Source organism: Ruegeria halocynthiae (assembly GCF_000743705.1).
In the GTDB taxonomy this organism is placed as follows: domain Bacteria; phylum Pseudomonadota; class Alphaproteobacteria; order Rhodobacterales; family Rhodobacteraceae; genus Ruegeria; species Ruegeria halocynthiae_B.
Window position 1 is genome coordinate 576,716 of the sequence record NZ_JQEZ01000003.1, and the last position, 228,792, is coordinate 805,507.

The following is a 228,792-nucleotide window of genomic DNA, read 5'->3' on the forward strand; positions in this document are numbered from 1 at the left end:
ACCCCTTCGCCTATTTCCTGTCGGGGTTCAGCGCCAAGGTAAAGAACATCTGGCTGATTTACATTCTGGCGCAGCTGACTTTGTCAGAGGTTCTGATCGCCTTCAGCTGGCAGATTTTGCTGTCGCGGAAATCCGGGCTCAGCAACATTTTGGTCTCGTTGGGATTGTTTGACAAACCATTTGCCATGACCCCGTCAGCCACCGGGGTTCTGCTGGGCCTGGTGTATCTGGTCATCCCCTTCATGATTCTGCTGCTATATCCCGCGTTCAGCCGTATGGACAAAAGTCTTGTTGAAGCGGCCCGTACACTTGGCGCGTCACCGCTTCGCAGCTTTTTCACCGTCGTCGTTCCCACGACAAAATCGGCGATCATCTCAAGCAGTGTAACGGTCTTTGTTCTGACCTTGGGGGCCGTGATCGTGCCGCAGGTTCTGGGCGCGCCGAAACACTGGACGTTGTCTGTGTTGATCATGGATCAGGCGGTGTTCAACTCGAACGTGCCATTTGCATCGGCACTTGCCGTTGTACTCTTGCTCCTCAGTGGCGGTGTGATCGGGACAATCTTCTTCTTAGGAAAGGGGAAAACGGCATGACTTTCCTGCGACGCATCTACCTTGCCTTGTTCGCGGTCTACCTTCTGGGTCCGATTTTTGTCATTGCCGCGGTGTCGTTCAATGCCAAAAAGTTCCTGGCCTTCCCGCCACGCGGCTTTTCCTTCCGCTGGTATGTTGAAATCTTTGCCGCCGAGGAATGGCTGACATCGCTGACCGCCTCTTTGACGATTGCGCTGTCCTCTGCAACATTGTCGGTCGTGATTGCGCTGCCAATCGCTTATGTGGTCTGGAGCCGAAACCTGCGCTATGCCAAAGCACTGCTGAGCCTGGGTATCGCGCCCTTTATTTTGCCCCCAGTCATCATGGCGCTGGCGTTCTTGCTGATGTTCTCATCCATCGGGATGTATGGCTGGGCGATTAATGTGGTCATTGCCCATGCCGTGTTCCTGCTGGCCCTGCCCCTTGTCACCATTTCGCTTGGGCTGGAGAGCGTCGATAAAGAGCTGGTCGAGGCAAGCCGGACAATGGGTGCCACCGGCTGGACCGTGTTCAAAACCGTGATCTTCCCGATCGCCGCACCCTTTGCCTTTGCCGGTTTTGCCTTCTGCTTTGTCATAAGCCTGAACGAATACATCATCGCCCTGATGACCGTAGGGTTCACCGTCGAGACATTGCCGATCAAGATCTTCAACGCGCTGAGATATGGTTATTCGCCGGTTATCGCTTCGATTGCAGTGATGTTTCTGGTGATCAACGTGATTGTCTTCAGCCTGATTGCAAAGTTCAGCAACCTGCCACGTATCCTGGGTGCGCAAGAATAACACGCACCTGAAGCCAGACACATTACACCTTACATACTGCCCCGCATCACGCGGGGCAGCTTTTGAAATCGGTTTTGCCAATTCCGGAGTTCCAGATGAACCGCATTCATCAGATGCTAGAAGCCACTCCAGCGTCCAAGCTGGCCATTGTCGATCATGACAATCAGAACTACACCTATGGTGATTTGATCTCAGCCGCCGACACTGCCGCGGGCCTGCTGCGCGACCACGGAGTTCGGGGCGGCGATCGGGTGGTCGTGATTGCGGAAAACTGCGCCGCATTTGTCTCTGTGATTCTTGCGCTCAGCAAGCTGGATGCCTGGGTTGTTCTGCTCAACGCGCGTGCAACGGTGCAGGAACGGGACAATGTGATCGAACATTCCGGCGCGCGATGCGTAATCGCCACCACGGGCGCATCCCGCGCCGCTGGCGAACACGCTACGCAGCTGGGTGCAACAACCCTTGGGAAATTGCCGACCGGTGATCTTGTGGTGTCCCCCATCAACTCCTCCGCTGTGGTTGAACCGGTGGCGCAGGACGCAGGACAGGTCGCCGCGCTGCTGTATACCAGCGGCACCAGCGGGCAGCCCAAGGGCGTCATGCTGACCCATGACAACCTGATCTTCACCATCAATATCTGCAACGAAGTTGGCGGGTTCAACAAAGATGACCACACTTTGGTCGTCCTGCCCGGCACCCACGTCTATTCCTTCTCGAACGTCATTCTTGCACAGCTTGCCGTCGGAGCGAGCCTGCGTTTTCTGACGCGCTTCGACCCGGCCGAGGTTGTTGAAGAGCTAAAATCGGATGTGACCTTCTTTCCGGCCGTTCCACAGATGTTTGCCCAGATCCTCAAGGTGCTCAAGGAACAGGGCATCACCAAGGTCGACGGCGATCTGCGGTTCTTTGCGTCTGGCGGCTCGCCGCTGGACCCAAGCTGGCAAACCCAGATCGAAGAGATTTTTGGCGTTGGCATTTACGATGGCTATGGCCTGACCGAAGCATCCCCGACCGTAACAACGGTGCGTCTGGATAAACCGACGGATGAAGGCACCGTTGGACAGCCCCTGCCTGGCCTGGACGTCCAGCTGCGCAATGCCAGCAAAGATGGCGTTGGTGAATTGCAGGTGCGGGGACGCAGCATCATGAAGGGGTATTACCACAACCTCGAAGCCACTGCCGAGGCCGTGACCGAAGATGGCTTCCTGTGTACCGGCGATCTGGCCCGCATTGCCGAGGACGGATCGGTCTTTATCGTTGGTCGCTGCAAAGAGCTGATCATTCACTCCGGTTTCAACGTGTACCCCCCCGAGGTCGAAACCGCCCTGAACGCCCTGCCCGCTGTGGTTCAGGCCGCCGTCGTCGGGCGCGCACGTGAAGGGAATGAGGACGTTTTGGCCTTTGTCACGGTGAATGCTGAAGTGACCGGCACGGACCTGAAAGAACAGCTGAAAGAAACGTTGGTGCGCTATAAAATTCCACAGCATATCGTGGTTACAGCAGAACTGCCGCAAGCTGCCACCGGCAAGATCCTCAAGAACAAGCTGGTAACGGTCTTTGCCGAGGAACTGCGCACGCTGGACGAGGCTGTGCATTAGCTGCCAAAGAAATACTGGGACGCCGCGCACCAGCATCAATCCGCCAAGGTCCGGATGTACCCTTCCGGAATTCAGCCGGATTGATGCTGGTGCGCGGCGTCGACCCGGATAGGGTTGGAAAGTTCTGAAATCAGGTCAAGGGTGTCATCATTCGCGATGATACCCAGGGGTCCTTGGCTGATCATTTGGCCAATTCTGCCAGGTCAGTCGCAGCCTACATTTTCAGCCGTCGTCAGCAATTCACAGAATTGATAACGGGGGCAAAGATCATTCTTTGCCCCCGTTTTATTCAGCTTGCAGATGTCTTAGGCCCAGGTCTTGGGCAGAACGCACAGCATTTCATAAAGCAAATTAGAGCCGATCAACGCAGTGCTGCCGTCACGATCATAGGGCGGTGACACCTCGACCAAATCGCAGCCGACAAGGTTTAGACCTTTACAGCCACGCACAATCTCAAGCCCCTGAATGGTGGTCAGACCGCCCATTTCAACCGTGCCGGTGCCCGGCGCGTAAGCAGGGTCCAGACCGTCGATGTCAAAGGTCAGGTAGACCGGCGTGTCGCCGATCTTTTTGCGGATCTCTTCCATCATCGGCGTCAGGGACTTGTGCCAGCATTCCTCGGCAGGTGTCACGGTCCAGCCTTGTTTGCGAGCCCAGTTGAAATCGTCCGGTTCGTATCCTGTCCCGCGCAGGCCGATCTGGAACACTTTGTCGTTTTGCAGCAGCCCATCATCAAAGGCGCGGCGGAACGGGGTGCCATGGGCAATCTTCTCGCCAAACATCTCATCATTGATGTCGGCATGTGCATCCACATGGATCAATGCGACAGGCCCGTGTTTCTTGGCAATCGCGCGCAACACCGGATAGGTCAGCGTGTGATCGCCACCCAGCGTCAGCGGCACGCAATCATGACCCAGGATTTCATCATAAGCCTCGGTAATGATATCGACAGTCTTTTTCAGATCGAACGTATTGATCGCCACATCACCGATATCGGCAACCTGCATCTTGTCGAAAGGCGCAGCGCCGGTTGCCATGTTGAACGGGCGCATCAGAACGCTTTCGGCACGGATGGCGCGTGGACCCATACGGGTGCCGGACCGGTTCGACGCGCCGATATCCATCGGGATGCCGACAAAACAGGCGTCCAGGCCTTCAGCACTTGTATGCCGCGGCAGGCGCATCATGGTCGTCTCGCCACCAAAACGGGGCATGTCGTTACCGCCAAGTGGCTGATTATATGTTTTTTTCTCGCCGTCGAGCATTTGCGTACACCACTTATTTTGTTGATATGCTGGCGCTAAAATCGCAAATTTTAACTAGGGCCGAAAATACCATAGTGCAAAAGGTTACATTTCCCCTGGGAAATGAAACACTATTTGTATTCTGCAGCCAACAGCCGAACGAATTGTTCGGTAACCGACGGAAGAACCCCGGATTTGGTCACAATATAAATCGACGGCGACGTGTGTTCGTCATCAAATGGCAACTGGCGCATCCGACCTGTTTGCAGGTGATACTCCGCTGCATGGCATGGCAGCAAACCCAGATAACAACCACTGAGGATCAGCATGATCTGGGATTCGATTTCCTGCACCGACACGTCGTAATCCGTTGCCGGACGCGAGCGCTGACGCTGACGGCTCCAATACCCTCGTTGTGCCCATGCATACTCGCTCAAATCCAGCTTTTCGAGTTCCTCTTCCTTAACCGAAAACAGCTCATGACCCTCACCGCAGTACAGGGCGTGCTTTTCGTCATAGACCTGTTTGAATTTCAGGCCGTTCAGAAAGTTGTCGAACCCGCCTACCCCGACATGGAAAGATCCGTCACGCAGTCCAACCAGGATATCCTGCGGATCTTCGATGCTCATCTCAATCTTGACGGCGGGTGCGACTTTGGTGAAATCGCTGATCGCTTGAGGAACACGGAATTTCGGATCCGTCGCCAGACAATCCACTACAGCGATCCTGAGATGCCCGACCAAGTTCCCTTTCAGTTCAGCGAACTTGCTGGCATGATCCTTGATCGTCACTAAAAGCGACTGACTCAGCTCATGCACAATCTGCCCTTTGTCGGTCAGCAGGAACCCCCGCCGCCCCCGATCACACAGTTTCACGCCCAGGCGCTGTTCCAGCGCTGAGATGTGGTTTGAAATGGTTGGCTGGCTTAGGCCCAATTCAGCCTGAGCCGCAGAAAAACCGTTGTTGCGGACAACACTGTCAAACACCGCAAGCAGGTGAAGCTCTGTTCCCGTGATCTGCATTATATCATTGAAGCCGGTAAATGTTAGGGTTTGCAACCCGATATATCTTTTACCAAGGGAATACTATAGAGAGTTTTTCCGCCGCCAGTCCGCGTCAATTCCAACGTATGCAGCCAAGGCCGCTGAAAATTCCCGCATTACATGAGTGTGCGCCGACGTCGGTTCGTCGATAAGAAGGATGTTTGACTGCGCTTGGCGCGCCCGACATACACAGCCACAGCCGCACCAACGGCTGTGGTGACATCATCGCAAACGAACAGAACCTGCTATAGGCGCTTATTGCTATGACTTGATTTGCAAACGCATCAAAGAGCCCGAGAAGTTGAGGCAAGGTTTGCCATCCGCCGTGATGATCCCCCGCAGAAATACCAATTGTCGACCGCTTTTCAAAACCTCAGCGCGCCCTTCGATCAGTTGGCCCGGTTGGGGTCCACGCAGAAATTCCGAAGAAAAAGACACCGTGACGCCATAGCTGTCATCGTCAAAACTCTCGCGCGCAGCAACAAACAGTGCGAAGTCGGCGAATGTCATCAGGCACCCGCCGTGAACAGTTCCGGCAGCATTTGTATGGCGGTTTTCGGCCCGAAACGCCGCAACTGGCCCTTGCTCATCGGTGCGGAAATAAAACGGACCGACAAGATCATGCTCAAAGGGTTGATCATCCCATTTGGACCAACCTTTGAACTCGCCCTGCTCTACTGTGACGCGATTATCCATTTTTATTCTCCTGCAAAAGACGGGGATAAACCAAGGGGGCAGCTTCCACCGCCCCCTTGGTTCTTTTCGGGTCAAAACCCTATCTTATTTGACTACATACCTTGCGATTGCGATTGCGACGCATGCGGGTTTGTTGTGGTTTTCGATTTCGACGGTTTTTTCGGTGACGGCCTCGATCATGTCGCCCTTGATCTCGACCGATTGCAGCACCGTGTGGGCGCGGATGCGGGCGCCGACGGGGACCGGGGAGGGGAAGCGGACCTTGTTGAAGCCGTAGTTGATGATCAGGTCGATCGTGTCCAGATCATCGAACCGCACTGCATCAGCGGGCAGTGGCAGCAGTTCCATGATCGACAGGGTCAGCTGGCCGTGGGCGATGGTCTGCCCGAACGGGCCGTCGCGGGCGCGGTCGGGGTCGCAGTGGATCCACTGATCGTCCAGCGTGGCCGCGCCGAACTGATCGACGCGCGCCTGATCCAGCGTGAACCACTCGCTGGGCGTGTTGGCCTGCCCGATGCGGGCGGTCATATGGTCAAAGGTGTCTTGCAGATTGCTCATGGCTGATGTCCCGCTCAGAAGATTTCGAACAGGCCGGCCGCGCCCATGCCGCCGCCGATGCACATGGTCACCACGCCGTATTTGGCACCGCGCCGCTTGCCCTCGATCAGCACATGGCCAGCGCAGCGCGCGCCCGTCATGCCAAAGGGATGCCCGACCGAGATCGCGCCGCCATTCACGTTCAGCAGCTCGTTCGGGATGCCCAGCTTGTCGCGGCAATAGAGCACCTGCGAGGCAAAGGCCTCGTTCAGCTCCCACAGGCCGATGTCATCCATCGTCAGCCCGTGCAGCTTCAGCAACTTGGGCACCGCAAAGACCGGGCCGATGCCCATCTCGTCGGGGCCACAGCCCGCAACCATGGTGCCACGCAGCGCGCCCAGCGGTTCCAGCCCGCGGCGTTCGGCCTCGCGCGCTTCCATCACCACCGCGGCCGAGGCCCCGTCAGAAAGCTGCGAGGCATTGCCTGCGGTGATGTATTTGCCTTCTTTCACCACCATGCCATCGGCAAAAACCGGGTTCAGCCCCGACAGGCTGTCCAGCGTGGTCGAGGGGCGGTTGCCCTCGTCTTTTGTCAGCGTCACGGTTTCCATCGTGACCTCGCCGGTGTCGCGGTTCTTGACCCGCTTGACCGATTCCAGCGGCACGATCTCGGCGTCGAACCGGCCCGCCTCCTGCGCGGCGGCGGTGCGCTGCTGGCTTTGCAGCGCATATTCATCCTGCGCCTCGCGGCTAATGCCATAACGCTCGGCGACGATCTCGGCGGTTTCCACCATCGACATCTCGACGCCCGGATAGTTGGTCAGAAGCCACGGATCCTGCGAGCGGTTCTGCTCGCGCCCTTCCAGATGCATGGTCAGGCTGATCGATTCCAGACCCGCCCCCATCGCCACCTGCATCCCGTCGCAGACAATCTGGTTCGAGGCCGCCGCAATCGCCGTCAGGCCCGAGGCGCATTGCCGGTCGATGGTCTGCCCGGACACGGCGATGTCCAGCCCCGCCCGCAGCGCCACCTGACGGCCCATGTTCATGCTTTGCGGACCGACCTGAACCGCCACGCCCAGGGCCAGATCCTCGATCTCGCCCGCGGCGACACCGGCGCGTTCAGCGGCGTGTTTGACCGCGTGACCGGCCAGTTCCTGCGGCTGGGTGTTGTTGAACGCACCGCGAAAGGCTTTGCCGATCGGCGTGCGGGCGGTGGAAACGATGACAGCTTCGCGCATGTGTTTCGGTCCTTCTCAGACTTTGCCGATGGCGTTGGGTTTGGCCGTGGCCAGCAGATCGTCGACGATCGGGCCCAGGCCCGAGGGGTCGTTCAGATCCACATCGCCATCCATCACGGTCGGGCCGCGYTGCCAGCTTTCGGCCACCGCCAGCATGCCRCCGCCGGATTCGAACACGCGGCCGGTGACGTGGCGCGACTGTTCGCTGACCAGCCAGGTCACGATCGGGGCCACCCGCTCGGGCGCTTCCTTGGCACGGTCCTCGTCGGTGTAGGTCGCCAGATCCTCGGTCATGCGGGTGTGCGCCAGCGGGGCCACCGCGTTCACGGTGACGCCATAGCGTTCCAGTTCCGCCGACGAGATGATGGTGAAGGTGGCGATCCCGGCCTTGGCCGCGCCATAGTTCGCCTGCCCGATCTGACCATACAGCCCCGAGACCGAGGCGGTGTTGATGATCCGCGCGTCCACCGCGTTGCCCTGTTTCGACTGATCGCGCCAGTAGCGCGCGGCGTGGTGCGAGACGTTGAACGTGCCCTTGAGGTGGACCTTGATCACCGAATCCCACTCACCCTCGGTCATGTTGGCGACGGTGCGGTCGCGCAGGATGCCGGCATTGTTGATCACCGCGTCCAGGCGGCCATATTCGGCGATGCAGGCGTCAATCATGCCCGAGGCCGCATCGAAATCGCTGACATCGGCCCCGTTCACGATGGCCTCGCCCCCGGCGGCGGTGATCTCGTTCACCACCTCCTGCGCCGGGCCGATATCGGCGCCTGCGCCATCGCGTTCCGCGCCCAGATCATTGACAATCACCTTGGCCCCTTCGGCCGCCAGCAACAGCGCATACCCCCGCCCGATGCCACGCCCCGCCCCGGTGATCAGAACAACACGCCCTTCGCACAATCCAGCCATCTCTCGCTCCTTATCCTTCAATCCCAGCCCGCCAAAACGCCCGCATCAAACCGCAAACGCATCATCCGGCAAACCCATCAAACTCTCACAACCAACCAACAATACCGATACGTGCGTATCAGCGCGCAAATAGGCTTTTATGGATGATCTTTTCCTGCCGGGACCTACCCGCGCTTGACCTTATGCATCGCGGGTTTGGCACTTTATTACCTTTTCGCGACCCTGGGCCGCCCCCGCCAGAGATTGAAACAAAGCATCAACCTGTTGAGTAAAACTGCAAAGAACGCATTGAGCGGTTCTCATTATCCCATGGGAGATCGAAGTGGCTGGAGGAGGCCCGCGTATCCCGGTGGCAATGTTCACTGATCCGATACGCCGACATCCCCTTCTCTGCGTTCCGCAACCGAAGTTGAAACCGCGAGAGGTGACTATGGAAAACGTATACGTAGCTGCAGTCGGGATGATCCCGTTCGGGAAGCACCCGGGTAAAAGCGTCAAGGACCTTTCCGGTATGGTTCTGGCCGAACTGTTCAAGGACACCGACCTGACCATCGACCAGTTGCAGGCGGTTTGGTTTGCAAACGCGGGCTGGGGTGGGCAGATCGGCCAGCACAGCATCAGGGGTCAGGTCGCCCTGATGCCGCACGGCATCGGCGAAATCCCGGTGATGAACGTTGAAAACGCCTGCGCCGGTGGATCGTCTGCATTTTATGGCGCGACGCTGGGAATCAAATCGGGTGAATACGACATCGCTCTGGCGCTTGGGGCCGAAAAGATGGCGGCACCGGGTACCGAGGATGACCCAAAGACCCGCGCCAAGGCGCTGGACAGCTTCATCGGTGGTACCGACGTCGAGGAGACCGTCAAGCTTCTGAACAAAATGAAAGAAGAAGCAGACCGTTTGCAGGCCGAATCCGGTGGCGACAAGGGCGGCGAAAAGAAAGCCCGTTCACCCTTTATGGATATGTATTCCGCCGATGCGCGCGCGCATATGGAGAAATATGGCACCACGCAGCGCCAGATCGCCGCGATTGCCGCCAAGAACCACTACCACGGGTCGCTGAACCCGCTGGCGCAGTACCGGTTCGACATGAGCATTGATGACGTCCTCAACGACCGTATGGTATCTTATCCCCTGACACGCGCCATGTGCTCGCCTTTGGGCGAAGGTGCGGCGGCGACGATCCTTGTGTCCGAGCGGATGAAAAACAAGCTGGGCCTGACCAATGCCGTCAAAGTACGTGCAAGCGTTCTGACTTCGGCCAAGCTGGGCGAAAACTTCGTTGGCCCCACCCCGCCGCAACTGGCGTATGAGCGCGCGGGCCTTGGCCCCGATGACATTGATGTCGCCGAGGTACACGATGCCACCGCCGTTGGCGAAATGCTTCAGACAGAAAAGCTGGGCTTCTGCGCCGTTGGTGAAGGCGGGGCTTATGCAGAATCCGGTGCCACCAAACTGGGCGGTGCCAAGCCTGTGAACCCGTCGGGCGGGTTGGAATGCCGTGGGCACCCGATCGGCGCGACCGGTCTGGCGCAGGTCGCTGAGCTGACCTGGCAGCTGCGCGGTCAGGCCGGCGACCGTCAGGTCGAAGGCGCGCGGATCGCCATCGCCGAAAACGGCGGCGGCTTTGTCGAAACCGGCGACGGCGCAGCCGTTGTGACCATTCTGGAAGGAGCATCGAACTGATGAGCAACGATATCACCACTTTCGCAGGTCTGATCGAAAGTCAGGCCGAAAAGCTCGCCGATGAAACATTTGTCCTGTTCGAAGATCAGGAAATCAGCTTTGCCACCTTCAATGCGCAGGTGAACCGCGTGGCCAATGGCCTGCGCGATCTGGGCTGCGGGAAAGACACCGGCGTTTCCATCATGATGGAGAACGCGCCCGAATGGCTGTATGTCCATTTCGGCGTGCAAAAGGTGAATGCCTATTCGGTGCCGGTGAACACCGGGCTGAAAGGCGAAGGCCTGAAACACATCATCTCGCACTCGGATTCCAGCGTCCTGATCATCGACGACACGTTCCTGGATGTGATTGCAGATATTCGTGACGATCTGACCAAGGTCAAATACGTCATCGTAAACCGGACCGGTGCCACCGCTGGTGACGAAGATGAGCTGACCTTGCAAAAGCTGATGGCCAACTCGTCGGAAGACAACCCACAGGTGGCAATCGAAAACGGACCGATCAGCACGATCCTGTACACCTCGGGGACAACCGGCCTGCCCAAAGGTGTGGTGTCGCGCTATCGCGAATTTCACGACGAAGGTATCTTCTTCTTCCTGCAACCGCGCTCGACTCTTTACACCTGCCTGCCGCTGTTCCACGCGAATGCGCTGGAAATCTCGACCATCCACGCGCTGTCGGGTGGTCACCGTCTGGCGCTGGCCAAGCGGTTCTCGGCAAGCCGGTTCTTTGACGACATCCGCCGCTACAAGGTCGATACGTTCAACGCGCTGGGTGCAATGATCACCATCCTGATGAAACAGCCCGAGCGCAAAGACGATGCCGACAACCCGGCAACCGTCGTGATCAGCGCCGCCTGTCCCGTTTCCGAATGGGAGGCGTTCGAATCCCGGTTCGGTGTCAAACTGTTCGAAGGTTACGGCGCGGTTGATGGCGGCGGTTACAACGTCTTCAACGTCGGCACGTCGCCCGTTGGTTCGGTCGGGAAACCGTCGGTGCCTTACCGTCTGGTCGATGACGAAGGCAATGACGTTGCCCAGGGCGAAAGCGGTGAGTTGATCTTTGAAATCGACGACCCCGAACGCCGCAGCGTTGAATACTACAAAAACCCCGAGGCGTCGTCGAAGCTGGTCAAAGACGGCTGGTTCTATACCGGCGACCTGCTGCACGCGGATGCCGACGGGAACCTGTTCTTCGACGACCGCAAAACCGACAGCCTGCGTCGCCGCGGTGAAAACGTGTCGGCCTGGGAGGTCGAGCGCGACATCAACAAGCATGACGCGGTTCTGGAATCCGCTGTGGTCGGCGTCAAATCCGATCTGGGCGAAGACGACGTCATGGCGTTCATTCAACTAAAGCCTGGCACAAGCGTCACGCCGGACGAATTGATCGCGCATTGCAAAGGCCTGATGGCTGAATTCATGGTGCCCCGCTATCTGGAATTCCGCGATGAATTCCCGAAAACCGGTACGCACCGCACTCAAAAGGCTGTTCTCAAGAAAGAGGGCGTCGGACCAAACACCTGGGACCGTGAAAAGGCCTGATTAACTTCATTCCAACTCTAAGAGGATAACATGGAAGAGAAAAAACCAGTCGTCGTATACGGCGCAAACGGTTCGACCGGCAAACTGATCTGCGAATATCTGCGCGAGTACGATATTCCCTTCATCGCTGCTGGCCGCAACGAAGAACGCCTGGAAGCCGCCATGAAGCTGGTGCCGGGCAATGAAACCGCAGACTACGAAGTGCGCGCTGTTGAGCATTCCGTCGAAGCACTGACCGAGCTGTTCAAAGGCGCAAGCGTTGTCTGCAACGTGGTTGGACCGTTCCACTTCTACGGTCAGCCGGTGGTTGAGGCCGCTCTGGCCGCAGGGTGTCACTATATCGACACCACCGGTGAATCGAACTGGATGAAGCAGCTCAAGGACGAATTTGGTCCTAAATTCGCTGCCGCCAATCTGAGCCTCTGCCCTGGCACGGCTTACATGTATATCAACTTGGAAATCGCCGCTCAGGTGGCGCTGGAAGAGGATGGTATCGACACGATCGAGGCCGTCACCTCGTCGAACGGCATCCCGACATATGGTTCGACCCAGACCATCGTTTCGCTGGTGAAATCCGAATCGACATACTACGAAAATGGTCAGCGCGTCGATTGGCCGGTCGCGAAGGTTTATGAAACCGTCGTTCCTGGCTATGTGATGACTCAGTTGGCGCACCCATGGGGCGGTGGCAGCCTGCCGCTGTGGTTCGAAGATGACTACCGCGTGCGTAACTGCCGGACTTTGACCACGTTCCCAGATCGTCCGATGTTCGAAAACATCGTGCAGCTGGAAGGACACTATCACAAAGACATCAAGAAGCTGCCGCAGGAAGAACAGGACGCGATCCTGTTTCAGATCGCCGAAGGTATGCAGCCGGGTCACCCCCCGCGCGAAAACCGCCTGATCCACAGCTGTGTCGATTATGCAATCGGTACCGGTGGCGCAAGACAGCGCGAAGTAATCCTGCGCAGCGGTCCTGCATACCTGCAGACCGGTGCATATCAGGCCGCAGCGGCGCACAAGCTGATCAACCAGGGCCCCGACAAAGTTGGTTTCGTGTCGCCCTGTCAGATGCTGGGTCACCGCTATCTGCTGAGCCAGACCGAGACCTTCTTCGCGACTGAGCTGGAAGTTCGCTAAAATCTTCGACCGCCGCTGCCGTCAAAGCAGCGGCGGTCGTACATGAGGCACCTACTTTGCATGTCGCGGCAAAGCTTCAGTTTGCAACTTGATGCCTCATCTCATCGAAAATTGAGCGGTTCTATCAACCGCGCGAGGCATCGCGTCAGGCGCAAAACACCGCTTTGAACCGAGACTAAGGGCAAGTTTGGGCCATCTTCGAACGCCCGACGCCAAATACCACAGGGCTCGTCTGTTTGAGGCACAGGCAAAACTCTGGATCGGGTGTGAACCATGGGAGGAGCAAGCCATGGTGGAGCACAGTCGACACACTGCGGCATCAGGTTCGCATGGGAGGATTGAAATGAACAAATATCGTGGACAAGGCCGGGCAATTGCGGCGCATTCTGGCTTTTCTCGCCGCGCATTTCTAGCGCAATCTGCGGCTTTTGGCGCAACTGCGCCGACCGTGGGCGCATTGCTGGCCAATGCGGCCTGGGCTGACACGCCACAGCAAGGCGGCACCCTGAAAGTTGGCGTTACCGGCGAAACATCAGATTCGATGGACCCGGCACGCGCGCTGTCGATTGCCTCAATCCTGTGTGTCAAATCCGCGATGGAATACCTGGTGAATGTCACCGCCGATGGCCAGCTGGATTACCGCATGGCCGAAAGCGCCGAACCTTCGGACGGCGGCAAGACCTGGACATTCAAGATCCGTCAGGGTGTCGAGTTTCACAACGGCAAGACACTGACCCCCGAAGATGTGCTGAAGACCATGCAGCGCCATTCCGATGAGACATCTGAATCCGGCGCGCTTGGCCTGATGCGCGGCGTTGAATCGATGAAGGTCGACGGCGATTACTTCCAGATGACGCTGCTGTCCGCGAATGCCGATCTTCCCTATCTGCTGAGCGACTTCCGCCTTCCGATTCAGCCCGACGGTGGGTTTGACGATCCCAAGTCGGGTATCGGAACCGGCGCATACGTTCTGGACGAGTTCGAACCCGGCGTGCGCGCGACCTTCAAGAAATTCGGCAACTACTGGAAAGAAGACGAAGGTCATTTTGATGGGCTCGAATGCCTTGTCATCAACGATTCGACTGCGCGTGCTGCGGCCATTCAGTCAAACCAGGTTCAGGCGATGTTCCCGGTTGATCCCAAAACAGCGCAATTGCTGGGGCGGGCGCCGAACATTGATGTTGTTTCCGCACCCGGCGGCAATCTGGTGGCGTTTGTCATGCAGACGGATGTCGCCCCCTTCGACAACCCCGATCTGCGCATGGCGCTGAAACTGGCGGTCAACCGTCAGGAGTTGGTCGACAAAGTGTTTGCAGGGCTTGCAACCCCTGGGAACGACTTCCCGGTCAACAGCTCGTATCCGCTGTTTGATGACAGCATTCCACAGCGTGAATACGACGTTGCAAAGGCTGCCGAACTTTATAAAAAATCCGGCCATGACGGTTCGCCCATCGTTCTGCACGTGTCTGATGTGGCCTTCCAGGGCGCTGTGGACGCGGCATCGCTGTTTCAGCAATCTGCCCAGGCCGCGGGTATCCCGATCGAGATCAAGCGCGAACCCTCTGACGGGTATTGGGCCGAAGTCTGGCAACAGCGCCCCTTCTTTGCGACCCAATGGGGCGGACGCCCGGTTCAGGACCAGATCTACTCAGCCGGATATCTGTCATCTGCGGATTTCAACGAAACACACATCCGCCGCGATGACGTTGATGAAATGATCCTGGGCGCGCGCGGTGAGTTGGATCCGGAAAAACGCAAGGAAATCTATTCCAAGCTTGCCTATGTCGTTCGCGACGAAGGCGGCCTGATCCTGCCGGTCTTTGGCAACACGGTATCGGCGATTTCCAAACAGCTCGGCGGCTATCATGAGCACCCGGCGCTGTTCTTGATGAACGCCCGCATTGCTTATGAATGCTGGTTCAAATCCTAAGAAAACATCTTTCAACATACAGGCAAACAAAGCAGAGGCAGGCACGAACAGTGACAATCTGACGTCCAAGACCCCAGAAGCGATCATAACCTGTGATCTCAATCTGGGGCCGGCGTCTAAGTCAAACAACGCAACCCAAAACACTCACACTTGAAAAAATTGGAACGGTCCGGGATCTGAACCCCGGTCCGCTAGGGAGGGACCCAATGAAGCAATCCAATCAAAAGATCAGCCCAGCTGTAAAAGCAGCGGCACGTAAACTGACCGGAGCAACCGGCGCGGTACTGCTGTCGGCCATGGCCGCCAACGCGGGTGGGGTCGAAGAATCCAGCCAGTCGACCGCTATCATCTTTGCTGATGGCAACGTCGTGGAAGGCACTTATTTTTATGTACGCCCGGACTTTTCCGGCACGGACGTGTTAGGCAACGATACAGGCAACTCAGCGCCGAATTTCGGAAACTTTGAACTGCGTTACAAGCAGGACTTAACAGAAAAACTGTCGTTTGCTTTCATCTATGAACGCCCCGTCGGCCTGTTTACGGACTATCCGACGTCCAATTCGTTCCTTTCGGGGGCACGTGTTGACGTGGATTCCAACAGTTACACTGCTTTGTTGAAGTACCGCTTTGACAACAACGTCAGCATCTACGGCGGCCTACGTGCGCAGAATTTCGAAGAAAAAGTGTTTCTTCCTGGCCCCTTCGGCCTCGATGTCGATGTGGATAGCGACACCGGCTATGGGTACGTGTTGGGTGTAGCATATGAAATCCCTGATATCGCGCTCCGGGCATCGCTGACCTACCACTCCAAAACCGACCATGACGTATCGGGTACAGAATTCGGGCAGCAGGTCACGTTTGAACAGACATTGCCGCAGGCCGTTGACCTGTATCTGCAAAGCGGCATCACCCCGACCGATCTGCTGTGGTTCAAGGCCCGCTGGCGTGATTGGTCCGAAGGTGAAATCAACCCGCCGCTCAATGCCGCCGCGACCGGCGTCCCTCTGGTGAGTTACGATGACTCGATCACCTATGAACTGGGCTGGGCTCATGTTTTCACCGAAAACTGGACCGCTGGAGCGACTTTCACCTACGAACAAGCCGATTCCGGCCCGTCGGATGACCTGGCACCTGGTGGGGATTTCTATTCTCTGGGTATCTTCGCCCAATATGAGCAAGAAAAATTCTACGTTCTTGGCGGTATTTCGCGGTCCACATTTGATGATGACACAACCGCAACCGGCACAAGGTTCGAAGACCTCGACGCATACGTCGCAAATATCACTGTCGGCTATAAATTCTAAACGACATTGTGGCGCGCTGGATCAGCGCGCCACTTTTTTCTAATACGGTGGACCCATGAAATTTCTGAAAATCGCCGCATTTGTTCTGATCGGCCTGGTTGTCGTTGCCGGTATCGGCATCAGCATGATGATGAACAAGACGCTCAGCTATGATGAGCTAAGTAAATACGCCCATGAGACGCTGACCCTATCGGACGGGTTTCAGGTAAATTACGCCGACGAAGGCAATGCCGATGGCCCCGTTGTGCTGATGGTGCATGGCGGCGGGGCTACGCTGGCAGATTGGACCCCATGGGTTCCGGCGCTTGCAGAAAAATACCGCGTTGTGCGGGTCGACATGCCGGGTCACGGCTTGACTGACCCACTGGCGGACCGCACTGAATACGGCCCCATCAAATGGGCTGAGGTCCTCAAGGAATTCGTCGATGAGCTGGGTCTTGGGAAGTTTGCCATCATTGGCCACTCCTTCGGCGGTGATACGGTTGTGCGCTATACCGTGTCCAACCCGGATGATGTGACAGCGCTGGTTCTGGTGGCAGCAGGCGGTTACATCCCGACAGAAGAACAGATCACCGATCAGGACCGGACGTTTGTTGCGCTTTACGACAACCCACTGGGCCGTTACCTGCTGCCGCGGATGTTGAACCGTAAAGAAACCGGAAAATCTCTGGAAATCTTCTTCAACGACCCGGCAGATCTGACGCAAGAGATGATCGACGAAAGCTACGACATCTATCGCTATGAAAAGAACCTTGGCGCGCCGATTGAACTGTTGGTGAACCTCTACAGCGACAGGTATGTCGAAGTATCCGGGCTGGACACAATCAACGTTCCGACACTGATCATGTGGGGCGACAAAGACGCCATCGCACCGCTGGATTACGGTCATCGCTTCAACGCAGCGATCAAGGGATCGGAACTGACCATTTACCCGGATGTCGGGCATATGCCGATGTATGAAGCCGTCGACCAAAGCACTGCGGATCTGTTGCGCTTTCTCAATTCTGCGGAAACTCAGCAATAATCCCAAACTAAGGCAAGGCACCTTTGAGCAGAAAACTAAGAACTGGCCGGTCAATTCTGTGACCGGCCAGTTCCGCATCAGGATCATTCGATAACGCGATGGGATATCTATGAAAATCGCCCGGATACTACTGGTCATTATTGGGTTGGGGCATATTGCCCTGGGTCTTTACGGGACTTTGGCCACCTCTGACCTTCTGGCATCGCTCGAGATTGAGGCGCTGACCGCAGACGGGTTGATCGAGGCGCGAACGTGGTTCGGCGGGTCTCCGTTGGCGGCAGGGTTGTTCATCACCTATGCGGCCTGGAACATGGCCTATGCGCGGGCGGGGTTTTTGTTCTTTGCCATCTACATGTTCGGGTATTTTACCGCCCGGCTGTATGGTGCCGCAGTTGCAGGCACGCTGAGCGACCCGCACATGATTGCAGCCATCGTGGAAATTGGTGAGTTTTTCGTCGCCCTGTTAGGGCTTTGGCTGCTTAGACATCAGGATCGGACGGACACCGGGTCCTGAACAAGGTCCGTTTCTTTGCGTCGAATTCTCACTGAATTAAAACACACAAACCGGGAAGGTTAGATGACAAAAAAAATCTTGAAATATGCCGCTTTGGTGATCGTTCTGGCAATTGGCGGGTTTCTGTATCTTCAGTACCAGCCCGAATTGGATAAGGACGATCTGGCCAAATACACGCAACCCCCGTCGCAGTTCATGGAGCTGGAGCCGGGCACCGTGGTCCATTACCGCGATCAGGGAAACGCAGAAGGCCCCGCGCTTGTCCTGATCCATGGCGGCACGGATTCGCTTTTTGCGTGGGAGCCGTGGGTTGAGCGCCTCAAGGACGATTTCCGCCTGATCACGATCGACCTGCCGGGCCACGGCCTGACCGGGCGTGTTGCAAGCGAACACTATACGCGCGGCAATGCCGTCAAGCTTGTGCATGACGTTCTGGAAAATCTGGATGTCGACAAGCTGTCCATCGGCGGTCATTCGATGGGGGGTGAGATCGCCCTGACCTATACGTTGGAAAACCCCGACAAGGTCGAGTCCATGATCCTGGTCGGCGCCGGCGGTCTGGGCGGCTGGCAAGAGGCTGATTTCCTGTTCTTCCCCTATAACCTGCCCGTCATCGGCCCCTATGTGTCCTATTTCGGTGACCGGACATCGGAAGCCTCGACAGAGCAGACCAAAGAGTACTTTGTTGGGGAAAACGACGACATCATCACCGAAGAATTCATGCAGCGTTGGGCCGACCTGTTGCGTTACGAAGGCAATCGGCATGTCAATTACCTGATGTACGGCGATGATGAGCGCAGCCCTTATGGCCAATGGTACGAAGAGATCGGCCCCGAGGATCTGGAACCACGTCTGGGTGAAATCACGGTCCCGTCGCTGTTGCTTTGGGGCAAACAGGACGTTCTGGTCCCGATGATCGCGGCCGAGCGGTTTGACGCGGGCCTGCCCAACAGCACATTGGTTGCATATGATGGTGTCGGGCACATGGTTGTGGACGAAGTGACCGAGCAATCCGTGACTGACCTGCGAGAATTTCTGAAAGCCAACGGAATTCTCCGCGGGGGCGACTCTTAAGTCAGAACCATATTCTGTTGGGGCGTATCGGCTGAATTTGCCGGTGCGCCCCAATTGTTTGCGGGGTGAGCCGCAGCGCCGGGTTCCGGCATAAAAAAAGGCCGACGCACCTGGGAGAATTGGTGCGTCAGCCATGGGCCTGACTCTCAGGGGAGAGCGATCAAGCCTTTTCGAATTGATCCGTATCAGCTTCCCAGCCCAAATCGCCGGAACCAAATGCGGTCCAGCCGGTCTGGTCGCGCCATTGGCCGTTGCGGGCATCTTCGACCGCTTCGACGTACCAGTTGGCAACCTCGGCCGACGGAATCCATTCACCCGGAACGCCCATCATTTCGGCGGTTTCCTTGACCAACGGCGGCAGAACGCAGTTGATGCGCTGCTCGCGCGGCAGCGACAGGGCGGCAGCACGGACAAAACCGTTGACGCCGGCACCCAGGAAGGTGGTCACGGCCGCAGCCGGGATCGGGTCAAGAACGGTGCTGCCGGTGGTCATCACAAAGACGCCGCCGTCGTTGAGGTAATTCAGACCATAGCGCACCAGGTTGATGGTGCCGCGCGCCGCGTCAGCCAGATCATCAACCTGCTGGTCGGTCACTTCTTCGATGGTCGCAAACGGCGCTTCGCCGCCCAGATTCAGCAAGGCGTCGACCTTGCCGGTCTGTTCGAACATCGCCTTGATCGAGTTGCTGTCCAGCAGGTTGGCCCGCACATCGCCCGAATTCCGGCCGACTGTGATCACCTCATACCCCAGTTCCTTGAATTTCGCCGTCGTGGGGCGACCGATCGTACCGCTTGCGCCAATGATGATGATCTTTTTGGCCATGTTCTTTTTCTCCTCGAGTTGTCACCAATGACGAGGCCCGAACCGGTCCGCCGCCATTCTTTCGACTATGACCAGCAAGTTAGGACAGAGATGACAATCAGGCTTAACTTTCAGGCGCGGATTTTTGACATTTTGTTCGCCGCTGCGTCGTGACGTCATGCCTTTCGGGCCGCCCAATGGATTGGCCGCATGGGGTTGAGCGCGTTAGGGTTTTGAAGACGATCACAAGCGCGGGGAATAACAGTGCCAAACCTAGTTACCCAACAAACCGGAGAATTCGCGAGCTGGTCCACCTGGGATGACGAACCCTATGAACACGACCTGGTGGGACCGTTCTATTTCCGCACCGATGACAAAGGACCGGTCTGCGCCTTCCGCGCCGAGCGGCGGCATATGAATGCGGGCAACATCATGCACGGCGGCTGCCTGATGTCTTTTGCCGATTTCTCACTTTTCGTAATCGCTGCGGATCACTTTGACGCGGATAGCTATGCGGTGACGGTGTCGTTTTCCACCGAATTTCTACGCGGTGCAAAAGAAGGCAGCCTGATGGAAGCGCGCGGCGACGTCATGCGTGCGGGGCGCCAATTGCTGTTCGTGCGCGGCGTGCTGACCAGCGACGGCACACCCTGCCTGAGCTATTCGGCGACATTGTCACGGGTTAAGATGCGGAAATGACAAAAGGGGCCCAAGCATGAGCCCCTTTTACCTAATGTCTTGAATACTGCGCGGCGCGCCGGTTCACCCGGCGCGTCGCAACAGTCCGATTACATCTGGCCTGTGTCCTGCAGATGCTTGATGTAGATCGACTTCAGTTTTTCGAAGGTCATCGCCTCGCCGGTGTCCGGGTCATAGACAGGCATACCAACATAGTTGGAATCGTCGATTTCCATCGGCTTGCCAGTCGTGACATACGTGGACCACTGATCGGCCACTTTCTGCCAAACCTTCGCGAGATGATCCGGCTTCATCACCAGAATATGCGGCGCAACCTCTTCGTTCAGCCCGATGTCGGTCAGCTCCCAATGCAGGTCAGTGCCGCCATCAGCTGCCGGAGTGAAGGTCCAGTCATAGATGGTCACGCGGTCATCGTTGATGCGCATGTGGGTCAGACGCTCGGGCCGGTCGCAACGGATGGTCGCCCAGGTGCCGAAATCGGCAAAGAACGGGTCGGTGACCTGGTGAATCTCGCCCTGCTCCATGTCGCGGCTGTAGTTGTGCGCGTACTGGCAGTACCACTTGGGCTCCCACTCGTATTCGCGCACGGGCGAGAACATGGAGTGCAGAGCCTCGCGCGGGACGGTGGCGTGGGCGTCTGCGGACACGACCAGAGCGGCCAGATCCTTTGCCGCGGCAAAGCTACCATCGGCCTGACGGTTGGGCGCATAGCGGTCCGCATCGGATTTGGCGGCGCGGGCATCGATCAGCTTGGCGGCACCACCGACCCATTCCACAAAGGTTTCGTCGGTGATCGCGCCGACCTGTGCGTCACCAGCATCGGTCAGGCCGCTTTCGGTGATTTCCACGTGCAGGGTCGAGCCACCGTTGGGGTTGGTGAACACGCTCCAGTTGCTTTCAGTGACGCGGTCCGCGTTCATGCGGAAGAAGTGGATACGTTCATTGGCGTCATACCGGGTCACGACCCAGGTGCCACCCATTTCACGCTCGTCATCTTCAACGGTGAAGACGGCCTTGTATTCCGCCACGCCGCTGTCGCTGCGCACCAGATCGCAGTTCCAGTTCGCGTCCCATTCGTAACGACGGGTGGGGCAGATCAGGGCAAAGACATCCTCGGCCGAGGCTTCGAGGTTCTGAACGCTGGCGAGGAAGACGCGCTTGCGCTCGTTGTTCGGAGAATAGATTGTCATATCAGTCTCTTGTCAGTTTTTTGGGGAAGGTAAAGAACGGGTTCAGCTTGCGGCTGCGTTCTGCGCTTCCTGCCATTTCTTGAAGGTTTTGTAGTAGACGATGGATTCCATCCAGCGGCGGCCTTCGCAGATCTTGTCGCCATCAAAGCGCGAAACCAGCAGGTGCTTGGAGTGGATGATTTCGCCGGTCGGTTCAAAGATATAGGTCGCGTCGCCCAAACCATAGGTGATGTCACCCATGTCGTACATTTCGGTCACACGGTACTCTACGATCTTGAAGTGGCCGTTGGCGTAATCTTCGATGCATTTCTTGTATTCGTCAAAGCCGCTGAACTTGCCGAAAAACGGGATAACGTCCTGTGCTTCGGGGTCGCCCACGGTTTGGGTGAAATCACCGGTCCAGCCCGAGATGAAGGTTTCCCAATCTTCCTCAGCCTGCGCCCGCATGAGTTTGTCGAATGTTGCCAGCTTGGCCGGATCGATCTTGCTAATGTCCATATCGGTGTTCCTTCTCAGGCCGCAGCAGTTTCATTTTTACGGTAGAAACGCGTGCCTTCCATCCAGCGGCGCATTTCGACGATTTTGCCTGCAACGATGCGGCAATGGGTCATCGTCGTTGTCGAAATCTTATCGCCGGTCGACTTGAAGACATATTCCGCATCACCTGCGGCAAAGGCATCAAATTCCGCCGCGTCGATGTTGCCGGTCGAGCAGGCAACCATCTGGAACGGGCCTTCTTCGTGATCGCTCAGCCACTGACGGAACTGGTCGTGGCCAACGTAGACGCCAAAGAACGGAACCGCATCCTGGCCCACCGGATCGCCGATCGTGAACACGAACCCTTCGGCGCAATGCGACAGAAGTGTGTCGGCGTCTTTCTTGGCAAAAGCGGCCAATGCGGCCTCGACGATTTTGCTATTGTCTGTTTCGCTCACAGCGTCCTCCAAATTCACGGCGGCAGCAGATTTGCCCGGCCGGTAAGTCATAACAACCAGAGGCCCGGCAATCCGTGCCCCTTGTTCTTTGTGAACCCGGTCAGTGCAGGCCTGATATCCGACCGTCGACCGCTGCCCAAAAAGGGGTCATCGGCACAATTCAGAGATCAGAAGTACGTTGGGGGTAATACGCCGTTCAAACGCGTATGACCGCCACAGAACGCCCTTGCTCCTCTCGGGTTCTGATGATGATCACACCTGACCCCAAAACCCCGTTAAATGCCTGATAGGATTACTCGCACGGTTGACAAATGCACTCATTGTCGATGGGGCGGATGGGCTGTCTGATCGTGGGTATCCAGCCCCTTTCCCACTTGGGTAAAACGCAACATGCCCGGCTGAGAAAGCCGGGCATGTTCAATGGATTAATCTCTGAGAGACAGGCGTTGGCCCTAGTCGCTGAGGCTCTCAACAGGGGTAGATGGTATCCGGAACACCAGGGGAATACCGATCAGGGAAACCGCCGCGCTCAGGTAGAAGGCCATCTGATAGCTGCCGTTCACGTCAGCCAACCAGCCCGCGATCGCCGGCCCCACCAACCCGATAACGGTCGGAGGCAGCATGACCAAGGCGAAGGCCATCGCAAATTTGCCCGCACCGAACACCTCGGCCGTCAGTGACGGGATCGCCGGAAGCAGAACGGCATACGCAGGCCCCAAGAACAGCACAAAGAACACAAGGTGCCACGTGGTTGTTGCATGGGCTGTGCCCACTAGGCCGATTGCCAGAAATGCGCAGGCAAAGGCGATGACTATGCGCTTGGGCTGCCGGTCCAGCACATAGCCGCCCCCGACCCTGCCAATCGAACTGGTGATCGCATAGATCGCAAACCCGATAACAGCAACAGATTCAGGAATGCCCACATCGCCGTAGTGCACCAGAAGATGCGGCAGCATGGCGCCAAACCCCATGGTCGCGGCGACGCCGACAAAGACCAAAAGCCAGTATGCCCGCTGGAATGGAAGCGTTTTGAGGATATCCATAACCGACACTTCGGGATGCGGCTCGGTACTGGGGGCTTTGTCGACAGCATCCGTTTCGGGGGTGCTCTCTCCGTCAACGGCATACCCATAGGGTTCGGGGCGATACCGGAACACAAAGCTGAGCGGGATGCAGATCAGCAGAATGGCAACACCACCGCCGGACACGGCCCCGCGCCAACCAAACTCGGCAATCAGCGCGCTGTAAAGCGGAAAGGACAGGCCCGAAATCGACGTTCCGGCAAAGAAGATGCCCATCGCCAATGCGCGGCGCTTGTGGAACCAGTTGGTGATAACCGCCAGGGGGCCAAAGTTGAAAATCCCAAGGCCCAGCGTCGCGACTGCGAACGTGATGTAAAAGGCCGGAATGGTTTCCACCCGGCTCATCATCATGAGCCCCACGCCGCCAAGCACACTTCCGACGGCCATCGGCAAGCGCGCGCCGAACTTGGTTATGATCATGCCATATAGCGGGGCCATCAGGCCGATTTCCGCATACAGCAATCCATACACACCCGAGGCCGCCGCACGCGACCAACCGGTGTCTTCAAGGATCGCTGGCAACAACGCACTGAACCCGTAGACCAGCAGCGCACCCATCATGAACATCATGACAAAAGCTGCAGCCGGAATATACCATCCATAAAAGCGGCGTTTCTTGGTACCTTCCCCGGCCGGTGCTGGTTGGGCTTCGTGCGATGTCGTCATCTCTCTCGTCCTTACCTTCAATGTGCAAATACGCCTGGAACTGACTCGATTTAGACTGTCCGGTGCATCCCACGCCTCTCATTAAGAAAACGGGTGACATCCACCGGCAAGCTTTTACTTGCTTTTACCTGCTAAATTTTTTCGGAACGCAGATACAATGATCTGGCTCAAATCCCAGTCCCCTCCCTAGAGATCAAGAACGGGTCACGTCTAAAGCTGAGACCCGCCTTAATGCGCCGTTCATAATCGTGTGCCTTCCACACCAGCTTGACAGTTCTACCCGCCCGTTTAACGAATTGCGCCAAGTTGCAGACGCGCCCGCAGGAACAGCGCCAGCCGGGTCGCGTCGCGATCAGCCTCGGGCATCTGACCGCAGTAATAGTGCCAGACATGCGGTAAACCATCGAACAATTGCAGCTCGACCGATGCGCCCTGCGCCTGCGCCCGCGCGGTAAAGCGGGTCGAATCGTCCAGCAGGCATTCGGATGTGCTGGCGTGGATCAACATGGGGGGCAGCCCAGACAGATCACCGAACAGGGGCGAGACCAGCGGGTCGCGCGCGTCTATCTCACCCAGATAGAAATGGTCACGCTGTGCGAAGGCTTCACCCGGGAACATCACGTCGCTGTCTGAATTCAGCTTGGCAGACAGGCCCGAATTGGTCATGTCGGTCAGCGGCGACATCAACGCCACCGCTGCGGGCAGCGGCTGCCTGGTTTCCCGCAGCTTCAACAGCAGCGACAGGCACAGGTTGCCCCCCGCAGAATCCCCGGCCAGTGCAATACGAGAAGGATCAAACCCGTCCTCAAGCAAGCGCAGATAGGCGGCCATGGCATCGTCCAGCGCCGCTGGAAAGCGATGTTCAGGTGCCAGGCGATAGTTTGGTACAAAAGTGCGCGCTGGCAGGGTTTGCGCCAGTTTGCAGGTCAAAGCCCGGTGGGTCTGCGGCGAACAGAATTTGTAACCGCCCCCGTGCAGATACAACAGCGCCCAATCCGGCTGGGCGTTGTTCGGTGTCACAACCTCGCTCTGCGGGCCAGTGATATCCCAGGGCTGAATATCGACATCCTTGGGCAGGCGCGTTTTGGCGGCCTGCTTTTCCAGCGCCGCGCGAAACGGGATGATGTTTTCCGGCAGCCCGTCCAGATCATTCACCAGCCGCGCGATCTGCGGTTTGAACATCCGCTTCAGGGCAAAGTTGGTCAGATGTGCTTTGAAACTCGGCATCCGGTTCAGTCCTGTGATTTGTGAAAAACCAGCGCCCCGTCATCAAAGCGCGCCTTTGGCAGCGTCTTGCTTTCGACATAGTAGTCACTGACAAATTGCCATGGCTCATGCGCACCCTGTTTGGGCAGCAGATGACCCAGACGCTTCAGATAGCCGGGATTGAACTCATCCTCGGACACCCAGGGTTGCAGCGCCATATCCTGTTCGTTGTCGCGCAATGTCGGAACAACCACATCCGCCCCGTTTGCGCGCATATGCTTCAGCATCCGAATGACAAAATCGCTGACCAGATCCACGCGCAACGTCCAACTGGAGCGCAGGTAGCCAAACATATGCGCCATATTCGGCAGGTCCGACAGCAGAACACCCCGGTAAGAGACCGCCTTGGAGAAATCGAACGGCTCACCGTCGATCGAAAACGGCAGCCCGCCCATCACGCTCAGATTGAACCCGGTTGCGGTGATGATGATGTCCGCGTCCACCTGCTCGCCCGAGCCGGTGATCAGGCCGGATTCGGTAAAGCGTTCGATGCTGTCCGTGACCACCGACACCTTGCCCGAGGACATCGCCTTGAACAGATCGGCATCGGGCACATAGGCCAGTCGCTGCTGCCACGGGCGATAGCTGGGCGAGAAATGGGTATCCACATCGAACCCTTCGGGAAGCGCGGCGCGCACACCATCCAGCAGCTTTTGGCGCACCATGTCCGGCTTGCGCTTGGCCATCCCATGTATCAGCTGATCGTCCTTCAGCTTCCACCAGCGCACCATCCGGTGCACAAACTTGTCCGGCAGGCGCAGGGCGCGCAGGAAATCCGCCAGCTTGTTTCGGTTAGGCCCGGTCCAGAAATAGGTCGGAGACCGCTGGACCATGGTGATATGACCGGCCCGGTCCGCCATATTCGGGATCAGTGTAGCTGCCGTTGCCCCCGATCCGATGACCACAACGCGCTTGCCGGTGTAATCCAGATCATCGGGCCAGGTTTGCGGGTGGACCACCTGTCCCTTGTATTCGTTGAAACCGGGCCAGTCCGGGGTATAGCCCTTGGACGGATCATAATAGCCTTGGCACATCCACAGGAACTTGGTCTGGAAAACCCGTTCCTCTCCGGTTTGGCCGTCGCGCGTGGTGATGGTCCATATCCCATCCTCTGACGACCAGTTGGCACCGGTAACACCGGTATCAAATCGGATTTTGTCGCGCAGGTTGTTTTCATCCACCACATCGTTGAGGTATCGCAGGATCTTGTCGCGCTCAGCGACGGGTTTGCCCTTCCACGGTTTGAAACGATAGCCGAAGGTATAGAGATCGCTGTCCGACCGAATGCCCGGATAGGTGTGAATGCGCCAGGTGCCGCCGATCTCGCCCGCCGCTTCCAGGATGGCGAACTTTGCGTCCGGCAACTGTTCCTGAACGTGATGCGCAACGCCGATGCCGGAAATTCCGGCACCAATAATCAAGATGTCAAATTGCTCAGCCTGACTCATCGGATTTTCCCCGACTTCCGCCGGAGCCTTTCAATCAAGGTGGACGTTGACGGTTTTTACGACACTTGTCATGAATAAGCTACGCTCAAAACGCACACACCCCGGCGAAACGACGTAAGGAAATTACTGGGCTCCCGTGAAACCAGATGATTGCGCCCGGCACTTCACTTTGATGTCAACACTGACCTCAGAATGTCGGCGGCGTGCAGGCGCTAACCACAACGCATTTCTCAGGCCCGACCTGCCGGAACCGGTGCGGATTGCGGCTGTCAAAGTAGTAAGCATCGCCAGGGCCCAGAACCTTACGCTGGTCCCCGACCGTAACCTCGACCCGCCCGGAAATAACCACCCCGCCCTCTTCGGCCTCGTGCCCGTACATGATCCGACCGGTATCCGCATCCAGTTCATAGGTTTCATGCAGGATCATCATCGCGCGGCCAAACAGATTCGTCCCCACCTGCCGGAGCGACACGCCACCCTTCCCGATTTCAACCAGATCCTCAGCGGCGTAAAACACTGTTTTCTCTGATTCAGGTTCAAATGCAAAAAATTCGGACAGGCTGACGGGAATACCAACCAGTATTCGCCGCAACGCCCCAACCGAAGGATTCACCTTACCCGATTCTATCAAAGAAATCGTAGAGTTGGTCACCCCGGCCTTCTTGGCCAAGGCACGCTGAGACAGCCCCGCGTGCTCGCGAATAGCGCGCAGTCGCAGGCCGACTTCAAGATCTTCCGAGTTGGTGTTCATGCTGTTTAATATCCTCAACATGCGGCTGATTGACCTCTATTATATCAATGCATTACAGCGCGCAAGAAACAGACTTTTACCGCTTTCTTGGACGTTCTAAAGTCTGCCATCCTGAGATTTTTTCCCGTAAATCGGGGCGCCATGGAGGACCTGAAAATGACCAATGCTGATATTGCCACGCGTCGCGAGGCAGCCATTTCTCGTGGTGTCGGTATGCAAACCCAGATTTATGTCGAGCGCGCCTCGAATTCCGAAGTCTGGGATGTTGAAGGCAAACGCTACATCGACTTCGCCGCAGGGATTGCCGTGGTAAACACCGGACATTGCCACCCCAAAGTAATGGAAGCCGTGCAAAGCCAGGCGGCGAACTTTACCCACACCTGCCATCAGGTCCTGCCCTATGAAAACTATGTTCGTCTGGCCGAGCGCCTGAACGAAAAGGTTCCGGGCGACTTCGAAAAGAAAACCGTGTTTGTAACCACCGGCGCCGAAGCGGTTGAAAACGCGGTCAAAGTCGCGCGCGCCGCCACCGGCCGTCCGGCTGTCATCGCCTTTGGCGGCGGCTTTCACGGCCGTACGTTCATGGGCATGTCGCTGACCGGCAAAGTACAACCCTATAAGGCCGGTTTCGGCGCAATGATGCCCGACACCTATCACGTGCCGTTCCCGGTTGACCTGCATGGCACCTCGACCGAAGACACACTGGGCGCGCTGACCAAGCTGTTCAAAGCCGATCTTGATCCGGCCCGTGTCGCCGCGATCATCATCGAACCGGTTCAGGGCGAAGGCGGTTTCTATCCTGCACCCGCCGAGCTGATGCGTGGCCTGCGTGCGTTGTGTGACGAGCACGGCATCGTGCTGATCGCTGACGAAGTTCAGACCGGCTTTGCCCGTACCGGCAACCTGTTTGCGATGGACGGCTATGATGTCAGCGCCGACATCACCACCATGGCCAAAGGACTGGCCGGCGGCCTGCCGCTGGCGGCTGTCACTGGTCGCGCTGATCTGATGGATGCAGCCAACCCCGGCGGTCTGGGCGGCACCTATGGCGGCAACCCCCTAGGTATCGCGGCAGCCAATGCCGTTCTGGACGTGATCGAGGAAGAAGACCTGTGCAACCGCGCCAACGATCTGGGCTCGCGTTTGAAACAGCGTCTGGAATCGATCCGATCGCGCACCGCTGAAATCGCCGATGTCCGCGGCCCCGGCTTCATGGTCGCCGCCGAATTGAACACCGCCGACGGCAGCGCACCGAACCCGGACATGGCCAATGCTGTCCGTGCTGAGGCGCTGAAACGTGGTCTGGTACTGCTGACCTGCGGCGTTTACGGTAACGTCATTCGGTTCCTCGCCCCGATCACCATTCAGGACGAGATTTTCGCCGAAGCCCTAGACATTCTTGAGGCGTCGATTGACGCTGTTAAAGGAGCCGCATGATGCTGGATCAGGACGTTGTGAAACTGGATCTGAACGATCCCTCGCTGCTGGAAGGCCGCGCCTATGTGAATGGCGAGTGGGTTGACGGCGACAAGACCTTTCCGGTGACCAACCCGGCCACCGGTGAGGTGATTGCCCAGGTGGCCGACATGTCGGTCGAGGACACGCGCCGCGCCATTGACGTTGCCGATGCGGCCAAGGCCGACTGGGCCGCACAGACCGGCAAGGAACGCGCTGCGATCCTGCGCAAGTGGTACGATCTGATGGTGGAAAACGCCGACGATCTGGCCACCATCCTGACCGCCGAGATGGGCAAACCCTGGCCCGAAGCGCGCGGCGAGGTGCTTTATGGCGCGTCGTTCATCGAATGGTTCGCCGAAGAGGCCAAGCGCGTCTATGGCGACGTGATCCCCGGCCATCAGCGCGACAAGCGTATCGTGGTGCTGAAACAGCCCATTGGTGTTGTCGGCTCGATCACGCCGTGGAATTTCCCCAATGCGATGATCGCGCGCAAGGTGGCTCCGGCGCTGGCCGTGGGCTGTACCTTTGTGGCCCGCCCCGCGACGCTGACCCCGCTGTCAGCCACCGCGATGGCGGTTCTSGCCGAACGCGCGGGCATCCCCGCAGGCGTGTTCAACGTGATCCCCGGCACCAACAGCTCGGGYGTGGGTGAGGAACTGTGCACCAACGACAAGGTCGCCAAGATCACCTTTACCGGCTCGACCCGGGTGGGCCAGATCCTGATGCGTCAGGCGGCGGACACCATCAAGAAGATGAGCCTTGAGCTGGGCGGCAACGCGCCGTTYATCGTCTTTGACGACGCTGATGTGGATGCCGCGGTCGATGGCGCGATGATCGCCAAGTTCCGCAACAATGGCCAGACCTGCGTCTGCGCCAACCGCATTTACGTGCAGGCCGGCGTTTACGATGAGTTTGCGGCCAAGCTGGCGGAAAAAGCCCGCACGCTGAACGTGGGCAATGGTTTTGGCGAAGGCGTCACCACCGGTCCGCTGATCAACGGCGCGGCTGTGGCCAAGGTCGAAGAGCACATCACCGACGCGGTCAGCAAAGGCGCCGAGGTTCTGGAAGGCGGCCAGCGCTCGGACCTGGGCGGCACCTTCTTCCAGCCCACGGTTCTGACCGGCGTGACCCGCGACATGGTTGTGGCCAAGGACGAAACATTCGGTCCGGTTGCACCTTTGTTCAAGTTCGAGGACGAGGCCGACGTGATCGCCATGGCCAACGACAGCGAGTTTGGTCTGGCGTCYTATTTCTACAGCCGTGATCTGGCCCGCGTCTGGCGCGTGGCCGAGGCATTGGAATCGGGCATGGTCGGCATCAACACCGGCCTGATCTCAACCGAAGTCGCCCCCTTCGGCGGCGTCAAACAATCGGGCCTGGGCCGTGAAGGCTCCAAATACGGCATCGATGACTTCCTCGAGATCAAGTACCTCTGCATGGGCGAAATCAAGTAAGTAAACAAAACAGGGAACTGAGCTTAGATATGTCGAAACTGAAAAAGATACTTCTGATCCTGGTTTCTGTTTTGGTGGTTTTGGGAGGCGTCGGATACGGCGCCTTCCTGTACTTGACCACAACCCCATATGTTGAGGCGATGCCGCGCAACACCGTGACCCCGGACGAACCCGAGCTGGTGGCAAAGACCGCCAATGGCGACGTTTTGGGCAAGCGCCTGGATAATGGTATCGTCCAATTCGGTGGCATTCCTATTGCCACCCCACCTGTTGGTGACCTGCGCTTTATGCCGCCGCAGCCTTCTGCCAACTGGGACGGCGTGCTGGACACTCGCGAACAGGGGCCGCGCTGCATGCAACAGGACAATCTGTTTTTTGGCGTCTGGCCCGGTGGTCAGTCCGAGGATTGTCTGTGGGTCAAAGTCAACACACCCGCGCTGGATGACAAAAAACGCCCGGTGATGGTTTGGATTCATGGCGGCGGCCTGACCCTTGGCGGTGCAGGTGAACCCACATATGAAGGCGCGACCACAGCGGCACGCGGCGACGTCGTGCATGTTGGCGTTCAGTACCGCATGGGCACATTTGGCTTCCTCGATCTGTCGCAGTTCGGGCCGGAGTTCGAACAATCGGCAGAGCTTGGTTTGCTGGACCAACTGCTGGCCCTGAAATGGGTACACGAAAATATCGAGGCCTTTGGCGGTGATCCCGAAAATGTCACCATCTATGGTGAATCTGCCGGCTCGATTGCCGCAGCGCGTTTGGCAACCATGCCTGAATCCGAGGGCCTGTTTCACAAGATGATCCTCATGAGCGGTGCTTATACCCCCGGGGATACGAAAAAAGTGACCCAGGACGGGGCCAAATGGTTTGTCGAGGAGTTGGGCGCAACGTCTGTCGACGATATCCGAGCTCTCAGCGCAAAAGAGTTTCTGGCCGCGCAGAAAAAGCTGGAAGACTACGCCGTCACGCAGGGCGCACCCGACCTTATGGCATTGATTGAGTTCGAAGCCCCGACCGAAGGCGCAATCCGTAAGCTGGGCGAACGCGGCATCCCGCTGCTGCATGGGACAACCACAAACGAATATCACTTCTTCACACTGCTGGAAGACGATACCCCGACACGGGGCCGCGACATTGCCCATAAATATCTGGGTAACCTGCAAGGGCTTTCGGCTGAGGATATCGAAAAACTCAAAGATATCACCGCGAGTTCCTTTCCTGACGAAGACGAACAGGACGTGTACCTGAACACGCTGACATGGGCGCTGATGGCGCACCCGCATGACCGGTTTCAGAAGATCGTGGCAGAAGCCGGTGCGCCGGTCTGGCAGTATAACTTCGATTGGAAATCGCCAGAGTTCCCCGAATTGGGAGCGTTTCACGCGCTTGATCTGCCCTTTACCTTTGGCACGCTGGAAGACAACGCCATACTGGTTGGCAAGACCCCTCCGGCCGAGCTGAGCGAACGCTTTCAGGACGCGTTGATCGCCTTTGCCCGAACTGGTGATCCGAATGCCGACAGCCTGCCGGACTGGCCGCGTTATGACAGGGCCACCCGCCCCGTCATGCGCTTCGGCGACAAGGTGGATCTGATTACTGGTTTCAATCCATCTCTGGATGAGTTCTCGGAACGCTTTGAAAACGCGCTGCCCAACTGACCGCTTAACAGCATTGATCCACGTCCAAACGGACGTGGATCACTCAACTGTCAGTTTAGGTGTGTTAGGTACACACCGGATTGCAGGGAAACCCAACACGATGTACCACTGATGCGGCATTTGTGCGGGTCATGGCGACCTTGATCGCCTTTCCGACACTTGCGCTGCCGTGTCAGACAAGTACGAGCTATATCGCAATGGTTTCCAAGACTAAACGCAAGATCAAGGGCAGCACACATGCCAGCCCGGAAACCCGCCTGAAAGAGATTTTGGATGCCGCTGTGATCTGCTTCGCGCAGGATGGCTATAATGGCACTACGATTGATCAGATCGCCGCTGAAACCGGGCTGTCCAAAGGGTCGATCTATCGGTTCTTCAAATCCAAGGACGATATCCTGCTGGCGCTGCTGGATCAGTTGGAACGCGAGGCCATTCAAAACAGCGAACGCCTGATCGCGCAGGACCTGGACCCGATTTCCCAAATCCGAACCCATTTACGAACCATGTTTGAGGTCAGCGAGGAATACGCCAGCCTGCAAAACCTGTGGCTTGAGATTTACAGCCACGATCAGGCCCGCGCCCGGTTGAAGACGATGATTGCCGAGGCCCGCCGGGACGTTATCGAAACCCTGCGCCCTTTGGCATCCTCAAAAGATGCCGAGGCGCAGCTGTCAGCGGTATCGGTTGTATTACTGTCATTTCACGAAGGGCTGCTGCTGCTGTCTACTTTGGAAGATCAGACCGATATGCTCAGCCGGTTTGATCAGGCCTGGCCGGTGTTGGAAACAATGCTAAAGCAGTATTTTCCCACTGCGGAATCCTGACCCTTTCAGCAATTAACGCTTGTCACCACAAAGGGAATTGGCCAACTCATCCTGGATCAGCCCTAGGATTTGGTCCCTGTTGATCAATACTTTCCCCGAGATCTGAAAGTCGCTGAGGCTGGTGGACAGAGCCAACAGCTTCCAGGCCAGAAGATCAGGGGAGAATTTCGCGTTGCATCCAAGTCGGCTGTGATACGCCGTCAGAAAAGCGGCCAGTCTGCTTTGGGACTGGTTCACCGCCTCGGCGAATACAGCTCCAACTTGATCAGATCGCGTTGCTTCGTCAGCGGCACTGATCCAGACGCGCGCAATCAAGGCAGTGTCGCTTCCGCTATCCGGCACCAGCATTTGCAGCAACGCCTGATCCATTGGCAGATTCGCGATCAAACTGTCATATCGCGCAAACTCTGCATCGGCCATATGTTGCAGAGCTGCGCATTTCAGATCGGTCAGCGACGCAAAATTGTGGTGGATTGTGCCCGGCGCCGCGCCCAATTCTTGCGCAATGCCGCGCGTGGTCAAACCACCGAACCCAACCTGTGCGACTTGCCGCAGTGTCGCCTCAATGATCGCGATGCGGCGTTCTGATTTGGGCAGATAGCTCATGTCTGTCTTTTTCGTTGGATTCGGTTCACCCTATTGCATCAAGAGAAAATTGGCCATATGTCCAATTTGGGCGATTGCCCAAAACTCGCCATGTAACCGATTTTGCAACCCGGCTTCCGCGTAACCCGGAACCCGATCAGGAGCACCCGATGGCACATACCGCCGTAGACCATGCCATGACTTCCGGCCCATTGAACCGCGAGTTCACGCGCTTTGTCGTGCCGACGGTTGTGGGGATGCTGGCCGTGTCCTCGGCCGGGATCGTGGATGGTATCTTCGTGGGCAATTTCGTCGGGGCCACGGCACTGGCATCGGTGAACCTTGTGGTTCCGTTGCTGGCACTGGTCTTTGGCATTCTGATCATGCTGACAGTGGGGTCCGCCGTGATCGCCGGTAAGCTTTTGGGCGAAGGTCGGGTGCGTCGCGCCTCGGACGTGTTTACCAAGACAATCATCGTGGTACTGGCTTTCCTGATCGGTATGGCTGCGCTGACATTGTTGTTTCCGCAGCAGTTGGCCACGTTGCTGGGCGCGCGTGGCAGCACACTGCAGATGAGCGCCGATTACCTTTGGGTCATCGCCTGGTTTTTCCCCGCATTTGGTCTGGGTATTCTGGCCAATCAATTCGTCCGGGTCGATGGCCGGCCCGGTTTTGCCCTGTGGGGCATGGTCTGTATTTCCGGCGTGAATATCGCTCTGGACGCGCTGTTCATTGGATACTTGGGCTGGGGGATCAAAGGGGCTGCGCTGGCCACCGGCTTGGCCTACGCCTCGGGCGCGTTGGTATTGCTGTTCCACTTTCTGTCACCGCTGGCAAAGCTGGGCATCACGCGCCCGCTGGGGTCATGGCGGGTGATCTGGCGTGCGGTGATCAATGGGTTTTCCGAGTTCCTGAACGAGACTTCAAGCGGGTTGGTGATGTTCCTGTTCAACTGGATTCTGATGTTGCAACTGGGCGCGACCGGTGTGGCGGCATTCACTGTGGTCAGCTATCTTTTCTACATCGGTGTATTGGTTTTCTACGGTGTTGGCGAAGGATTGACACCACTGGTCAGCGTGAATTTCGGGGCTGGCAAACAAGATCGCATCCTTGCCTTTCTGGCGCGCGGTGTCGGGTTGAACCTGGTGATCGGCCTGATCCTTGCACTGACATTGCTGATCGGGTCAGAACATCTGGTTGGAATGTTCCTGGACGGCGATGAGCATGAGACCATTGCCCTTGCCCGTTCGATGATCGCAATTATCTGGCCCGCCTTCCTGTTCAGCGGGATCAGCATCGCCTTGTCTGGCTATTTCACCGGTATGCATTGCGCACGCCAATCCGCGCTGATTGCACTGTGCCGGTCGCTGTTGTTCCCGGTGGTGCTGATCGGTCTGTTCTGGAGCTTGTTTGGCCATATGGGGGCGTTCTATGCCCTGCCCGTGGCCGAGGCGCTGACCTTTTTGCTGGCCATCGTGCTGTACCGCAAACAAAGATATCAGGCCGTAATTCCGGCCTGATATCCAATCGTTTCAGTGGCCTTTATGGGCCGAGATACCCGTGGCCTGCGTCGTTGCCGCCATGACTTGCTGATCAATCACAAGATCGTCGAACATCCGTTCGACCCATGACAGCGCGCCAGAGGTCAGCAGGAAGGTTTCGGGTACAACGATCCATTCCGCGACCCAGACACCGCCCGAGCGTTCGTGCTGATGCAGCGCCAACTCTCCGATCTGCTCAGATCGCTGACGGCCCAGACGGGCCACAGCTTCGCCAAACTCAGAAGCGCGCTGGTTCTTCTTGTGGGCCATAGCCGAGGACGCGCCCTTGCCTTGTTGGGGACGTTCATAAACCTCACCGATATCCGAGGAGGACAGCAGGTTCACGTTATGCGCCAGTTTGCACAATGTCCCGCACAACGCGCCCAGACCGGTTACGATATCAACCACCCCGTCCCGGGCATTTTGCCAGTGCGGCTCGACCGTATTCAGGCCCAGGGCCGCCGCGACGGATCGTTTGACCTGTTGGCCATCGCCGTTGGCATAGGCCTGCAAATCACCCACCGGGCCACCGATCTGAACGTTCAGGCCACGCCCGGCAGCGTCTGACAAAGCGGCAAGGCGGCGTTCAAGCTCTGACTTCCAAACCTGCAGCTTGGTTTCTAACCGGATCGGAACGGCGTGTTGCCCATTGGTACGCCCGATCATCACGGTGCTGCCATAAAGCTGGGTATGGCGATCCAAGCCTTCGATGATCCGGTCGACACTGGTCTGCACCTCTTCCAATCCCAGCCGCATCTGCAGGGCCATGGCTGTGTCCATGATGTCCTGCGTTGTAGCCCGGAAATGAACGTGCTCACCCTGTTCGTCCGCAAGCGTCCTAAGCTGCCGGACCAACCCGACAATCGGGCGGCCGACCAGGATCATCTGTTCATGCAACTGGCTGAGGTTAAGATCCTGTACGGAAATCCCTTCCAGCGCCCGCGCCGCCGCGTCCGGGATCAACCCGGCTGAGGCTTGCGCGCGTGCCAGTGTCTGTTCCACCTTCAGCCAGGCCGATATGGTCGCATGTTCCGACCATATCGCGCGCATATCCGCGCTGGAAAAGCAGCCACGATAGAGGCTGGACTCAAGCATCGCCCAGACCTCCCTGTGCCAGTTTACGCTCCTTCATGATGCCACGAATGCGGAAAGCGATGGCACCAACACCCAAGATCAGGAAACCCAGCGCAATCGGGCGCTCGACAAAGATCAGCGCGCCGCCGTCGGACATCAGCAAGGACTGGCGGAATGTCTCTTCCGCGCCTTTTGCCAGCACGAAGGAAATCACGAAGGCCGCGATGTTGAAGTCAAACTTGCGCATCAGCCAACCGGCAAAACCCGCACAGGTCATCACGGTGACGTCAAACATCGACCCGCGTGCCGAATAGGCGGCGACAAATGCAGTCATGAAGATCAGCGGATACAGCACATTGGTCGGGATCTTCAGGATCAGCCGAGCCACCTGCGTGGCACCGAAGTACCCGATCACACCATAGGCGATGATCCCCAGCATACCGCAGGCGAACAGCTTATAGACCAGTTCCTTATCGGTCAGGAACAGCGTCGGGCCGACCTGAATGCCGTGGATCAGGAACACGCCCAGCAGGATCGCACCGATGGTGGAGCCGGGAATGCCCAGCGTCAGTAGCGGTGCCATCGACGGGCCGGACACGGCGTTGTTGGCGGCCTCGGGCGCTGCGACACCTTCCAGCGCACCTTTGCCCCATTGTTCGGGGTTCGTCGCGCGGCGTTTGCCTTCACCGTATGAGATAAAAGCCGCAATCGCCGAACCCAGACCCGGCAACACGCCGATGCCTGCGCCGATGAACCCGCCACGGACGGCGTGGGGCAGACAGGGTTTATATTCCTCCCACGTCAGATCGTTGCCGTCAGCCGAGCTTTCGTTTTCCTTGGTCTCACCGCTTGCCTTGCGGCGTTCTTCCAACTGGGCAAACACCTCACCCAGAACAAAGACACCGATCATCAGCGGCACCAGACCGATGCCGTTGGACAGGTCGAATGAGCCAAAAGTATAGCGTTCTTCGCTAGAGATCGGGTCCAGCCCAACCATGGCCACCAGAATACCCATCAGCGCCGAGGCCAGACCTTTGACGATGGACTTGCCAATAACCGAACCGATAACCACGAAGGCCGCGAAGTAGATGGCAAACGTCTCTGGCGGGCCCAGCTTCAGGGCGATGGCGGCGATGAAACCCACACCGACGACCAACATGATATCCCCCATCAGATCACCGATAACGGATGAAATGGTGGCGACCTTCATCGCTTTGCCCGCCTTGCCGGATTTGGCCAACGGATAGCCGTCGATCTGCGTGGCTGCGCTGGCAGCAGTGCCAGGCGTATTGAACAGGATCGCGGCAATTGAGCCGCCATAGCGCCCGGATTTACCGATCACATACAGAAAGGCCAGCGCGAACAGGGGGGACATGTAGAATGTAATCGGCAGCAGCATCGCAATGGCCGCCGAGGCCGTCAGGCCGGGCGTCGCGCCAACGATCATGCCAACAGCGGCGGCCAGGACGATGGCGAACAGCAACATCGGGTCGGTGATCACCGAAAGAAGGGCGGGAAAAATTTCCATAACGTATTACCCCTGTATCCAGCTGAGAAGGTCGAACACTTCGCCATAGGGCGGAAAGACGCCAAGCAGCACGAAAAAGATGACATGGAAAACCAGCGGGCAGATCACCATGGATACTGCCAATCCGATCCAGCTGCGCACGCCGAATATATACAGCACGATCGGGGCCACGATCGCTGTCGGCAGCAGATAGCCAAACCAACGGAAAGACTGCTGATAGATCAATGCGATGATGAACAGCCCAACAATCTGAAGCGTCACGGCGCTATCGGAACTGGTGGGCGCGGGTCCCGCGGGCTGGCGCGATGCCCCCACAAGCAGGAGGATCGACAACCCCAGCAAAGCTACGGACGCGGCAAAGGGCACAATTCCTGCCCAGGTGTCTCCGGGTGAGGCAGCCGGCACCTGCCAGGCCCCCCAGATGGCCACAAGTGAAATGGCCGCTAGCACCAGACCTTCGGCATAGGCGCGCATGTCTTCCTCCCTGAATAATGCGTAGACGGAAAAAGGCCGGGGGCGTACAGCCACCCGGCCTTTTCAGATTTTAGTTGGTCAGGCTGTCAACCAGCGGTGCCGCGTCTTCTTTCATCGACGACAGGGTTGCCTTGGCATCCGCACCGTTCTGAAAGACCGGGCCGGTCCCGCGAGACGCCAGCAATTCGGCGAATTCAGGCTTGGATGCAATCTGCTCAAGCGCGGATTCCATGGCCGCGACGACCTCGGCCGGTGTGTCCTTCGGGGCGAACACGATTACTGGCGAGGATACGGCGGCAAACGGAATGCCCAGTTCACCAAAGGCGGGAACTTCGGTCATGATGCCGTCGCGTTCCTGGCTGTTGACGGCCAGTGCGCGCAGTTGGTCTTCGAAACCTGCAAGCTGCTGAACACCCAGGAAACCAAAGTCGGCCTGTTCACCGATCAGCGCGGCACGGGTCGGCCCGCCCCCTTTGAACGGAACGTCCTGTGCTTCGATGCCGTTATTGGCCAGGAAGCCCATACCGCCGACATGGTGGAAACCACCGCGACCCGAATGCGCCCAACGCAGCGAACCCGGATCGGCCTTGGCCGCATCAATCACATCCTGAACCGACTGGAACGGGCTGTCCTTGGGGACCATCAGCGAGGTTTGCAGCTGACCGACCTGTGCCACGAATTCAAAGCTGTCCAGCGCGTCGATATCAGTATCGCGCGTCATGGTGGACAGCAGGAACGAGCCGCCCGAGGTCATCATCATGGTATAGCCATCGGGGCGTGCGCCCACGACCGAGTTGGCGCCATTCAAGCCACCCGAGCCGGGCTTGTTCACAACAACGACCGGAACATCCAGAATGCCTTCGGCTGCCGCCGAGATGGCGCGGGCATAGGCATCCGTGCCGCCACCGGCCTTATATGGCACAACCAGATTGATCGGGCGCTTGGGCCATTCGGCCGCAAAGCTTGCTGTTGCTGTTGCTGCAACGGCGAATGCCGCAATTGCGGTGCTAAGAATAGTACGACGCTTCATTGGGTCCTCCCTTGATCTGTCCTGTTCAGCTTAGGCGAAACGATCAATTGAGAAAAATGCAAATGTGTTATATTTACTTGCATAAAGTGAAAGAGTCGCCATGAACATCAAAGCGCTGCGCGCCTTTCGGGCCACCTTATCAGAAGGGTCCCTTGTTGCTGCATCTGAAATTCTGCATCTCAGCCAACCTGCGATCAGCCGGTTGATTTCGGGGCTGGAGGCGGAACTGAAACTTACGCTGTTCGACAGAAGCGGCCGCAACCTGACGCCCACCCCCGAAGGCATGGCCTTTTATCGCGAGGCCGGGCGCATTCTGGACAATCTGGACGAGGTACCCCGGATCGCGCAGGAAATTCGGGCAGGCCGAACCGAGATCCTGCGTATCGTCACGATGCCCCGTATCGCCATGTCTTTGTCAGCCCCCGCCGTGGCCCGGTTTTTCAGGCAGCATCCCGACATCAATGTCAGCCTCGATGTGCGCGCCCGACGCGAGGCGGGAAAATGGCTGGCCGGCCGAGAGTACGATATCGGGATCGGCGCGCTACCGGTCGATCACCCCGGCATTCGCACGCAACCTTTGTTCAAGGTGCGGGCGCAGGCGATTCTTCCGGCCGGTCACAGGCTGGCGCACCGCAGCGAGGTCACCGCCAGTGAACTGGCCGCCGAACCCGTCGTCCGCCTGATGCAAGGGTTGCTGCTGCGGGATCAATTGGACGACGTATTTCACTCGGCCGGTGTGTCGCCGAAACAATCCTGCGAAGTGGCGTCCTCTCAACTTGCCTGTGCGCTGGTCGCAGAAGGTGGCGGAATCACGATCGCGGATGAACTTGTGGCATCCCAAACGAACCTTGGGAAGCTTGCGCTTGTACCGATCACCCCGGCGCGCTGGATGACCTTCGGGATTTTATACCCGATTTCCCAGCAGAAATCCGAAGCATTGTGCCGTTTTGAGGAAACCCTGTTAGAACTGGTGTGGGAGCTGACCCAAAACAGTAAGACCATGCAGGCCGAGTAACCGCCGATTTTTCCCCCATTCGCAGTTTTGGACCTTTGCCCCGGCAGGGAATCAGTCCCGTGCGGGCGGGTATCCCTGCAGTTCCACACCAGCCGAAAATGATCCTTAGGAAGCCGCGCGCCTAAATCCAGTGCAACTGGTAAATCGTGACGTAAGGTCATAATGGAATATGATCATAAACCACTAACTAAGTATTTACTTATTTATTGGATTACCGCTCAATCAATCCCGATCTAATCGCCAACCAAGCTGATCGCCCCCCGCGTGGCGGCTGCAACAAAATAGTCGGCGAGCAGGAGAACGGCTGAATTCACTAACCCTTTGGGAGAGGGGCGATTCAGCCATGTAAACAAGGGGCACGCCGCGAGGAGGTCAGTCGGTGGCGCCCCATACGGGAGGAAAAATGAGCCAGAAGACTGCACACCAGCCAGATTCACACATCAATTCGGCACGCAAAAAAACAAGGCAGATGACACGTACTGCTGCCTGGGCCCTGACCACTTCGGTCGCCGCCGCAGGTCCGGTCTGGTCCGGTGGGATCGAAAACTCTGATCAGGATGTCTCGATCATTTTTGCTCCCGGTACCGTGATCGAGGGCACATACTTCTATTCGGACATCGAAATTTCGGGCACCGATTTTGGCATGCCCAGCGGCAACACCGGTGGCGGCTTGTCCAGCGGCGTCATCAACTTCAAACACGACGTGACCGATAAGATCGCCCTGGCGTTCATCATCGACGAGCCGATCAACGATTTCTCGCGCTATCGGCTGAACAATGGCAACCCAAACTTTGGAACCGATACGGACATACGCAGTATTTCCTTTACCGCGTTGGCAAAGTACCGGTTTGACAACAATGTCAGCGTCTATGGCGGTGTACGCACGCAAAGGGCAAAACTTGACATCAACGTGCCCGACACGGCAATCCCCCCTTTCGGCTATGAACTGGACGCGGATACGGGCTATGATTTTGGATATGTTGTGGGTGTCGGATACGAAATCCCCGAAATCGCATTTCGTGCATCGCTGACCTACAACTCCAAGGTCAGCCATGATGACGGGGACGCGACCCTTTTTCCTTCATCGTTTTCGACCTCAACGTCCTTTACCGCCGAATTCCCGCAATCGCTGGACCTTCAGGTGGAAACCGGCGTGTCTGCCAATACGTTGGTCTTCGGGCGTGTTCGGTGGCGCGACTGGTCGGAGGGCAGCTTGGAGTTGCCCCTGCAGGGCGAGGCGTTGGATTTCAAAGACAGCACCTTTTACCAGTTGGGCTTTTCGCACGCGATCACTGACAACTGGGTAGGCGGTCTGAGCCTGACGTACGAGGACGATCACGGTGGGCCGCTGCTGACCACTGGTTCAATTGCGACGCTGACGGCGCATGGCGGCTACATCACCGACACCTACTATGTCATTGGCGCGCTGAGCTATTCCGACATCGGGGACAAGGACCTGGGCAATGGCACTGTGTATAAAGACAACGATGCAGTGACCTTCTCTTTGACCGTGGGTTATACATTCTGACGCCGACCCCCTCGCGGCGGACCGAACTGTTGCCCCGGCGATCCGAGCAGGCACCGGGTGAAGCGAATTGCTTCCCTGGTGTCTGCGTTTCAGGTCCATAAGGCCCTGAGTGACATCAATTCGAAACCCGGATGAAACCATGAAGAAATTTCTTAAAATCGGCGGCTCTGTCATTGCGGTCCTGGCCGCACTTGGGGCCGGAGCTTACGTTTACGTCACAACCCCTCTGTCCCACCCCGAAATGGCCGAGCTGACATCGGACAAGCTGAAGGCCGAGGTTAAGATTCTGCGTGATGCCGCAGGGGTGCCCCATGTTTACGGCGAAACCGCCGAAGACGTCATGTTCGGCGCGGGTTACGTGCAGGCGCAGGACCGGATGTTCCAGTTCGAGATGATCCGCCGGGCCGGTGCGGGGGAACTCTCGGCCATTCTGGGCGAAGACCTGCTTGAGGCCGATGTTTTCGCGCGTCAGACCAGCTATACCGACGCGCAGTTGCAGCAAGTTCTGGACGATATGACGCCCGAACACCGTGGCTATCTGAACGCCATGCTGGACGGCATCAATACCTATGTCGACCAGATGCAGGCCGAGCCGGGTAAATATCTGCCGTTCGAATTCAACTTCCTCTCAGTCCCTGTGCGCCACTTTACCGAGGCCGACTTTATCCAAGCGCTGAGCGTGACCGGTCGTCTGTATGGCGCGGTTGGCGGGCAGGAGTTGAAGAACCTGCAGTTCCTCAAAGAGATGCAGGAAAAACATGGCGATTTCGTCGGGCAGCAGGTGTTTGACGACGTCATGGTCCTGAACGACCCGGACGCCTATGCCTTTGCGACCGAGGGCACCGAAGTGACCATCGACCTGCGGCCCAACTACGAAGTTGGTCAGGAAACCATCACCAACGACCTGACCCGCATCGTTGACGCGGACCGCACCGGCGCGCGCGCCTATCAGGCCGCGATCCTGTCTCTGGGTCTGACCAAAGGTGCCAGCCGGACCACCGTGGTCGGCCCCGAGCGGTCCGCGACCGGCAATCTTCTGATGATGCACGCCACCGCTGATGGCTATGAGGTGCAACTTAAAGGCGGCGGGTTCGACGCCGCCGGTATGACCATCTCACCAGTCGGGACGCCGATCATGGGCCGCAGTGAAGATCTGGGCTGGGTGATCACCACCGGCGAGCGGGACACAATCGACACCTATGCCGAAAAGCTGAACCCTGAAAACAAGTACCAATATTGGTACAATGGCGCCTGGCGCGACATGGAGCGCCGCAAGGAAGTGATTGAGATCGCCGATGGCGAACCGATCGAGATCGAGGTCGCCTCGACCGTTCATGGCCCCATCTTCGGCTGGGACGAAGACAACAACACCGCCTATTCCAAACGTTGGAGCCAGTGGATGTCCGAAGGCGCGGGCTGGGGGGCGACGCTGGAGTTTTCGCGCGCCAAGACCATTGATGACTTCAGGGCTGCTTTGGCCAGCGCGCCGATGGGCAATATCAACGTCACTGTCGGCGACGCCAATGGAAATTATGAAACCCGGCAAATGGGTAATCTGCCGATCCGTCCCGAAGGGGTTGACCCGCGCCTGCCCGCCCCCGGCACCGGCGAATACGAATGGGAAGGTTTCGTGGCCTTCGATGATCGCCCCAATCTGGCCAACCCAAAGCGCGGCTATCAGGTGGTCTGGAACAATAAGCCCGAGGCTGACACCGTGGCCGGTGACTTCTCGCGCTGGGGCAAACATTTCCGCACCTATCTGCCGCTGGCCCTGCTGGAGTCCGACGATGACGTCACCATCGACGACATGAAGCGCTTTAACCAGATCATCGCAGGGGGCTGGGGCAGTGTTGAGCTGCAAACCACCTCGCCCGACTTCTTCAAGCCGTTCTGGAACGAAGCGGCGGCCAAGGCAAACGATCCCCGCATCACCGAAGCGGTCGAACTGATGTCGAACTGGAACGAGATGTATCACGATCTGGATGGTGACGGTTTCTATGACGATCCCGGCCTGCTGCTCTACCGTACATGGCGCGAAGCTGCGATGGATGTGATCTTCGAGGATGATCTGGGCGATTGGCGCACGGACTTCGACGCAGATACTTATGTCAAATATGGCTCCAGCTTGCTGATCCGTGCGCTTGAAGGGGACACCGCCGGTCTGCCGCCGCAATATGACTTCCTGAATGGCAAGTCGCGGGCGGACGTTGTGACCGAAACCCTGCGCGAAACTCTGCGTCGTCTGGATGCCGAATACGAAGGGCCGCTTTCCGAACGGCGTCAGCAGGCCTATTACCGCTATATGGGTGAAGTAGCCCTGGAAGCGCCGGATGAAGCGATGCTGCCCGTGCCTGCCGGTGCCGATGGGCGCGCGACAGGTTATGCAGGTGCGGGCGTGGATCTGGGCCATCTGCCTGCGGCGGTCAAACACAACGGTGCGCCGGACTGGATGGTGATCATGGAAATTGGTGCCGACAAACCGGCGCTGGAGACCCTGACACCGGCAGGCGGACAATCCTGGTTCATCAACAAATGGGCGCGCGCGTCCAAACATCTGAACGACCAGACCCATCGCCACCGCGATTTCGACTTCAAGACCATCGAAATGGACGACGACGCGGTTCAGGCTGTGTCGGAATCGACCTTGATCCTGCGCCCGGCGAATTGATCATGACAGGACGCAGCACCCATCACGGGCGCTGCGTTCACCCCAACTCCGCCCGATACCTTTCGACCGTGGCCCGGATTGTCTTGGCGGTCTGATCAATCACGAAAGGGCGTTTCTCGGCTGGTGTCAGATGGACGAGAACCATCAGCGTTAACGCCAGATCGAGCCAGTATTCGACAATCTCCACCAGCGGCGGCGCGCCTGGATCATATTGCTGAATCAGCGCAATCAGACCCGCATCATGGGCGCGGTCCATATCCGCCACATGCTTGTTCAGCCGCAACACCTTGTCCAGCTCGACCGCCAGCCGGTGATCATCCTCTTTCATGTTGCGCAGATTTTCGCGATAGATCCCCTCGATCAGATCAGCGGGGCCGGATATTTGGTCCATCTGCTCCAGATAGGCCTGATTGTCCGCGGTGATCTGGTCCAGCCAGTCCTGGTATATGCGCACAACGATTGCGTTCTTGTCGGGAAAATACCGATACACCGTGCCGATATTGCACCCTGCGACATCGGCAACATGGTTTGTCGAAAACCCCTCATACCCGTTTTCAATCAGCACGCGCACAGCGGCTTGCAGGATACGGATCTCGGTTTGAACCGCCCGGCTCTGCTGTGGCTTGCTGATTTTTCGGACGCCCATCGGAATGCTCTTCGTAAATCTTCTCAACCAGATGTACGAAATCAGGCCCGAATGGCAAGCACCCGTAAGATGAATTTATGACACAAGTGTTGGCGTTAACACGCAGTGTTTATTTCTGATCCGCAGGCATCAATCCGGCAAACGCGGCCCGCCTTGCCCCTTCGATGGGAACCGGGCGGTGCGTTTCGCGGCTGACATAGACATGGGTGAAATGCCCTTCGGCAGCGGCCTCATCCTCATCATTGCGGAACAAGGCAATTTCAAACCGGACCGAGCTGTTGCCCAACTTCGCCACCCGCAACCCGGCGGTGACCCTGTCGGGAAACCCCATCTCGGCAAAGTACCGACACCCGGTTTCCACCACCAGCCCATAGCTGTCGCTGGCGCGTAAATCCAGCAGGCCCTGATCAATCAGCCAGCCATTGATGGCAGTGTCGAACAGCGAATAATGCACCACGTTGTTCATGTGGCCATAGATGTCATTGTCCATCCAGCGGGTTTGCAGCGGATAGAATTCGGGGAACTCGGCGCGTTTCGACCGTGGGGCGGGCATCACCAGGCCTCCGAATAGATGGCAAAGGCGTCGTTCTGCGTCACTTCGCGGGGGTTGTTGACCAGCAGACGGGTTTGCAGCATCGCATCCGCAGCCATTTTTTCGATGGCATCCCGCGGAATGTTCACTTCGCGCAGGCGAGTGGGCATCTGCAACTCCTGCGCCAGACGCTCAAGTCGGGTGATGAAGGCATCACAGCGTTCGGCAGGGTTTTCGATATCGCCCAGTTCGGGGAAGGCATCGGGGGCGATCTCGGCATATTGCCCTGCCGCCTCGGGCGCGTTGAAGCGCAGCACCTGCGGCAGGATCAGCGCGTTGGACAGCCCGTGCGGGACGTGGAACGTGCCACCGATAGGATAAGCCAGCGCGTGAACCGCAGCCACGGGTGAGTTGGCAAAGGCCTGACCCGCCAGCATCGACCCCAGCAGCATCGCCCCGCGCGCATCCCGGTTTGATCCGTCGCGCACGGCCTGATGGATATTCGCCCCCAACAGGCGCAGCGCCTCACGCGCCAGAAGGCGTGACATCGGGTTGTTGTTGGCACTTTTTGAGGTATAGGCCTCGATCGCGTGTACCATGGCGTCCACTCCGGTCGCCGCCGTGATATGCGGCGGCAGGCCCAGCGTCAGATCAGCATCCAGAATTGCCAGGTCGGGCAGGATGACCGGGGACGAAACGCCCCGCTTTTCCTCGGCGCCCACGGTTATGATCGACACCGGCGTGACCTCGGATCCGGTTCCGGCGGTGGTCGGGATCAGCACCAGCGGCAGGCGGGGACCTTTGGCCTGGGCAACGCCCCATGCCTCGTCCAGATCCTCGTCCGAGCCCAGGATCAGCGCGGTTAGCTTGGCCACATCCAAAGGTGAGCCGCCCCCGATGGCCAGAACGCCGGTGACCCCGGCGGCGCGCCCGGCCTCAATCGCGGTCATCAGCGTTTCGCGCGACGGATCAGCCTCGACCTGATCGAATACCGTCACATCACATCCGGCGTTTTTCAGCGAGGTGATAACCGGATCACACAAACCCAACGCCCTGAGGCCCGCGTCGGTGATAATCAAAACCCTTTCACCCAGAAGCGGCGCGGCCAAAGCACCGCATTCCGCCGCTTTGCCAGGCCCGAAAACGACAGATTTCGTGGTGTTGAATGCAAATGGATTCACTGTGGGGCCTCGTGTTTGGTTCAATGAGTGGATGGCAGGGTCTGTGCGATGACCCGGTCGAAATAAGACGGTCCGGCAAGCGTATCGCAAAATCCGTTATGACCCCCCCGGGCTGACAGGTGCAGATCGACGCCAGACATATCGCGCAGTTTTGCAACGTCGGCGGCATCGACCACCGGATCATCGTGTGCGCCAAAAATAGTCAAGGGCAACGGGCAGCCCCGCATATCCCCGGCCGCCAGTTGATACGCGGCGAAATAATCGGACAGGTGCGCAAACCCCGTCCAGCGTCCGACAATAAGATGCGACATATCCGTGATCGTACTGCATCCAAGGATATCGGCAATCGGGTATTGATCGGGAAACGCTGCGTTTTTATCCCGCAGCCATTTGCGCAGCTTGCGCGTGAAATAACTGCGCAGCAGCGGGTTGCCATCAATCATCACTGCAGCCGAGGCCGGGTTGAACAGCGGGCTGACGGCATAGATCCGGGTCAGCTGCGGGATGGGCCGATCCCGCAGACCCCGCGCCACCCGCAGGGCAAAATTGCCACCCAGAGAGTAGCCGACCAGCCCCACCGGCTGAGCCTCAGCCCAAGCCGCGACCTGCTCGACCGCGCGATACAGCTCATCAGTGCGGGCCGCGTGCAGGAAATCGGAATTCAACGCGATTGCATCACCGTGTTCGGGCAGCGTCATCCGGCAGACCGAATACCCCTGCGCATAGAGGTACTTGGCGGTGGACACCACATAGGCGGACTGCGGTGTGCCCAGCCAGCCATGCAGCAGGATCACCAACCCTTTGGCCGCTGGGTTGGGCGCGTAAAGGCAGGTGGTCTGCAAACCCGCGCCTACGTCGAGGGTGACATGGCGCGAGGCCGCCTCCAACACCGCAGACCGGGATTTACGGAACCGGGCGCTGGCCAGCGCGGTCTGAACCATCGCCGGGCGCAACAGGGTCGGAGGCGCAAATCTGTCCATGTTGTCCTTTCCCTCTGAACCCAGTTTGCGGCTCAGTCGGGCCAGTGCCAAGGGCGCGTGAAACCATCCAGAACCTGTACGATCCGATCACCCGAAACATCGCCGGTTTTGGCCAGACGAGCAACCGGACCCAGCGTTTTGTCTTCTGAAATGGCCCCAATTGACGCAACGGCATCTGCGTGTTTCGCACGACATCGCTGACCCTGACAATCATCCGGCTTGCTGCGCCCCGGATTGAACAATCTGCCCTCTGCTGACCTGGGCAACCCATCAAGGTTTTCGCTGTGTTTGAGACGCGTTGACCGCCGTGGGTTGTGTTATCTGACACCGGCTATCCGACCTGCAACTGTGGTGATGTTCAGCAGTAAGTTCTTTTTCCTGTCGCGCAAAGCCTGACGTCTTGGTTGTCATTCACTTTTGCTGTTAAGTGAATTGAATCCCTGTACGATCGACCGGACCCTGAATGACCACGCTCCAAGAAAATCGCGAAGCCCCGCACACTGCCCAGCAGGCGGTGTATGAAACCCTTCGCGAACGCCTGATCACGGGCAAGATCGCCCCCGGTGAATCGCTGGTGGTCGCACCCGTCGCCGAGGCGTTGGGCGTGTCCACCATGCCGGTACGCGAGGCCGTGCGCAGGCTGATCGCGGAAAACGCGCTGGAACTGATGGACAATCGGCGTATCCGGGTGCCGATCATGAGTTTCAGCCGTTTTGAACAGTTGTTGCAGGCGCGGACCGCCTTGGAAACGCTGGCCGCTGAACGGGCGATGCCTGCCGTGGATCAGCGCCTGATCGCCCGGCTGTTAGAGATCGACAAACACTCTGACCAGATGCTTGAGGTTGAGAATTATCTGGGCGTTGTCGGCAACAATTTCCATTTTCACCGCACCATCTATCAGGCCGTTCCCTGTCAGGCGCTTTTGCCGCTGATCGAAAGCACCTGGATGCAGCTTGGCCCGTTCATGGCCACCGCGCTGAAATCAATGGGGTCCACCTATACTGTTGATCGCCATCATGAAATCCTGACCGCGCTGGAACAGCACGATACGGTGCGCCTGCGGGTTGCGATCAAGGCAGATATCCGTGACGGGATCGGGCATCTGGGCACCAGCTTTCTGGAAGAGACCATCGAATCCGGCGGTTGACGCAAAATCCGATGGCTCAGCAGTTAGGTTAGTTCGGTGCGTAGTCGTCTGCGCCTTCGACATCCTCGCGCAGGAAATCCAGCGCGTAGGGGTCAAAATCCTCGATCCGCCGCGCGACGCGGTGGCCGGAATAAACCGCCGCCGCGATGGTCGAGGGTACCTCGCAATCGCCGATACGGGTGACGCTGGTGATGCCAGCCTCAACCAGTTTTTCAGGGTCGGCCATCAGATCATCATAGAGCGTATCACGCGGTTTGCGGGCGGTGACGATCACGGCTGATTGCGCCGCGATCTCTTGCCCGCGCTCGGATTGGATATGCGCGATCTGCGCCTTGCCATCCGCCAGCGATACCAGTTGATGTTTCTCGACAATCGCAACGCCGCTTTCATGCAAGCGCCGCTCGATCCAGCCTTGCTCCAACGTGTTTTCCGAAAACGCCGAAACGTCCGAGGCCGGAGTGACAATCGTCACCTCATGACCCGCATCGCGCAGTTTTTGCGCCACCGCGCTGGCCATGTAATAGTGGTCGTCATCATAGACCAGAACCGGCCCGGTGATCTTAGCCCCGCGTGTCACGTCATCAGGGGTCAGGACGGCTACACCGTCGCCAACCTGCCACGGCGCATGGGCCAGCCGCCCGGTTGCGGCGCTGTCCCAGATGGCACCAGTGGCCAGCACGACCCGTTCAAAGCCAAACTCAAGGATCTGTTCGGCATCCAATGCGCTGTCCAGATAGACATCCACGTTTGGCATCTGCGACAACTGATAAGTGCGATAATCCCGCACCCGGCCCCAGGCCCCGAACCCGGGCAATGCTGCTTCGGCGCTGACGCGGCCACCCAATTCGGTGCCACCTTCGGCCAACGTTACGTTGTAACCACGCCGACCCAGAGTCAGCGCACATTCCAGCCCGGCGGGGCCGCCGCCCACGATCAGGATATTGTCGTCGCTGGCTTTGTCGGGCACCTGTTCGGGATGCCAGCCGCGCCGCCATTCCTCACCAAAGGTGGGGTTCTGCGTGCACCGTGACGGGACGCTCAGGAAATCGCCTGTCACGCACATGTTGCAACCGATGCATTCACGAATATCTTCGATCCGGCCTTCGCTGATCTTGTTGGGAATGAACGGATCGGCAATCGACGGCCGCGCCGCGCCAATCAGGTCCATCGCACCACGCTTGACCTGCGACACCATCAGATCGGCCGAGGTGAACCGCCCTACCCCTGCTACCGGCTTGGAGGTCGCCTTGCGGATGCGGGTCAGCAGTTCCTCTTGATGGCCTTCCTCGCCAAAACGCGAGGGCATACTGTCCTCATCCCAGTTACAGATATTGAGGTCCCACAGATCCACATAGGGATCCATCATGCGGATACAGTCCATGATTTCATCGGGATCGGACGCGCCCGTGCCGTCATAGGGCATATCCAGCGAGAACCGCGTGGCCACGGCAATACCCGGCCCGCCCGCTTCGCGCGTGGCCTCAAGCATCTGGCGCATGAACCGCAGGCGGTTTTCCAGCGAGCCGCCGTATTCATCGGTTCGGGTGTTGGTCGCGCGCGAGGCGAATTCTGACGCCAGCGAAGCACCGAAATCCGCACGCACATAGATCACCTGAAACCCGGCCTGCACCGCCAGTTTGGTGGCAGCCCTTTGCCAGTCCAATATCCGCGCGATATCGTCGTGATCCACCGCACGCGCCTGCGTGGGATAAATCCCCTCGATCACGTTGTGGCCAACCGACATCGGGGCCATCCGCGAATAGAGGTTGCCATCGCGCGCACCGGTATGGGCCAGTTGCACCGCCGCCAGCGCACCATGTTCGCGGATACCCTGCGCCACCCGCATCATCGCGGGCAGGTCCTGTTCGTTCCAGACCCGGAATTCATTCATCGGCGAAAAGTCATTGCCGGGATGAATTTCGGCCTCTTCGGTAGAGACAATGGCCCAGCCGCCTTCGGCCTTCATCGCGCGCATCGCCGCCAGCGTGCGCGGATAGGCTTTGCCCATACCGTTGCAATGGGGCACCTGAAAAAACCGGTTCTTCGCTGTCAAAGGTCCGATCTGAACCGGTTCGAACAGGATATCGTATCGTGGGTCGCGCATAGGTGCCTCAGACGGTTCGCATGTACATGTCGTAATCCAGCGCCGTGATGGTGCTGGCCACGCGCAGATACTCGGCCTCTTTTACCGCCACAAAGGTTCGGTGCATATCCGGCCCCAGCGCGTCTTTCAGAAACTCGGACGCTTTGGCCTTTTCGATCGCCGCCCGCCAGTCGCGGGGGAAATCCTCGGTGCCTTCCAGTTGGGAGTAGCCGTCGCCCTTGGTCTCAGCACCCGGATCGATTTTGTTTGCCATGCCGTGACGCATCCCGGCAATCACCGTGGCGGCGATCAGATAGGGGTTGGCGTCCACACCAGCCGGGCGATGTTCGATCCGGCGCGCCTTGCGGTCCCCCGCAGGCACCCGCAGCGCGACCGAGCGATTGTTGACGCCCCAGTTGGTGGACACCGGCGCATAGCTTTGATTTGCAAACCGCCGCCACGAGTTCATGTGCGGCGCAAAGATCAGCATCGATTCCGCCATGGTTTCGCGCAATCCGCCAATGGCGTGCAGCAGCCGGTCGGTGAAACCTGCGCCCTCTTCCTCGGCAAAGGCGTTCTCGCCCGCCTCGTTCAGCAGAGAGACGTGGAAATGCATCCCCGATCCGGCGTAATCCTCCATCGGTTTGGCCATGAAACAGGCCACGATGCCGTGTTCCTTGGCCAACCTGCGCACGATGCGCTTGAGACGCACCAGATCATCGGCGGCCTGCACCACATCCTTGCGATAGTTCAAGGTCAGCTCATACTGCCCCGGCGCGTATTCCGAGATCACGGTTTCGGCCTCGATCCCGGCGGCGGCGGCCTCGTCATAGACCTGATCGAACAGCGGCAACATCCCTTGCAGCCGGTCCACCGAATAGACTTCGGTCTTGTCGCTTTCGGACCCGTCCACCAGATTATGCGCCGCACGCGGCTTTCCGTCGGGGCCGAGTTCGTTGGCCAGAAGGAAAAACTCCAGCTCAAAGGCGCCAGCAGCACTCAGACCCTCTGCCGCCAGCGCATCGACCTGACGGCTCAGGGCGTGGCGCGGGTCCGAGCTTTGGGGGGTTCCGTCCAGCTCGTGCAGGGTCAGCATGACCTCGGCGCGGGGCGGGTTGGTTGTCAGCAACGGGCGCAAGGTGTTGGCGATGGGCCAGGCGCGCAGGTCACCGTCGCCCTGCTCCCACACAAGGCCGGTTTCATCCACGTCCTCACCACAGATATCCAGCCCCAGGATTGAGCTCGGCATGTGACGGCCCGATGTGAACAGGCCCTCCAACTCGTGCCGGCGGATGATCTTGCCGCGCCCGATCCCGTTGCAATCGTTCAAAACGATGTCGATCGCCTTGATATCGGGATAGCGCCGCAGAAAATCGCGAAGGTGGCGGTTTTTGGATTGCGAAGAACTCGAAGTCATTGGCTACCCCTCAAAGAGTTCGGTCATAATGTCGTCAAACGCTGCGACAAGCCGGTCGATCTGAGCGTTCTCAGTCACTGGGCTGACCAGCATCATGTTATGGAACGGTGCGATCAGACAACCGCGATTCAGCAAGCCGACATGCATTGCGGCTTCGATCTCGGGCGCGTGGGCTGTCCTGGCTTGGGTGCCGCTGGTCAGCGGGCCGGGCGCGCAGATGAATTCGACGCGCGCGCCGACGCGCACCACATGCCAATCCGCACCCACGCGGGTGATGACATCCTGCAAGCCTTGCGCCAGACGCTCGGCCCCGGCTTCCATATGGGCATAGGCCTCGGCGGTCATTACCTCGGACAGGTTGGCGCGCAGGCAGGCAAATTGCATCGGGTTCGCCGAAAGCGTCGTGCCCAGCCCGGAATGCCCGCCCGGACGGTTCGCATCATAGGTTGTATAGGCGTCGGCAAGGCTTTGGCGCATCCCCCAGACGGCGGTTGGCATCCCGCCCGCAACACATTTCCCGACAACAAAGATATCGGGGTCCAGACCGGATACCCCGGTGTAACCGCCCAGACCGGACGAGATGGTGTGCGTCTCGTCCATAATCAGCAACGCACCATACTCGGTGGCGAGTTTGCGCAGACCATCATGAAATCCGGGTGCAGGCAGTACCATGCAGGAATTGGTCAGCACGGGTTCAGTGATAATGGCCGCCACTTCACCGGACTTGAGCGCGGCTTCGACGCTGTCCAGATCATTGAATTCGGCACAAATGGCAAGTTCGGTCAGGTCAACTACCTGCCCGGTCAGCCCGGGGCGTGGCTTGGTTTCGCCATTCTCCAGCGTCACCATCACATCGGGAACAGCGCCGTGATAGCAGCCTTCGAACACCAAAACCTTTGGCTTGCCGGTCACCGCCCGCGCCACGCTTAGCGCGAACCGGTTGGCGTCTGATGCGGTGGTGGCAATCTGCCAGCGGAAATCGCCGAATTTCTCGGTCAGCAGGCGACCGGCCTCAAACGCATGTTCCGTGGGCAGCATATAGGTAAGGCCCTGATCCGCTTGCGCGGCAATGGCGCGGGCAACAGGGTCCGGCGAATGCCCGAACATCGACCCGGTATCGCCCAGGCAAAAATCGTCGATTGCGTTGTCATCAAGATCAACCAGACGCGCGCCTTTTGCATGTGACACCAGCATCGGGAACGGCATCGGCCAGTCTTTCATCCAATGCATCGGCACATCGTCAAGAAAGCTGCCCTTCTCGGATTGCAGGCGCGCAAGTGTCTGCGGTCGCGCATCGGCGTATCTTTCGGCCTCGCGCTGTTTGAAAGCGTCGAGCCGGGCCGATTGGATGCCGCGAAGGTCTTCCTGAGAGTGGCTCACTGCGATTCCCCCGTCAAAAGTTGATCATATTTTTCTGATAGTGTGATTTGATCAAATATACAATGCCAGCGCGCAGAATTCCAGAACCCGAAAACTACAAACGAATACGCGTTGATTTACTCGTTGTTTTTTCGCCGTTTTACTTACCTATCAAGCATAATCATCAGAAAACGCAACCCATGCCCTTTTCAGCGCATGCAGCCACCCAGCCAAAACTTACGCTTTACAGTCTGCAAATTTTTGATCATGTTTCCCACAACGAGGAGGAAACCATGAACCGATTTATTCTAACCACCACCTTTTTGTGCACCGCTGCCAGCGCTGCGCTGGCAGAAGAAGTGCGCGTGTACAACTGGTCCGACTACATCGACGAGTCGTTGCTGGAGAAGTTCGAGCAGGAAACCGGCATCGACCTGATCTATGACGTATTCGACAGCAACGAAATTCTGGAAACCAAGCTGCTGGCTGGCGGATCGGGGTATGACGTTGTGGTTCCTGGCGCCAACTTCCTGCAACGCCAGATCCAAGCGGGCGTTTTTCAGGAGTTGAACAAAGAGCAACTGCCCAACAGCGCAAACCTGTGGGATGTGATCCAAGAACGTACTGACCGCTTTGATCCCGCTGGCGCGCACTCGATCAACTACATGTGGGGCACCACCGGCATCGGCGTCAACGTCGACAAGGTTAAAGAAGTGTTGGGCGAAGATGCACCCATCGACTCGCTGGCCCTGGTTCTTGACCCGGCGAACATGGAAAAGCTTCAGGGTTGCGGCGTGCACTTCCTGGATGCCCCGGATGAGGTCTTTCCCGCAGCTCTGACCTATCTGGGCCTTGAGCCGACAAGTGCCGAAAAGGAAGATCTGGCAAAGGCAGCTGATGTGCTGTCCTCCGTGCGCCCCTATGTGCGCAAGTTCCATTCTTCGGAATACATCAATGCCCTGGCAACCGGCGACATCTGTGTGGCGTTCGGCTGGTCCGGCGACATTCTGCAAGCGCGTGACCGCGCGGATGAATCTGAGAATGGCGTCACCATCGCATATAATGCACCCAAGGAAGGCGCGCGTATGTGGTTCGACCAGATGGCCATTCCAGCGGACGCGCCAAACCCCGAAGGGGCGCATAAATTCCTGAACTTCATCATGGACGCGCAGAACATGGCGGCCGCGACGAACTATGTCTATTACGCCAATGGCAACAAGGCATCGCAGGAGTTCATCGAAGAAGAAGTGATGACCGATCCGGCGATCTATCCAACCCCCGAAGCGATGCAGAATACCTACACCAAGGGTCCGTATTCCCAGAAAGAGCAGCGCAACGTTACGCGTCAGTGGACGCGGGTCAAGTCGGGCACCTAAGTCCCCAATACTGATGCGGGTGCTTTGGCACCCGCATTTCGTTTCAGGCAGCGGCCCTGGTTATTTGATGGCGGCCTTTGCCAATTTGGCATGGTGCCTTTTGACAACGTCAAGCAACGGCGTTGGATTACAACACCGATCGATCATCCCGCCCCGCACGAAATACCCCCGATCAACCGAGATCAGCGTATCGCACACCAACCGGGTGTGTTTTAGCTGTGCCGCAGTGGTCATACCCTCGGACAGACGCTGTGCCGAGCCGTCCGGATCATCCACCCGCAGCGCGGGATTGTCCCCGCCCATACGCATATGCACCGACGCGTTTACCCCGGCCTGAATTGCCGCTGCCTCGATCAAATGCAACGTCTCTGCCACCGGATCGGATCGACCCAGCCGAAACACCGCCCCGGCAAACCCCATCCCGGCCAGCGTCATCAGCTGCTCGGTATTTTCGGCGGAGAACCCATGATTGATGACGTGAAAATAGGTGCCTTCGCCCTTGATGTCGTCTTTGGTCCGCATCCGCGACAGCAGGATCGGCAATCCGGTTGTCTGATGCGCCTGCTGCAGGCGCGGCGCGAGGTCTTCAAGATCGGACCAGTCAATCGTGACCTCCCAATCCAGCAAAACGTCAGCTTGACCGGCGATCAGCGCCAACACATCATCCTCAGGGATGCCATATGAAAACAAGGTGATCTCGAACCCCAGATGGGCAAGGGTTGCCAGCCGGTTCCTTCGCACCGGATCAAGCAGATCATGCAGCGGGATGCGCAGATGCCTGACCCCCATTTCCTGAAGGGCCAGCAGAGGATAGTCGTTGCGCACCGGCTTGCGGTCGAATTCGTCCAGACCGCCTGAGGGAGGCACTTCGGTAATCTCGGCCCAATTCTGACGCAGGTCGAACCCCAGAACGGGATGTGACGGCTCGCGCGGGTCCGGCGCGATAACGGCGGGCGCGGCAGGTGTACTGGCGTCTCCGGCGGTAATTTCAGCCCCATTGGTGCGCACCATGCGCACCACATGCCCGTTCTCGTACACGGTCACCAGAAAGTAACCCAGCTTGGCCCGATCATCACGCCCAAACTCGCTGTCCTCGGGCGGTGTTGCGCGCAGCATCTCGCTGTAATCCTGCCGCACAAAGCTGGTGGCGGGCGCAAGGTAATAGTCGGTCACCCCAAACCGGTCGTACCAGAAGTTATGGGCGTGGCCTGCAAACACGGCCTCGATACCATGCGCTTTGATCAGGTCCAGCAGCCAGCCGCGTCCGGGTTGATTGGTGTTGTCGTAATGGTCCCGCTCAGCCGGTTCCATCAGGTACAGGGGATGGTGCAAAACAAGCATCTTGCGCTTGCCAGACGTATTGGCCAGCTCTGCCTCAAGCCAATTGCGCTGTTCCACCTCACTGTTCAGGCCGGAATTGATGAGCTGTGCGTTGATAAGAAGAAACCGGATGCCCCAGACGTCGAAGGCCTGGAATTGACGCCCAAATGCCTCTTCCCAGACCGTTATTGTTGCGTCTGTCGTTGGGCTGGCCGGGCCGCCCTTGATCGGCGTATCGCCGATATCGTGATTTCCGGGGGTTTCGTACAGGGGAACCGTCAGTTCGGACGCTATGGCGCGATACTCCCGGGCGGCCTGATCATAGGCCGTCCGGGTTTCAGGCACCGGGTGCAGCAAATCCCCGGCATGGATAACAAACTCGGCCGGTTGCCGGTTCAGCTCTCGGACAACATGGCGAAACCGCCTGTTGGCCCTTTGATTGACAGGGAAAGGCGAATTGCAGCTGTCATCGGTTGGGTTCACATGCGTGTCGGAAATCAGAGCGAAGCAACCAAGCTTCGCTCCGAGGTGTTTGCTCATATTACCCTCCGGTTGTCAGGGTCGACGCCTTGCCGGTTCGTGATGCTTCGATCCGGCTGCGCACCAGGACAAAGATCGACAGGGCGGTCAGTATCCAGAAGGCGATGCAGATCAGGTTGCGCACAAAGATCGACAGGCTTCCGTCGCTCAGCAACAGCGATTGTCGGAAGTTGTCTTCCAGCAACGGCCCCAGCACAAAGGCGATAAGGAAGGGCGCGACGGGGATGTCCAGGCGCAACATCAGGTAGCCCACCAGACCCATGCACAGCATGACCAGAATGTCGAAGACATTGTTGTTCACTGCATAGGCGCCATAAACGCAGAGCACGAAGACAATAGGATACAGGATGCGGTTCGGGATCAGGGCCACCTTGCTGAACCCCCGGATCGCGAGCTTGCCGATGATCAGCAGATAGAACGAGCTGAGCAGGATACCCATGAACAGGGCATATACCATCGGCAGGTTGTCTTCGAACAGGATCGGACCGGGTCGCAACCCGTGGATCATGAATGCCCCTAGGATCACAGCGGTGATCACGTCACCCGGCACACCCAGCGCCAGCAGCGGGATCATGGTCGCACCTGCCACACCGTTGTTCCCGGCCTCGGCGGCGGCGACACCTTCGGGTTCGCCCTTGCCAAAGTTTTCCTTGTTTTTCGAGTTCCGGCGCGCCTCGGAATAGCTAAGGAACGCAGCCGGAGCGCCCCCAATCCCCGGAATTGCACCCAGAATGACACCAATAAAGCTGCCGCGAACAACCGATTTCAGCGTTTTGCGGAATTCAGCCCATGTTGCCCCGCCACCCAGTTGCGAGCGTTGCGCGCCACCTAGACGCGGACGCCGGGTTGAACGGTCGATGATTTCCGGCAAAGCGAACAGACCGATCAGAACCGGGATGAAGTTCAGTCCCGACATCAGTTCAAAATTGCCAAAGATAAACCGGTCGGTGCCATAGACCAGATCCAGACCCACGGTGGCCAGCATCAACCCAAGACAGGCGGACAGGATACCTTTGGTCAGGCTTGGCCCCGCCACACCCGCGATGATGGTCAGCGAAAACACGATCAGCGTGAAAAACTCGGGTGGACCAAATCGCAGCGCAAAACTGGCCAGTACGCCAGCAAACAGGATCAGCGAAACGTTCGAGATCAGATCGGCCACGCAGGAGGAGTAAAGCGCAATATCCAGCGCCTTGCGTGCCTCACCCTTTTGGGCCATCGGATAGCCGTCCAGCACCGTACAGGATGCGGCAGGCGTTCCAGGTGTCTTGATCAGGATCGCCGTCAGCGAACCGCCATACAATCCCCCCTTGTAAACCCCCAACAACAGCAAAATGCCGGTGACCGGAGGCATCGAAAATGTGAATGGCAGAACCAGCGCCACACCCATCGGTGTGGTCATGCCCGGAATAGCGCCAATTATAGTGCCGATCAGAACACCAATCCCGATAACCAAAAAGTTCTCGATACTGAGGAAGAGGTCCAGGGCGTAGGAAATATTCTCAATCATTGTGCTTCCTCCTCACAGCAGCGTTTCAAAGATGCCAAGAGGCATTGGAATTCCGGCGACGTGCAGAAAGAACAGGTACAGCCCGATTGGAATTAGGATGCTCAGCGGCACGATATACTTCCATTTCCGTTCACCGAAATACAGCATCATCGTCGGCATCAGCACGATTGAACCGGCTACGATCCCCACCGTCGTCAGAGCAAAATAGAACAGGAACAATGCGAAGATCAGGATCACGATCCGCAAGGTGGATGGAAGAGTTTCCAGTTTGTATTCGGCGTCTTCGGTTGCATCTTCGTCGCCTTCCGGCACCTTCAGCATGAAGGTTTCCAGCAACAGAAACGCGGAAGAGATCACCACACCCCATGCAATGGTATACGGCCAGAAATCCGGAGACAGTGCAGAGATTTGCACAGAACCGGGAACAATCACGCCTGACGGGATTAGGGCAAATATGGCGGCCAATCCCGATACTATGAACAGGATTGCCGTGATTAAGTCCTTGGTCTTTTTATTGGTCATGTTCCTCCCTTCGCCAGTAGCTGGCTCAGATTTATGTCCTTGAAGATCAGGTTTTCGCGGATAGACAGCCATCTTGCGGCGCCGATATGGGTCATCTCGGTCGCACGTACCGCGATGTCCCCAAGCCGCTTTGGCATTTGAAACGCGATCTGCGATTCCAAAGCGCCGACAAAGGCTGGTGATTCAGACAGGGGCCCTGCCAGAATAATAAGATCCGGCTTGAGCACGGTAAAAAGCAAGGCAAAGGTACGGGCCATCCCTGCCCCAAGCCGTTCAAGCGCCGCGGTGACCTTTGCATCGCCCGCGTTGGCCGCGCTGACCAGATCGACCATGGCGCGACCCCATTCTGCGTCGGTTGTCAGGGATTGCGTTTTATCACCCAGCATCTCGCGGACCAGTGCACGACCGCTTTGCGCGTCTTCCAGTGTGGGGAAATGTTCGACGGGTCCGGTTGCGGCGGATGAGGATGTATAGGGCGCGTCGCTCAGGACGCTGCTGGTGTTCAATTGCCCCTCGGCCCCACTGCCGCCGAGCGTCATCGCAAAGCCGGTTACAAGGCTGCAATGCAGCGTCACCACGTTTTTGTAACCCCGCGCCATACCGAACGTGGTTTCCGCAAGGTTAATAGCCGACGAGGGCGTCTCGAGCGTTATTGGCCCGTTCAGCGCCGCACCAAAAATCGCACCGATGTCGATTTCATGGTTCCAGCCCAAAAGCGGGGCTGAAATCAGCCGCTTGGCCGGCTTGTCGATATGACCGGCAATTGCGATGCCGGTGCCAAAGAACCGGTCGGGGTCTTCGACATGCTCATCCACCAACTCAGCCGCTTTTTGCGCGCAAAGTTCAAGAAAGGAGGCCCCATCATCCATTGGCAGGCCGGTGCCTTCCCAGGATGCGACCTTGTTGTTTTCCAGATCAGCCAGCGTCACCGATTGACGAAACGCGTTGATGCCGATCCCGATGATGTATCCGCCCGACCCCTGCGGCGACAGTTGAACAAACCGCCTGCCCCGGCGGCCGTTCGGATCAGACAGCTCCTTTTCGACAATCAAATCCGCATCCAGCAGATCGCGCGTGATCCGCGAGATTGTCGCCGCGTTCAGCCCGATGTTGGCGGCGATCGCGGTACGCGAAATGGTCCGGTTCCGGACAATCTCGCCCAGCACCAGACGTCTGTTGGCCCTTCCAGTCTCACTGTGGGTCCGTGCAGACATTGATTTTCCTCGCCTTTTTACTCCCTGCATCAAAGTTACAATTATTATTTGCTTTCTGCAAGTAATTATGTATCCTAAATACCAATTAAGAAAACCAAGGGAGGAAACACAATGAACGTACTGAAGAGAATCGGGGCCACGGCCAGCTTGGCCGCCGCAATGTCGATCGGCGGCGCGGCGATGGCTGCGGATTACCCCAGCAAACCCGTAACACTGATTGTGCCTTACGGCCCGGGCGGCGCCGCTGATCTGGCGGCACGCACGCTAAGTTCAGAGGCCCCCGAATATCTGGGTGAGAACATTCTGGTCGTGAACAAGACCGGTGCGGGTGGTGTCGTTGGTTCGACCCAGGTCGCAAAATCGCGCAATGACGGGCACACCCTGCTGATGGCGCGTGTCGGCTCGCAAGCCACTGTTCCCGCGATCAACCGCACCATTCCCTACAAGTGGGACGATTTCACCTTTCTGGGCCTGATCGAGAAAAACCCTTTTGTTCTGGGCGTTTCCGCTGATTCGCCCTATCAAACCTTTGATGAGCTGAAAGAGGCGGTCAAAAACGGTGAGCGGCTGTCCTATGCGTCGGCCGGGGTTGGCACATTGCTGCACATGGCGATGCTGATCATGCTGGATGACATCGGGGTCGATTCCGAAGCGTTGATCCACGTGCCCTTCAAAGGTGGCGGCAAGGCAACAGCAGCGGTTGTTGGCGGTCATGCCGACCTGATCTTCCACAATCTGTCCGGCCTGTCCGGCGCGATCGAAAGCGGTCAGATCCGCCCCCTTCTGACCACCACTCCTGAGCGTTTTGCCGCCATTCCTGACACGCCCACCGCGCAGGAAATGGGTCACCCGAACCTGGAAAACGTCGTCGGCTGGACCGGTGTCTGGGGTCCGAAAGACCTGCCCGAAGACGTCGTGGCCAAGTGGGTTGAAGTTCTGGGCGCCATCGCCGCCGACGAAAGCTGGCTGGAAGCAACCCAAAAGCTGGGCTCGGTTCCTGCAGTCCTGTCCCCCGATGACACCAAGACGTTTGTCGAAGGTCAGGTCAACACCTTCAGCACCGTTGCTGAAAAACTGGATATGGTGATCGAATAAGTCTCGACACCGTTCTGGCCGGGCGGCCCTTCTCTCCCCAACAAAATCCGCCCGGCCACTTTCAAGTCACACAAAATCATAGGTTGTCGAATGCCCCGTCCCAACATTCTGCTCATTCAAGCCGATCAACTGGCAGCAAATGCTTTAGCGTCATACGGGAACAAAACTGTCAAAGCGCCAAATATCGAGCGCCTTGCCCAAAACGGAGTGGTGTTCGAGAACTGCTATTGCAACCTGCCCATGTGCGGCCCGTCCCGCGCGTCGATGCATGCGGGCAAGCTGCCTTTCTCAATCGACATGTACGACAATGCCAGCGAGTTTCACGCTGACATCCCGACCTTCGCCCATTACCTGCGCAGCATGGATTACCGGGTCGAGATGTCCGGCAAGATGCACTTTGTCGGACCCGATCAGCTGCACGGATATGACAAGCGCCACACGACCGAGATTTATCCGGCCAACTTTGCCTGGACCGTCGATTGGTCCAAAGGACGCGAATACAAGCCCACCAATCTGACCATGGCCCCGGTTCTGGAAAGCGGCCCCGCCGTCCGAACCATGCAGATGGATTATGATGACGAGGTTGAATACCACGGCGTTCAGGCGCTGTATGATCTGGCCCGCAAGGGCGATGATCGTCCTTTCATGCTGACGGTGTCCTTCACCTCGCCGCATTCGCCCTTTGTGATCAGTCAGGAATACTGGGATCTATACGATCATGACGAGATCGAGTATCCAGCGGTTGATCCGCTGGACCTGAGCGAGATGGATCACCTCAGCCGCAATCTGCATTACTGCCAGTCGCGCCACGAATTCACCGTCACGCCCGAAGACCGCCGCAAGGCGCGCCATGGGTATTATGGCATGATCTCGTATATCGACGAGAAAGTCGGCCATCTTGTCGACGTGCTGGAGAAGACCGGCCAGATCGACAACACCATCGTCATCGTCACCGCCGACCATGGCGAAATGATGGGCGAGCGTGGCATGTGGTTCAAACAACACTTCTTCGAATGGGCCGCCAGCGTGCCCTTCATCGTTTACGCGCCGGATCGTTATGCGCCTGCGCGGGTGAAGGAAAACGTTTCACTTGTCGATCTCCTCCCAACGCTGGTGGATCTGGCGGCTGGCGGCTCGTTCGAAGACTATGCGGCACCCATTGACGGGCAATCACTGGCCCCTGCCCTCAGCGGGGATACATCCGGCCTGTCGGATGTGGTGATTTCCGAATTCGCCGCCGATGGTTCGACCGGCCCCAGCCGGATGGTCAAAAAAGGCCCGTGGAAGCTGATGTGGCTCGAAGGGGTCGATACATTGCTTTACAATGTTGACGAAGACCCCAACGAGGTGAACAACCGCGTCAACGATCCCGACTGCGCCGATATCCGGGCCGAGCTTGAGGCGATCCTGTTTGAGGGCTGGAACCCCGAGGAATTGTACGACACGATCCGCGCCAGCCAGGTTCGCCGCCTTGCCATTCATAACGTAACCGGCGGCGATCCGACCTATGTGTACACCCTCCGCCACGATGACGGTGAACGGTACATCCGAAATGCCGGTGCCGCCGATACCAAAGCACGCGCGCGTTTGCCCTATGTGGCCCCTGCAAAACCTGATCTGGTGTAGAAATGTCTTATGATTACATCATCATAGGCGCGGGCTCTGCTGGCTGCGTCATTGCCAACAGATTGTCAGCAGACCCTGACATCCGGGTGCTGTTGCTAGAAGCGGGGGGCAAGGACACGAACCCGTGGATTCACATCCCCGTCGGCTATTTCAAGACGCTGCACAACCCGAACACCGATTGGTGTTACAAGGCCGAACCTGATCCGGGCCTGAACGGTCGCGCGCTGGATTGGCCACGCGGCAAGACGCTTGGGGGGTCTTCCTCGATCAACGGGCTGCTTTATGTTCGCGGCCAGCAAGAGGATTATGATCGCTGGGCACAGCTGGGCAACACCGGCTGGTCCTGGGACGATGTCCTGCCCTTGTTCAAACGCTCGGAACACCATGAAGACGGAGATTCCGAATTTCATGGCAAGGATGGGGAACTGGCGGTTTCGCTGATCCGCGCAAAATCCGAAATTTCCGAAGCGTTCATCGGGGCCGCCGTGGAAATGGGCGTGCCACGGTCCGAAGACTATAATGGGGCCGATCAGGAAGGTGCCGGGTACTTTCATCAGACCGCGCGCAAGGGATTTCGGTGTTCATCGGCCAAGGCCTTTCTGACGCCGATCAAAAACTCCCGTCAAAACCTCGAAGTCATCACTCACGCACATACGACCGGGCTTATCTTTGCCCCTGACGCGCCGAAACAGGTAACGGGCGTCGCCTATGATCGCAAAGGCACCCCGCATCGGGTCATGCTGAAACCAGGAGGAGAGGTGATCCTGTCTGCCGGCGCCATCGGCTCACCGCAGTTGCTGGAATTGTCCGGCATCGGCAATCCCGACGTTCTAAAAGCGGCAGGCGTCGAACCTCGCCATGCGCTGCCCGGTGTCGGAGAGCATCTGCAGGATCACTTGCAGATCCGCCTTGTCTATGAAGTCAACGTGCCCACGCTGAATGATGCGATCAACAACATATTCCGCCGTGCGGCCATTGGCATCGAATACGCGCTGCGCCGCACCGGGCCGATGAGTCTTGGTGCCAGTCAGGTGGCCATCTTTGCCAAGTCGATGGAGGGGTTGGACACCCCCGACATCCAGTTCCATTTTCAACCGCTGTCCGCCGATAAACCGGGCATCGAGATGCACCCGTTCTCGGGCTTCACATCCTCTGTCTGTCAGCTGCGACCCGAAAGCAGGGGGCACATCCATATTTCGTCCCCCAACGCGCATGACTACCCCAAGATCGTGCCCAATTACCTGTCCACCACAGGGGACCAGCTGTGTGCGATCCGTGCTGTGAAATTTGCCCGTGCCATGACCAAAACCCAGGCGCTGGCCCCATATATCGTGCGCGAGCATGTGCCCGAGGGCAAGGTCGAAACGGATGAAGACCACCTCGAAGCCGCGCGTAACATGGCGCAGACGATCTATCACCCGACCTCAACCTGCAAAATGGGGGTTGATGACCGGGCCGTGGTTGATCCGCGACTGCGTGTGCACGGTATTCGTGGCCTGCGCGTGGCCGACGCCTCGGTCATGCCTGACATTGTCAGCGGTAATACCAATGCACCCACGATCATGATCGGCGAAAAATGCAGCGACTTGATCCTCGAAGACCGCAGAAAATCTGCTTAACCCCTAATTCATACCCACTCGTCCAGGAGAAAAAGCCATGAAAATGACAACAGAAGAAGCGTTTGTCAAAACACTGCAAATGCATGGCATCAAACATGCATTTGGAATTATCGGATCAGCGATGATGCCGATATCGGATATTTTTCCTGCGGCCGGAATTACGTTCTGGGACTGTGCACATGAATGCACCGGCGGGATGATCGCCGACGGCTACACCCGCGCCACGGGTGAGATGTCCATCATGATCGCGCAGAATGGCCCCGGCATCACAAACTTCGTGACCGCGGTAAAGACGGCCTATTGGAACCACACCCCAACCCTGCTGATCACCCCGCAGGCGGCGAACAAGACAATTGGTCAGGGCGGCTTTCAGGAAATGGAGCAAATGAACCTGTTTGCCGATTGCGTAGCCTATCAGGAAGAGCTTCGCGATCCGACCCGCGTGGCCGAGGTTCTGAACCGCGTGATCATGCAGGCCAAACGTGCATCCGGCCCGGCGCAGATGAACATTCCACGGGATATGTGGACGCAGGTTGTCGATATCGAACTGCCCAAGATCGTCGATTTCGAACGCCCCTCGGGCGGGGCCAATGCGGTTGCCGATGCGGCGGCCTTGCTGTCAAAGGCCAAAAACCCGGTCATTCTGAACGGCGCGGGCGTGGTTCTGTCCAAGGGCGGTATCGCAGCGTCGCAGGCATTGGCCGAGCGTCTGGATGCGCCGGTTTGCGTGGGCTATCAGCACAATGATGCCTTCCCGGGCAATCACCCCCTGTTTGCCGGCCCACTGGGATATAATGGCTCAAAAGCAGGGATGGAACTGATCAGCAAAGCGGATGTGGTTCTGTGTCTTGGCACTCGTCTGAACCCATTCTCGACCCTGCCGGGATATGGCATCGACTATTGGCCGACCGAGGCGCAGATCATTCAGGTCGACATCAACCCCGACCGGATTGGCCTGACCAAGGATGTGTCAGTCGGTATCGTTGGGGATGCGGCACTTGTGGCCAACGGCATTCTGGACCAGTTGACGGATGACGCCGGTGACGCGGGCCGGGACGAGCGTAAGGCCAAGATCGCCCAGACAAAATCGGCCTGGGCGCAGGAGCTGAGCTCACTGACCCACGAAAACGACGATCCGGGCACCACCTGGAATGAACGCGCCCGCGCAGCCAAGCCCGATTGGATGAGCCCGCGCATGGCATGGCGCGCGATTCAGCAGGCGCTGCCGCGCGAGGCGATCATTTCGTCCGATATCGGCAACAACTGTGCAATCGGCAACGCTTATCCGTCCTTTGATGCGGGTCGCAAATATCTGGCCCCCGGCCTGTTCGGGCCCTGCGGTTATGGCCTGCCCGCAATCATCGGTGCCAAGATCGGCTGCCCCGATGTGCCGGTTGTGGGGTTTGCCGGTGACGGCGCATTCGGCATCTCGGTCAACGAACTGACCGCGATTGGTCGCGACGAATGGCCCGCGATCACCCAGATCGTCTTCCGAAACTATCAGTGGGGGGCCGAAAAACGGAATTCGACCCTGTGGTTCGATGACAACTTTGTCGGCACTGAGCTGGATGAGGGCGTATCCTATGCGGCAATTGCCAACGCGTGCGGTCTGAAGGGTGTCGTTACCCGTACTCAGGACGAGCTGACAGCGGCGCTGAACCAGGCGATTGAAGATCAGAAGAATGGCATCACCACCCTGATCGAAGCGCTGATCAATCAGGAACTGGGCGATCCGTTCCGCCGGGACGCGATGACAAACCCGGTCCGTGTCGCTGGCATCGACGCCGCCGACATGGCCGCATCACAGGTGTGATCGACCGGACGAATGATAAGAACACCCGACACGTGTCTGGCGACAGCACGCCGGGTGTTCTTTGTGCGCAACTGCGCAGCCGGTCGCGTTAAACTCTAACAATCGACCGCTGCGTGTGCGCCACTGCATTCGAATGAACAGGACATAACGCAAACTCAGAACAAAGAGAGACGGACAGGGAATGGAAACACTGGGTCTGACATTTGAGATGGTTGTCGTACTGGGATTGCTCGGGCTGACCATAGTGCTTTTTGTTTCTGAAATCGTGCGGGTTGATATTGCTGCCATCCTGATCATGGTCGCCTTGGGTCTGCTGACTGCGGTGCCGGGGTTGGAGAGCCTTGTTGATGTGCGTCACCTGTTCGACGGGTTTGCCAGCAACGCGGTCATCTCGATTATCGCTGTGATGATTATTGGCGCAGGTCTGGATCGAACCGGCGTGATGTCATCGGTCGCCGCGTGGATCACAAAGGTTGGCGGCGCCACAGAAAACCGCATCATCGTACTGATCTCTGGTGCGGTGGGTGTGATTTCCAGCTTCATGCAGAATGTCGGGGCCGCGGCACTGTTTTTGCCCGTGGTCAGCCGTGTTTCAACCCGGACCGGCTTGCCAATGTCCAGGTTGCTGATGCCGATGGGCTTTTGTGCCATCCTTGGCGGGACCATGACGATGGTCGGGTCTTCGCCGTTGATTTTGCTAAACGATCTGATCGCTTCGATCAATGGCACTCTGCCCGCTGAAACGCAGATCGATACTTTCTCGCTCTTCTCGGTAACACCCGTCGGCATTTGTCTGCTGATCACCGGGTTGCTGTATTTCATCATTTTTGGCCGCTTTGTTCTGCCAACCATAGACTCGCCCGATGGCACGTCGGGGAACAGCACGCTGGATTATGTCAACAACCTCTACCAGATCGACGGGCAGGTTCACGAAATCCGCATTCCCGAGGGCAGCAAACCGGTCGGTCGCACAATCGATGACCTGCAACGTGGCTATCATCTGCAGATCATTGCGACCCACTTTCAGGGGCACACCTACCCGGCCCCGCCGCGCAATGCGGAAATTACTGCACCCGCGACAATTGCCGTCATTGCCGACGAAAACGCCCTGCAAGCGTTTCTGGGTGACAATGAGCTGACCGAAGCCTCGGAACTGGATGAATTCGTCGAAACCCTCGGCGCTGGCAAGGCGGGTATCGCCGAGGTCGTCATCCCACCCGGGTCGAAACTGATCGGAAAAACCGGGCGCGAGTTGTGGTTGCGCAAGGTTTATGGCCTGTCACCGCTGGCCATCTACCGAGGCGGCGAAACATTGTCGCGCGATCAGGAAGATCTGGGTGAAATTCCCTATCTGGCCGGGGATACGCTGGTTTGCCACACGGCGTGGGATGCCCTCGCCCGGCTTGAGAAAGACAGCGACTTTGTCGTGGTGACCACCGATTTCCCGCATGAGGACCTGCGCCCCAAGAAGATCGGATGGGCGCTGTTGTTTTTCCTGATCGCGGTCAGCCTGATTCTGTTTTCCGATCTTCGGCTGTCTCTTTGCCTGCTGGTCGGTGCCATCGGGATGGTTGTCAGCCGCGTCCTCAGCATGGACGAGGCGTATAATGCCGTCAGTTGGCCCACGGTGTTCCTGTTGGCCAGCCTTATCCCGCTGGGACAAGCCGTGCAGGCCTCGGGCACCGCAGCATGGATTGCTGATCAGGTGCTGGCGGTGCTGGACGGGATGCCGATTTGGGTCATTCAGACCAGTGTTGCTGTGCTGGCGACGTTTTTCACTCTGGTGATGTCAAATGTCGGTGCGACCGTTTTGCTGGTGCCCTTGGCCGTCAACATAGCGTTGGGCGCTGGGGCTGATCCGGGTGTTTTTGCGCTGACGGTTGCAATTGCGACGTCCAACTCGTTCCTTATCCCGACGCATCAGGTCAATGCGCTGCTGATGGGTCCCGGTGGCTATCGCGTGGTGGACTTCATGAAAGCGGGCGGGATCATGACGATCCTGTTCCTTATCGTGGCAATCGGTGCTTTGAACCTGCTGTGGTGATTGCATGATCAGGTTCAGCCTTCACACACAAAAAGGACCTATCCCGGCATAAGGGATAGGCCCAGCATTCCGTTCAGAAGTTGATTACTTTGCCCGTGTCCAAGTGTCGGTGTCGCACAACAATCCACCCACGGCGCAGCCCTTGACCTTGAGGCTGCTGCCCTCGACCGTCATGCTGGCGCTATAGGTGCCATCGCTTTCGGGATCCCAGATTTTGCCGTCTTTATAGCTGCCGTTCCCTTCAGGCTGCATGTCATAAACCATGCGCTTGCCCTCGGCCTCGTAGCCCGCGTATTTTTCGCCCTGCGCGTTGTAGGCCCCTTTGATTGTGCCGCACACCATGTCCTTGCAGGCCGCAAAACTGACAATCAGATGGTTGCCTTCCTTATCCGTGCTGGTTTTCCAGTCGCCATAGACCGATTCAGCCATACCCGCCACCGGCAGCACAGACACGGCAATTGCCGCAGCTAAAATCCGTTTCATATCAATCTTCTCCATCAAATATGGGGTATTCAGGCCGCTGCACCCAGCGGCCCGTCAACCAGCTTCAATAAATATGCCTCAGATCTGACTGCGGCTAACACGAGAGATGGACGACGCAATATCCCCAACCAGCAGTTTGATCGCCTGCGACTGCGCCAGCGCATAGTCGTTGATCGAATCCGATGCGATCGGCACCGAGAAGTTGAACCGTTTGATCGTCTGAAGCGATCCGCCATTGGGCGAGGTCAGAAAGTATTGCCCGGTCAACTGCATGGTCTGCCCCGGAACGCCGACGAACCGGCGCACCTTCACATCCACGCGCACATCCGCAAGGCCCGAGAACGGCAGCGGCTCGGCCGCCACATCCGCCGACAGGGCCTGATCCAGCCCGACCGCCAGCAATTCAGTCATGGCACGGTCGGGATCATCCGCCCAGAACCCGTTGCGCGCAGGCCGCAGGACACCGTCCGCATCCTGCAGGTTAATCTCACTGTCCTGCGCATAGGTGGGCAAATCCAGCTTACCGACCTCAACCGCGCGGGCAGCGGTTCCCAATCTTTGCTCGACACTGATTTCCGGCAGCAAATACCGCTGGGAATTGTTCCCGCAGGCCGCCAGCAGCACAATGACCGGGACAAGCGCGGCTTTCAAAACAAATTTCCGCATCGTTTACCTTCCAACTATCAGAGAATTAGGATTACGCCGGATCGCCTGCACCAACGCATTTAGGGATTGAACCGTCTGGCGGATATCCCCGATGGCCGCGCGAACCTCGCGGTTGACGGGCGATGCCGGGCCATAGGCGCCAATCGTGGCTTCGGCGGTATCGGCCAGATCATCCAGCCGCTGCGCCAGTTCCGGCAGGGTTGTGGCCGCTTTGGCGATCTCATCCGCTGCGTTTCCGGCCGAGGCCAGCGCCCGGTTCAGGTTTTCAGCCGCACCACCAGCACGCAGTTCCGCCAGCGTGTCGCGCACCTGTTCCAACGCGCCCGACAGGGCCGCGGGTACATCCTGTGTCGCATCGCTGCTGATGAAACTATCAGCCGAGGCCAGCACGTTGTTCACAGATTCCACCGTGGTTTCCACCGGCAGATCGTGAACCTTGGCAATCACGGCGTCGATGTCTTCGACAAGCCCCGGAATCTGATCGCTTGCGGTCGACACGTTTGACGTGATCGTACGCAGGTTTTCCAGCGAAGACACAAGCGCATCAACGCCCTTGCGTTCCTCAAACTCGCCCAACATCGTCTCGACGGTCGAAATCACCTGGTTCAGCTTTTTAGGCAATTCCTGCGTTGCTTCGGCCCCGGCGATCGAGTTTACGTTGCCCAGCAGCGCGTTGACCGTAGCCGGGATTTCCTTGGTGTCCTTGTCGGCAACGATGGCGTCGATGTCCGAGACCAATTGGATCATCCGATCCATCAACTCTTCGACCGGCAGTTTAGCCACGCGGTCCAGCACGCCCTCGGCCGCAATTCGCAGCGTGTCGGGCGGTGTGGGGACCGTTGGCAAGATCGGCAACGGGTGCCCGGTGCGCTGGAACACAGCCGGCGGCAGAGAGGGATCTTCGAACAATTCGACATGCAAACCGCCCGACAGCAGCGAGTTCGGCTTTAGCCGCGCCCGCAACCCGCCATCGCGGACATATTCTTCGAGCAGATCAAGAACCTCGTTGGGGTTCTCGATATCCGTGATGCCCAACCGCGACGGCTGAATCGTATAGGTGACCAGCAGCCAGGCTTCATCACCCTCTTCTGCGCTTTCAGGGTCATAGACCGAAAGCTCCTTGACTTCGCCAACCTTGAGGCCGCGATAATCCACAATGGCACCTTCGCGCAGACCTTTGAGCGATCCCTCAAACGGCGACGCCACCGTCACGGTTGCCCGCAAATCGTCGTCAAAGCGGCTGTCCTTGGCGGCCTCTTGATTGGGATACAGGTCAAAACGCGTGGTTTCTGTGATGCGTTCTCCGCCCGAGATGCTGGTATCGAAGGACACCCCACCGGCCAGCAGCGACGACAGGCTTTCCACATTCACTTTCAGACCAGCCTCGCCCAGATCAACTTCGATACCCGAAGCGTTCCAGAACCGGGTGCCCGTGTTCACCAGCTTGTCATAGGGTTCTTCGATGAAGGCGGTGATCACGATCAACCCTCCATCTTCGCTCAGCGACACGCCTTCGATCTTACCGACTTTGATGCCTTTGTGCAGAACCGGTGCCCCGACAGACACCGAACCGGATTCGGTCGACGTCAGTGTGATCTGAAGCCCTTTTGCATTGGGTGCAATGATCGGTGCCTTGGCCTCGGCCACAAAACGATCCTGGCGCTCACCAGGCTCAGCATCCCATTCGCCGTTGATGTAGGCACCGGACAACAATGTATCGAGTCCAGACACGCCCTCGGCCGACACCTCAGCCTTGACCAGCCAGAACTTTGCCTTGTCATCCAGATATCGCGCCATGTCCCGGCGCACATCCACTGTCACGTCCACATGGCTGAGGTCATCGGCAAAATCGACTGCGCTGACTGAACCCACAACCACATCGCGGTACTTCAGCTGGGTTTTACCCGCCTCAATCCCGCTGGCCTCGGGGAACTCGATGGTGATCTGGATGTCGGCTTCCAGAAAACTCTGCACCGCCAGACCAAGCGAACCTACAAGCGCCAATACTGGTATCAGCCAGATCAGGGACACGCCACGCAACCAACCCTTGCGGGGCTCGTGGACCTCTAACTTCGATGGGTTTGCATCACTCATTATTTTCGTTCCTTAGGTGTCTGATCCCAAATCAGTTTGGTGTCGATGCTTTGCGCCGAGATCATGGTAAAGATCACCGACAACGCAAAACAGACCGACCCGGGACCGGGCAGAATTGAGATGATGGCGCCAAGGCGGATCAATCCCGCCATAAGCGCCACAACAAAGACGTCGATCATTGACCAGCGTCCGATGAATTCGACAAGTTCGTACAGCACCAGCCGCGCGTGTGCGCTCAGGTCCCAGCGGAACCGGATACTGAGGATCAAAAAGCCGATGATCAGAAATTTGGTGATCGGGATAATCAGACTGGCCGCCAGGATGACGGTCGCAACCAGAAAATCGCCCTTTTTGTAAAACAGGATCACCCCTTCGATGATCGTATGACCGTCGTCGCTGCCCAGCACCCGGTTGGTCAGCAGCGGAAACATGTTCGCCGGGATATAGAAGACCAGACCGGTGATCAGCCAGGCCCAGGTGTTCTGCAGGCTGTTGGGTTTGCGTGACCGGAGCCCCGCACCGCAGGTCCGGCATTCGCGGAGCGACGGCTCATGTACCGTTCCGCACTTATGGCAGCCGACAAGACCGGATTCACGTGCGCTGATCATGGCTGAACCTTTTTGATTGTTTGCCAGATCGTCCAGCGGCAGACCGACGCGTTTTGAAACGCGACCACCAGCACCAGAACGCAAAACAGCCAGAACGAGGTGCCAAACGACACTTTGGCCAGACCGCCGATCTTGATCAGCGACACCACTGTTCCAAGGATGAAAATCTCGGTCATTGTCCAGGGCGTCAGCGTTTCGGCCAGGGCAAAGGCGCGTTTGGCATGGGGCAACGGCGGTTTTCCGTTGCGCAGCGGCCAGATCGTATAGATCAACAGCCCCGCCCGCAGCATCGGCAGGGCCACGACAAACAACAACACGCAAAGCCCCAGCAACTGGTACCAGCCCTGCGAAAACGCCATGATCAGATCAACGATCGAGGCCTGACGTTCCAGCCCGGCCTTGGACATGCCAAGAAACGGAAAACTCAGCGCGCCGATCATCAGCATCACCGAGGCCAGAGACAGCGCAATGGTCCGATCCATCGAATCCGCCTTTGGCGAAATCAAGGTCGTATGGCAGCGCACGCATTTTGCCCGCTGCCCAGGCCGGATATCTTCCACCTCGTGCAGAAGATCACAGCTTGGGCAGGCGATCACACCATCCAGATTTTTTGGGGCTTCGGGCATAAGGGTCATTCCAGCCGGGCCGCATCTGTTTCAAACACATGCGGCGCGGCATTTTTCAATTACTCAAGGTTGATGACGATGGACGCCGGGTACAGATAGGCAAACCCTGTTTCATTGGACAGCAGATCCACGCCTACAAAAGTCGGATCGGCAATGCTGGCGATCTGCGAGTCGGGATTGTCGCGATAGGTATAGCCCCGCGTGGCTGTGCGCCCATCGGCGCTGGTGCAATCCGCGATCAGAAAATCGTCTGTGCGTTTCACTTTCAGGGCCTTGGGCAACTGCACATCGCTCAGGACAACTTTGCTACCGGCGGGAACAGATTGCAGCGGAATTCCTTCTTCCCATGCCTTCTTCTTGCCGATGATCAACGCAACATCGTTGCGGTGTTTGCGGGCCGCATCAATGTTTTTCCATTGTTCTTTGGGCAGCGCGTAAATGTCGCAAACGGCCCCTTTGGGCACACTGTAGACATCGACAGTCTGGCTAAGCTGGGCGGCACTGTTTTGGTATTGTTCTTCACATGCAGAAACAAGCGTGACAGCAGCCAATACCAAAGGCACAGCCGTCCACCGGGTTTTAGAACATTTGCAATCAATCTGCTGACTTTTCATTTCCAAGTCCTTGTGTGTTGTCCTCTGGCCCATGGGCATCGGAGTGTGTTTGTTACTCGTAACCCTGCGGGTCAATACCATTCCTCAATCGTCGCCCTGATAGACTTCGTGCAGAAAGTCCGTCACGTCGGCGGCGCTTTGTTCCGTGTTCTCCATGAATACCATGTGCCCGACATTCGGATAGACCTTAAGCCGCACATCCGGTAACTCATGTTCAAATTTTCGGGCGAATTCCAGGGGAACCACGGGGTCTTTGTCCCCCCACAGGACCAACGTCGGGAATGTCAGCCGATCCAGACCGCTGACGTTGACATACGCATTCAAAGAATGCGCCAGCAGCTCCACCATCACACCACGGTTTTTCTTGTAGCGCAGCAAGTTGTAGACCTTGTCGACATAGGCGTCGGTGTTGGCTGACTTGTTATAGAAGTATAGGTCAACGGTTTCCCGCACCACATCGCGGTTCTGCAAAAATGGCAGCAACGTCCGTGAAAGGCCGAGTTTGGCCCATATTGCCAGCTCTTTTTCATCTTCCGGGATCTTGTCATCGGGTGGCCGGAACCCACCCGACGCGACCAGAACCATCGCCTTGGGCTGATCCGGATAGGCCAGCGCGTATCGCAGGGCGCTGTCGCCACCAAAGGAATGCGCGATGATGGTAAAATCCTTCAGGCCCAGTTCGTTGACGACATCGCGGATAAATTCGGCAAAGCGCGACGGGCGGTACCGTTCGTTGATCAGCGGATCCGTCAACCCATGCCCCGGAAAGTCAACCAGATGCAGGCGGTATTTCCCCTCAAGCGCGGGCAGCCAGGGTTTCCAGTCATCCAAAGACCCGCCAGCGCCGTGAATCATCAACACTGCAGGCCCGTCCGGGTTCCCAAGCACACGGTAGTTTACCTGCATCGGCCCCGGCAACGTCAGGGTTTCGTATTCATATTCCGACAACGCCTCGCGGGACAGGCTGGTCGTTCCGTTGAACATCAACCAGACATAGCCCGCACCCAGAAGTGCGGCCAAACCGGCGATGATGTAGGCGAGTATTTTCACGAGCCGTTCCTTACATTTATTCCGGCAAGGTGCCGGACGCCTCGGAGTGTGGCTGAGCTGGACTCTCAATTTCGGACAAAAAGGCACGCAGGTCGTTTACGGACTCGTCGGGGTTTTCCATCATCAGCATGTGACCGACACCCGGATACATTCTGAGCGTCGCGTTCGGCAGCTCGGATTCAAAGCGATAGGCAAATTCAGGCAAGGCGATGGTGTCCTTGTCGCCCCAAAGGATCAGCGTCGGAATGCCGATACGGTCAAGGCCGGACACATCGGTGTATCCCGCGATGGAATGGACCAGCAGTTTGACCAGCACACCCCGGTTCTTTTCATAGCGCAGTAGATTATAGACCTTGTCGGTATATGCCTCGGTATTGACCGAGGCGTCGTGGAAATAGCTTTCCATCCCCTCTTTCACCGATGCCCGGTCCTGCAGGAACGGCAGAAGCTTTTGCACAACCGGGTTCGCGGCCCATTCCAGCAACTCTTTTTCCGTGTCGGAAATCTGATCGTCGCGCGGCATGAACCCGCCGGACGAGACAAGAACCATGGCCACTGGGGTGTCCGGGTTGTCCAGCACATAGCGCACCACGCTGTCACCGCCAAAGGAATGGCCGACAATCACGAAATCCTGCAGATCCAGTGCCGCGACGACATCCTTGATGAACACGGCGAACCGCTTTGGTCCGTAGTCGTCATCAGGCAGCGGGTCGGTCAACCCATGCCCGGGCAAGTCGATGCTGACAATGTAGTAATCCGGCTCTAGCGTGGGCAGCCAGACATTCCAATCGTCGATAGAGCCGCCGCCGCCATGTACCATCAACAGCGTCTGCCCTTGCGGATTGCCCTGAACGCGATAGTTCACGTTCATACCGTCAGGCAGAACCAGCGTGTCATAGTCATAAAGCGCCAGGTCTTCGCGGCTGAGGCTGGTAACGGCGATTGACCAGAACCAGATTGCACCGGCCCCGATCAATACACCTATTGCAATCGCTAGATATTTTAGCGTTTTCAACATTCAAAAGCTCTCGCACAGACGCTCAGCGTTCGGATTTGCGGATACTATGACCCGGACATTACCGAAACGCATCGCACCGATGGGTCAGTTCAATCCGATCTGACGGGATTCCATGAAGTCCCGCACGACCTGCGCGGTTTCCTTGGGTTTTTCCATCATCGGCATATGCCCTGCCGCCGGGATCACGGCCAGTTCGGCATTTTCGATGTTATCCCGGAATTTTTCACCAACACGCATTGGCACCAGAGTGTCTTCTGCGCCCTGCATCACCAGCGTGGGCATCTTCAGTTCCGGCAGTCGCGGCAGCAAGTCTTGCGGGCCGTTTTGCTGAATCTGATACAACCCCTGACGGAACATCAGAATCTGCGCTTCGCGGTTGCCTTCATAGCGGATCGGTCGGCTGAAATAGTCGACATACTGTTTGGTCAACAAATCCTTGTTGGCGGTCATGCTGTCCATCACCGAACGCACAACGGTCGGGCCGATGAACTTGCTGCCCAGCTTTTCCATCCACGACAGCTGGGTGAACTCAGATGAGTTCGGATCGCCAGCGTCATCCGCATTGAACAGCGAGGTGTCATAACCATCTTCGCCGTTGGGAATCCCTTCGGAGTCCACAAGGATCAGGCCTTCGACCTGATCAGGGTATGCCAGCGCCATCTCCAACGCGATGCCGCCACCGAACGAGTTTCCGGCCACGGTATATTTGTCGACACCGATTTCCTGCAGCAGCTGGTGCACTGCGTCACGTTCGGTGATCCGGGTATAGATCTGTTCGGGATAAGCCCCGGTCAGGCCGTGGCCCAGCAGGTCCATCGAGATCAGTCGATAATCGTCGCTGAGGTTTTCAACCCAGCCTTCCCAGTTCTGCAACGACCCAAAGCCGCCATGGATCATGACCAATACAGGCCCGTCCGGATTGCCCTCGTCGCGGAAATGCATATTGGCACCGTTGGGCAGGTCGATGAACTGCGACTCGTCGGTGACATATTCTGCCAGATCTTCACGTGTCAGGTCAGATTTGTAGAAAATCGCGAAAACACCGATCACGGCGATGACCGCAAGGGCCAACAAAGACAGTAGGATTATTTTCAGCATTTTCACCATTCAATTCCCTGCTTAGGTTTTCAACTTGGATCAGGCCTGATCACGTCAGCTTCCGATTTTTTCCGCAGCCTTTCGCCGAGGGTCGTCAGGATCAGACTGGCCAGCAGTCATCTTCCAGCCATAGTATGATTCTGCGGCTAGATACTATAAAATGACCGCTGGGTCAGTAAAAATAAGTTTTTACTTACTATTGGATTTTTCGACAGATGAGAACTACAAAAACCCATGACTGATTTACCCCCTGAATCCTGCTGGCAACTACCTGCCCCGTTCGTGTTGACCTTCGATGTTCAGACCGCGGATATCGACGCCTATGAGCACGTCAACAACACCGTGTATCTTCGGTGGATCGACGCGGCGGCCTGGGCGCATTCCGATGCCGCGGGCATGACAACCGATTACTGTAAATCCATCGAGCGCGGCTTTGCCGTGCATCGGCACGAGATCGACTATATCGGCTCTGCTCATCTGGGTGACCGGGTTCATGTTGCAACATGGATCACCGGTCTGGACGGGCGTTTGCGCAGTCAACGCAGGTTTCAGATCATTCGTGAAAGCGATCTGAAAACCCTGGTCAACGCCCGGACGGTATTCATTTGCACGAACCTGAAAACAGGTAAGCCCACCAGAATGCCGCCCGAGTTCAAAGAGGCCTATCAGGTCGATGACCGGGTCGCTGCGGCGCTTGCGGCCGAGGCCGCGTGATCCAAACCCTTACTGAAGCGGGATAATCACCTCGTTCGGATAGCGATACGCATAGCCGGTGCTGCCCGCGATCAGGTCAACCCCAACAAAAGTCGGATCGGCAAGGCTGATTGCAGTGGCGCTGGGGTTCCCCTGATAAGTATAGCCGCGCACCGAAGATTTGCCGTTCGCGTGCTTACATTCCGTGATCAGGAAATCAGTCGTACGTTTGACCTTGAACGTTGCGGGCAACTGCATTCCGGTCAAAAGTGCTTCGCTACCCTGGGGCACAGCGCTTAGCGGAATACCGGCATACCACTCGTCCTTTTTGCCGATAGTCAAAGCGACGTCATTGCGGTGCGCTTTGGTTGCCTTGTTCTTCTTCCAGATTTTCTTGTCCAACGAGTAGATGTCGCAAACTGCCCCGCTGGGCCGGCTGTCAACAAATACTTCCTGACGCAGGACGGCGTTGTGTTCCGGCATTGAACAACCGGCCAAAAGAGCGGTGGCGCCCAATACGGCCACAGCGGCTCTGAGGGAGGACCCAGATTTTCCATTAGTCGTCATGACTTTGCACTTTCTGTTGTGTTGAACGGTGCGATGCGCGTGTAATTTCGCGTAACTCACGGTTCGGGTTCGCCGATGGGGACGGCATTGTCCGGTTGCGTAAGTAGGGATGCAGGCCGTCCGGTACAAGAGTGACCAGTGCGTCACTTGTGCAGTTAGGCGAAAATCTTCTCAGGGGTCCGGTCAGCCTTAGACAATTGCAGCCATCCTGCACCGCCTGCTGGCGACAAAGGCATTGGCTTACAAAGAAATTTGGTTTTTCAGCTCACTTGCGCAGACAATTCCCCGGAATACCGCTGGTGACGCACGGCCTCGGGCGTCGCCTTGTACCGGGTCCGAAACGAACGCCCCATTGCCGTAACCGAGGAGAATCCCGTTGCCGTGGCAATTTCCCGCTGGGCCAAGTCGGTATAGCGTAGCAGCCCATGGGCCCGCTCCAGCCGCAACTCGGTATAAGTTGCCAGCAATTTGGCGCCGGTCTTGCTCAGAAATCGCCGCTGTAGCTGACGTGTCGAGGTTCGTAGCGCCGTTGCCAGATCCGAAATCCTCAGCGGATCTTCGATATGATCCAGCATTGCCTGAATCGCCTGACACACCAACGGGTCCGCACCCGACCGGTGGATCAGGCGAACCGCAAGCCGACTTTCGCATTTTGGCTTTGGCTCCGACAGACCAATATAGCTTCGCAACGTGTCAGCCAGGTGCTCCCCATGATCCAGCGAAACAAACTCGGACAGGAGCCGAAGCGCGCTCAGGCGGGACGAAGCGCTGTGTGTTCGCCCATCCGTTTCGAAATGCGTGCTTGTTCCCCCGGCAATAATGCCCTTTTCACGCGCTGCGGTGGCAAAATTCGGATGAATGGCAGCCACAGTCTTTTCCGCCCGCCCATATTGAGCAAGCAGCAAAACCGCGCCGCCAACCAGTATCGTCCGGGATGACAGGTTCAAGACCTGAGATGCCCAGCTTTTCTCAGGCCCGGCAAATTGCCAGTTGTTATGGATATCACCCCAAAAAATCGCGGTGCGACCGGCCCAGTAAAGCGGGCCACCGGCGGGTTCTTCACCTGGCATCCGCAGATTGATCGTATAGGTGTGATCCTCGACCAGATCGTTCAGCGCATTATAGAATTCGACGACCATCTCCGCCGAGGCCCGTGCTGCGGGATCGGCAAAAATGACATCGATATGTTGTGTTCTTTCCGGCGTCTTCGCCGCAGGTCTTGCCTGGCGTGCATGGCCATCATTGAGGACATAGTGTCTCATTGTTCCTCCATTCGCCAATAGGGTGCATTGCCTGTCACGGCAATGCACTGTCTTGGTTTCAACCCCGCCTGTCGAGCAAGTCTCGACGGGCACTTCGTTCTTTATTCTGCAGCGTCTTCGTATTCTGACATTGGTGGGCATGTGCAGATGAGGTTTCGGTCGCCGTAAGCGTTGTCGACGCGGTTGACGGGGGACCAGTATTTGTCGACGCCCATGGAGCCCGGGGGGAAGCAGGCTTGTTCGCGGCTATAGGGCCGGTCCCAGTCTCCGACCAGATCGCGCACCGTGTGGGGGGCGTTTTTCAGCGGGTTGTTTTCCGCGTCGATCTTGCCGTCGATGATGTCCTGCGCCTCCGAGCGGATCGAGAGCATGGCCTCGCAGAAGCGGTCCAACTCGTCCTTGGGTTCCGATTCCGTGGGTTCGACCATCAGCGTGCCGGCCACCGGCCAGGACATGGTCGGCGCGTGGAAGCCGCTATCGACCAGACGTTTGGCCACATCGTCGACGCTGACCTGCGCCGCCTCATCCAGCGGACGGGTGTCGAGGATGCATTCATGCGCCACCCGGCCTGTCTCGGACGTGTAGAGGATCGGATAGGCGTCAGCCAGACGCGCCGCGATGTAGTTGGCGTTCAGGATCGCCACTTTGGTCGCCTGCGTCAGACCCGCACCACCCATCAGCAGCACATAGGCCCAGGATACCGGCAGGATCGACGGCGAGCCAAAGGGCGCGGCCGAGACCGGGCCCAGGGCGGTGCCGTATTCGGGGTGACCGGGCAGGTGCTCTTCCAGATGTGCCTTGACGCCGATCGGACCCATGCCGGGGCCGCCACCGCCATGCGGGATGCAGAAGGTCTTGTGCAGGTTCAGGTGGCTGACGTCACCGCCAATATCGCCGGGACGCGACAGGCCGACCATGGCGTTCATGTTGGCGCCGTCGATATAGACCTGACCGCCATGATCATGGGTGATCTGGCAGACCTCCTGCACGGTGGTCTCGAACACGCCATGGGTGGACGGGTAGGTGATCATGCAGGCGGCCAGATGGCCCGAGTGCTTTTCCGCCTTGGCGCGGAAGTCCGCGACATCGATGTTGCCCTTGTCATCCGCCTGCACCGGCACAACCTGATAGCCCACCATCTGCGCCGAGGCCGGGTTGGTGCCATGCGCCGAGGTCGGGATCAGGCAGACATTGCGGTGCGCCTCACCTCGCGACGCGTGGTAATTGCGGATGGTCAGCAGACCGGCGTATTCGCCCTGCGCGCCCGAGTTGGGCTGCTGGCTGATCGCGTCATAACCGGTGATCTGGCACAGCTTGTCGTTCAGATCATCGATCATCTCAAGATAGCCCTGCGCCTGATCTTGCGGGCAGAACGGGTGCAGGTTGCCGAACTCGGGCCAGGTGACCGGGATCATCTCGATCGTCGCGTTCAGCTTCATGGTGCACGACCCCAGCGGGATCATCGCCCGGTCCAGCGCCAGATCGCGGTCGGCCAGACGGCGCATGTACCGCGTGATCTCGGCCTCGGCCCGGTTCTTGTGGAAGATCTCATGGGTCAGATATTCGCTTTCGCGCAACGCATGTTCCGGCAGGCGGTACGCGACGTTCGAGCTGTCGTCCTTGCGGTCGATGCCAAAGGCACCCCAGACCGCCTCGATGGTCTCGGGGCGGGTCTGCTCGTCCAGGCTGATGCCAACCTTGTCATCACCCACCTTGCGCAGGTTGACGCCGCGGGCCACGGCGGCCTCCATCACGACGTTCTGCAGGTGGCCGACCTCAACCGTGATGGTGTCAAAGAACACTTCCGGCTCAACGGCAAAGCCCGCCTCTTCCAGACCGGCGGCCAGGCGCGAGGTTTTGCGGTGCACCGATTGCGCGATGGCCTTGATGCCGTCGGGGCCGTGATACACGGCATACATCGAGGCAATCACCGCCAGCAGCGCCTGCGCGGTGCAGACGTTCGAGTTGGCTTTCTCACGGCGGATGTGCTGCTCGCGGGTTTGCAGCGCCAGACGATAGGCCTTGTTGCCGCGCGCGTCGATGCTGACGCCGATGATCCGGCCCGGCATCGAGCGTTTCAGCTTGTCGGTGGTCGCCATGTACGCGGCGTGCGGGCCACCATAGCCCATCGGCACGCCAAAACGCTGGGTCGAGCCGATGGCGATATCCGCGCCCATCTCGCCGGGCGATTTCAGCAGCGCCAGCGACAGGATGTCAGCGGCGACAATGGCAATCGCCTTATGTTCATGCAGCGCCGCGATCTCGGCCGAGAAGTCGCGCACATGGCCGTGGGTGCCGGGATACTGGAAGATGGCGCCAAAGACCGCGCCCGCGTCCAGCGTATCAGGGTCCGCCACCTGCACGTCGATGCCCAGAGGCTCGGCGCGCGTTTTGATCACCGCGATGGTCTGCGGGTGGCAGTTGCGGTCGACAAAGAACGCCGCGTTGTTGGCCTTGGACCGGCCGCCGCGCTTGGCCATCGCCATCGCCTCGGCCGCAGCCGTGGCCTCGTCCAGCAGCGACGCATTGGCCACGTCCAGCCCGGTCAGATCGCTGACCATGGTCTGGAAGTTCAGCAGCGCCTCAAGCCGGCCCTGGCTGATCTCGGGCTGATAGGGCGTATAAGCCGTATACCAGGCCGGGTTTTCCAGGATGTTGCGCAGAATCGGCGCCGGCGTGGTGGTGCCGTGATATCCCTGACCGATCAGCGAGGTCAGAACCTTGTTCTTGCTCGCCACCTCTTTCATGTGGAACAGCGCATCGCGTTCTGTCATCGCCGGACCCCAGTCCAGCGGCTGTTCCTGCCGGATCGCAGGCGGAACAGTTGCGTCGATCAGCTCGTCCAGCGTCTTGAAGCCGATCACCTTGAGCATGTCGCGCATCTCAGCAGGCGACGGGCCGATGTGGCGGCGATTGGCGAAGTCATAGGCTTCGTAGTCGGTCAGTTTGAAGGCCATTGTTGCGCTCCTCAAGGAATGTCTCACCCAGCCGGTCTGGCAGGAGCCTCCGGCGGAGATATTTTTAGCCAGATGAAGAAGCGGACCCGCGTAAGGATCCGCCGTGGGATTTAGCCGATCAGGGCCTTGTAGCCGTCCAGATCCATCAGATCCTCAAGCTGTGACGCATCCGTCACCTTGATCTTGTAGATCCAGGCCGCGCCCTCGGGGTCTTCGTTCAGCGCGCCGGGGTTCTCGGCCAGCGCCTCGTTCACCTCGACAATCTCGCCATCAACCGGCGCATACAGCTCGGACGCCGCCTTGACGGATTCGATCACACCGATCTCACCGCCCTTTTCAAAATCGTCGCCTGCTTCCTGCTGTTCCACGAACACCACGTCGCCCAGCTGTTCAGCCGCGTGTTTGGTGATGCCCAGCGTGGCCACGTCCCCTTCGACGGTCAGCCATTCATGCTCTTCGGAATAATAGGTTGCCATGTCTTCTCTCTCCTGACTTCAACGCTTGTAATTCTGGGTGACAAAAGGCAGCGCCACAATCTGCGCCGGTTGCGGCTTGCCCCGGATCATCAGGTTCACCACCTCGCCCGGCTCGCCATGACCCGCCGCGACATAACCCATCGCCACTGGCCCGCCAACCGTCGGGCCAAACCCGCCCGAGGTGATCTGACCAATCGTATTGCCCTGCGCGCATTGGATTTCCACGCCCTGACGCGCCGGTGCACGGCCTGTCGGCTTGATGCCCACCAGCTTGCGCGATGCCCCTTCGGCCAGCTCTTTCTGCACGCGCTCGGCGCCCGGGAAACCGCCCTCTTCCTTGCGCCGCTTCTGGATCGCCCAGCCAAGGCTGGCCTCGATCGGCGAGGTGCTCTGGTCGATGTCATTGCCATAGAGACACAGACCCGCCTCAAGCCGCAGGCTGTCGCGCGCGCCCAGACCCGCCGGTTCGCAATCCTCATGCGCCAGGAACGCCTTGGTGACCTCGATCGCCTGGTCCTCGGGGATCGAAATCTCGTACCCGTCCTCGCCCGTGTATCCCAGACGCGAGATACGGCATTCAACGCCATTGATGTCGGCCACGATGGTTTCCATGAACTTCATATCGCGGGCCGCAGGGCACAGCGCGCCCACCACATCCTCGGCCTTGGGGCCCTGGACCGCCACCAGCGCGCGGTCGAAGATCTCGATCACTTCGACGCCGTCCAGATGGGCTTTCATATGCGGAATATCCTGATGCCGCAGCGCCGCGTTCACCACCACAAAATAATGATCCCCCGCATTCGACACGATCAGATCATCCATGATCCCGCCATCCGCGTTGGTGAAAAACCCATACCGCGCCTTGCCGGGCTTCAGCGTCGCATAAGCCTGCGGGCACAGCGCCTCAAGCTTCTCACCCACATTCTCGCCGCGCAGGATCACCTGACCCATATGGCTCACATCAAAAACCGCCGCCTTCTCCCGGCAATGCTGATGCTCTCCCATAATACCCAATGGATACTGAACAGGCATCTCCCAGCCCGCAAAATCAACCAACTTACCCCCCAACTCAACATGCAAAGCGTGGAGAGGAGTGCGTTTCGGTGCGTCCGTCATGTCAGCGTCCTTTCGATATCCATATCCTACAGCACTGCGCATTTTCGCATGGGCAATCCCCTGCCAAGGCCATTCAGCATCAACGTTGCCACGGCAACGCCGCAAGTCAACAGAACTGGGTCTTTAGCCATCAACAGAGCCGTGAACACAGGCTTTGGTACAAAATGTATGCCGCCGCATGCAGCAGTTTTGTATCCTATAGGAAACTTTTTTCCGTTACGCAACATCCGCGACGGGCGATATCGGGACAGGCAGGTCATATAAGCGTGAAGGTTCAAGGCCCGAGGGGCACCGATTTTTACCCGGCACCGGCCGAACCCCTCTGGTCCCTGTTCCAAACCTGCCCTAAGACTTCGGTCAAGAGGGATCGCCATGTCACATATCACATTGGTTCGTCACGGTCAGGCCAACACAGGCGCACGTGACGAAGCGAATTACGACAAACTCAGCGAGTTGGGCCATCAACAGGCACGCTGGCTGGGCGCGCATTTGCAGGATACGCGGGCGCATCATCCGCGGGTCTACTGCGGCACTTTGATCCGGCACGCCGAAACCGCCGCCAGCATGGGGCTGCCGGAACCGGTGCGCGACCCCCGATTGAATGAGATCGAGTACTTTACCCTCGCCAAACTGTTCGAAGAACAACACGGTGTGGCGGTTCCCGCCGACCGCGAAGGGTTCGTAGAGCATCTGCCCCGCACCTTTGCCGCATGGGCCAGCGGCAAGATCAAGGACACACCCGAAACATTCGAGCAGTTCGAATCCCGCGTCCAGAACGCGCTGCGCGATATCGGGACCGAGGGCGGGCCTGCCATTGTGGTGACGTCGGGGGCGCTGATCTCGATGGTGGTACGGCAGGCCATGGGGCTGGACATATCGTCAATGGCGCGCGTGGCTCTTGCCATCATGAACACGTCGATGCATCGTCTGCGCCCAATCGGCACACAGCTGAGCCCGGTTCTGTTCAACGCTGTCCCGCATCTGGAAGCGCCGGACCGGCAGTTTGCGCAGACCCACCTGTAACCAAATCAGAGGCCTTCCCGATGCAGCTTTACTATGCTCCCAACACCATCTCGGTCGCAGTTGCGATTGCCCTGGAAGAGGCGGGACTGGAGTATGAGGCCATCCGTCTGGACTTTGCCGAAGGCGAACAGACCAAACCCGCCTACAGACAGATCAACCCCAAGGGTCGGGTTCCGGCATTGGTGGTCGATGGCGGCATCCTGACCGAAACCGGTGCGTTGCTGGATTACATCGCCGCAAAGGCACCCGGTGCCGGGCTGGTGCCCGATGATCCGGTCATGGCGGCCCGGATGCGTGAGGTGATGTATTATCTGGCCTCGACCATGCACGTGAACCACGCGCACAAGATGCGGGGGCACCGCTGGGCCAACAAGAAACCCAGTTGGAAAGACATGACAGACAAGGTGCCGCAGACGATGACCGCCTCTTGCGAATACATCGTCGCAAACGGGCTGCGCGGGCCATTTGTGCTGGGCGAGGCGTTCTCGCTGGCCGACGCGTACCTCTATGTGGTCTGTAGCTGGCTGGAAGGCGATGGCGTGGACGTTTCCGCCTTTGCGAAAATTCTGACCTTTCGCGCGGCGATGGAGGCACGGCCTTCGGTTCAGGCGGTACGGGCCGCCGGAATGCTCTGACAAAAGGATATCGCATGACACATCTCTGGGTCCGGGCTGAACAGCGTCCCAACGAAGAACGGGTGGGGCTGACGCCCGAGGGTGCCGCCGATCTGATCGCTGCAGGTATCCGGGTGACGGTCGAGGAAAGCCGGGTGCGGGCCATTCCGATTGACGGATACAGGGACGCGGGATGTGAAATCGCGCCCGAGAACTCCTGGCCCCAGGCCCCGCTGGATGCGATCATTTTTGGCCTAAAGGAACTGCCCGAGGACGGTTCGCCCCTGCCCCACCGCCACATCATGTTTGGCCATGCCTACAAGGGCCAGCATTCCGGCCGCGCCTTGTTGCAGCGGTTCAAGGTCGGCGGCGGCACGCTGTATGATCTGGAATACCTTGTGGATGAAGGCCGCCGCCGCGTTGCCGCGTTTGGGTACTGGGCGGGTTATGCCGGTGCTGCGGTAACGCTGAAAACATGGGCGGCGCAGCAACGGGATGAGGAATGCCCACCAGTGGGCGTCTATCCGGGCAAGGACGCGCTGAACGCGGAGTTGCTGGCCGAGCTGGACGCCACCGGACAGCCGCGCCCCCGCGCCATTGTCATCGGGGCTTTGGGCCGTGTCGGCACCGGTGCCGCCGATCTGTGCGAGGCGATGGGCGTCAGCGTCACCAAATGGGATATGGCAGAAACGGCCAGCGGTGGGCCATTTCCGGAAATCCTGAACCACAACCTGTTTCTGAACTGTATCTTCGCCCGCCCCGGCACCCCGGTCTTTGTCCCGCGCGCGGCGCTGACGGCCCCGCGCACCCTGACCGCCATCGGCGATGTCGCCTGTGATCCGGACAGTGATTACAACCCGGTGCCAGTCTATGACCGCGCCACCACATGGGATCAGCCCGCCCTGCGCGTGGCAAACGACCCGGTGCTGGATGTGATCGCAATCGACAACCTGCCGTCGATGCTGCCGGTGGAAAGCTCGCAGGATTATGCCGCACAACTGCTGCCATCGCTGCGGACCCTGACCGATCTGGAAAGCGGTGTCTGGGGACGCGCGCGGGACGAGTTCCGCAATCATGTCTAGGTGGGTACATCCATGGAACATCTGATCGGAGCGGCCGCCGCCATTCTGGGCACCATCTGCTGGCTGCCGCAGACCCTGAAAACCTGGCGCACGCGCGAAACCAAGGATCTGTCTCTGCCCGCCAATCTGTTGATCCTGACCACGCTGACCCTGTGGCTGATCTATGGGGTGATGATCGCGGCATGGCCGCTGATCTTTGGCAATGTGATATCGATCCTTCTGGTCGGTGCGATTGTGACCGCGAAACTGAAATTCGGCTGAGCAGCTTGAAAGGAACGAACGAATGACCATCCATTGGTGTGGCACCGGCCTATCGGCCATCCCCGGCCTGCGTCGCCTGATCGAAGGCGGGCATAAGGTCACCGTCTGGAACCGGACAATCGACAAAGCCCGGGCCGAGGTCGGAGACCTGACCGACGACATCCGCGCCTTTGACATCGACACATTGGGCGCGGTGTTGGAAAAAGGCGATGTGGTCGTCTCGATGCTGCCCGGCGACTGGCATGTGCCGCTGGCAGAGCTGGCAATTTCGAAAGAGGCGAACTTCGTCTCGTCTTCGTACATCGCGCCGGACATGCGCGCGCTGGACGAACAAGCCCGCGAGGCCGGTGTGGCGCTGGTCAATGAGGTCGGGCTGGACCCGGGCATCGACCATCTGATGGCACACGCGCTGGTGGATGATTATCGCGCCTCGGATGCGTTCGATGCGCAAAACCACCTGAGCTTTATTTCATACTGCGGCGGCATCCCGAAACACCCCAACCCGTTCCGGTACAAATTCAGCTGGTCGCCGCTGGGTGTGCTCAAGGCGCTGCGGTCGCCGTCCAAGTCGATCCGGGACTATGCCCCTCTGGACGTCGCCCGCCCATGGGATGCGATCAGCAGCTATATCGCGCCGCTGCCCACGCCGGAAAGCTTCGAGGTCTATCCGAACCGCGACTCGATTCCGTTCATGGCGCAGTACCACTTTGAACAGCACTGGCCAGTCAAGGAATTCGTTCGCGGCACCCTGCGCCTGAACGGTTGGGCCGATGCGTGGTCAGATGTGTTCACCGAAATCGAGACCCTGTCAGGCCCCGAAGGTGACGCCCGCCTGAAAGAAATGTCAGATCAGTTCTGGGACGAAAACGCCTATGACGAGGGCGAACCGGACCGCGTGGTCCTGTGTGTCAGCCTGAAGGCGGAAAAGGACGGCACCCCGGTCTGGCACAAGACCTATGTGATGGACGCCTGGGGCGACGCGCGCGGCACCGCCATGGCGCGCCTGGTCTCTATTCCCGTTTCATTGGCGGTCGAAGCGGTCCTGAACCGCGCGATCCCGGCAGGCGTACATGCCGCCCCCAGCGACCCGAAACTGGTTCAGGACTGGATGGCCCAGATCGACAGGCTGGCGCAACATCTTCAGATGGTGGATCACACGGCCTGAGGGCTGACCGCCCTGAAAAAAGCCATTCCGAGGTGTCGGAATGGCTTTTCCATCGTCTCGCGCTGCATCGCGACTGATCAGATATAGCGTTCAATCGTATCGTTGACGTCACTGCGGTTGATGCCAAGATCGGCTAATTCGTGGTCAGACAGCCCGTCCAACTCTTGCGCCGCGCGCACGATGTCCGACCTGATCGCCTGCAGCCGCATCGCCCGGTCGAACAACAACACCGTGCTGGCGTTAATCGGTGTTTCCCGGTTCGGTTTTGAATCCAGCATTCTTTCCTCCATGTTTCATATCGGACGCGGCGGTGCGCAAATCACTGCACGTGGCGTTGATAGGGTTGCTGATGATAGACGCTCTGATAGGCGCGTTCTTTGACCTCGCTTCGCGACATCCCGATGTCGCACAGATGCTTGTCGCTGAGCGACTCCAGCTCTCGGACGGTCTTTGCATAGATCCCGCGTCGGAAATGCTCGACCCGCGCCTCGGCGTAGTTTGAGAACATACCAAAGAAGAGCCCCTTTTGCGGGGCAACTGTGTGTGCGTATCCCATGGCTTTCTCCTTTCACTCTGAAATGCGTTTCCTGTTGCATACAGACTAAAGAAGTCAGGATTAACGGTGCCGTTGTTTTGGGTTAACTTCGGTTTAGATTTGAAAATCAGTGATCACAAAATACTTTATGTGCTGACTTATAACTGCTTCTAGGACGTGCGGTTTCCTCAGGCTCATCAGTGTTCAGCACGGTCTGGATCAGGAAGAACGCAGCAGGATCAATACCTTCACAATCCGCCACATTATGAAATGGCGTGGTCAGCGTATCCGTTCCCCAAGCCTTGACGGCAAGCGTGGTCAAGCCCGCTTAGGATGCATTTGTATCCAGCTGTGGATTGTAGATATCCAGAATCTGTGCCTGCGACTCGGGACATGCAGTGCCGTCATCTGTCAGAACCTGAACCAGCTTCTGCCGGTCGTCCGGGGGCCGACCTACATCAGATCGTTTTCCACATCCTCGGCCGAAATGCCCAACGCATCCAGACCGTTTTCCAGATGATCCGACAGGTGCGGCGTGCCGATCAGATAATCGGCGCAGGGGGTTGAGGCCTCGGATTTGGCGGTTGCGACGGCTTCGGCCAGATCCTCGGCAAAAAAGCTCTCGCGACCGATCCACATGACAGCGACCAGCTCGGCCTGCTCATCCTCGCCCATCCGGCCGATAAAGGCGCGCAGCTCGCCTTCGGCCCGACCCAGCTCACGCCCCATCATGGCGACCTGAGCGATTTTTCTTGCCGAGATTTCCAACATGACCCAACTCCTCGTGTTCGCGGTTTTCATCCTACCACAATCACTGGACGCGGTCTGAGTCTTTGATCTTACGCAAACAAACCGGCGGCTCAGGGCTTGCGGATGCGGGAAATCTGACGCTCTGGCACAGGGGCGGTACGAAACGGGCGGAACCGGGCCTTTTTCACCCACAATTTCAGCGCCTGCCACAGGATGAGGACAAACGCACGGCGGGCACCGAAGGGGCGGCGCAACAGCGACCACAGAATGATGCGGTTGCTCAGCGGTGTTCGGGGGCCGGTCAGTGTTGCGATCAGCCCGCCGTCCTCGCGCCCATAGTCGATCCAGACACCCACCCGATCCAGTCGATAATCGAACCGGAAGGTATAAGAGCCTTCGACCTTCTGAAACGGCGAGACATGCATCAGCTTGTCCGCCACGATCCGGTCCGATGGTCTGATCGGTGAAAAGCCGGGATTGTGACACAGGTAGCTGTGGCGCGTGCCAAATGTGTTGGTGACCTCGGCCACCACGGCATAAACCCGCCCCTGAACGTCGAAACAGAACCAAAAGCTGACCGGGTTGAACACATGACCCAGAACACGCGGCTGCGTCAGCAGGGTGATACGGTCCGGTTGCGCCACGCCCATCTGGTCGAATTGCTCTCGCAGCCACGCGGCACCGCGCCCGTGCCGTGGCACGCCGCCATGGTCGCGGTCACGCCAGTTGGTGATGTTTGTCCGGTTAATGGAAAACAGCGCCGGGGTCTTGGGCGGGTGCTCGGGGTCCAGCAGGATATAGTCGACGGAATAGCGAAACGCGTTTTGAATCGCACCTTTTCGCCCGTGAAAGGTGTGGCCCGCGATATGATCGACCCTGTTCACGCGAAAATCCTCAACCTGCCTGTAAACTGCTCTATCGGCATTCTTTTCCTCATCAGCTTATACAGGAGGATACGGAATTTGGCCCAATGCGGATCAAAATGACCGAATAAAGTGATCCGCCTTGGGCCGACCCGCGTAGTGTGGTTATGTTTACCGAGATCGATACCGTGACCATGGATGAACCGGCGGCCAACGGGCCTGCGTTGAAACCTTGGCGCGCAAAGAAACGCATCAGGGGCAAGCCGGTGAACAAAGCGGATGGCAGTTGCGACACCAGGGCCGAGTGGGTGAGCCACATCAGGCGCATTCGGGACGCGCAGGATCAGGCGGCATTCGCCGAGCTGTTCCAGCACTTCGCGCCCCGCATCAAGGCGTTTCTGATCAAGTCAGGATCAGATGTAACGCTGGCCGAAGAATGCGCGCAAGAGGTGATGGCGACCCTGTGGCACAAGGCGCATCTGTTTGATCCAACACGGGCGACCGTGGCCACATGGGTGTTCACGATTGCAAGAAACAAGCGCATCGACGTCCTGCGCAAACAACGCCGCCCCGAACCCGAGAACCTGGGATGGGGTCCCGAGGCGGAACCGGGTCAGGACGACATAGTTGCGCTGCAACAGGAAACCGCGCAGCTGCGTAACGCCATGGCGGCGTTGCCAGATGCGCAGAGACAGCTGATCGAAAAAGCCTATTTCGGCGATCTGAGCCATCGAGAAATCGCATCTCAGACCGGGTTGCCTTTGGGAACGATCAAATCACGGATACGGCTGGCGCTGGACCGCCTGCGCCACGCAATGAACTGAGATGACGAAGATGAACAACAAGATCAAACATCACCTGACAGACGACCTGCTGATGGCCTATGCTGCGGGCAGCCTGCCCGAAGCCTTCGATCTGATGGTCGCCACGCATTTATCACTGTGCGACCACTGCCGCGCCCAGGCCGAAAGCTTTGACGCCGTCGGCGGCTGTGTCCTGCAGGATCAGGACACCTCGGACAGTATGGGGGATGGCGCGCTGGCCGCAACCATGGCGCTGATCGCCCAGGGCGCACCAGTTGCGAAACCGGTTCGTCCGGGATGTTCCGTTCTGCCCGCACCGCTTCAGGATTACGTGGGCGGTGACGTGAACGATATTCGGTGGCGACGCATCGGAATGGGCGTGAAACAGGCGATCCTGCCCACCACACGCGACGCCACCGCTCGGCTGCTGTTCATCCCCGCCGGTGCTGCCGTGCCGGACCACAGCCACAACGGCGTGGAACTGACGATGGTTCTACAAGGTGCCTTCTCGGATGAGGTTGATCATTTTATCCGCGGCGATGTCGAGATTGCAGATGAGGACCTGCATCACATGCCAACTGCGGATATTACCGAAGATTGCATCTGTCTGGCGGTGACGGATGCACCGCTGAAATTCAACAAGCTGGTGCCACGTTTGTTGCAGCCCTTCCTGCAGATTTGAGGCAGCGGACCGTATCGTGCAACAATGACCCGGCATCCTGTCTGATTAAGGAGCAGCTCATGCGATACGGCCTTGCGCTATGTACCCTGTTGATCAGCCTCGCCAACGCTGCTGCCGCACAGCGCGCGGCCGAGGTCACCTTTGCGCCCGGAAATTATGGCACGATGGTCAACGGCACGATCACCGGAGACGAGTATTTTGACTATACCCTGGGCGCTCAGTCTGGGCAGGAAATGTTCGCCGAACTTCAGGTCAGCGCCACAAACGGTAACGGGGTGATCTATTTTAACATCCTGCCGCCGGGCAGTGACGGCGCGGCGATCTATGTAGGGTCAATCAACGGCAATACGGCCCGGATCAACCTGCCTGAGGATGGAGATTACACAATCCGTGTTTATCTGATGGGCAATGACCGGGACACCGGCAAAACGGTTGGCTACAATCTGGATCTGTCGATCCAGTAGAGCCTAACCTTCGGTTTTGCCCAATGGGACCACATTGGCGTGATCCTCTGGTGCCAGTTCCTCAAAATCGAAATTGTCCAGACGCTGCGCCCGACGGCCTGCCTTTTCTGCGCTGATCTTGATCTCGGAAATGTCTTTGGCCGCCTGCCCAAAATGACGATCCAGATTGCCAACCCGGTCGCCCAGACGATCAACATCCTTGTGCAGCAGGCCCAGTTCCTTGCGGATCGCCCCCGCCTGTTCGCGCATCCGCGCATCTTTCAGGATCGCGCGCATCGTGTTCAGCGTCGCCATGCAGGTGGTCGGCGAAACGATCCAGACGCGTTTGCTGAAACTCTCTTGCACCAGTTCAGGGAACTTGGCGTGCAACTCGGCATAGACCGCCTCGGACGGCAGGAACATCAGCGCGCCATCGGCGGTTTCACCGTCCAATATGTACTTCTCAGAGATATCGGTGATGTGTTTGCGCACGGTGCTGCGGAACATCTGCACCGCCGCTTTCAGTTCGGCATCATTGGTAGACGCAATCAGCGCCTCATAGGCCTCCAGCGGGAACTTGCTGTCGATCACAATCGGCCCCGGCGGGTTCGGCAGATGGATCAGGCAATCCGCACGCCGCCCGTTCGACAGTGTCGCCTGCAGTTTGAAACTGTCAGAGGGTAACGCCTTGGACACGATGTCGTTCAGCTGAATCTCACCAAACGCGCCGCGCGTCTGCTTGTTCGACAGAATGTCCTGCAAGGACAGCACATCACCCGACAGTTTGGTGATATTGTCCTGTGCCTTGTCGATGGTGGCCAGCCGTTCCTGCAATTGCGTCAGCGAGGTTGCCGTCTGTTTCGATGACCCATGCAGCGTTTCTTTCATCCGCTCCTGCATCTCGGCCAATGCACGGGTGGATTTCATCGCATTATCCGCCAGCCGGTCATTCATCTGCTGCTGCACCGAGGACAGCCGCGTTTCGACCGTCTGGATCACCTGAACCTGCGCGTTGGCCTGCGTGTCCGAGACATGCTGAAGACCGCCGCGCAACTGCTCCTGCCCCTGCCCCAACTGCTGCACATGCTGGCCCAGATGCGCCATCTGACGCGCCAGCGGTTCCGCCATCCGGGCTGATCGGTTGGCCGCGCGCAGCGACAGGAACAGCAACAGCAGGATCAACGCCACAACCCCGCCGCCAATCAGGATAACGGGGTCATTCAACGCCACTTGGGTGCCAGCAATCTCGATCATGTCGCCTCGGATGTTCTCGTTTTATTCTTCATAGCCCGGCCCGGACGCAGGATCAACTGCGCCCGAACAGGCGTTCGATATCGCTCAGCTTCAGCTCTACATAGGTTGGCCGCCCGTGATTGCACTGACCGGAATGGGGCGTCGCCTCCATCTCGCGCAGCAGGGCGTTCATTTCCTCGGCCCGCATCCGGCGGCCCGAACGGACCGAGCCATGGCAGGCCACCCGGCTGAGGATCGCCTCGATCCGGGCCTGCACCGTTTGGCTTTCGCCCTGATCGGCCAGCTCATCCAGAATATCCAGAATCATGGCGCGCGCATCGACCTCACCCAGAATGGCCGGGGTTTCGCGCACCGCAATGGCCCCGCCACCAAAGGGCTCCAGCGTCAGGCCAAGGCGCGACAGCTCGTCGGCGACCGCCATCAGGCGCGCGCAATCACCTTCGGACAGTTCGACAATCTCGGGGATCAGCAGCGCCTGCGCAGCGACGCCGGTTTCGGCCATCTGGGTCTTGAGCTTTTCATACACCAGCCGCTCATGTGCGGCGTGCTGATCAACGATCACCATGCCGTCAGCGGTTTGGGCGATGATGTAATTCTCATGCACCTGCCCGCGCGCCGCCCCCAACGGCAGGTCTTCGACCGGGGCACTTTCGATTGGTTCAGGCACGGGTTCGACCACGCTGCCGCTGTAATTATGGGACAATTCCGCAAAACCCGGTGCCTGCGCCTGATAGGCCACCTGCCGCGCCGCGGCTGAGGGTCGGTCCATCTGATAGACCCTTGCGGGCGCGGGTTGCGCCGGTTCAGGCCGCATCGCGCCAAGCGTCGCATTTGCCACGGTCGAAGAGGCCCGATGCCCCGCCTCTGCCAGCGCATGCCGCAGGGCCGAGACGATCAGCCCGCGCGCCAAACCGGGATCACGAAACCGGACCTCGGATTTTGCCGGATGCACGTTCACATCCACCAATGTCGGTTCGCAGTCGATGAACAGCGCCGCCGCCGGATGACGGTCGCGGCTGAGGAAATCGAAATACGCTGCCCGCAGCGCGCCGGTCAACATTTTGTCCCGCACGGGGCGGCCATTGACGAACAGATACTGCGCCACCGCCGCGCCGCGCGAATAGGTCGGCAGGGCGGCATAGCCATAAAGGCGGATGCCCTCACGCGTGGCGTCGATCTGCAGGGCGTTCTCGGCAAACTCGCGCCCGATCACACGGGCCAGACGGGCATGCAGCGCATCAAACAGATCGCCATTCTCGCGGTCAGCGCGGAAAGTCACGCGCCCCTCGCCCCCGCCCGAGACATCGCGCAGGGTGAAGGTGATGGCAGGTTCGGCCATGGCCAGCCGTTTGACGGTGTCGGTGATCGCCTGAGACTCGGCCCGGTCAGTCCGCATGAATTTCAGCCGCGCGGGCGTGGCAAAGAACAGATCGCGCAGCTCGACCATCGTACCTGAACGCAGGGCGGCGGGTTTCACCGCCTCGACCTTGCCACCCGCGACGTAGACCGAGGCCGCCTCGGTCCCCGGCACCCGACTGGTGATGGTCAGCCGCCCGACTGCGCCCAGCGACGGCAGCGCCTCACCCCGGAACCCGAAAGTGTGAATGTTCAGCAAATCCGAGCCGTCGATCTTGGATGTCGCATGGCGTGACAAGGCCAGCGGCAGATCCTGTGCCGAAATCCCACAACCATCATCGGTGACACGAATCAGCGTCTTGCCCCCGTCGGCAACGTCGATGGCAATCCGGGTCGACCCGGCATCAATGGCGTTTTCCACCAGCTCTTTGACAGCCGAGGCCGGGCGTTCCACCACTTCACCCGCCGCGATACGGTTGATCGCTGCATCGTCAAGCTGCCGGATTACGGGGCGGTTTTCGCTGATATTGGGGTGTGTCTGCGCCATACCACCATACCTAGCACATGCGCGCGCGATTCTGCCACTGGTTTGGCTTCTCCAATTTTTAGGAGGGGGCGTTCGAACAACCGTGCCGTGTCAGCGCATACAGGCTGCAAAACTGGTCACGGTTGTCCGAACGTTCCAAAGTGAGTGGTGGTCATTCAAACTTAATAGCGGGGGAACTAGCACGAAAAACCACGTGACAGTCATTAACTCTGCCAGTGCTGTGAATCTGAGCAAATTTCAGCCGACATTTTGCAAACAGGAAAAGCGGGAACATGCCGTTTCAAGCGGTACTGGGAGCACCGGCGCGGGTGCGGCACGGCCCCCACAACGCGGCGCAAGCCAGGATCAAACCGGACATTGTTGCGATCATTCCGGCCGCGCTGACCGCATCCGCACCACCCAGCCACAGCGGGCCGTAGCCTGCCAGCACATAGCCCGCGATCGCGGACAGGCTGGCGAAAACAACGCTCCAGGCAATCTGCGCCTCAAGCCGGTTGGTCATCATGCGCGCCGCAGCGGGCGGGCAAATGAACATGGCAATCACGATGATCGACCCCACCGCGTCAAACGCGGCCACGGCGGCAATGGCGGCGGTGATCACCAACGCCATGCCAACGGCACCGGTGCGAATGCCGATGGTGCGGGCGAACCCCTCGTCAAAGGTCGAGATTTTCAGCGGCCGCCAGAACAGCCAGATAAACAGCGTCACCCCGATCAGCGCCAGGGCAATCCGCGACAATTCCGGCGGCAGACCCGCCAGAGCCGTAATATCCAGCAACGAGGACCACCCCACAGCATCCAGCCAGATCAGGCTTTCCAGATTGCCGTAGAGCGCATGTTCCACGTCGAGATGCACGGTCGAGGTGTCGGTCTGTTCCAGCAACAGCACACCTCCGGCAAACATGGTCGTAAAGACCACGCCCATTGCCGCGCCGGGTTCGATTTGACCCAGCCTCCGGATCGCTTCGATCATCACCACGGCCACTACGGCCGCGCCCGCCGCGCCCAGCATCATTGGCCAGGTCGAGATCGCGCCGGTCAGCAAAAAGGCCACCACAATCCCGGGCAGCACCACATGGCTGATCGCATCACCGATCAGGGCCTGTTTGCGCAGCACCAGAAAATTGCCGGGCAGCGCGCAGGCAATCGCCGCGAAAGTGCCGATCAGCAATGGCGTCAGCGACAGGGGGACGAATTCTTCACCACTCATGTCGGAACCCCCTGCGGGCCGCCAATCTGGCGGTCGATTTCGATGATCTGGTCATGGGTCAGGACGGTCTCGATATCGCGCAACCCGTCATAAAGCGCGGCTGTCGCCTCATGCGCCTGATCGGCGCGCACGACCTCCCATCGTTTTTCGTCGCGCAGGGCTTTGGCGGCGCGGGCTTTTCCAGCCTCGGTGGCAACGCCATCGGCCCGAACCAGCCCGGCGCGCGTCAACAGGCGCAGGGTCAGCGGTTCATAGATTTTCTGGCCTTGCGCCAAGGCCAGCAGCCCCTGGCGGATATGCACCCGACGCTGAAACTTCAGATGCTGCAAAACCGCTGCCAGAACGCCCCGCACGGGCGCAAACAACAGCGACAGAGCAAAGAACCCAAAGCTGACCAGCACAATGATCGGACCCGTCGGCAGGTTGGGGGCCGAGGCCGACAGCGCCGCCCCCAGATACCCCGCCAAACCGCCTGCCAGACCGGCCAGCAGCACAACCCGGTCTGATCGTTCTGTCCAGAACCGCGCGGTCACGGGGGGAATGATCAGCAGCGCCACGATCAGGATAAGCCCCACGATTTTCAGGCCGACCACAGTCACCGCCATCACCAGCCCCATCATGGCCAGGTCGATGCGATGAACTGGCAGCCCTCGTGCCGCGGCATATTCGGGATCGAAGGCCACCATCGTCATCGGGCGGCGGATGATCAGCACCAACAGCAACGTCGCCGCGCCACCAGCCGCGATGATCAGCGCATCGGCCCACAGCATCCCGGCAGTTGATCCCAAAAGGAACCCCTCTAGCCCGGCCTGACGGCCGACGCCCATGGTTTGAATGACCGTCAACAGCACGATGCCTAAGCCGAAGAACACCGATAGAATCGCCCCGATCGCTGCATCTTCGGCCAGGCGCGTGTTTCGGGTCAGCCAGTTCATGCAAAGCAGGCCAACCCAGGCCGAGACAGCCGATCCAGCCAGCAGCCCCGGCAAATTACGCCCGTCCCCACCAAACGCGACCAGAACCATGAAAGCCAGACACACACCCGGCAGGGTTGCATGGCTGATTGCATCACTGACCAGCGCGCGTTTGCGCAGAAACAGAAAGGTGCCGGTAACTCCGGCGGAAACCCCCAGCAGGGTCGCGCCAACAGCGACCAGCGTGGCGTTGTAACCCAGTTGCAGGGTCAGAGCATCCCAAAGCATGATTTATCCCAGCGCGCGCGAAATCTGGTCGATCTGAGCGGTGGCCAGACGCCCGCCATAGGCGGCTTGAAGGGTTTCGGCAGTGAAGGCTTCGGCCACCGGCCCCTCGGCCACTTTGCGGGTGTTGATCAGGAAAACATGATCGAAGTAATCGGTGACGGTGGCCAGATCGTGATGCACGACAACCACGGTCTTGCCCGCCTCTTTCAGCGATTTCAAAACCGCGATGATGGCCTTTTCCGTGGCTGCATCGACGCCCGCAAAGGGTTCGTCCAACAGATAGAGGTCGGCCTCTTGTGCCAACGCGCGGGCCAGAAACACCCGTTGCTGCTGACCCCCCGAAAGCTGGCCAATCTGACGATCTGCGAAATCGCGCATACCGACGCGGTGCAGGCAGTCCAACGCGCGCGCCATATGACGGGCGCGAATGCGGCCCAGCAACCCCAGTTGCCGTGACAGGCCCATCAGCACCACGTCAATCACGCGGGTCGGGAAATCCCAATCCACACTGGCGCGCTGCGGAACATAGGCAATCCGGGCGCGCTGCTGTTCCAGCGGGGCGCCAAAAACGGTGACCTGCCCGGACAGGGGCGACACGATCCCCAATGCAGCCTTAAGCAGGGTTGATTTACCCGCACCGTTCGGCCCGATGATCGCCGTCATCGCCCCGGGCTGCACGGTCATATCCACCGAAAACACCGCCGGTTTCTGCCCGTAAGAGACCGTCATCCCCCGAATGGCAAGCGGGCTGTCATCGACGCCGCTCTCCGCCACCGAAACGCCCTTATCTGCCGCCAGTTCCAGCATCACTTAAAACCCCGCCGACAGCTTGCCGCTCATGCCGCGGTCCGGCACATCCGCGCCCAAAGCACCGGCGATGACGGTAATATTGTGATCCAGCATCCCGACATAGGTGCCTTCATAGGTGCCCGGCTCGCCCATTGCGTCAGAATACAGCTCTCCGCCGATACCGATGTCATGCCCTTTGGCATCTGCGCCTTCGATCAGCGCCCGCATCGAACGGTCAGAGACCGAGCTTTCCACAAACACCGCCGTCAACTTTCGATCCACCAGCGTATCCACCAATGTGCCGATCCGGTTCAAACCCGCCTCGGATTGGGTCGAGATGCCCTGAATGCCCAGAACTTCGTATCCGTACTCCGCGCCGAAATAGCCAAAGGCGTCATGGGCCGTGACCAGCACGCGGTTGTTTTCAGGAACGGCGGCCAGCACTTGTTTGCCATAGGCTGCCAGTTGATCAATCTCGGCCAGATGCACCTGCGCGTTGGCGGCGAAAATATCCGCCTCCTCGGGGCGTGCTTCGGTCAGCGCCTTTTGCACTTCGACCACCACATCGCGCCACAGAACCGGGCTCATCCATACATGCGGGTCGTATTTGTCGGCATAATCGTCATGGGCGCGCAGTTTCGATTTTTCGACACCTTCCGCCACCGCGACGACGGTACGCTTACGTCCAAGGTCGTGGAAAAACTCTTCCATCTGCGCTTCCAGATACAGACCATGCCACAGGATCAGGTCCGCGCGCGTCATCGCGACGATATCACTGCGGGTCTGGCGATAGGCGTGCGGATCGACACCAGGGCCCATCAGACCCTTCACCTCGACCTGGTCGCCGCCGACCTGACGTGCCGCATCAGCGATCATACCTGTGGTGGCGACCACCTTCAGCGGTGCCTCGGCCCAGGCCGTCAGTGGCATTGCAGCAGCAAAAGCCAATGCTGCAAAAAAGCTGCGACGAATCATGTCAGACCCCAATCCGGTTACCTCTTGAGAATGAATATGCGAACCATTCTCAACTAAGTCAACGCAATTGCGAATTATTCGCAAGAAAGCACTTATTTTGTCCATTTGGTCAAAAAATATCTGCCACATGTACCGCGATGCCTTCCATTTATCCGCAACCCGTGCGATTTTGGCGTAAACCTCCCAAAGGACGTAAAGATGGATACGCAGAGCCCAGAAAGCCCCGTGCGCACCGCGCATCTGCCGCAAGTGACCGAGCCCAGAAACCCCGGTATGGACCTTGATCTGGACTGGGTGCGCGCTGTGCAGGCCAACACCTCGGCCATTGAACGCCGGGCCGCGACCCTGCCGGGCCGCCGGTCGGTGAAAAAGGAATACCAGGCGGCGTGGCTGCTGAAGGCGATCACCATGATCGACCTGACCACTCTGTCGGGTGACGATACCGTGGGCCGCGTGCGCCGCCTGTGCGCCAAGGCGCGCCAGCCGGTGGCCCCGTCGGTGTTGCAGGCGCTGGATATGCCGCCGATCACCACCGGGGCGGTCTGCGTCTATCACGACATGATCGAAACCGCCGTAAGCGCGCTGAAGGGCACCGGAATTCCGGTGGCCGCGGTCTCGACCGGGTTTCCGGCGGGGCTGTCCCCCTTCCACCTGCGCGTGGCCGAGATCGAAGAAAGTGTGAAGGCCGGGGCCGAAGAAATCGACATTGTCATCTCGCGCCGTCATGTGCTGTCGGGCGATTGGCAGGCTTTGTACGATGAGATGAAAGCCTTTCGCGTGGCCTGTGGCGATGCGCATGTCAAAGCCATTCTGGCGACCGGAGAGCTTGGCAGCCTGCGCAATGTCGCGCGCGCCTCGCTGGTGTGCATGATGGCGGGGGCCGATTTCATCAAAACCTCGACCGGCAAGGAAAGCGTCAACGCCACCCTGCCCGTCACCCTGGTGATGATCCGCGCGATCCGCGACTTTTATGACCGCACCGGGTATCGGGTTGGATATAAGCCTGCAGGCGGTATCTCAAAAGCCAAGGACGCGCTGGTCTATCTGTCGCTGATCAAGGACGAGCTGGGCGACCGCTGGCTGGAACCCGACCTGTTCCGCTTTGGCGCGTCGTCTCTGCTGGGCGATATCGAACGGCAGTTGGAACATTATGTGACGGGCGCGTATTCCGCTGGCTACCGTCATTCTATGGGGTGAGGCACGCCCGGAAATCGCTCCGGTGGAGCGATTTCAGTGCCGAACGGGCGAAGCCCCGGGAAAAGGACAAGAACAATGACAGTCAAAGAGATATTCGAGACCATGGATTACGGCCCCGCCCCCGAAAGCGCCGCCGAGGCGCTAGCCTGGCTGGTCGATCAAGGCGACACGTTCGGTCACTATATCGACGGCACTTTTACCAAGCCCGGTAAAGGCTTTGACAGCCGCAACCCGGCGACCGGAGAGGTTCTGGCCAAGCTGACACAGGCCAAACAGGGTAATGTGGACGCCGCCGTATCCGCCGCCCGCAAGGCCCAGCCAAAGTGGGAGAAACTGGGCGGTGCGGGCCGTGCCCGGTACCTCTATGCCATTGCGCGCCTGTTGCAAAAGCACTCGCGCCTGTTTGCGGTGCTGGAAAGTCTGGATAACGGCAAGCCGATCCGGGAATCGCGCGATATCGACATCCCGCTGGTGCAGCGGCATTTCTATTACCACGCGGGCATGGCGCAGTTGATGGAGAGCGAGTTGCCCGACGCCGAGGCGCTGGGTGTTTGCGGTCAGATCATCCCGTGGAACTTCCCGCTGCTGATGCTGGCATGGAAAGTTGCGCCCGCGCTGGCGATGGGCAACACCGTGGTTTTGAAACCAGCCGAATACACCTCGCTGACGGCGCTGCTGTTTGCCGATATCTGCACGCAGGCCGGGCTGCCCAAGGGCGTGGTCAACATCGTCACCGGCGATGGTGCCGTGGGTGAGATGATCGTGGGTTCGGACGTGGACAAGATCGCCTTCACCGGCTCGACCGTTGTGGGCCGCCGTATCCGTGAGGCAACCGCTGGTTCCGGCAAGGAACTGACGTTGGAGCTGGGTGGCAAGTCCGCCTACATCGTGTTTGACGACGCCGATATTGATTCAGCCATCGAAGGTCTGGTCGATGCGATCTGGTTCAACCAAGGTCAGGTCTGCTGCGCTGGTTCCCGCCTGTTGGTTCAGGAAGGTATCGCTGATCGTTTCCATGAGAAGCTGCGCGCCCGGATGGACACCCTGCGCATCGGTGACCCGCTGGACAAATGCATCGACGTGGGCGCGGTTGTGGACCCCGTTCAATTGCAGACCATCAAGGCGCTGGTCGAAAGCAACACGGTTGGTCACGTGCATCAAGCGGATTGCGCGCTGCCCGCCAACGGCTGCTATTACCCGCCAACGCTGATCTCGGGGTTAGAGACCTCGGACCCGTTGATGCAGGAAGAAATCTTTGGCCCGGTTCTGGTGTCATCCACCTTCCGCACCCCGGCTGAGGCGGTCGAACTGGCCAACAACACCCGCTATGGGCTGGCGGCGACCGTCTGGACCGAGAATGTGAACCTCGCGCTGGATATTGCGCCCAAGCTGGTCGCGGGTGTGGTCTGGGTGAACGCGACCAACCTGTTCGATGCAGCCGCTGGCTTCGGCGGTGTGCGCGAAAGCGGCTTTGGCCGCGAAGGGGGCTGGGAAGGGTTAACCGCCTATACCAAGCCCAAGGGCAAGGCGAAACCGCTTGCCAAGGTCGAAGCAGCCACCGGCGAAGGTGCCCCTGTCGATCCGATTGACCGCACCGCCAAGATGTATGTCGGCGGCAAACAGGCGCGGCCTGACAGCGGGTATTCGAAACCCGTTTGGGGTAAATCCGGCCTGCTGGGCCATGTGGGCCTTGCCAACCGCAAGGACGTCCGCAACGCGGTTGAGGCTGCGGCGGGGGCCAAAGGCTGGTCCAAGACCACCGGCCATCTGCGGGCGCAAATCCTGTACTATATCGGCGAGAACCTTTCGGCCCGCGCGGATGAATTCGCGGCCCGCATCGACGCCATGACCGGCAGGAAAGACGGCGCGAAAGAAGTCGAGGCTTCGATCCAGCGTCTGTTCACCGCAGCCGCCTGGGCCGACAAATATGACGGTCAGGTGCATGGTGTGCCGATCCGGGGCGTGGCGATTGCCATGAAGGAACCGGTCGGCGTGATCGGTGCGATTTGCGCGGATGAGGCACCGCTGTTGGGTCTGGTCTCGGCCATGGCACCGGCAATTGCGATGGGCAACCGTGTGGTTCTGGCCGCGTCCGAGCCCTATCCGCTGGCGGCGACGGATTTCTATCAGATCCTGGAAACCTCGGACGTGCCTGCGGGCGTGGTCAATATCCTGACCGGCAGCCACGCGGAGCTGGCGAAACCGCTGGCCTCGCATCTGAACGTGGATGCGGTCTGGTCGTTCTCGTCCACGGACCTGTCGAAAGAGATTGAGGTCGTATCCGCCGGGAACCTGAAACGGACCTGGGTCAATAACGCGACGGCAACCGATTGGGGCGTAGACCATTCACGCCGCTTCCTGCAGGCTGCGACCGAAATCAAGAACATCTGGGTGCCCTACGGCGAGTAGGGCCCCCGTTTCACGGGAGACCTACATGGACTTTTCAGCGACCTTCGCGGGTAAAACCGTCGTCGTCATCGGCGGCACCAGCGGAATCAACCGGGGCATTGCCGAGGCCTTTGCAGCCCTAGGCACCAAACTGGCCGTGGCCAGCCGGTCGCAGGACAAGGTGGATGATACCGTTGCCGCGCTACAGGCGGCGGGCGCGGCGGATGCCATCGGCACGGCCTTTGATGTGCGTGATCCCGACGCGGTGGCCGCGGGCCTGAAACAGTTCCACGAGGCGCTGGGTGATTTCGATGTGTTGGTTTCCGGGGCGGCTGGGAATTTCCCCGCGCTGACCTCGGAAATGTCGGTGAGCGCCTTCAAGACGGTGATCGACATCGACCTGATGGGCACGGTCCACGTGATGAAGGGGGCATACCCCTATCTGAAACGTCCCGGTGCCAGCATCATCAACATCTCGGCCCCGCAGTCGTTTCTGCCCTATGAGGGCCAGGCGCATGTCTGCGCCGCCAAGGCCGGGGTCGATCAGATTACCCGCACCCTGTCGATGGAATGGGGGGTCGAAGGTATCCGCGTGAACTCGGTCGTGCCCGGGTTTATCGAGGGCACCGAAGGGGCCAGACGTCTGGCCCCCACCAAGGATGCCGAGGAACACCTGCGCGCAGACGTCCCCATTGGCCGCTGGGGAACGGTTGGCGATGTTGCCAATGCCTGCCTGTTCCTTTGCTCGGACATGGCCAGCTATATCAGCGGAACGGTTCTGTCCGTGGACGGCGCGCTGTATCAGCGCGGCTCGGGCAAATTCGGACAGATGATGGGGCAGATGCTGCGCAGCGCATCGGGGAAAAAGGGCTGAGCACCGCTCAGCCCCCTTTCGATCAGTTTGTGGTTTCCAGCCCTTCGGGCTTGCCGACAACGGTGAAATGCAGCCCGTCGGGGTCCAGCAACTCGGATGCCACGCGGTTCACCTCCTCCAATGTCACGGCGTTCACCTTGTCGTTGCGGGTGGCGATATAGTCGATGGGCAGGTTTTCCATCTGCATCCCGACCATGATCCCGGCAATCTGACCATTGCCGTCAAAGCGCAGCGGATAGGCACCGGTCAGATAGGTCTTGGCGTCATCCAGTTCCTTCTGAGTCACGCCATCAGACGCGGCGCGCGCCCATTCATCCCGGATCACCGCGACCGCGTCAGCGATGCGATCATTGGCCGAGGACACCGATCCCAGATAGACCGAAGCCAGATCCTTGGGCACCAGATAGGTTGCCACCCCATAAGTCAGGCCGCGCTTTTCGCGCACCTCTTGCATCAGGCGGCTTTCGAACCCACCGCCACCCAGAATATGGTTCAAGATAAAGGCGGCAAAGAAATCGGGATCGTCGCGGTCAATCCCCGCATGGCCAAACAGGGCCACCGATTGCGGCGTGTCGAATTCGATCACACTGACGCCACCGGTGATATTCACCTCGGCGCGGCCCGGAATAGGCTTGCCGGTTTCGGGTAGATCAGCCAGCAGCGTGTCCAGCAACACGCCCAGTTCTTCGGCGGTGATATCGCCCACAGCCCCGACATAAAGACGATCCTTGGCGAACACATTGTCATAAGCGGTGACCACATCATCGCGGGTCAACGCGCTGACGTTTTCGATCGTGCCCTTGCCTTCAGAGCCATAGGGGTGATCGCCATAAGCCATCCGGGCGAAACTGCGCCCGGCGATGTCGTTGGGGTCGGTCTGATCCGAACGCAAGCCCGACAGAATCTGTGCCTTCACACGTTCGACCGCGTCCTCATCGAACCGAGGTTCATGGATGGTGGTGCGCAGCAGGCTGATCACGTCATCGCGGTTTTCGGTGAGGAATTGCGCGGAAATCGACACCGAATCGTCGGACGCGTTGTAACTGAACGAGGCCGCCAGCGATTCCAGCTCGCGCGCATAGGTGCGGGCATCCATGTCGCCTGCGCCTTCTTCGATCAGGCCGCTCATCAGATAGATGGCACCGCGTTTGCCCGGATCATCCAGCGAGGTGCCGCCGCGAAACCGCAGCTCCAGCGCGGTGAAAGGGATCGAGTGATCCTCGACCAGCCAAGCGGTGATACCACCGGGTGAGGTGACCTCTTTGATCTCAATCTCGGCCCAGGCGGGCAGAGCGACGACAAAGGCAATCAGGGTTGCAAAAATCCGCTTCATTGCGTCACCTCATCGTCTTTCATCAGCCAGCCGGTGACCGATGTTTCCGGTTGCAGAACCTCGCGCGCGGCGGCGATGATTTCATCCCCGGTCACCGCTTGTAGAACATCCGGCCAGGCCTGCACGTCTTCGATTGTCAGGCCGCTGGTCAGCGCACGACCATAACGGTTGCCGATCCCGTCCACATTGTCACGCGCATAGGTCTGTGCGGCACGCAGTTGCATCTTGATCCGGTCCAGATCTTCTTCGTTTACGCCCTCGGCGATGAAATCGGCGACGGTCTGATCCATGGCGTCCTCGGCCTCTTGCAGCGAGACGCCTTCGGCGGGAACAACCAGCAGGTCAAAGGTCGTGTCATCCAGCGAGACACCGCGATAGAACGCACCGGCGTAGACAACCTTTTGCTGCTCGAATTGCAGTTTTTCGTTCAGGTAGGACGTTGTGCCACCACCCAGCAATTCCGCCAGCAGGAACAGCGCGGCGGCCTTTTCCTGCGCGCCCGGGTCACGTTCGGGCGCTAGATAGCTGCGCTGAACATAAGGCTGCGACACGCGTGCGTCCTTGAAGGTCAGACGACGCTCGGCCGTTTGTGGCGGCTCCTGCGACCGGACCCGCTCGGGCAGGTCCGGGTTCGAAGGGATCACGCCGTAATACTGATCGGCCAGCGCGCGCACCTCGTCGGGTTCGACATCACCGGTCACAACCAGAATGGCGTTATTGGGCGCATAATGGGTCTGATAGAAGGACAGCGCGTCCTCCATGTCCAGCGCCTCCATCTCGTGTTTCCAACCGATAATGGGCGCGCCGTAGCGGTGGTTCAGATACTGCGCCGCGCTCAACTGTTCACCGAACAGGGCGCGCGGGCTGTTTTCGGTACGCTGGTTGCGTTCCTCCAGGATCACGTCGCGTTCGGTGACGATATCCTCTTCGTTCAGGCGGATGTTGCGCATCCGGTCCGCCTCCATCCGCATCATCAGTTCCAGCCGGTCGGCGGCGACGCGCTGGAAATAGGCGGTGTAATCGTATGACGTGAACGCGTTGTCATTGCCGCCATTGGCCGCGACAGTGGCCGAGAATTCACCCGGCGCCAGCGTGTCGGTGCCCTTGAACAGCAGGTGTTCCAGAAAATGCGCCACACCCGATGACCCGATCGGTTCATCCGCTGAACCGGCGCGATACCAGACCATGTGCTGCACGACAGGCGCGCGGTGATCTTCCACCACCACGACATCCATGCCGTTATCCAGCGTGAAAGTTGTTACCGCTTCGGCCCCCTCTTTGGCCAAAAGAGGGGTTGCAGTCATCAGGGCGGCAGACAGCGCCAGAGCCCGAACCATGGGGCATCCTCCGTTTCGTTTCATGTTTCAAACTACGGTGGCGCGGCGCAGGTTCAAGGCCGATGACGAAAAGTTAAGGATTATTCATTGGCCGGCGGCGCAGAGGGCGTTTCAATCCCCGCGCGACGCGCCGCTTCGTTCTGTTGGTTGGCATCCAGCGCTTCGCGACGGTAGACCTGTGAATAGCGGTCCACCTTGAACAGCCGCAGGCGGGTCAGGCGACCCTGCTTTTTGCGGAACTTGGCATCTTCGGAATCGACGACCTGCCGCGTGTTCGACGGCACGCCATAGCGGCTGGAGGCCGTCACAAGCGCCGAATCCGACGAGGGAATGGCCGCATTGGCGTTCAACGCCGCCTCGCTGCCGCCCAGCGCCACAATGGCATCCGCCTTGGGATTCGGATCGGTCAGGTTGGCACCGCCCGGTGTCGGGGCGGGCAGGAACTTATAGTCCTTGGGTTGGGTCAATGGCTTGACCGGCAGAACCGAAAACTCATCCGGTCCCGGGCCCGGCGCTTCAAGGTGGCGCAGGCCGATATTGGAACATCCCGCAGCCGCAAAGGCCAATGTCACAGCAAATATGGAACGCGGCAACCGCATCAGAGTCTCCAGCCAGTTTCAAGCGCTTTTAGCCCATTTTCCCGGGCACGTCACGAGGGCTTTTTACCCTCGAACAACACAAGTCCGAGGGCACCGGCAAAGATGAACACATCTGCCAGATTGAACACAAACGGGTTGTTGATGCCGCAGCAGGACATGTTCAGAAAATCCAGAACATACCCATATAGCAGCCGGTCCACGACATTGCCCAGCGCCCCGCCGATCAGCAACCCACCGCACAACAGCATCAATTTCGACGGTGCCGTCCGCATCAGCCAGATCAGCACGCCGATCGAGATCGCCAGGGAAACACCGATCAACACCCAGCGGGCGGCATCAGAGTTGCCCTGAAACAGGCCGAAATTTATGCCCCGATTCTCGCCGTATTTGAGCACGACCAGCGGGGGTAGGATGTCGATACCGCCGGGCTGGTCGGCCACGCGCATGACGTGGACGACCAGATATTTGCTGATCTGGTCGATCAGAAACGCGGCCAGACCGGCCCAGAATAGCAGGCGATAGCGCATCAGTGACGGAAATGGCGCATGCCGGTGAAGACCATGGCCAGACCGGCCTCATCCGCGGCTGCAATCACCTCGTCATCGCGCATCGAGCCGCCGGGCTGGATCACGCAGGTCGCGCCCGCTTCGGCGGCTTCCATCAGGCCGTCAGGAAAGGGGAAGAACGCGTCCGACGCCACGGCGGATCCGATGGTCAGCGGTTGTGGCAGCTCCAGAACCTCGGCCATGCGCTCAGCTTTTTTGGCAGCAATCAGGGCCGAATCCACACGGCTCATCTGGCCCGCACCAACGCCCACGGTCGCGCCGTCTTTGACATAGACAATGGCGTTGGATTTGACGTGTTTGGCGACCTTCCAGGCAAACAGCAAGTCGCGCATCTGTTCCTCGGTCGGGGCCTTTTTGGTCACGACCTTCAGGTCATCCATGCCGACAAACCCGTTGTCCTTGTCCTGTACCAGCAGGCCGCCGGCGACCTGACGGACAGTCTTGCCGCCTGCGGTTACATCGGGCAGGCCGTCGGTTGTCAGCAACCGCAGGTTTTTCTTGGCGGCAAAAATCGCCTTGGCTTCATCCGACGCGCCCGGCGCGATCACCACTTCGGTAAAGATGCCGGTGATTTCCTGCGCGGTTTTGGCGTCCAACGGCTGGTTCAGCGCCACGATGCCGCCAAAGGCCGAGGTACGGTCGCAATCAAACGCGGCCTTATATGCCTCCAGCAGGGTTGCGCCCTTGGCCACACCACAGGGGTTGGCGTGTTTGATGATGGCGCAGGCGGCGGTGTCGGCCGGGTTGAACTCGGCCACCAGCTCGAATGCGGCATCGGTGTCATTGATGTTGTTGTAGCTCAGCTCCTTGCCTTGATGCTGCAGGGCGGTCGCGACACCGGGGCGGTTGGTGCCATCGGTATAGAACGCCGCCTGCTGATGGCTGTTTTCGCCATAGCGCAGGGTCTGCTTCAGCTCACCGGCAAAGGCGCGGCGGCGGGGGGCCTGCGCGGCCAGCGCATCGGCCATCCAATTCGACACGGCCGCGTCATAAGCCGCGGTGCGGGCATAAGCCGTCTGCGCCAGGGTCTGGCGGAACGCATAAGAAGTCTGACCGTCATTCGCCGCCAGTTCGGCCAGCAGCGCGTCGTAATCCTGAACATCCACCACGACGTTGACGAACGCATGGTTTTTCGAGGCGGCGCGGATCATCGCAGGGCCGCCGATGTCGATGTTCTCGATACATTCATCATAGCCCGCGCCTTTGGCCACAGTCGCCTCGAACGGGTAGAGGTTCACCACCAGCAGGTCGATCGCGCCGATGCCGTGTTCGTCCATCGCGGCGACGTGGCTGTCATTGTCGCGCAGGGCCAGCAGGCCGCCATGCACCATCGGGTGCAGGGTCTTGACCCGGCCATCCATCATCTCGGGGAAGCCGGTGATCTCGCTGACGTCCTTGACGTCCAGCCCCGCATCGCGCAGCGCGCGTGCCGTGCCGCCAGTCGACAACAGCTCGACCCCGCGTTCGGCCAGCGCCTTGCCCAGCTCGATCAGCCCGGTCTTGTCGGAAACGGAAAGCAACGCGCGGCGCACGGGATGAAGATCAGTCATGGGTCCAAAGGTCCTTTTGGCGTCAGTCGAATTCGGGCTCGTCCCGGTGCAGGTCACGCACGGCATAGGCTGTATCGTGTGCCTTGCTCAGCGTCCACCGGATGCGCGTCGCATACTCCATTGCGCGCCCGGATAGAACGATCTGTTTTGTCGCGCGTGGCTTTAGCCGCCCTTTTTCCAGATAAACACTTGGTTCGACAGACAATTTCCCCACACCATCATGGCGGAACACCCAGATCTCACCGCTTTTGAGCGCCATCGACACCGCCGCACCACCCAAATCCAGCGCCGCATCCACGTCAGGGTGCAGATGAAACCTTACGTCAAAACCGATGCCTTTCAGCCCGGAAGAGTCCAGCGCCTTGTCAAACTGCCGCTTTGCCTTGTCGCTGGTGGTCAGCAATATGTCTTCGCCCGTCAGTTCCCGCCCGTCAAAGCGCAGCTCGAGCGTGCGGGCATGGGTCAGGCCAAAGACCCGGGCATAGCCCTCATGGCCCGCCATAAGCCGCATACCTTCAAAGGCGTCTTCGAATTCGACCGCAACATCCTGCGGTGCGTCGACCAGGGCCTCGTTTTCTGTACCCAATACCGGCGCGCTCAGCCGAGCGCTGGAAAACCCGTCCAGACACAGTGTCGAATGCGACGGGGTTGCCCGGCCAGCCCTGCGCCATTCAAGCCCGAAACTCGCCCCCGATCCGCAATTCACGATCAGCGGCCGACGGCCCGAGGTCAGCTCGAACGCAAGGGTCGACGCATGGGCGTTATAGGACGCGGCCCCCTTTGGTGGCGTGCTGGCATCCATGATCACGCTGGTGCGTGCGGCATACAGCCGGGCATATCCCATGGACAGGCCGGTCGAATGGTTCGGCCTGACCCCGCTTTGCGCCAGCGCCTGATCCAATCGACCCTCAACACCGCGTCCACCACCGTGAAAGCGCGCCAGCGCGCCATCGGAATGGCGCAGGTTGCGCAATGTGGGTGCCATGCGCTTGATCGCATTTGCCTGCGCCCCGGGGGTGCCCCGACCCAATTCGCTCAGCGCCGCCGAGGTCCAGGCCAGCAAAGTAAAGACCTCAAGCAGCTCTTCGGGATTGCGGGTTGAGATACCGCCCTGCTGGTCGATCTGCCGGTCGCATTCCCGCGCCAGCGCACGCAGGGCCGGATCGGCCATCTGCTCTAACCCTTCCAACGCCAGCCCGGCCTGCACCAGGCCCGCCAGCGCCTCGAACCGGGGCAGGCCCGGTGTTGCGGCCTGCCAGCGTTTCGACAGGAACCATGTCTGCTGAGACAGCGCGCGGAAAAAAGCGCGGCTTTGTGTTTCGTCCGCCCCGCGCAACAGGAACACAGCGTGGTTGATCCAGCGTGTGACCCGCCGCCCGGTCAGATCGGGGGCCCAGCCCGGCCCGGTTCCGCGCCCATGCGCCGCGATCCAGCCCCAGACCCAACGCTGGGCTTTTGCGCGCGCGCGCATGTCGCCGACCGCAGCCAGATCATCCAGCCAGGCAAAGCCGTGGCGTTCATTGTCAAATCCGGTACTGGGCGCGGCAACATCCCACAGGTTAGTATCCTGTGCCTCGACCAGAAAACCGGCAAACAGCAGATTTCCGGCCACCAGTTGCCGACCCCGCGCAAAAGAACCCACCGTACGCGGTTCGGGCGTCCCGGCAAATCCAGCGACTGATTTGCGCCGCTGACTAAGGCGCGCGTACAGACGGTTCTGAAACCGCGCCCATCGGTTTGTCATGGTATCTGGGTTCGACATGACGCTCGTTACTCTGCCCCTTGCGCTCTGCTGGCGCCTGAACCAACGATAGACCGCGCTGATCGTCAAGTCATCGAAAAGCGTCGTATCAGGCGGATTTGTTCAGGCAAGCGATATAGAAGCCGTCCATTCCACCCCGATCCGGCCAATAATCGGGCCGCAGGCGAAGGCCGCCTTCTTCGGTGATCCAGCCCTGATCCACCCCGGCGATGTCCAGCACATTCCGGTCGATTTGCATGTCGGGGTATTGCTCCAGCGCCTCTTCGATCTGCACCTCACCCTCATCCGGCAGCAGGGAACAAGTGCAATAGACCAAACGCCCGCCGGGTTTCAGCAAGGTCCAGGCATGGGCCAGCATACGGGCCTGCAATTCGATCAACGCGCCAAATTCCGAGCCGTCCTTGGCAAAGGGCAGATCCGCGTGCCGCCGGATGGTGCCGGTGGCGGAACAGGGCGCGTCCAGCAGGATCGCGTCGTACTGACCCTGATGCTCCAACGCGTCACCGGCGATGACCTCTGCCGTCAGTCCGGTACGTTTGAGGTTTTCGCGCACCCGTTCAAGCCGGGCCTCCGAGATGTCCAGCGCAGTGACCTCGGCCCCGGCAGCGGCCAGTTGCAATGTCTTGCCGCCCGGTGCCGCGCATAGGTCCAGAACCTTTTCACCCGCCTTTGGGGCCAGAATGCGCACCGGCACAGCCGCCGCCGCGTCCTGCACCCACCAATCGCCCCGATCAAACCCCGGCAGGTTCGTGACCTGACCGGCATCCTGCACCCGCACCGATCCGGTTGGCAGGGTTTCGCCGGGACCGGTCGCGCCGGGTTTCAGCGTGATGTCCAGCGGCGCACTGGCAAAATGCGCCTGCTCCATCCCCGCAATCGCCTCAGCCCCCCATGCCATGATCAGCGGATCGCGCAGCCATTCCGGCAGGCGCGGCACCCGCATCTTGGGCCAGGCGTCCGGCCCTTCGGCAGCCACTTTGCGCAATACTGCGTTGACCAGACCCTTCAGCCGCCCGTGCTTGCGCGACCGGCCGATAATATCGACCATGGAGTTGACCACACCATGGGCCGCTTCGCCGTGGCACAGCTCGACCGCGCCAAGGCGCAGGGCGTTGTGCACGGTCAGATCCGGGGTCCGGTTCAGGTGGTTGTCCAGCAAGCGGTCGGCGCGTTCCAGCCCACGCAGGGTTTCCAGCGTCAGGCGTTGCGCTCGCGCGCGGTCTTCCGGCCCCAGCCGATCCAGCGCGCCTGCGGCCAGACATTCGGACAACAGCCGCCCTTCCCCCAATATCTGATCCAGCAGATAGATCGCGCTGCGTCGTGCCGCTGTTGCATTGTCGGACATGGAACCGCCTTTGAATGACCTCTCGCCCGCATTGCCAAGGGCGGACGGGGGCGTATATCAAGCCCCTGCACGGAAAGGAACCCGATGTCATGAGTGACGACCGCACAGACCTGCCTCCCGCCGCACAACGCGCGCTGGCCGAAGCCGAAGACCGCCGCCGCAAGGCCGAAGCGCAGGCAAAGAAGATGCCAAAAGAGTTGGGCGGGCGCGACGGCCCCGATCCGGCCCGCTATGGCGATTGGGAGAAAAAGGGCATCGCGGTCGATTTCTGATCCGTCAGCCCCGCAGCGCCTGAAGAAAATCGTCGATCAGGGCGCGTTGCTTTTTGGACTTTGCCCGATCCTTGGGCCAGGTCAGCCAATAGCCGTCCCGGGTCTGCAACTCAGGCAGTTCCAGCCTGCGCAAGCGTCCGGCCTGCAAATCCGCAGTGGCCAGCGGCACTGATCCCAACACCACGCCAATCCCCTGCCGCGCCGCCGAGATCGCGTGTTCCATCGAATCGAAGCTGACGTTTGACGGCGGCAGCCCGTCCTGATCGGTCTTGCGGGCCCAATCCTGCCAGGCCGGTCGCTCGCCGCGCAGGTCGATCAACGGCGCACCCCAGTCGACCCCCGGTGCGGCCATTGGCACCAGCACTTCGGGCGCAATCAGCTTGGCATCGCGCCCCGGCCACGCCCCCCGCCCATAGCGGATTTGCAACCAGGTCCGTTCTTCGTCCAGCGACGACCGCCGCGCCACGGAATCGGTCATCACCTTTACCTTGGGCCGCAAGTCCTGAAACCGCGTCAGGCTGGGCAGGATCAATGCGTGGATGTTCGACGACAACCCAGCAACCCGCAATTCGCGCGGGGATTTACCGAACAAATCCTCGGTGTTGCGCTCCAGCGCCTGCAGACTGTCCTGCACCAGCGGCAGGTAGCTTTCGCCCTCGACCGTCAGCGAGACGCCGCGCGCCTCGCGCACGAACAGCGTCCGGCCAAGCCAGGCCTCAAGGTTGCCGATCCGTTGGCTGACCGCCGCCTGTGTCAGCCCGAATTCTTTCGCTGCCGCGGAAAACCCGCCCAGACGCCCGGCGGCCTCGAACACACGCAGCCAGTCCAGCGGTGGCAATCCGATCTTTTTCTTAGCCATAAGTTTTTCCAAGCCTCAGCAGAAAGAAGGATTAATTGTCGTAATGCCACAGGCCGCGTATGTGCTCAACCAACGCCCGCGCTGAACAGGAGATCCCCCATGCTGCGCTCTGCCACCCACGACGCCTCGGTCGTGACCGTTGAATTCGACAGCGGCACCCAGGCCCGCTTTCACGCCATCTGGCTGCGCGACAACGCGCTGGACCCGGAAACCCGCGCGCCGGGCAACGGCCAGCGTCTGATCACCATCGGCGACATTCCCGCCGATACCATGGTCAGCGACGCCAAGGTTCTGAACGGTGCCCTTCAAGTGACGTTCCAGCCCGAAGATAAAACCGTCACTTTCCCCGCCGACTGGCTGGCCGATCACACCTATGACCGGGATCAGGACCGTCCGCTGGGCCGCCTTGCCCCCGGCATCACCACATGGCAGCGCGGCATCGGCGCGCCCAGCGGTGACTGGACCCAGGTACAGGAAAACCCCGCCGCCAAACGCGACTGGCTGGCAGCGGTGGCCGAGTTCGGCTTTGCCAAGCTGACCGACGGCCCGACCGAGCCGGAGTCGCTGCTGAAAGTGGCCGATCTGTTCGGCTATGTGCGCGAAACCAATTATGGCCCGTATTTCGAGGTCCGGACCGAGGTCAACCCGACCAACCTTGCCTTTACCGGCCTTGGCCTTCAGGCCCATACCGACAACCCTTACCGCGATCCGGTACCGACGCTGCAAATCCTGTACTGCCTGGAAAACAGCGCCGAAGGGGGGGAGTCCATCGTGGTGGATGGTTTCCGCGCCGCCGAACGTCTGCGCGCCGACAACCCCGAAGGTTTTGCCCTGCTGGCGGGATATCCGGCCCGGTTTGAATACAAAGGGTCGGACGGTGTCTGCCTGCGCTCGCGCCGCCCGATGATCGAACTGTCGCCCGATGGCGAGTTGATCGGCATCCGCTTCAACAACCGCTCCTCCGCGCCGTTTGTCGACGTGCCGTTCGACCAGATGGAGGCGTATTACGCCGCCTATCGCCAGTTGGGTGACATCATCGACGATCCCGACATGGGCGTGTCGTTCAAGCTGGAACCCGGCGAAAGCTTTATCGTCGACAACACCCGCGTACTGCACGCGCGCCTGGGTTATTCCGGTGCCGGTTCACGCTGGTTGCAGGGGTGTTATGCCGACAAGGACGGTTTGCTGTCGACACTGGCAGCCATGGATATGGCACAGCCGGAGGCGGCGGAATGAAACCCAACTTTTCGACCCTGAGCCGCGACAACATCGTGGCTTTCATCGGCGATATCTTTGACCGCCGGGGCGGCGAGGAATATCTGGGTGAACCCGTCACCATGGCCGAACATATGCTGCAAGGTGCCACCATCGCCGAGCGGAATGGTCAGGCCGAGGAAATCATTGTCGGTGCCCTTCTGCATGATATCGGGCATTTCACCTCCGAATTCGGCACCTATCACCCTGACGACACCGAAGACCGCCATCACGAAGACGCCGGTGCCGAGGTGCTGGAGCAATTCTTTCCCTCGGTCATCACCGATTGCTGCCGCTATCACGTGGCGGCCAAACGGTATCTGTGCGCCACCAAGCCCGAGTATTTTGCGCGCCTGTCAACCGCCTCGGTCCATACGTTGGAACTGCAGGGCGGCCCGATGAGCGCCGAAGAAGTGGCCGAGTTCGAGAAAAATCCGAACCTGAAAGAGATCATTCAGGTGCGTTATCTGGACGAGGCGGGCAAGAGGGCCGATATGGAAACCCCCGATTTCACCCATTTCGCGCCGATGGTGCAGCGTATGGTCGACAAGCATCTGGGCACGGCATGACCGCACCAGAGTATATCTTTGAGGCCAGCTCAAAACCGTCTCTGCCGTGGCATGAGGTCCCGCTGATCCGGGCCACGGATGAAACGGTCAAGGGCTATGGCTGCCTGGTCGATGACCCAAACGGTTTCGAGATCGAAATCGCCCGCTGGCCGCAACAGGGCTGGCGGCCCATCGACGAAGGCACCGGCGACGAAGCCGGCTGGGTTGAAGGCACCTTTCGCTGCGATTGGAAAGGCGATGTGCTGTACGGCGAGAACGAGGCGGTCAACGGCCATTATGTCCTTGGCTGGTCGGCGGACCCGCAACAGGCCCAGACCGACCGGCAAACCGCGCCGCGCGATCAGGTGTTGCTGTGGCATATGAATTATCACCCCGATGGCGGGCAGATGTTCTGGCCGCTGGACAACAAGCCTTTCATCGTCCCCGCAGCCCTGCCCGGCGACAACCTGACACCGGACAAGGTGGTGGCCTTCTGGTGCGATGGTTCACGCGGGCTCTATATCCATCCCGGCATCTGGCACGAGGGGATCTTTCCCGTCGAAGACAACCAGCGCTTTCTTGACCGGCAAGGCCGGGTGCATGCGCGGGTCAGCGCCGATATCGGCACAGAATTCGGCGTCTACCTGTCCTGCCCGTTGCGCGCGGATAAGATCAAGGATCTGTAACAAGACGCGCCGCCCATATGGTGGCGCGTTTTCAGAAACCCTTAACCTTTGCCCGAAACATCTGTGATACTCTTGTCATACGCATCCATTGCGCACGGGAGGGATCAGATGGCTTTGAACAGGCGAACAGTTGTTCAACTGGGAACGGCAGCAACGGTTGGGACGATGCTGCCGCGGCTGGCCCTTTCGGCATCCGGCCAGAATGACGGGTTTGAACGGGAATTTGCTGAAACCTTGGACCGGCTGAAAGCGACCTTCTCCGAACTTGGCTTTTCCGAAACCCCGCCGCAGCCAATTGCGACGGGGGCTGACGACTATAACGGCGGGCTGCGCCACGATTTCGATCAATCCGCCCTGCCGTCAGGTGACTTTGTCATCCAGCCGCTGGCACGGGTGGGTGATGTCGATGAAAAATCGCGCGCCGATGTGCTGCCGCTGTTTCACGAGGTCGGCTGCCACCCCGCAGGTGCCGATGGTCAGACCACGACCCGTCTGATGATGCGCATTCTGACCGAGGAATTTGACCTCGACCCGTCGCGCATCGCCTTTGTCAGCGTGCCGCAATCCAGTGACATGCGCGAGGTGCTGGACCAGATGGGCCTGCCCTTCGCCGACAAAGTCCTGCTGCGAGACGAGGCCGAGGCGCTGGCCGCCCGCGATGCCTCGGGCTTTTTCTTCCCCGATCCGTTTGGCGACGCCTATATCGTGACGATGGGCGTGTATTACCGCGTGGGCGACACGGACGAAGCTGCGCCCGCTGCGTATCCGCCATCCGCGAATTGGACCGAGATCGGCGAGATCATCATCGGAGGGGAGGCCGCGCCCCTGGGAATCTCCATCGGGGCCGAACGCCTGACCTATGCCCGGACCGGGCAATATCCAACATGGGATCAGCGGCTGGGCGCGTTGTTTGCGCAAGCGGAACTGGAGGGCGCGGAACCGCCCGGCCTGTCCGCGTTCCGCTAGGGCGGCCTATAGCCCCAGCACATCCACCATGTCATATTGGCCGGGGGCCTTGCCCTGCCCCCACAGCGCCGCCTTCAGCGCGCCACGGGCAAATATGGCGCGGTCGCTGGCCAGATGGCGCAGCACGATACGTTCACCCGGCGCGGCAAACAGCACGTCATGCTCACCCACGATGTCGCCACCACGAATGGCATGGAACCCGATATCGCCCCGCTTGCGCACGCCGGTGATGCCGTCGCGGCCCCGGTCGGACACATCCTCCAGCCTTACACCGCGCCCTTCGGCGGCGGCTTCACCCAGCATCAGCGCAGTGCCGGATGGCGCGTCGACCTTGTGATGGTGATGCCCTTCGATCACTTCGATGTCGAAATCCTCATCCAGCGCGGCGGCGACCTTTTTGGTCAGCTGCACCAGCAGGTTGACGCCAAGGCTCATGTTGCCCGCCCGCACGATCACCGCGTGACGCGAAGCCGGTTCCAGCGCCGCGATTTGTTCATCCGTCATGCCGGTGGTGCCGATCACATGCACGCAACGCGCCTGCGCGGCCAGCGCGGCAAATTCCAGCGTCGCCTCGGGGGCGGTGAAATCAATCACCGCCTGCGCCTGCGCGAAGGCTTCCAGCGGGTCGTCGGTCACGGTCACGCCCAGTGTGGCACCGCCCATCGCCTCTCCCACATCGCGGCCAATCCAGTCATGGCCCTTGCGTTCAATCACACCAACCAGACGCGCCTGATCGCTGTCGGTCACGGTCTTGATCAGCATCTGCCCCATACGGCCCGAAGCCCCTGTGATGACGATCCCCGGAATATGGGTCATAGCGCTGGTCCTTTTCGCATTGATTGGCTCGTGGTCGGCTCAAAGCCTCCTACCCCGTTCGCGCCCGCTTGGCAAAGCCCCGCTTTGCCCTTAGATCGGGGGGTATGGCAAAGAACAAATTCCACGATGGCCCCGGCCCGTCCCAAAGACAGCTGCGTGTTGGCGAACTGATCCGCCGCACCCTGTCCGAAGTTCTGGCACGCGGAGATGTCCACGACCCCGACCTGAACCGCATGTCGATCACCGTAGGTGAGGTGCGCACTTCACCCGATCTGAAGATCGCCACCGCCTATGTGCTGCCCCTGGGCGGCAAAGGGCAGGAAAACGTGATCGAACTGCTGGCCCGCAACAAGCACGAGCTGCGGCGTATGGTTGGCAAGAAGGTCGGTTTGAAATTCTCACCCGATCTGCGGTTCCGTCTGGACGACACGTTCGACCGATTGGACGACACCCGCCGCATGTTCGACCAGGACGCGGTGCGCCGCGATCTGGACGAGTGATCCGCACGCTTGTCATTCTGGGTGCGGTCTTCTGGGCTGCGCAGGCTTCGGCTGTCACCTGTGAAAAGGTGACTCATGAGGACAAGCGTTATTCCGTCTGTACGGTGGATGCGGCGTCGGAAGATCTGCGCCTGTTTCTGAACGATGAAAACGGCGATCTGCTGGGGCATTTCTCATCCGTGAACGAGGCGCTGGCCCCCGGTGGCAAGCGGCTAGCCTTTGGAATGAACGCGGGCATGTATCACGACGACCGGTCCCCCGTCGGCCATTATGTCGAAGACGGTCAGGAACAGATGCGCGTGATCCCGAACGCAGGCCCCGGCAATTTCGGCCTGTTGCCCAATGGCGTCTTTTGCATCCGCGACGGCCGCGCCGATGTGTTCGAAACGCTGGATTACGTCGATCAGGCCCCCGATTGCCGCTTTGCCAGCCAATCCGGCCCGATGCTGGTGATTGACGGAGAGCTGCATCCCCGCTTTCTGCCCGATTCGACCTCGCGCTATATTCGCAACGGCGTTGGCACCAGCGCCGACGGCACACGCGCGGTGTTTGCGATCTCGGACGATTACGTCACCTTTCACGAATTCGGCAGCCTGTTCCGCGATACGCTGGAGACGCCGAATGCGCTGTTCTTCGACGGCAACATCTCACGCATGTATGAACGGGCCAGCAACCGGTCTGATGTCGGCTTTTCGCTGGGGCCGATTGTGGGTGTGGTCGAAGACACACCCTGAAATTGACAGGGCACGTGTGATCCGTTAGGTCGCGCGCCTCAGCAAGATTCAAGGTGCAGAATGGGACGCAAACGCAAGGGCCGCGACATTTCCGGCTGGCTGGTGGTGGATAAGCCTGCGGGCATGACCTCAACCGCCGTTGTCAACAAGGTGCGTTGGGCGATGGACGCCAAGAAGGCGGGCCATGCCGGCACGCTGGACCCCGAGGCAACCGGCGTTCTGGCCGTGGCCTTGGGTGAGGCAACCAAGACCGTTCCCTATATCACCGACGCGCTGAAGGCCTATACCTTCACCGTACGGCTGGGCCAAGCCACCAACACCGACGATGCCGATGGCGAGGTGATTGCGCAAAGCGATGCACGCCCTTCGGATGAAGATATAAAACAGGCCCTGTCTCCGTTTGTTGGTGAGATCATGCAGGTGCCGCCCAAATTCTCGGCCGTGAAGATCGACGGCCAGCGCGCCTATAAACTGGCCCGCGATGGCGAAGATGTGGAACTGTCGGCCCGTCCGCTTTGGGTGGAGGAATTGGTTCTGGTTGACCGTCCCGATCCCGATCACGTCACCTTGGAAATGACCTGCGGCAAAGGCGGCTACGTGCGCTCGATTGCCCGTGATCTGGGCGAGGCACTGGGGTGCCACGGCCACGTCAGGGAGCTGCGCCGGATTTGGTCCGGCCCATTCGAGGCCGAAGATGGTCTGAGCATCGAACAAATCGACGAGATGGCCAAGACCACCGCGCTGGACGACTACTTGCACCCGCTGGAAACCGGCCTCACCGACCTGCCCGAGCTGAAATGCACCCCCGAGGGCGCCACCCGCCTGCGCAATGGCAACCCGGGCTTGGTATTGGCCTCGGACGTCGAATATGGCGACGAAGCCTGGGCCTCGCTGGATGGCAAGGCCGTGGCTGTGGGCGTCTATAAATCCGGTGAATTGCACCCCAGCCGGGTGTTCGTCACCTGACAGCCATGTTAGGCGATTGGGCATGATTACCCGTTCCCATACCAAGGGCGACGCGCCCTCGACCGCCATCTATTCGGATTGCGAGAAGTACCGCTATAGCCTGACCCGCATCTGGGACCCGGTCGGGCGCAAGGCGCTGTTTGTCATGTTGAATCCGTCCACCGCGACCGAGGTTCAGAACGATCCGACGGTGGAACGCTGCGAACGTCGCGCGCGTGCACTGGGGTTTGGCGCGTTTCGGGTCACCAATATCTTTGCCTGGCGCGACACTGATCCGCGCAAAATGCGCGCTGCCGCCGATCCGGTGGGGCCGGAAAACGACGCGGCGATTCTGTCGGGCGCCGACTGGGCCGATCAGGTCATTGCCGCCTGGGGCACCCACGGCGCGCATCTGGATCGCGGGCACGCAGTAGAGCGGCTGCTGCGCGGCACCGGGCAGCCATTGCTCCATCTGGGGCTGACCAAGGGCGGGCACCCGAAACATCCCCTTTACATCGCCTATACCCAACAACCCGAAACCTGGTGACAAAAGGTTAACCACAAGATCAGCTTGGCTTTGACCAAGTGGCTGATAGCATGAGACTTTACCCTCGGGGCAGCGTGTCCACGGAGGGTTCCCATGTTTCTGATCGGTTTGCTGAGCCTTGCCGCCGTCGGCGGTGCAGCCTACGCCATGAGCGATGCCTTTGTCTCGGATGAGGAGCCCGATGACGACGACGTCATTGACGATCAGCCCGATGACATCTCAAATGGAAATCTTCTGGACGCGGGTGAAAACGTCGATGAACCCGCCCCGACCGAGGTGCCTGACCCATCGACCGGCACCCTCATTTCCGAGTTCGAGGGCGATCTGGTCATCGCCGGAAGCGAGAACGAAGACCTGCTGACGGGGCAGGAAGGCAGCGATCAGATCAACGGGTATGGCGGTGACGACACGGTAATCGGCGGACAGGGCGACGACGTGCTGCACGGCGGCGAAGGCAACGATCTGCTGACCGGCGGGATGGGCGAGGACATCCTGCATGGCGAGGGCGGGGATGATCAAATTTCCGGGAATGACGGGAACGACACGCTGGCGGGTCACTTCGGTCAGGATCAACTGGACGGCGGCGGTGGCGACGATGAACTGTACGGGGGTCAGGACAGTGACACGCTGATCGGGGGCGATGGGGACGATGCGCTGCACGGCGGTTTTGGCGATGACCATCTGAACGGCGGTGCCGGTCAGGACGTTCTGTTCGGCGGCGACGGGGATGATGTCCTGACCGGCGAAGACGGCGAAGGCGAACAATCGGTGGATTTCCTGAACGGCGGCGAAGGGGACGACACGATTCTGGCGGACAGCGGCGATATCGTCACCGGCGGCGAAGGCGCGGATGATATCGCCATCGACCCCGATACTGATGATGAAGCCGTGACCGTAATGGATTTCCAACCCGGGCAGGACAAGCTGTTGATTTCCTGGGAAGGTCAGCCAGACCCCGATATCCAGATCGAGGTGGACGCCGAGAATGAAAATCTGACCCGCGTGTCGATCGACGGTCAGGACGTGGCGCATCTGCTGGGGGCTGACGGGATGACGCCCGACGACATTCAGTTGATTGCTGGGGCGGAATTGGCGCAACTAAGCGCGCTGGGCTGAACCCACAGAATCCCTTTGCCATTTACCGAAAATGCGCCTATACGCGCCCATCCGCATTGGAATCGGTGCGGTTTTCTCCATGGGCCTGTGCTGGACGACATCCCGGCCTGCGCCATTCACTCTAACCTTTTTAAAGGAGACCCCGATGTCGATTACTGCCGCTGAAAAAACACGCGTCATGAAAGAATTCGGCACCAAGGACGGCGACACCGGCTCGCCAGAAGTCCAGGTTGCCATCCTGACCTCGCGCATCACCACCCTGACCGAGCACTTCAAGACCCACAAGAAAGACAACCACGGTCGTCGCGGTCTGCTGAAGATGGTTGCCCAGCGTCGTAAGCTGCTGGACTATCTGAAAGGCAAAGAAGAAGCGCGTTACCAGGACCTGATCAAAAAGCTGGGCATCCGCCGCTAAGCGCGTTTGCACCGGGTTCCGGCCCTGGCTGAACGATCTGCACTTATTGAACGCCCGCCATTTCGGTGGGCGTTTTTTTGTCACCTTCCCGACCTCCGGATCGAACGTCAGGTAACGCCCCACCACCGCAGGGTCTGACGAAAGTGATGTCGTATCGCGGCTGTTGCCGCATCGGCATCAAGATTTTCAAGCGCGTCGATGATCGCAATATGCTCGTCCATGGCCGACACAATCCTGTCCTGAAGAAACGGGCGGACATTCTGGATGATGGCGATGCGGGTGCGGTTGGCCGCATAGGCCGCAGTCAGCAATGAGTTATCAAGGCCATCCGCCAGATAGTCATGCAGGGACTGATCAACCCCGATGGCTTTGGCAGGCAGGTTTTCTGCGGCTGCCACCTGCGTCGCGCCCCGCATCGCTTCGTGTTGCGTCCGCAGGGCATCCAGCCCGGACATCCCGCCTTTGGATATCCGTCGTCGGGCGCCTTCCTGATCCAGCGCCATCCGGCAATCCAGACATTCCCGTATGGTTTTGGGATTTGCCTCCATCACCTGTACGCCACGTTTGGGCATGGTGGTCACCAAACCCTGGGCACTGGCTTGCTTTACTGCGTCGCGGATGGACGCAATCGGATAATCAAGCAGAACGACAAGTTGCGACATAGACAGAAACTGACCCGCGCGCAACTGCCCGGAACGCAACGCAGCCCACAGCGCTTTTTGCGCCTTGTCTGCCAACAGATGAACGTCTTGCGCCTGCGTCATCGCCCCCTCCTTCGTCGTGTATTCAATGTTTTACCAATAAGGTTCTATTAGAAATTTTAGATAGTCTACCAAAAGATATTCTATCTAAGATGTTAGTTATAATTGAAGCGAGACGCAACACGTATTGCGACATCGGCCGCCTTCACCGGGCGGCATCAGGGAGGAACAGATGACGTCAACCGATCAACACCACGTGGCCCATGGTGGCACGTTGGACCCCAAGGGGCACAACACGCTGAACCCCGTCAGCCCAGATGAAAAAACCTGGGGCTGGTTCGCGATCTTCAACATCTGGGCAAACGACGTTCAGTCGTTGTTTGGATATTCGCTCGTCGCCTCGCTTTTCATTTCTTATGGCGTCGGCGGCTGGACTGCCTTTGCCGCCCTGATCACAGCCGGCCTGTTTGTCATGTGGATGGTGAACCTGTCCGGCGCGGCGGGCGAAAAATACGGCATCCCCTACCCGGTCTTTGCCCGCGCCAGCCTTGGCACCAAGGGCGCAAAGCTGCCTGCGATATTGCGCGCGACCGTGGCGGTTTTCTGGTACGGCGTTCAGGTCTATTTCGCCTCAACAGCATTGTCGCTGTTGATCCGGTCGATCACCGGTGCCGAAGGCGGGTCCGAGATCATGGGCCTGACCGGCATCGACTGGCTGTCCTTCGTGATCGTCTGGGCCTTTCACATCGTCATTTTCTGGCGCGGGATGAACTGGGTGGAAACCTTCCTGAATATCGCGGGCCCCTTTGTCTATCTGGTGATGATCGGCCTTGTCATCGTGCTGTGGCAGCGCTCGGACGGGCAGCTTCTTTCGGCAACCGCCACCATTTTTGCCAACCCCGAAGGAACATTCGCGACCGAGTTCAAGGGCTTTATCGCCATCGTCGGCACCATGGTGGCCTATTTCGCGGCGGTGATGATCAACTTCAGCGACTTCTCGCGCTATGCCAAGGACAAGCCGACCATGGTGCTTGGCAATCTTGCGGGATTGCCGCTCAACATGATCCTGTTTTCCGCGCTGGCGCTGCTGACCACCGGCGGGGCAGCCGTGGTCTTTGGTGAAGAGATCATCAACCCGACCGAGATCGTCGAGCGTACCGACAGCGTATTGCTGGGCATCATCGCGGCGATCACCTTCTTTGCCGCCACGGTGGGCATCAACCTGGTTGCCAACTTCATTCCGGCGGTGAACGGGATCGCCAACCTGAACCCCGAAAAGATGAGCTTTCGCAAGGCGGGCCTTATCACATCAGTCTTTGCGCTGGTGATTGGCGGGTTCTGGACCAGCGTCATCAGCCAGATCGGCATCGGCGGCTTTGTGAACACGCTGGGCGCGACGCTGGCCCCGATCTTCGGGATCATGATCGTCGACTACTACTGGCACCGGAAAGAGCAGCTGAACGAAGACGACCTGTATAACATGGAGGGCGGCGTCTATCACTATGACAACGGCTGGAACAACGCCGCGGTCAAGGCTTTCGTGATTGCCGCGATCTTCTCGGTCGCCACGGTCTGGGTGCCCTGGTTCGCATTCCTGTCAGGCTATGCCTGGGTCATCGGCGCGATCCTTGGCGGGCTGATCTACAATGCCTTCGCCAAGGACAACGTGAAGGTCTGAGGACAACCCTCGATCAGGATCTGTCCCCCCGACAGAGGAAAATGCCCACCTTTTGGTGGGCGTTTTTCGTTATCGCGTGGGTTTCCACAGGGGTGTTACGCGCCTATGCTCTCGTATCTGATTGGGCACCACACCTGTTGCGGTGCGGGACGGTGATGCCGTTGCTCAAGACAGAGAAACATTCTAGCAAGATCATCAGAAGTCAAAGCTGTGGAGAGGATAAGCTTGTGAGCGGGGCATCAATCGTCATTAGGCCGGCCGATGTCAATCAGACCGAATTGGTCGCAAAATTTGTCTTTGATTTGATAAACGAATTAGACTCGGGCAACGGCCCGGCCCTTCCTTAGAGAAGGTTACGGCTGACACTGAAACCGTCATAAGAAACGATCGCGTTTTTGGGCTACTATCCTATGAGAACGCGCGGCCGACGGGTTTGATCATGTTGAATGAATGCGCTGCCATCTATGCTGGTGGTGTCTTTGGTGAGATTTCTGAACTCTATGTATTACCGAAACTGCGGTCGCGTGGGACTGCTGGGGCATTGATCCAAGAAGCCGTTGATTTGGGCTGCTCACGAAAATGGAATCGTCTGGAAGTAGGCGCACCAAACCAGCCAGAGTGGAAGCGAACTTTTGATTTCTACATTCGGTCCGGTTTTGACGAGGTAGGCCCCCGGCTCCGCAAAATTCTTTAAGTTTTCTGATTTGCAGGGCGTCGCGACGCGGTCAGACCGGCCACCAACCACGCATCGACGATGGCCCGTCCGGGTCAATCACGCATGACTCTGATCTCTCTACAATCAACATAATCGCCCCACCCGGCAGCCCGTCAGATGATCCTGACGCACAGCGCAACCGACGATTTTATTCATTCCAAACCGGTCAAATCACCTTGGTTCGATGTGAATTTACTCGGCCCCGATCAATGCCATCTAACGCTGTATCGAAAGATGCGGTCAGGCGTGCAGAACAGCGCCCTGCCATGGTGATCAATCAGTATTCAGGAGAGTAAAATGCCAGCTAAACAAAATGTCTATCTCGATAAGATCGAGGATCGTGAAAAGGGCGCGAACGTCAGCGAGACCTTCATTGCCGAACCCAATGGCGTGAAGGGCGAAGAATTGAAAATCGACGATTTTCAGGTTGGCGACGATGTCATCGACCTCAGCGCCTATGGCATTACGTCGATCGAGCAGCTGACCGGTGGCGACTCGGTCATTCGTGTCGAGCCGGCGGATAATGGTCAGGTGCGGATCGAACTGCCGGATCAGGACACGCTGGTCATCAGCGGCACCGACCTGACCCCGCTGGGCGACGGTGGTGTCGATGAGCTGCGCAGCACGGACTTTGTTTTCGCCGATGTACCCGCACTGGTCACGGTTGGTGAAAACGACAACGCGGTCGGCGTTGACGGTGTGGCAGAGGTTTTTGTGCTGAGTGACGAGGTCAACGGCGTTGATTTCCGCGGCACCATCAGCAACTTCAACCCCGATGAGGATATCATCGACTTTTCCAACGTGGGGCTGACCCGTGACGCGTTTGAGACAGGCCTTGGCGTGTTCGACTTCACCGAGTTCAGCCAGCCGGGGCAGGATGATTTCGCCTCGTTGGTTCAATTCGAGGGCGGTGCCGATGGGTTGGGCTATGTCGTGGTGAATTCGGATAATGCCCTGCCGGACACCGAGGATTTCATCTTTGCGTAAGCTGATCCTGTAGATAGGGGTTTTGGCCTCAGCTACAGAAAAACGCCCGCCAACCGGCGGGCGTTTCCTTTTTCATACAGCACAGTTTACATCTTTGAACGTTCTGATTTCAGCGCCAGCCACAGGCAATAGCACATGACCAGAACCACCAGCGTAAACGGAATGCCGGTCGACACGGCCGCGCCTTGCAACGCAGCAAGCCCGCCACCCAGCAGCAGTGCGATGGCGACCAGCCCTTCCAGCGTGCACCAGAACACTCGCTGCACCACTGGCGCGTCCATCTTGCCGCCCGCCGTAATCGTGTCGATCACCAGCGAACCGGAATCCGACGAGGTGACAAAGAACACCACGATCAGCACCAGCGCGATGGGGGCAACGATGCCGTATAGCGGCAGTTCTTTCAGGAAGCCGAACAGCGCGCCTTCGGGGGCGTAGCTGTCGATCACCGTGGCGCGGACGCCCTCGGCCCCGCCTGCGTTCAGCATGTCGATGGCCGCGCCACCAAATGTCGACATCCATAAGGCACAGACCGCAGTGGGCGCCAGCAGGGCGCAAATGATGAACTCACGCACCGTGCGACCGCGCGAGATACGGGCAATGAACATGCCCACGAAAGGTGACCACGCGATCCACCACGCCCAGTAGAAGGTCGTCCAGCCATGGAAATAGCTGGTATCTTCGCGCCCGAACGGGTTCGAAAGTGCGGGCAGGTGCAGCACGTAATCCGTCATCACGTTGAAATACCGCGAGATGGCTGCGCCGACGCCGGTGACCACGACAACAAATATGAACAGGCCCACGGCCATGATCATGTTGATCTCACTCAGCCGTTTGACGCCTGCATCCATGCCCATCAGGACCGAGCCCAGCGCGATCAGGGTAATGCCGATGATCAGCAAGACCGTGACAGTCGGGCTGGGTTCAATACCAAACACTTCGTTCAACCCCGCCGCAACTTGCTGCGCGCCCAGACCCAACGAAGTTGTCAGGCCGAACAGCGTGGCAAAGACTGCCAGCGTATCGATCATATGACCCCACCAGCCCCAGACACGCTCGCCCAGGATCGGGTAGAACGCAGACCGCAGGGTCAGCGGCAGGCCAAGGTTATAGCTGAAGATCGCCAGGCTCAGGCCCACGGCGGCGTAAACTGCCCAGCCCTCAAGCCCCCAATGGTGAATGGTGCCAACGATACCGGCATATTCATTGCCTGGCACCGCGATATCTATGCCCAGTGGTACCGCGTTGCCGTCTTCGGCAAAGTTGTAATAGACCGGCTCCATCACGCCAAAGAACAACAGCCCGATGCCGATCCCCGCCGCGAACATCATCGCGATCCAGCCAGCATAGGAATAGTCGGGCGTGGCGTCCTTGCCGCCGATCCGTACGCTGCCGACCGGCAGGATGATCAGTACCAGACAGAACAGGGTGATCGCATCAACGGATAGAACCAGAAACCAGTCAAACGTACTGGTCAGCCATGGCCGGAGCCAGCCGAACAGCGCAGCGGCCCCTTCCTGGTTCGCAAGCGCGATCAGGACAAACGCAAAGATCAGGATACTTGAGATCAGAAAGACCGGGTTGTGAATGTCCAGACCGAATGGCCGGACGTTGTCTTGCCCAAGCTCGTATTCGGTCTCAAAATCATAAATCCGGGGATCCGGATCCAGCATTTTCTTTGTTTCAGCCATTCGACTGCCCCCCGTTCACCAGGTGCAAACGCCAAGGTTTTCGGTCCGCTGACGGATATGAGTGTTCCACCCCCTTGGCGCGTTTCCGTCCTTTGGACCGCGGGTTCAGTGGTAACATCTTACACGGACATCAAAATTTCACAAAACATATTCGATTTCAATTATGTTAGCGACAGACAGAACAAGCGGCGCGCCCTGTGCGACGCGCAAGGCAGATCAGGACCGGCGCGCGATAGATACGTTCTGGCGGCAGTTGCAAAAGCGGGCGGCTTAGAACCGCCCGACCGGTTCGGTTTCCCTTTCCTTTGAACCAATTCTCATGTATGCGCGCAACATCTGAGACGTTGTGCCCTGACCCCGGCACTCAGACCGAAGGTAAAATGGGGTCGGCGGCAATGGGGCCGCCATGCAAACGGGAGACCCGCAGGGGCGGGAGTGCTCCCTTCTAGGATACGCAAATGTTTGATGTAACGAAGAAATCTATTCAGTGGGGCGAAGAGACGCTGACACTGGAAACCGGCAAGGTTGCCCGTCAGGCCGACGGCAGCGTGATTGCCACGCTGGGTGAAACCAGCGTCATGGCAAACGTGACCTTTGCCCGCGCCCAAAAGCCCGGTCAGGACTTTTTCCCGCTGACCGTGCACTATCAGGAAAAATACTATGCCGCCGGTAAGGTTCCGGGTGGCTTCTTCAAGCGCGAGGCGCGCCCGACCGAGAAAGAGACGCTGACCGCGCGTCTGATCGACCGTCCGATCCGCCCGCTGTTCGTTGACGGCTTCAAAAACGAAGTTCTGGTGATGTGCACCGTGCTGTCCCACGACCTGGTCAACGACCCCGACATGGTTGCGATGATTGCCGCCTCGGCCGCGCTGACCCTGTCTGGCGCACCGTTCATGGGCCCGATCGCCGGTTGCCGCGTTGGTTTCGAAGATGGCGATTACATCCTGAACCCGACCGTCGACGACATGCAGGACCTGCGCCTGAACCCCGAACAGCGTCTGGATCTGGTTGTTGCCGGCACCAAAGACGCCGTGATGATGGTTGAATCCGAAGCGTATGAGCTGTCCGAGGCCGAAATGCTGGGTGCGGTCAAATTCGCGCACGAGCAGATTCAGCCGGTTATCGATCTGATCATCGCACTGGCCGAAGACGCCGCGAAAGAGCCGTTCGACTTCCAGGCGCCCGACTATTCGGAACTGTCCGCCGCTGTCAAAGCTGCCGGTGAAGAGCAAATGCGCGCTGCATTCGCAATCACCGACAAGCAAGAGCGCACCGCCGCTGTTGCCGCTGCCCGTGCCGCGATCAAAGAAGCACTGACCGAAGAACAGCTGGAAGACGGCAACCTCGGTTCCGCGATGAAGAAGCTGGAAGCTGGCATTCTGCGCGGCGACGTCGTCAAAGGCGGCAAGCGGATCGACGGTCGTTCGACCACCGATATCCGTGGGATCGTAGCGGAAACCTCGATGCTGCCGCGTACGCACGGTTCGGCCCTGTTCACCCGTGGTGAAACACAGGCGCTGGCGGTGACCACGCTGGGCACCGGCGACGATGAACAGTTCATCGACGCGCTGCACGGCAACTTCAAATCGAACTTCCTGCTGCACTACAACTTCCCCCCCTATTCGGTTGGCGAAGTTGGCCGCGTTGGTGGCCCGGGCCGTCGTGAAATCGGCCACGGCAAGCTGGCATGGCGCGCCCTGCAGGCGGTTCTGCCTGCGGCGACCGACTTCCCCTACACGATCCGCATCGTGTCGGAGATCACTGAATCCAACGGCTCGTCCTCGATGGCGTCGGTCTGCGGCGGTTCGCTGTCGATGATGGATGCGGGCGTTCCGCTGAAATCGGCTGTTGCCGGTGTGGCCATGGGTCTGATCCTGGAAGAAGACGGCGAATACGCCATCCTGTCGGATATTCTGGGTGACGAAGATCACCTGGGTGACATGGACTTCAAGGTTGCGGGGACTGAGAACGGCATCACCTCGCTGCAGATGGACATCAAGGTTGCGGGCATCACGCCCGAGATCATGGAGAAAGCCCTGGCGCAAGCCAAGGACGGCCGGATGCACATCCTGAGCGAGATGGGCAAAGCCCTGTCCGAGACCAACGAATTCTCGGTCCACGCGCCTCGCATCGAAACCATGAACATCCCCACCGACAAGATCCGTGAAGTGATCGGCTCGGGCGGTAAGGTCATCCGCGAGATCGTGGAAACCTCGGGTGCCAAGGTCGACATCAACGACGACGGTGTGATCAAGATCGCCTCGCCCGATGGTGAATCGATCCAAAAGGCCTATGACATGATCTATTCGATCGTGGCTGAGCCGGAAGAAGGTCAGGTTTACATCGGTAAGGTCGTGAAGATCGTCGACTTCGGCGCTTTCGTGAACTTCTTTGGCAAGCGCGACGGTCTGGTGCACGTGTCCCAGATCGAAAACCGCCGCCTGAACCACCCTTCGGATGTTCTGAAGGAAGGTCAGGAAGTAAAGGTCAAGCTGCTGGGCTTTGATGACCGCGGCAAGGTCCGCCTGTCGATGAAAGTCGTCGATCAGGAAACCGGCGAAGAGATCGTTCCCGAGAAAAAAGAAAAGAAAGAGGAAGGCGCAGAGTAATCTGCCCTACCCTTTAGAAAACGCGAAAGACCCCGGTTTTTACCGGGGTCTTTTGTTTCGTGCTGCATTGAAAGTGGCAGGCACCGCTAATGCGCCACCCCGGACGGCCCGTGTTTCAGAACATGCCACTGACCGTAGCTGTCGTTCAGATCCAGCTTGATCGCCGCATTCGCCTGGGTCGAGGCGCTGCCGACTTCGGCCACCGAAAACTCGATACCGCCGGGAATTTCGATCCGCACCCGGTGTTCCCCACCTCCGTGCGGTGCTTCAATCGGACGCCCGGTCGAGGTCAGGACATCGCCCACCGTAACCTTCGCCTTGCGCCCGTCGATATCAATGTCAAAGTCTATGGGTAGGTACAGCGTTTCATGCACGGTTTTGCACATCGCCCGGAATACGAACCAATGGGTCGCCATTTCCTCGGTTTCCTCACCGTGAAAGACCTTTTCCAGCGCGTCACGCTGGGCTTGGCTTGCGCTGGGATCGACGATCACCTGCATCTCGCCGCCGCCTTCAAAAATCGGGCCCGGCCAGGCATAGATCAGCGCAGCTCTGGTGCCGCTCAGGTCCGTGTCGCCAAAATATCCCTTGCCGATTTCCAACACCTCGAACCCGCGGCAATGCCCATGGGTCGGCAACTCTTCGAATTGGCAGGGGCAGGCATACCCGCAATTGCAGTTCCCGAAGCTTTCTCCTTCGACGTACCAATCTGTAAATGCCATCGTCTTCTCCTGTAACGTACAGTCTGAAATCCCGATGTGTCCGTGGCGTGCCTGTAGGAAATACTGCCACGCCTACCCTAGCACGGTTCGCAGGAATCCAGAACTGCCCCGGAATCCGCCCTGCATCCCATAGGGTTAATATTCCGCTGAATCAGCACCTTGGGCAGTTGTTCGAAACATTCGAATCTATTCGCTCACACACCCCCAAATACCTGTGAATTGAAGTGAAGGCCGCGCGCCTTCCCTTTGAGGCTGCATTTCCCACATGTGCGACAGGAACCATAATGGAACAAAGGACATGGACATGGTAACGCGCCTCATTCTCGCCTCGGCGGCCCTGACGGTCAGTGCATCCGCGCTGGCAGCACAGAGCCTGACGGACGGCATCTATCTTCAGGGCTTCGCCGGTTACAGCCAACTTCAGGACAGCGACTTCAGCGGAACAGTCAACGGTTCAAATCAATCCGTCGATACGGATTTCGATGGCGGCTATGGGCTGGGTATCGCGGTCGGCACCGAAATTCCGCAATGGTCCAACGACGTGATTGGCACACGGATCGAACTGGAACTGTCCTATCGTGACAACGATGTGGATGGCGTGAACTTTTCGGGCAACGGGCCAGGGGCCGAGGGCAATGTGTCCGGCGACGTAAAGCAGACATCGCTGTTTGCCAACGTTCTGGTCGACTTCAAGCAAACCGGCGCATTTACGCCGTATGTCGGCCTTGGCCTAGGTGCCACCTATTCGGATCTGGATTTTTCTTACGGCCCGGGCGTCGAACTGGATGACACCGACACGACTTTTGCCGCCCAGATCATCGCCGGTGTGGCATATGACGTCAACGAAAACGTCGCGCTGACGCTGGACACCCGCTATGCACGCGCCTTCGACGTCTCGTCCGACCGCCTTGCCCCCAACGGCGCATCCACTGGCTCGGTCGAAGACGACATCGATGCCTTCAGCGTCAATTTCGGCCTGCGCTACGGCTTCTGATAACACAGGGGGAAGTGTTTCTCTCCGGTTTCTCTTCCCCCGCATGTTCCCGTGTTCTATGCACGGGGACATGCGATCCTTTATCATTCATATGTCCTCAAGCACAGCGCGCAGACCCAATGCCGACAAACTGTGCGCTGATCTTCCCAACGCCGAACTTTTTGAGGCCGTGAACGGGCGCGATCCTGAACAAATCGCAGGGGTGCAACTGCATCCGGGCAACCTGCACCGCCCGCAGTATCCCTTTCCTCTGCGCCCGGCTGAAATCGGTGTATTCGAAAGCCACCGCCGCATCTGGCGCAAGCTGGTAGACGACGAAATCGACCTGGCCATCATCACCGAGGACGATCTGCGCATTGACCCCGCCCGCATGGCCAAAGTGCTGGACATGCTGGCCCCAATCGCCACGCCCGACCATTACATCCGTATCCCGGTGAAACAGCGAGAGGTGCCGACCCAAACTCTGGCCGAAGGCGACGGTCTGCGCCTGATCCTACCCAAGGTGATCGGCCTGCAATGTGTGTGTCAGATGGTGGGACGACGCGCGGCCGAACGTCTGTTGGCTGCAACCGACCAGATCGACCGCCCGGTGGACACCTTCATGCAAATGCACTGGCTGACCGATCAGCCCATCCATGCGCTACTCGGCAGTGGCAACCAAGAGGTCGCCGGCGAAATCGGCGGCTCGACCATCCAAACCAAACCGCCATTGTCAGACAAGCTGACCCGCGAATTCAAACGCGCAGCTTATCGGGCAAGGCTGCACTTGCACCCCCAACGCCCGCCTGCTTCATCTGGCTGAAAATATCCTCGGGGGGAATCGCGCCCACAGGCGCGATGGGGGGCAGACAGCCCCCCTTTGCCCCGTTCACATCACGAGGGCGCTTTGGTCTTGCGCAGATAGGGAAATATCGTCTCGAACTCGCCGAACTTCTCTTTTGCTTCTTCGTTGGAAACTGCAGGCGGAATGATCACATCCTCGCCCGGCACCCAGTTCGCAGGTGTCGCAACGCCTTTGGCCGACATCTGCAACCCGTCCAGCGCGCGCAGAATCTCGGCAAAGTTCCGGCCAACGGTCATCGGATAGGTCATCGACAGTTTCAACTGCTTGTCCGGCCCGATGATGAACACCGACCGCACCGTGGCGCTGTCGGCAGGGGTGCGCCCATCGGGCAGATAGGCCTCGGCCGGCAGCATGTCGAACGCCTTGGATACGGCAAGCCCATCATCGGCGATGATCGGGAAGCCGGGGCTGGCGTTGCCATAAGCCTCGATGTCTTTTTTCCATTTCTTATGGTCCTCGACACCATCGACAGACACACCCAGAACCTTGGTGTTACGGGCGGCCCATTCGTCATTCAACTGGGCAACGGCCGAAAATTCGGTGGTGCAGACAGGGGTGAAATCCTTGGGGTGCGAAAACAGGATGGCCCAGCTGTCGCCGATCCAATCATGAAATTGAATCGTGCCCTGATCCGTTTCTGCCGTGAAATTCGGAACCGTATCGTTGATGCGCAAGCCCATAGTGAATCTCCTATCCTGTGAAAAACCCGAGTCGGTTGCCGTAAACCTAAACACTTTGTGCAATTGTTAAACCGTCTATGGGCGTGAAATAATTTGATCAAATTTTTCCTTGCCCCGCCTCTGGACCGATGACAGACTGCGCGCGGACACATCGGTTTCAGGTTACAGGATCACGAGGATACGCCATGATCGAAAAACGCGAATTCTATATTAATGGCCAGTGGATTGCCCCTTCGGCACCCAATGATTTCAATGTCATCAACCCCTCGACCGAGGACCCCTGCGCAGTAATCTCGCTGGGGGCGCAGGCCGATACCGATGCCGCCGTGGCTGCTGCCAAAGCTGCCCAACCCGGCTGGATGGCCACCCCGGTTGAAGAGCGCATCGCGCTGGTCGAAAAGCTGGTCGAGATTTATCAGTCCCGGTCCGAGGATCTGGCGCAGGCGATGTCGCTTGAGATGGGCGCGCCACTGGATCTGTCGCGCACTGCACAAGCAGGCGCGGGTATTTATCATCTGATGAACTTCATCCGGGCGGCAAAAGAATTCCGCTTCGAACGCCCGCTGGGTGATCACGCCCCCAATGACCGGATCATCTATGAAGCCGTGGGCGTGGCCGCGCTGATCACGCCGTGGAATTGGCCGATGAACCAGATCACGCTCAAGGTCGGTGCTGCCGCGATTGCGGGCTGCACCATGGTTCTGAAACCGTCCGAGCAAAGCCCGCTGAACGCGATGATCTTCGCCGAGATGATGGATGAGGCAGGCTTTCCGCCCGGCGTCTTCAATCTGGTGAACGGCGATGGCGTGGGCGTGGGCTCGCAACTGTCGGGGCATCCGGATGTGGATATGGTCAGCTTTACCGGCTCGACCCGCGCCGGCACGGCGATTTCCAAAACCGCAGCGGATACGCTGAAAAAAGTACATCTGGAGCTGGGCGGCAAGGGCGCAAATGTGGTCTTTGCCGATGCCGATGAAAAGGCTGTCAAACGCGGCGTGCTGCATATGATGCAGAACACCGGCCAAAGCTGTAACGCCCCCAGCCGCATGTTGGTGCAGCGTCCGATCTATGATCAGGCCGTCGAAACCGCCGCCGAAGTGGCGGGCAAAGTTGCGGTCGGCAATGCGCTGGACGAGGGCCGCCATATCGGCCCGGTGGTGAACGAACTGCAATGGGGCAAGATTCAGGACCTGATCCAAAAGGGTATCGACGAAGGTGCGCGGCTGGTTGCGGGCGGCACCGGGCGGCCCGAGGGCCTGAACAAGGGTTACTACGTGCGCCCCACCGTGTTTGCCGATGCCAACAACCAGATGACAATCGCGCGCGAAGAGATCTTTGGCCCCGTCCTGACCATGATCCCCTTCGACACCGAGGATGAGGCCATCGAGATCGCCAATGACACGCCTTATGGTCTGACCAACTATGTTCAGACCCAGGACGGCGACCGCGCCAACCGCATGGCGCGCGCACTGCGTTCGGGCATGGTGGAAATGAACGGCCAGTCCCGCAGCGCAGGTGCGCCCTTTGGCGGCATGAAACAATCCGGCAACGGGCGCGAAGGCGGCGTCTGGGGCCTGGAGGATTTTCTGGAGGTCAAAGCCGTCGGAGGTTGGGCGGCAGAGTAACCCTGTCGTCAGCTTAAGTGAGCAGAGCGAGGCGCAATCCTGTGCCTCGCTCTTTTCTTATGCCGGGCGCACCACCAGCTGCGGTTCACCATCCGACGTGTGCCGGGTGGACCGGCCGTCCCAGCCAACCTCGCCCGTGACCCGTTGCCGAAAGGCCGAGAAACTGTCGAATTGCACCACATCGACAGGCTTGTCGAAATGCAGGGTGACACGGCGATGCGCGCCATCGCCCAACAGGGTCATACCGCGAATTTCCGCAGTGAACGGCTGACCCAGGTAGGCCCCTTCGACCCGGTCACCCACACGCAGGCGCATCCGGTTTCCCGCCATCGCGTGCAAAGTATTCCAATCCTTCACACCGTGCTGATGCGCAAGCAGTTCCAGCGCCGCACTATGCGACAGCTGAACGCCTGCGTCGCGCAGCCTCTCTCGCAGGCGTTTCGCCTGCACTTTCAACTCCTCAACCGGAGCGATGTTTTCGGTATGTGCCATGTCTTGCCTCGTTTCCTTGAACGGGCGCGAAATCAGGATGGGGTTCGCATTGCCATCCGCGCGCCGGGAAAGGGCAACAGATGTGTTACGTCTCGGGTTTCACCAAAGCCAGAAGGCCGCGAACGGCAGGGGACCCGAACCTGCCGCAACTTTTGGCACCCGGTGGGCGGCGTGTCAATCAGGCGTCCGCCTGCGCCGCCTCATAGGCCAGCATGGCGCGTTTGACCGGCAGACCCCAATGGTACCCGCCCAACCCGCCGGATTTGCGCAGCGCGCGGTGGCAGGGGATCAGCCAGCTGACCGGGTTGCGGCCCACGGCTGTGCCCACGGCCCGGACCGCCTGCGGCGAGCCGACCCGCTGCGCGATCTCGGAATAGGTGGTGACCTGACCGGATGGGATATGCATTAGCGCCTCCCACACTTTGATCTGCAGGGGCGAGCCGATCAGATAAAGCGGTGTCGCCTCAAGCCGGTCGCTGGCCGAGCCAAAAGCGCTGAGCACCCAGGGCCGCAGGTGCATCGGGTCTTCGACAAAGGCGGCGTTGGGCCAGCGCGACAGCATATCCTCCATCGCCTCTTCCGCGCCGGATTCGGCACCGAAGGCCATGCCGCAGATGCCCTTGTCGGTGCCCATCACCAGCGCCGGGCCGAACGGGCTTTCGAACCAGCCCCAATAGATCGTCAGCCCCGCGCCCTTGCGGGCGTATTCGCCGGGGCTCATGGATTCCCATTTCAGGAACAGGTCGTGCAGGCGGCCACTGCCGGACAGGCCGACGTTATGGGCGGTTTCCAGGGTGGTGAACCGGTCGCGCAGCAGCGCCTTGGCATGGCCCAGCGTCAGATATTGCTGGTAGCGCTTGGGCGACACCCCGGTCCAGCGTGAGAACAGGCGCTGAAAATGGGCCGGGCTCATATCCATCTGGCGCGCTAGATCTTCCAGGCTGAGCGCCTCGCCGCCCTGATCAATCAGGTCGATGGCCCGGCGCATGACGTTGTAGTGATATCTGCTTTCGGGGGTCTGGACGTTCATCGGTCTCACCTCGCTTATCCTGGGTAAACCATAGCGCGCAGGTCACGCCCCCGCGACCCGGAACTTGCGCAATGGCTTTGGGCTTGTGTCGCGCCCCGGCGGACGGCATTAAGGCGCGGATGGCAAAGCAGCTTGGATATCACACGATCCGCGAGATCTTTACGCGGTTTCACGAGGCCGACCCCGAACCCAAGGGTGAGCTGGACCATGTGAATGTCTACACGCTGGTCGTAGCCGTGGCGCTGTCGGCGCAGGCCACCGATGCAGGCGTCAACAAGGCAACCAAAGAGCTGTTCAAGATCGCCGACACCCCGCAAAAGATGCTGGATCTGGGCGAAGAAGGTCTGATCCAGCATATCAAAACCATCGGGCTGTTCCGGCAAAAAGCCAAGAACGTCATCAAACTCAGCCGCATTCTGGTCGAAGACTACGGCGGCGAGGTGCCCAATTCCCGCGCCGCGCTGCAATCGCTGCCGGGTGTGGGGCGCAAGACGGCAAATGTGGTGCTGAACATGTGGTGGCGCTATCCGGCGCAGGCGGTGGATACGCATATCTATCGCGTGGGCAACCGGTCCGGCATCTGCCCCGGCAAAAATGTGGATGCCGTCGAACGTGCCATCGAAGACAACATCCCGACCGATTTCCAGCTGCATGCGCATCACTGGCTGATCCTGCATGGCCGCTATCACTGCAAGGCGCGCAAACCCCTGTGCGGAACCTGCATTATCCGCGATCTCTGCGAATTTGAGGACAAGACCCTATGAAAACCTACCAACTGACCGGCATCGGCAACGCCGTTGTAGACGTCATTTCGCAGGCCGATGACAGTTTTCTGGAGCTGATGGGCATCGAAAAAGGCATCATGCAGCTGATCGAACGCGATCGGGGCGAGGTGCTCTATGGCGCCATGGAAGGTCGCGTGCAGACGCCCGGTGGTTCGGTCGCCAACACCATCGCCGGGGCCGGTGCGCTTGGGCTTGAGGCCGCGTTTATCGGGCGGGTCCATGACGACGCGCTGGGCCGGTTCTACGCCGATGCGATGAACGAGGATGGGGTCGATTTCGTCAACCCGCCGGTTGCGGGGGGTGAACTGCCGACCTCACGCTCGATGATCTTCGTATCGCCCGATGGCGAGCGGTCGATGAACACCTATCTGGGAATTTCGTCCGAACTGTCGTCCGAAGACGTGTCCTCTGACGTGGCAGGCAAAAGCCAGATCATGTTTCTTGAGGGCTATCTGTTCGACAAGGAAAAGGGCAAGGCCGCGTTTCTTGAGGCCGCGCGCGCCTGTCATAAGGGCGGCGGCAAGGCGGGGATCGCCATTTCCGATCCGTTCTGCGTGGAACGGCACCGGGTCGATTTCCTGCTGCTGATCGAGAATGAGCTGGATTTCGTCATCGGCAATGAGGCCGAGATCAAGTCACTGTTCGAAACCGACGATCTGGAAGAGGCGCTGGCCAAGACCGCCGCGATCTGCCCTCTGGTCGTGTGTACCCGCTCGGGCGACGGCGTCAGCGTGCTGAGCGATGGCACACGTGTCGATGTGCCGGTCGAAAAAGTCACGCCGGTGGATGCGACTGGCGCGGGCGATCAGTTCGCCGCCGGGTTCCTGTATGGCATGGCCACGGGCCGCGACCATGAAACCTGTGCCCGGATCGGCAATGTCTGCGCCCGCGAAGTGATCAGCCACATCGGCCCGCGCCCCGAGGCGAACATGCAGGAACTGCTGCGCGCCGAAGGGTTGCTGTAACACGCGCAGCCGCGCCGTTATGATCCTGCAGCCGCGTCGTTCAGTGCCCAGTTGTATTCATAGGCGTTGACGCGCAGGGCCTCTTCCAGCCGGGCACGCAAGCCCGGCTCGGCCGCCGTTTCGAGATAGGCGATCGCCGCCTTCTCATTCGGGCCGAAATCCTCGCGGAACCAGATATAGATTTTCGACAGGATCAACCTGCCCCGGTCATCGAAGCGCACCCCGCGCGGGTCGTTGACATAGGCGTGTTCGGCGGCGGCAAAGTCACGCTCCAGCGTTTTGGCCTGCCAGGCGCTCTCCATCAGGTTGGGGCAGCCCACGGCGGCGCAGTTCAGGGCATAGTGGATGCGCGGCTCGTTGAAGGTGGGCCGGATGATGCGGTGTTCGATATCGTTCAGGGTCAGCGTTTCCCCCGCCACCTGCGCCAGCGGGCGGTCCCACGGGCCAAAGGACAACGCCCCGTCGGTAATATCGCGGATCGAAGCGACAGGGTAATTCTCAAGGATCAGATCCACCGTCAGCGCGTTATACAGGTTGATCCAATAGGCCAGCTGCTGATCGCGGGTGAGCTGCGCGGGATTAACCGCCTGGAGATCGGCCAGATACCCGTCCAGCCGGGCCTGATCCGCCTGTGAGACCTGCCCATAGGCCACCCGGTTCACCCCTGTCGCATCAGTTGCCACATAGCGTGACAGAAAGGTGGACCAATCGCGGTGATCCACCCGTTCCCCCGGCGGGGGTGCGGCGCGGGTCAGGGCCGTATCCGGCAAGGGGGCGGCGGCGGGCAGCGCCAGACGTTCAACGCTGGCGCAGGCCGCCAGCACGGGCAGCACCAGAAAGATCAACAGCAACCTCATGAGGCGTCCTTTCGGTTTTGGCGCATGGCTCGCATCTGCCCCTTGAGCCGTTTGAGGGGGGCAAGGTTCGGGTCATTCAAATCCGGCAGGTCCGGGCCGCTGGACAGGCGGGGGACGGCGGCATTCCACCAGCTTGGGCCGGACGGGGTGTCGATCCGGTCCGGGCTGGCCAGATGCATATCCCGCTGCGCATTGTGCACACACATCGACAAGGGGCCGTTTGCCGTGGCCACCATGAACACGCAGGACGCGCAGCGGTCTTCCTCAAGCGCGTCGGCGGCCATGAAGTTATGGATGAACACGGACTGTCGCCGCAGGGGGCCGCGCAGCAATCCTGCGCCCAGACGCAGAACGCGCCCCGCCAGATGCACCCCGGCCCGCAGCGCCAAAAGCGGATTGCGCAGGGCCATACGTTGCGCGCTGTCACGGATGATCAGATGCCCCTCGGTGGATCGGTCCACCCGTTCGAGCGCGGCCATCACCCGTTGCGCCAGACGCGGGTTCGACAGGACCGAGACGGCCCGCCCGCCCGCCGTAAGTACGCTGGCATAGCGGTTGCATTTGGAATGTCCAACGGCGGCAGTGTCGAAATGCAGCGTGGTGCCATACCCCTTCTCTACCGCCCGCATGACGCTGTCCTGCGTGATCGCATCAGGGCGCGCGCGCAACACTCCGCGCCCGGTATCTGCCTGCATCTGGAACGAGACAAAGGCCACCTCGGGGCGGTCGCGAAAGAACTGCGCCAATGTGGGAAGGTCGGCGAAGTTACCCTCAAAAACAGTGGTGTTGAACAGAATACGCAACCCCAACCCGCGCGCGTGGCGGATATAAGCGCGGCGCACGATGTTCAGATCAGCCTCACAGTGGAAATCCTTGCGTTCCTGCGTCATGTCGACGTGAAACGCCACATCGTCCAACCCCGCCGCCGCCAGCCGAGTCAGAAACGCCCGGTTGGCGCGAACGCCGTTGGTCATCAGGCACGATCGCATACCCAGCCGGTGAATTTCGCGACACAGCGCCTCAAGGTCTTCGATCTTGCGCAGCGTCGGGTCGCCCCCCGTCAACTGCACGGAAACCCCGGGGCCATAATGGCTGTGGATCGTGGCGAGCCGCGCAAACAGCACCGACAACGGCGGATCATAGGTCATCTCGGCCCGGTCCGAGAGGTAACACAGCGTACAATCCAGATTGCAGCGCTGGGTGACCTCAAGCGCGACACAGGCGATGGGATAGAACCGCCCCGCCGTCTGGCCCGCGCCGTATTCGCCGCAGCCTTGTAACCCGCCGCGCAGGGGCGCGCGACGGTCAGTGCCTGTAAATTTGCGCCCAGCGGGGGCGATCCGGGGAATGCCTGAAGCGATGTCTTTCATGACTTCAAGCTAAAGGGGCGGGTTCGCGCGAACTACGCCCCCTCACGGGAAGTTGTCGAAAGATGAGGGAGGGTGTTATCCGCCGGGCGGAGGCGTCAAATTTTCGCCTCAAAATGAAACTACTCAACCTGAATTGGACAAAGAGATTGGATGGCGTATGACGCGACGGGCGGCTTTGCTGGTAGACGGGGACAATGTCAGTGCGGCCTATCAGGACGATATTCACAAGATCGGTACACAGTTCGGAAGACTCGACATAGTGCGGGTTTTTCTGAACGCCCAGATCAACTCGCTCTGGCATGATGCAACTGCTTACCGGCTGGTCCATACCGGAACCGGCAAGAATGCCACCGATCTAATGCTGGCTATCGACGCTATGGAATTCGCATTGCGCGGAAACATTGAGGTCATGGTTATCGCCAGCTCCGATGGCGATTTTGTACATCTGCACCATCGTTTGCGGGAATACGGATTAACCACTGTAGGGATCGGCGAAGCCAAAGCTCCGGGCGGTATTCGTGGTGCCTGTTCCGAATTTATCGAGCTTTCTTTCGCACCGATTCGCAAACAGGTCACCCCGGCAAATGGGGCCGGCAAAGACCTTGATTGCAAAATCAGGAAAATCATCGCCGCTAACAGTGTGAATGGTGCCGGGATGCGACTGACCATTCTGGGGGCGAAAATGCATCGCCAGCACAGCATCAAGATCAGTGAACACAAAGAGCGCACTTGGCGGGGTTACCTGTCCGCCAGACCCAATCTATACGATCTGGACCCGGCAGGGCCGGATGCCCATGTGCGTTTCAAACCTGAAGGCTTCGCGCGTCAGCCTTAGCCGAGATAATCAGCAAATGCCGCAACCACCCTTTCATATACCTCGCGCTTGAAGGGTACGATTTCCGCGACCAGACGGGATGGGTCCTGCCATTTCCAACGGGTGAATTCGGGGTGTTCGGTCTGGATGTTGATCTGCTCGTCACGGCCATTGAACCGCAGCAGGAACCATTTCTGTTCCTGCCCGCGATAGCGGCCTTTCCAGATTTTGGGCACGATGTCATGCGGCAGGTCATAGGGCAGCCAGCCGTCGGTCTCGGCCACGACCTCAACCAGATCAGAGGTGACACCGGTTTCCTCCCACAGCTCACGCAGGGCCGCATCGCGGGGGGCTTCGCCTTTGTCCACGCCGCCCTGTGGCATCTGCCAGGCATCCGCGTGGCGGTCATTGCGCTGGCCCACAAAAATCCTGCCCTCGGCATTCATCAGCATCAGCCCGACGCAGGGGCGATAGGGCAATCGGGCGATCTGATCCGGGGTCATGCGCGGCCTCATAAATGTGATACGGAATGTCTGTACCAAGCGTCGCTGCGGCCGCAAAGGGGGTGACGTTAGGTTTTGCGTGACAAAGTTTACGTGAACGTCAATCTATCGCGCAATTTCAGGAGGGAAAGTTTCACCATGACTGCGTACCCAAATATGCTCGCCCCGCTGGATCTGGGCTTTACCACGTTGAAGAACCGCGTGCTCATGGGCTCGATGCACACAGGGCTTGAGGAAACCGGCGACTGGAACCGGGTGGCCGAATTCTATGCCGACCGGGCGCGCGGCGGTGTGGCGCTGATGGTGACCGGCGGAATCGGGCCGAACCTTGAAGGATCGGTGCTGCCCGGCGCGTCGATGATGACCAATGACAAAGAGGTCGCAAATCACGCGATCATAACCGAGCGCGTGCATCAGGCCGGTGGCAAGATCGCGATGCAGATTCTGCATGCAGGCCGCTATGCCTATGGCCCCAAATGTGTGGCCCCCAGCCCGGTGAAATCGCCAATCTCTCCGTTCCCGCCGAATGAGCTGGACGAAGACGGTATCGAAAAGCAGATCAGCGATATCGTCAACGCCGCCATGCTGGCCCAGAAGGCGGGCTATGACGGGGTCGAAATCATGGGCTCTGAGGGGTACTTCCTGAACCAGTTCCTGGTGACCCATACCAACAAACGCACCGACCGCTGGGGCGGATCGTATGAAAACCGGATGCGCCTGCCTATCGAGGTGGTGCGCCGCACGCGTGAGGCGGTGGGAACTGATTTCATCATCATCTACCGCCTGTCGATGATTGATCTGGTGCCCAACGGCTCGACCCATGAAGAGGTGGTGCAACTGGCGCAAGAGATCGAAAAGGCCGGGGCCACGATCATCAACACCGGCATCGGCTGGCATGAGGCGCGAATTCCCACAATCGCCACCAGCGTTCCGCGCGCGGCATTTGCCTGGGTGACCAAGAAACTGATGGGCAAGGTGTCGATCCCGGTGATCACATCGAACCGGATCAACTCGCCCGAAGTTGCCGAAGAGGTTCTGTCGACAGGCTGCGCCGATATGGTGTCACTGGCCCGCCCGATGCTGGCGGATGCGGATTTCGTCAACAAGGCAATTGCCGGTGAGGCGGCGCAGATCGCGCCCTGTATCGCCTGCAATCAGGCCTGTCTGGATCACACGTTCAGCGGCAAGCTGACCTCATGCCTGGTCAACCCGCGCGCCTGTCATGAGACCGATCTGCTGATCGAAAATGCCGACGCGCCCAAGACGGTCGCGATTGTCGGCGCTGGTCCGGCTGGCCTGTCCACCGCAATGACCGCCGCCCAGCGCGGCCATGACGTGACCCTGTTCGACCGTGCCAGCGAGGTCGGCGGTCAGTTGAACATGGCCAAACAGGTGCCGGGCAAAGAGGAATTCTGGGGCCTGGTCGATTGGTACCGGACAATGATCGCCGAAGCGGGTGTGAAACTGGAACTGAACCGCGAGGTTTCTGCGGATGATCTGACCGGCTTTGACGAGGTGGTCATCGCCACTGGCGTCATCCCCCGTGATCCGCAGATCCCGGGGCAGGACCGCGACAATGTCATCAGCTATATCGACGTGCTGCGCCACAAGGCCGAGGTCGGCAAATCCGTCGCCGTGATCGGCGCGGGCGGCATCGGGTTCGACGTGTCGGAGTTTCTGCTGGAAGACGGCCACAGCCCGACAACCGATCTGCCGCTGTGGATGAAGGAATGGGGTGTCACCGACCCGGCCGAGCACCGTTCTGGTCTGGCCCCCGAAGGCCCGCAACCCGCCGCACCCGCGCGTGAGGTCACCCTGTTGCAGCGCAAGAAGCAGGCGCATGGTAAGGGTCTGGGCAAAACCACCGGCTGGATTCACCGCGCGACGCTGAAGATGAAAGACGTCAACTTTGTGGGCGGCGTGAATTACGAGCGTATCGACGATGACGGGCTGCATGTCAGCTTTGGCGAAGAGCGCGCCGACCCGACCGTGATCGCAGCCGATACCATTGTGTTGTGCTCGGGTCAGCTCTCGGACCGCAGCCTTGCGGACACGCTGATCGAACGCGGCATCACCCCGCATGTGATCGGCGGCGCGGATGTGGCTGCCGAACTGGACGCCAAGCGCGCGATCAATCAGGGCACGCGGCTGGCCGCGACGTTTTGATCGGGCTGACCCGGTGCAAACCGGGTCAAACCCTTGCAAAAACGCCCGCCCTGTCGTGAACTCATGCGGTGAATGCCCCACCCGGGGCCATTAACTGCATGAGGCGATGGCCAAACAACCGAACCAGTCTGATCAACGCAATGTCCCACTGATGACCGGGCAAGGCGCGCTGTCGGTCATGGCCTGGTCCATGGCCAGCCCGCCCATCGCTTTGACCTTTCTGGCCGTGTCGATGGAGTTGCCGATCTTTCTGGCCGGGATGCTTGTCTCTATCCGCCATGCCGCCGGAACGATTGCCGACCTGCTGACCCCAAGCGCGATCGCCAATCTGCCGCGCAAAAAGACGATGCTGGCGCGGTTGGATCTGACCATGGCCGCCTGTTTCATCGCCGTGATCCTTGTGGTGCTGAATGGCGGCAAATCGACAATTGTGCTGGCATTTGTGGTGGGCATCTTTGTGATTGGCGTTCTGGAAGAGATCAAAAGCCTGATGATCCTGGAATTTCTGGGCGACAACTTGCGCTCGGAAGATCGGATGCGGGTCAGTTATTGGCAAAAGGCCATCGGAGGCGCGGCGACCATCGCCGTTGTCCTGCTGCTGCATCAGCTGTCCAAAGACGCCCCTGCCCTGACCCGGCACAGTTTGGTTGTGGGGTTTGGGGCCGTCTGCTTTGCCCTGTCCGCCCTTGTCGTGATTACCCTGCACGAAAATGTCAGTGAGAAAGACGCGGCCAGCCAACCAGTCCGGGCGCATTCGACGCGGGACTTCTGGCGCAACGCCGCCTCGCTTTTGTCCGAGACATGGTTTCGGAAGTACATCCTTGTCCGACTGGCCTTTGTGCTGGCCGGGCTGTCGGTGCCATTTTTCGCCCTGATCGCGGCCGAGGCGCATCACCGTTCGGCCAGCGGCCTGACCGCTCTGGTCGCATCTTCTGCGGCGGCGCTGCTGGTCGCGGCCCCGATGTGGCGTGCCCTGAACAGGGTTTCGACCCGGTTGGTCATGATCGCCAGCTCGGTGATGGTGGCGGTGGCAGGGCTGTGTCTGATTGTCCTGCACGCAAAGGGGTTGGACCACACCATTCACCTGCACGCTGTGTCCCTGTTTGTTGCGACCATCGCCGTCACCGGGCTGGGCAGTGCGCGCACGCTGTATTTCATGGATATCGCCCCAGCTGACCAAAGGATCGCGGCTCAGGCTGTTTCGAAAACCATTGCGCGCCTGGCAATCATTGTGTTTTCGGCAGGGCTGGCGGCGGTTGCACATGCCAACAACGTCACCTGGGCCGTTCTTGTCATCGCATTGGGAAGTTTTCTGGCAATCTTTGTGATTCTCACGCTTGTGGACGCGCCGGATAAATCAGACGCGCTGAATCACAAAGTTTCCTCGTGACGGCAACCAGCCGCCTGTCAGGAATGCGCAAATTCATAAGGTCAGGTTACTCGACAGTGATGGTAATCACCTCGGACGTAATCGGCGTAGCATGTGGAACGTGGCCCGCATCGCCCAGCACCAGTTGCAGGGTGTGTTCGCCGGGGGCAAGCTCCAGCGTCACCTCGGTCTGGCCGCCGCCGAAATGCAAGTGATTGTCGTCTGAGGGCAGGCCATAAGCCAGCTCATCCGCGCCGTCCTCGCCCTGACCCAAGGGCGGGCGGTCGATCAGCAGATGGTGATGGCCGGTATTTTCCGCCTCGGTCCCGGCGGGGGCCACACCCATACCGCTAAGACCAAAGACCACAGTCACGGGCGATTGGACGGTGTCACCATCGGCCAGATTCGCAAAATAGACCTTCGCGTCGGGGTTCGATGGAGTCTCGCCCCCAGCCAGGGCGAGGGTTGCGGAAAGGGTTAGGGCAATGATGGCGAAAAAGGCTTTCATGATCTCCTCCGTGGTCACAAATTTGCCATTCTCACCATAGCATATCTGCATCAATGAACCCAAAATCCTTCCCTTTCCGGGCTTGTGACCGTTTAGGAAACCACTGTTTCCGCGTTTCCCATCTGCAAACGATCCGATTTAAATCCCTGATATTATCCCATGTCTGCCCCGTTTCCGCCCAGATTGGTTGTCACAGTCAGGCAAAGACCAAGCACCCGGGGAACGAGAATGGATCGACTTACCGAAATGGAAGCCTTTGCCAATGTGGTGGACCAGGGTGGCTTCACCGATGCGGCCAAGAAGATGGGCATCTCCAAATCGGCCGTGTCAAAGCACGTTTCCAGCCTTGAGGCCCGGCTGGGTGCGCGGCTGCTGAACCGAACCACACGCCGTGTATCCCCGACCGAGATCGGGCTGGCCTATTACGACCGCGCGCGCCGCGTTCTGAATGACGCGGGCGAAGCAGATGCATTGGTCACGTCGATGCAATCGGCCCCGTCGGGCCTGTTGCGGATCAGCGTGGCCACCGATTTCGGGGTGAATCACCTGTCTCCGGTCTTGTCCGAGTTTCTGGCGGTTTATCCCGACATCACCGTGAACATGGTGTTGAACAATCGCTATGTCGAACTGATTTCCGAAGGGTTTGACGTGGCCGTACGCATTGGCGAGCTGGAAGACAGCACCCTGCGCGCCCGCAAGCTGACCGAAACCGTCAAGCGCATGGTCGCCGCCCCCAGCTATATCGACAAATTCGGACGCCCCCAGAAGATCGACGACCTGAACGAACACAAGCTGCTGCATTACTCCAGCCAGTCCTCGGGCAATGTGTGGAAACTGACCGCACCTTCGGGTGAAAAACGTCAGGTCCGCACCGCTGGCTGGCTAAGCGTCAATGACGGCCAGTCGCTGCTGAACGCCGCCATTTCGGGCCTTGGGATCGCGCATCTGCCCAGTTACCTATACGCGGATGCCCTGAAATCGGGCGAGGTGCTGGACGCCATGCCATCGCTGCCTGACGAGGTGCAAGGCGTATATGCCGTCTACCCGCCTGGCCGCTTTACGCAGCCCAAAGTGCGCGCATTCATTGATTTTCTGGTCGAATCCTTCAACGAAAAGGGTCCGATGGACTGGTGAATTCTCTGCGGTGAAACTTGAACGGCCCGCGCCTGATTGTGCGGGTCTTTTTTTGTTGTTTGAAATCAGTTGACCAGCAGAACCGCTTCGACCCGGCGGTTCAGGTCGCGACCCTCAGGCGTGGCGTTTGAGGTGATTGGCGCAAGATAGCCAATGCCCCGCGCCTCAACCCGGTCGGCGGCGACGCCGTATTTTTCGATCAGCCGGGCCCGCACAGCCTGCGCCCGGCCGGTGCTGACCGAGATATTCGCCTCAAGCCCGCCGGTGTCATCGGTATTGCCGACCAGCGCCAGCCGCATGTCCGGATTGTCCTTCAGAAAGTCGGCCAGCAATTCCAGGGATGCAAAAGGCCCGTCGCCCAGCGTAATCTCACCCGTACGGAAATGCAGATCGGCCAGAATAGCATGACCATCCTGCGTGAGCCCACTCAACAGGTCATCGGATCGGGTAACGGGTTCTTCGATAACCAGAGGTGGCGGCGGGGTAACAGTATCCACCGGCGAAACCCGGATCATCTGCACATAGCCATCGGGGGGATTGCGGCTGACCAGCAGGCTCAGGGCTTCGCCGTCTCTGGCCGCGGACAAAAAGCGATAGTCCTGAATGGCCACATACATATCCGGGGTCGGGACCACCTCGGTTCCAAAACGGAAATCGAACCCGCCGCAGGTGCGCGCCGCGCATTCGAACAGAATCTCGAACCCCTGCGCAACTATCTGACTGCGCAGTGGAGCCAGCAGTTGCAGCGTGGTGCTGGACCCGGCCTGTAGCCGCCAGGTGATCCGCTCAACCCGCCCTTCCATCGCGCGCGCGGGCACGCGACCATCGGCAAACGGGCCGGTTGGCAGGTCGTAGCTGTCCAGCGGGCTGGTGCGATCGCTAAGCTGACGCGACCCGACGGGCAGCGTCATATCCTGCGCGGCAACCGGCGCAGACAAGAACAACAGGCAAAGTGCGGCGTATCGGATCATCGGGCTTGCGTATGATACTCTTTGTTCGGGGTCATCGCGGTGGCGCTGGCCACCCGGTTGGACATATTGAAAAATCCGGCCACATTGGCAATGTCCCAAACGTCGCGGTCGGTAAAACCCACATCGCGCAGGTGCTGGCGGTCGGGCTCTTCAATCTCGGCGCTGGCGGTGGTCATTTGCGCCGCAAAATCCAGCATCGCGCGCTGGCGATTCGTGAGCGGGGCAACCCGGTAGTTCATCACCAGCATCTCTCCCAATTGCGGATTGCCCGACAGTTGCCGCACTGCAGCGCCATGGGCGACCAGACAGTAAAAGCACTTGTTGATCGCCGACACGACAACAGCAATCATTTCACGTTCCAGTTTGCTCAGCCCGCTATCGGCCAGCATCAGGTCATTGTACATCGCGGTAAACGTGTTCAGCTTGTCGATATCAAAGGCATTGGCCGCCAGCACATTCGGCACGAAACCCAGTTTTTCAACGCAAATGTCAAAATACTTTTGGGTTTCGGGCGGCAGCGGGTCGACCATCGGCAGGTCCAGCGCGGTGGGCATCGGTTGATCGGTCACGTTGGCTTTTCTCCTTGGGCAAGCTGACGGTAGTGGTATTCTCCGGCATTCGCCATCCCAAGCGCCCGATAAAGACCATTCGCCCCAGCGTTTGCCTTGGTGCAGATCACGCTGAGGGTATGCGCCCCCTGATCCCGCGCCCAAAGCGCCGCCGCGCGCATGGCCCATTGACCCAGACCCTGACGGCGATGTTCGGGCAGAATTTCCAGCGCGTGAACCATCGCGGTTCCCGCATGAACAGCAACAAAAGCCGTTCCTGCGGGGTGATCGGTACGGCGCAGCAGCAATCCTGTCTTTGGGCCTGCTGCCCGCCCCATGACCGCCAACCGACCAGGGCCAATGCCGCCCTGTGCCCAGATTTCCGCCATGATCGCCAACGGGGGCCAGATCGGAAAGGCGGTGACAGGGGGCAGTGGGATATCGGTCAGATCACCAACAGAGCAGGAATAGATATTGACCGGATCAAGGATGTCATAACCACGGTCGGCAAGCTGACTGTCCATCGCCTCATCCCCCGGGTGCAGGCAAAAGATGCGTTTCTGCCCCATTGCCAGCATCGCGGCTTCGGCGGCGTCGATATCGGTGCCGGTCGCGGGGCTCAGCGCATTGGCCGCCGACACGCGCGAGCCACCGCCCAACCCCTGCCGCAGCTGAAACGGGCCCAGGCGCTCATACCGTGCGGCAGGCCAGGTGCCGTCAACGACATCGGCCCAGGTGACGCTCACAGATCAAGTTCTTTCGCAAGCCGGGTGGTCGCGGCGTCGATCCGCGCCCCGTCTGTGCCGCGCACCACCACATTGGCCCCGAACACACCGTTCAGCTGGAACGGATAGCACCCGATGGACAGATCGTCGAAATCCGCGGCAAGCGTGGACAAGGTGGCGGCGATATCGCCTTCGCCCCGATCCACCCGCAGGGTCTGCGACAGCATCGGGCTGCCGCCGGTCAGGGTGGGCAAGACACTCGCGACCATGGCCTGAAAAACGGCGGGGATTCCTGCCATCACATGCACATTCACAAGGGTGAACCCCGGCGCGGTCGAGACCGGGTTTTCAATCAGCGCAGCCCCTTCGGGGATACGCGCCATGCGCAAGCGGGCGGCGTTCAGCTCCAGCCCCGAGTTCTGATAATGCGCCTCAAGCAAAGACCGGGCATCAGCGCGTACGTCAATGGCGGCACCAAAGGCCCGCGCGATACAATCTGCGGTGATGTCGTCATGGGTCGGCCCGATCCCGCCGCTGGTGAACACATGGTCATAGGTTTTCGACAATGCGCTGACGGCAGCCTCAATCGCGGGGGCGTCGTCGCTGACGACGCGGACCTCTTTCAGGTCGATGCCCTGTTTGGTCAGTTCCTGCGCAAGATGGTGCATATTGGCGTCGCGGGTGCTGCCGGACAGGATCTCATCCCCGATCACCAGCATTGCTGCGGTTGGATTGGCCATGGCGCTCTCCCTCTTGATCGACTGTTAGGGCAGGTATAGGCCGTGACCCATGCGATTTGAAACCCCTCTTGTCCCCGCCCGCCTGATCCGCCGCTACAAACGCTTTCTGGCCGATTGCACGCTGGAGGACGGGCGCGAGGTCACCGCCCATTGCGCCAATCCCGGTTCGATGATGGGGCTGGCCGAACCCGGCACGCGGATCTGGCTGGAACCCAACGACGACCCGAAGAAAAAGCTGAAATACGGCTGGCGGCTGGTAGATCACGAAAACGGCCATTTCACCGGGGTCGATACATCCGTCCCGAACAAGGCCCTGCGCGCCGCGCTTGAGGCGGGGGAGATTCCCGAACTTGCCGCTTATGAAACTGTCCGGGCCGAGGTGAAATATGGTGAAAACAGCCGCATTGATTTCCTGCTGACCCAGCCGGGCCTGCCCGACGCCTATGTCGAAGTCAAAAGCGTGACCTTGTCCCGCCAGCCCGGTCTGGCCGAGTTTCCCGACAGCGTCACCGCGCGCGGCACCAAGCATCTGGGTGAGTTGGCAGCAATGGTGGCGCAGGGACATCGGGCGGTCATGCTGTATCTGGTGCAGCGCACCGATTGCGACCGGTTTGCGCTGGCCGCAGATATCGACCCGACCTATGCGACCGCGTTCCGCGCGGCACAGGCGCAGGGGGTCGAGCATCTGATCTATGGAACGCGGATTTCACCCGAAGGTGTATGGCTGTGCGCAGAAAAACCCCTGCGCACAGCGATGTCCTGACAAGGCCGGGTCAGTCCGGCCTCAGGCTTTAGCCAAAAACGTAAAAGCACAGTTTGTTGCCATCGGGGTCGCGGACATAAGCGCCATAGAATTCGTCCGGCACGCGCTGACCGGGTTCGCCTTCGTCGGTCGCGCCCAGGCTGATCGCCTTGTTGTACAGCACGCCCACTTCGTCCTTTGATTCGGCCGGAAAGGCCACCATGACGCCGTTCCCGCCCGAGCAGCTGCCGCCGTCGAAGGGTTCGCAAATGGCCAGCATCGGCGCAGCGGGGTCGCTGCCGATAAACACGATGCGGCCCGCATCAATCTGAACCTGCGCGTTTTGTTTCGAAAACAGCCCGGTGTAAAATTCTTTGGCCCGGCCCAGATCCGAGACACCGATGGTTACATATCCAATCATGAAATTATCCTGTTTTGAGTGGTTGAGATTGAGGCGCAGTTTCTGCACTGCACCGGGATATACAAATCACGAAAACGGCATCACTTGGCGCAGGCCAGTTTCGGTCGTCACCACGCCAGAGAAGGACGGCGTTCCTGCCGCCGTTTAGTTCCCCCAACGCCCGCTGATCATTGACCCTTTATGTCGGGCCACAGGTCCGCATCCAGATTTTTGACAAAGGGGGCAAGCTGATCCGCCGCCACCTGCCACGCCCCGATCGACGACGTGTTGACCGGTTTGCGCGCTTGTAGATTACTGGCGGTTTTGATGGCGTTGGGCGACTTGTCCGGTGACAACATGCTGTCCTGAAACGGCAGATCGCATATCCGCGCAAGCTGTTTGGCGGTGTCTTCCACATTGTGGACCAGCATTTCGTACCGGATGTCATGAATGCGGCCCGGCAGAACATTGTGCCAGTGCAGCATATAGCGGCGATACCGGTTGGCCTCGGCCGCCATCCATTTCAGGTCATGCGTGTAATACAACCCGCCAGCGCCGAAATTCGCACGCCACATCGACAAGGCGATATCCCGGGGGTCGCGCAGCACGTTCAGGATGATGGCGTTGGGAAATGCCCGCGCGATCTCGCCCAGAAACGCATAGTTTCCGGGGGCCTTGTCCACAAAAGCTGCGGCCCTTTCGGGCAGATTCGGCAGCTTTTCCACATAGAAATCCGCCAGACTATGCGCCGCGCGCCACGCAGGCGGCTGCGTTTCGGCCTGTCTGACCCATTGTTGAACGCTTGCCAGTTCCCCAAACCCATGCACATCGGAATGCCGCGCCAGAATACGCTCGACCAGAGTTGTGCCGGATCTGGGCAGGCCGACAACGAAAACCGGCCGCGAGATATTTGTGTGCGCTTCACCTGACGCCACCGGCAGAGGGGCCGCCAGACGTTTGGCGCACTCTTGCGCGCTGCGGTCTTCCCAGGATTTGAAGCCATCGCGCAACAGCGTGTGGGCCGCGCTCAGCTGGGTCATTTCTTGCGTGGTGTCCTGATCCAGTCGCGCCAGTGTGGCGGCGGCAAAATGTATCTTTGCGGTCTCTTCGGGATTGGCCGCCGGTTCACCATCAAGCGATTGGGAAATCTGGGTCCGCAGCGTTGAAACATCGTCCTGCGTCAGGTTCGGCAGCGTGGCCATCATTTCGATGGTTTCAGAGTGGCCAGGGGTCAGCGCAAGCGCGGCGCGCGCATACTTCAGCGCCTCATCCAGATGTCCCATACCCAGCTGCGCCTTGGCCATACGCAGTTGACCATGTTGGAACTTGGGATGCTGCCTGACCACCTCGGACAGCACGTCGATTGCGCGGTCCCATTGGTGCATTTCGTCCAGAATATCCGCCCGCAGGCACTTGGCATTCAGATTCGCGGGATCACCCTTGAGCACCAGATCAACCGCAGCCAGGGCGTTCTCCAATTCGCGCATATGCAGCAATGCCATGGCACGGATGAACTGTTGGGGCGGTGTCAAAGGCCCGCGTGCGCCGATTTTTGCCAGAAACTGTAACGCGGCCTCGGCGTCGCCGCCCTGCACCAGGCTCAGGCCATAGTTTTGGATCAGCTCGGAATTTCCGGGATCCAGCCGCCAGGCCCGTTCGAAATAAGTCTGGGCCAGTTTGGATTTGCGCTGCTGAACCGCGCACAAACCCGCAAGCCTTGGTAATGCCGCCACATTTGGCCATTTCTTGGCGGCTTTTGTGGCCCGTTTGAACGCCCGTTCTGGCCGACCATTCCTGAGCAACTCACTGATACTGGCCACCTCGGCCTTCAGTTGGTCAGCTTTTTGCATGGCCATGCCCTTCTATCTTTTGCGCATCCGAGCGGATTGGGTTCCGTGCTAATCCATTCCGCCCCGGGGGTCCACCTGAGTTGCAAGCCTGCATCAAGCCCGTCCTTGACTTTGTGGTTTTGCGCCCTCTGGTACTTTCTGCACAAGCAGCGTAAAAGGTGCGCTGCGCGAAATATATGGAGCCCCGCACCGATGAAAGAACATCGTGGCCGTCTGACGAAGGACGGTATCCGCATTTATGAACAGAGTGACTTTGCCGGTATGCACACGGCAGGGGCTTTGGCTGCGCGAATACTCGATGACGTTGCAATCCATGTCTTTCCCGGCCAGAGCACGGCGGAAATCGATCGCCTGATCACGCAAATGGTCGAGGATGCGGGCGCGACTTCGGCCACCATCGGCTACAAAGGTTATCAGCACGCCAGCTGTATCAGCGTGAATCACGTGGTCTGCCACGGCATTCCCGGCGACAAGAAATTGAAGGATGGCGACATCCTGAATATCGACGTCACGGTCATTGTCGACGGCTGGTTCGGCGATACTTCGCGCATGTATGTGGCCGGCAAACTGCCGCGCAAGGCGGAACGTCTGATTCAGGTGACCCATGACGCGCTGTTCAAGGGCATCGAGATGGTCAAACCGGGCAATACATTCGGTGATATCGGCCACGCGATCCAAGCCTATGTCGAGGCGCACCGGATGAGCGTTGTCCGCGATTTCTGCGGCCACGGTCTGGGTCGGGTGTTCCACGCGCCGCCCAACGTGCTGCACTATGGTCGTCCGGGCACCGGTGCCAAGTTGGAAGAAGGCATGTTCTTTACCATCGAACCGATGGTCAATCTGGGCCGCCCCGAGACCAAGACATTGGCCGATGACTGGACCGCTGTGACGCGCGACAAGTCGCTGTCGGCACAGTTCGAGCATTCGGTGGGTGTGACGGCGGATGGGGTCGAGATTTTCACCCTGTCGCCGGGCGGTAAATACCACCCGACCTATTCGTCCTGATCAGCGGCCTGATCGCGCAACAGTTTCAACAGCAGAGTGTCCTGCCCCCATGGCGTAACCGCGTCATGGATGAACACGGGCGCGCGCCGGGGTTTGGGCGGCGGGCCGGTGGCGATGTCGGTATCCTGTGCGAAGGTCCAGAGCGGAGGGGTTACGGCGCGGTCCATGGGCCGGAATGTTAGCACGGTTCGATCAAATTCCCAAAAGCGTCGGAACCTCGGCCATATCTGAAAAGACCTCGGCCCCAAGCGCAGCCAATTGCGCGCCATCCCCGTCGGCGGCATAGCCCAGACAACGCATGTTGGCGCGGATCGCAGCGGTGACACCGCTTGGGCTGTCTTCGATAACCACCGCAGAAGTGGCGCCAAACTGTTCGGCCGCCGCCCGAAACATGGTCGGGTCCGGCTTGCCGACACCCAGCACGTGGGCCGAGAACATCGCGCCTTTGAAGCGGTCCCACACACCGTTCTGGCCCAGCGTGATCCTCATTTTGTCGGGGCTGCCGTTTGAGGCGACACAAAACGGCACCTCCTTTCGGTCAAGATGCGCCAGCAACCCTGGCACCCCTTGGACCAGGGGCACACCCGCCCGCAGGCGGGCATAGGTTTCGGCGTAAACCTCATCAATCCAGTTCTCGGGCAAATCCGCCCCCAGACCGCGCGCGATCTCTTGCGCCCTAGGCATGGTTGTGCCGACAAAAAGGGACATGCATTCCGCCAAACCAAGGTGCAGGCCATAACGTTCCAGGCTGTCGACCAACACTTGATTGGACAGCGGCTCGCTGTCGACCAGAACGCCGTCGCAGTCAAAGATTACCAGATCATGCATTATTGGATCTCCGCCGGTGTCAGGTTTGGAGTAGCCGAGGCCACGCGCAGGTGCAAATCAGACGTCAGCGCGTTTTCGCCCGAACGGTTTCAGCCTGAAACATCCCGCCACATCAACGAGATATGGGTATCCCCATATTTCCGCGCACCCTCTGCCGTGAACCCATCAGGGGCGGTCATTGGGGCGTTCTCTTCCCATACGATCAGGGCATCGTCAGCAACCCAGCCCCCCACTACAGCGGCGCCCAGCGCCTTTTGACCCAGCGCCTTGCCATACGGCGGGTCGAGGAAGATCAGGTCACAGGGCGCACCCGGATTGTCACCCAACCGGGTCGCATCGCGGCGGATCAGCTGGGTGTGGTCGCCGCTGCGGGTCAGGTCGATGTTCTTGCGGATCAGACCCTGCGCCACGCGTCCGTCATCGACAAATATCACATGGGCCGCACCGCGCGACAGCGCCTCAAGCCCCAGCGCGCCGGTGCCTGCAAACAGGTCCAGCACGCGCACCCCGTCAAAGTCGACTTGGTGGCCCAGCACGTTGAACAGGCTTTCGCGTACCCGGTCGGTGGTCGGGCGCAGATGCGCGCCTGCATCCCCTTTGCCGACCGAGGCTAGCGCCCGGCCCCGGAACGCTCCGGCGATGATCCTCACGCTTTGAGCAGCGGTTTCAGATCCGCGTCCGGGTCGGCCACAACAGCCGGATCGGCGGTTTTGCCCGCGTCGATCAGGCGCTTGCCCACCATATAGGCGCGCGGGTCGTTCATCGCGTCCACCGCGATCAGCTGGTCGCCCTTGTAGTACCAGAAGGACACGGTCTGGCCCTCACCCTTGCGGGTCACGACGCGGTCGTACCCGGTGTTCAGACCCGCAATCTGCAGTTTCACGTCATACTGATCCGACCAGAACCAGGGCGTCGCCACATAATCTTTGGCCGCGCCCAGCATGTTCTGGGCCACGATCTCGGCCTGATCAATCGCGTTGGGCACGCTTTCCAGCCGGATACGTTCGCCATTGTGCGGGAAAGAGGCGCAATCGCCCGCCGCCCAGATCGACGGATCGGAGGTGCGGCCATGGGCATCGGTCCTGATGCCGTTGTCCAGTTCAAGCCCTGCCAGCTCGGCCAGTTGGGTTGATGGCGCGATGCCGACACCGACAACGACAAAATCAACCGCCAGCTCGGAACCATCGGTCAGCACCGCCCCGGTCACCTTGCCGTTTTCGCCAACCAGACGGTCCAGCCCGACGCCTTCGCGGATATCGGCCCCGTATTCGCTGTGCAATGTGCGGAAGTAATCGCTGGTTTCCGGCGCGGCGACGCGTTGCAGGATGCGGTCGGCCATTTCGACCAGAGTCACCTTAACCCCGCGTTTGGCGCAGACCGCCGCGGCCTCAAGCCCGATATAGCCGCCGCCCACGATCAGCGCGCGCGCGCCTTCGGTCACAAAAGGCCCCATGTCATCCACATGGGCCAGATCGCGCACCACATGCACGCCGTCCAGATCACCACCAATGGCAGCTGGCAGGCGGCGCGGGTCTGAGCCGGTGGTCAGGGCCAGTTCGTCATAAGAAAGGACCTCATCCCCCAATGTCACGGTCTTGGTCTGTGGGTCGATGCCCGTCACGTACTGGCCCAAACGCAGCGTGATGTTGTTGTCGGCGTAAAAGCTTTCGGGGCGCAGGAACAGGCGTTCCAGCTCCATCTCGCCCAGCAGATAGGCCTTGGACAATGGAGGGCGCTGATAGGGCAAATGCGGCTCGGCCCCGATCAGGGTAATGTCCCCTTCGAACCCGTCCTTGCGCAGCCTTGCAACAAGCGATGCGCCCGCCTGCCCGGCCCCGATCACAACAATATGGCTCATAATACGCTCACCCTGTCGAATTCCCCGTGGTCTCATCCACTGGCTCACCTATATTGCGCATGGGACTGACTCTGCAAATCCAAATGACAGGAGCACAAAAATGATTTCAACAGGTGACACGCTGCCCGACGCAACCCTGACCCGGCTGGGTGCGGAAGGCCCCGAAGAGGTGCGGATTTCAGACAAGACCAAAGGCCGCAAAGTGGTGATCTTTGCAGTGCCCGGCGCATACACGCCAACCTGCCATTCCGCCCATGTACCCAGCTTCATGCGCACCAAGGATCAGTTCGACGCCAAGGGCGTCGATGAGATCATCTGCATATCCGTCAACGACCCGTTTGTGATGAACGCCTGGGGCGAGGCGACCGGCGCAACCGGCGCGGGCCTGACTCTGCTGGCCGATGCGGCATCCGAGTTCACAAAAGCCATCGGCATGGATTTCGATGCCCCGCCCGCCGGTCTGATCGCGCGGTCCAAGCGTTATGCGATGCTGGTCGAAGACGGCAAGGTCACGGCGCTGAACCTGGAAGAAAATCCCGGTGCCTGCGAAGTTTCCGCCGGTGAGGGCCTGCTGGAAGCAATCTGATCAAGCATGGCCCCGGCTGACCTCGGGGCCATGAATGCTATTTAACTTGATGCATCGCCCTGATCTGCCAATATTTAAGGCATACAATCAGGGAGTTCTTTGATGAAACTGAAAGTTATCACTCTATTTCTGGGTACGGCGGGGGCTTTGGCCGCCTGCGGCCCGGCCCCGACACCCCAACAACAGGCGGCCCGACAGCATGAAATCGCCTGCCTCGGCGGCACATTGGGCGGTGCGTTGATCGGCGGCGCGATCGGCAATCAGTTTGGCGGCGGGTCCGGCAAATCGATCCTGACGGCTGCGGGTGCCGCGGCCGGTGGTATCGAAGGCAACAGATTCGCATGCTGAGGAGAGCGGCAATGACACGTGGAATTATCATAACCGCCGCCGTTTTTCTGGCCAGCGTCGCCTCGGCCCAGACCGTTGCGGAACTTCATGAAAATGAGCTGAAGGCCATTGATTCTAACAACGACGGGTTCCTGTCCAAAGACGAATTCAACGCCTTTTCCGATTACGCTTTTCAGGAAATGGACGACGACAAGAACGGCACCCTGGGTCAGGATGAGGCCAAGCCGTTTCTGGACATAAAGCAGTTTCAGAAAACGGACCGCAACAATGATAATCTCGTCTCTCGCGCAGAATATGACGCGCAGATGAACGATGATTTTTCGGCTGCTGACCAAGATGGAAACGGGCAGCTTGATTGATCCGGTGCGGCCCTGCGCAAGCAGGGCCAGTGCAACCAGGCAGGAGCGTGCGATGAACAAATGGCTGTGTCTTGGGGTTCTGGGTGTGTTGGCCGCCTGCGACGCGCCGCAGGCCCCGGTGGTGACCGGGCCGGACGGGCAGCCGCGCATTCAGATCAGCACCAGTGGGCTGACCTGTTACGAAACACGCTGTCTGGATATCAATCCAGCGGCGCGATCTGTGCGAATGATCGGCAATCGGACAACCCGCATTCCGGGTAATATCGACGTCAGCAGCGGTTCGGTCACCCCTGCCGAGTTCCGGCGACTGGGCGAGGTCGCCAGCCTTGCCGGTGGCATGGGATCGCGCGGAGATCGCGGTTAGGCCAGCTTATCCATCTTGCGCGCCAGCTTGGCGTCCAACGCCGACAACCCACCCACGTCATGCGTGGACAGGGTCACCTCGACCGTGCGGTAGACATTGGACCATTCGGGGTGGTGGTTCCACTTCTCGGCAAAAATCGCCACCTGCGTCATCCAGCCAAAGGCGTGAACGAAATCTTCGAAGATAAAGGTCTTTGTGATCGCATCCCGGCCTTCAACCATGGTCCAGCCGTTGTTGAACAGCGGGTCCAGAAGCGGGCCGCGGGTCTCGGTCGACAATAGTTCGGTCATTGCTGTTCCTCCGGGTTCGATTTCCTGAACGGGCCGTATTCCGTCAGAATCTCAATCTCTTCTCCCACTGCGTGGGCCTCGGCGTCCAGATATTTCTTGATCGCTTCGGCAAAGCCGGGGTCATTGACCCAATGCAAGCTATGCGTGCGTATGGGCAAATAGCCGCGCGCCAGTTTGTGTTCACCCTGCGCGCCGGCTTCGACCCGGGTCAGCCCTTTTGCAATGGCGATATCAATCGCCCTATAGTAGCACAATTCGAAATGCAGGCAGGGGTGATGTTCAATGCAGCCCCAATAGCGACCATAAAGCGTTTCACGCCCGATGAAATTCAGCGCCCCGGCTATTGGCTGACCATCACGCTCGGCCAGCACCAGGGCCATATCATCGGTCATGGTTTCCTGTGCGATATCAAAGAACTGGCGGGTCAGATAAGGCATACCCCATTTGCGGGACCCGGTGTCCTGATAGAACTGCCAGAAGGCATCCCAGTGCTCGGGGCGCAGGTCATCGCCGCTCAGCGTGCGGATTTCGCCGCCAAACCCGCAGGCCTGAGTGCGTTCCTTACGGATATTCTTGCGTTTGCGCGACGATAGTGCGGCCAGAAACCCGTCGAAATCCGCGTAGTTGTCATTGAGCCAGTGAAACTGCTGCGACTGGCGCAGCATCAGACCCATCTGCTCACCTGCTAGCGCCTCGTCCTCGGTGCAGAAGGTGGCATGTAACGACGACACCTGATTGTCGGCGGCGAGTTGCACCGCGCCCTGCACCAACGCCGACATGCCCAGCGCCTCGTACCCGGGGCGCACCAGAAAGCGCCGACCCGTGGCAGGTGTGAAAGGCACCGCGATCTGCAGCTTGGGGTAATAGTGCCCGCCCGCGTTTTCATAGGCATGGGCCCAGCTGTGGTCGAAGATGTATTCGCCCTGACTGTGCGACTTGGCGTACATCGGAGCCGCTGCAATCAACATGCCGTCCAGATAGGTGGTCAGATATTGCGGCTGCCAGCCCGTGCCCTGCCCGACCGAGCCGCTGTTTTCCAGCGCCAGCAGGAACCGATGTGTGGTGAACGGGTCCAGCGGACGCCCGCCGTCGGCGACCTCGGGGCAGGCGCAGCCATCCCAGTCCTCTGCAGCAATCTGCGAGAGCGATCCCAGAACCCGAACTTCAATCTGCGCCTGATCCATGTCCCCTCCGCATTTGTTCCTTATCTGTGACGGCGGGAAAAAGGTTCAACCCGGTCTGGGGGCCAAATACCCTTCGAAGGTCACATTGTTGGCTATGGTACGGGCCTGCGTCTCTTGTTCGGGCGATCGCACCGTCCAGCACAGGATCGGCACGCCGCGCGCCTTCAACTCGGCCACACGGGGGCGGGTCAGGTCGGCCATCTCATGGCTGATGAAACTGGCGCCGACCCGGTCGAAATCGGGGATATCGCGCAGGTGGTCGCAGATTTTCTGCGACAGATGCTCGACCTTGGGCTGGTAGGAACAGGTCACAAGGCCGCGCGGAAGATGTGGGGCCAGGCGGGCCAGTTCGGCCACGCTGTTGGGGTTGAACGACATCAGGGCAACTGGCCCGTCATAACCTTGCAGCGCCCGTACCGCGTCCGCCTCAAGCGGGCCAACATCAGTGCCCATCGCGCCGTCCTGATCCTTGAACTCGATCAGCAGCGGCACCTTGCCGCCGACCAACGCAAGCACCTCGTCCAGTGTCGGGATGCCGTCCTCGGCATGCAGCAGCCCGGTGGCCTGCGCCTGCGCCGCCGTCACCTGCCGGATCGGGCCGGGCTGCCCGGTCAGACGGGTCATGTCATAATCATGAAAGACCATGGCGCGGTTGTCTGCGGTCAGTTGCAGGTCAATCTCGATCCCGTACCCGGCTGCAACAGCGGCCCGAATGGCCGCCCGGCTGTTTTCCGGGCGGTTGTCTGTCTTGTCATGCAGCGCCCGATGCGACAGCGGGATCTGCAGGAACGCGGGCGGCAAGGACGGTGTCATTGGACCTCGAAAATACCTTCGATTTCAACGGCCACGCCCAGTGGCAGCGATGCCGCGCTGACCGCAGACCGGGAATGACGGCCCGCGTCGCCCAGCGCTTCGACCAGAAAGTCCGACGCGCCATTGATCACCTGCGGCTGTGCGGTGAAATCAGGGGTCGAGTTCACAAACCCGGTCAGCTTGATCACGCGCACCAGCTTGTTGATATCGCCGCCACAGGCCGCCTTGACCTGCGCCAGCAGGTTGATCGCGCAGACCCGTGCCGCAGCTGCGCCCGCATCCACATCCATGTCGTCGCCCAGCCTGCCGGTGATCAGATCGTCAGCTTTCGATATCTGCCCCGAGACATAGACAATATTGCCCACGCGCACGAAAGGCACGTAATTTGCCGCCGGTGCCGGGGCGTCCGGCAAAGTGACACCCAGGCTTTCCAGTTTCGCTGCGATGCTCATGTACAGGTCCTCACCTAAATTCGACTCGGTGGGACGCTAACCGGGATCAAACGGTTCGGAAAGCGTGAAACCGGCGGATTTATGGTTGTTCGCGCATTCGGCATAACATCTCTTGTTGCGAACTGTTGAACTTGTGTCACTTTACCTCGACCTGCCCGGTGGGTTAAACGCTAGCTGTTTCAATGTGATTGAGAAACACTTATGTGACGTCGAATTGTGCCGTGTAAAGCGGTCCGAAGTAGTATTGATTAATCGTTTGGCCCCATCAAATCCAAACGCGTTGGAGTGGCAAAGACCGTGTTAGGCAAACCCAGCTTAAAGCATCTGATCGCCCTGTCCCTGATGGCAATTCTGGCAGCCTGCGCAAAGCAGCCAGCCGAAGAAGCAGCGCGAAGCGAAGTTTTTGACCCCTATGAGAACGCCAACCGGGGTATCCATAAGTTCAATCTGGGCGTTGACCGGTTTCTGTTCCGCCCTGCGTCGAAAGGGTACGTCAAAATCGTGCCCGATCCGGTGGTTACCAGCTTTAACCACTTTGCCGAAAACCTGACGATGCCCGGGCAAGCGCTGGATTATCTGTTACAGGGCAATATCAAGCAGTCAGGCAATGCGCTGCTGCGTTTTGTGATCAACACGACGGTCGGGGGCGTGGGCCTGTCCGACCCCGCTGACGAGTTGAACCTGCCGCCCGTGGATACGGATTTCGGCGAAACCCTGCATGTCTGGGGTTTTGGTGAAGGCGCTTATGTCGAGCTGCCTCTTTACGGTCCGTCCACCACGCGGGACGCAGTTGGTGTTGTGGTCAATCTGTTTTCGAATCCGATCAACTTTACCCCGGTCCGCCCAGTCGACAACATCGGTGTCTATGCCGAGGTTGTGCGCCGGATGGGGGATCGCGGGCGGTTCTCGGACACTGTCGATTCGATCTTGTATGAAAGCGCCGACAGCTATGCGCAGGCCCGCCTGATCTATCTGCAAAATCGCCGGTTCGAACTGGCAAGGGATGATGAGGACGCCTATCTGGATCTTTATTCCGATCCCTATGCCGAAACCGGAACCGACCCTGTCAGGGACCCCTACCTAGACCCTTACGAGGACCCCTATGCCGAGTAATCATTTGAACAGACGCGGCTTTATCGCCACTGGCCTGGCCAGCATGACGATGACCGCCCTACCCGCCTTTGCCCAGACCGAGGCCAGCGCCAAGGCTCTGGTTGTCAGTGTTGTGGACGAAATCAACCGCGTGATCGCCTCGGGTAAATCCGAAAAAGCCATGCTGCGCGAGTTTGAGAAGGTATTCGTGCAATATGCCGATGTGCCGATCATGGCGCGGTATGTGCTGGGCGTGGACGGGCGATCTGCCAGCCCGAACCAGCTGCGGCAGTTCACCAAGGCGTTTCAGGGCTATATCTCAAACAAATACGGTCGCCGGTTCCGCGAATTCATCGGCGGCAAGGTCACGGTTCGCAACGCACGGAAGATCAAAGCCGGGTATGAGGTGCGCACCTCGGTCAAACTGCAGGGCTCGTCCCCGTTTGACGTGACTTTCCTGGTCTCGGACAAATCGGGTCGCGACAAGTTTTTCAATTTGTTCATCGAAGGGGTGAACATGCTGCTGACCGAACGGACCGAAATCGGCGCCATGCTGGACGCGCGCGGCGGCGACCTGAATCGGTTGATCAAGGATCTGAAACGGGCAGGCTGATCCCATCTGCGAAAAAACGCCGCGCGATTTGGGTCGCGCGGCGTTTTGTTGTTCAGTTCAGCCGTTCGCCGGTTTCTTTGGCAAAATACGACACTTTGCTCATGTCAAAGGCCAGGTTCAGCATCTGACCGGCCTGCGCGCTGGTTTCCGCATGCAGCCGCGCGGTGACCTGCTTTCCGCCAAGCTCTGACACCACATAGGTATCGGCCCCCGCGGGTTCGACCATATCGATCATGCAAGCGGCCTCTTGCACGCCGGCACCGGCGCGAAACCCGGCCTCGGCGATGTCTTCGGGACGCAGGCCCAGGATCACATCCTGCGGCAGCGACAGGCCGCGCGCATCGTTCAGCACCAGCGTCTCGCCCGTCTCGCGTGCGATGGAAATCTGCGTCCCCGATCCGCTGTTCGACGCCTGCGCCGGGATCAGGTTCATCGCGGGCGAGCCCATGAAATCGGCCACAAACAGGTTGGCAGGGTTGTTGTATATCTCGGCCGGGCTGCCGATCTGCTGCACGATGCCGCCCTTCAGAACAACGATCTTGGTCGCCAGCGTCATCGCCTCGATCTGGTCATGGGTCACATAGACGATGGATGCATCCAGCGTCTGGTGCAACTTCTTGATCTCGGTCCGCATCTCGACCCGCAGCTTGGCGTCCAGGTTCGACAACGGCTCGTCAAACAGGAACAGCTTGGGATCACGCACCAGTGCCCGTCCCATCGCCACCCGCTGACGCTGCCCGCCCGACAATTGGCTGGGGCGGCGGTTCAGCAGCGGTTCGATCTGCAACAGCGCAGCGACATCTTTCAGCTTGGCCTCTTGCGTGGCGGCATCGACCCCGCGCACTTTCATGCCAAAGGTGATGTTCTTGGCCACCGACATGGTCGGATACAAAGCGTAAGACTGGAACACCATCGCGATGTCGCGGTCCTTGGGGCTGACGTGGGTCATGTCCTTGCCGCCGATGGACAGCGTGCCGCCGGTGATCGGTTCCAACCCTGCGATACAGTTCAGCAGGGTGGATTTACCGCAACCCGAAGGCCCGACCAGCACCAGGAAATCCCCCGGTTCGATTGAGATGTTGATGTCCTTCAGAATCTCGGTCGCGCCGTAATTCTTGTACAGATTTTGGATATCGAGAATGGGAGCCATGGGTTATCCCTTCACAGAGCCAGCGGTCAGGCCGCGGATGAAATACTTACCGGCAACGACATAGACGAGCAGCGTCGGCAGCCCCGCGATGATCGCGGCGGCCATGTCGACGTTGTATTCTTTGACGCCGGTGGTGGAGTTTACGATGTTGTTAAGCGCCACGGTCACGGGCTGCGTACCCGCCTGGCTGAAAGACACGCCAAACAGGAAGTCGTTCCAGATCTGGGTGAACTGCCAGATCACGGTCACCACGATGATCGGCAGCGACAACGGCATGAAGATCGACCAGAAGATCCGCAGGAACCCGGCCCCATCGACACGGGCTGCCTTGGTCAGCTCGGACGGAATGGTGACATAGTAATTGCGGAAGAACAGCGTGGTGAAGCCCAGCCCATAGATCACATGAACAAAGATCAGCCCCGGAATGGTTCCGGCAATCCCCATCATGCCCAGCAACCGCGCCATCGGCAGCAGCACAACCTGAAACGGGATAAAGCAGCCGAACAGCATCAGCGAGAAGATAATGTTGGCCCCTTTGAACCGCCATTGCGCCACGACATAGCCATTCAGCGCACCGATCAGGGTCGACAAAAACACCGCAGGCACCGCGATCAGGACCGAGTTCCAGAAGTAAGGCCGCAGACCTTCACACTGGATACCGGTACAAGCCCCGGACCATGCGGTTTTCCAGGCGTCGAAGCTGACTTCGCGCGGCAGAGAGATCAGGGACCCGGTGCGGATTTCCTCAAGGCTTTTCAACGATGTGGTTAACATCACGAACAGCGGCATCAGGTAGTACAGCGCGAACAGGCCCAGCAGGACGTAAAGCAGCCAACGAAGGGCAATCTTGCCGGTGGCGCTCTGCGAGCGGGTTTGGGCTTGGGGCATCGACAGATCAGTCATTTTTCGCCCTCAGTTCTGAATAAAGATAAGGCACCACGATGGCAAAGACGACCAGCATCATGATCATCGCGGAAGACGCCGCCTGACCGATATCGCCGCGCGAAAACGCCATGGCGTACATGTAGGTTGCGGGCAGATCGGTCGCATAACCCGGACCACCACCTGTCAAGGCGATGACCAGATCAAAGCTTTTGATCGCAAGGTGTGCCAGAACGATAAAGGCAGACAGGAAGATCGGGGCCATCGACGGGATGATGATCGCGGTATAGATGCGCCACGTGGGGATACCATCGACCTGCGCGGCCTTGATGATCTCACCGTCCACCGACCGCAGCCCGGCCAGAAACAGCGCCATCACAAAGCCCGAGCTTTGCCAGATCGCAGCCAGAACGATGGTGTAGATTGCGTAATCGGGGTTCACCAGCCAGTCGAATTCGAAATTCGGAAAGCCCCAGCCCTGTACCATGGATTCAATGCCCAGACCCGGGTTCAAAATCCACTTCCACGCGGTACCTGTCACGATCATCGACAGCGCCATAGGGTACAAATAGATGGTGCGGATCGCCCCTTCGACGCGGATCTTCTGATCCAGCAGGATGGCCAGCAACAGACCCAGCACCATCGCAATAACGATGAACAGCGCACCAAACAGGTACAGGTTGTTGATTGCCGTATCCCAACGGGGGGAATCGAACAGGCGCTCATACTGAATGAAGCCATGAATCTCGTATTTCGGCAGTAGTTTCGATCGGGTCAGCGACACCCATGCGGTCCATCCGATAAATCCATAGACAAAGATCAATACGGCGATGAACGACGGTGCCAGCACCACCTTGGGCAGGTGGTTTTCCAGCCATTCGGACATTTTAGCCTCCGGGGGAGTTTGCCCTGCCCCGCATAACAGGGGGCAGGGCCGGTAGGATCAGTAGCTGTTGGCCACCGCGTCCGCCAGTTGCTGAACCGCGTCAGCCGAGGACATATCCGAGTTGAAATGCGCGGTTACAACATCCGTGATCGCACCGGACTGCGACCCGCGCAGCGCCATGCCATGGGCATAAGACGGCAGCAACGAACCTGCGGCCGAGGTCGAGCCCATTTCTTCGGCCGACAGGTTGGCGCAGATGTCAAAGTCATCCAGTGCCACATCGGTTCGCGCGGGGATCGAGCCTTTGTTCAGGTTGAACACCTTCTGGAAGTTCGGCGCAACGATCAGCTTGGCCAGCAATTCTTGACCGGCTTTCTTGTCGTCACCGTCCACGCTGAACATGGCAAAGCTGTCGACGTTGTACAGATATCCGTCGCCGGGGGTCGAGGCGCACAGGAAATCTTCACCGGGGGTTTTGCCAGCCGCCAGAAACTCACCCTTGGCCCAGTCGCCCATGATCTGGAACGCGGCCTCGCCATTCATCACCATGGCAGTGGCCAGATTCCAGTCACGACCCGAGAAGTTTTCGTCCACAAAGCCGCGCATCGTGCGCATCTGGTCAAAGACCTGAACCATCGTGTCCGAGGTCAGCGCCTCGGGGTCCAGATCGACCAGCGCTTTTTGATAGAATTCGGGCCCACCGATGCCCAGCAGAACCGCTTCGAACACAGTGGCGTCTTGCCAGGATTGACCGCCATGGGCCAGCGGGATCACACCGGCATCCATCAGCTTGACGGCGGCAGCGTTGAATTCATCCCATGTGGTCGGCATTTCGATGCCATTGGCGGCCAGAACATCTGCGTTGGCCCAAATCCAGTCGACGCGGTGCACGTTCACCGGTGCGGCGCACCATGTGCCCTCACATTTCATGTGACCGGCAATGGACGCGGGCAGTACTTCTGCCCAGCCTTCAGCCTCGGCCACGCCCGAGATATCGGCCAGAACCCCCTCTTCGTACCATTCCTGAATGGCGGGGCCTTTCAGTTGCACGGCGGTTGGCGCGTTTCCGGACAGAACACGGGCGCGAAGGGCGGTCATGGCCGCATCCCCGCCGCCACCGGCGACCGGCATATCAGTCCAGGTGCCACCGTTCGAGGCGAATTCCTCTTGCAGAACGGCAACCGATTTGGCCTCACCGCCCGACGTCCACCAATGCAGAACTTCGGCCTCTGGTTCGGCCAGAACCGACGACCCGGCTGCTACAGCCAGCGTCGATACAGTTGCTAACGCAAAACGCTTCATTTCGTGTCTCCTCCCTGAGAACTCAGTGACTGCAAAAGCAGCGATGCCCGCCATACTGAGACCTGATCCCCGTCTGGCAACGCGTAATTCGCCGCAAAACCTTGTCACTACCCAATTTTTCACCGCTTTTGTTACAGCGTGTTACGTTGACATTGAATCTGTTTCCATTCGTTACAATGGACAACGCAAGCAGGGCACAGACCGAGAGGGCAATCAGAGTGAACATTCCGCGGCTGTTGGTGGTGGATGACGACCCCGAAATGCGGTCGATGATGACCCAGTTTCTGCATCAAAACGGGTTTATCGCCCTGCCCGCCAGCTCTGAGGCCGAGATTCGCACGCATCTGACGGCGGGGCGCATTGATCTGATCCTGCTGGATGTGATGCTGGGCGATGAAAACGGTATCGAGATATGTGCCCGCCTGCGGGCCGAACAGGATGTGCCGATCATCCTGGTCTCGGCCCTATCGGCGGATCATCAGCGCATGGCCGGATATGAGGTGGGTGCCGACGACTATATCGCCAAACCGTTCAATCCACAGCTGTTGCTGGCCCGGGTCCGTGCGGTGATGCAACGCGCCCGGCGCACACCCTCGCTGGCTTATCGCCGCCGCACGCGCAGTTTTCAGTTCAACGCCTGGACCTATGACGGCAAACGGGACGAGGTGCATTCGCCCGAGGGCTATCTGGTCTCGCTGTCGCAACGGGAAACCGCGCTGCTCAAGGTGCTGCTGGCCAACCCGCATATTCCCCTAACCCGGGATGAGATCGCCGCCGCGCTGGACGTAACCGGCGAGGGCGACAAGCCCGAGGCACAGGGCCGCGCCATCGATATGCTGGTGGGGCGTCTGCGCTGCAAGATCGAGGCCAACCCGAAAGACCCGCAGATGCTGCGTACAGAACGCGGGGTTGGATATATCTTTGCCGCCGAGGTTACGGTGGAAGAGGACGCATGACCGGACGCACCCCGCGCCTGCGCAGCCTGGGTTGGATCTGGACCGGGGCGGCCTTTGCCTCGGGCCTGTTGTCTGCGGGGTTGTGGTTTGCCTCGGCCCGCGCGTGGGACAGTTTTCTGACCCACGCCTATGTCGCCGGGTTCGCCGTCTACGAAGAGTTGCGGGTTGGCGGGACACCGCCACCGGGGATCAGGATCACCCCGTTGCCGCCCGGGGCGGCGCAATTGGCGGATGCCGGGCAGTTCGAACAATTGCCCGGCCTGTCGGACCGCAGCTTTGTCACCAACCTGTCGATCCGGACCAACAATTCCGCCCCTCTCAGCGGGCGCGAACTGACATTGGCGGTGATGTCCGACCGGTTGGTCTATCCCGTGTCCGATATTCTGTCGCGCACTGACCAGACCGGACCCGAGAAGATGGGCAACCTGACCCGCCTGCTGGCCACCTATTGCAGCGAACCGGTCCTGATCGCACGGTTCGGGCGCAACCCCTGGCAGCGGGTGGACGGGACCGATCTCTGGGGCTGCAAGGCCGCACCCACCGACCTGCGCCTGCCTGCCATTCTGGCCGCGATTGTCGCGCTGGCAGTCATTTTAACGTCGGTCGGCAATGTTTCGGACAGTTTCACCCGGTTCTCGACCGCCCTGCGCGACCGCAAACGCCGGGGCGGGCCAAACAGCTATGAACCCGACGGCCCGGCAGAGCTGCGTGAGATCGTATTGGCGGTGAATGATCATCTGGATGCCGAACGTGCACAGTTGGAAAAACGTGCCACCGTTCTGTCCGGGGTCAGCCATGATCTGGGCACGCCCGCCACCCGCGTCCGCCTGCGTGCGGCGTTGATCGCCGATGACGAGCTGCGCGAAAAGCTTGAGGCGGATGTGGATCAGATGACCGGCATGATCGAAAGCGTGCTGACCTATACGCGATCGGAACTCAGCATCGAAGAACCACGGCAGATTTCACTGACGTCTCTGGTCGAGGCTCTGGTCGCCGACTATCAGGACATGGACTTGCCGGTGACGCTAAGGAAAATCGCCCCGGTCGCGGTTGCGGGCGCGACCTCGGTCTTCATGTCGCGGCGCGGGCATGGGTCGCTGCCGGAAACGCGGCGCATGTTGGTGATGGGGCGGCCGGTCTCTCTCAGACGGGCGCTGACCAATCTGGTCGACAATGCGCTGAAGTATGGCCGCCACGCCGAGGTTCAGCTGGAAACCGACGCCCGAACGGCGACCATCACCGTCGAAGACAAGGGGGCTGACTTATCTGTTTCAGATATCGAGGCCCTGATGGCGCCGTTTCGGCGCGGGTCCAACATCGGGTCTTCTGACGGGTTCGGGCTGGGCCTGACCATCGTCGCCACCGTTGCCGAACAGCATGGCGGCACATTGCGTTTCGAATCCGGCGAGCAGGGCCTGCGCGCGAGATTGCAAATCACCCGGCAATGACCGTTCAGGTCATATAACTGCGCACCAACGCGCCTGCGATCAGCGACCAGCCATCTGCTATCACGAAAAACGCCAGCTTGAACGGCAGTGACACGGTCGCGGGCGGCACCATCATCATCCCCATCGACATCAGCACCGCCGCCACCACCAGATCAATGATCAGGAACGGCAGGAAGATCAGGAAACCGATCTGAAATGCACGTGCGATTTCGGACAGCATGAAGGACGGCATCAAGATCGAAAGCGGCGCTTCGGGCGTCAGTGCGATGGCCTCGCCACCGGGCCGCAGGGCCGCCATCGCATGGAACGTATCCGCATCCATCCGCGCGGCCATGAAAGCGCGAAACGGTTGAATTGCGATTTCCAACGCAGGTTCAACCTCCATCGTTTCTTCGACCATCGGTCGGATGCCGGTCGCCCATGCCTCGGAAAAGACCGGCTCCATGATGAAGTAAGTCAGGAACATTGCCAGGCTGACAATCAACATATTGGGCGGCGATTGCTGCAATCCGATACCCTGCCGCAGAATGGCCAGAACAGTGATCAGAAACGGGAAGCAGGTGATCATGATCGCCAGCCCCGGCGCAAGGCTGAGAACCGTGATCAACAGGATCAACTGGATGGTGCGCGCCGAGATCGAGCCCCCCTCGCCCAATGACAGCGACAGTTCCTGCGCTGCAGCCAGGGATGGGGACAGCGTCGCCAGCGCGACGACCAGCCAAAGCAGGCAGCGCATCAACCGATCCCGTTCTGCAGATCCGCGATTTCGGTCAGGCGCACCGCCAGTTGGCCGGCCTGATCGCCCTCCATCTCTTCCAGCAAGCCACGGGCAACCAGTTGATCACCGACGTACAGATCGACCGGATCCTCGATCCGCTTGTCCAGGGTCAGCACGGCGTTTTCACCCATGTTCAGCAAATCGCGGATCAATGGGCGCGCCCGCCCGACTGAGACCGTGACCTCGATAGGGACCGCTTCGAACGGGTTGGATTTCTCGGGTTTCGGGGTCTGGGGATCACTCATGGTTCACTGCCTCTTTTGCCTCAAATACATATGCGTCGAATGCCCCGGCGACGGCGTCGAGCAGGCCGCTGCAATCCACCTCGCGCTGGGATGTGCCAACCTGCAACCGCGCCTGACCGGGGGTCAGCGACGGATTCTCGATCACGCGGGTGGGGGCGGACAGATCCTGCGGCACCATCGCCTCCACCTCGGTTGCGCGGCCCTGGGGCACGAAGATTTGCATCGGCTGGCCGATCTGGTCGCGCGCCATTTCGGTCAACTGCTCGACCAACCGGGCGGCAAACCCCCGATCCAGCGTTTCGGGCAAGACGGCATCCACCAGACTCTGGAACATCGGCTCCAGCGACAGGGTCATCCGGGTGGCGGCCTCATGATAGGTAAAGGACATATCCTCGAGCGATTTGGCCAGTTCGGCCGAGATCTGACCCCGGCTTTGTTCCTGCGCCTGAACCGCGTCTTCCCAACCGGCGCTATAGCCCTGCTCGAAGGCGGCCAGCCGCTGTTCTTCCAACGCCTCTTCGTCCAGCAGGTGCAGTTTGCCACCCCCGGCTTGCGACGTGAAATCCTCAAGAAGATGGGCAATCGACATCACACACGCTCCTCACCTTCTTCAAGCCAGCTGCGAAGGATCTCGACGGTTTCCTCCTGCTTGTCGCCGATCATCGCCCGCAGCCGATCGACCGGATCTGCCCCCGCCTGCGCGGCCAGCGCTGGCACGCCGCCTGCGGTCGCCTGCCCCGGCAGGGCGGTGACCTGTCCGCCCTCTTCGGGTGCAATTTCGCCTGTCAGATAGGCGTCGGGCTCGGGCGTCACGCCAGAAGGCAACAGCGCAGGGGCCATCGCTGGACTTGTCAGGATCGGACGGATCACAAACAACCCAAGCACCAGTGAGACAATCGCCAGAACCGCCATCTGGATCAGCGACATCGCGTCGAAATGCACCTTTTGCCAGATCGAGGACGCAGCCACCGTGCCCTGCGGTTCAACCACCGGCAGGTCCAGCGATTTCAAGGTGATGACGTCCCCGCGCGCCGCATCAAAACCCACGGCCGAGGCCACAAGTTCTTTCAAGGCGTCCATTTCGGCCTCGGGCATCGGCTCAAAGGCCTCTACCCCTGCGGCATCCACCGACCGCGTTCCGTTAACCAGAACCGCGACCGTCAGCCGTTTGATCGCGCCGGGTGCATTGTGCACCTCAAGCTCTGTTTCCGAGACCTCATAATTCACCCGTTCCCGCGTCTGCGTTGCGTTGGAATTCGATTCGTCTCCTCCGGCGCCATCGCCATCCGGCAAGTTTGACGCAACGGTGACATCCCCAGACTGGTTGCGGGCACTGTCCGAGCGTTCCTCGACATCGGTGCTGATAGCCACGCGGCCATTGGGATCAAAGCGGCGTTCGCGGATGGATTCGGTCTTGGTGACGGTGTCAACGCTGACCTCAACCACCGCATTTCCGGCCCCGACGCGCGCCTCGACCAGCCGCATCACCCGGTCGCGCAACTGCTGCGCCTTGTCATCCGCCGTGTCAGCAGCAACAGCGGTTTCCTGCGCCCCGATCACCGCCCCATTCGAATCGATGACCGTGACATTCTCGGGCGCTAACCCGCTGACCGCCGAGGCCACAAGAAACCGGATCGCCTTGGCCTGATCGGATGTGATCTGCCCCCCCGACGGCACCAGATAAATCGAAGCCGTTGGAGCCACACTGCGCTGAAACGGATTGGTCGATCCGTTGGCGATGTGAACCCGCGCCTGGCTGACATAGGGGCTGCCGACGATAGTGCGGGCCAGTTCACCCTCTTTCGCACGCCAATAGGCAGCGTCGAACATCTGCGAGGTGGTGCCAAACCCGCTAAGCGAATCCAGCAGCTCGTACCCCCGGTTGCCGTTGGCGGGCAGGCCTTCGCTGGCCAGGGTCATGCGCAGCTCATCCCGCTGTGACCCGGGCACATAGATCGAACCGCCCCGGATCTCATACGGCACCCCGCGCTGATCCAGCGAGCGAACGATATCCCCCGCAGCCCCGCTTTCCAGCCCCGCATAAAGCAGGGTCATCGACGGCGCCGTCATCAGACGCGACATCGCAAGGACCCCAAGAAACACCAGCACAACCGCACCGGCAACGATGATTTGTTTACGCCTGTCCAAACTTGCCCAGACAGTTCCGATCTGCTGCACACTCACCTCCGACTCGCCGACATTCTGCCCGGCGCATCCCCTGTTTGGACGATTGCCCTTAACAATCGGTTAGTCCCTGCCGGGTTATGACGATTGCAGAACGGACAAGTGAGGACGTCATGACTGACGCGACTGCAGAACAGGCAGAAGCCCCGGAAAAGTCCGGGAAAAAGGGGATGATCATCGGGGTGATTCTGGCTGTGGCCGGGGCGGCCGGTGGCTATTTCCTGACCACCTCCGGGCTGCTGCCTTTCGGCGGCAAACCCGCGATGGAAGAGGCAGAGGGGAAGGACAAAGGCAAGCCTGCAAAGGCATTGCCACAGGTGGGTTTCATCGACCTTCCGCCGGTGATCGTGTCGGTCAAGGCGGGCGATTCGCGGCATCTGAAGTTTCACGCCCAGTTGGAGGTGAACGCCGGATATGCCGCTGATGTCGAAAAGATGAAACCGCGAATCATGGACATCCTGAACGGCTATCTGCGCGCGGTCGAAGTGTCGGATCTTGAGGATTCTCTGGCCCTGATGCGCATCCGCGGACATCTGCTGCGGCGCATTGAAATCGTCGTCGGAGAAGGCCGCGTGCGCGACGTTCTCGTGATGGAATTTGTATTGAACTAGGAGGCGAAGTTGGAGCTGATTGCAGATATTTTGCTGGTCGCCGGCGCGCTGGGTGCGGGTCTTTATTGCTTCGTGCTGTCGCGGCGGCTCAGGCGTTTTACTGATCTGGAAAAAGGCGTGGGCGGCGCTGTTGCTGTGCTGTCGACACAAGCGGACGAGTTGAAGAAATCGCTGGGCGCGGCGCGTGAGGCCTCGGACCAGTCCGGTGAAGTCTTGAAAGACCTGACGCAGCGGGCTGAATCTGTTGCTCAGCGGCTGGAGCTGATGATGGCCTCAATGCATGATGTCATCCCGCCCGAGGACAAGACCGCGAAACCGACTGAGCCGGAGCCTGTCAAACCCCGGGAAGACACGGGTGATTCACCTGACGAGCATAAGGAATCAGCGACACCCGAGACAGCGGAGGAAACCTCTACCCCAACAAAGGCCAAGCGGCCCGGTGGCCTGATGTTCTTACGGCACGGTCGCACTCAGAATGAGGCGGCGACATGACCCGCAGACCAGTAAAAAAACGCCCACGGGGCGGCGTTCTTGCGGTCATCTCGTTGCTGATGATCGGGTCCGCTGTGATTCGCCTTGGGTTGGAAGCTGGGCCTGCATTGGCGAAAACCGAAGAACCTACTGCCCCCAAGACCAATCAGGCGCAGGTTGATTTGCCGGGGGCGCAGGTTCTGCTGACCGAATTGTTGCGCCGGGAAGAGGCACTGAAACGGCGCGAGGCTGCCACACTGGACAAGGAAAAGGCCCTGGCCGTTGCCGATCAGGCGATCGAGGTCCGCCTGGTTGCACTGCAAGAGGCCGAAGAAGCTCTGCGCGCGACGCTCGCCATTGCCGAAAAAGCTGCCGAAACCGACCTGACGCGGCTGACGGATGTCTATCAGAGCATGAAGCCCAAGGACGCGGCCGCCCTGTTCGAAACCATGGACCCGGGCTTTGCCGCCGGATTTCTGTCGCGTATGCCGCCGGATGCGGCTGCCGGCGTTCTGGCCGGACTAAGCCCCGAGGTCGCCTATACGATCAGTGTGATCATGGCTGGCCGCAATGCCTCGGCCCCTCAGGAATAGCAATTTAACCCCGCATCGGAATTCGCTGGAGATCACCCATGATCGGACTTATCGGAATTGTCGTCATTTTCGCCATGGTATTCGGCGGTTATCTGGCTGCGGGCGGCAAAATGGCGATCATTTTGAAATCGCTCCCTTTTGAGATGATGATGATCGGCGGCGCCGCCGTCGGCGCGTTTCTGATCAGTAACGATATGAGCGCTGTCAAACACACGGCCAAGGACATGGGCAAGGTGTTCAAGGGACCGAAATGGAAACCCGAGGATTACCGCGACCTGCTATGCCTGCTGTTTTCGCTTATCCGCATCGCCAAGGCCAACCCGGTCGAGGTTGAACAACATGTCGAAGACCCTGAAAACTCGTCTCTGTTTTCGGCCTATCCAAAGATTCGATCCGACAAAGAGGCGGTGGATCTGATCTGCGATACGCTGCGTTCGGCGTCGATGAACTATGACGATCCGCATCAGGTCGAAGAGGTTCTGGAAAAGCGGATGGAGGCGAATTTCCACCATGCCATGCATTCCAGCCACGCCTTGCAGACCGTGGCCGATGGTCTGCCCGCGCTGGGAATTGTGGCGGCGGTTCTGGGGGTGATCAAGACGATGGGATCGATTGATCAGCCGCCAGAAGTATTGGGCAAACTGATCGGCGGGGCCCTGGTCGGCACCTTTCTTGGTGTGTTTCTGGCCTATGGTCTGGTCGGCCCCTTTTCCGGCAAGCTCAAGGCCGTCATCGAAGAGGACAATCATTTCTATCAGTTGATCAAAGAGGTTCTGGTCGCCAATCTGCACAACCACAACCCCGCCATGTGTATCGAGGTCGGTCGCCAGAACACACCGACCCACAACCGCCCGGGTTTCACCGAGCTTGAAGAGGCTCTGAAAGAACTCAAACAGGCGGCGGCATGACCCGGATTGCGTTTCTTGCCTTGTTTCTGACGGCAGCCGCGACCGGGGGCGTGGCGCAAGAGGTTACCGTCCGCTCGGGCGAGCATGACGGGTATACGCGGCTGGTTGCTCAGGTTCCGCAAGGCACGGAATGGGCTGTGACCCAGACAAAGAACGGCGCGCGCCTGCAGGTTGCACTGGATGACGTGGTGTTTCAGACCGGCTCCATCTTTCAACGTCTGACCCAGAATCGTCTGGCCGCGGTGTCACAGGTAAATCCGGGCGCCGCGCTGGAAATGGAGTTTGGCTGCGACTGCGCCGCGTCGGCTTTTTTGTTCAAAGACACGATGATCGTGGTGGATATTGCGCCAGGCACGGCCCTGCCGCCGATCAGCAAAGATATCCCCCCGCTTACCCTGCCCAAAGCCGCGCGTGTAGAAAAACCTTTGATTCCGACGCACCCCCTTGATCCGCTGACCCTGCCGTTGTTGGGGCTGAACGCGCGAGGCTTTGAAGAGCAGCTTTCTACGCGGCTGTTGCAGGGGGCCGACCGCGACATCGTCGATCTGAACATAGCCCCTGCAGGCCCAAGAGCGTCTGTTGACGATCACAGCCTGTTCATCCCCCCCGGGGCGGAGCTGAACATCAACGTAACCTCGGTTCTGGACGACCTGAACGGCTTGCTGGGTCCTGATATTCCACAACTGGAAAAACGGCCCCCCTGCGTGTCCAGCGCCGAGCTTGGGTTTGACAAATGGACCGACAATCGCCCGTTCCTTGAACAGGTTTCAGCGCTCCGGTCAGGTCTGTTTCACGAGTTCGACACCATCGACAAGGCGCGTGCCCTGCAATTGGCCAAACTCTATGCGTATTCCGGGTTCGGGGCAGAGGCGCTCAGGGCGTTGGACCTGTTGAAGGTTCAATCCGAGGACACAAGCCGCGTGGCAGCCATTGCCCAGATTCTGGATGACACCCGGTTAACGGCCCCGAATCCATTTGCCGGTCTACAGCGGTGCGAAAGTGACTCGGCCTTGTGGGCCACGCTGACCGAAGGCCACTTGCAAGAGGACGCCAACCTGACCGCGATTGAGCAGTCCTTTGCCCGGCTGCCGGATCATCTGCGACGGTATATCGGCCCCACTTTGGCCGAGATTTTGGTAAATAGACAAGAGATCGAGGCGGCCCGGCGCGTATTGCGATCAGTTGATCGCGTTGAAACGCAAACCAGCCCCAGCGCCGTGCAGGCCAAGGCCAAGGTTGCAACAGCCGAAGGCGATGCCCCCCGGACCGAAGCTTTGCTGAAAGAAGTTATCACCACCTCTGACGCCGCGTTGGAAGCACCGCTGGCTCTGGCTCGGCTGGTCGACAAACGCTGGCTGGATCGCGGCGCCGTATCGCCGCAGGAGCTGGGCCTTGCCGCCTCTTACACGGTCGAGTTTCGCCGGTCGGAAATCGGACCGCAGATGCTGCGAACACATGCCGTTGCCCTAAGTCTGGCGAATGAACATGACGCCGCGCTAAATCTGGCGGGCGAGCTGCCCGAAAATGCCGACAGCGCCGAAACATTAAACCGCGTCATGCTGGTTCTGACTGAACGGGCAGATGACACAACGTTTTTGCGCCGCGCCTTGAGCTTGCCCAAAAAGCATATCCAGGGCCTGACAACCGACACCGCCATCGCCGTGGCCGACAGGTTAGCCTCACTTGGGTTTTCCAAATCAGTGCTGAAACTGGCCCGACGGCCGCAGGACAAGCTTCGGCGGGGTGCCCGGGCGCGGTTGCGGGCAAGGGCAGCATTGCTTGACCAGCGCCCGCATCAGGCGATGCTGGAATTGGCCGACGACCCCTCGGACAAGGCGGTGCAGCTACGGGCCACGGCCATGCAGGCGGTGGGGGATTTCAGGGCAGCGGGCGATCTGATGCGGATCACGGGCGATCCGGATGCCGCCAACAGATTGTTCTGGCTGGCAGACCTGCCGGATGAAGCCGACCCAAACACAGATACAAAGTTCAGCCAGGTCGTTCAGGCAACGCAGAGCCTGTCACGCGCGCCGTCCCGACAGGCGCAAAAGCCACTGGCGGACGCGGCAAGCCTGTTGCAGGACAGCGCGGACACACGGCAACGGATCGGTGAACTTCTTGCCACGCTTGGGCAGGAATGAGGAATGGATGTCCTTTTACCGGCCCCTTGCGTACCCGCCCGAACCGGATCAACGCGCTGGCGCGTTAAAAAGCAAAGGCAGCAGGCCCGCGTATCTGGATTTGGGATCCACCCAACCCAGTATGACTTTATGGATCGCCTCAGCACGGGTGGGACCGATAACCGGGGTGGCAAACTCCATGTATTTGGCGATCACCTCACCGCGCGACATGGGCGCTTCGGGACCACCGCGCGCGTGAATATCGCCGGATTCCAACACCTGCCCGTCGGTGGTTGTCAGTTTGACATCCGCCCAACGCCCCCTAGGAAACCGGGCGCTATGGCGATCGTTTTCGTCAACATGGATGCGGCGCGCAAGCTGCTCCACGACCGGATCCGACAGCCCCGAACCCGAGATATGTTCAACTCCGATCCTGCCGTGAATGGCCTGCACGGCAACGGCAAATGGTAAGGAATATTGCGCCTGAGATGTCGTGTCGGGCATTCCGGCGAACAGGCAGGCCGCCTGGTGAAAGCTGTTGATCTGAATGGATCGGATTTGCGTGTGGGTCAGGTCATGTTCCCACATCAACGCCCGAACCCCGTCGATGGCCGCATGTGCCCAGCGGCAGATCGGATAGGGTTTCACGTATTGATGTTCAATCTGCCAGAACTGGCTAAGATCGGCCCAATGGGGCACGGCGGTTTCCGCTTCAATCGTAATTGCGGGTGCTCCGGTAAAGCCGCGTTCGGCCAGAATTGCGGCCGACATGCCCACCATCGCGCCCCATCCCGACCCATCATGCAGCATCGTGGGGTTTGCGATCTCGCGCATCATCTGGCTGCGGGGGCCGTGGTATTCGGCAATTCCCATTGCCTGCCGCATCTGATCCCGCGTGTGCCCACGCAACCGCGCCGCCATCGCCACCACGCCCAGCGCGTTCCAAGCACCCGACGTGTGATAATCGCTGACGCTTGCGTGCAGCGACAACCCCGCGCGTCCGGCGACCTCGTAACCGGTGATCACAGCGGCCAGCGCCGCAGGCCCGTTCAGATCGCGGCACTGCTCGGCCAGGGCGATCAACGCGGGCAGCACGACAACACCGATGTGCCCCTTGGTCGGGTTATAGCCATCATGCCCGTCCAGATTGTCGATCTGAGTAGCCCCGGCATAAGCCGCGCCTGCCATACTGACCGACCGTCCATCAAACGGCATTCGGGCGCTATAGGCCGCGTCCGTGCTGGCATACAGCAACGCCGCCGTGTCACGCGCAATCACCCCGGCCTCCATCGGGCCCGAGGCGATCAGAATGCCCATTGTGTCCAGCATCATCAGCGCCGCTGCTTCTTTGGCGCTGTCGGGCATCTGGTCCGCACGGCACGTCAGGGCGAAATCGGCGACACGGGCAAATGTATCGGTCATTTGACCGTTTCCAGGGCCGGTTGGGTATCGCGCAGACGATGGCCTTTGGGGTCGAACGGAGGTTCGTCAAGAATTCTGGCTGTGTGTGGTTTGCCAAGGATGAAGACCTCGACCGTGTCGCCGGGTTGGGCCACATTCGGGTCGGCATAGCCAATCGCCAAAGACTTACCCACCGAATAGCCATAGCCCCCCGAGGTCACGCGGCCCACGGGCGTACCGTCCGGGGTAAAGATCGGCTCACCACCGGTGGCATCGGCATCGTTTACATCGACCTCAAAGATCGACAGAACCTCGCGCGCGAGGTTGTCCTTGATCGCCAGATAGGCGTCTTTGTGCAAAAACTCTTTGTCCAGCTTGATCAGGCCCGCCAGCCCCACCTCTTGCGGCCAGTATTCCTGAGAATACTCGCGCCCCCACGAGCCATAGCCCTTTTCGATACGCAGCGACCCCAGCGCACGGCCGCCAACCGGTCCGCCGTTCAGCGCCTTGGCAGCATCCAAAAGCGTTGAATAGAGCCTGATCTGATCTTCTTCAGCGCAGTGCAACTCCCACCCAAGATCACCGGTAAAGCTGACGCGGATGGCCAGACAGGTAATTCCGGCCACCTCGATGGTTTGCGAACGCATGAAGCGGAACGCCTCGTTCGACAGATCCGCGTTGGTCAGTCGCTGCAACAGATCACGGGATTTCGGCCCGGCCACGTTGAACCCCGCAATGCGGTTGGTGGCGACCTCGAACGTCGTGCCTTTGGGCAGATCGACCATGTTGAAAAACCGCTGATGATACCGCTCGGCCATGCCCGAGCCGATCATCATGTATTCATCTTCGGCAGTCTTGGTGATGGTGAAATCACCTGCCACCCCACCCCGCACGGAGATGAGAGGCGTCAGGCACGATCGGCCAATTTCGGTTGGCACGCGATTGGCCACCAGACGGTCGAGCCAGTCAAACGCACTGGGTCCTTTGATCACGTAGTTGGCAAAATTCGATATGTCGATAACGCCCACATGATCCCGCAGCATCTGCGCCTCGCGTCCAACGGGACCCCACCAGTTCTGGCGGGTAAAGCCGTTGGTTTCCGCCGTGCCCGGTTGATCGGCGAACCACAGCGGGTGTTCCCAGCCGCAGTTCAGGCCAAAGACACAGCCCATGTCCTTTTGCATCTGATAGGCCGGGCGGACTCGGGCCGGGCGACCGGCGCTGCGTTCTTCGTTCGGGAAATGGATGGCGAAACGGTGGGTATAGACGTCCTCGACCCGAGCTTTGGTGAATTTCTTGTCGGCCCAATCACCAAACCGCGCCAAATCCCAGGCGAACATGTCGTATTGCGGCTCACCCTCGATCATCCATTGGGCGGACAGCAGGCCAAGACCCCCGGATTGTGAGAAACCGGGGATGATACCGGTACAGCAGAAGTAATTCTGCAGTTCCGGCACCGGCCCCCAGATCGCGTTGCTGTCCGGCGACCAGATCATCGGGCCGTTGATCACCCGTTTGACCCCGGCGGTGGCCGCCACCGGCACCCGTTCGGTGGCGCGGATGACGTTTTCCATGATCCGGTCCAGATCATCGGGGAACAGGTCATGGGCGAAATCCAGCGGCGTGCCGTTTTCGGCCCAGAACCGCATATCTTTTTCATAGGCACCAATCAGCAGGCCGTTGCCTTCCTGCCGGAAGTAATACTCCCCATCCCGATCCGCGATGGACGGCAGACGACGGCCCAGGTTGGCAACCTCGTCAATCGTTTCGGTCACGAAATACTGATGCTCGGTCGGTTGCAGCGGCAGTTCGATCCCCGCCAGCGCGGCCACTTCGCGCCCCCAAAGACCACCGGCATTGACCACCCATTGCGTGTGGATATCGCCCTTTTCGGTGCGCACGATCCAAGAGCCATCGGGTTGCTGTTCGGTCCCTATTACGGGGCGAAACCGCTCAATCGTGGCCCCCAGCGCGCGGGCACCTGCGGCATAGGCATGGGTGACGCCCGACGGGTCCACATTGCCGCCATCGGGTTCATACATGATACAGCGGATGTCATCGAACTGCGCCAGCGGGTGCAGCTCTTTCGCCTGTTCGCGGCTGATCTCGTGAAAGTTCAGGCCGTAGAATTTGGCCTTGGCCTCTTGCAGGCGTAGCTGGTGTTCACGGTCTTCGGTCTGCGCCAGATACAGCGATCCGGGCTGAAACACACCGCAGCCTTGCCCGGTTTCCTGCTCCAGCTCTTTGTACAGGTTCATCGTGTAATGCTGGATGCGGGTGATGTTGTTGTTGTCGTGCAGACCGTGAATATTGGCCGCAGCGTGCCAGGTGGATCCGCTGGTCAGCTCATCGCGTTCCAGCAGGACAACATCGGTCCAGCCTAGCTTGGCCAGATGGTAAAGAATTGAACAACCGACAAGGCCCCCTCCGATCACAACGGCCTGTGCGTGGGTTTTCATTGGGATTACCTCCTGTAATGCGGGCGCGGTCAGATCGGCTCGGATACAGGAAAGTCAGCCATAGGTGGGAAGGGGCTTATGCTCTGTTCCCGACGCAAATGTCGGGAACAGAGTTTTCTTAGCCTAAAAAATATTCAAGTGAAGTTGATTTGGTAAGGCATTTCGACCCTCAGAAAGGTGCCTTGACCAGGGTCGGGGTCAGAACCTCGGTTTCGGTGTCGAAGTCCAGCACCGACAGGGAGGTGGTGTCCGAGCGTTCGAACACCATCGTATTGCCGCGGGCCAGCGCCGGGGCCCTTTTCCAGCAGGCGATCTGGGTCGGATAGCTTCCTGCGCCGATGCTGACAGCCGTTCGACTTAGGTCAATTTTTCGCGCCATTTAGAGCCTGAAAGACAATTTCCCTTGCGTCTAAATTGAGTTGACCGGGCAGCCAGTGAACCAGAGATCAGCAGGTTACCGCCGATCCGAACCGGCCTTCTCTTGAAATGAAAGGTTAATGTTCCATTTATGTTCCACACAGTCAGAGGATCACCCGATGGCCCATTTTTCGCGGAACCCGGCCCTGAGCGGCCCGTCAAACGACTATTACCTGCTGCCGGTTACGGACCGGCAAATGCGCTATGCCCGCGCCATCGCGCAGCAGTCGGCGCTGGAAATCCCGGTTGAGGCGCAGCGTGACAGGCGGGCGTTGTCGAATTGGATTTCGGCGCATAAACCAGATGATCCGTCACCCTTTGCCAATTACCCAACCGGCAAACAGGTGGCCTTTGCCGAACGGATTGCGCGCACCAAGCGTCGGCAAGTTCCGTCAGAGTGTTTCCGCGACAAGCAGGCAATGTCCCTGTGGATCGACCACAACAAGTAACCGGTCAGTCGTAAGTGTGACTGCGTGCGTAGATCCCGACTGCGGCTGCCACGAACAGGCCCAGCAGGATGTACCCGGTGATGGCCTCGGCCACGGCAAGTCCACGGCACAAGCCAGCAGGGTGCAAATCACCAAAGCCTACGGTTGTGAAGGTAACATAGGAAAAATACAGAACATCCGCAGGCCCCGATGCCCCGACCACACACAGATCGTGATATCCGAACGAGCCATAGACGGCCGCAAACAGGAAGGGCACGACCTGAATGAAGGAAATCCCCATCAGCAACAGCTGACGGCGCGGAGATTTTACGTTGGTCATATAGTACCAGGTTTGCGACACCAGCCAGACCGTCAATCCCACGGTCGCCACCGTTCCGATTGTGTCGCCAGCGGTGGTTTCGCTTAGCCGCGACAGGCCGTACCAGGCGATAAAGCTGACGATCACCAGCCCCAGGGCGGCGACAAAGGTCGATTTCCACTCTTCCAGAGTTATCGGATCGCGGCGCATTGGACCTCCGAGGGTTAAAGCACAGCCAATCATCGGGTCAGATTTCCGCGCCTGCAACCTGAAACATCAGGGGTTTAGTCGGCGCTCAGGTGTTCCTCGCCGCGCTGACGGGCCAGTACGATCTGCTTTTGCCGCTCGCGAAAGCGCGTCTTGTCCGCGTCCGAGGTCTCGTCGATACACTGGTGGCAGGACACGCCATGTTCGTATTCCGGGCGCTTGACGTCCTCGGGCAGGATCGGGCGGCGGCAGCCATGGCACAATTTATGCGGCCCTTCGACCAGCCCGTGCCCGACAGAGACGCGGTTGTCGAACACGAAACATTCACCCTGCCAGGTGCTGCCGTCGGCGGGCATCTCCTCAAGATATCGCAGGATGCCGCCCTTCAGGTGAAAGACATCCTCGACCCCCTGCCCCAGCAGGAAGTTGGTCGATTTCTCACAACGGATGCCGCCGGTGCAGAACATGGCGACGCGCTTGTTGTGAAAACGGTCCTTGTTTTCTTCCCACCAGGTCGGGAATTCGCGGAAACTGGCTGTTTCAGGGTCTATTGCGCCCTCAAACGTGCCAATCGCCACCTCATAGTCATTGCGCGTGTCGATCAGCACCACGTCGTCGGAACGGATCAGATCATTCCACTCCTCGGGCTCGACATAATTGCCGACACGGGCGCGCGGGTCGACGTCCGGCTGACCCATGGTCACGATCTCATTCTTCAGGCGGACCTTCATCTTGCCAAAGGGCGGATGATCGGCTGTGGCCTCTTTCCAATCCAAGTCTGCACAGCCCGGCAGCGCACGGATATGGGCCAGAACCGCGTCGATTCCGGCGCGGGGGCCTGCAATGGTGCCATTGATCCCCTCTTGCGCCAGCAACAAGGTGCCTTTGACCGATTGCGCTTGGCACAGTTCCAGCAAAGGCGCGCGCACGGCGGCGTGATCGGGAAAACGGGTGAAGTGATAGAGAGCAGCGATCGTATACATGCGCGCGGTCTAAACCCGTGCGAAAAGAGTCGCAAGGGACCGGATTGACGCGTCCTGCACGGCACCTTACCGATACAGCAACCGCAGGAGGCCCGCGATGACCAATGCCCTGATCGTAATCGACGTCCAGAACGATTTCTGCCCCGGCGGCACGCTGGCCGTGCCCGGAGGCGATGAAATCGTCGCCCCGATCAACGCCATGATGGAAGATTTCGACGCCGTGATCCTGACGCAGGACTGGCATCCGGTCGGTCATTCCTCATTCGCCAGCTCTCATACCGGGAAAGCCCCGTATGAGATGATCGAAATGCCCTATGGCCCACAGGTGCTGTGGCCGGATCATTGCGTCCAGGGCAGCAAGGGCGCAGCGTTTCACCCGGACCTGCGCACCGATGGCGACCTGATCATCCGCAAAGGGTTTCGCGGCGCAATCGACAGCTATTCGGCGTTTTTCGAAAACGATCAAACCACGCCCACCGGCCTTCAGGGATACCTGAACACGCGTGGCATCAAGCAGCTGACGCTGGTTGGGCTTGCGACGGATTTCTGCGTTCAATTCTCGGCCGTCGACGCGGCCCGTCTTGGATTTGATGTGATGGTCCGGATGGAGGCCTGCCGGGGCATCGACCTGGATGGGTCGATGGCATCTGCGCAATCCGCCATGCGCGATGCCGGGGTAATTTTGGCCTAAGGTGAATTGCCCGTGGCCGCCAGATATTTGAGCACGGCAATCAGAAGCACCGCAAACCCCAGCGCGAAACCAATCCGCCCCTGAATGGTGCGCCTTTTCGGCCTGACCGGGGTCGCTTGTCCTGACTTGGGCGTCTGGGTCGGCATTTCGCGCGGACGGGCCGTTTTCACATCGTTGAGAAATTGCCAGAAATCGAACGCGCCGCAGTATTCGCCTTTGACGCCTGATTCCCTGATATTGGCAAACAACGCCCGCAGAATGCGTTCCCGATCGGCTGCGTCTTGTGGCCGGTAGAACCCGTGTGAATTTTCACTGTCAGTCGGCGCAAGATCAAACCCGGCATCCTCGAAAATCCTGCGTATTCCGGGGGAAGTCGAGCGCAGGGCATCGGCGGCCCGCGCGTCTCGAAACTGGGCGCAAACCGCTTGCGTTTCGGGTAATGCGGACTGCACCGAATTCGAATCCGCATCTTCCTCAGCAATTGTTACAATATCAAAATCGTACTCGAGACCCATTCACTAACTTAACCTTGTCTTCTTACTCCTATCCTCTCGCTTAACCGAGGAAAGGATCACACAATATGCTCCTTTTGTGACCTGACCTTGTCATTGTCACCAAATTAGCGACTCTTGCCAATCCACGCACCTATTGATCTAACAACGGAAATCGCAGGAGTTCCCCATGGTCGATATTGCGGCGCGCGTGTACAATCATAAATGGCAGATTGACCCGATTGTCCGGTCTTTGATCGACACAGATTTCTACAAACTGCTGATGTGCCAGTCAGTGTTTCGAAATAAGCCCCAAACGGACGTGACTTTTTCGCTGATCAACCGGTCGAATCATATTCCGTTGGCGAATCTCATCGACGAAGGCGAGCTGCGCGAACAGTTGGATCATATCCGGTCGCTTAGCCTCAGCCGGGGTGAAAGCACCTGGCTGCGGGGCAATATGTTCTACGGAAAACGGCAGATGTTCCGGTCGGATTTCATGGAATGGTTCGAGAACATGCGCCTGCCGCCCTATCACCTTGAACGCAAGGGCGACCAGTACGAGCTGACATTTGAAGGCAAGTGGCACGAGGTCATGTTGTGGGAAATCCCCGCGCTGGCGGTGCTGATGGAGCTGCGCTCGCGTGCTGTTCTCAATGGTATGCGCCGGTTCGAATTGCAGGTGCTGTATGCCCGCGCCATGACCCGCGTCTGGGAAAAGATCGAAAAGCTGCGCGAGGTTGACGGGCTGGGCATCGCCGATTTCGGCACCCGGCGGCGGCATTCCTTCCTCTGGCAGGATTGGTGCGTGCAGGCGATGATCGAAGGCTTAGGTCCGGCGTTCACCGGCACCTCGAACTGTTTGATCGCCATGCGGCGCGAAGTCGAGGCGATCGGCACAAACGCCCATGAACTGCCCATGGTCTATTCTGCGCTGGCAGACAATGACGCCGACCTGGCCCAGGCCCCCTATGACGTTCTCAGCGACTGGCACGAAGAACACGACGGCAATCTGCGCATCATCCTGCCCGACACCTATGGCACGCAGGGGTTTCTGGACCATGCGCCGGACTGGCTGGCAGGCTGGACCGGTATCCGTATCGACAGCGGCGATCCCGCGACGGGCGCGGACATCGCGATTGATTGGTGGAATTCACGCGGCGAGGACCCGATGCAAAAACGGGTGATCTTTTCCGATGGGCTGGACGTGGGCAAAATCCGCGAATTGCACAGCCAATTCGCACACCGCACCAATGTTTCATTCGGGTGGGGCACCTTGCTGACCAATGATTTCCGCGGGTTTGTGCCAAATGACGCGCTGGCGCCGTTCTCGCTGGTGTGCAAGGCGGTCTCGGCCAACGGCCGCCCGACAGTGAAATTGTCGGACAACCCCGAAAAGGCGATGGGGCCAAAGGCCGAGATTGAGCGTTACAAGCGGGTGTTCGACGTGGGCGCGCAAGATTCAATCGAGGTCATCGTTTAGACCCTAACCATGGTAGGCCGCCACGGTTTTCAGCTGCGAAAAGCCATAAAGCGCCTCGAACCCTTTTTCGCGGCCATGACCTGATTTGCCGACGCCGCCAAAGGGCAGTTCCACACCGCCGCCCGCGCCGTAGTTGTTGATAAACACCTGACCCGAGCGCAACCGCTTTGCCAGCCGCATCTGCCGTGCCCCATCGCGGGACCAGATGCTGGCAACCAGCCCGTATTCGGTGCCGTTGGCAATTTGCACCGCCTCTTCTTCGGTGTCGAAGGGGATCAGCACCTGCACCGGGCCGAAAATCTCGTCTTTTGCCAATATGTGATCGGGCGGGACATCCGCGAACAGGGTGGGCCGCACATAGGCCCCGTCTTGCGGCGCATGATCGACAATGCGCCCCTGCCCCGCGATGCTGAGGTCGCGGCCTTTGTCCAGAAAACCCGTCACGATCTGTTTCTGTCGGGCTGAAATCAGGGGGCCGAGCCGTAAATCCTCATGCGCGGGGCCAACGGTCAGTTCGGCATAGGCTGCGGCCATGCGCAATGTCACCTGTTCATACACGCCGCGCTGCACCAGAATGCGCGACGAGGCCGAACAGGTCTGACCGGCGTTCTGAATGCCCGCATTCACCAGAAACGGCAGGGCGGCGTCCAAATCGGCGTCGTCAAACACCAGTTGCGGGGACTTTCCACCCAGCTCCAGCGTCACCGGCACCACATTGCGCCCAGCTGCCTGCTGCACCAGCGCGCCCGTGGCGACCGAACCCGTGAACGAGATATGGTTTACGCCCGGATGCCCGGACAGCGCCGCGCCGGCCTCGGCCCCCACACCGGGCACCACGTTCAGCGCCCCGGCGGGCAGACCGGCCTGTTGCGCCAGATGGGCAAAGGCCAGCGCGGTCAAGCAGGCCTCTTCCGCAGGTTTCAGCACACAGGCATTGCCCATCGCCAGCGCCGCCCCGACGGAACGGCCAATGATCTGCATCGGGTAATTCCACGGCACGATATGGCCTGTCACCCCATGCGGTTCGCGCAGGGTATAGACGGTGTAGCCGTCCAGATAGGGAATAGTCTCTCCCATCACCTTGTCCGCTGCGCCACCGTAGAACTCGCAATACCGCGCCAAGGCCACCGCATCGGCGCGCGCCTGGGTCAGCGGCTTGCCGACATCCATCGCCTCCAGCTGCGCCAGATCCTCCACGCGTTCCAGCACCAACTGGCCCAGCCGGGTCAGGATGCGCCCCCGTTCCAGCGCGGTTTTGCGGCCCCAATCGCCGTCCAATGCCGCCTGCGCCGCCTGAACGGCTGCGTCGATGTCTGTTGCGCCTCCGCGCGCGATCCGGCAGATTTCGGCCCCGTCAGACGGGTTGATCAACGGCAGGTCTGTTTGCGACGCAGGGCCAACCCGCGCACCGCCGATCAGGCAAAGGCCGGGATTAAACCAGAGGGGATTGGGCATTTTGGCCTCCTATTCGGATCAAAAAAGGGTCACGCCACATTCATTCCGGTTTCCGGCAATGTTGGCGCGGCTTCGATCAGGGCGCGGGTATAGGGATGTTGCGGGTCAGAGAATATCTGCCCGGTTTCGCCCTGTTCAACGATCTGCCCGGCCTGCATCACCATCACCCGGTCGGTGATGGTCCGGACCACGCTCAGGTCATGGCTGATGAACAGATATGTCAGATCATAGGCAGCGCACAGGTCCGCCAGCAGGTCTAGAATCTGCGCCCGGACCGAAACATCAAGGGCCGAGACCGCCTCGTCAAACAGGATCAGCTCGGGGCGTATAATCAGGGCACGGGCGATAGCGATACGCTGCCTTTGCCCGCCCGAGAATTCGTGGATGTATTTGCCCGCATCATCGGGGCCAAGGCCCACGGCTGTCAGCATTTCGGCAATGCGATCCTGCCGCTCTGACCCGGTGGGCGGGGCATCCAACAGGTGAAATGGTTCGGTGATCAGGCGGGCAACTCGGTGGCGGGGGTTGAAGCTGCCATAAGGGTCCTGAAACACCACCTGCATCTTGCGGCGCACCGCCGGGTTTGGCCGGTGACCCGTGAAAACGGGCTGCCCGTCCAGTTGGACGCTGCCGCCCTGCACATCATCCAGGCCCAATATAGCACGTGTTAGGGTCGATTTACCGCAACCGGATTCGCCAACCAAACCCAGACGTTCGCCCCGGTTCAGGGTAAAGCTGACACGATCCACCGCGCGGTGATGGTCCGGTTTGCCGAACAGGCCTTTGCGTGGCAGGCGATAGGTTCGGACGACCTGCGCCACCTCAAGCAGGGGGCGCGGGGGCGGTGATAGCGGCAATGTCACCTGATGGCCGGACGCCGCAAACAGCATCCGCGTATAGGGGTGTTGCATGTCGCGCAGCAGGTCGCCGGTTGCGCCGGATTCGACCACCTCGCCCTGACGCATCACCGCAATCCGATCGGCCATATTGGCCACAACCGCCAGATCGTGGGTGATCATCAGCAGGCCCATGTCATATTCACGCACCAACCCCTTGAGCAGGTCCAGAATCTGGGCCTGCGTGGTCACATCCAGCGCGGTTGTCGGCTCGTCCGCGATCAGCAGCTTGGGGCGCAGGGCAATGGCCATGGCGATCACCACTCGCTGACGCTGACCACCGGACAGCTCATGCGGATAGCGCGACAGCGGGAACCGGTCGGGCGGCAGGCCAACGCGGGTCAGTACCTCTTGCGCGCGGGCCCGGGCTTGGGCACGGGGCATGGCCTTATGGATCAGGATCGTTTCCATCACCTGATCACCGATGGTCTTGACCGGGTTCAGGGCGGTCATCGGTTCCTGAAACACCATCCCGGTCGCGGCGCCGCGCAGGGCGCAGAGTTCGGCCTCGGGGCGGTTGAGAAGGTCCTGACCCTGCAACCGGATTGCACCGTCCGCCACGGCGCCATTGGGCAGCAACTGCATCACGGCCAGCGCCGTCATCGACTTGCCTGATCCGCTTTCACCCGTGACCGCCACGATCTGGCCCGGGGCAATGTCCAGACTGACCTGCTTCAGAATCTCTGCGCCGTGAATGGACAGCGACAAGTTTTCAATCTGCAGCAGGGTCATGCGCGCGCCACCCGGATACGCGGGTCAAGCCAGTCACGCAGACCATCCCCCAGCAGGTTCAGCCCCAGCACCGTGACAATGATCGCGAGACCCGGAATCAGAGCCAAATGCGGGGCAAAACTGACCATCGTCTGCGCGTCGGCCAGCATTCGGCCCCAGCTGGGCGTCGGCGGCTGCGCGCCAAGGCCAACATAGGACAGGCCCGCCTCGGCCAGAATACCCAAGGAGAACTGGATGGTCCCCTGCACGATCAGCAGATTGGCCACATTGGGCAGAATGTGTTCTGCCGATATCCGCGCAGCGCCCTTGCCCGACACACGGGCGGCAAGGATGAACTCGCGCCCCCACAGCGACAGCGCCGCGCCGCGGGTGATGCGGGCGAACACGGGGATGTTGAAGATGCCGATGGCGATGATGGCATTGATGGCCCCGGCCCCAAATACGGCGGTGATCAGAATGGCAATCACCAGCGACGGGAAGGCAAAGACCAGATCATTGCCGCGCATGATCACCTCATCCAGCCACGAGCCCTGACGCGCTGCCGCCGTCAGGCCCAGCGGCACGCCAAAGCCGACGCCAATGCCGACAGCAACCAGCGCAACGGCAATTGACGTGCGCGCGCCCACCATGATCATCGAGAACGTGTCCCGCCCGAAATGATCCGTGCCGAACCAATGCCGCGCATTGGGCGGCTGCAATTTGTTTGGGATATTCAGGGCAGCGTGATCATAAGGCGTCCAGACGAATGAGATCACAGCCGCCAGCAGAACCAGCGACGACAGCACCGCGCCAAGGATCAGGTTACGGCTCATGTCCTGCTCCTTAGACGGGGGTCGACGGCGGCATAGGCCAGATCGACCAGAAAATTCACCGTGATAACGGCAAAAACCAACAGCATGACCACGGATTCCACCACGATCAGGTCCCGGGCCGAGATCGCCTGAAACACCAGCCGCCCCAGACCGGGCAAATAGAACACCTGCTCGATGATGATCGCCCCCGCCAGCAGAAAGGAAAACTGCAACCCAAGAATAGTCAGAACCGGGATCAGCGCGTTGCGCACCCCGTGCCGCCACAGCGCCTGACGGTATGTCAGCCCCTTGGCGCGGGCGGTGCGCATGAAATCCTCGCCCAATATGTCCAGCAGCGATGACCGCATCACCCGCGCCAGAATTGCTGCCTGCGGCAGGGCCAGCGCAATTGCTGGCAGGGTCAGGGAATGCAACCCGGCCCAAAGCCCCTTGTTCCAGCCCGCAAACCCACCGGCATTGAACCAGCGCAAATTGATGGCAAAGATCAGCACCAACATCATCGCGAACCAGAAGTTCGGCACCGCGATGCCCAGTTGCGTGGCCCCCATCACCGTCAGATCACCTGGCTTGCCCCGGCGCGCCGCCGCATAGATCCCGGCAGGAAAGGCGATCAGGGTGGACAGGATCAGCGCATAAAGCGCCAGCGGCAGCGACACCCACATCCGATCCGCGATCATCTGCGACACCGGCGTACGGTAGGTATACGAAGTGCCGAAATCCCCCACCAGCATACCACCGACCCAGTCCAAGTACCGCTGCGCATTCGAGACATCCAACCCAAGCTCGGCGCGCAGTGCCGCCAGCGTATCTTCTTGCGCGTTGACCCCCAACATAAACGAGGCCGGATCACCCGGTGCCACCTCGATCACCGCGAAGATGACCACCGAGGCGACCACAAGACTGATCAGCAGCGATATCAGACGTTTGAAAGCATAGCGGAGCATTGCGGTTAGGTTAGGGTCCCATATGGCGGGGGTCCAGCATCTATGGCGTTATCAGATAGGCAAAAACCGCATAGCCGACGATGGCTGCGTACCCCAGCGGATAAATCCACTTGATCGCGTAATTGTCCAGCTTGCGCGCGGCCCCTTCCCGGCCCGACACCTTCAATTTGCGCAGGGCCACGTTGAACACGATCAGCGCCCCGGTCATCAGGAACATGCATTGCAGGGTGAAATCCAGAAACGTCAGATAGCCCAGTTTGGGCAGATCGGCCGATATGGCCCAATTAAAGGCCACAAACACCAGCAGGTTGCCGCCCGCGATTTCAATCCGCCTGCGGTATTCGTCCAGAAAGAACAACGCCCAGCCGACAGTGATCAGCACCAGCATCGGCAGGAACACGCGAATGACGTAATAGGTCAGATGCCGACTGCCCTCGAACGCCAGCGCAACCTGATCGCTGTCCCGCCCCGACAGGCCGGTAACTGTCGAATGCTGCACCCGCGCGTTGCCCAGCACCCACTCTTCTTCGCCCAGCAGGTCGCCCAGACCCGAATAGTCGTCCAACGGGTAATAAGTCACGTATTCGGACGGAAAGATTGAGACGACCTCGAAAAAGAACTTCTGCGTGTCGAACGGATACTTGCGGAAATCGAAATGCGGCGCCTGCAAGGTCAGCGAGGATTTTTCGACATAAACCACACGCCCATCATGGTGCAGCGAGGCTGCGGATTCGTGTATCCATTTGTTGGACTGCTGGTTGTGGATGACAAAAGCGGGCACGACCGCCCCAATTTCCGAGGCATGTTCGGCCAGTGTGGCCGGGTTGAACACCTGAAAGTCGCGCCCCACGACATCGCGGTCAAAGGCCAGCGCCGGATCGGTCCATTCAACCCGCAGGACGACGACGGCGGAATAATTCTCGGCCTTCTGATCAACGCTTGTAACCTGATCAATCCGGATGCCGATGCCGACATCCAGCGGGTTTTCCGGCGTGCCCACCAGCGCCTCAAGCCCGCCGTCCAGGGCGTTCTGCGCCTGCACCTTGCCGCCCATGGCAAAAACACAGGCGGCAAGTGCAAGAGTACAGAAGATGCGGGCCGGGTTCATCGTCAGGCTCACTCTGGTTTAGGCATCCGGGGCCGATCTATTCGGACCAGCTGATCTGGGTCAGATCAATGGCGGCTGTCGGTGCGTTTTTCCACAGACCCTGAACACCGGCTTTGGCAACCCCCAGCTTTGCCAGCTGGAACAGGTAGCCGTTGACATAATCATTGGCAATCAGGCGCTGCATCTCGCCCAGCAGCCGGTTGCGTTCTTCGGGATCAGTGGTCGTGTTCAGCGTTTCGATCAGCGTCTGGGCATCCAGGCTGTCATATTGGAAATAGTAATCCGGTCGCGCATAGATGCCGATATCCATCGGTTCGGTATGGCTGACGATGGTCAGGCCGAAATCCTTGCCTTTGAACACCGATTCAAGCCATTGCGCCCATTCCACATTGATGATCTCGGCGGTGATGCCGACCTCGGCCAGTTGTGCGGCGATGATCTCGCCCCCGCGCCGGGCATAAGAGGGCGGCGGCAGGTGCAGGGTGGTTTCGAACCCCTCTTCATACCCCGCATCCGCCAGCAGTTTGGCGGCCTTTTTCGGATCATAGGCCGAATTGCCGGTCAGATCGACATAGGCCGGGTTATGCGGCGCAAAATGGGTGCCGATGGGTGTGCCATAGCCGAACATCGCCCCATCAATGATCGCTTGCCGGTCGATGGCATGGGCCAGAGCTTGCCGCACACGGATATCGTCGAACGGAGGTTGTTTGTTGTTGGTCGACAGGATGGTTTCGCCTTCGGTCGATCCCACAAGCACCTGAAAGCGCGGATCGGCCTCGAACTGAGGCAGGTTTTCGGGGGCCGGGAAATTGTCGAACACATCCACATCCTCGGCCATCATCGCCGCAAAGGCGGCGGTTGGGTCCGAGATGAATTTGAACGTAGCAGTCTCTAACGCGGGCTGATCCCCCCAATAATCTGGATTTCGGTTCAGGGTGATGCTATCGCCCTGAACCCATTCGCCAAAGGTAAATGCACCGGTGCCGACCGGGTTGGTCTTGATATTGTCGATGCTATCGGGGGCAACAATCACTGCATCGCCCCAGGCCATGTTGAACAGAAAATTGCCGTTAGGCTCGGACAGGGTGACTGTGACGGTCAGCGGATCGGCGACCTCAACGCTTGCAATAGCGGCAAACAGGGCTTTTTGCGCGTTGGCGCTGTCTTCGGCCAGGGCGCGGTCAAGGCTGAACTTGACGTCCTCGGCGTCCATCGTCGTGCCGTCATGGAAGGTCACCCCCTCGCGCAGTTTGAAGGTATAGACGGTGCCATCCTCGGAAATCTCCCAGCTTTCTGCCAATCCGGGCACGACCGAACCATCGCCCATGAACCGGGTCAGACCTTCGAAGATATTGGTGTACACTACCGAATCGATGGCCTGCGCGGCGGCGCTGGTGGGGTCCAGATGCGGTGGTTCCAGCTGCATCGCGATGGTAATGTCCGATTTCGCCAAAGCCTGCGTGGCAAACAGGCTGGCACCCATCGCCAGCGCCGAGACAAAGGTCCGAAACGTCTGCTTTGTCATGTAAATCTCTCCCCACTAAAAGAATATTGGCCCTTTTATTCGGGCCGTTCTGCGACCAATGTCCCTTTAAACCTTAGGTCAATCAAGGAAATGTTCGCGCAACCGGGGTTTCTATGAACCGCTGCGATCTGCTATGCCGCGCTGCAACATGAACCCCGGAGGAGCGACCATGAGCGCCACCGCCCGCAAAAAAGCCCCAAACGCCCAGGATATCCGCACCCGCAAAGGCGGCACGCCGCTGGTCAGCCTGACGGCCTATACCACGCCAATGGCGCGGCTGATGGATGCCCATTGCGATTTCGTTCTGGTGGGCGACAGCGTCGGCATGGTGTTGCACGGGCTGGAATCCACCCTTGGCGTCACGATGGAAATGATGGTGATGCACGGTCAGGCCGTCGCGCGCGGGCTGGAGCAGGCGATGATGGTCATCGACATGCCGTTTGCCAGCTATGAACACAATCCGGCCGAGGCGTTCCGCAACGCCGCCCGTCTGATGTCGGAAACCGGCGCGGGTGCGGTCAAGCTGGAAGGCGGGGTCGAGATGGCCGAGACCATCCGCTTTTTGGTCAAGCGCGGCATTCCGGTGATGGCCCATATCGGCCTGACGCCGCAGTCGATCAACACGCTGGGCGGCTACAAGGTGCAGGGCCGCGATGAGCAGGCGCAGGCCGTTCTGGCCGATGCCCACGCCGTCGCCGAAGCCGGTGCGTTTTCCGTGGTACTGGAAAAGGTGCCGCAAAAGCTGGCCGATCAAATTACCGCCGAGATTGCGATCCCCACCATCGGCATCGGCGCTTCAGCCGGATGCGACGGGCAGATTCTGGTGGTCGACGACATGGTGGGCTTTTTCACCGCCTTCAAACCGAAATTCGTCAAACGCTATGCCGAGCTGGGTCCGCAGGCCGAAGCCGCCATTGCTGAATACGCCGCCGATGTGCGCACCCGCGCCTTTCCGGCGGATGAACATGTGTTTTCCGATCAGGCGCCGGTCAAGGGACCCAAAGCATGACCGCCCCCATCCTGCGCCGTCTGGCCGATCTGCGGGCGCTGACCACCAAATGGCATCGCAAGGATGAGGTGATCGGCGTTGTCCCCACCATGGGCGCGCTGCATCAGGGGCATCTGTCCTTGGCCGAGGCCGCCAAGGCAAGCAGCGACTGCGTGATCGTGACGATCTTTGTGAACCCCAAACAGTTCAACAACCCCGAGGATCTGGCCAATTACCCGCGCACCGAAAACGAAGATGCGCAGAAACTGGCCCCATATGGCGTCGATGCGATCTATGTTCCCGACCCGGATGAAATCTACCCGCAGGGCTTTGCTACCACCGTTTCGGTCGCGGGCCTGACCAATGTGATGGAAGGTGAATTCCGTCCGGGCCATTTCGACGGCGTGGCCACCGTGGTCGCCAAGCTGTTCCTGCAAACACAGGCGGATCGGGCCTATTTCGGGGAAAAAGACTATCAACAGCTGATGGTCGTCCGCCGGATGGCGCGCGATCTGGATATCCCGATCGAGGTGGTTGGTTGCCCCACTGTGCGCGAACCCTCGGGTCTGGCGATGTCCTCGCGCAACCTGCGCCTCTCGTCCCAGGGGCTGGCGGTTGCGGGCAACAAGCACCGGATCATGCAAGCCATTGCCCAGTCGCTGAAAACCGGAACCGCGTTCCAGCCGCTGGCGACGCAGGCCGAAACCGATCTGTTGGCTGCGGGGTTCACGCAGGTTGAATACATCCAGCTGCGCTGCGCCGAGACACTGGACCCGGTGACCCATGCCAAGCGGCCTGCCCGGCTGTTCGTGGCAGCCTGGGCCGATGGCGTGCGCCTGATCGACAATATTCCAGTCTAATCACACTGGCGGCAGCCGCCCGCCTTGCGCTATGGTCCCGCAAAACAAACCGGGAGGGGCGCAGGCGTGACCTATATTCTTGCCATTGATCAGGGCACCACATCGTCGCGGGCCATATTGTTCGACGCCGACATGCAGCGCGCAGGCATGGCGCAGCACGAGTTTACCCAGCATTTTCCACAGGAAGGCTGGGTCGAACACGACGCCGAGGAAATCTGGAACAGCGTCCTGACCGTCTGCCGCGAGGTGATGGAAACCACCGGCGCCACCCCCGACCAGATCGCCGGTATCGGCATCACCAATCAGCGCGAAACCACCGTGGTCTGGGACCGGGCCACCGGCAAACCCATCCACAACGCCATCGTCTGGCAGGACCGCCGCACCGCCGAGATTTGCGCGCGCTACAAACAGGCCGGGTGCGAGGATGACGTGACCGCCCAGACCGGGCTGCTGCTGGACCCCTATTTCTCGGGGACCAAGGTCAAATGGCTGCTGGACACTATCCCCGGGGCCCGCGACCGTGCCGAAGCAGGTGAGCTGATGTTCGGCACCATCGACTGTTTCCTGATCTGGCGTCTGACCGAAGGGCGCAGCCACGCGACCGATGCCACAAACGCCGCGCGGACCCTGTTGTTCGACATCCACAAGGGCGAATGGAGCGCGGAAATCTGCGACCTTCTGGACGTGCCGATGAACATGCTGCCCAAGGTGCATGACTGCGCCTCGGATTTCGGCAATACGACCCTGTTGGGCGGGGATATCCCTATTCTTGGCGTGGCGGGCGATCAGCAGGCCGCCACCATCGGGCAGGCCTGTTTCAAACCCGGCATGATGAAATCCACCTATGGCACCGGCTGTTTTGCCCTGTTGAACACGGGATCGCAGCCGGTCGAATCCAGAAACCGTCTGCTGACAACGATTGCCTACCAGTTGAACGGTCAGCGGACCTATGCGCTGGAAGGGTCGATCTTTGTGGCCGGGGCCGCCGTGCAATGGCTGCGCGATGCCTTGCAGATCATCGAAACGGCCGCCGAAAGCAGTGAGCTGGCCGATCAGGCCGACCCGAACCAGCATGTGGTGTTGGTGCCCGCCTTTACCGGCCTTGGCGCACCCTATTGGAAACCCGATTGCCGGGGCGCAGTGTTTGGCCTGACCCGCAATTCCGGCCGGGCCGAATTTGCCAGCGCCACGCTGGAAAGCATCGCCTATCAGACCCGCGACCTGTGGCACGCCATGCAGGGCGACTGGAACACGGATGCCGAAGTGACCCTGCGCGTCGATGGCGGCGCAAGCGCGTCGGACTGGGCCATGCAGGGGCTGGCGGATTACCTCGGCGCGCCGGTAGATCGCCCGGTGATGCAGGAAACCACCGCGTTGGGTGCGGCCTGGCTGGCCGGAATGCGTGCGGGTATCTACCCCAAACAGCACGAGTTCTCCGAAACCTGGGCATTGGACCGCAGGTTTGAGCCCGAACTGTCCGAACAGGAACGTGACGCCGCTTATGCCCGCTGGCAGCGGGCCGTTGCCGCAGCCATGGCGTTCTGAGGGGGCCGAAGGATCAGCTGTGATCCTTCATCAACCGCTGTTTCTGACGTGACCAGTCCCGCTTGGCCTGGGTTTCGCGCTTGTCATGGGTTTTCTTGCCCTTGGCGATGCCGATTTTGATCTTGGCCAGACCCTTGTGGTTGAAATACAGCACCAGCGGCACCAGCGTCATGCCCTTGCGCTGTGTCGCATTCCACAGATTCGACATTTCCTTGCGTGACACCAGCAGTTTCCGGCGGCGGCGTTCTTCATGCTTGAACACCTTGGCCTGCTCGTAGGGGGCGACATAGCTGTTGACCAGCCACAGCTCTCCATCCTCGACCGAGGCATAGCTTTCAGCGATATTCGACCCGCCTGCGCGCAGGGACTTAACCTCGGACCCCAGTAGGATGATGCCACATTCAATATCGTCCTCGATCGCGTAATCGAAGCGCGCGCGCCGGTTTTCGGCGATTACCTTGTAATTCGGGTCTGTCTTTTGCTTGGCCATGACGCGTTGATTTATGCCGCTTAGGCGGTCCTTGCAAGCCGAAGCCGTCAGGACTTGGCCGAGATGATCAGATCGGGGCCGAAAATCGTATCCGCATGGTTGTGCAGATATATCTTGAGCCAGGGCGTGAACCGCGCCGGGTGACGCTGCACTTCGGCCAGCAGATCGTGGTAATCAATCCAGCGGATATCCATGACTTCGTCCGGATTAGGCTCAATCTTCAGCGGACCGCGGGCATGTGCAAGAAACACATCGACCACCTCATGTTCGATCATGTTGTTGCCGACATCGGCATGGTATTCCAGCCGGTGGCGATATTCTGGGTACAACCCGGTAATCCCCAGTTCTTCGCGCAGGCGACGCACAGCGCAAATCGACGGCGCCTCACCCCAGTCGGGGTGCGTGCAACAGGTGTTCGCCCACAAGCCGGGGGTGTGATATTTTCCCATCGCCCGCTGCTGCATCAAAATCTCGGTGCCGCGGACGACAAAAACCGACACGGCCTTGTGCCGCAGGCCCTTTTCATGCGCCTCAAGCTTGTCCACGGGGGTCAATTCGCCGTCAACCCAGGCCGGAATCATGAGTCCCATCTGTCGTCTCCTGCTGCCGATCCACCTGAAAGGCCGGAAATTGAAAATTGGCTTTGGCCGAACCGGCGTGGCTTTGCGACATCCTGCCCGCAAGACAGGATGTTCCGCATACCCCAAGGTGGCGCTGGTCCATCCGGTAATCAATCGCACGAAAGGCCGCAGGGGGGCTGCGGCCTTTCATATTCCGTCGGGCAGGTCGGCTTCAGGCGTTATTCGCCGGAAACGCTGACGATATAGGCATAGACGTCTTCGCCGCCTTTTTTCAGCTTGAAGGTCATCTTGGACTTGGCCGAGGTGTCATCCAGATAGGACTTCAGGAAACCTTTGGGGTCCTGCGCGTATTCGACAAAGGTCACCTCGTCCCAGACCAGCCCGTTTTCACCGGCCAAAACGATGCTGTCGCCGTATTTAAAGCCCTCCATAGTGCCCGCAGTACGACCCGCCACACCATAAAGGTTCGGACCGGTCTTGCCGCCCTTGACGATCACTTCGCCATCCGGGTCCGCAATCATGTGGCAGGACTTGCATTTGTTAAAGGTTTTCTTGCCGGCGTCGGCGTCACCTTCGGCATAAACAGGAAGGGCCAGCAGGCCGGCGATTGCGGTAGCGAGGATGCGATTCATAGCTTTTGCTCCGATACGAATTGGCTGCACCGAATGGACCTTCGGTGCGGAAAAGAGTCAACGCGCAGATTGCCGCGCGAGAGCACTGTGCCACTGCGGCATAGTCGCCGTCCTTAACTTAAGTCATGTAGCGCGGCCCAATTGGGCAAAAGATCGCCCGCCGCCGGTGTCGCCAGATAAACCGCCCGCGCAATGGCCCGCGCCAGACAGATCGAGGCCGCATGTCCGATCAACCCCAGTTCGGCCTCGGCGGCGACAGGCCGCGCGCCTGTACTGAGGCCAAAGACCAGATCACCGTCGCCCGGCGTATGGGCGGGCACAATGGCGCGGGCGATGCCGTCATGGGCCGCGACCGCCAGACGCTGACATTGCGATTTCGACAGCGCCGCATCGGTGGCCACAATGGCGATGGTGGTATTGCCGTTCTCGGGCGCAGCCGGGCGCATCGCTTGCGCCTTGAGACTGGGTTCGATCCACCCCATACCCGTACCGGAATCAGGCCCTAAACCGCCGAATTCCGCGCCAATTTCAAATGGTGCGGCCCAATAGTGGCGATCACCCGGTGTGGTGACACTGCCCAGCGGATTGGCCGCAACCAGCGCGCCAACCGTGACGCCATTATCCAGAACCAATGAGGCCGACCCCAGCCCGCCCTTGTGCCGCGCGGCCAAAGCCCCGGTGCCAGCGCCCGCAGTTCCCAACGCAAACTGCTGTGCGGCCGTTTCAAATGCGTCCCTGCCCAACGCGCGATAGGGGTTTTCAACCCAATCCTTGTCGCCGCCATTAAGCAGATCAAACAGGATCGCGCCCGGCACAATCGGAACCACCGCACCGCCAACCCGAAACCCGCGCCCCTGCGCACGCAGCGCATCCGACACGCCGGAACAGGCGTCCAGCCCAAAGGCCGATCCACCGGACAGGACAATGGCATCCACCCGTTCGACGGATTTATCCGGGGCCAACAGATCGGTTTCCCGCGTACCCGGCGCCCCGCCCATCACATGGACCGAGGCGACAAAAGGGTCATCCGCCGTCAGAACCGTTGCGCCGGATTTCAGCGCCGCATCCTGCGCGTTGCCGACCTTCAGGCCGGGGACATCGGTGATCAGGTTTTTGGGTCCCGGGGTCATGCGCGCACCTCAGATACAGCGGCCACCGTCGACCTCAAGCGCTGCGCCGGTGATCATGCTGGCCTCGTCCGAGCACAGGAAGCAGGCGGCGTTGGCCATGTCCTCAGGCGTGGAAAAACGGCCCAACGGGATTGTGGACAGGAATTTGGCGCGAATCTCAGGCGTGTCTTCGCCCATGAAGGATTTCAGCAAGGGCGTTTCCCCCGCCACCGGGCAGATCGCATTCACGCGCACACCGGACGGGGCCAATTCCACCGCCATCGTCTTGGTCGCCGTGATCATCCAGCCCTTGGACGCGTTGTACCAGTTCAGGTTCGGACGCGGCGACAGGCCCGCGGTCGAGGCGACATTCAGGATCGCACCCCCTTCGCGCGCCTTCATCGCAGGCACCAAAGCGCGTGCGGTCAAGTAAACAGATTTCATGTTTACATTGAAAATCCGGTCGAAATCTTCTTCCGTAACCTTCTCTAACGGGGTCGGCAGGTGGGTGACGCCTGCATTATTCACCAGAATGTCCAGATGTCCAAAGCGATCCAGCGCCGTGTCTGCCATGGCCTGCACCGAATGCGCGTCCGCCACATCGACCAGCTGCGCAATTGCGTTCGGGCCGTGCTGTTTCGCCTGCACCTCGGCCGCGTCACCATTGATGTCGGCAATCATGACACGCGCACCTTCGGACAGGAATTTCTGCACGATCCCGGCACCAAAGCCGGACGCACCACCGGTCACAATTGCGGTTTTTCCCTCTAACCTCATGATCTTGCTCTCCCTAACAGGACCAAAGTAGCAAGGCCCGGCAAAGTTACCACATCAATCTTCCGAAATCTTGCCACGCAACGCTTTGACATCCGCCCGCGCCTTTTTGGAAGCCAGCCGTCGTTTGACCGACCCATAGGTGGGTTTGGTGGCTATGCGCCGCTTGGGTTTCACCAATGCGCGGGCAATCAGCTCAGCCAGTCGGTTGCGGGCGATTTCACGGTTGCGGGCCTGGCTGCGGGTCTCGTCACACTGAATGATGATCGCACCCTCTTTGGTCCAGCGTCGCCCCGCCAGCCGCTTCAGCCGGGCTTTGACCGGATCGGGCAGCGAGGGCGACCGCGCAGCCTCAAACCGCAGCTCAACCGCCGTGGCGACCTTGTTCACGTTCTGCCCGCCAGGCCCAGAGGCGCGCATAAAGCTTTCGGTCATTTCCCAATCTTGCAGGGTGATATCATCGGTGACATGCAACATGGGGCGAACCTTACAGGCGGCATACGGAAACAAAAAGGGCCGCCCCGGCGGGACGGCCCTTCGAAAGTTCAGGAGGTCGGGTCGGTTAGATCAATCGACCAGCCGGAGCGAACGCTCCGCCAAGGGCTGCCCTAACGGGCGATCCCCCCGGTTGTTCCGACACCTCTCTCCAATCTCTTTCTCGACACTGGATCACCTCCTTTTCTATCTGTTGCGGTTGAAAAGAAGCGTGCCACAAGTTGTGCCATTCTCAAAGCGTTTTTTTAAGCGGGCTGCGCGGTCAGCCGGGCGACGATCACCTTGAACGGGATCAGCGCGATCAGCGCCAGCGACAGTTTCACCAGCCAGTCGGCGAATGCCAGCGTGACCCAGAGCGGCGCCATCGGACCGGTCAGCAGGAAGGGCACAGGCTCCCACGCCCAGTTGATCGCGGCATCGGCATTGACTCCGAAGAAGGTGATCGAGGCCGAAAACGCGATGGTGAAAAACAGCGTGGTATCCACGATCGACCCGACCACAGTCGACACCAGCGGCGCACGCCACCAGCGGCCGCCACGCAGCGCGTTGAAAATGGTGACATCGGTCAATTGCGCGATCAGGAACCCGGTGCCCGAGGCCACGGCGACCCGCAACGGCACGGCGGCATAGGTAAAGCCATCGCCCTGCAACATGATCTGCGAGCCGATCAACGAGCAGGTGATACCGGTGACAAAGCCAACAAACACGACCTTGCGGGCCGGACCTGCGCCATAGACGCGGTTCATGATGTCGGTGACCAGAAAGGCCAGCGGATAGGTAAAGGCACCCCAGGTCAGAAGACCATCAAGCAGAAGGAATTGAACCAGAACGTTCGAGGCCACGACAATGGCGGCCATGGCAAGAATGCCGGGGATATAAGCGCGTTGCATATTTTGATGCCCGTTTTGACAAGGTAGCGGCGACTTGGCCAAGGGGTCATCCCAAGGCAAGCCGCGCTTCTATCCCCAAGTATTCAGCAAGTCAATCGGGCAGCAGGTATTCAACCAGTTCGGTACGCTGGATGGCCAAAAAGTTGTCATCCGAGATCATGGTGCCCCGCAGGCGACCCTGATCATCGCGCCAGACCGATAACCCTTCGAGGTTGTCATGTGTGCCGCTGCCGGTTTCAAACAGGATTTCCTCGGCGACTGGCGCATCCCCTTCGATCGACCAGCGCCGCAGCCGCGACCGAAAGCCGATCAGCGACACCGCCCGTTCAAGAACATAAAACCGCCCATCAGGGCCAAAATCGGCCGATACGGGCAGGAACCTGCCCCGCTGCGGCAGCACAAATGGTGTCGACCATGCGTGACCGTCCCAACGGTATACGGGAATATCCCCCTGCGGCGTGCGGCTTTTCTCGGTCAGGGTATAAAGCCGACCCAGATCATCAATAGCTAATCCTTCGAATGAGCCATTGCTGTCCAATGCCTTGAATGCCTTTGGGCGCGGCAGAACCCGGGCCTTTGAACCGGGTGCCTGATACTGCGCCACGCGGTGGACGCCTTCAAAGGAAATAAAGAAACCGCCACCCGGCGCAATCGCAATCCCTTCGGCATCGCCTGCATGACCTGACAAAACATACCCTTGGCTGGACAGAACCGGCCAGTGATCCAAAATCTGAATATCGGTGATCTGAGGCCCGTCCCGTTCAATCCGGGCGGTGATCAAAGTCGCGCGGTCGCTCAGTATAATTGCGTCACGACCGTCCTGCGATAACTGGATGGCCGAAAACCCACCGAACCAGTCGGCATTGTGCCGCCAGGAAAAGCTGCCCAGATAAGTCGCTGTCTTGACCTCGACCGCCCCGACCGATCCGGCCAGCAACGCCGCGCCAATCAGTTGGATTGCAAAACGGCGGCGCATTGCTGGGGCAAATCAGTCAGACGGTATTCGCGACGTTTCTTGGGGGGCGGCGCGTTCGGGTCCGGTGGCGGAGGATTGAGGATATTGCGCACCCATTGCTGCGCCTCGGCACAACCATCGCCTTTGGGGGGCGGGTCCTGATTGACGCAGCCGCGCGATCCCCGGGGGCATTTCAGCCGGACGTGGAAATGATAGTGATGGCCCCACCAGGGCCGGATCTTGCGCAGATAGGCCCGGTTGCCTGTCTCATCATTGCACATCTGAGCTTTGGCGCCGGGGAACACGAATATCCGCGCCACGCGCTTATCCTTGGCGGCCTCGCGCAGCACCGCATGGTGCTGTTTGGTCCAGTTGCCGTTCACATAGGCCCCATTGGCCCGGCGCAGGGAAATAGACGAGATATTCTCGCGCGCCTTGCGGGACAGGCGCATGTTGTCGCCCGGCAGCATCCAGATATCAATGTCCAGACCCAGCTGGTGACTGCGGTGGCCGGATGTCATCGGCCCGCCGCGCGGCTGGCTGATATCCCCGACATAGAGACCATTCCACCCCGGTTGCCGCGCCGCGAACTTGCTGAGGTCCTGCACATAATCAATCGCCTGCGGATGCCCCCAGTTGCGATTACGCGACAGGCGCATCGCCTGCCATGTCGGCCCGGTTTCGGGCAATTGCACCGACCCCGCCGCACACCCGCGCGAATAACTGCCGAAGGCGGCCGGTTTTTGCTGTGAACTTTGCTTTTGCGCCCCGAACATCTGTTTGGCAAGGGGTTGCGCCATGGCTGTCCCTGTCAATGTGATCGCGGCCAATATTGCCAAAAAACGTAGTAAAATCATCTGCTCTGATCCCCTTCCGGTCTGACCCAGCGCATCAGGAATAACCCCAGAATAAACAACGCGACGATGGGTGACACCCCCAAGCGCGCGCTGCCGGTTACCGTTGTTGCAATCCCGATCAACAGCGGCGCAACAAATGACGTGGCACGACCGGACAGGCCGTACAAGCCAAAGCTTTCAACCGGCGCATCCGGGTCGGTATGGCGCACCATCATTGACCGGCTGGCAGATTGCAGAATTCCACCCATGCCGCCGATCAGAACGCCGCAGCCAAAGAAAACCAGATCCGGCAGACCTGATCCATCCGGTAGAGTGATGCCAAAAATCTGGGTCCGATCCATGGACACGATAGTTGTGCAGACAAAGATCAGCACCCAGATGGCCACCAAAATCACCGGTTTAGGGCCGTATTTCTTGTCCAGCTTGCCCCCTACCCACGAAAACACGGCCGCAGCAAGGACGCTGACAATTCCGAAAACGCCGATCTTGATCAGATCCCATTCCAGCACCAGCTTCGCGTAGACGCCGCCGAATGTGTAAAGCCCGTTCAGCGCGTCGCGATAAAACATGGACGAGCCCAGATAGCCGGCCAGGCTGACCCGATGGCGCAGGTTCGATACAGATTTCACCAGCAGGCTCAGCGCCTGACCAAAGCTGCCTTTCTTTTCGGTCTGCGGATCGTCGCGAACCCAAAGGAAATACGGCACCATGAACAACATGAACCACAGCGCAGTGAATGGACCGACAAAACGCGTTCCTTGCTGCTGCGCCGCATCCAGCCCAAACAGCGGATCCATCCCGATCAACGTCTTGCCGTTGGGCTGTTCCACAAACAACGCCAGCATGATCGCCAGGGAAATCAGCCCTCCGAAATAGCCAAAAGCAAAGCCCGATCCCGAAATCTCGCCCACTTCACTGTCATCCCCCAGATCAGGCAGCTGCGAGTTGATGAAGATCAGCGCGTATTCCGCGCCAACAAAGCCCAGGCCAAAGGCTGACAGCATCAGCCACATGTTCGACCCGTCCGGCATCGTGAACCACAATGCGGCGGACCCCACGACATACATCGCCGAAAAGGCAAAAATCCAAGGGATGCGGCGACCAGACACATCCGCCAAGGCGCCCATCAACGGGGCCCCAAAAGCGATGATCAACCCGATGATGGTCATGCAATGCGCCCAGACCGTTTGCGCCCGCGCATCGGCGGCGTCTGTATCCAAGCCGAAATTCACATAATATTCTGCGGCCACACCCGCGAAATAGGGGCCAAACACAAAGGTCACCAAAAGCGAATGATAAGGCTGACTGGCCCAGTCGAAAAACCACCAGCCCCAGATGCGCCTGCGCTTGGAAATTTCTGCCATCACTGCCTCTGTTTATCGTTGCATTCATAAGACGGGGCTTTGATCCATTTCGCAAGCGTTGTGTTGGCGCACACTTGCTCTTTGCCGCAGGGGCGCTTAGGTCTCAGCCAATGTGAAATCCGGAGGCCCCATGCTGTCGCTGATCCAAATCCTTTTGCTGATCCTGGACATTGTCTGGTTCATCATTCTGGCCCATGTCATCATGAGCTGGCTGATCAATTTTCAGGTGTTGAACCTGCATCAACAGCTTGTCGCGCAAATCTGGTACGGCTTGAACCGGATACTAGAGCCTATCTATGGCCCGATCCGCCGCGTCCTGCCAAATATGGGCGGGCTGGATCTGACGCCGCTGGTCGTGCTGATCGGGGTTTATGCACTGCGGATCGTCCTTATCAACAATATGGTCAATTTCGTCTGACCTCTTGTTCACCGAATCTTAGTATGTGATTGTCCTGTCTTAAGAGCAGATAAACCTTAAAACAGGGCCTTCCCCGCATGTTCGACGCCGCACCCCTGCTGCGAGATGTCTTTGGATTCGACGACTTCCGCCCCGGTCAGGAGGAAATCGTCGATGCCGTGACAGGCGGTGAAAACGTGCTGGCGATCATGCCCACGGGCGGTGGCAAATCCCTGTGTTTTCAACTGCCTGCACTGATGCGGGATGGGGTCACGGTGGTGATCTCTCCGCTGATCGCCCTGATGCGCGATCAGGTGCGCGGGCTGCAAGAGGCAGGCGTCGAAGCGGGCGCGCTGACATCCGGCAATACCCCCGAAGAAACCGATGCCGTGTGGGAGGCGCTGGAGGCCGGGCGCCTCAAGCTGCTGTACATGGCCCCGGAACGGTTGGCCGCCGGATCGGCGCTGGGGATGTTGCGGCGGATCAATGTCAGCCTGATCGCGGTGGATGAGGCGCATTGCGTCAGCCAATGGGGCCATGATTTCCGCCCCGATTACCTGCGGATCGGAGAGCTGCGGCGCGCGCTGAACGTACCGCTGGCCGCCTTCACCGCCACGGCAGATGCGGAAACGCAGGATGAGATCGTTGAAAAGCTGTTCGACGGCACCGCGCCGCGCAAGTTCCTGCGGGGGTTCGACCGGCCCAACATCCATCTGGCCTTTGGTGCCAAGGACGGGCCGCGCAAACAGATTCTGGATTTCGCCGCCGCCCGCAAAACCCAATCCGGCATCGTCTATTGCGGCACCCGCAACAAGACCGAGGTGCTGGCGCAGGCCCTGCGTGCCGAAGGGCATAGCGCCTGCCACTATCACGGCGGGATGGAGGCCGAGGATCGACGCATCGTCGAAACCCGCTTTGCGCGTGAGGATGGGTTGATCGTGGTGGCCACCGTCGCCTTTGGCATGGGTATCGACAAACCGGATATCCGCTGGGTCGCCCATGCCGACCTGCCCAAATCCATCGAAGCCTATTATCAGGAAATCGGACGCGCCGGACGCGATGGCGGCCCGGCTGAGACGCTGACCCTGTTTGGCCCCGACGACATCCGCCTGCGCCGCACGCAGATTGACGAGGGGCTGGCCCCCTCCGAACGCCGCATGGCCGATCACGCGCGGCTGAATGCGCTGCTGGGACTGGCCGAGGCGCTGGTTTGTCGCCGTCAAACCCTGCTGGGATACTTCGGCGAACAGGCCGAACCTTGCGGGAAATGTGATCTGTGCGACACGCCTCCGGATGTGTTCGACGGCACCACCCCGGTCCGCATGGCCCTGTCCGCGATCCTGCGCACCGAAGAATGGTTCGGGGCAGGCCATCTGATCGACATCCTTCTGGGCAATGAGACCGACAAGATCCGCGCCCGCCGCCACGATACCCTGTCCACCTATGGTATCGGCAAGGACTGGTCGCGCCCGCAATGGCAGGCGATCTTCCGACAGATGATGGGCCATGATCTTGTCCGCCCCGACCCCGACCGCCACGGCGCGCTGCGCATGACCGAGGCCGCCAAGCCGATCCTGAAGGGTGAGGCACAGATTGACCTGCGCAAGGACACGATCCGCAAGGCCACACGACGCCCCGCCGTCAAGATGATGGTGTCCGAGGAAGACGCGCCGCTGCTATCGGCGCTCAAGGCCAAACGCCGCGCGCTGGCGGAATCCGCGCGGGTCCCGGCCTATGTCATCTTTCCCGACCGCACGCTGATTGAAATGGCCGAAAAACGGCCCATGACGCTGGACGACATGGCGCGGATCGGCGGCGTTGGCGCGAAAAAGCTGGATCGCTATGGAGATACATTCCTGGAAGTGATTGCAGGCGCGGTCGAGGAATTGCATCCCGCCCGCCGCAAGCTGGCAGGGCGGGATCAGGGCGGCATCTACGACCGCCTGATGGAAGTGCAGACACAGTTGTCGCGCGGCCCCGACGGGATCGACAAGCCGCTGACCTGCTCCGCCTCGCAACTGGCCAAAGTGGCGCAGATGCGGCCCCACGACCCGCGCGCGATGGAACAGCTTCTGGGCGACCGCCGTCACGAAAGGTTTGGGGCTGCCTTTCTGGACGTGCTGCGTCAGGCGGGCTAGATACCCCGGGAACAGGCAAGGAACGAGGGCGGATATGCTGGTAGTGATTTCCCCGGCCAAGCGGCTGGACTGGGCAGAACGGGACGTCGCGGTCACACAACCGGACTTTCAGGACGATGCGATCCGCCTGTCGAAAACCGCCCGGAACCTGACCCTTGGCGATCTGAAAAAGCTGATGGACCTCAGCGACGATCTGGCCCGGCTGAACCGCGACCGCTATCGCGCCTTTTCCGATGCCCCGGACACAGAGGCAACGCGCCCCGCCGCGCTGGCTTTTGCTGGCGACACCTATCAGGGGCTCGAAGCGGCCTCACTGGACGCTGACGAAATGACCTGGGCGCAGGATCACCTGCGCATTCTGTCCGGTCTGTATGGGGTTTTGCGCCCGCTGGACGCAATTCAACCCTATCGGTTGGAGATGGGCAGCAGGCTGAAAACCCGGCGCGGCAAGAACCTGTATGAATATTGGCGCGACCAGCTGAGCAAGGCGCTGAACGCGCAAGCGGGCGAAATCGGGTCGGATGTTCTGGTGAACTGCGCCAGTCAGGAATATTTCGGTGCCGTGGACCTCAAGGCGCTGAAATTGCGCGTGATCACGCCGGTCTTTATGGAAGACAAAGCAGGCACGCCCAAGATTGTCAGCTTTTTCGCCAAAAAAGCGCGCGGCGCGATGGCGCGTTATGTGATCCAGCACCGCCTGACCGACCCCAAGGGCCTGCTGGATTTCAATACCGGAGGCTACGCATACCGCGCCGACCTGTCGGAAGAGGACAAGCCCGTCTTTGTGCGCCCCTATCAGGCCTGATCCAGCATCGAGCGGTCATAGGCCACCAGTTCAACGGTGTTGCCTTCCGGATCTTCGGTAAAAATGCCACGCCACCCGATCCAGCCGAACTGTTCCACGCGATAGGGCTGACCGATCTTGTCGTACCAGCGCATTACCGCGTCCTGCTCCTCAAAAGGCAGTGAAAGAGCGATGTGATGCAGCGACGATCCGGCACCCGTTGCGGGTTTGCCCGCACCAGTCGGATGCAAGCCGGGCCGCGGCGCGGCGGTGTGATGAAACAGGGCCAGCACCTGCGTATGCCCGCCAAACCCTTCGGCGATGCGAAAGAAGGTGATGGCGCTGTTGTGGTCGCCGCTCAGGCGTTCCAACCCGATCACGGTTTCATAAAACGCCACCATTGCAGCCATATCGGTGCAGCGAATGGCGATCTCGCCCAATGCGCGCGGGTAAAAACCTCGGTCTGACATGGGGTTAACCTATTCGACCTCTGCTTTTTCGGCAATGACGGGCAGGACCTCATCAGGCTGATGATCCAGAATCATCTGGAGGATTTTCCGTTTTTGCAGCGGCTTGGTCAGATAGTGATCCAGCCCGGCCGACAGGATGCCCTGATCATCACCGGCCATGGCATGTGCGGTCAGCGCAATGATCGGCACGTGCCCATTTGTTTCAATCTCGCGCCGCCGGATTTCCGCCGTTGCTTGCTTGCCATCCATCTTGGGCATCGAAATATCCATGAAAATCAGGTCTGGGTCAAAGCTTTGGTGCCTGTCCACTGCCTCAAGCCCATTGCCCGCAAACTGTAGGTCAATGTTCAGATCCTTGACCATCTTTTGCAAGATCAGCTGATTGGTGCGGTTGTCCTCGGCCGCAAGCACGCGCATCTGCCGTTTGTTTTCGCCAGACTGCGCGGGCAAGGGGCACGGCGCGTGTGGCGTGATCTGCGGTGTGGCGGGCGGGCACCCAAGGGTGGTCAGGCGCGAATACAGCTCAGCCCGGGGGATCGGTTTTTGCAACACGCCGTCGATCAGGTGGCGGGCCGGGTTGGCGTGAATGACACCGGGATTTGCGGACATCACCACCACGGGCAGATCACCCCAGCCCCGGTCCTTCAGCGTGGTCGCCAGTTCCAGCCCATCCATGTCCGGCAAATCATGGTCGCACAGCAGCAAATCCACACTGGCGTCGACAGCGGCCAGCGCTTCCCGCCCCGAGGCGCAGACGGTGACCCGGGACCCCAGCCGTCCCAGCTGTTTCGACAAAATGGCACGGTTGACGGCCAAATCCTCGACCACGATTACATGGCGCAGGCGATCCGCCAGATCGGGCGGCGTGGGTTGCGGGCCTTCTGCAGTGGGCAGAGATATCCGGAATCCGAAACAAGACCCCTGCCCCGGATCGCTTTCGACCCAGACCGACCCGCCCATCAGCGTGATCAGCCGTTTGGTAATGGCCAGCCCCAGCCCTGTGCCTTCGAATTCGCGGTTTTTCTCATCCTCGATCTGATTGAACTCGCCAAAGATGTGCCCGACCTTGTCGGCATCGATGCCGATACCGGTATCTTCAATTGCAACGTGAATGTCACAGGTATTGGTGTCGGCGTTGGGCACCCCGGTAACACGGATCAGCACGTGCCCCTCGATGGTGAATTTGACCGCGTTGCCCACCAGATTGGTCAAGACCTGCCGAACGCGGCCGGGATCCCCCACAAACAGCGTCGGCAGGAACAGATCGTAATCCACCAGCAGCGACAGCCCCTTGTCCCGGACGCTGGGTTGCAGCAGCATCGCCACCTCAAGAATGCAGCGTTCGAAATCGAATTGTTCGGGGTGCAGGATCAGCTTGTCTGCCTCGATCTTGGAGTAATCCAACACGTCGTTGATAATCACCAGCAACGCTTCGCCGGAATTGCGGATGGTATTGAGATAGAGCCTTTGTTCGTCGCCCAAAGGCGTTTCCGACAGCAATTCCGTCATCCCGACGATACCATTCATCGGGGTTCTGATCTCATGGCTCATATTGGCCAGGAAGGCTGATTTTGCCCGGTTTGCCGCTTCGGCCCGTTCGCGGGCGGCTTTCAGTTCGACCTCATGCCGCACCGATGAGGTAATGTTCAATCCCAGGCTGACCACATCCCCGCCACTGCCGCGCTGGTCGATCAGTTTGAAATACTGACCGTTCCACAGCTTGATCACCACCGATTCCGGGTGCGGTTGCGCCCAGCGCGCCAGCATCCTGGCCGTCCAGTCAGCGGTAGATTCTGTACCGATATCAATCAGGCCCTCGGACATCAGAATGTCCAAAATACGCGAATAGGCAATGCCCGGCGCAACTTCACCCAGCCCGTCAAATACACTCAGATAAGACGCATTCGCACCGATCAGCCTGCTTTGGTCGTCGAAAAACGCAAACCCGTCCTGAATGGTCTGAATCGAATGCCACAAACGGCGCTCGGCTACTTCGATCTTGGCATTGGCCAGCGTCAGGTCGGATTTGACCTTTTCGTTTTCGCCGCGCACGGTTTCCACCTCGGCCTGCGTTTCGCCAATGCGTCTGGTCAGCGCCATGGCGTGCAGGCCCAGCTTGCGGTTGGCCGCCGACAACTCGGCCTGTTTCATGTCCAAAAGCCGCTCGGCCGCCAGCCGCGCACGCCGTTCCTGTGCCAGTTTTCCTGCAAGACTCATCTTTGGTGACCCTGAAGTAATCGGCGACCAGCATCCGGGCAGAGCGTGAAAAAGTGTTTAATCCGTTGCCTGCACGCTGGCACCCGTGTCAGACTTTTGCGCAAGCCCGAGGTCAGCCATGCCAAAAACCCTATGTTATCCAGCAGCTCTTGCCGTGGCACTATGGAGCCACTGCGCCGTGGCGGATTGCGCCTCTGACGCTCAGGTTGCGCGGTTTGTGCAGGATTATCTGCAAAACACCCCAACCCCAGCCCTGTCGGCAGGTGGAACGATCGAAGACGCGTTGTGCACGCAGGCCAAGATTGTGTCCGCGTTAGAGCCGCATCTGGGTCCCGTGGTCGGCTATAAGGCCGGTCTGACCAGCACGGCGGCGCAAGAACGGTTCAGCGCATCGGAACCGGTTCAGGGCGTTCTGTATCGCGACCTGATGCTGCCGGACGGGGCCACGGTCCCCTCAAACTGGGGCGCGCGCCCAGTGTTTGAGGCGGATTTGATCTTGGTGGTCGGCGACGCGGCGATCAATCAGGCCGCAACACCCGCTGAGGTGTTAGAGAACATCACCGCCATTCGCCCCTTTATCGAATTGCCCGACCTGACCTATGCCAAGGGCGAACCGATCACGCCCGTCACCCTGACCGCCATCGGGGTTGCGCCGAAACTTGGTGTATTAGGCTCTGAAATTCCGGTTGTGGATTCGACTGAGATGACACAGGCGCTGGCAGAGATGACCGTAACCCTCAGCGCCGGGGATGGCGAAGTGCTTGCGCGCGCTCCGGGTACAGCAGTTCTGGACCATCCGGCCAACGCGGCGCTTTGGCTGATCTCCAAAGGGATCGAATTCCAGCCCGGAGACCTGATTTCGGTCGGGTCTTTCGGACCGCTGGTGCCGCCCGCGAAAGGCAAAGGCGGGGCCTCGGTCACCTATGAGGGGTTGCCCAGCGATCCAACCGTCAGCGTGGTTTTCGATTGACCTAGCGCCGCCCCTCACGCAGCCAACCGCCCAGCAGAAAGCCACCGGCCAGCAGCAACACCAGCCACGGCGGCAGCAAGCCCGCCTGCGTTACATCGCGCGTCTCATAGGCATTGCGCGGGGTCAGGCCAATCCAGCCGCGCCCAGACGCCGGGCGACCGGGGCGCACATTGCGGATTGAGGGCAACCCATCTTCGACCCGAAGTATCCCGCCACGTTGCGCAGCCAGAACGGGGCGCAGCACGTCGCCAGTTGCGATCGTCCGTTCGAATTCCTTGGGGGCCGCCGGGCCCAACCCGATCACCGCCGATTGCTCCCCTTCCTGCAAGCGGTACAGACCAATCTCTGGCCCGAAATACTGCGCCTCAAACCGGCCGGGGCTGACCTCGGTCAACGTAATCTCAAGCGTTTCGCCGTTCGGGCGGGTGATGGTCACAGGACCAACCTCATCCTCGAGCGTTTGGCGAATGATGCGCATCACCTGACCGTTGGCCTCGGCCCACAGGGCCTCTTCCTCAAGCTCGGGCTCTTTCATCATCCAATGCGCCAACCGGCGCAACAGCTCCAACTGCGGGCCGCCGCCTTCAAAACCGCGGCTCCATAGCCAGGCGTGATCCGATGCCAGCAGCGCCACGCGCCCTTCGCCCACACGGTCAAGCACCAGCAAGGGCCGGTCATCCATGCCGGTCATCAGCACCTCGCCGGTGCGATGTTTGACGTCGATCTGGCGCAGCCATGCGCCCCAATCCTCGGAATCACCCAGATCCGTGGTCACGGGATGGCGATGGCCAAGATCGGTGACCATGGGGACAAAACGGTCCTCAATCACCCGCGCGGTGGGTTGCGCCGGAAGGATCGTCGCCAGAGGCGATCGGAAGATGCTGTCGGCGCTGGCGAAATCCGGCCCAGCGGCGATCAGAACCGCGCCGCCGTCGTTGATATAGTTGGTGACATTGTCCAGATAAATCGCAGGCAGGATGCCGCGCCGTTTGTAGCGGTCAAAGATGATCAGATCGAAATCGTTGATCTTTTCCAAAAACAGCTCACGCGTGGGGAAGGCGATCAGCGACAGTTCATCCACGGGCACGCCATCCTGCTTTTCCGGCGGGCGCAGAATGGTGAAATGCACCAGATCAACAGAACTGTCGGATTTCAGCAGATTGCGCCATGTCCGCCCGCCCGGGTGCGGCTCGCCCGAGACCAGCAGCACGCGCAGACGGTCGCGCACGCCGTTCATCTGAATCAGGGCGGTGTTGTTGCGATCGGTCAGCTCGCCCTCGGCCTGAGGGACGGTAAACTGGATCACGTTGCGGCCACCGTGGGGCAATGTGATCGGCAGTTCCACATCGACGCCGATGGGAATGGTGAAATGCTGCGCCTCCTGACCATCCACCGAAATATCAATTGGTGCGGTGGGTGCCCCGGCGGGCGCGGCCCCGCTGTCTTCGACGCGCAACGTCAGGGTGACCGGCTCGCCGATGATCGCAAAGGCCGGGGCATTGCGGACGATCAGGCGGCGATCCCAGTCGGGCGCACGCCCGGTTTGCAGCAGATGCATCGGCGCGGGCAGGTCTGGGGCCTGATCGACGTCATGCACGATACCGTCCGAGATCACCAGAATACCGGCCACACGCGCGCGCGGCTCTTCGGCCAGGGCGTCGGTCAGGGCGGCCATCACCCGTGTGCCTTCATCCCCGTCACCGTCACCTACGCGGACACGGCGCAGTTCTGTATTGTCGCGGGACTCGATCTCGACCGCCAGGCTTTCTGCTGCCTGCGCCGTCTGATCGGCCCGGTCCGAGAGGGTTTGACTGGCGCTTTCATCCTCGATCATCAGGACGATATCGGTCAGCGGCGCGCGGTCTTCGGCCTGATAGACTGGCCCCGCCAGTGCCGCGATCACAACCAAAGCCGCCAACCCGCGCAAGGCCCAGCCCGACAAGCCGCGCCACAGCGCCAGAACGACACCGGCAACTGCAATCGTGGCCACAAAGACCAGCACGGGCCACGGGATCAGTGGATCAAAGATTACGGTTCCTGTCATTGTCCCAACCTGTCCAGCAGAGCAGGCACATGGACCTGATCGGATTTATAGTTTCCGGTCAGCACATGCATCACCAGATTGACGCCAAAGCGATTGGCCAACTCGCGCTGACGTTCCCCGGCATAGCCGCGCCCGACCGGCAACAGCGCCTGACCATTGCGATCCACGGCCCAGGCCCCGGCCCAGTCGTTGCCGCCAATCACCACTGGCGTCACGTTGTCGTTGAGATTGCGAAAGGGCATGCCCTCGATCTGTTCGGCATCGGGCGGCGCGGCCTCGACCCAGACCTCGGTTCCGGCATACCGGCCTGGGAAATCCTGCAACAGGTAAAAGGCACGGGTCAGCACGTGGTCACGTGGAACAGGCTCTAACGAGGGGATATTCAAGGGGGCGGCCAGCTGTTGCAGCTTGCGCCCATTGGGGCTTGCGGCCCCGAACCGCGCCACATCCGCATCGCGTGTATCGAACAGGATCATCCCGCCCGACCGCAGATACGCGTTGAGCTTTGCGTATGCCTCAGCCGAAGGTTGCGGCTGATCCGGCGTGATCGGCCAGTAGAGCAGCGGGAAAAACGCCAGCTCATCACGTTCCAGATCCACACCGATGGGGTCGGACGGTTCAACCGATGTGCGAAAGAACAGCGTCTGCGCCAGCCCACGCATCCCCGCGCCCGCCACATCATCGACCTGCGCATCGCCGGTCAACACATGGGCCAGCACCAGCTCATTTGTGGCGTTCAGCGCAAATGCCGTATCCTCAGGGGTCTGGGCCTGTGCCTCGGGCACCAGCAGCATCGCGCCCAGCGCAACCGCCGCCACCTTGGCCAGACCAAGCCGCCCGGACAAAGCCAGCGAAGCGATCACGTCAACTGTCAGCAACACCAACGCAAGGCTGAGCAAAATCCCCCCTATGGGGGTTTCGCTATTCACCTCTTGCCCCTTGATCGGAACATCCGATGGCCAAACCACAGGGGCAATTACCGTATCTTCAGACAGAACATTCAGCGCCAGCTTTTGCTTGCCGCTTTCGTACAGCCCCGGTTGCAGGTCCGGCCCGATTTCACCAGAGATCAGGTCGACGCCGTCGACACCACCCAGATTTCCCGCATCGGACAAGGTGCCGAAACCATCCATGACCTGGATCGGCTCCCAAATGGTGCCTTGCAACTGGGATTCCTGACGTGATTTCGCAGCCGAGGCCACAGCCAGCCGATCCAGCATTTCGACAAACAGGCCCGACAGCGGCAGGCTGGACCATTCGGCATCCGCCGTGACATGGAACAGCACCACCTGCCCCAATCCCAGCGCCTTGCGTGTCACCAAGGGCGTGCCATCCGACAATGATGCAATCACCCGATCCGCCAGATTAGGGTCTGGTTGTGCCATGACCTGCGTGGTGACGGATACGTCGCTGGGCACCTGCAACCCGTAGAAGGGAGAGTTCTCGGGGAAAGGCGCAAGACCCTTGGCCTCGCCCCAGCTCATCGCGCCGCCGACCGAACGGCCGCCGCTGCGCAGGCGGACGGGCAGCAGGATATCTTCGGCATCGCGACCCAGATCGCTGGCAGCCATGCGCGGACCAGCGAACCGCAGCAGCAACCCGCCCTGTTCCACCCATTCGGCCAATGCGGCCTGTTCCGTATCAGACAGTTTCGCCACATCCGCCAGAACGATCGCATCCGGGTTTGCGGGCAGCACCTCGAGCAGCCCGCCATCAACGAAATCAGCCGTGGGGATCAAAACCTGTGTCAGATAATGCAGCGGCGAGAGCAGCTCTAACCCCTCGCGGTTCCGGATGCCCGCAATCAGCGCAATCTCACGCCGCCGCAGACTGTCATCTGTCAGGGTGACCGTGCCTGCGGATCGTTGCCCCTGAATCTCGAACCGGGTAATCCGACCCCGCAGTTCGGACGGCAGGGCCAATTCCACCTGCGCCAGCGTCTCGTCACTGTTGAAGGTCACGTTTGAAGACTGCAGAACCCGCATGACACCCGCCGGATCGCGGCCCTGCGCCAACAATGTCACGGTGTTTGCCGGGCCGGGTTCAGACCGCATCGCAGTCAGCTGCACGATTCCATCCTGATAGGTGGCAGGCTGCATGGCCAAAACCGGTGCCTGTGACCGATATACGGTCACGTCACCACGCGATTGCAACGCCCCCAATACCCGGTCGTGTCCGGCATAGCTGAGCTTGTCGCTGAACCAATGTGTGTCAAAACCACCTGCAAGCTGATCCAATGCGGCCAGCGCCTGATCAACCTGCGTTTCGGTGGGCTGCCACGGGGCTGGCATCAACCCCGGAAGACGCCCACGCCAGGCTTCGGCAGCCTGAAAAACGGGGGCCTCGGGTTCGGTCAGGCGCAGGATTGCCACGGTGCGACCGGCGCGCCCAGCCTCGGCCAATTGCGCGTCGACCTGTTCCAGCGTTGATGACCACCGGGTCGCCCCCGCCCAGCTGGCATCCAGCACCAGCAACAAAGGCCCCGACCCCGCCTGATCGCGCGAAGGGTTCAGAACCGGTCCGGCCAATCCGATGATGATCGCCGCCGCTGCCAGCATCCGCAGCAGTAACAGCCACCACGGGGTGCGATCCGAGACACTTTCGTCATCCCTGAGACCCAGCAGCAGCGTTACCGCCGGGAACAACCGCCGGATTGGCGCAGGCGGCACTGCGCGCAGGATCAGCCAGAGGATTGGCAGGGTCAGCAGACCCAACAACACCCAGGGCGCGGTAAAGCCGATGCCCGCCAGAACCGTCATGCCGTCCCCCCGTCCAGCGCCCGATAAAGCCACAGCAAAGCGGCCTGCGCGCTGTCGCCGGTATGGTGCAAACCCAATTGCCAGCCCGTCGCGCGGCACAGCTGTGTCAACGCATCCTTGCGTTTGGCAAGGCGGTCCAGATAGCGCTCGCGCAGATCTCCGGCCTTGAGGGTTTCATGCCGGACCGAGCCGCCGACACTTTCAAAGATGGTGCGCCCCCGGTAGGGGAAACTCTCCTCCCCCGGATCGAGAACCTGCAACAACACACCCCGCACGCCACGATCTGCGGCTTTGGTCAGGGCCAGTTCAACCTCGTCCAGCGGGCCGAGGAAATCGGAAATGAACACGGCGCGGGCGTGGGGTATCATCGCCCGGTGTTCGGGCGGGGCATAATCGGGTTCGGCGTCCTCGGACCACGCCTGCGCCAGCCGGATGATCTGTGCATTGCCGCGCCGGGGCGGCAGGGTGGTGCCGGTCAGGCCAACACGCTCGCCGCCGCGCACCAGCAGGATGGCCGTCGCCAGCCCCAACAGGCGCGCGTGATCAGCCTTGGACGGCAGGTTTTTGTCAGATGCAAAGCGCATCGACGCACCCTGATCGACCCACAGCATCACCGACTGTGCAATCTGCCATTCGCGTTCGCGCACGAATTGCTGATCCCCCCGGGCCGAGCGTCGGTGGTCGATCATCCGACGGCTGTCACCGATCTGCGCCGGGCGGTATTGCCAGAAATCATCGCCAAGACCCGAGCGTCGCCGCCCGTGATCGCCCAGCAGAACGGTTCCGGCCAGATGTTCGGCCCGCGCCAAAAGCGGCGGCAGCCGGGATGCCTCGGCCTCGGACCTTTCGCGAAGGGTCAGCGCGGCATTCACGCCGCAGCCTCGGTCCGGATCAACCCGGCGGCCGTCGATTCAATCAGATCAGCCAGATTGTCACCGCGCGCGCGCGCCGCAAAGTTCAGCGCCATCCGGTGGCTAAGCACCGGGCGGGCCATGTCCAGCACATCCTCGGCATTGGGGGCCAGCCGCCCTTGCAACATCGCCCGCGCGCGCACCGTCATCATCAATGCCTGCGCCGCACGGGGACCAGGGCCCCAGGCCACGGTTTCAGCCACACGTTCGGAAACGCCCGCCTCGTCTGGGCGGAAGGCGCGGACAAGATCAAGGATCAACTCGACAACCGACTCGCCCACCGGCATCCGCCGCAGCAGAACCTGTGCAGCCAGCAATTCCTCTTTGCTGAAAATCTGGTGCGCCTCATCTTCTTCAACACCCGTGGTCGCCAGCAGAATGTCCCGTTCGGTCTGCCTGTCAGGGTACTCCACGTCGATCTGTACCAGGAAACGGTCCAGCTGCGCCTCGGGCAGGGGATAGGTGCCCTCTTGCTCAATCGGGTTCTGCGTGGCCAGCACATGGAATGGCACACCCAACGAGCGATCTTCGCCCGCCACGGTCACGGTGCGTTCCTGCATCGCCTGCAACAGTGCCGATTGGGTTCGCGGGCTGGCGCGGTTGATCTCATCCGCCATCAGCAACTCGCAGAAAATCGGGCCAGGGATGAACCGGAAGTGGCGGCTGCCGTCATCCGCAGTATCCAACACTTCGGAGCCCAGAATATCAGCGGGCATCAGGTCAGGCGTGAACTGAATGCGGTTGCCATGCAGGCCCATCACGGTCGACAGCGTCTCGACCAGCCGTGTCTTGCCCAGCCCCGGCAAGCCGATCAGCAGGGCATGACCACCGCACAGCAGCGCGGCCAGGGTCAGGTCCACGACCCTATCCTGTCCGATAAAGCGGCGGGTGATCGAGGCCTTGGCCTCTTGCAGTTTGGTTTCCAGCGCTTCGATCTCGGACACGAGGTCGGCAGGTTCGGTCATGACTTTCCCTTCCGTGGACTGTTATGATTGAAGTGTATCGCGCTGAGAGGAAATGGCAAAAGCAATGAGCGGACAAAAACCTGTGACCCCTTCGCCTGACGGTCTGGCGACCTCGGTCAAAGCGGCCAAAACCAAGGGTTTACCCCCTGTACACCTGTGGAATCCTCCGTTTTGCGGCGATCTGAACATCAAGATCGCAAAAGATGGCACCTGGAGTTATTTAGGCTCGCCCATCAACAGGTTCGAGCTTGTGAAGCTTTTTTCCTCAATTCTTAAGAAAGAAGAGGGAAAATTTTTTCTGGTGACCCCGGTCGAAAAGGTGGGAATCACTGTCGAGGACGCGCCGTTTGTCGCCGTCGACTTCGATATCCAGGGCGAAGGCGACGCCCAAACCCTGACTTTCACGACCCATGTTGGCGACACGGCCATCGCCGGACCGGATCACCCGATCCGGATTGTCATCGACCCCGAAACAGATGAGCCGTCGCCCTATTTATTGGTTCGCGCAAACCTTGAGGCGCGCATAGACCGCAAGAGCTTCTATCGCCTCGTGGATATCGGTACGCATCATGACGATTGGTTCGGCGTCTGGTCCGGGCGCCAGTTCTTTCCGCTGATCCGTTCAAAGGATTTGCCGGGTTAAGCTGGTCGCGCCACCCTGCGATCCTGCGCCAAAACAACGGCCAATGCGACAATCCCCGCGCCCAGCGCGCGGGTCCAGTTCCATTCCTCGCCCAGAATCAACATGATCAGCATGACGTAGAAGGGCGCGATATTGATGTGGAACGACGCCAGCGCCACACCCAGTTTTCCAACCGAAGCGATAAAAAACACCTGACTCATCCCCAAAGAGATCAGCGCATAGATCGCCAGCATCCCGATCTGTTGCCCGTCAATTGAGGTTTGCGGCATCACGTCCATCCCGATCTGCGCCGCCGCAAAGATCAAAACCGCTGCCATGACGACACCCCCAACCAGCGTAATCGTGCTGCGCCCGACCTGGCTGAGTTCGGGGAAATCCCGCGCGGTGGCCATGCTGGCCCAGCAGAACAATCCGGTGGACACGATGGCACAAGCCGCCCCCAGCCCCAGTTGGGCTGGCGCAACCGCGCTGGTCGCGATCAGGCCGCCAACAACCGAGATCGCCAAGCCAAAGGCAAAGTTCCATTTCAATCGCCGGGTTCCTGCGGCCAGTTCCAGCAACGTCGCAAACAACGGCGCGCAGGACGCGATGATTGCCACGGTCACCGGGTCGGTCAGCTTTTGCGCCAGAATGATCAGGAACATCCCCGTTCCCAGCCCCAATCCCCCGACCCGCATCGCATGTCCCCAACGGGCGCGCATCACGCGCCCCGGCCCGTCGATCAGCACCCAGATCGGCACCAGAAACACCACCGCCAAGCCCATTCTGGCCGCAAACAGGGCAATCGGCGGCCAGCTTTGCAACAGAACCTCTGCCGCCGGGAATCCCGCCGCCCAGGTCAACATGGACGCGACTGCCAAACCATTGCCAGAAAAGGTAGAATTCCGCCCAGAAGACAAAGAAAGGGTGTTCCCGCGCACGGGGTCAGGGCTCATCGCCATTGTGTTCAGACCTTCTGTTGGTACGGCGATCCTGTAATGATTCGCCGCATTGTCCTGACCGTCTCTGATTCACAGGGCGTGATCTGGCCGATTTTCGACAAACTGTCGTTTTCAGTCCCTTTCACTGGAAACAACCGGCAGCTAACATCCGCCCACCTGTTATCCGAGGCCGGTCATGCCCAAATTTGCCGCGAATATTTCCCTGCTCTTTACCGAGCTGCCTTACCTTGATCGGTTCCAGGCCGCAGCCGAGGCTGGGTTCCAGGCCGTGGAAATCCTGTTCCCCTATGATCTGGCCGCCAAGGAAACCCGCCGCGCGTTGTTGGCAAACGGGTTGGAGCTGGTGTTGATCAACGCGCCACCGCCCAATTACACGGGCGGCGAGCCAGGATATGCCGCCGTTCCAGGCAGCGCGGCGCGGTTTCAGTCCGACATCCGCCGCGTCCTGCGCTATGCCGAGGTTCTGAAGCCGGGGCTGATACATATCATGTCGGGTTATTCCTCGGGGCCGGACGCGCTCGAGTGTTTTGTGCGCAACTTGCAATGGGCCGCCGAACTTGCCCCGCAGCAGAAGTTTACCATCGAACCGCTTAACCCCGTGTCACTGCCCGGGTATTTCCTGAATGACTACGATCTGGCGGTCGAGGTTCTGGATCGCGTGGGCTGCGCCAATCTTGGCCTGCAATACGACAGCTTTCACGCGCATATGATCCACGGCGACGCGCGCGCGGTCTGGGATCGCGTTCAACATCGGGTCACACATGCCCAGATCGGGGCCGCCCCCAACCGGTCCGAGCCGGGGTACGGCCCGACAGATTTCCCCGATCTGTTCGCAGCCATGGACGCCAGCGGCTATTCCGGCTGGGTCAGCGCCGAATACACCCCGTCAACACCACGCACGACGGATTCGCTGGGCTGGTTCACGCATTAGCATGCAGATCCGCTCTGGCATTTGCGCTGAAAATACTGCACATGCTGGGCATTGCGACCCCAAAGGATGCCCGGGATGATCTCTGCCCGCTTTGCCCATGCCCTGTTTGGTCTGATCATGTCCGGCCTGATGTCCTGCATCGTTACGGGCATTGCCACGGCCAAGGCCGTGGGATTTGGTCCCAACACATTCACCGACTGGATGGCGTCCTGGCTGTTTTGCTGGCCCATCGCGTTTACCGTGATCCTAGTCCTTGGACCTGCAGTGAAACGGTTGGTCGAACGCCTGGTCAGGCCGCAGGGCTGACCCGCTGCAAAGAGGGCCCGCCGGGCCTGATGAGCAGCGCGGCCCTTAGTGCGCCTCGGCCCAGTTGGCGCCCTGCCCGGCATCCACGCTCAGCTTCACGTCCAGCTTCACGGCAGGGTCTGATGCCCCTTCCATCACGTCGCGCGCCACGTCGATCACCTGATCCACCGCATCCTCGGCCACTTCGAACAGCAGTTCGTCGTGCACCTGCAACAGCATCTTCGCAGGCAGACCGTTGATCGCATCCGGCATCCGCACCATCGCGCGCCGGATCACATCCGCCGCTGTTCCCTGAATCGGCGCGTTGATCGCCGCGCGGCGCGAAAAGCCGGCATGCGGCCCCTTGGCGTTGATCTCGGGCGTGTGGATTTTGCGGCCAAACAGCGTCTGCACATAGCCATTTTCTTTGGCAAAAGCGACGGTGTCGTCCATATAGCGGCGAATGCCGGGGAACCGTTCGAAATAGCGGTCGATGAACCCCTGCGCCTCGGAGCGGGGAATGCGCAGGTTGCGCGCCAGACCAAAACCGGAAATGCCATAGATCACACCAAAGTTGATCGCCTTGGCCTGACGGCGAACATCTGGCGTCATCTCGTCCAGCGGCACGTCAAACATCTCGGACGCGGTCATCGCGTGAATGTCCAACCCATCGGAAAACGCCTGTTTCAGGGTCGAAATATCGGCAATATGCGCCAGAATGCGCAGCTCGATTTGGCTATAGTCGAGGCTGACCAGCACATTCCCCGGCTCGGCAATAAACGCCTCGCGAATGCGGCGGCCTTCTTCGGTGCGCACGGGGATGTTTTGCAGGTTCGGATCGGTCGAGGCCAGACGGCCAGTATTGGCACCAGTGATCGAATACGACGTATGCACCCGCCCCGTGTCAGGGTTGATATGGGTCTGCAACGCATCGGTATAGGTGGATTTCAGTTTCGACAGCTGCCGCCAGTCCAGCACCCGGCGCGGAAGCTCGTGTTCGGTGGCAAGGTCTTCCAGAATATCGGCCCCGGTCGAATACTTGCCGGTCTTGCCCTTCTTGCCGCCTTCCAGACCCATCTTGTCGAACAGGATCTCACCCAGTTGCGCGGGGGACCCGACGTTGAAACTCTCACCCGCCAGCTCGTGAATATCAGCCTCTAACCCGGCCATTTTTTGGGCAAAGGCGTTGGACATGCGCGACAGCACATCGCGGTCGACCTTGATGCCGTGCATCTCCATCTCGGCCAGAACCGGCACCAGCGGACGTTCCAAAGTCTCGTACACCGTCGTCACCTGCACCTGATGCAGCTGCGGTTTGAACAGCTTCCACAGACGCAGGGTGATATCTGCATCTTCGGCGGCATAGGCTGTGGCTTCATCAATTGGCACCTTGTCGAAGGTGATCGCCGATTTGCCCGAACCCAACAGCGGTTTGATCGGGATCGGCGTGTGGCTCAGGTAGCGCTCGGACAGCGTGTCCATGCCATGCCCATGCTCACCCCCATGCATTGCATAGGACATCAGCATCGTGTCGTCGATTGGCGCAACATCCACGCCGTAACGGGCAAATATCTTGGCGTCGTATTTCATGTTCTGCCCGATCTTCAGGATCGACGGGTCCTCGAACATGTGCTTTAGCAGGGTCAGCGCCTGATCCAGCGGCATTTGCCCCTCGGCCAGCGCGTCTGAGCCGAACAGGTCATCTGTGGCGCTTTCGCGGTGGATCAGCGGGATGTAACAAGCCTCGCCCGGCTCAATGCACAGTGAAATCCCGACCAGATCGGCAATCATCTCGTTCAACCCGGTGGTTTCGGTATCAACCGCCACCCAGCCGCGTTCATAGGCCTGATCGATCCATTTCTGCAAAGCCCCCGCATCCCGCACGCACTCGTATTTGGATGCGTCAAAGGGAATGGCCTCGGCTTCCGCCTCCACCACCGCGGGCGCATCCGCAACGACCGGAGCCTCGGCCCCCAGCTTGTCGGCGATCCGCTTGGTCAGCGTGCGGAACTCCATCTCGGCCAGAAAGCCCAGCAGAGCTTCGGGATCGGGGTCTTTCACCTCAAGATCGTCGAGAGTGAAATCCAGCGGCGTCTGCTCGTCCAGTTGCACCAGCTTTTTCGACAGCTCGATCTGGTCGCGTTTTTCAATCAGAGTCTGGCGGCGCTTGGGTTGCTTGATCTCTTCGGCGCGGTCCAGCAGGGATTCCAGATCACCATATTCGTTGATCAGCAAGGCGGCGGTTTTGATCCCGATGCCCGGCGCGCCCGGCACATTGTCGACGCTATCCCCGGCCAGCGCCTGCACATCGACCACCCGTTCCGGCCCGACGCCGAATTTCTCAATCACGCCATCGCGGTCGATGCGTTTGTTCTTCATCGCATCCAGCATTTCCACACCGTCGCCGACCAACTGCATCAGGTCCTTGTCGGAACTGACGATGGTCACGCGCCCGCCCGCCGCGCGCGCCTGAACGGCCAGCGTGGCGATGATGTCGTCGGCCTCATAGCCCTCAAGCTCTTTGCAGGCGATGTTGAAGGCTTTGGTCGCCTCACGGGTCAGGGGCATCTGCGGGCGCAGATCCTCGGGCATCGCCTCGCGGTTGGCCTTGTAGAGGTCGTACATATCATTGCGGAACGTGTGCGACCCCTTGTCGAAAATCACCGCCACATGGGTCGGCGCATCCGATCCGGCGCTGTCCTCGACATATTTCTGCAGCATGTTGCAAAACCCGGAAACCGCCCCGATCGGCAAGCCGTCCGATTTCCGCGTCAGCGGCGGCAGGGCGTGATAGGCCCGAAAAATAAAGGCCGATCCATCGATCAGATGCAGGTGACACCCTTTTCCGAACTCGCTCATGCGCCCTCTCCGTTCTGGTTGGAAACGGTTCTGCCACAGGGCCGCGCGGGTGACCAGTGAAGAAGGCGGCCTATCCGCGCAAACGGCCTGGGAAAGGGTGCGGCCGGAAGTTCACGCCGCCCGAAATTCCCGGTTCTGTGCGTCCCAGATCAGCCCGACGCGTTCGGCAATACCATCCATCTGCTTGTTCAGCGACCGGTCATTCAGGCTGCGGCTCAACGTGCGCAGCGGCACAAGGTTACGCTCTCCGTAACCGTCGATCAGAATGAACATCCGGGCCTGATTGCGCAGCCCGTAGACAATGTTGCTTTCGTGGATATCACGGGCAACAATCTGAAGACGAAACAGATTTTTGGCAAAACTGTTCAGAGCGGCCAGCAGGTCCGCGCCGAGGGGGCCTTGCTTGCACAGCGTCGACAGATGGTCGGCCAACCCCCCGTCGTCAGACGCGATGCGTTCCACCACGATACCGGGGCCGATATCGGTCTGGACGATACCAAAACACCGCGCCAAAGGCATCCGCGCGATTTCTGTGCCGCTTTTCAACGCGGCCTTCATCTCACACTCGATTTCCTTGATCGCGTTTCGATACACGGAATCAGGCAGAAGCCGCCGGATCAGCCGTTTGGTATAGGACCGATTGGGGCGTTTGCGCGGGCGTGTGACCTTGATCAGCAGGTGTGACTGGCCCGGGCAGGCATACACATCCCGGTGTCCGCCACTGGCAACCGGGTCCTGACCCGACAACTGCAAAAGCTGCGCTGCAAAAAGCATCTGGCCTCCGAATTGCCTGCACGGGCGCTGCTGTGGCGGGTCTTGCATCACAAGACCCGGCCCGGTTTCGTTATTTTTGCGCGTCGTGCCCTGACAGCACGTACTTGCAGTCGCAATAAGGGCATTCGACCCAGCCCGTATCTTCGGATATCTGCAACCACACACGCGGATGGCCCAACGCACCTTCACCACCGTCACAGGCAACACGGGCATTCTCGACGATCTTGGTTTCTGGCGCTTCAAGAGTCACGGCTGGCGATCCTTCCATGGTTGTCGGCCTCGCGGGCATGTATTAGGTGCGTTTATGAGCGATGAGCAAACCGGGGGCAAGAGCCACATGACCGATGCGGCAATCAGAATCAACGGGCTGCGCAAGACCTATCGCGGCAGCAAGGGCCAACCCGAAAAGCACGCATTGAATGGCATTGACCTGACCGTGCCGCGCGGGTCGGTCTTTGGGTTGCTGGGGCCGAATGGCGCCGGCAAATCGACGTTGATCAACATTCTGGCCGGGCTGGTGGTGAAATCTGCCGGCGATGTGTCGATCTGGGGATTTGATCAGGATCAGAACCCGCGTCAGTCGCGGGCCGCCATCGGGGTGATGCCGCAAGAGCTGAACCTTGATCCGTTTTTTAGCCCACGCGGCGCGCTTGAAGTGCAGGCCGGTTTGTACGGCGTACCCAAAGCACAGCGCCGCAGTGATGAAATCCTTGATCTTGTTGGTCTCGGCGACAAGGCCGAAGCCTATGCCCGCACCCTGTCTGGCGGAATGCGGCGGCGGTTGCTGCTGGCCAAGGCGCTGGTGCATCATCCCAAGATTTTGGTGCTGGACGAACCCACCGCAGGTGTCGATATCGAGCTGCGCCAGATGCTGTGGACCAATGTGCGCAAACTGAACGAGCAGGGCATGACCATCATCCTGACCACGCATTACCTGGAAGAAGCGCAGGAAATGTGTGACGAAATCGCGATCATCAACCACGGCGAAAAGATCGCGCAGGACAGCACTGCCAATCTGCTGGGCCGTATGGACAGCCGGACCATGGTGATTGTCCCCGACAGCCCGGTAGTGAATTTGCCCGCGGCCCACGGTGTCGAGGCCGCGCTGCGCGACGATGGCACGCTGGTTCTGAGCTATCGCAGCAATCAGACCAACGCCGAACAGGTTCTGGAATCGGTCCGCCACGCGGGCATCCGCATCCGCGACGTGCGCACCGAAGAGGCGGACCTTGAGGATGTGTTTCTTGCGCTGACCTCAACCCGCGCAGATGACACCCCGGTCGACGATCACGATCAACCGCGCCGGGGGCTTCACCGGGTCAAGCTTTAGCCCCGGGATTGAAACAGCCGGGCTTCACTATGCTATCCGCAGGTCAGACGTTGAATGACCCCCGAACCATCCACAAACACGTTCAGCCGGTCGATGCGGTAATCCTGTGTTGCAATGCCATCGGGGCCCAGAACCCGCGCCCGTTCCGGCAGGTCAGCCTGAATGGTTGATACCTGCTGGCCGATGGAATCCGCAAAGGCATCACCCTGGCAAAAGGCCAGATCGACCGGCGTGGCCTCGGGCGGGATCGGGGCATCTTCGGGCGCGGGCGCTGTTTCGGCGCAAGCTGCCAGTAGGACCAGCGCGGGGATAAATCGGTGCATTGGCGTTTCTCCTTCTGACAATGTCGTTACTGCAATATCAAACAATTAGCCAACCTGTCACCAAAGCGCAGTTGAAAACACCCTGCAATTGACGCAGGGTCGGGGCAAAATTGACAGGGAGACAAGCACCATGCGTACCCGTGCCGCCGTCGCCGTTCAGGCGGGCAAACCATTGGAAGTGATGGAGGTGAACCTCGAAGGCCCCAAGGCGGGTGAGGTTCTGGTTGAAATCAAGGCCACCGGCATCTGCCACACCGATGAATTCACCCTGTCGGGTGCCGACCCCGAGGGCCTGTTTCCCGCGATTCTGGGCCATGAAGGTGCCGGTGTGGTGGTCGAGGTCGGCCCCGGTGTCACCAGCCTGAAACCCGGCGATCATGTGATCCCGCTCTACACCCCGGAATGTCGCGAGTGTGAATATTGTCTGCACCCCAAGACCAACCTGTGTCAGGCGATCCGGACAACTCAGGGTCAGGGCCTGATGCCCGATGGCACCTCGCGCTTTTCGACGTTGGATGGCGATCCGATCCTGCACTACATGGGCTGCTCGACCTTTTCCAACCACACCGTTCTGCCGGAAATTGCGCTGGCCAAGGTGCGCCCGGACGCGCCTTTCGACAAGATTTGCTACATCGGTTGCGGCGTGACCACCGGCATTGGCGCGGTGATCAACACCGCAAAGGTCGAGATTGGCAGCCGCGCCATTGTGTTTGGTCTGGGCGGCATTGGCCTGAACGTCATTCAGGGCCTGCGCCTGGCCGGGGCCGATCAGATCGTCGGCGTCGACCTGAACCCGTCAAAGGTGGAAATGGCCACAAAGTTTGGCATGACCGATTTCGTCAACCCGGCAGAGGTCGAAGGCGATCTGGTGCCCTATCTGGTCAACCTTACAAAAGGCGGCGCGGATTACACCTTTGATGCCACCGGCAATGTTGGCGTGATGCGCGCGGCATTGGAATCGGCGCATAAAGGCTGGGGTGAGAGCATCATCATCGGCGTGGCACCTGCGGGGGCCGAAATCTCGACCCGTCCGTTCCAGCTTGTCACCGGGCGGTCGTGGCGCGGCACCGCCTTTGGCGGCGCACGAGGCCGGACCGACGTGCCCAAGATCGTCGATTGGTACATGGACGGCAAGATCGAGATCGATCCGATGATCACCCACACCATGGGTCTGGACGACATCAACCACGGTTTCGACCTGATGCATAAGGGCGAAAGCATCCGCTCGGTGGTGGTCTACTAAGGCTCTAATCCGTAGGGTTTCATCAACGGCGCGCTGTCTGGCGCGCCGTTTTTTATTACTCCCCCGGTCGTGTTGCCCCGGTATCCGCGCGTGGCGACCGAACGCGCAGCACTGGCGTATTGGCCGATGCGTTTGACCGGCTTTCACGCCAAACAACAAAAACACCCGATGCGATGATAATGCTGGCCCCGAAAGCGACCCAGCCGTCAGGCTTTTCGCCAAAAAAGGCCATCCCGAACAGCGTGGCCCAGATGATCTGACTGTATTGGCTGGGGGCCACAACTCCGGCGGGCGCGGCGCGATAGGCCAGAATGATCAGATG

The 228,792-nt window shown here is 59.7% G+C and carries 223 protein-coding genes and 1 pseudogene (2 of these 224 only partly in view); 93 read left to right on the forward strand and 131 right to left on the reverse strand.

Annotation, left to right across the window (positions count from 1 at the left end; all coding sequences use genetic code 11):
* From JT51_RS13460 to JT51_RS13470, 3 genes are all read left to right on the forward strand, one after another.
* A protein-coding gene (locus JT51_RS13460) for an ABC transporter permease (RefSeq protein ID WP_037313437.1) crosses the window boundary here: on the forward strand, positions 1–593 show its 3' portion. The gene continues 250 nt to the left of window position 1, outside the view; the window shows 593 of its 843 coding nt (coding positions 251–843); the start codon falls outside the window, past its left edge; its stop codon occupies positions 591–593.
* A complete protein-coding gene (locus JT51_RS13465; RefSeq protein ID WP_037313440.1) occupies positions 590–1,375 on the forward strand; it encodes an ABC transporter permease in 786 nt (261 codons plus the stop codon). Before JT51_RS13460 ends, JT51_RS13465 begins: the two co-directional genes overlap by 4 nt.
* Before the next feature lie 95 nt (positions 1,376–1,470).
* Positions 1,471–2,973, forward strand: coding sequence for a class I adenylate-forming enzyme family protein (locus JT51_RS13470; protein WP_051927549.1), 1,503 nt, complete (start codon positions 1,471–1,473; stop codon positions 2,971–2,973).
* 305 nt (positions 2,974–3,278) lie between these two features.
* Here the strand turns inward: JT51_RS13470 and speB are convergent, their stop codons facing one another.
* The 6 genes from speB to JT51_RS13500 form a co-directional block, all read right to left on the reverse strand.
* Positions 3,279–4,187 carry an agmatinase gene (gene speB / locus JT51_RS13475; RefSeq protein ID WP_235216180.1) on the reverse strand — a complete coding sequence of 303 codons (909 nt, stop codon included), beginning with the start codon at positions 4,185–4,187 and terminating at the stop codon, positions 3,279–3,281.
* A 161-nt stretch (positions 4,188–4,348) separates the two neighbouring features.
* On the reverse strand, positions 4,349–5,275 hold the full coding sequence (locus tag JT51_RS13480) for a LysR family transcriptional regulator (protein ID WP_152563350.1): 927 nt from the start codon (positions 5,273–5,275) through the stop codon (positions 4,349–4,351).
* Positions 5,276–5,521: 246 nt separating this feature from the next.
* Positions 5,522–5,956: a PaaI family thioesterase gene (locus JT51_RS13485; protein WP_037313447.1), complete on the reverse strand. Its 435-nt coding sequence runs from the start codon at positions 5,954–5,956 to the stop codon at positions 5,522–5,524.
* Between the two features lie 84 nt (positions 5,957–6,040).
* Positions 6,041–6,514: a MaoC family dehydratase gene (locus JT51_RS13490; protein ID WP_037313449.1), complete on the reverse strand. Its 474-nt coding sequence runs from the start codon at positions 6,512–6,514 to the stop codon at positions 6,041–6,043.
* Between the two features lie 14 nt (positions 6,515–6,528).
* Positions 6,529–7,734 (reverse strand): acetyl-CoA C-acyltransferase, encoded by a 1,206-nt coding sequence (locus tag JT51_RS13495; RefSeq protein ID WP_037313452.1) that lies wholly within the window; start codon positions 7,732–7,734, stop codon positions 6,529–6,531.
* A 15-nt stretch (positions 7,735–7,749) separates the two neighbouring features.
* On the reverse strand, positions 7,750–8,646 hold the full coding sequence (locus JT51_RS13500) for an SDR family oxidoreductase (protein ID WP_037313455.1): 897 nt from the start codon (positions 8,644–8,646) through the stop codon (positions 7,750–7,752).
* A gap of 430 nt (positions 8,647–9,076) precedes the next feature.
* Between JT51_RS13500 and JT51_RS13505 the strand changes: the two genes are divergently transcribed.
* From JT51_RS13505 to JT51_RS13540, 8 genes are all read left to right on the forward strand, one after another.
* Positions 9,077–10,333, forward strand: a complete 1,257-nt coding sequence (locus tag JT51_RS13505; RefSeq protein WP_037313459.1) for a thiolase family protein — start codon at positions 9,077–9,079, stop codon at positions 10,331–10,333.
* The gene (locus tag JT51_RS13510; protein ID WP_051927551.1) at positions 10,333–11,877 is read left to right on the forward strand and encodes an AMP-binding protein; all 1,545 of its coding nucleotides are present in this window, start codon (positions 10,333–10,335) and stop codon (positions 11,875–11,877) included. Before JT51_RS13505 ends, JT51_RS13510 begins: the two co-directional genes overlap by 1 nt.
* 30 nt (positions 11,878–11,907) lie before the next feature.
* Entirely contained in the window at positions 11,908–13,017 is a 1,110-nt protein-coding gene (locus JT51_RS13515) for a saccharopine dehydrogenase family protein (protein WP_037313462.1), read from the forward strand.
* 343 nt (positions 13,018–13,360) lie between these two features.
* Complete coding sequence (locus JT51_RS13520) at positions 13,361–14,947, forward strand: ABC transporter substrate-binding protein (RefSeq protein WP_051927552.1); 1,587 nt, start codon at positions 13,361–13,363, stop codon at positions 14,945–14,947.
* 206 nt (positions 14,948–15,153) lie between these two features.
* Positions 15,154–16,251 (forward strand): OmpP1/FadL family transporter, encoded by a 1,098-nt coding sequence (locus tag JT51_RS13525; RefSeq protein WP_051927553.1) that lies wholly within the window; start codon positions 15,154–15,156, stop codon positions 16,249–16,251.
* 55 nt (positions 16,252–16,306) lie between these two features.
* Positions 16,307–17,275 carry an alpha/beta fold hydrolase gene (locus JT51_RS13530; RefSeq protein WP_037313464.1) on the forward strand — a complete coding sequence of 323 codons (969 nt, stop codon included), beginning with the start codon at positions 16,307–16,309 and terminating at the stop codon, positions 17,273–17,275.
* A gap of 109 nt (positions 17,276–17,384) precedes the next feature.
* Positions 17,385–17,789, forward strand: a complete 405-nt coding sequence (locus JT51_RS13535; protein ID WP_037313467.1) for a DUF4345 family protein — start codon at positions 17,385–17,387, stop codon at positions 17,787–17,789.
* Between the two features lie 63 nt (positions 17,790–17,852).
* Entirely contained in the window at positions 17,853–18,863 is a 1,011-nt protein-coding gene (locus tag JT51_RS13540; protein ID WP_037313470.1) for an alpha/beta fold hydrolase, read from the forward strand.
* A 160-nt stretch (positions 18,864–19,023) separates the two neighbouring features.
* Here JT51_RS13540 and JT51_RS13545 read toward each other — a convergent pair whose 3' ends face one another.
* Complete coding sequence (locus JT51_RS13545) at positions 19,024–19,686, reverse strand: short chain dehydrogenase (protein ID WP_051927554.1); 663 nt, start codon at positions 19,684–19,686, stop codon at positions 19,024–19,026.
* 243 nt (positions 19,687–19,929) lie between these two features.
* Between JT51_RS13545 and JT51_RS13550 the strand changes: the two genes are divergently transcribed.
* Complete coding sequence (locus tag JT51_RS13550) at positions 19,930–20,364, forward strand: PaaI family thioesterase (protein ID WP_200876089.1); 435 nt, start codon at positions 19,930–19,932, stop codon at positions 20,362–20,364.
* Between the two features lie 89 nt (positions 20,365–20,453).
* On the opposite strand, the gene JT51_RS13555 is transcribed toward JT51_RS13550, so the two are convergent.
* From JT51_RS13555 to JT51_RS13585, 7 genes are all read right to left on the reverse strand, one after another.
* Positions 20,454–21,554, reverse strand: coding sequence for a hypothetical protein (locus tag JT51_RS13555; RefSeq protein WP_037313474.1), 1,101 nt, complete (start codon positions 21,552–21,554; stop codon positions 20,454–20,456).
* A 42-nt stretch (positions 21,555–21,596) separates the two neighbouring features.
* Positions 21,597–22,052 carry a hypothetical protein gene (locus JT51_RS13560; RefSeq protein WP_037313477.1) on the reverse strand — a complete coding sequence of 152 codons (456 nt, stop codon included), beginning with the start codon at positions 22,050–22,052 and terminating at the stop codon, positions 21,597–21,599.
* A 14-nt stretch (positions 22,053–22,066) separates the two neighbouring features.
* Entirely contained in the window at positions 22,067–22,489 is a 423-nt protein-coding gene (locus JT51_RS13565) for a nuclear transport factor 2 family protein (RefSeq protein ID WP_160175188.1), read from the reverse strand.
* Between the two features lie 452 nt (positions 22,490–22,941).
* Positions 22,942–24,237 (reverse strand): MFS transporter, encoded by a 1,296-nt coding sequence (locus tag JT51_RS13570; protein ID WP_037313483.1) that lies wholly within the window; start codon positions 24,235–24,237, stop codon positions 22,942–22,944.
* Positions 24,238–24,525: 288 nt separating this feature from the next.
* Complete coding sequence (locus JT51_RS13575) at positions 24,526–25,464, reverse strand: alpha/beta hydrolase (RefSeq protein ID WP_037313485.1); 939 nt, start codon at positions 25,462–25,464, stop codon at positions 24,526–24,528.
* Between the two features lie 5 nt (positions 25,465–25,469).
* Entirely contained in the window at positions 25,470–26,951 is a 1,482-nt protein-coding gene (locus tag JT51_RS13580; protein ID WP_037313488.1) for a flavin-containing monooxygenase, read from the reverse strand.
* Between the two features lie 187 nt (positions 26,952–27,138).
* On the reverse strand, positions 27,139–27,702 hold the full coding sequence (locus tag JT51_RS13585; protein WP_037313491.1) for a cupin domain-containing protein: 564 nt from the start codon (positions 27,700–27,702) through the stop codon (positions 27,139–27,141).
* Between the two features lie 156 nt (positions 27,703–27,858).
* Here JT51_RS13585 and JT51_RS13590 point away from each other — a divergent pair, with 156 nt between their 5' ends.
* The 4 genes from JT51_RS13590 (at position 27,859) to JT51_RS21260 (ending at position 33,099) form a co-directional block, all read left to right on the forward strand.
* Positions 27,859–29,139: a 4-aminobutyrate--2-oxoglutarate transaminase gene (locus JT51_RS13590; protein ID WP_037314272.1), complete on the forward strand. Its 1,281-nt coding sequence runs from the start codon at positions 27,859–27,861 to the stop codon at positions 29,137–29,139.
* Positions 29,139–30,614 carry an NAD-dependent succinate-semialdehyde dehydrogenase gene (locus JT51_RS13595; protein ID WP_037314275.1) on the forward strand — a complete coding sequence of 492 codons (1,476 nt, stop codon included), beginning with the start codon at positions 29,139–29,141 and terminating at the stop codon, positions 30,612–30,614. Before JT51_RS13590 ends, JT51_RS13595 begins: the two co-directional genes overlap by 1 nt.
* Positions 30,615–30,643: 29 nt before the next feature.
* Positions 30,644–32,275, forward strand: coding sequence for a carboxylesterase/lipase family protein (locus tag JT51_RS13600; protein WP_051927555.1), 1,632 nt, complete (start codon positions 30,644–30,646; stop codon positions 32,273–32,275).
* Between the two features lie 131 nt (positions 32,276–32,406).
* Positions 32,407–33,099, forward strand: a complete 693-nt coding sequence (locus tag JT51_RS21260; RefSeq protein WP_051927556.1) for a TetR/AcrR family transcriptional regulator — start codon at positions 32,407–32,409, stop codon at positions 33,097–33,099.
* Positions 33,100–33,111: 12 nt separating this feature from the next.
* Here JT51_RS21260 and JT51_RS21265 read toward each other — a convergent pair whose 3' ends face one another.
* Positions 33,112–33,705: a TetR/AcrR family transcriptional regulator gene (locus JT51_RS21265; protein WP_051927557.1), complete on the reverse strand. Its 594-nt coding sequence runs from the start codon at positions 33,703–33,705 to the stop codon at positions 33,112–33,114.
* Positions 33,706–33,854: 149 nt separating this feature from the next.
* Between JT51_RS21265 and JT51_RS13615 the strand changes: the two genes are divergently transcribed.
* Positions 33,855–35,204, forward strand: coding sequence for an MATE family efflux transporter (locus JT51_RS13615; RefSeq protein ID WP_051927558.1), 1,350 nt, complete (start codon positions 33,855–33,857; stop codon positions 35,202–35,204).
* Positions 35,205–35,216: 12 nt separating this feature from the next.
* Here JT51_RS13615 and JT51_RS13620 read toward each other — a convergent pair whose 3' ends face one another.
* The 4 genes from JT51_RS13620 to JT51_RS13635 form a co-directional block, all read right to left on the reverse strand.
* Positions 35,217–36,320 carry a lyase family protein gene (locus JT51_RS13620; RefSeq protein ID WP_081894693.1) on the reverse strand — a complete coding sequence of 368 codons (1,104 nt, stop codon included), beginning with the start codon at positions 36,318–36,320 and terminating at the stop codon, positions 35,217–35,219.
* Positions 36,313–37,827 carry a tripartite tricarboxylate transporter permease gene (locus JT51_RS13625; RefSeq protein WP_037313496.1) on the reverse strand — a complete coding sequence of 505 codons (1,515 nt, stop codon included), beginning with the start codon at positions 37,825–37,827 and terminating at the stop codon, positions 36,313–36,315. Before JT51_RS13625 ends, JT51_RS13620 begins: the two co-directional genes overlap by 8 nt.
* 6 nt (positions 37,828–37,833) lie before the next feature.
* Positions 37,834–38,301 (reverse strand): tripartite tricarboxylate transporter TctB family protein, encoded by a 468-nt coding sequence (locus tag JT51_RS13630; RefSeq protein ID WP_081894694.1) that lies wholly within the window; start codon positions 38,299–38,301, stop codon positions 37,834–37,836.
* Between the two features lie 70 nt (positions 38,302–38,371).
* Positions 38,372–39,331, reverse strand: a complete 960-nt coding sequence (locus tag JT51_RS13635; RefSeq protein WP_037313500.1) for a tripartite tricarboxylate transporter substrate binding protein — start codon at positions 39,329–39,331, stop codon at positions 38,372–38,374.
* A gap of 100 nt (positions 39,332–39,431) precedes the next feature.
* Here JT51_RS13635 and JT51_RS13640 point away from each other — a divergent pair, with 100 nt between their 5' ends.
* From JT51_RS13640 to JT51_RS13650, 3 genes are all read left to right on the forward strand, one after another.
* Positions 39,432–40,346, forward strand: coding sequence for a LysR family transcriptional regulator (locus JT51_RS13640; RefSeq protein WP_051927559.1), 915 nt, complete (start codon positions 39,432–39,434; stop codon positions 40,344–40,346).
* A gap of 469 nt (positions 40,347–40,815) precedes the next feature.
* On the forward strand, positions 40,816–41,874 hold the full coding sequence (locus JT51_RS13645; protein WP_051927560.1) for an outer membrane beta-barrel protein: 1,059 nt from the start codon (positions 40,816–40,818) through the stop codon (positions 41,872–41,874).
* Positions 41,875–42,013: 139 nt separating this feature from the next.
* Complete coding sequence (locus JT51_RS13650) at positions 42,014–44,542, forward strand: penicillin acylase family protein (RefSeq protein WP_037313503.1); 2,529 nt, start codon at positions 42,014–42,016, stop codon at positions 44,540–44,542.
* Between the two features lie 37 nt (positions 44,543–44,579).
* Here the strand turns inward: JT51_RS13650 and JT51_RS21270 are convergent, their stop codons facing one another.
* The 5 genes from JT51_RS21270 to JT51_RS13675 all read right to left on the reverse strand — a co-directional run bounded on the left by JT51_RS21270 (position 44,580) and on the right by JT51_RS13675 (position 48,123).
* Complete coding sequence (locus tag JT51_RS21270; RefSeq protein ID WP_051927561.1) at positions 44,580–45,188, reverse strand: TetR/AcrR family transcriptional regulator; 609 nt, start codon at positions 45,186–45,188, stop codon at positions 44,580–44,582.
* Positions 45,189–45,297: 109 nt separating this feature from the next.
* On the reverse strand, positions 45,298–45,741 hold the full coding sequence (locus JT51_RS13660) for an acyl-CoA thioesterase (RefSeq protein ID WP_037313506.1): 444 nt from the start codon (positions 45,739–45,741) through the stop codon (positions 45,298–45,300).
* Entirely contained in the window at positions 45,741–46,901 is a 1,161-nt protein-coding gene (locus JT51_RS13665) for an iron-containing alcohol dehydrogenase (protein WP_037313508.1), read from the reverse strand. The genes JT51_RS13660 and JT51_RS13665 overlap by 1 nt, the downstream gene beginning before the upstream one ends.
* Before the next feature lie 20 nt (positions 46,902–46,921).
* Positions 46,922–47,881 (reverse strand): YheT family hydrolase, encoded by a 960-nt coding sequence (locus tag JT51_RS13670; protein ID WP_152563353.1) that lies wholly within the window; start codon positions 47,879–47,881, stop codon positions 46,922–46,924.
* 32 nt (positions 47,882–47,913) lie between these two features.
* Positions 47,914–48,123 carry a hypothetical protein gene (locus tag JT51_RS13675; RefSeq protein WP_037313513.1) on the reverse strand — a complete coding sequence of 70 codons (210 nt, stop codon included), beginning with the start codon at positions 48,121–48,123 and terminating at the stop codon, positions 47,914–47,916.
* Positions 48,124–48,344: 221 nt separating this feature from the next.
* Between JT51_RS13675 and JT51_RS13680 the strand changes: the two genes are divergently transcribed.
* A complete protein-coding gene (locus tag JT51_RS13680) occupies positions 48,345–49,028 on the forward strand; it encodes a GntR family transcriptional regulator (RefSeq protein WP_037313515.1) in 684 nt (227 codons plus the stop codon).
* A gap of 28 nt (positions 49,029–49,056) precedes the next feature.
* Here JT51_RS13680 and JT51_RS13685 read toward each other — a convergent pair whose 3' ends face one another.
* Genes JT51_RS13685 through JT51_RS13695 form a run of 3 tightly spaced genes read right to left on the reverse strand, consistent with a single transcriptional unit; the run spans position 49,057 to position 53,908 of the window.
* Positions 49,057–51,132: an FAD-dependent oxidoreductase gene (locus JT51_RS13685; protein WP_037313518.1), complete on the reverse strand. Its 2,076-nt coding sequence runs from the start codon at positions 51,130–51,132 to the stop codon at positions 49,057–49,059.
* 7 nt (positions 51,133–51,139) lie between these two features.
* Positions 51,140–52,528, reverse strand: coding sequence for a glutamine synthetase family protein (locus JT51_RS13690; RefSeq protein ID WP_037313520.1), 1,389 nt, complete (start codon positions 52,526–52,528; stop codon positions 51,140–51,142).
* Between the two features lie 3 nt (positions 52,529–52,531).
* On the reverse strand, positions 52,532–53,908 hold the full coding sequence (locus JT51_RS13695) for an aspartate aminotransferase family protein (protein ID WP_051927562.1): 1,377 nt from the start codon (positions 53,906–53,908) through the stop codon (positions 52,532–52,534).
* A 272-nt stretch (positions 53,909–54,180) separates the two neighbouring features.
* On the opposite strand from JT51_RS13695, the gene JT51_RS13700 reads away from it, so the two are divergent.
* Positions 54,181–55,263 carry a polyamine ABC transporter substrate-binding protein gene (locus JT51_RS13700; RefSeq protein ID WP_051927594.1) on the forward strand — a complete coding sequence of 361 codons (1,083 nt, stop codon included), beginning with the start codon at positions 54,181–54,183 and terminating at the stop codon, positions 55,261–55,263.
* A gap of 60 nt (positions 55,264–55,323) precedes the next feature.
* Here the strand turns inward: JT51_RS13700 and JT51_RS13705 are convergent, their stop codons facing one another.
* Genes JT51_RS13705 through JT51_RS13720 form a run of 4 tightly spaced genes read right to left on the reverse strand, consistent with a single transcriptional unit; the run spans position 55,324 to position 60,369 of the window.
* A complete protein-coding gene (locus tag JT51_RS13705) occupies positions 55,324–57,123 on the reverse strand; it encodes a metallophosphoesterase family protein (protein WP_051927563.1) in 1,800 nt (599 codons plus the stop codon).
* Between the two features lies 1 nt (position 57,124).
* Positions 57,125–58,633 (reverse strand): tripartite tricarboxylate transporter permease, encoded by a 1,509-nt coding sequence (locus JT51_RS13710; protein ID WP_037313523.1) that lies wholly within the window; start codon positions 58,631–58,633, stop codon positions 57,125–57,127.
* A 12-nt stretch (positions 58,634–58,645) separates the two neighbouring features.
* Entirely contained in the window at positions 58,646–59,155 is a 510-nt protein-coding gene (locus JT51_RS13715; protein WP_037313525.1) for a tripartite tricarboxylate transporter TctB family protein, read from the reverse strand.
* A complete protein-coding gene (locus JT51_RS13720) occupies positions 59,152–60,369 on the reverse strand; it encodes an ROK family transcriptional regulator (RefSeq protein WP_037313528.1) in 1,218 nt (405 codons plus the stop codon). The genes JT51_RS13715 and JT51_RS13720 overlap by 4 nt, the downstream gene beginning before the upstream one ends.
* Positions 60,370–60,480: 111 nt before the next feature.
* Between JT51_RS13720 and JT51_RS13725 the strand changes: the two genes are divergently transcribed.
* The 5 genes from JT51_RS13725 (at position 60,481) to JT51_RS13745 (ending at position 68,566) form a co-directional block, all read left to right on the forward strand.
* Positions 60,481–61,464, forward strand: coding sequence for a Bug family tripartite tricarboxylate transporter substrate binding protein (locus JT51_RS13725; protein ID WP_037313531.1), 984 nt, complete (start codon positions 60,481–60,483; stop codon positions 61,462–61,464).
* Between the two features lie 90 nt (positions 61,465–61,554).
* Entirely contained in the window at positions 61,555–63,090 is a 1,536-nt protein-coding gene (gene betC / locus JT51_RS13730) for a choline-sulfatase (RefSeq protein WP_037313533.1), read from the forward strand.
* A 2-nt stretch (positions 63,091–63,092) separates the two neighbouring features.
* A complete protein-coding gene (locus JT51_RS13735) occupies positions 63,093–64,709 on the forward strand; it encodes a GMC family oxidoreductase (protein WP_037313537.1) in 1,617 nt (538 codons plus the stop codon).
* Between the two features lie 37 nt (positions 64,710–64,746).
* A complete protein-coding gene (gene xsc / locus JT51_RS13740) occupies positions 64,747–66,522 on the forward strand; it encodes a sulfoacetaldehyde acetyltransferase (RefSeq protein ID WP_037313538.1) in 1,776 nt (591 codons plus the stop codon).
* Positions 66,523–66,703: 181 nt separating this feature from the next.
* Positions 66,704–68,566 carry an SLC13 family permease gene (locus tag JT51_RS13745; protein ID WP_037313541.1) on the forward strand — a complete coding sequence of 621 codons (1,863 nt, stop codon included), beginning with the start codon at positions 66,704–66,706 and terminating at the stop codon, positions 68,564–68,566.
* Between the two features lie 84 nt (positions 68,567–68,650).
* Here JT51_RS13745 and JT51_RS13750 read toward each other — a convergent pair whose 3' ends face one another.
* From JT51_RS13750 to JT51_RS21275, 9 genes are all read right to left on the reverse strand, one after another.
* The gene (locus JT51_RS13750) at positions 68,651–69,049 is read right to left on the reverse strand and encodes a DUF2147 domain-containing protein (protein ID WP_037314312.1); all 399 of its coding nucleotides are present in this window, start codon (positions 69,047–69,049) and stop codon (positions 68,651–68,653) included.
* Between the two features lie 78 nt (positions 69,050–69,127).
* Entirely contained in the window at positions 69,128–69,715 is a 588-nt protein-coding gene (locus JT51_RS13755; RefSeq protein WP_051927565.1) for a PqiC family protein, read from the reverse strand.
* Between the two features lie 3 nt (positions 69,716–69,718).
* The gene (locus tag JT51_RS13760; RefSeq protein ID WP_037313544.1) at positions 69,719–71,809 is read right to left on the reverse strand and encodes an MlaD family protein; all 2,091 of its coding nucleotides are present in this window, start codon (positions 71,807–71,809) and stop codon (positions 69,719–69,721) included.
* Positions 71,809–72,417 (reverse strand): paraquat-inducible protein A, encoded by a 609-nt coding sequence (locus tag JT51_RS13765; protein ID WP_037313547.1) that lies wholly within the window; start codon positions 72,415–72,417, stop codon positions 71,809–71,811. The genes JT51_RS13760 and JT51_RS13765 overlap by 1 nt, the downstream gene beginning before the upstream one ends.
* Positions 72,414–73,043: a paraquat-inducible protein A gene (locus tag JT51_RS13770; RefSeq protein WP_037313550.1), complete on the reverse strand. Its 630-nt coding sequence runs from the start codon at positions 73,041–73,043 to the stop codon at positions 72,414–72,416. The genes JT51_RS13765 and JT51_RS13770 overlap by 4 nt, the downstream gene beginning before the upstream one ends.
* Before the next feature lie 59 nt (positions 73,044–73,102).
* Positions 73,103–73,657, reverse strand: a complete 555-nt coding sequence (locus tag JT51_RS13775; RefSeq protein ID WP_037313552.1) for a hypothetical protein — start codon at positions 73,655–73,657, stop codon at positions 73,103–73,105.
* Between the two features lie 84 nt (positions 73,658–73,741).
* The gene (locus JT51_RS13780; protein ID WP_037313556.1) at positions 73,742–74,707 is read right to left on the reverse strand and encodes an alpha/beta fold hydrolase; all 966 of its coding nucleotides are present in this window, start codon (positions 74,705–74,707) and stop codon (positions 73,742–73,744) included.
* Between the two features lie 16 nt (positions 74,708–74,723).
* Positions 74,724–75,725 (reverse strand): alpha/beta fold hydrolase, encoded by a 1,002-nt coding sequence (locus JT51_RS13785; RefSeq protein ID WP_037313559.1) that lies wholly within the window; start codon positions 75,723–75,725, stop codon positions 74,724–74,726.
* A gap of 84 nt (positions 75,726–75,809) precedes the next feature.
* The gene (locus tag JT51_RS21275; protein ID WP_160175189.1) at positions 75,810–76,823 is read right to left on the reverse strand and encodes an alpha/beta fold hydrolase; all 1,014 of its coding nucleotides are present in this window, start codon (positions 76,821–76,823) and stop codon (positions 75,810–75,812) included.
* Between the two features lie 234 nt (positions 76,824–77,057).
* Here JT51_RS21275 and JT51_RS13795 point away from each other — a divergent pair, with 234 nt between their 5' ends.
* Positions 77,058–77,537 carry an acyl-CoA thioesterase gene (locus JT51_RS13795; RefSeq protein WP_051927567.1) on the forward strand — a complete coding sequence of 160 codons (480 nt, stop codon included), beginning with the start codon at positions 77,058–77,060 and terminating at the stop codon, positions 77,535–77,537.
* A gap of 9 nt (positions 77,538–77,546) precedes the next feature.
* Here JT51_RS13795 and JT51_RS13800 read toward each other — a convergent pair whose 3' ends face one another.
* The 5 genes from JT51_RS13800 to gcvT form a co-directional block, all read right to left on the reverse strand.
* Positions 77,547–77,999 carry a hypothetical protein gene (locus JT51_RS13800; RefSeq protein WP_037313562.1) on the reverse strand — a complete coding sequence of 151 codons (453 nt, stop codon included), beginning with the start codon at positions 77,997–77,999 and terminating at the stop codon, positions 77,547–77,549.
* A gap of 344 nt (positions 78,000–78,343) precedes the next feature.
* Positions 78,344–79,345, reverse strand: a complete 1,002-nt coding sequence (locus JT51_RS21280) for a helix-turn-helix domain-containing protein (RefSeq protein WP_051927568.1) — start codon at positions 79,343–79,345, stop codon at positions 78,344–78,346.
* A gap of 101 nt (positions 79,346–79,446) precedes the next feature.
* Positions 79,447–82,302 carry an aminomethyl-transferring glycine dehydrogenase gene (gcvP, locus tag JT51_RS13810; RefSeq protein WP_037313565.1) on the reverse strand — a complete coding sequence of 952 codons (2,856 nt, stop codon included), beginning with the start codon at positions 82,300–82,302 and terminating at the stop codon, positions 79,447–79,449.
* 110 nt (positions 82,303–82,412) lie between these two features.
* Complete coding sequence (gene gcvH, locus JT51_RS13815) at positions 82,413–82,778, reverse strand: glycine cleavage system protein GcvH (RefSeq protein ID WP_037313567.1); 366 nt, start codon at positions 82,776–82,778, stop codon at positions 82,413–82,415.
* An 18-nt stretch (positions 82,779–82,796) separates the two neighbouring features.
* Complete coding sequence (gcvT, locus tag JT51_RS13820) at positions 82,797–83,894, reverse strand: glycine cleavage system aminomethyltransferase GcvT (protein ID WP_037313570.1); 1,098 nt, start codon at positions 83,892–83,894, stop codon at positions 82,797–82,799.
* A gap of 372 nt (positions 83,895–84,266) precedes the next feature.
* Here gcvT and JT51_RS13825 point away from each other — a divergent pair, with 372 nt between their 5' ends.
* The 5 genes from JT51_RS13825 to JT51_RS13845 are packed head-to-tail and all read left to right on the forward strand — an operon-like array spanning position 84,267 to position 88,039.
* Positions 84,267–84,917, forward strand: a complete 651-nt coding sequence (locus JT51_RS13825) for a histidine phosphatase family protein (protein ID WP_037313573.1) — start codon at positions 84,267–84,269, stop codon at positions 84,915–84,917.
* A 20-nt stretch (positions 84,918–84,937) separates the two neighbouring features.
* On the forward strand, positions 84,938–85,552 hold the full coding sequence (locus JT51_RS13830) for a glutathione S-transferase family protein (protein WP_037313576.1): 615 nt from the start codon (positions 84,938–84,940) through the stop codon (positions 85,550–85,552).
* Between the two features lie 14 nt (positions 85,553–85,566).
* Positions 85,567–86,613: a saccharopine dehydrogenase gene (locus JT51_RS13835; protein WP_037313579.1), complete on the forward strand. Its 1,047-nt coding sequence runs from the start codon at positions 85,567–85,569 to the stop codon at positions 86,611–86,613.
* A gap of 12 nt (positions 86,614–86,625) precedes the next feature.
* Positions 86,626–86,874 carry a SemiSWEET family sugar transporter gene (locus JT51_RS13840; RefSeq protein ID WP_037313581.1) on the forward strand — a complete coding sequence of 83 codons (249 nt, stop codon included), beginning with the start codon at positions 86,626–86,628 and terminating at the stop codon, positions 86,872–86,874.
* A 22-nt stretch (positions 86,875–86,896) separates the two neighbouring features.
* The gene (locus JT51_RS13845) at positions 86,897–88,039 is read left to right on the forward strand and encodes a saccharopine dehydrogenase family protein (protein WP_037313584.1); all 1,143 of its coding nucleotides are present in this window, start codon (positions 86,897–86,899) and stop codon (positions 88,037–88,039) included.
* A 77-nt stretch (positions 88,040–88,116) separates the two neighbouring features.
* Here the strand turns inward: JT51_RS13845 and JT51_RS13850 are convergent, their stop codons facing one another.
* The 5 genes from JT51_RS13850 to JT51_RS13865 all read right to left on the reverse strand — a co-directional run bounded on the left by JT51_RS13850 (position 88,117) and on the right by JT51_RS13865 (position 90,208).
* On the reverse strand, positions 88,117–88,317 hold the full coding sequence (locus tag JT51_RS13850; RefSeq protein WP_152563354.1) for a DUF1127 domain-containing protein: 201 nt from the start codon (positions 88,315–88,317) through the stop codon (positions 88,117–88,119).
* A gap of 41 nt (positions 88,318–88,358) precedes the next feature.
* The gene (locus JT51_RS13855) at positions 88,359–88,595 is read right to left on the reverse strand and encodes a DUF1127 domain-containing protein (protein ID WP_037313588.1); all 237 of its coding nucleotides are present in this window, start codon (positions 88,593–88,595) and stop codon (positions 88,359–88,361) included.
* 106 nt (positions 88,596–88,701) lie between these two features.
* A complete protein-coding gene (locus tag JT51_RS21785) occupies positions 88,702–88,896 on the reverse strand; it encodes a hypothetical protein (RefSeq protein ID WP_152563355.1) in 195 nt (64 codons plus the stop codon).
* Positions 88,897–89,027: 131 nt separating this feature from the next.
* The gene (locus JT51_RS13860; RefSeq protein WP_037313591.1) at positions 89,028–89,345 is read right to left on the reverse strand and encodes a DUF3775 domain-containing protein; all 318 of its coding nucleotides are present in this window, start codon (positions 89,343–89,345) and stop codon (positions 89,028–89,030) included.
* Positions 89,346–89,434: 89 nt separating this feature from the next.
* A complete protein-coding gene (locus JT51_RS13865; RefSeq protein WP_037313594.1) occupies positions 89,435–90,208 on the reverse strand; it encodes a DUF1365 domain-containing protein in 774 nt (257 codons plus the stop codon).
* 146 nt (positions 90,209–90,354) lie between these two features.
* On the opposite strand from JT51_RS13865, the gene JT51_RS13870 reads away from it, so the two are divergent.
* Genes JT51_RS13870 through JT51_RS13880 form a run of 3 tightly spaced genes read left to right on the forward strand, consistent with a single transcriptional unit; the run spans position 90,355 to position 92,136 of the window.
* Positions 90,355–91,011 carry a sigma-70 family RNA polymerase sigma factor gene (locus JT51_RS13870; RefSeq protein WP_037313595.1) on the forward strand — a complete coding sequence of 219 codons (657 nt, stop codon included), beginning with the start codon at positions 90,355–90,357 and terminating at the stop codon, positions 91,009–91,011.
* A gap of 10 nt (positions 91,012–91,021) precedes the next feature.
* Positions 91,022–91,672, forward strand: a complete 651-nt coding sequence (locus tag JT51_RS13875; protein ID WP_037314322.1) for a ChrR family anti-sigma-E factor — start codon at positions 91,022–91,024, stop codon at positions 91,670–91,672.
* Positions 91,673–91,731: 59 nt separating this feature from the next.
* Positions 91,732–92,136 (forward strand): hypothetical protein, encoded by a 405-nt coding sequence (locus JT51_RS13880; RefSeq protein ID WP_037313597.1) that lies wholly within the window; start codon positions 91,732–91,734, stop codon positions 92,134–92,136.
* A 3-nt stretch (positions 92,137–92,139) separates the two neighbouring features.
* Here the strand turns inward: JT51_RS13880 and JT51_RS13885 are convergent, their stop codons facing one another.
* The 6 genes from JT51_RS13885 to JT51_RS13910 all read right to left on the reverse strand — a co-directional run bounded on the left by JT51_RS13885 (position 92,140) and on the right by JT51_RS13910 (position 99,448).
* Complete coding sequence (locus tag JT51_RS13885; protein ID WP_037313600.1) at positions 92,140–93,369, reverse strand: DNA recombination protein RmuC; 1,230 nt, start codon at positions 93,367–93,369, stop codon at positions 92,140–92,142.
* A gap of 52 nt (positions 93,370–93,421) precedes the next feature.
* Positions 93,422–95,272, reverse strand: a complete 1,851-nt coding sequence (mutL, locus tag JT51_RS13890; RefSeq protein WP_037313603.1) for a DNA mismatch repair endonuclease MutL — start codon at positions 95,270–95,272, stop codon at positions 93,422–93,424.
* A gap of 280 nt (positions 95,273–95,552) precedes the next feature.
* On the reverse strand, positions 95,553–96,482 hold the full coding sequence (locus tag JT51_RS13895; RefSeq protein ID WP_037313606.1) for a metal ABC transporter permease: 930 nt from the start codon (positions 96,480–96,482) through the stop codon (positions 95,553–95,555).
* On the reverse strand, positions 96,479–97,684 hold the full coding sequence (locus JT51_RS13900) for a metal ABC transporter permease (RefSeq protein ID WP_037313608.1): 1,206 nt from the start codon (positions 97,682–97,684) through the stop codon (positions 96,479–96,481). The genes JT51_RS13895 and JT51_RS13900 overlap by 4 nt, the downstream gene beginning before the upstream one ends.
* A gap of 3 nt (positions 97,685–97,687) precedes the next feature.
* Positions 97,688–98,491, reverse strand: a complete 804-nt coding sequence (locus JT51_RS13905) for a metal ABC transporter ATP-binding protein (protein ID WP_037313610.1) — start codon at positions 98,489–98,491, stop codon at positions 97,688–97,690.
* A 3-nt stretch (positions 98,492–98,494) separates the two neighbouring features.
* Positions 98,495–99,448 (reverse strand): metal ABC transporter solute-binding protein, Zn/Mn family, encoded by a 954-nt coding sequence (locus tag JT51_RS13910; RefSeq protein ID WP_037313613.1) that lies wholly within the window; start codon positions 99,446–99,448, stop codon positions 98,495–98,497.
* 198 nt (positions 99,449–99,646) lie between these two features.
* On the opposite strand from JT51_RS13910, the gene deoC reads away from it, so the two are divergent.
* The 3 genes from deoC to JT51_RS13925 all read left to right on the forward strand — a co-directional run bounded on the left by deoC (position 99,647) and on the right by JT51_RS13925 (position 103,907).
* Positions 99,647–100,645: a deoxyribose-phosphate aldolase gene (gene deoC, locus JT51_RS13915; RefSeq protein WP_037313616.1), complete on the forward strand. Its 999-nt coding sequence runs from the start codon at positions 99,647–99,649 to the stop codon at positions 100,643–100,645.
* Positions 100,646–100,720: 75 nt separating this feature from the next.
* Entirely contained in the window at positions 100,721–103,054 is a 2,334-nt protein-coding gene (locus tag JT51_RS13920) for an aldehyde dehydrogenase family protein (protein WP_037313618.1), read from the forward strand.
* A gap of 25 nt (positions 103,055–103,079) precedes the next feature.
* Entirely contained in the window at positions 103,080–103,907 is an 828-nt protein-coding gene (locus tag JT51_RS13925; protein WP_037313621.1) for an SDR family oxidoreductase, read from the forward strand.
* A gap of 22 nt (positions 103,908–103,929) precedes the next feature.
* On the opposite strand, the gene JT51_RS13930 is transcribed toward JT51_RS13925, so the two are convergent.
* From JT51_RS13930 to JT51_RS13960, 7 genes are all read right to left on the reverse strand, one after another.
* On the reverse strand, positions 103,930–105,240 hold the full coding sequence (locus tag JT51_RS13930; RefSeq protein WP_037313624.1) for a M16 family metallopeptidase: 1,311 nt from the start codon (positions 105,238–105,240) through the stop codon (positions 103,930–103,932).
* Entirely contained in the window at positions 105,237–106,577 is a 1,341-nt protein-coding gene (locus JT51_RS13935; protein ID WP_037313626.1) for a M16 family metallopeptidase, read from the reverse strand. Before JT51_RS13935 ends, JT51_RS13930 begins: the two co-directional genes overlap by 4 nt.
* A gap of 80 nt (positions 106,578–106,657) precedes the next feature.
* The gene (locus tag JT51_RS13940) at positions 106,658–107,176 is read right to left on the reverse strand and encodes a DUF3035 domain-containing protein (RefSeq protein WP_037313628.1); all 519 of its coding nucleotides are present in this window, start codon (positions 107,174–107,176) and stop codon (positions 106,658–106,660) included.
* A 50-nt stretch (positions 107,177–107,226) separates the two neighbouring features.
* Complete coding sequence (lspA, locus tag JT51_RS13945) at positions 107,227–107,703, reverse strand: signal peptidase II (RefSeq protein ID WP_037313631.1); 477 nt, start codon at positions 107,701–107,703, stop codon at positions 107,227–107,229.
* Positions 107,703–109,292, reverse strand: a complete 1,590-nt coding sequence (purH, locus tag JT51_RS13950; protein ID WP_037313633.1) for a bifunctional phosphoribosylaminoimidazolecarboxamide formyltransferase/IMP cyclohydrolase — start codon at positions 109,290–109,292, stop codon at positions 107,703–107,705. Before purH ends, lspA begins: the two co-directional genes overlap by 1 nt.
* Positions 109,293–109,314: 22 nt before the next feature.
* Positions 109,315–111,054 carry a heparinase II/III family protein gene (locus tag JT51_RS13955; RefSeq protein ID WP_037313635.1) on the reverse strand — a complete coding sequence of 580 codons (1,740 nt, stop codon included), beginning with the start codon at positions 111,052–111,054 and terminating at the stop codon, positions 109,315–109,317.
* 88 nt (positions 111,055–111,142) lie between these two features.
* Positions 111,143–112,399, reverse strand: coding sequence for an RsmB/NOP family class I SAM-dependent RNA methyltransferase (locus tag JT51_RS13960; protein ID WP_037313637.1), 1,257 nt, complete (start codon positions 112,397–112,399; stop codon positions 111,143–111,145).
* Between the two features lie 89 nt (positions 112,400–112,488).
* Between JT51_RS13960 and JT51_RS13965 the strand changes: the two genes are divergently transcribed.
* Entirely contained in the window at positions 112,489–112,671 is a 183-nt protein-coding gene (locus JT51_RS13965) for a DUF1674 domain-containing protein (RefSeq protein ID WP_037314325.1), read from the forward strand.
* 4 nt (positions 112,672–112,675) lie between these two features.
* On the opposite strand, the gene JT51_RS13970 is transcribed toward JT51_RS13965, so the two are convergent.
* On the reverse strand, positions 112,676–113,530 hold the full coding sequence (locus tag JT51_RS13970; protein WP_037313639.1) for a LysR family transcriptional regulator: 855 nt from the start codon (positions 113,528–113,530) through the stop codon (positions 112,676–112,678).
* A 99-nt stretch (positions 113,531–113,629) separates the two neighbouring features.
* Between JT51_RS13970 and JT51_RS13975 the strand changes: the two genes are divergently transcribed.
* The 4 genes from JT51_RS13975 to JT51_RS13990 all read left to right on the forward strand — a co-directional run bounded on the left by JT51_RS13975 (position 113,630) and on the right by JT51_RS13990 (position 116,984).
* Positions 113,630–114,766 (forward strand): TauD/TfdA family dioxygenase, encoded by a 1,137-nt coding sequence (locus tag JT51_RS13975; protein WP_037313642.1) that lies wholly within the window; start codon positions 113,630–113,632, stop codon positions 114,764–114,766.
* Positions 114,763–115,353, forward strand: a complete 591-nt coding sequence (locus tag JT51_RS13980; RefSeq protein ID WP_037313645.1) for an HD domain-containing protein — start codon at positions 114,763–114,765, stop codon at positions 115,351–115,353. The genes JT51_RS13975 and JT51_RS13980 overlap by 4 nt, the downstream gene beginning before the upstream one ends.
* Positions 115,350–116,018 carry an ureidoglycolate lyase gene (locus JT51_RS13985; protein WP_037313648.1) on the forward strand — a complete coding sequence of 223 codons (669 nt, stop codon included), beginning with the start codon at positions 115,350–115,352 and terminating at the stop codon, positions 116,016–116,018. Before JT51_RS13980 ends, JT51_RS13985 begins: the two co-directional genes overlap by 4 nt.
* A 108-nt stretch (positions 116,019–116,126) precedes the next feature.
* Positions 116,127–116,984 (forward strand): hypothetical protein, encoded by an 858-nt coding sequence (locus tag JT51_RS13990; RefSeq protein WP_152563356.1) that lies wholly within the window; start codon positions 116,127–116,129, stop codon positions 116,982–116,984.
* A 6-nt stretch (positions 116,985–116,990) separates the two neighbouring features.
* On the opposite strand, the gene dapB is transcribed toward JT51_RS13990, so the two are convergent.
* Positions 116,991–117,800, reverse strand: coding sequence for a 4-hydroxy-tetrahydrodipicolinate reductase (dapB, locus tag JT51_RS13995; protein ID WP_037313654.1), 810 nt, complete (start codon positions 117,798–117,800; stop codon positions 116,991–116,993).
* Between the two features lie 104 nt (positions 117,801–117,904).
* Here dapB and rbfA point away from each other — a divergent pair, with 104 nt between their 5' ends.
* The 6 genes from rbfA to rpsO all read left to right on the forward strand — a co-directional run bounded on the left by rbfA (position 117,905) and on the right by rpsO (position 122,057).
* Positions 117,905–118,300 carry a 30S ribosome-binding factor RbfA gene (rbfA, locus tag JT51_RS14000; RefSeq protein ID WP_037313657.1) on the forward strand — a complete coding sequence of 132 codons (396 nt, stop codon included), beginning with the start codon at positions 117,905–117,907 and terminating at the stop codon, positions 118,298–118,300.
* A complete protein-coding gene (locus tag JT51_RS14005; RefSeq protein WP_037313659.1) occupies positions 118,297–119,034 on the forward strand; it encodes a phosphodiester glycosidase family protein in 738 nt (245 codons plus the stop codon). Before rbfA ends, JT51_RS14005 begins: the two co-directional genes overlap by 4 nt.
* Positions 119,035–119,094: 60 nt before the next feature.
* A complete protein-coding gene (truB, locus tag JT51_RS14010) occupies positions 119,095–120,000 on the forward strand; it encodes a tRNA pseudouridine(55) synthase TruB (protein ID WP_037313662.1) in 906 nt (301 codons plus the stop codon).
* Positions 120,001–120,022: 22 nt separating this feature from the next.
* Positions 120,023–120,526, forward strand: coding sequence for a DUF1643 domain-containing protein (locus JT51_RS14015; RefSeq protein ID WP_037313666.1), 504 nt, complete (start codon positions 120,023–120,025; stop codon positions 120,524–120,526).
* A gap of 93 nt (positions 120,527–120,619) precedes the next feature.
* A complete protein-coding gene (locus JT51_RS14020; protein WP_037313668.1) occupies positions 120,620–121,642 on the forward strand; it encodes a calcium-binding protein in 1,023 nt (340 codons plus the stop codon).
* A 145-nt stretch (positions 121,643–121,787) separates the two neighbouring features.
* On the forward strand, positions 121,788–122,057 hold the full coding sequence (rpsO, locus tag JT51_RS14025; protein WP_037313670.1) for a 30S ribosomal protein S15: 270 nt from the start codon (positions 121,788–121,790) through the stop codon (positions 122,055–122,057).
* A 107-nt stretch (positions 122,058–122,164) separates the two neighbouring features.
* On the opposite strand, the gene JT51_RS14030 is transcribed toward rpsO, so the two are convergent.
* Positions 122,165–122,821: a GntR family transcriptional regulator gene (locus tag JT51_RS14030; RefSeq protein ID WP_037313673.1), complete on the reverse strand. Its 657-nt coding sequence runs from the start codon at positions 122,819–122,821 to the stop codon at positions 122,165–122,167.
* 169 nt (positions 122,822–122,990) lie between these two features.
* Between JT51_RS14030 and JT51_RS14035 the strand changes: the two genes are divergently transcribed.
* The 3 genes from JT51_RS14035 (at position 122,991) to JT51_RS14045 (ending at position 126,138) form a co-directional block, all read left to right on the forward strand.
* Positions 122,991–124,436: an NCS1 family nucleobase:cation symporter-1 gene (locus JT51_RS14035; protein WP_037313676.1), complete on the forward strand. Its 1,446-nt coding sequence runs from the start codon at positions 122,991–122,993 to the stop codon at positions 124,434–124,436.
* A gap of 433 nt (positions 124,437–124,869) precedes the next feature.
* Complete coding sequence (locus tag JT51_RS21525) at positions 124,870–125,130, forward strand: GNAT family N-acetyltransferase (protein ID WP_419177305.1); 261 nt, start codon at positions 124,870–124,872, stop codon at positions 125,128–125,130.
* A gap of 318 nt (positions 125,131–125,448) precedes the next feature.
* The gene (locus JT51_RS14045) at positions 125,449–126,138 is read left to right on the forward strand and encodes a hypothetical protein (RefSeq protein WP_037313682.1); all 690 of its coding nucleotides are present in this window, start codon (positions 125,449–125,451) and stop codon (positions 126,136–126,138) included.
* An 86-nt stretch (positions 126,139–126,224) separates the two neighbouring features.
* Here the strand turns inward: JT51_RS14045 and JT51_RS14050 are convergent, their stop codons facing one another.
* Entirely contained in the window at positions 126,225–127,826 is a 1,602-nt protein-coding gene (locus tag JT51_RS14050) for a BCCT family transporter (protein ID WP_037313684.1), read from the reverse strand.
* A 458-nt stretch (positions 127,827–128,284) separates the two neighbouring features.
* On the opposite strand from JT51_RS14050, the gene pnp reads away from it, so the two are divergent.
* Positions 128,285–130,435, forward strand: coding sequence for a polyribonucleotide nucleotidyltransferase (gene pnp / locus JT51_RS14055; RefSeq protein WP_037313687.1), 2,151 nt, complete (start codon positions 128,285–128,287; stop codon positions 130,433–130,435).
* Between the two features lie 86 nt (positions 130,436–130,521).
* Here pnp and JT51_RS14060 read toward each other — a convergent pair whose 3' ends face one another.
* Positions 130,522–131,157 (reverse strand): DUF1326 domain-containing protein, encoded by a 636-nt coding sequence (locus tag JT51_RS14060; protein WP_037313690.1) that lies wholly within the window; start codon positions 131,155–131,157, stop codon positions 130,522–130,524.
* 304 nt (positions 131,158–131,461) lie between these two features.
* Here JT51_RS14060 and JT51_RS14065 point away from each other — a divergent pair, with 304 nt between their 5' ends.
* Positions 131,462–132,151: an outer membrane protein gene (locus JT51_RS14065; protein WP_160175190.1), complete on the forward strand. Its 690-nt coding sequence runs from the start codon at positions 131,462–131,464 to the stop codon at positions 132,149–132,151.
* A 70-nt stretch (positions 132,152–132,221) separates the two neighbouring features.
* On the forward strand, positions 132,222–132,953 hold the full coding sequence (locus JT51_RS14070; protein ID WP_037314327.1) for a glycosyltransferase family 25 protein: 732 nt from the start codon (positions 132,222–132,224) through the stop codon (positions 132,951–132,953).
* A 71-nt stretch (positions 132,954–133,024) separates the two neighbouring features.
* Here JT51_RS14070 and JT51_RS14075 read toward each other — a convergent pair whose 3' ends face one another.
* The gene (locus JT51_RS14075) at positions 133,025–133,675 is read right to left on the reverse strand and encodes a peroxiredoxin (RefSeq protein ID WP_037313696.1); all 651 of its coding nucleotides are present in this window, start codon (positions 133,673–133,675) and stop codon (positions 133,025–133,027) included.
* A 185-nt stretch (positions 133,676–133,860) separates the two neighbouring features.
* On the opposite strand from JT51_RS14075, the gene JT51_RS14080 reads away from it, so the two are divergent.
* The gene (locus tag JT51_RS14080) at positions 133,861–135,300 is read left to right on the forward strand and encodes an aldehyde dehydrogenase family protein (protein WP_037313700.1); all 1,440 of its coding nucleotides are present in this window, start codon (positions 133,861–133,863) and stop codon (positions 135,298–135,300) included.
* 57 nt (positions 135,301–135,357) lie between these two features.
* Here the strand turns inward: JT51_RS14080 and JT51_RS14085 are convergent, their stop codons facing one another.
* Both JT51_RS14085 and JT51_RS14090 read right to left on the reverse strand, forming a co-directional pair.
* Complete coding sequence (locus JT51_RS14085) at positions 135,358–135,792, reverse strand: glyoxalase superfamily protein (protein WP_037313704.1); 435 nt, start codon at positions 135,790–135,792, stop codon at positions 135,358–135,360.
* 178 nt (positions 135,793–135,970) lie between these two features.
* Positions 135,971–136,822, reverse strand: coding sequence for a methylated-DNA--[protein]-cysteine S-methyltransferase (locus JT51_RS14090; protein ID WP_037313709.1), 852 nt, complete (start codon positions 136,820–136,822; stop codon positions 135,971–135,973).
* Between the two features lie 119 nt (positions 136,823–136,941).
* Here JT51_RS14090 and nth point away from each other — a divergent pair, with 119 nt between their 5' ends.
* Both nth and JT51_RS14100 read left to right on the forward strand, forming a co-directional pair.
* Positions 136,942–137,586, forward strand: coding sequence for an endonuclease III (gene nth / locus JT51_RS14095; RefSeq protein WP_037314330.1), 645 nt, complete (start codon positions 136,942–136,944; stop codon positions 137,584–137,586).
* Positions 137,583–138,572, forward strand: a complete 990-nt coding sequence (locus tag JT51_RS14100; RefSeq protein ID WP_037313712.1) for an adenosine kinase — start codon at positions 137,583–137,585, stop codon at positions 138,570–138,572. The genes nth and JT51_RS14100 overlap by 4 nt, the downstream gene beginning before the upstream one ends.
* Before the next feature lie 17 nt (positions 138,573–138,589).
* Here the strand turns inward: JT51_RS14100 and JT51_RS14105 are convergent, their stop codons facing one another.
* Complete coding sequence (locus tag JT51_RS14105) at positions 138,590–139,429, reverse strand: DUF547 domain-containing protein (RefSeq protein WP_037313715.1); 840 nt, start codon at positions 139,427–139,429, stop codon at positions 138,590–138,592.
* Positions 139,426–140,799 carry a radical SAM protein gene (locus JT51_RS14110; protein ID WP_051927569.1) on the reverse strand — a complete coding sequence of 458 codons (1,374 nt, stop codon included), beginning with the start codon at positions 140,797–140,799 and terminating at the stop codon, positions 139,426–139,428. Before JT51_RS14110 ends, JT51_RS14105 begins: the two co-directional genes overlap by 4 nt.
* 52 nt (positions 140,800–140,851) lie before the next feature.
* Here JT51_RS14110 and JT51_RS14115 point away from each other — a divergent pair, with 52 nt between their 5' ends.
* Positions 140,852–141,634, forward strand: a complete 783-nt coding sequence (locus JT51_RS14115) for an NYN domain-containing protein (protein WP_235216181.1) — start codon at positions 140,852–140,854, stop codon at positions 141,632–141,634.
* Here JT51_RS14115 and JT51_RS14120 read toward each other — a convergent pair.
* Positions 141,631–142,116, reverse strand: a complete 486-nt coding sequence (locus JT51_RS14120) for an RNA pyrophosphohydrolase (protein WP_037313719.1) — start codon at positions 142,114–142,116, stop codon at positions 141,631–141,633. The two genes, JT51_RS14115 and JT51_RS14120, sit on opposite strands and share 4 nt — an antisense overlap.
* Before the next feature lie 138 nt (positions 142,117–142,254).
* On the opposite strand from JT51_RS14120, the gene JT51_RS14125 reads away from it, so the two are divergent.
* The gene (locus tag JT51_RS14125) at positions 142,255–144,282 is read left to right on the forward strand and encodes an NADPH-dependent 2,4-dienoyl-CoA reductase (protein ID WP_037313721.1); all 2,028 of its coding nucleotides are present in this window, start codon (positions 142,255–142,257) and stop codon (positions 144,280–144,282) included.
* A 106-nt stretch (positions 144,283–144,388) separates the two neighbouring features.
* Positions 144,389–145,672, forward strand: a complete 1,284-nt coding sequence (locus JT51_RS14130) for an MFS transporter (protein WP_051927570.1) — start codon at positions 144,389–144,391, stop codon at positions 145,670–145,672.
* Between the two features lie 46 nt (positions 145,673–145,718).
* Here the strand turns inward: JT51_RS14130 and JT51_RS14135 are convergent, their stop codons facing one another.
* The gene (locus tag JT51_RS14135) at positions 145,719–146,159 is read right to left on the reverse strand and encodes a DUF4399 domain-containing protein (RefSeq protein ID WP_037314338.1); all 441 of its coding nucleotides are present in this window, start codon (positions 146,157–146,159) and stop codon (positions 145,719–145,721) included.
* Positions 146,160–146,387: 228 nt separating this feature from the next.
* On the opposite strand from JT51_RS14135, the gene JT51_RS14140 reads away from it, so the two are divergent.
* On the forward strand, positions 146,388–147,293 hold the full coding sequence (locus JT51_RS14140) for a LysR family transcriptional regulator (RefSeq protein WP_037313723.1): 906 nt from the start codon (positions 146,388–146,390) through the stop codon (positions 147,291–147,293).
* Positions 147,294–147,358: 65 nt separating this feature from the next.
* Here JT51_RS14140 and JT51_RS14145 read toward each other — a convergent pair whose 3' ends face one another.
* From JT51_RS14145 to JT51_RS14160, 4 genes are read right to left on the reverse strand one after another with little or no spacing between them, the layout of a single operon-like run.
* Positions 147,359–148,264 (reverse strand): OmpA family protein, encoded by a 906-nt coding sequence (locus JT51_RS14145; RefSeq protein ID WP_037313724.1) that lies wholly within the window; start codon positions 148,262–148,264, stop codon positions 147,359–147,361.
* On the reverse strand, positions 148,261–148,833 hold the full coding sequence (locus tag JT51_RS14150; RefSeq protein WP_037313725.1) for a peroxidase-related enzyme: 573 nt from the start codon (positions 148,831–148,833) through the stop codon (positions 148,261–148,263). Before JT51_RS14150 ends, JT51_RS14145 begins: the two co-directional genes overlap by 4 nt.
* Positions 148,830–149,558: a GNAT family N-acetyltransferase gene (locus JT51_RS14155; RefSeq protein WP_037313726.1), complete on the reverse strand. Its 729-nt coding sequence runs from the start codon at positions 149,556–149,558 to the stop codon at positions 148,830–148,832. The genes JT51_RS14150 and JT51_RS14155 overlap by 4 nt, the downstream gene beginning before the upstream one ends.
* Positions 149,555–150,277: a competence/damage-inducible protein A gene (locus JT51_RS14160; protein ID WP_037313727.1), complete on the reverse strand. Its 723-nt coding sequence runs from the start codon at positions 150,275–150,277 to the stop codon at positions 149,555–149,557. The genes JT51_RS14155 and JT51_RS14160 overlap by 4 nt, the downstream gene beginning before the upstream one ends.
* A gap of 49 nt (positions 150,278–150,326) precedes the next feature.
* Here JT51_RS14160 and sfsA point away from each other — a divergent pair, with 49 nt between their 5' ends.
* Positions 150,327–151,040, forward strand: a complete 714-nt coding sequence (gene sfsA, locus JT51_RS14165) for a DNA/RNA nuclease SfsA (protein WP_037313728.1) — start codon at positions 150,327–150,329, stop codon at positions 151,038–151,040.
* Positions 151,041–151,068: 28 nt separating this feature from the next.
* Here the strand turns inward: sfsA and JT51_RS14170 are convergent, their stop codons facing one another.
* Positions 151,069–151,440, reverse strand: a complete 372-nt coding sequence (locus tag JT51_RS14170) for a VOC family protein (protein WP_037314341.1) — start codon at positions 151,438–151,440, stop codon at positions 151,069–151,071.
* Between the two features lie 167 nt (positions 151,441–151,607).
* Positions 151,608–153,269: a tetratricopeptide repeat-containing sulfotransferase family protein gene (locus JT51_RS14175; RefSeq protein WP_160175191.1), complete on the reverse strand. Its 1,662-nt coding sequence runs from the start codon at positions 153,267–153,269 to the stop codon at positions 151,608–151,610.
* A gap of 192 nt (positions 153,270–153,461) precedes the next feature.
* Here JT51_RS14175 and map point away from each other — a divergent pair, with 192 nt between their 5' ends.
* Complete coding sequence (gene map / locus JT51_RS14180; RefSeq protein WP_037313730.1) at positions 153,462–154,274, forward strand: type I methionyl aminopeptidase; 813 nt, start codon at positions 153,462–153,464, stop codon at positions 154,272–154,274.
* Here the strand turns inward: map and JT51_RS14185 are convergent.
* From JT51_RS14185 to JT51_RS14200, 4 genes are all read right to left on the reverse strand, one after another.
* Positions 154,262–154,441 (reverse strand): hypothetical protein, encoded by a 180-nt coding sequence (locus tag JT51_RS14185; protein WP_037313731.1) that lies wholly within the window; start codon positions 154,439–154,441, stop codon positions 154,262–154,264. The two genes, map and JT51_RS14185, sit on opposite strands and share 13 nt — an antisense overlap.
* 25 nt (positions 154,442–154,466) lie before the next feature.
* A complete protein-coding gene (locus JT51_RS14190; RefSeq protein WP_037313732.1) occupies positions 154,467–155,102 on the reverse strand; it encodes an HAD family hydrolase in 636 nt (211 codons plus the stop codon).
* Positions 155,103–155,191: 89 nt separating this feature from the next.
* Complete coding sequence (gene rsmD, locus JT51_RS14195) at positions 155,192–155,752, reverse strand: 16S rRNA (guanine(966)-N(2))-methyltransferase RsmD (protein WP_037313734.1); 561 nt, start codon at positions 155,750–155,752, stop codon at positions 155,192–155,194.
* Complete coding sequence (locus tag JT51_RS14200; RefSeq protein ID WP_037313736.1) at positions 155,749–156,960, reverse strand: NAD(P)/FAD-dependent oxidoreductase; 1,212 nt, start codon at positions 156,958–156,960, stop codon at positions 155,749–155,751. Before JT51_RS14200 ends, rsmD begins: the two co-directional genes overlap by 4 nt.
* A gap of 100 nt (positions 156,961–157,060) precedes the next feature.
* Between JT51_RS14200 and JT51_RS14205 the strand changes: the two genes are divergently transcribed.
* The 4 genes from JT51_RS14205 (at position 157,061) to JT51_RS14220 (ending at position 158,617) form a co-directional block, all read left to right on the forward strand.
* Complete coding sequence (locus JT51_RS14205; protein ID WP_037313738.1) at positions 157,061–157,546, forward strand: peroxiredoxin; 486 nt, start codon at positions 157,061–157,063, stop codon at positions 157,544–157,546.
* A 102-nt stretch (positions 157,547–157,648) separates the two neighbouring features.
* Entirely contained in the window at positions 157,649–157,894 is a 246-nt protein-coding gene (locus JT51_RS14210) for a glycine zipper 2TM domain-containing protein (protein WP_037313740.1), read from the forward strand.
* 11 nt (positions 157,895–157,905) lie between these two features.
* Positions 157,906–158,253 carry an EF-hand domain-containing protein gene (locus tag JT51_RS14215; RefSeq protein WP_081894700.1) on the forward strand — a complete coding sequence of 116 codons (348 nt, stop codon included), beginning with the start codon at positions 157,906–157,908 and terminating at the stop codon, positions 158,251–158,253.
* A 52-nt stretch (positions 158,254–158,305) separates the two neighbouring features.
* Positions 158,306–158,617, forward strand: a complete 312-nt coding sequence (locus JT51_RS14220; RefSeq protein WP_037314343.1) for a hypothetical protein — start codon at positions 158,306–158,308, stop codon at positions 158,615–158,617.
* Here JT51_RS14220 and JT51_RS14225 read toward each other — a convergent pair.
* Genes JT51_RS14225 through JT51_RS14240 form a run of 4 tightly spaced genes read right to left on the reverse strand, consistent with a single transcriptional unit; the run spans position 158,614 to position 161,356 of the window.
* Complete coding sequence (locus JT51_RS14225) at positions 158,614–158,907, reverse strand: 4a-hydroxytetrahydrobiopterin dehydratase (protein ID WP_037313747.1); 294 nt, start codon at positions 158,905–158,907, stop codon at positions 158,614–158,616. The two genes, JT51_RS14220 and JT51_RS14225, sit on opposite strands and share 4 nt — an antisense overlap.
* A complete protein-coding gene (locus JT51_RS14230) occupies positions 158,904–160,091 on the reverse strand; it encodes a GNAT family N-acetyltransferase (protein WP_037313750.1) in 1,188 nt (395 codons plus the stop codon). Before JT51_RS14230 ends, JT51_RS14225 begins: the two co-directional genes overlap by 4 nt.
* Positions 160,092–160,136: 45 nt before the next feature.
* The gene (locus tag JT51_RS14235) at positions 160,137–160,904 is read right to left on the reverse strand and encodes a glycerophosphodiester phosphodiesterase family protein (protein ID WP_037313753.1); all 768 of its coding nucleotides are present in this window, start codon (positions 160,902–160,904) and stop codon (positions 160,137–160,139) included.
* On the reverse strand, positions 160,901–161,356 hold the full coding sequence (locus tag JT51_RS14240; protein WP_037313756.1) for a RidA family protein: 456 nt from the start codon (positions 161,354–161,356) through the stop codon (positions 160,901–160,903). The genes JT51_RS14235 and JT51_RS14240 overlap by 4 nt, the downstream gene beginning before the upstream one ends.
* 342 nt (positions 161,357–161,698) lie before the next feature.
* Here JT51_RS14240 and JT51_RS14245 point away from each other — a divergent pair, with 342 nt between their 5' ends.
* Together JT51_RS14245 and JT51_RS14250 are read left to right on the forward strand one after the other, a co-directional pair.
* Entirely contained in the window at positions 161,699–162,469 is a 771-nt protein-coding gene (locus JT51_RS14245; protein WP_051927595.1) for a VacJ family lipoprotein, read from the forward strand.
* Positions 162,459–163,061 (forward strand): MlaC/ttg2D family ABC transporter substrate-binding protein, encoded by a 603-nt coding sequence (locus JT51_RS14250; RefSeq protein WP_037313759.1) that lies wholly within the window; start codon positions 162,459–162,461, stop codon positions 163,059–163,061. The genes JT51_RS14245 and JT51_RS14250 overlap by 11 nt, the downstream gene beginning before the upstream one ends.
* 52 nt (positions 163,062–163,113) lie before the next feature.
* Here the strand turns inward: JT51_RS14250 and JT51_RS14255 are convergent, their stop codons facing one another.
* Genes JT51_RS14255 through JT51_RS14270 form a run of 4 tightly spaced genes read right to left on the reverse strand, consistent with a single transcriptional unit; the run spans position 163,114 to position 167,281 of the window.
* Positions 163,114–164,211 carry an ABC transporter ATP-binding protein gene (locus JT51_RS14255; protein WP_037313762.1) on the reverse strand — a complete coding sequence of 366 codons (1,098 nt, stop codon included), beginning with the start codon at positions 164,209–164,211 and terminating at the stop codon, positions 163,114–163,116.
* Between the two features lie 3 nt (positions 164,212–164,214).
* On the reverse strand, positions 164,215–165,114 hold the full coding sequence (locus JT51_RS14260) for a carbohydrate ABC transporter permease (protein ID WP_037313765.1): 900 nt from the start codon (positions 165,112–165,114) through the stop codon (positions 164,215–164,217).
* Positions 165,107–165,979 carry a carbohydrate ABC transporter permease gene (locus tag JT51_RS14265; RefSeq protein WP_037313767.1) on the reverse strand — a complete coding sequence of 291 codons (873 nt, stop codon included), beginning with the start codon at positions 165,977–165,979 and terminating at the stop codon, positions 165,107–165,109. The genes JT51_RS14260 and JT51_RS14265 overlap by 8 nt, the downstream gene beginning before the upstream one ends.
* A gap of 57 nt (positions 165,980–166,036) precedes the next feature.
* The gene (locus tag JT51_RS14270; protein WP_037313769.1) at positions 166,037–167,281 is read right to left on the reverse strand and encodes an ABC transporter substrate-binding protein; all 1,245 of its coding nucleotides are present in this window, start codon (positions 167,279–167,281) and stop codon (positions 166,037–166,039) included.
* Between the two features lie 218 nt (positions 167,282–167,499).
* Here JT51_RS14270 and JT51_RS14275 point away from each other — a divergent pair, with 218 nt between their 5' ends.
* Positions 167,500–168,237, forward strand: coding sequence for a response regulator transcription factor (locus tag JT51_RS14275; RefSeq protein ID WP_037314351.1), 738 nt, complete (start codon positions 167,500–167,502; stop codon positions 168,235–168,237).
* Positions 168,234–169,685 (forward strand): sensor histidine kinase, encoded by a 1,452-nt coding sequence (locus JT51_RS14280; RefSeq protein WP_037313771.1) that lies wholly within the window; start codon positions 168,234–168,236, stop codon positions 169,683–169,685. The genes JT51_RS14275 and JT51_RS14280 overlap by 4 nt, the downstream gene beginning before the upstream one ends.
* A 4-nt stretch (positions 169,686–169,689) precedes the next feature.
* Here JT51_RS14280 and fliP read toward each other — a convergent pair whose 3' ends face one another.
* Genes fliP through fliF form a run of 4 tightly spaced genes read right to left on the reverse strand, consistent with a single transcriptional unit; the run spans position 169,690 to position 172,886 of the window.
* Entirely contained in the window at positions 169,690–170,421 is a 732-nt protein-coding gene (fliP, locus tag JT51_RS14285; RefSeq protein ID WP_037313774.1) for a flagellar type III secretion system pore protein FliP, read from the reverse strand.
* Positions 170,421–170,708 carry a FliM/FliN family flagellar motor switch protein gene (locus JT51_RS14290; protein ID WP_037313776.1) on the reverse strand — a complete coding sequence of 96 codons (288 nt, stop codon included), beginning with the start codon at positions 170,706–170,708 and terminating at the stop codon, positions 170,421–170,423. Before JT51_RS14290 ends, fliP begins: the two co-directional genes overlap by 1 nt.
* The gene (locus tag JT51_RS14295) at positions 170,701–171,297 is read right to left on the reverse strand and encodes a hypothetical protein (protein WP_037313777.1); all 597 of its coding nucleotides are present in this window, start codon (positions 171,295–171,297) and stop codon (positions 170,701–170,703) included. Before JT51_RS14295 ends, JT51_RS14290 begins: the two co-directional genes overlap by 8 nt.
* Positions 171,297–172,886, reverse strand: a complete 1,590-nt coding sequence (gene fliF, locus JT51_RS14300) for a flagellar basal-body MS-ring/collar protein FliF (protein ID WP_037313780.1) — start codon at positions 172,884–172,886, stop codon at positions 171,297–171,299. Before fliF ends, JT51_RS14295 begins: the two co-directional genes overlap by 1 nt.
* Before the next feature lie 119 nt (positions 172,887–173,005).
* Between fliF and JT51_RS14305 the strand changes: the two genes are divergently transcribed.
* Genes JT51_RS14305 through JT51_RS14325 form a run of 5 tightly spaced genes read left to right on the forward strand, consistent with a single transcriptional unit; the run spans position 173,006 to position 177,616 of the window.
* On the forward strand, positions 173,006–173,503 hold the full coding sequence (locus tag JT51_RS14305) for a flagellar basal body-associated FliL family protein (protein WP_037314353.1): 498 nt from the start codon (positions 173,006–173,008) through the stop codon (positions 173,501–173,503).
* A 9-nt stretch (positions 173,504–173,512) separates the two neighbouring features.
* A complete protein-coding gene (locus JT51_RS14310; protein ID WP_037313782.1) occupies positions 173,513–173,995 on the forward strand; it encodes a DUF6468 domain-containing protein in 483 nt (160 codons plus the stop codon).
* Positions 173,992–174,567 (forward strand): MotE family protein, encoded by a 576-nt coding sequence (locus tag JT51_RS14315; protein WP_037313784.1) that lies wholly within the window; start codon positions 173,992–173,994, stop codon positions 174,565–174,567. Before JT51_RS14310 ends, JT51_RS14315 begins: the two co-directional genes overlap by 4 nt.
* Before the next feature lie 38 nt (positions 174,568–174,605).
* Positions 174,606–175,475: a flagellar motor stator protein MotA gene (motA, locus tag JT51_RS14320; protein WP_037313787.1), complete on the forward strand. Its 870-nt coding sequence runs from the start codon at positions 174,606–174,608 to the stop codon at positions 175,473–175,475.
* Entirely contained in the window at positions 175,472–177,616 is a 2,145-nt protein-coding gene (locus tag JT51_RS14325; RefSeq protein ID WP_051927571.1) for a hypothetical protein, read from the forward strand. Before motA ends, JT51_RS14325 begins: the two co-directional genes overlap by 4 nt.
* Before the next feature lie 48 nt (positions 177,617–177,664).
* Here the strand turns inward: JT51_RS14325 and JT51_RS14330 are convergent, their stop codons facing one another.
* The 3 genes and pseudogenes from JT51_RS14330 to JT51_RS22250 all read right to left on the reverse strand — a co-directional run.
* Positions 177,665–179,017, reverse strand: a complete 1,353-nt coding sequence (locus JT51_RS14330; RefSeq protein ID WP_037313790.1) for an MmgE/PrpD family protein — start codon at positions 179,015–179,017, stop codon at positions 177,665–177,667.
* Positions 179,014–181,455 (reverse strand): GcvT family protein, encoded by a 2,442-nt coding sequence (locus tag JT51_RS14335; RefSeq protein WP_037313791.1) that lies wholly within the window; start codon positions 181,453–181,455, stop codon positions 179,014–179,016. Before JT51_RS14335 ends, JT51_RS14330 begins: the two co-directional genes overlap by 4 nt.
* Before the next feature lie 226 nt (positions 181,456–181,681).
* Positions 181,682–181,801 (reverse strand): annotated as a pseudogene (locus JT51_RS22250) (aldehyde dehydrogenase family protein); the annotation flags it as partial.
* Between the two features lie 190 nt (positions 181,802–181,991).
* Here JT51_RS22250 and JT51_RS14345 point away from each other — a divergent pair.
* Positions 181,992–182,321 (forward strand): hypothetical protein, encoded by a 330-nt coding sequence (locus tag JT51_RS14345; RefSeq protein WP_037313794.1) that lies wholly within the window; start codon positions 181,992–181,994, stop codon positions 182,319–182,321.
* Between the two features lie 4 nt (positions 182,322–182,325).
* Here JT51_RS14345 and JT51_RS14350 read toward each other — a convergent pair whose 3' ends face one another.
* Both JT51_RS14350 and JT51_RS14355 read right to left on the reverse strand, forming a co-directional pair.
* A complete protein-coding gene (locus tag JT51_RS14350) occupies positions 182,326–182,829 on the reverse strand; it encodes an ion channel (RefSeq protein ID WP_037313795.1) in 504 nt (167 codons plus the stop codon).
* A gap of 74 nt (positions 182,830–182,903) precedes the next feature.
* Positions 182,904–183,809 (reverse strand): rhodanese-related sulfurtransferase, encoded by a 906-nt coding sequence (locus tag JT51_RS14355; RefSeq protein ID WP_037313796.1) that lies wholly within the window; start codon positions 183,807–183,809, stop codon positions 182,904–182,906.
* A gap of 97 nt (positions 183,810–183,906) precedes the next feature.
* Here JT51_RS14355 and pncA point away from each other — a divergent pair, with 97 nt between their 5' ends.
* Positions 183,907–184,500: a bifunctional nicotinamidase/pyrazinamidase gene (pncA, locus tag JT51_RS14360; protein ID WP_037313797.1), complete on the forward strand. Its 594-nt coding sequence runs from the start codon at positions 183,907–183,909 to the stop codon at positions 184,498–184,500.
* Here pncA and JT51_RS14365 read toward each other — a convergent pair.
* Positions 184,497–185,015 (reverse strand): hypothetical protein, encoded by a 519-nt coding sequence (locus JT51_RS14365; protein WP_037313798.1) that lies wholly within the window; start codon positions 185,013–185,015, stop codon positions 184,497–184,499. The genes pncA and JT51_RS14365 overlap by 4 nt on opposite strands.
* 166 nt (positions 185,016–185,181) lie before the next feature.
* Here JT51_RS14365 and pncB point away from each other — a divergent pair, with 166 nt between their 5' ends.
* Positions 185,182–186,474, forward strand: a complete 1,293-nt coding sequence (gene pncB / locus JT51_RS14370) for a nicotinate phosphoribosyltransferase (protein ID WP_037313799.1) — start codon at positions 185,182–185,184, stop codon at positions 186,472–186,474.
* Between the two features lie 3 nt (positions 186,475–186,477).
* On the opposite strand, the gene JT51_RS14375 is transcribed toward pncB, so the two are convergent.
* From JT51_RS14375 to JT51_RS14400, 6 genes are read right to left on the reverse strand one after another with little or no spacing between them, the layout of a single operon-like run.
* Positions 186,478–187,929 carry an aldehyde dehydrogenase family protein gene (locus JT51_RS14375; protein ID WP_037313801.1) on the reverse strand — a complete coding sequence of 484 codons (1,452 nt, stop codon included), beginning with the start codon at positions 187,927–187,929 and terminating at the stop codon, positions 186,478–186,480.
* 29 nt (positions 187,930–187,958) lie between these two features.
* Positions 187,959–189,557: an ABC transporter ATP-binding protein gene (locus tag JT51_RS14380; RefSeq protein WP_037313802.1), complete on the reverse strand. Its 1,599-nt coding sequence runs from the start codon at positions 189,555–189,557 to the stop codon at positions 187,959–187,961.
* Positions 189,554–190,369: an ABC transporter permease gene (locus tag JT51_RS14385; RefSeq protein WP_037313804.1), complete on the reverse strand. Its 816-nt coding sequence runs from the start codon at positions 190,367–190,369 to the stop codon at positions 189,554–189,556. The genes JT51_RS14380 and JT51_RS14385 overlap by 4 nt, the downstream gene beginning before the upstream one ends.
* The gene (locus JT51_RS14390) at positions 190,366–191,313 is read right to left on the reverse strand and encodes an ABC transporter permease (RefSeq protein ID WP_037313808.1); all 948 of its coding nucleotides are present in this window, start codon (positions 191,311–191,313) and stop codon (positions 190,366–190,368) included. The genes JT51_RS14385 and JT51_RS14390 overlap by 4 nt, the downstream gene beginning before the upstream one ends.
* Before the next feature lie 40 nt (positions 191,314–191,353).
* The gene (locus JT51_RS14395; RefSeq protein WP_235216182.1) at positions 191,354–192,433 is read right to left on the reverse strand and encodes a hypothetical protein; all 1,080 of its coding nucleotides are present in this window, start codon (positions 192,431–192,433) and stop codon (positions 191,354–191,356) included.
* Positions 192,434–192,458: 25 nt separating this feature from the next.
* A complete protein-coding gene (locus JT51_RS14400; protein WP_051927572.1) occupies positions 192,459–193,946 on the reverse strand; it encodes an ABC transporter substrate-binding protein in 1,488 nt (495 codons plus the stop codon).
* 169 nt (positions 193,947–194,115) lie between these two features.
* Here JT51_RS14400 and panB point away from each other — a divergent pair, with 169 nt between their 5' ends.
* The 3 genes from panB (at position 194,116) to glpK (ending at position 197,339) form a co-directional block, all read left to right on the forward strand.
* On the forward strand, positions 194,116–194,955 hold the full coding sequence (gene panB / locus JT51_RS14405; protein WP_037313812.1) for a 3-methyl-2-oxobutanoate hydroxymethyltransferase: 840 nt from the start codon (positions 194,116–194,118) through the stop codon (positions 194,953–194,955).
* The gene (panC, locus tag JT51_RS14410) at positions 194,952–195,794 is read left to right on the forward strand and encodes a pantoate--beta-alanine ligase (RefSeq protein ID WP_037313814.1); all 843 of its coding nucleotides are present in this window, start codon (positions 194,952–194,954) and stop codon (positions 195,792–195,794) included. The genes panB and panC overlap by 4 nt, the downstream gene beginning before the upstream one ends.
* A gap of 66 nt (positions 195,795–195,860) precedes the next feature.
* On the forward strand, positions 195,861–197,339 hold the full coding sequence (glpK, locus tag JT51_RS14415) for a glycerol kinase GlpK (RefSeq protein WP_037313816.1): 1,479 nt from the start codon (positions 195,861–195,863) through the stop codon (positions 197,337–197,339).
* Between the two features lie 13 nt (positions 197,340–197,352).
* Here glpK and smpB read toward each other — a convergent pair whose 3' ends face one another.
* From smpB to JT51_RS14465, 10 genes are all read right to left on the reverse strand, one after another.
* Positions 197,353–197,829 (reverse strand): SsrA-binding protein SmpB, encoded by a 477-nt coding sequence (gene smpB / locus JT51_RS14420; protein WP_037313822.1) that lies wholly within the window; start codon positions 197,827–197,829, stop codon positions 197,353–197,355.
* Between the two features lie 47 nt (positions 197,830–197,876).
* On the reverse strand, positions 197,877–198,419 hold the full coding sequence (gene idi, locus JT51_RS14425; RefSeq protein ID WP_037313823.1) for an isopentenyl-diphosphate Delta-isomerase: 543 nt from the start codon (positions 198,417–198,419) through the stop codon (positions 197,877–197,879).
* 209 nt (positions 198,420–198,628) lie between these two features.
* Entirely contained in the window at positions 198,629–199,042 is a 414-nt protein-coding gene (locus JT51_RS14430; RefSeq protein WP_037313824.1) for a c-type cytochrome, read from the reverse strand.
* Positions 199,043–199,155: 113 nt separating this feature from the next.
* Positions 199,156–200,172: a P1 family peptidase gene (locus tag JT51_RS14435; RefSeq protein ID WP_037313826.1), complete on the reverse strand. Its 1,017-nt coding sequence runs from the start codon at positions 200,170–200,172 to the stop codon at positions 199,156–199,158.
* Between the two features lie 9 nt (positions 200,173–200,181).
* Positions 200,182–200,928, reverse strand: coding sequence for an SDR family oxidoreductase (locus JT51_RS14440; protein ID WP_037313828.1), 747 nt, complete (start codon positions 200,926–200,928; stop codon positions 200,182–200,184).
* A 54-nt stretch (positions 200,929–200,982) separates the two neighbouring features.
* Positions 200,983–201,402: an alternative ribosome rescue aminoacyl-tRNA hydrolase ArfB gene (gene arfB, locus JT51_RS14445; protein WP_037313830.1), complete on the reverse strand. Its 420-nt coding sequence runs from the start codon at positions 201,400–201,402 to the stop codon at positions 200,983–200,985.
* 263 nt (positions 201,403–201,665) lie between these two features.
* Positions 201,666–202,310 carry a queuosine precursor transporter gene (locus tag JT51_RS14450; RefSeq protein WP_037313832.1) on the reverse strand — a complete coding sequence of 215 codons (645 nt, stop codon included), beginning with the start codon at positions 202,308–202,310 and terminating at the stop codon, positions 201,666–201,668.
* A gap of 91 nt (positions 202,311–202,401) precedes the next feature.
* Positions 202,402–203,286 (reverse strand): esterase-like activity of phytase family protein, encoded by an 885-nt coding sequence (locus JT51_RS14455; RefSeq protein WP_037313833.1) that lies wholly within the window; start codon positions 203,284–203,286, stop codon positions 202,402–202,404.
* Positions 203,259–204,065: a penicillin-insensitive murein endopeptidase gene (gene mepA, locus JT51_RS14460; protein WP_419177306.1), complete on the reverse strand. Its 807-nt coding sequence runs from the start codon at positions 204,063–204,065 to the stop codon at positions 203,259–203,261. The genes JT51_RS14455 and mepA overlap by 28 nt, the downstream gene beginning before the upstream one ends.
* 53 nt (positions 204,066–204,118) lie before the next feature.
* Positions 204,119–205,486, reverse strand: coding sequence for an MFS transporter (locus tag JT51_RS14465; RefSeq protein ID WP_037313835.1), 1,368 nt, complete (start codon positions 205,484–205,486; stop codon positions 204,119–204,121).
* 130 nt (positions 205,487–205,616) lie between these two features.
* Between JT51_RS14465 and JT51_RS14470 the strand changes: the two genes are divergently transcribed.
* The 3 genes from JT51_RS14470 (at position 205,617) to yaaA (ending at position 208,826) form a co-directional block, all read left to right on the forward strand.
* Complete coding sequence (locus JT51_RS14470; protein ID WP_037313837.1) at positions 205,617–205,904, forward strand: YggT family protein; 288 nt, start codon at positions 205,617–205,619, stop codon at positions 205,902–205,904.
* Between the two features lie 77 nt (positions 205,905–205,981).
* Positions 205,982–208,021 (forward strand): DNA helicase RecQ, encoded by a 2,040-nt coding sequence (recQ, locus tag JT51_RS14475; protein WP_037313839.1) that lies wholly within the window; start codon positions 205,982–205,984, stop codon positions 208,019–208,021.
* A gap of 34 nt (positions 208,022–208,055) precedes the next feature.
* On the forward strand, positions 208,056–208,826 hold the full coding sequence (gene yaaA / locus JT51_RS14480) for a peroxide stress protein YaaA (protein WP_037313841.1): 771 nt from the start codon (positions 208,056–208,058) through the stop codon (positions 208,824–208,826).
* On the opposite strand, the gene JT51_RS14485 is transcribed toward yaaA, so the two are convergent.
* Positions 208,817–209,275 (reverse strand): VOC family protein, encoded by a 459-nt coding sequence (locus JT51_RS14485; protein WP_037313843.1) that lies wholly within the window; start codon positions 209,273–209,275, stop codon positions 208,817–208,819. The genes yaaA and JT51_RS14485 overlap by 10 nt on opposite strands.
* Before the next feature lie 9 nt (positions 209,276–209,284).
* Positions 209,285–211,492: a response regulator gene (locus tag JT51_RS14490; RefSeq protein WP_037313845.1), complete on the reverse strand. Its 2,208-nt coding sequence runs from the start codon at positions 211,490–211,492 to the stop codon at positions 209,285–209,287.
* 118 nt (positions 211,493–211,610) lie between these two features.
* On the opposite strand from JT51_RS14490, the gene JT51_RS14495 reads away from it, so the two are divergent.
* The gene (locus JT51_RS14495) at positions 211,611–212,462 is read left to right on the forward strand and encodes a 2-keto-4-pentenoate hydratase (RefSeq protein ID WP_037313846.1); all 852 of its coding nucleotides are present in this window, start codon (positions 211,611–211,613) and stop codon (positions 212,460–212,462) included.
* A gap of 1 nt (position 212,463) precedes the next feature.
* Here the strand turns inward: JT51_RS14495 and JT51_RS14500 are convergent, their stop codons facing one another.
* From JT51_RS14500 to JT51_RS14515, 4 genes are read right to left on the reverse strand one after another with little or no spacing between them, the layout of a single operon-like run.
* A complete protein-coding gene (locus JT51_RS14500) occupies positions 212,464–214,506 on the reverse strand; it encodes a membrane protein (RefSeq protein ID WP_037313847.1) in 2,043 nt (680 codons plus the stop codon).
* The gene (locus JT51_RS14505; protein WP_037313848.1) at positions 214,503–217,265 is read right to left on the reverse strand and encodes a DUF4159 domain-containing protein; all 2,763 of its coding nucleotides are present in this window, start codon (positions 217,263–217,265) and stop codon (positions 214,503–214,505) included. The genes JT51_RS14500 and JT51_RS14505 overlap by 4 nt, the downstream gene beginning before the upstream one ends.
* On the reverse strand, positions 217,262–218,137 hold the full coding sequence (locus JT51_RS14510) for a DUF58 domain-containing protein (RefSeq protein WP_037313849.1): 876 nt from the start codon (positions 218,135–218,137) through the stop codon (positions 217,262–217,264). Before JT51_RS14510 ends, JT51_RS14505 begins: the two co-directional genes overlap by 4 nt.
* Complete coding sequence (locus tag JT51_RS14515) at positions 218,134–219,141, reverse strand: AAA family ATPase (protein ID WP_037313851.1); 1,008 nt, start codon at positions 219,139–219,141, stop codon at positions 218,134–218,136. The genes JT51_RS14510 and JT51_RS14515 overlap by 4 nt, the downstream gene beginning before the upstream one ends.
* Positions 219,142–219,205: 64 nt before the next feature.
* On the opposite strand from JT51_RS14515, the gene JT51_RS14520 reads away from it, so the two are divergent.
* Positions 219,206–219,784, forward strand: a complete 579-nt coding sequence (locus JT51_RS14520) for a DUF1285 domain-containing protein (RefSeq protein ID WP_037313853.1) — start codon at positions 219,206–219,208, stop codon at positions 219,782–219,784.
* Here the strand turns inward: JT51_RS14520 and JT51_RS14525 are convergent.
* Entirely contained in the window at positions 219,781–220,629 is an 849-nt protein-coding gene (locus JT51_RS14525; protein ID WP_037313855.1) for a DMT family transporter, read from the reverse strand. The genes JT51_RS14520 and JT51_RS14525 overlap by 4 nt on opposite strands.
* A gap of 271 nt (positions 220,630–220,900) precedes the next feature.
* Between JT51_RS14525 and JT51_RS14530 the strand changes: the two genes are divergently transcribed.
* Positions 220,901–221,656: a hydroxypyruvate isomerase family protein gene (locus tag JT51_RS14530; protein ID WP_037313857.1), complete on the forward strand. Its 756-nt coding sequence runs from the start codon at positions 220,901–220,903 to the stop codon at positions 221,654–221,656.
* A 75-nt stretch (positions 221,657–221,731) separates the two neighbouring features.
* Positions 221,732–221,962 carry a DUF2798 domain-containing protein gene (locus tag JT51_RS14535; RefSeq protein ID WP_037314361.1) on the forward strand — a complete coding sequence of 77 codons (231 nt, stop codon included), beginning with the start codon at positions 221,732–221,734 and terminating at the stop codon, positions 221,960–221,962.
* A gap of 45 nt (positions 221,963–222,007) precedes the next feature.
* On the opposite strand, the gene polA is transcribed toward JT51_RS14535, so the two are convergent.
* The 3 genes from polA to JT51_RS14550 form a co-directional block, all read right to left on the reverse strand.
* On the reverse strand, positions 222,008–224,800 hold the full coding sequence (gene polA, locus JT51_RS14540) for a DNA polymerase I (RefSeq protein WP_037313859.1): 2,793 nt from the start codon (positions 224,798–224,800) through the stop codon (positions 222,008–222,010).
* Positions 224,801–224,911: 111 nt separating this feature from the next.
* Positions 224,912–225,574, reverse strand: coding sequence for a YrbL family protein (locus tag JT51_RS14545; protein WP_037313861.1), 663 nt, complete (start codon positions 225,572–225,574; stop codon positions 224,912–224,914).
* A gap of 70 nt (positions 225,575–225,644) precedes the next feature.
* On the reverse strand, positions 225,645–225,824 hold the full coding sequence (locus JT51_RS14550) for a zinc-finger domain-containing protein (protein ID WP_037314364.1): 180 nt from the start codon (positions 225,822–225,824) through the stop codon (positions 225,645–225,647).
* Positions 225,825–225,911: 87 nt separating this feature from the next.
* Between JT51_RS14550 and JT51_RS14555 the strand changes: the two genes are divergently transcribed.
* Positions 225,912–226,904, forward strand: a complete 993-nt coding sequence (locus JT51_RS14555) for an ABC transporter ATP-binding protein (RefSeq protein WP_037314367.1) — start codon at positions 225,912–225,914, stop codon at positions 226,902–226,904.
* Positions 226,905–226,936: 32 nt separating this feature from the next.
* Here JT51_RS14555 and JT51_RS14560 read toward each other — a convergent pair whose 3' ends face one another.
* Positions 226,937–227,227, reverse strand: a complete 291-nt coding sequence (locus JT51_RS14560; protein ID WP_037313863.1) for an I78 family peptidase inhibitor — start codon at positions 227,225–227,227, stop codon at positions 226,937–226,939.
* A gap of 130 nt (positions 227,228–227,357) precedes the next feature.
* Between JT51_RS14560 and JT51_RS14565 the strand changes: the two genes are divergently transcribed.
* Positions 227,358–228,470 (forward strand): S-(hydroxymethyl)glutathione dehydrogenase/class III alcohol dehydrogenase, encoded by a 1,113-nt coding sequence (locus JT51_RS14565; protein WP_037313865.1) that lies wholly within the window; start codon positions 227,358–227,360, stop codon positions 228,468–228,470.
* 55 nt (positions 228,471–228,525) lie between these two features.
* On the opposite strand, the gene JT51_RS14570 is transcribed toward JT51_RS14565, so the two are convergent.
* Positions 228,526–228,792, reverse strand: the 3' end of a protein-coding gene (locus tag JT51_RS14570; RefSeq protein WP_037313868.1) for a DMT family transporter. The gene runs 669 nt beyond the window's last position; 267 of the gene's 936 nt are visible here — the last part of the coding sequence; its start codon lies beyond the right edge, outside the window; the stop codon is at positions 228,526–228,528.

Bases quoted from the DNA above. Each gene is read 5' to 3' on its own strand.
- JT51_RS13465 (WP_037313440.1), top strand. From the start codon at position 590: ATGACTTTCCTGCGACGCATCTACCTTGCCTTGTTCGCGGTCTACCTT.
- JT51_RS13470 (WP_051927549.1), top strand. From the start codon at position 1,471: ATGAACCGCATTCATCAGATGCTAGAAGCCACTCCAGCGTCCAAGCTG.
- speB (WP_235216180.1), bottom strand. From the start codon at position 4,187: ATGCCCCGTTTTGGTGGCGAGACGACCATGATGCGCCTGCCGCGGCAT.
- JT51_RS13485 (WP_037313447.1), bottom strand. From the start codon at position 5,956: ATGGATAATCGCGTCACAGTAGAGCAGGGCGAGTTCAAAGGTTGGTCC.
- JT51_RS13490 (WP_037313449.1), bottom strand. From the start codon at position 6,514: ATGAGCAATCTGCAAGACACCTTTGACCATATGACCGCCCGCATCGGG.
- JT51_RS13495 (WP_037313452.1), bottom strand. From the start codon at position 7,734: ATGCGCGAAGCTGTCATCGTTTCCACCGCCCGCACGCCGATCGGCAAA.
- JT51_RS13505 (WP_037313459.1), top strand. From the start codon at position 9,077: ATGGAAAACGTATACGTAGCTGCAGTCGGGATGATCCCGTTCGGGAAG.
- JT51_RS13510 (WP_051927551.1), top strand. From the start codon at position 10,333: ATGAGCAACGATATCACCACTTTCGCAGGTCTGATCGAAAGTCAGGCC.
- JT51_RS13515 (WP_037313462.1), top strand. From the start codon at position 11,908: ATGGAAGAGAAAAAACCAGTCGTCGTATACGGCGCAAACGGTTCGACC.
- JT51_RS13520 (WP_051927552.1), top strand. From the start codon at position 13,361: ATGAACAAATATCGTGGACAAGGCCGGGCAATTGCGGCGCATTCTGGC.
- JT51_RS13525 (WP_051927553.1), top strand. From the start codon at position 15,154: ATGAAGCAATCCAATCAAAAGATCAGCCCAGCTGTAAAAGCAGCGGCA.
- JT51_RS13530 (WP_037313464.1), top strand. From the start codon at position 16,307: ATGAAATTTCTGAAAATCGCCGCATTTGTTCTGATCGGCCTGGTTGTC.
- JT51_RS13535 (WP_037313467.1), top strand. From the start codon at position 17,385: ATGAAAATCGCCCGGATACTACTGGTCATTATTGGGTTGGGGCATATT.
- JT51_RS13540 (WP_037313470.1), top strand. From the start codon at position 17,853: ATGACAAAAAAAATCTTGAAATATGCCGCTTTGGTGATCGTTCTGGCA.
- JT51_RS13545 (WP_051927554.1), bottom strand. From the start codon at position 19,686: ATGGCCAAAAAGATCATCATCATTGGCGCAAGCGGTACGATCGGTCGC.
- JT51_RS13555 (WP_037313474.1), bottom strand. From the start codon at position 21,554: ATGACAATCTATTCTCCGAACAACGAGCGCAAGCGCGTCTTCCTCGCC.
- JT51_RS13560 (WP_037313477.1), bottom strand. From the start codon at position 22,052: ATGGACATTAGCAAGATCGATCCGGCCAAGCTGGCAACATTCGACAAA.
- JT51_RS13570 (WP_037313483.1), bottom strand. From the start codon at position 24,237: ATGACGACATCGCACGAAGCCCAACCAGCACCGGCCGGGGAAGGTACC.
- JT51_RS13575 (WP_037313485.1), bottom strand. From the start codon at position 25,464: ATGCCGAGTTTCAAAGCACATCTGACCAACTTTGCCCTGAAGCGGATG.
- JT51_RS13580 (WP_037313488.1), bottom strand. From the start codon at position 26,951: ATGAGTCAGGCTGAGCAATTTGACATCTTGATTATTGGTGCCGGAATT.
- JT51_RS13585 (WP_037313491.1), bottom strand. From the start codon at position 27,702: ATGAACACCAACTCGGAAGATCTTGAAGTCGGCCTGCGACTGCGCGCT.
- JT51_RS13590 (WP_037314272.1), top strand. From the start codon at position 27,859: ATGACCAATGCTGATATTGCCACGCGTCGCGAGGCAGCCATTTCTCGT.
- JT51_RS13600 (WP_051927555.1), top strand. From the start codon at position 30,644: ATGTCGAAACTGAAAAAGATACTTCTGATCCTGGTTTCTGTTTTGGTG.
- JT51_RS21260 (WP_051927556.1), top strand. From the start codon at position 32,407: ATGGCGACCTTGATCGCCTTTCCGACACTTGCGCTGCCGTGTCAGACA.
- JT51_RS21265 (WP_051927557.1), bottom strand. From the start codon at position 33,705: ATGAGCTATCTGCCCAAATCAGAACGCCGCATCGCGATCATTGAGGCG.
- JT51_RS13615 (WP_051927558.1), top strand. From the start codon at position 33,855: ATGGCACATACCGCCGTAGACCATGCCATGACTTCCGGCCCATTGAAC.
- JT51_RS13620 (WP_081894693.1), bottom strand. From the start codon at position 36,320: ATGCTTGAGTCCAGCCTCTATCGTGGCTGCTTTTCCAGCGCGGATATG.
- JT51_RS13625 (WP_037313496.1), bottom strand. From the start codon at position 37,827: ATGGAAATTTTTCCCGCCCTTCTTTCGGTGATCACCGACCCGATGTTG.
- JT51_RS13630 (WP_081894694.1), bottom strand. From the start codon at position 38,301: ATGCGCGCCTATGCCGAAGGTCTGGTGCTAGCGGCCATTTCACTTGTG.
- JT51_RS13635 (WP_037313500.1), bottom strand. From the start codon at position 39,331: ATGAAGCGTCGTACTATTCTTAGCACCGCAATTGCGGCATTCGCCGTT.
- JT51_RS13640 (WP_051927559.1), top strand. From the start codon at position 39,432: ATGAACATCAAAGCGCTGCGCGCCTTTCGGGCCACCTTATCAGAAGGG.
- JT51_RS13645 (WP_051927560.1), top strand. From the start codon at position 40,816: ATGACACGTACTGCTGCCTGGGCCCTGACCACTTCGGTCGCCGCCGCA.
- JT51_RS13650 (WP_037313503.1), top strand. From the start codon at position 42,014: ATGAAGAAATTTCTTAAAATCGGCGGCTCTGTCATTGCGGTCCTGGCC.
- JT51_RS21270 (WP_051927561.1), bottom strand. From the start codon at position 45,188: ATGGGCGTCCGAAAAATCAGCAAGCCACAGCAGAGCCGGGCGGTTCAA.
- JT51_RS13660 (WP_037313506.1), bottom strand. From the start codon at position 45,741: ATGCCCGCCCCACGGTCGAAACGCGCCGAGTTCCCCGAATTCTATCCG.
- JT51_RS13670 (WP_152563353.1), bottom strand. From the start codon at position 47,881: ATGGACAGATTTGCGCCTCCGACCCTGTTGCGCCCGGCGATGGTTCAG.
- JT51_RS13680 (WP_037313515.1), top strand. From the start codon at position 48,345: ATGACCACGCTCCAAGAAAATCGCGAAGCCCCGCACACTGCCCAGCAG.
- JT51_RS13685 (WP_037313518.1), bottom strand. From the start codon at position 51,132: ATGCGCGACCCACGATACGATATCCTGTTCGAACCGGTTCAGATCGGA.
- JT51_RS13690 (WP_037313520.1), bottom strand. From the start codon at position 52,528: ATGACTTCGAGTTCTTCGCAATCCAAAAACCGCCACCTTCGCGATTTT.
- JT51_RS13700 (WP_051927594.1), top strand. From the start codon at position 54,181: ATGAACCGATTTATTCTAACCACCACCTTTTTGTGCACCGCTGCCAGC.
- JT51_RS13705 (WP_051927563.1), bottom strand. From the start codon at position 57,123: ATGAGCAAACACCTCGGAGCGAAGCTTGGTTGCTTCGCTCTGATTTCC.
- JT51_RS13710 (WP_037313523.1), bottom strand. From the start codon at position 58,633: ATGATTGAGAATATTTCCTACGCCCTGGACCTCTTCCTCAGTATCGAG.
- JT51_RS13715 (WP_037313525.1), bottom strand. From the start codon at position 59,155: ATGACCAATAAAAAGACCAAGGACTTAATCACGGCAATCCTGTTCATA.
- JT51_RS13720 (WP_037313528.1), bottom strand. From the start codon at position 60,369: ATGTCTGCACGGACCCACAGTGAGACTGGAAGGGCCAACAGACGTCTG.
- JT51_RS13725 (WP_037313531.1), top strand. From the start codon at position 60,481: ATGAACGTACTGAAGAGAATCGGGGCCACGGCCAGCTTGGCCGCCGCA.
- betC (WP_037313533.1), top strand. From the start codon at position 61,555: ATGCCCCGTCCCAACATTCTGCTCATTCAAGCCGATCAACTGGCAGCA.
- JT51_RS13735 (WP_037313537.1), top strand. From the start codon at position 63,093: ATGTCTTATGATTACATCATCATAGGCGCGGGCTCTGCTGGCTGCGTC.
- xsc (WP_037313538.1), top strand. From the start codon at position 64,747: ATGAAAATGACAACAGAAGAAGCGTTTGTCAAAACACTGCAAATGCAT.
- JT51_RS13745 (WP_037313541.1), top strand. From the start codon at position 66,704: ATGGAAACACTGGGTCTGACATTTGAGATGGTTGTCGTACTGGGATTG.
- JT51_RS13750 (WP_037314312.1), bottom strand. From the start codon at position 69,049: ATGAAACGGATTTTAGCTGCGGCAATTGCCGTGTCTGTGCTGCCGGTG.
- JT51_RS13755 (WP_051927565.1), bottom strand. From the start codon at position 69,715: ATGCGGAAATTTGTTTTGAAAGCCGCGCTTGTCCCGGTCATTGTGCTG.
- JT51_RS13760 (WP_037313544.1), bottom strand. From the start codon at position 71,809: ATGAGTGATGCAAACCCATCGAAGTTAGAGGTCCACGAGCCCCGCAAG.
- JT51_RS13765 (WP_037313547.1), bottom strand. From the start codon at position 72,417: ATGATCAGCGCACGTGAATCCGGTCTTGTCGGCTGCCATAAGTGCGGA.
- JT51_RS13770 (WP_037313550.1), bottom strand. From the start codon at position 73,043: ATGCCCGAAGCCCCAAAAAATCTGGATGGTGTGATCGCCTGCCCAAGC.
- JT51_RS13775 (WP_037313552.1), bottom strand. From the start codon at position 73,657: ATGAAAAGTCAGCAGATTGATTGCAAATGTTCTAAAACCCGGTGGACG.
- JT51_RS13785 (WP_037313559.1), bottom strand. From the start codon at position 75,725: ATGTTGAAAACGCTAAAATATCTAGCGATTGCAATAGGTGTATTGATC.
- JT51_RS21275 (WP_160175189.1), bottom strand. From the start codon at position 76,823: ATGCTGAAAATAATCCTACTGTCTTTGTTGGCCCTTGCGGTCATCGCC.
- JT51_RS13795 (WP_051927567.1), top strand. From the start codon at position 77,058: ATGACTGATTTACCCCCTGAATCCTGCTGGCAACTACCTGCCCCGTTC.
- JT51_RS13800 (WP_037313562.1), bottom strand. From the start codon at position 77,999: ATGCCGGAACACAACGCCGTCCTGCGTCAGGAAGTATTTGTTGACAGC.
- JT51_RS21280 (WP_051927568.1), bottom strand. From the start codon at position 79,345: ATGAGACACTATGTCCTCAATGATGGCCATGCACGCCAGGCAAGACCT.
- gcvP (WP_037313565.1), bottom strand. From the start codon at position 82,302: ATGGCCTTCAAACTGACCGACTACGAAGCCTATGACTTCGCCAATCGC.
- gcvH (WP_037313567.1), bottom strand. From the start codon at position 82,778: ATGGCAACCTATTATTCCGAAGAGCATGAATGGCTGACCGTCGAAGGG.
- gcvT (WP_037313570.1), bottom strand. From the start codon at position 83,894: ATGACGGACGCACCGAAACGCACTCCTCTCCACGCTTTGCATGTTGAG.
- JT51_RS13825 (WP_037313573.1), top strand. From the start codon at position 84,267: ATGTCACATATCACATTGGTTCGTCACGGTCAGGCCAACACAGGCGCA.
- JT51_RS13830 (WP_037313576.1), top strand. From the start codon at position 84,938: ATGCAGCTTTACTATGCTCCCAACACCATCTCGGTCGCAGTTGCGATT.
- JT51_RS13835 (WP_037313579.1), top strand. From the start codon at position 85,567: ATGACACATCTCTGGGTCCGGGCTGAACAGCGTCCCAACGAAGAACGG.
- JT51_RS13840 (WP_037313581.1), top strand. From the start codon at position 86,626: ATGGAACATCTGATCGGAGCGGCCGCCGCCATTCTGGGCACCATCTGC.
- JT51_RS13845 (WP_037313584.1), top strand. From the start codon at position 86,897: ATGACCATCCATTGGTGTGGCACCGGCCTATCGGCCATCCCCGGCCTG.
- JT51_RS13850 (WP_152563354.1), bottom strand. From the start codon at position 88,317: ATGCTGGATTCAAAACCGAACCGGGAAACACCGATTAACGCCAGCACG.
- JT51_RS13855 (WP_037313588.1), bottom strand. From the start codon at position 88,595: ATGGGATACGCACACACAGTTGCCCCGCAAAAGGGGCTCTTCTTTGGT.
- JT51_RS13860 (WP_037313591.1), bottom strand. From the start codon at position 89,345: ATGTTGGAAATCTCGGCAAGAAAAATCGCTCAGGTCGCCATGATGGGG.
- JT51_RS13870 (WP_037313595.1), top strand. From the start codon at position 90,355: ATGTTTACCGAGATCGATACCGTGACCATGGATGAACCGGCGGCCAAC.
- JT51_RS13875 (WP_037314322.1), top strand. From the start codon at position 91,022: ATGAACAACAAGATCAAACATCACCTGACAGACGACCTGCTGATGGCC.
- JT51_RS13880 (WP_037313597.1), top strand. From the start codon at position 91,732: ATGCGATACGGCCTTGCGCTATGTACCCTGTTGATCAGCCTCGCCAAC.
- JT51_RS13885 (WP_037313600.1), bottom strand. From the start codon at position 93,369: ATGATCGAGATTGCTGGCACCCAAGTGGCGTTGAATGACCCCGTTATC.
- mutL (WP_037313603.1), bottom strand. From the start codon at position 95,272: ATGGCGCAGACACACCCCAATATCAGCGAAAACCGCCCCGTAATCCGG.
- JT51_RS13895 (WP_037313606.1), bottom strand. From the start codon at position 96,482: ATGAGTGGTGAAGAATTCGTCCCCCTGTCGCTGACGCCATTGCTGATC.
- JT51_RS13900 (WP_037313608.1), bottom strand. From the start codon at position 97,684: ATGCTTTGGGATGCTCTGACCCTGCAACTGGGTTACAACGCCACGCTG.
- JT51_RS13905 (WP_037313610.1), bottom strand. From the start codon at position 98,491: ATGCTGGAACTGGCGGCAGATAAGGGCGTTTCGGTGGCGGAGAGCGGC.
- JT51_RS13910 (WP_037313613.1), bottom strand. From the start codon at position 99,448: ATGATTCGTCGCAGCTTTTTTGCAGCATTGGCTTTTGCTGCTGCAATG.
- deoC (WP_037313616.1), top strand. From the start codon at position 99,647: ATGGATACGCAGAGCCCAGAAAGCCCCGTGCGCACCGCGCATCTGCCG.
- JT51_RS13920 (WP_037313618.1), top strand. From the start codon at position 100,721: ATGACAGTCAAAGAGATATTCGAGACCATGGATTACGGCCCCGCCCCC.
- JT51_RS13925 (WP_037313621.1), top strand. From the start codon at position 103,080: ATGGACTTTTCAGCGACCTTCGCGGGTAAAACCGTCGTCGTCATCGGC.
- JT51_RS13930 (WP_037313624.1), bottom strand. From the start codon at position 105,240: ATGAAGCGGATTTTTGCAACCCTGATTGCCTTTGTCGTCGCTCTGCCC.
- JT51_RS13935 (WP_037313626.1), bottom strand. From the start codon at position 106,577: ATGGTTCGGGCTCTGGCGCTGTCTGCCGCCCTGATGACTGCAACCCCT.
- JT51_RS13940 (WP_037313628.1), bottom strand. From the start codon at position 107,176: ATGCGGTTGCCGCGTTCCATATTTGCTGTGACATTGGCCTTTGCGGCT.
- lspA (WP_037313631.1), bottom strand. From the start codon at position 107,703: ATGCGCTATCGCCTGCTATTCTGGGCCGGTCTGGCCGCGTTTCTGATC.
- purH (WP_037313633.1), bottom strand. From the start codon at position 109,292: ATGACTGATCTTCATCCCGTGCGCCGCGCGTTGCTTTCCGTTTCCGAC.
- JT51_RS13955 (WP_037313635.1), bottom strand. From the start codon at position 111,054: ATGTCGAACCCAGATACCATGACAAACCGATGGGCGCGGTTTCAGAAC.
- JT51_RS13960 (WP_037313637.1), bottom strand. From the start codon at position 112,399: ATGTCCGACAATGCAACAGCGGCACGACGCAGCGCGATCTATCTGCTG.
- JT51_RS13965 (WP_037314325.1), top strand. From the start codon at position 112,489: ATGAGTGACGACCGCACAGACCTGCCTCCCGCCGCACAACGCGCGCTG.
- JT51_RS13970 (WP_037313639.1), bottom strand. From the start codon at position 113,530: ATGGCTAAGAAAAAGATCGGATTGCCACCGCTGGACTGGCTGCGTGTG.
- JT51_RS13975 (WP_037313642.1), top strand. From the start codon at position 113,630: ATGCTGCGCTCTGCCACCCACGACGCCTCGGTCGTGACCGTTGAATTC.
- JT51_RS13980 (WP_037313645.1), top strand. From the start codon at position 114,763: ATGAAACCCAACTTTTCGACCCTGAGCCGCGACAACATCGTGGCTTTC.
- JT51_RS13985 (WP_037313648.1), top strand. From the start codon at position 115,350: ATGACCGCACCAGAGTATATCTTTGAGGCCAGCTCAAAACCGTCTCTG.
- JT51_RS13990 (WP_152563356.1), top strand. From the start codon at position 116,127: ATGGCTTTGAACAGGCGAACAGTTGTTCAACTGGGAACGGCAGCAACG.
- dapB (WP_037313654.1), bottom strand. From the start codon at position 117,800: ATGACCCATATTCCGGGGATCGTCATCACAGGGGCTTCGGGCCGTATG.
- rbfA (WP_037313657.1), top strand. From the start codon at position 117,905: ATGGCAAAGAACAAATTCCACGATGGCCCCGGCCCGTCCCAAAGACAG.
- truB (WP_037313662.1), top strand. From the start codon at position 119,095: ATGGGACGCAAACGCAAGGGCCGCGACATTTCCGGCTGGCTGGTGGTG.
- JT51_RS14015 (WP_037313666.1), top strand. From the start codon at position 120,023: ATGATTACCCGTTCCCATACCAAGGGCGACGCGCCCTCGACCGCCATC.
- JT51_RS14020 (WP_037313668.1), top strand. From the start codon at position 120,620: ATGTTTCTGATCGGTTTGCTGAGCCTTGCCGCCGTCGGCGGTGCAGCC.
- rpsO (WP_037313670.1), top strand. From the start codon at position 121,788: ATGTCGATTACTGCCGCTGAAAAAACACGCGTCATGAAAGAATTCGGC.
- JT51_RS14030 (WP_037313673.1), bottom strand. From the start codon at position 122,821: ATGACGCAGGCGCAAGACGTTCATCTGTTGGCAGACAAGGCGCAAAAA.
- JT51_RS14035 (WP_037313676.1), top strand. From the start codon at position 122,991: ATGACGTCAACCGATCAACACCACGTGGCCCATGGTGGCACGTTGGAC.
- JT51_RS14045 (WP_037313682.1), top strand. From the start codon at position 125,449: ATGCCAGCTAAACAAAATGTCTATCTCGATAAGATCGAGGATCGTGAA.
- JT51_RS14050 (WP_037313684.1), bottom strand. From the start codon at position 127,826: ATGGCTGAAACAAAGAAAATGCTGGATCCGGATCCCCGGATTTATGAT.
- pnp (WP_037313687.1), top strand. From the start codon at position 128,285: ATGTTTGATGTAACGAAGAAATCTATTCAGTGGGGCGAAGAGACGCTG.
- JT51_RS14060 (WP_037313690.1), bottom strand. From the start codon at position 131,157: ATGGCATTTACAGATTGGTACGTCGAAGGAGAAAGCTTCGGGAACTGC.
- JT51_RS14065 (WP_160175190.1), top strand. From the start codon at position 131,462: ATGGTAACGCGCCTCATTCTCGCCTCGGCGGCCCTGACGGTCAGTGCA.
- JT51_RS14070 (WP_037314327.1), top strand. From the start codon at position 132,222: ATGCGATCCTTTATCATTCATATGTCCTCAAGCACAGCGCGCAGACCC.
- JT51_RS14075 (WP_037313696.1), bottom strand. From the start codon at position 133,675: ATGGGCTTGCGCATCAACGATACGGTTCCGAATTTCACGGCAGAAACG.
- JT51_RS14080 (WP_037313700.1), top strand. From the start codon at position 133,861: ATGATCGAAAAACGCGAATTCTATATTAATGGCCAGTGGATTGCCCCT.
- JT51_RS14085 (WP_037313704.1), bottom strand. From the start codon at position 135,792: ATGGCACATACCGAAAACATCGCTCCGGTTGAGGAGTTGAAAGTGCAG.
- JT51_RS14090 (WP_037313709.1), bottom strand. From the start codon at position 136,822: ATGAACGTCCAGACCCCCGAAAGCAGATATCACTACAACGTCATGCGC.
- nth (WP_037314330.1), top strand. From the start codon at position 136,942: ATGGCAAAGCAGCTTGGATATCACACGATCCGCGAGATCTTTACGCGG.
- JT51_RS14100 (WP_037313712.1), top strand. From the start codon at position 137,583: ATGAAAACCTACCAACTGACCGGCATCGGCAACGCCGTTGTAGACGTC.
- JT51_RS14105 (WP_037313715.1), bottom strand. From the start codon at position 139,429: ATGAGGTTGCTGTTGATCTTTCTGGTGCTGCCCGTGCTGGCGGCCTGC.
- JT51_RS14110 (WP_051927569.1), bottom strand. From the start codon at position 140,799: ATGAAAGACATCGCTTCAGGCATTCCCCGGATCGCCCCCGCTGGGCGC.
- JT51_RS14120 (WP_037313719.1), bottom strand. From the start codon at position 142,116: ATGACCCCGGATCAGATCGCCCGATTGCCCTATCGCCCCTGCGTCGGG.
- JT51_RS14125 (WP_037313721.1), top strand. From the start codon at position 142,255: ATGACTGCGTACCCAAATATGCTCGCCCCGCTGGATCTGGGCTTTACC.
- JT51_RS14130 (WP_051927570.1), top strand. From the start codon at position 144,389: ATGGCCAAACAACCGAACCAGTCTGATCAACGCAATGTCCCACTGATG.
- JT51_RS14135 (WP_037314338.1), bottom strand. From the start codon at position 146,159: ATGAAAGCCTTTTTCGCCATCATTGCCCTAACCCTTTCCGCAACCCTC.
- JT51_RS14140 (WP_037313723.1), top strand. From the start codon at position 146,388: ATGGATCGACTTACCGAAATGGAAGCCTTTGCCAATGTGGTGGACCAG.
- JT51_RS14145 (WP_037313724.1), bottom strand. From the start codon at position 148,264: ATGATCCGATACGCCGCACTTTGCCTGTTGTTCTTGTCTGCGCCGGTT.
- JT51_RS14160 (WP_037313727.1), bottom strand. From the start codon at position 150,277: ATGGCCAATCCAACCGCAGCAATGCTGGTGATCGGGGATGAGATCCTG.
- sfsA (WP_037313728.1), top strand. From the start codon at position 150,327: ATGCGATTTGAAACCCCTCTTGTCCCCGCCCGCCTGATCCGCCGCTAC.
- JT51_RS14170 (WP_037314341.1), bottom strand. From the start codon at position 151,440: ATGATTGGATATGTAACCATCGGTGTCTCGGATCTGGGCCGGGCCAAA.
- JT51_RS14175 (WP_160175191.1), bottom strand. From the start codon at position 153,269: ATGCAAAAAGCTGACCAACTGAAGGCCGAGGTGGCCAGTATCAGTGAG.
- map (WP_037313730.1), top strand. From the start codon at position 153,462: ATGAAAGAACATCGTGGCCGTCTGACGAAGGACGGTATCCGCATTTAT.
- JT51_RS14185 (WP_037313731.1), bottom strand. From the start codon at position 154,441: ATGGACCGCGCCGTAACCCCTCCGCTCTGGACCTTCGCACAGGATACC.
- JT51_RS14190 (WP_037313732.1), bottom strand. From the start codon at position 155,102: ATGCATGATCTGGTAATCTTTGACTGCGACGGCGTTCTGGTCGACAGC.
- JT51_RS14200 (WP_037313736.1), bottom strand. From the start codon at position 156,960: ATGAGCCATATTGTTGTGATCGGGGCCGGGCAGGCGGGCGCATCGCTT.
- JT51_RS14205 (WP_037313738.1), top strand. From the start codon at position 157,061: ATGATTTCAACAGGTGACACGCTGCCCGACGCAACCCTGACCCGGCTG.
- JT51_RS14210 (WP_037313740.1), top strand. From the start codon at position 157,649: ATGAAACTGAAAGTTATCACTCTATTTCTGGGTACGGCGGGGGCTTTG.
- JT51_RS14215 (WP_081894700.1), top strand. From the start codon at position 157,906: ATGACACGTGGAATTATCATAACCGCCGCCGTTTTTCTGGCCAGCGTC.
- JT51_RS14220 (WP_037314343.1), top strand. From the start codon at position 158,306: ATGAACAAATGGCTGTGTCTTGGGGTTCTGGGTGTGTTGGCCGCCTGC.
- JT51_RS14225 (WP_037313747.1), bottom strand. From the start codon at position 158,907: ATGACCGAACTATTGTCGACCGAGACCCGCGGCCCGCTTCTGGACCCG.
- JT51_RS14230 (WP_037313750.1), bottom strand. From the start codon at position 160,091: ATGGATCAGGCGCAGATTGAAGTTCGGGTTCTGGGATCGCTCTCGCAG.
- JT51_RS14235 (WP_037313753.1), bottom strand. From the start codon at position 160,904: ATGACACCGTCCTTGCCGCCCGCGTTCCTGCAGATCCCGCTGTCGCAT.
- JT51_RS14240 (WP_037313756.1), bottom strand. From the start codon at position 161,356: ATGAGCATCGCAGCGAAACTGGAAAGCCTGGGTGTCACTTTGCCGGAC.
- JT51_RS14245 (WP_051927595.1), top strand. From the start codon at position 161,699: ATGGCAATTCTGGCAGCCTGCGCAAAGCAGCCAGCCGAAGAAGCAGCG.
- JT51_RS14250 (WP_037313759.1), top strand. From the start codon at position 162,459: ATGCCGAGTAATCATTTGAACAGACGCGGCTTTATCGCCACTGGCCTG.
- JT51_RS14255 (WP_037313762.1), bottom strand. From the start codon at position 164,211: ATGGCTCCCATTCTCGATATCCAAAATCTGTACAAGAATTACGGCGCG.
- JT51_RS14260 (WP_037313765.1), bottom strand. From the start codon at position 165,114: ATGACTGATCTGTCGATGCCCCAAGCCCAAACCCGCTCGCAGAGCGCC.
- JT51_RS14265 (WP_037313767.1), bottom strand. From the start codon at position 165,979: ATGTCCGAATGGCTGGAAAACCACCTGCCCAAGGTGGTGCTGGCACCG.
- JT51_RS14270 (WP_037313769.1), bottom strand. From the start codon at position 167,281: ATGAAGCGTTTTGCGTTAGCAACTGTATCGACGCTGGCTGTAGCAGCC.
- JT51_RS14280 (WP_037313771.1), top strand. From the start codon at position 168,234: ATGACCGGACGCACCCCGCGCCTGCGCAGCCTGGGTTGGATCTGGACC.
- fliP (WP_037313774.1), bottom strand. From the start codon at position 170,421: ATGCGCTGCCTGCTTTGGCTGGTCGTCGCGCTGGCGACGCTGTCCCCA.
- JT51_RS14290 (WP_037313776.1), bottom strand. From the start codon at position 170,708: ATGAGTGATCCCCAGACCCCGAAACCCGAGAAATCCAACCCGTTCGAA.
- JT51_RS14295 (WP_037313777.1), bottom strand. From the start codon at position 171,297: ATGTCGATTGCCCATCTTCTTGAGGATTTCACGTCGCAAGCCGGGGGT.
- JT51_RS14305 (WP_037314353.1), top strand. From the start codon at position 173,006: ATGACTGACGCGACTGCAGAACAGGCAGAAGCCCCGGAAAAGTCCGGG.
- JT51_RS14315 (WP_037313784.1), top strand. From the start codon at position 173,992: ATGACCCGCAGACCAGTAAAAAAACGCCCACGGGGCGGCGTTCTTGCG.
- motA (WP_037313787.1), top strand. From the start codon at position 174,606: ATGATCGGACTTATCGGAATTGTCGTCATTTTCGCCATGGTATTCGGC.
- JT51_RS14325 (WP_051927571.1), top strand. From the start codon at position 175,472: ATGACCCGGATTGCGTTTCTTGCCTTGTTTCTGACGGCAGCCGCGACC.
- JT51_RS14330 (WP_037313790.1), bottom strand. From the start codon at position 179,017: ATGACCGATACATTTGCCCGTGTCGCCGATTTCGCCCTGACGTGCCGT.
- JT51_RS14335 (WP_037313791.1), bottom strand. From the start codon at position 181,455: ATGAAAACCCACGCACAGGCCGTTGTGATCGGAGGGGGCCTTGTCGGT.
- JT51_RS14345 (WP_037313794.1), top strand. From the start codon at position 181,992: ATGGCCCATTTTTCGCGGAACCCGGCCCTGAGCGGCCCGTCAAACGAC.
- JT51_RS14350 (WP_037313795.1), bottom strand. From the start codon at position 182,829: ATGCGCCGCGATCCGATAACTCTGGAAGAGTGGAAATCGACCTTTGTC.
- JT51_RS14355 (WP_037313796.1), bottom strand. From the start codon at position 183,809: ATGTATACGATCGCTGCTCTCTATCACTTCACCCGTTTTCCCGATCAC.
- pncA (WP_037313797.1), top strand. From the start codon at position 183,907: ATGACCAATGCCCTGATCGTAATCGACGTCCAGAACGATTTCTGCCCC.
- JT51_RS14365 (WP_037313798.1), bottom strand. From the start codon at position 185,015: ATGGGTCTCGAGTACGATTTTGATATTGTAACAATTGCTGAGGAAGAT.
- pncB (WP_037313799.1), top strand. From the start codon at position 185,182: ATGGTCGATATTGCGGCGCGCGTGTACAATCATAAATGGCAGATTGAC.
- JT51_RS14375 (WP_037313801.1), bottom strand. From the start codon at position 187,929: ATGCCCAATCCCCTCTGGTTTAATCCCGGCCTTTGCCTGATCGGCGGT.
- JT51_RS14380 (WP_037313802.1), bottom strand. From the start codon at position 189,557: ATGACCCTGCTGCAGATTGAAAACTTGTCGCTGTCCATTCACGGCGCA.
- JT51_RS14385 (WP_037313804.1), bottom strand. From the start codon at position 190,369: ATGAGCCGTAACCTGATCCTTGGCGCGGTGCTGTCGTCGCTGGTTCTG.
- JT51_RS14390 (WP_037313808.1), bottom strand. From the start codon at position 191,313: ATGCTCCGCTATGCTTTCAAACGTCTGATATCGCTGCTGATCAGTCTT.
- JT51_RS14400 (WP_051927572.1), bottom strand. From the start codon at position 193,946: ATGACAAAGCAGACGTTTCGGACCTTTGTCTCGGCGCTGGCGATGGGT.
- panB (WP_037313812.1), top strand. From the start codon at position 194,116: ATGAGCGCCACCGCCCGCAAAAAAGCCCCAAACGCCCAGGATATCCGC.
- panC (WP_037313814.1), top strand. From the start codon at position 194,952: ATGACCGCCCCCATCCTGCGCCGTCTGGCCGATCTGCGGGCGCTGACC.
- smpB (WP_037313822.1), bottom strand. From the start codon at position 197,829: ATGGCCAAGCAAAAGACAGACCCGAATTACAAGGTAATCGCCGAAAAC.
- idi (WP_037313823.1), bottom strand. From the start codon at position 198,419: ATGGGACTCATGATTCCGGCCTGGGTTGACGGCGAATTGACCCCCGTG.
- JT51_RS14430 (WP_037313824.1), bottom strand. From the start codon at position 199,042: ATGAATCGCATCCTCGCTACCGCAATCGCCGGCCTGCTGGCCCTTCCT.
- JT51_RS14435 (WP_037313826.1), bottom strand. From the start codon at position 200,172: ATGACCCCGGGACCCAAAAACCTGATCACCGATGTCCCCGGCCTGAAG.
- JT51_RS14440 (WP_037313828.1), bottom strand. From the start codon at position 200,928: ATGAGGTTAGAGGGAAAAACCGCAATTGTGACCGGTGGTGCGTCCGGC.
- arfB (WP_037313830.1), bottom strand. From the start codon at position 201,402: ATGTTGCATGTCACCGATGATATCACCCTGCAAGATTGGGAAATGACC.
- JT51_RS14450 (WP_037313832.1), bottom strand. From the start codon at position 202,310: ATGCAACGCGCTTATATCCCCGGCATTCTTGCCATGGCCGCCATTGTC.
- JT51_RS14455 (WP_037313833.1), bottom strand. From the start codon at position 203,286: ATGCGCCGCCGTTTTGCAATCCAACTGATTGGCGCGGCGTTGCTGGCC.
- mepA (WP_419177306.1), bottom strand. From the start codon at position 204,065: ATGGCGCAACCCCTTGCCAAACAGATGTTCGGGGCGCAAAAGCAAAGT.
- JT51_RS14465 (WP_037313835.1), bottom strand. From the start codon at position 205,486: ATGGCAGAAATTTCCAAGCGCAGGCGCATCTGGGGCTGGTGGTTTTTC.
- JT51_RS14470 (WP_037313837.1), top strand. From the start codon at position 205,617: ATGCTGTCGCTGATCCAAATCCTTTTGCTGATCCTGGACATTGTCTGG.
- recQ (WP_037313839.1), top strand. From the start codon at position 205,982: ATGTTCGACGCCGCACCCCTGCTGCGAGATGTCTTTGGATTCGACGAC.
- yaaA (WP_037313841.1), top strand. From the start codon at position 208,056: ATGCTGGTAGTGATTTCCCCGGCCAAGCGGCTGGACTGGGCAGAACGG.
- JT51_RS14485 (WP_037313843.1), bottom strand. From the start codon at position 209,275: ATGTCAGACCGAGGTTTTTACCCGCGCGCATTGGGCGAGATCGCCATT.
- JT51_RS14490 (WP_037313845.1), bottom strand. From the start codon at position 211,492: ATGAGTCTTGCAGGAAAACTGGCACAGGAACGGCGTGCGCGGCTGGCG.
- JT51_RS14495 (WP_037313846.1), top strand. From the start codon at position 211,611: ATGCCAAAAACCCTATGTTATCCAGCAGCTCTTGCCGTGGCACTATGG.
- JT51_RS14500 (WP_037313847.1), bottom strand. From the start codon at position 214,506: ATGACAGGAACCGTAATCTTTGATCCACTGATCCCGTGGCCCGTGCTG.
- JT51_RS14505 (WP_037313848.1), bottom strand. From the start codon at position 217,265: ATGACGGTTCTGGCGGGCATCGGCTTTACCGCGCCCTGGGTGTTGTTG.
- JT51_RS14515 (WP_037313851.1), bottom strand. From the start codon at position 219,141: ATGACCGAACCTGCCGACCTCGTGTCCGAGATCGAAGCGCTGGAAACC.
- JT51_RS14520 (WP_037313853.1), top strand. From the start codon at position 219,206: ATGAGCGGACAAAAACCTGTGACCCCTTCGCCTGACGGTCTGGCGACC.
- JT51_RS14525 (WP_037313855.1), bottom strand. From the start codon at position 220,629: ATGTTGACCTGGGCGGCGGGATTCCCGGCGGCAGAGGTTCTGTTGCAA.
- JT51_RS14530 (WP_037313857.1), top strand. From the start codon at position 220,901: ATGCCCAAATTTGCCGCGAATATTTCCCTGCTCTTTACCGAGCTGCCT.
- JT51_RS14535 (WP_037314361.1), top strand. From the start codon at position 221,732: ATGATCTCTGCCCGCTTTGCCCATGCCCTGTTTGGTCTGATCATGTCC.
- polA (WP_037313859.1), bottom strand. From the start codon at position 224,800: ATGAGCGAGTTCGGAAAAGGGTGTCACCTGCATCTGATCGATGGATCG.
- JT51_RS14545 (WP_037313861.1), bottom strand. From the start codon at position 225,574: ATGCTTTTTGCAGCGCAGCTTTTGCAGTTGTCGGGTCAGGACCCGGTT.
- JT51_RS14555 (WP_037314367.1), top strand. From the start codon at position 225,912: ATGACCGATGCGGCAATCAGAATCAACGGGCTGCGCAAGACCTATCGC.
- JT51_RS14560 (WP_037313863.1), bottom strand. From the start codon at position 227,227: ATGCACCGATTTATCCCCGCGCTGGTCCTACTGGCAGCTTGCGCCGAA.
- JT51_RS14565 (WP_037313865.1), top strand. From the start codon at position 227,358: ATGCGTACCCGTGCCGCCGTCGCCGTTCAGGCGGGCAAACCATTGGAA.